This is a genomic window from Nitratireductor basaltis (genome assembly GCF_000733725.1).
Lineage (GTDB): Bacteria > Pseudomonadota > Alphaproteobacteria > Rhizobiales > Rhizobiaceae > Chelativorans > Chelativorans basaltis.
Genome location: NZ_JMQM01000002.1, coordinates 1 through 226,167, shown reverse-complemented (window position 1 = coordinate 226,167; position 226,167 = coordinate 1). Strand labels below are relative to the sequence as shown.

General features: G+C 59.9%; 223 protein-coding genes and 3 tRNA genes (1 of these 226 only partly in view). 136 read left to right on the top strand and 90 right to left on the bottom strand.

What is annotated here, in order from left to right; all coding sequences use genetic code 11:
- The 3 genes in view from mltA to EL18_RS13445 are tightly spaced (each overlapping or abutting the next) and all read left to right on the top strand, a layout consistent with a single transcriptional unit that may run on beyond the window.
- A protein-coding gene (gene mltA / locus EL18_RS13455; protein ID WP_244444601.1) for a murein transglycosylase A crosses the window boundary here: on the top strand, window positions 1-1,127 show its 3' portion. The gene continues 7 nt to the left of window position 1, outside the view; only the last 1,127 of its 1,134 coding nucleotides appear in the window; the start codon falls outside the window, past its left edge; it ends in the stop codon at window positions 1,125-1,127.
- Window positions 1,124-1,669: a Smr/MutS family protein gene (locus EL18_RS13450; protein WP_036485349.1), complete on the top strand. Its 546-nt coding sequence runs from the start codon at window positions 1,124-1,126 to the stop codon at window positions 1,667-1,669. Before mltA ends, EL18_RS13450 begins: the two co-directional genes overlap by 4 nt.
- Complete coding sequence (locus tag EL18_RS13445; protein ID WP_036485342.1) at window positions 1,666-2,034, top strand: helix-turn-helix domain-containing protein; 369 nt, start codon at window positions 1,666-1,668, stop codon at window positions 2,032-2,034. The genes EL18_RS13450 and EL18_RS13445 overlap by 4 nt, the downstream gene beginning before the upstream one ends.
- 6 nt (window positions 2,035-2,040) lie before the next feature.
- Here the strand turns inward: EL18_RS13445 and EL18_RS13440 are convergent, their stop codons facing one another.
- From EL18_RS13440 to hslV, 4 genes are all read right to left on the bottom strand, one after another.
- Window positions 2,041-3,015 (bottom strand): DUF1402 family protein, encoded by a 975-nt coding sequence (locus EL18_RS13440; RefSeq protein WP_081871240.1) that lies wholly within the window; start codon window positions 3,013-3,015, stop codon window positions 2,041-2,043.
- Between the two features lie 84 nt (window positions 3,016-3,099).
- Window positions 3,100-4,410: an ATP-dependent protease ATPase subunit HslU gene (gene hslU / locus EL18_RS13435; protein ID WP_036485340.1), complete on the bottom strand. Its 1,311-nt coding sequence runs from the start codon at window positions 4,408-4,410 to the stop codon at window positions 3,100-3,102.
- Entirely contained in the window at window positions 4,407-4,943 is a 537-nt protein-coding gene (locus tag EL18_RS13430; RefSeq protein ID WP_036485336.1) for a GNAT family N-acetyltransferase, read from the bottom strand. The genes hslU and EL18_RS13430 overlap by 4 nt, the downstream gene beginning before the upstream one ends.
- Window positions 4,930-5,481 (bottom strand): ATP-dependent protease subunit HslV, encoded by a 552-nt coding sequence (hslV, locus tag EL18_RS13425; RefSeq protein ID WP_036485326.1) that lies wholly within the window; start codon window positions 5,479-5,481, stop codon window positions 4,930-4,932. Before hslV ends, EL18_RS13430 begins: the two co-directional genes overlap by 14 nt.
- A 166-nt stretch (window positions 5,482-5,647) precedes the next feature.
- Here hslV and hisB point away from each other — a divergent pair, with 166 nt between their 5' ends.
- Genes hisB through coaA form a run of 7 tightly spaced genes read left to right on the top strand, consistent with a single transcriptional unit; the run spans window position 5,648 to window position 10,290 of the window.
- Window positions 5,648-6,256 (top strand): imidazoleglycerol-phosphate dehydratase HisB, encoded by a 609-nt coding sequence (hisB, locus tag EL18_RS13420; protein ID WP_036485314.1) that lies wholly within the window; start codon window positions 5,648-5,650, stop codon window positions 6,254-6,256.
- An 8-nt stretch (window positions 6,257-6,264) separates the two neighbouring features.
- Window positions 6,265-6,747: a DUF2628 domain-containing protein gene (locus tag EL18_RS13415; protein WP_036485312.1), complete on the top strand. Its 483-nt coding sequence runs from the start codon at window positions 6,265-6,267 to the stop codon at window positions 6,745-6,747.
- 6 nt (window positions 6,748-6,753) lie between these two features.
- Window positions 6,754-7,404, top strand: coding sequence for an imidazole glycerol phosphate synthase subunit HisH (hisH, locus tag EL18_RS13410; protein WP_036485310.1), 651 nt, complete (start codon window positions 6,754-6,756; stop codon window positions 7,402-7,404).
- Window positions 7,401-8,135: a 1-(5-phosphoribosyl)-5-[(5-phosphoribosylamino)methylideneamino]imidazole-4-carboxamide isomerase gene (hisA, locus tag EL18_RS13405; protein WP_036485307.1), complete on the top strand. Its 735-nt coding sequence runs from the start codon at window positions 7,401-7,403 to the stop codon at window positions 8,133-8,135. The genes hisH and hisA overlap by 4 nt, the downstream gene beginning before the upstream one ends.
- 46 nt (window positions 8,136-8,181) lie before the next feature.
- Window positions 8,182-8,976 carry an imidazole glycerol phosphate synthase subunit HisF gene (gene hisF / locus EL18_RS13400; RefSeq protein WP_036486374.1) on the top strand — a complete coding sequence of 265 codons (795 nt, stop codon included), beginning with the start codon at window positions 8,182-8,184 and terminating at the stop codon, window positions 8,974-8,976.
- A gap of 2 nt (window positions 8,977-8,978) precedes the next feature.
- Entirely contained in the window at window positions 8,979-9,302 is a 324-nt protein-coding gene (locus EL18_RS13395) for a phosphoribosyl-ATP diphosphatase (protein WP_036485305.1), read from the top strand.
- Between the two features lie 28 nt (window positions 9,303-9,330).
- Window positions 9,331-10,290, top strand: a complete 960-nt coding sequence (coaA, locus tag EL18_RS13390; RefSeq protein ID WP_036485303.1) for a type I pantothenate kinase — start codon at window positions 9,331-9,333, stop codon at window positions 10,288-10,290.
- A gap of 9 nt (window positions 10,291-10,299) precedes the next feature.
- Here the strand turns inward: coaA and EL18_RS13385 are convergent, their stop codons facing one another.
- The 4 genes from EL18_RS13385 to EL18_RS13370 all read right to left on the bottom strand — a co-directional run bounded on the left by EL18_RS13385 (window position 10,300) and on the right by EL18_RS13370 (window position 13,743).
- Entirely contained in the window at window positions 10,300-10,929 is a 630-nt protein-coding gene (locus tag EL18_RS13385) for an alpha-ketoglutarate-dependent dioxygenase AlkB family protein (protein ID WP_036485301.1), read from the bottom strand.
- Window positions 10,930-11,016: 87 nt separating this feature from the next.
- A complete protein-coding gene (gene lysM / locus EL18_RS13380; RefSeq protein WP_036485294.1) occupies window positions 11,017-11,475 on the bottom strand; it encodes a peptidoglycan-binding protein LysM in 459 nt (152 codons plus the stop codon).
- Window positions 11,476-11,622: 147 nt separating this feature from the next.
- Window positions 11,623-12,054, bottom strand: coding sequence for an alternative ribosome rescue aminoacyl-tRNA hydrolase ArfB (gene arfB, locus EL18_RS13375; RefSeq protein ID WP_036485291.1), 432 nt, complete (start codon window positions 12,052-12,054; stop codon window positions 11,623-11,625).
- Between the two features lie 81 nt (window positions 12,055-12,135).
- The gene (locus tag EL18_RS13370) at window positions 12,136-13,743 is read right to left on the bottom strand and encodes a phosphoenolpyruvate carboxykinase (RefSeq protein WP_036485289.1); all 1,608 of its coding nucleotides are present in this window, start codon (window positions 13,741-13,743) and stop codon (window positions 12,136-12,138) included.
- 335 nt (window positions 13,744-14,078) lie between these two features.
- Here EL18_RS13370 and EL18_RS13365 point away from each other — a divergent pair, with 335 nt between their 5' ends.
- From EL18_RS13365 to trxA, 12 genes are all read left to right on the top strand, one after another.
- Window positions 14,079-14,780, top strand: a complete 702-nt coding sequence (locus EL18_RS13365) for a response regulator transcription factor (RefSeq protein WP_036485287.1) — start codon at window positions 14,079-14,081, stop codon at window positions 14,778-14,780.
- Window positions 14,781-14,790: 10 nt separating this feature from the next.
- Window positions 14,791-16,596, top strand: a complete 1,806-nt coding sequence (locus EL18_RS13360; protein WP_280113668.1) for a sensor histidine kinase — start codon at window positions 14,791-14,793, stop codon at window positions 16,594-16,596.
- A complete protein-coding gene (locus EL18_RS13355) occupies window positions 16,547-17,065 on the top strand; it encodes an HPr kinase/phosphorylase (RefSeq protein WP_081871238.1) in 519 nt (172 codons plus the stop codon). Before EL18_RS13360 ends, EL18_RS13355 begins: the two co-directional genes overlap by 50 nt.
- A gap of 219 nt (window positions 17,066-17,284) precedes the next feature.
- Complete coding sequence (locus EL18_RS13350) at window positions 17,285-17,686, top strand: PTS sugar transporter subunit IIA (protein WP_036485283.1); 402 nt, start codon at window positions 17,285-17,287, stop codon at window positions 17,684-17,686.
- Window positions 17,683-17,985, top strand: a complete 303-nt coding sequence (locus EL18_RS13345; RefSeq protein WP_036485280.1) for an HPr family phosphocarrier protein — start codon at window positions 17,683-17,685, stop codon at window positions 17,983-17,985. Before EL18_RS13350 ends, EL18_RS13345 begins: the two co-directional genes overlap by 4 nt.
- A gap of 139 nt (window positions 17,986-18,124) precedes the next feature.
- Complete coding sequence (gene ahcY, locus EL18_RS13340) at window positions 18,125-19,522, top strand: adenosylhomocysteinase (protein ID WP_036485278.1); 1,398 nt, start codon at window positions 18,125-18,127, stop codon at window positions 19,520-19,522.
- A 194-nt stretch (window positions 19,523-19,716) separates the two neighbouring features.
- Window positions 19,717-22,242 (top strand): sensor histidine kinase, encoded by a 2,526-nt coding sequence (locus EL18_RS13335; RefSeq protein WP_036485275.1) that lies wholly within the window; start codon window positions 19,717-19,719, stop codon window positions 22,240-22,242.
- Between the two features lie 6 nt (window positions 22,243-22,248).
- On the top strand, window positions 22,249-23,754 hold the full coding sequence (tsaE, locus tag EL18_RS13330; protein WP_036485273.1) for a tRNA (adenosine(37)-N6)-threonylcarbamoyltransferase complex ATPase subunit type 1 TsaE: 1,506 nt from the start codon (window positions 22,249-22,251) through the stop codon (window positions 23,752-23,754).
- Window positions 23,747-24,484 carry a nucleotidyltransferase family protein gene (locus EL18_RS13325; RefSeq protein ID WP_036485270.1) on the top strand — a complete coding sequence of 246 codons (738 nt, stop codon included), beginning with the start codon at window positions 23,747-23,749 and terminating at the stop codon, window positions 24,482-24,484. Before tsaE ends, EL18_RS13325 begins: the two co-directional genes overlap by 8 nt.
- Window positions 24,484-27,603: a double-strand break repair protein AddB gene (addB, locus tag EL18_RS13320; RefSeq protein WP_036485268.1), complete on the top strand. Its 3,120-nt coding sequence runs from the start codon at window positions 24,484-24,486 to the stop codon at window positions 27,601-27,603. Before EL18_RS13325 ends, addB begins: the two co-directional genes overlap by 1 nt.
- Window positions 27,600-31,124: a double-strand break repair helicase AddA gene (addA, locus tag EL18_RS13315; RefSeq protein ID WP_036485262.1), complete on the top strand. Its 3,525-nt coding sequence runs from the start codon at window positions 27,600-27,602 to the stop codon at window positions 31,122-31,124. The genes addB and addA overlap by 4 nt, the downstream gene beginning before the upstream one ends.
- 83 nt (window positions 31,125-31,207) lie before the next feature.
- Complete coding sequence (trxA, locus tag EL18_RS13310) at window positions 31,208-31,528, top strand: thioredoxin (protein WP_036485250.1); 321 nt, start codon at window positions 31,208-31,210, stop codon at window positions 31,526-31,528.
- A gap of 50 nt (window positions 31,529-31,578) precedes the next feature.
- Here trxA and EL18_RS13305 read toward each other — a convergent pair whose 3' ends face one another.
- From EL18_RS13305 to EL18_RS13265, 9 genes are all read right to left on the bottom strand, one after another.
- Window positions 31,579-32,901, bottom strand: coding sequence for a bifunctional folylpolyglutamate synthase/dihydrofolate synthase (locus EL18_RS13305; protein ID WP_036485247.1), 1,323 nt, complete (start codon window positions 32,899-32,901; stop codon window positions 31,579-31,581).
- A gap of 37 nt (window positions 32,902-32,938) precedes the next feature.
- Entirely contained in the window at window positions 32,939-33,895 is a 957-nt protein-coding gene (accD, locus tag EL18_RS13300; RefSeq protein ID WP_036485244.1) for an acetyl-CoA carboxylase, carboxyltransferase subunit beta, read from the bottom strand.
- A 64-nt stretch (window positions 33,896-33,959) separates the two neighbouring features.
- Entirely contained in the window at window positions 33,960-34,802 is an 843-nt protein-coding gene (trpA, locus tag EL18_RS13295; protein WP_036485241.1) for a tryptophan synthase subunit alpha, read from the bottom strand.
- Complete coding sequence (gene cutA / locus EL18_RS13290) at window positions 34,799-35,125, bottom strand: divalent-cation tolerance protein CutA (RefSeq protein ID WP_036485237.1); 327 nt, start codon at window positions 35,123-35,125, stop codon at window positions 34,799-34,801. The genes trpA and cutA overlap by 4 nt, the downstream gene beginning before the upstream one ends.
- Entirely contained in the window at window positions 35,125-36,348 is a 1,224-nt protein-coding gene (gene trpB, locus EL18_RS13285; protein ID WP_036485234.1) for a tryptophan synthase subunit beta, read from the bottom strand. Before trpB ends, cutA begins: the two co-directional genes overlap by 1 nt.
- An 18-nt stretch (window positions 36,349-36,366) precedes the next feature.
- Entirely contained in the window at window positions 36,367-37,011 is a 645-nt protein-coding gene (locus tag EL18_RS13280) for a phosphoribosylanthranilate isomerase (protein ID WP_036485232.1), read from the bottom strand.
- Window positions 37,012-37,178: 167 nt separating this feature from the next.
- Window positions 37,179-37,925, bottom strand: coding sequence for a M48 family metallopeptidase (locus EL18_RS13275; RefSeq protein ID WP_244444600.1), 747 nt, complete (start codon window positions 37,923-37,925; stop codon window positions 37,179-37,181).
- Window positions 37,926-38,046: 121 nt separating this feature from the next.
- On the bottom strand, window positions 38,047-38,466 hold the full coding sequence (locus tag EL18_RS13270) for a DUF2852 domain-containing protein (RefSeq protein ID WP_036486370.1): 420 nt from the start codon (window positions 38,464-38,466) through the stop codon (window positions 38,047-38,049).
- Between the two features lie 105 nt (window positions 38,467-38,571).
- Window positions 38,572-39,369, bottom strand: a complete 798-nt coding sequence (locus tag EL18_RS13265) for an alpha/beta hydrolase (protein WP_036485226.1) — start codon at window positions 39,367-39,369, stop codon at window positions 38,572-38,574.
- Window positions 39,370-39,546: 177 nt separating this feature from the next.
- Between EL18_RS13265 and infC the strand changes: the two genes are divergently transcribed.
- The 7 genes from infC (at window position 39,547) to EL18_RS13230 (ending at window position 46,240) form a co-directional block, all read left to right on the top strand.
- Window positions 39,547-40,083 carry a translation initiation factor IF-3 gene (gene infC, locus EL18_RS13260; protein ID WP_081871237.1) on the top strand — a complete coding sequence of 179 codons (537 nt, stop codon included), beginning with the start codon at window positions 39,547-39,549 and terminating at the stop codon, window positions 40,081-40,083.
- A gap of 252 nt (window positions 40,084-40,335) precedes the next feature.
- A complete protein-coding gene (gene rpmI, locus EL18_RS13255; RefSeq protein WP_036485219.1) occupies window positions 40,336-40,536 on the top strand; it encodes a 50S ribosomal protein L35 in 201 nt (66 codons plus the stop codon).
- Window positions 40,537-40,568: 32 nt separating this feature from the next.
- A complete protein-coding gene (rplT, locus tag EL18_RS13250; RefSeq protein WP_036485217.1) occupies window positions 40,569-40,970 on the top strand; it encodes a 50S ribosomal protein L20 in 402 nt (133 codons plus the stop codon).
- A 219-nt stretch (window positions 40,971-41,189) separates the two neighbouring features.
- The gene (gene pheS, locus EL18_RS13245; protein WP_036485215.1) at window positions 41,190-42,275 is read left to right on the top strand and encodes a phenylalanine--tRNA ligase subunit alpha; all 1,086 of its coding nucleotides are present in this window, start codon (window positions 41,190-41,192) and stop codon (window positions 42,273-42,275) included.
- An 11-nt stretch (window positions 42,276-42,286) separates the two neighbouring features.
- The gene (locus EL18_RS13240; RefSeq protein WP_051914273.1) at window positions 42,287-42,826 is read left to right on the top strand and encodes a hypothetical protein; all 540 of its coding nucleotides are present in this window, start codon (window positions 42,287-42,289) and stop codon (window positions 42,824-42,826) included.
- A complete protein-coding gene (pheT, locus tag EL18_RS13235; RefSeq protein ID WP_036485213.1) occupies window positions 42,823-45,228 on the top strand; it encodes a phenylalanine--tRNA ligase subunit beta in 2,406 nt (801 codons plus the stop codon). Before EL18_RS13240 ends, pheT begins: the two co-directional genes overlap by 4 nt.
- A 25-nt stretch (window positions 45,229-45,253) precedes the next feature.
- Entirely contained in the window at window positions 45,254-46,240 is a 987-nt protein-coding gene (locus tag EL18_RS13230; protein ID WP_036486367.1) for a Gfo/Idh/MocA family protein, read from the top strand.
- Window positions 46,241-46,251: 11 nt separating this feature from the next.
- Here the strand turns inward: EL18_RS13230 and EL18_RS13225 are convergent, their stop codons facing one another.
- Window positions 46,252-46,872 (bottom strand): cell wall hydrolase, encoded by a 621-nt coding sequence (locus EL18_RS13225; RefSeq protein ID WP_051914271.1) that lies wholly within the window; start codon window positions 46,870-46,872, stop codon window positions 46,252-46,254.
- Window positions 46,873-47,201: 329 nt separating this feature from the next.
- Between EL18_RS13225 and dnaK the strand changes: the two genes are divergently transcribed.
- The 9 genes from dnaK (at window position 47,202) to EL18_RS13180 (ending at window position 56,117) form a co-directional block, all read left to right on the top strand.
- Complete coding sequence (dnaK, locus tag EL18_RS13220; protein ID WP_036485211.1) at window positions 47,202-49,124, top strand: molecular chaperone DnaK; 1,923 nt, start codon at window positions 47,202-47,204, stop codon at window positions 49,122-49,124.
- A 116-nt stretch (window positions 49,125-49,240) separates the two neighbouring features.
- On the top strand, window positions 49,241-50,338 hold the full coding sequence (locus tag EL18_RS13215; protein ID WP_036485209.1) for an acyltransferase family protein: 1,098 nt from the start codon (window positions 49,241-49,243) through the stop codon (window positions 50,336-50,338).
- Between the two features lie 128 nt (window positions 50,339-50,466).
- Window positions 50,467-51,591 (top strand): molecular chaperone DnaJ, encoded by a 1,125-nt coding sequence (gene dnaJ / locus EL18_RS13210; RefSeq protein ID WP_036485207.1) that lies wholly within the window; start codon window positions 50,467-50,469, stop codon window positions 51,589-51,591.
- A 31-nt stretch (window positions 51,592-51,622) separates the two neighbouring features.
- Complete coding sequence (gene pmtA, locus EL18_RS13205; RefSeq protein ID WP_036485205.1) at window positions 51,623-52,231, top strand: phospholipid N-methyltransferase PmtA; 609 nt, start codon at window positions 51,623-51,625, stop codon at window positions 52,229-52,231.
- Window positions 52,232-52,302: 71 nt separating this feature from the next.
- Window positions 52,303-52,893: an NADPH-dependent FMN reductase gene (locus EL18_RS13200; protein WP_036485203.1), complete on the top strand. Its 591-nt coding sequence runs from the start codon at window positions 52,303-52,305 to the stop codon at window positions 52,891-52,893.
- A 3-nt stretch (window positions 52,894-52,896) separates the two neighbouring features.
- Entirely contained in the window at window positions 52,897-53,613 is a 717-nt protein-coding gene (pyrF, locus tag EL18_RS13195) for an orotidine-5'-phosphate decarboxylase (RefSeq protein WP_036485201.1), read from the top strand.
- Window positions 53,606-53,899, top strand: a complete 294-nt coding sequence (locus tag EL18_RS13190) for a DUF1330 domain-containing protein (RefSeq protein ID WP_036485200.1) — start codon at window positions 53,606-53,608, stop codon at window positions 53,897-53,899. Before pyrF ends, EL18_RS13190 begins: the two co-directional genes overlap by 8 nt.
- A gap of 142 nt (window positions 53,900-54,041) precedes the next feature.
- Window positions 54,042-55,265 carry a polyhydroxyalkanoate depolymerase gene (locus tag EL18_RS13185; RefSeq protein WP_036485194.1) on the top strand — a complete coding sequence of 408 codons (1,224 nt, stop codon included), beginning with the start codon at window positions 54,042-54,044 and terminating at the stop codon, window positions 55,263-55,265.
- 243 nt (window positions 55,266-55,508) lie between these two features.
- On the top strand, window positions 55,509-56,117 hold the full coding sequence (locus EL18_RS13180) for a transglutaminase-like cysteine peptidase (protein WP_081871236.1): 609 nt from the start codon (window positions 55,509-55,511) through the stop codon (window positions 56,115-56,117).
- An 883-nt stretch (window positions 56,118-57,000) separates the two neighbouring features.
- Here EL18_RS13180 and EL18_RS13175 read toward each other — a convergent pair.
- Both EL18_RS13175 and gshB read right to left on the bottom strand, forming a co-directional pair.
- Window positions 57,001-58,533, bottom strand: a complete 1,533-nt coding sequence (locus EL18_RS13175) for a YifB family Mg chelatase-like AAA ATPase (protein ID WP_036485188.1) — start codon at window positions 58,531-58,533, stop codon at window positions 57,001-57,003.
- Window positions 58,534-58,678: 145 nt separating this feature from the next.
- Entirely contained in the window at window positions 58,679-59,623 is a 945-nt protein-coding gene (gshB, locus tag EL18_RS13170; protein ID WP_036485185.1) for a glutathione synthase, read from the bottom strand.
- 204 nt (window positions 59,624-59,827) lie between these two features.
- Here gshB and EL18_RS13165 point away from each other — a divergent pair, with 204 nt between their 5' ends.
- The 3 genes from EL18_RS13165 (at window position 59,828) to EL18_RS13155 (ending at window position 62,933) form a co-directional block, all read left to right on the top strand.
- A complete protein-coding gene (locus EL18_RS13165; protein ID WP_051914269.1) occupies window positions 59,828-61,195 on the top strand; it encodes a putative bifunctional diguanylate cyclase/phosphodiesterase in 1,368 nt (455 codons plus the stop codon).
- 95 nt (window positions 61,196-61,290) lie between these two features.
- On the top strand, window positions 61,291-62,058 hold the full coding sequence (locus tag EL18_RS13160) for an SDR family NAD(P)-dependent oxidoreductase (protein WP_036485182.1): 768 nt from the start codon (window positions 61,291-61,293) through the stop codon (window positions 62,056-62,058).
- Entirely contained in the window at window positions 62,055-62,933 is an 879-nt protein-coding gene (locus EL18_RS13155; protein ID WP_036485180.1) for an SMP-30/gluconolactonase/LRE family protein, read from the top strand. The genes EL18_RS13160 and EL18_RS13155 overlap by 4 nt, the downstream gene beginning before the upstream one ends.
- Window positions 62,934-62,976: 43 nt before the next feature.
- Here EL18_RS13155 and EL18_RS13150 read toward each other — a convergent pair whose 3' ends face one another.
- Window positions 62,977-63,336, bottom strand: coding sequence for a septal ring lytic transglycosylase RlpA family protein (locus EL18_RS13150; RefSeq protein ID WP_036485178.1), 360 nt, complete (start codon window positions 63,334-63,336; stop codon window positions 62,977-62,979).
- 86 nt (window positions 63,337-63,422) lie between these two features.
- Entirely contained in the window at window positions 63,423-65,735 is a 2,313-nt protein-coding gene (locus EL18_RS13145; RefSeq protein ID WP_051914267.1) for a putative bifunctional diguanylate cyclase/phosphodiesterase, read from the bottom strand.
- 322 nt (window positions 65,736-66,057) lie between these two features.
- Between EL18_RS13145 and EL18_RS13140 the strand changes: the two genes are divergently transcribed.
- Entirely contained in the window at window positions 66,058-67,437 is a 1,380-nt protein-coding gene (locus tag EL18_RS13140; protein ID WP_051914265.1) for an aminotransferase class I/II-fold pyridoxal phosphate-dependent enzyme, read from the top strand.
- 11 nt (window positions 67,438-67,448) lie between these two features.
- The gene (locus EL18_RS13135) at window positions 67,449-67,847 is read left to right on the top strand and encodes a response regulator (protein ID WP_036485175.1); all 399 of its coding nucleotides are present in this window, start codon (window positions 67,449-67,451) and stop codon (window positions 67,845-67,847) included.
- 93 nt (window positions 67,848-67,940) lie between these two features.
- On the opposite strand, the gene EL18_RS13130 is transcribed toward EL18_RS13135, so the two are convergent.
- Together EL18_RS13130 and EL18_RS13125 are read right to left on the bottom strand one after the other, a co-directional pair.
- Entirely contained in the window at window positions 67,941-68,303 is a 363-nt protein-coding gene (locus EL18_RS13130; protein WP_036485172.1) for a response regulator, read from the bottom strand.
- 16 nt (window positions 68,304-68,319) lie between these two features.
- Window positions 68,320-70,209, bottom strand: coding sequence for an ATP-binding response regulator (locus EL18_RS13125; protein WP_051914263.1), 1,890 nt, complete (start codon window positions 70,207-70,209; stop codon window positions 68,320-68,322).
- Window positions 70,210-70,372: 163 nt separating this feature from the next.
- Between EL18_RS13125 and EL18_RS13120 the strand changes: the two genes are divergently transcribed.
- The 3 genes from EL18_RS13120 to EL18_RS13105 all read left to right on the top strand — a co-directional run bounded on the left by EL18_RS13120 (window position 70,373) and on the right by EL18_RS13105 (window position 72,246).
- Window positions 70,373-70,969: an outer membrane protein gene (locus tag EL18_RS13120; RefSeq protein ID WP_036485169.1), complete on the top strand. Its 597-nt coding sequence runs from the start codon at window positions 70,373-70,375 to the stop codon at window positions 70,967-70,969.
- 108 nt (window positions 70,970-71,077) lie between these two features.
- Entirely contained in the window at window positions 71,078-71,503 is a 426-nt protein-coding gene (locus EL18_RS13115; RefSeq protein ID WP_051914262.1) for an ion channel, read from the top strand.
- Between the two features lie 200 nt (window positions 71,504-71,703).
- Window positions 71,704-72,246 (top strand): cell wall hydrolase, encoded by a 543-nt coding sequence (locus tag EL18_RS13105; protein ID WP_081871234.1) that lies wholly within the window; start codon window positions 71,704-71,706, stop codon window positions 72,244-72,246.
- 235 nt (window positions 72,247-72,481) lie between these two features.
- On the opposite strand, the gene EL18_RS13100 is transcribed toward EL18_RS13105, so the two are convergent.
- On the bottom strand, window positions 72,482-72,943 hold the full coding sequence (locus EL18_RS13100) for a PACE efflux transporter (RefSeq protein ID WP_036485162.1): 462 nt from the start codon (window positions 72,941-72,943) through the stop codon (window positions 72,482-72,484).
- Window positions 72,944-73,205: 262 nt separating this feature from the next.
- On the opposite strand from EL18_RS13100, the gene EL18_RS13095 reads away from it, so the two are divergent.
- Entirely contained in the window at window positions 73,206-74,042 is an 837-nt protein-coding gene (locus EL18_RS13095) for a fumarylacetoacetate hydrolase family protein (RefSeq protein ID WP_036485160.1), read from the top strand.
- A gap of 271 nt (window positions 74,043-74,313) precedes the next feature.
- Here the strand turns inward: EL18_RS13095 and EL18_RS13090 are convergent, their stop codons facing one another.
- The 3 genes from EL18_RS13090 to EL18_RS13075 form a co-directional block, all read right to left on the bottom strand.
- Window positions 74,314-74,577 (bottom strand): DUF1488 family protein, encoded by a 264-nt coding sequence (locus EL18_RS13090; protein ID WP_036485159.1) that lies wholly within the window; start codon window positions 74,575-74,577, stop codon window positions 74,314-74,316.
- A gap of 66 nt (window positions 74,578-74,643) precedes the next feature.
- Window positions 74,644-74,928, bottom strand: a complete 285-nt coding sequence (locus EL18_RS13085) for a hypothetical protein (protein WP_036485156.1) — start codon at window positions 74,926-74,928, stop codon at window positions 74,644-74,646.
- Window positions 74,929-75,551: 623 nt separating this feature from the next.
- Window positions 75,552-75,998 carry a hypothetical protein gene (locus EL18_RS13075; RefSeq protein ID WP_036485151.1) on the bottom strand — a complete coding sequence of 149 codons (447 nt, stop codon included), beginning with the start codon at window positions 75,996-75,998 and terminating at the stop codon, window positions 75,552-75,554.
- A 370-nt stretch (window positions 75,999-76,368) separates the two neighbouring features.
- Here EL18_RS13075 and EL18_RS13070 point away from each other — a divergent pair, with 370 nt between their 5' ends.
- The gene (locus EL18_RS13070; protein WP_161782004.1) at window positions 76,369-77,784 is read left to right on the top strand and encodes a sensor histidine kinase; all 1,416 of its coding nucleotides are present in this window, start codon (window positions 76,369-76,371) and stop codon (window positions 77,782-77,784) included.
- 62 nt (window positions 77,785-77,846) lie between these two features.
- Here the strand turns inward: EL18_RS13070 and EL18_RS13065 are convergent, their stop codons facing one another.
- The 4 genes from EL18_RS13065 to EL18_RS13050 all read right to left on the bottom strand — a co-directional run bounded on the left by EL18_RS13065 (window position 77,847) and on the right by EL18_RS13050 (window position 92,046).
- Window positions 77,847-79,172, bottom strand: coding sequence for an HlyD family type I secretion periplasmic adaptor subunit (locus EL18_RS13065; protein ID WP_051914258.1), 1,326 nt, complete (start codon window positions 79,170-79,172; stop codon window positions 77,847-77,849).
- 67 nt (window positions 79,173-79,239) lie between these two features.
- Window positions 79,240-81,639, bottom strand: a complete 2,400-nt coding sequence (locus EL18_RS13060; protein WP_051914255.1) for a cadherin-like domain-containing protein — start codon at window positions 81,637-81,639, stop codon at window positions 79,240-79,242.
- Window positions 81,636-83,393, bottom strand: coding sequence for a type I secretion system permease/ATPase (locus EL18_RS13055; protein ID WP_036485145.1), 1,758 nt, complete (start codon window positions 83,391-83,393; stop codon window positions 81,636-81,638). Before EL18_RS13055 ends, EL18_RS13060 begins: the two co-directional genes overlap by 4 nt.
- A 67-nt stretch (window positions 83,394-83,460) precedes the next feature.
- Window positions 83,461-92,046, bottom strand: a complete 8,586-nt coding sequence (locus EL18_RS13050) for a peroxidase family protein (protein ID WP_036485143.1) — start codon at window positions 92,044-92,046, stop codon at window positions 83,461-83,463.
- Window positions 92,047-92,375: 329 nt separating this feature from the next.
- Here EL18_RS13050 and EL18_RS13045 point away from each other — a divergent pair, with 329 nt between their 5' ends.
- Window positions 92,376-93,098 (top strand): LuxR C-terminal-related transcriptional regulator, encoded by a 723-nt coding sequence (locus tag EL18_RS13045; protein ID WP_341872067.1) that lies wholly within the window; start codon window positions 92,376-92,378, stop codon window positions 93,096-93,098.
- 215 nt (window positions 93,099-93,313) lie between these two features.
- On the opposite strand, the gene EL18_RS13040 is transcribed toward EL18_RS13045, so the two are convergent.
- Window positions 93,314-94,006: a GntR family transcriptional regulator gene (locus EL18_RS13040; protein ID WP_051914253.1), complete on the bottom strand. Its 693-nt coding sequence runs from the start codon at window positions 94,004-94,006 to the stop codon at window positions 93,314-93,316.
- A gap of 129 nt (window positions 94,007-94,135) precedes the next feature.
- On the opposite strand from EL18_RS13040, the gene EL18_RS13035 reads away from it, so the two are divergent.
- The 4 genes from EL18_RS13035 to EL18_RS13020 are packed head-to-tail and all read left to right on the top strand — an operon-like array spanning window position 94,136 to window position 98,579.
- The gene (locus tag EL18_RS13035; RefSeq protein ID WP_051914251.1) at window positions 94,136-95,632 is read left to right on the top strand and encodes an FAD-binding oxidoreductase; all 1,497 of its coding nucleotides are present in this window, start codon (window positions 94,136-94,138) and stop codon (window positions 95,630-95,632) included.
- A gap of 33 nt (window positions 95,633-95,665) precedes the next feature.
- Window positions 95,666-96,715, top strand: coding sequence for a TRAP transporter substrate-binding protein (locus EL18_RS13030; RefSeq protein ID WP_036485140.1), 1,050 nt, complete (start codon window positions 95,666-95,668; stop codon window positions 96,713-96,715).
- A 1-nt stretch (window position 96,716) separates the two neighbouring features.
- Window positions 96,717-97,256, top strand: coding sequence for a TRAP transporter small permease (locus tag EL18_RS13025; RefSeq protein ID WP_051914249.1), 540 nt, complete (start codon window positions 96,717-96,719; stop codon window positions 97,254-97,256).
- Between the two features lie 3 nt (window positions 97,257-97,259).
- Window positions 97,260-98,579 carry a TRAP transporter large permease gene (locus EL18_RS13020; protein WP_036485138.1) on the top strand — a complete coding sequence of 440 codons (1,320 nt, stop codon included), beginning with the start codon at window positions 97,260-97,262 and terminating at the stop codon, window positions 98,577-98,579.
- A gap of 52 nt (window positions 98,580-98,631) precedes the next feature.
- Here the strand turns inward: EL18_RS13020 and EL18_RS13015 are convergent, their stop codons facing one another.
- Entirely contained in the window at window positions 98,632-99,468 is an 837-nt protein-coding gene (locus tag EL18_RS13015) for a protein NO VEIN domain-containing protein (protein ID WP_036485134.1), read from the bottom strand.
- Window positions 99,469-99,806: 338 nt separating this feature from the next.
- Window positions 99,807-99,896: transfer RNA gene (locus EL18_RS13010), tRNA-Ser, on the bottom strand.
- 211 nt (window positions 99,897-100,107) lie between these two features.
- On the opposite strand from EL18_RS13010, the gene EL18_RS13005 reads away from it, so the two are divergent.
- The 8 genes from EL18_RS13005 (at window position 100,108) to EL18_RS12970 (ending at window position 107,974) form a co-directional block, all read left to right on the top strand.
- Window positions 100,108-100,431: a hypothetical protein gene (locus EL18_RS13005; RefSeq protein WP_036485132.1), complete on the top strand. Its 324-nt coding sequence runs from the start codon at window positions 100,108-100,110 to the stop codon at window positions 100,429-100,431.
- A gap of 47 nt (window positions 100,432-100,478) precedes the next feature.
- Entirely contained in the window at window positions 100,479-101,150 is a 672-nt protein-coding gene (msrA, locus tag EL18_RS13000; protein WP_036485130.1) for a peptide-methionine (S)-S-oxide reductase MsrA, read from the top strand.
- 133 nt (window positions 101,151-101,283) lie between these two features.
- Window positions 101,284-102,282 carry a BMP family lipoprotein gene (locus EL18_RS12995; RefSeq protein WP_036485129.1) on the top strand — a complete coding sequence of 333 codons (999 nt, stop codon included), beginning with the start codon at window positions 101,284-101,286 and terminating at the stop codon, window positions 102,280-102,282.
- 93 nt (window positions 102,283-102,375) lie between these two features.
- Window positions 102,376-103,764, top strand: coding sequence for a dipeptidase (locus EL18_RS12990; protein ID WP_036485128.1), 1,389 nt, complete (start codon window positions 102,376-102,378; stop codon window positions 103,762-103,764).
- Window positions 103,754-104,272 (top strand): GNAT family N-acetyltransferase, encoded by a 519-nt coding sequence (locus tag EL18_RS17385; RefSeq protein ID WP_051914247.1) that lies wholly within the window; start codon window positions 103,754-103,756, stop codon window positions 104,270-104,272. Before EL18_RS12990 ends, EL18_RS17385 begins: the two co-directional genes overlap by 11 nt.
- Complete coding sequence (locus EL18_RS12980) at window positions 104,269-104,886, top strand: ribonuclease D (RefSeq protein ID WP_036485127.1); 618 nt, start codon at window positions 104,269-104,271, stop codon at window positions 104,884-104,886. The genes EL18_RS17385 and EL18_RS12980 overlap by 4 nt, the downstream gene beginning before the upstream one ends.
- A 112-nt stretch (window positions 104,887-104,998) precedes the next feature.
- A complete protein-coding gene (locus EL18_RS12975; RefSeq protein ID WP_244444598.1) occupies window positions 104,999-107,164 on the top strand; it encodes a transglycosylase domain-containing protein in 2,166 nt (721 codons plus the stop codon).
- 60 nt (window positions 107,165-107,224) lie between these two features.
- Complete coding sequence (locus tag EL18_RS12970; protein ID WP_036486343.1) at window positions 107,225-107,974, top strand: SDR family NAD(P)-dependent oxidoreductase; 750 nt, start codon at window positions 107,225-107,227, stop codon at window positions 107,972-107,974.
- A 36-nt stretch (window positions 107,975-108,010) separates the two neighbouring features.
- Here EL18_RS12970 and EL18_RS12965 read toward each other — a convergent pair whose 3' ends face one another.
- A complete protein-coding gene (locus EL18_RS12965; protein WP_036486341.1) occupies window positions 108,011-108,460 on the bottom strand; it encodes a baeRF12 domain-containing protein in 450 nt (149 codons plus the stop codon).
- 221 nt (window positions 108,461-108,681) lie between these two features.
- Between EL18_RS12965 and cysG the strand changes: the two genes are divergently transcribed.
- From cysG to rpsU, 6 genes are all read left to right on the top strand, one after another.
- A complete protein-coding gene (gene cysG, locus EL18_RS12960; protein WP_036486339.1) occupies window positions 108,682-110,118 on the top strand; it encodes a siroheme synthase CysG in 1,437 nt (478 codons plus the stop codon).
- A 12-nt stretch (window positions 110,119-110,130) separates the two neighbouring features.
- Window positions 110,131-110,439, top strand: a complete 309-nt coding sequence (locus tag EL18_RS12955; RefSeq protein WP_036485122.1) for a DUF2849 domain-containing protein — start codon at window positions 110,131-110,133, stop codon at window positions 110,437-110,439.
- 22 nt (window positions 110,440-110,461) lie between these two features.
- Complete coding sequence (locus EL18_RS12950; RefSeq protein ID WP_036485120.1) at window positions 110,462-112,132, top strand: nitrite/sulfite reductase; 1,671 nt, start codon at window positions 110,462-110,464, stop codon at window positions 112,130-112,132.
- Window positions 112,107-112,859: a phosphoadenylyl-sulfate reductase gene (locus EL18_RS12945; protein ID WP_036485118.1), complete on the top strand. Its 753-nt coding sequence runs from the start codon at window positions 112,107-112,109 to the stop codon at window positions 112,857-112,859. The genes EL18_RS12950 and EL18_RS12945 overlap by 26 nt, the downstream gene beginning before the upstream one ends.
- 10 nt (window positions 112,860-112,869) lie before the next feature.
- The gene (locus EL18_RS12940; protein WP_036485116.1) at window positions 112,870-113,397 is read left to right on the top strand and encodes a DUF934 domain-containing protein; all 528 of its coding nucleotides are present in this window, start codon (window positions 112,870-112,872) and stop codon (window positions 113,395-113,397) included.
- Between the two features lie 276 nt (window positions 113,398-113,673).
- Window positions 113,674-113,901 (top strand): 30S ribosomal protein S21, encoded by a 228-nt coding sequence (rpsU, locus tag EL18_RS12935; RefSeq protein ID WP_036485114.1) that lies wholly within the window; start codon window positions 113,674-113,676, stop codon window positions 113,899-113,901.
- 146 nt (window positions 113,902-114,047) lie between these two features.
- Here rpsU and EL18_RS17985 read toward each other — a convergent pair whose 3' ends face one another.
- Together EL18_RS17985 and EL18_RS12925 are read right to left on the bottom strand one after the other, a co-directional pair.
- Entirely contained in the window at window positions 114,048-114,212 is a 165-nt protein-coding gene (locus tag EL18_RS17985; RefSeq protein ID WP_161782003.1) for a hypothetical protein, read from the bottom strand.
- Window positions 114,213-114,466: 254 nt separating this feature from the next.
- A complete protein-coding gene (locus tag EL18_RS12925; protein ID WP_152553060.1) occupies window positions 114,467-114,727 on the bottom strand; it encodes a hypothetical protein in 261 nt (86 codons plus the stop codon).
- Between the two features lie 90 nt (window positions 114,728-114,817).
- Here EL18_RS12925 and cpaB point away from each other — a divergent pair, with 90 nt between their 5' ends.
- The 7 genes from cpaB to EL18_RS12890 are packed head-to-tail and all read left to right on the top strand — an operon-like array spanning window position 114,818 to window position 122,730.
- A complete protein-coding gene (gene cpaB / locus EL18_RS12920) occupies window positions 114,818-115,636 on the top strand; it encodes a Flp pilus assembly protein CpaB (RefSeq protein ID WP_036485108.1) in 819 nt (272 codons plus the stop codon).
- 20 nt (window positions 115,637-115,656) lie between these two features.
- Window positions 115,657-117,186, top strand: a complete 1,530-nt coding sequence (locus tag EL18_RS12915) for a type II and III secretion system protein family protein (protein ID WP_051914379.1) — start codon at window positions 115,657-115,659, stop codon at window positions 117,184-117,186.
- A gap of 16 nt (window positions 117,187-117,202) precedes the next feature.
- On the top strand, window positions 117,203-117,895 hold the full coding sequence (locus EL18_RS12910) for a CpaD family pilus assembly protein (protein WP_051914244.1): 693 nt from the start codon (window positions 117,203-117,205) through the stop codon (window positions 117,893-117,895).
- 24 nt (window positions 117,896-117,919) lie between these two features.
- Window positions 117,920-119,197, top strand: a complete 1,278-nt coding sequence (locus EL18_RS12905; RefSeq protein WP_036485104.1) for a CpaE/TadZ family protein — start codon at window positions 117,920-117,922, stop codon at window positions 119,195-119,197.
- 21 nt (window positions 119,198-119,218) lie between these two features.
- The gene (locus EL18_RS12900; RefSeq protein WP_036485102.1) at window positions 119,219-120,709 is read left to right on the top strand and encodes a TadA family conjugal transfer-associated ATPase; all 1,491 of its coding nucleotides are present in this window, start codon (window positions 119,219-119,221) and stop codon (window positions 120,707-120,709) included.
- A complete protein-coding gene (locus EL18_RS12895; protein WP_036485101.1) occupies window positions 120,709-121,722 on the top strand; it encodes a type II secretion system F family protein in 1,014 nt (337 codons plus the stop codon). Before EL18_RS12900 ends, EL18_RS12895 begins: the two co-directional genes overlap by 1 nt.
- 15 nt (window positions 121,723-121,737) lie before the next feature.
- A complete protein-coding gene (locus EL18_RS12890) occupies window positions 121,738-122,730 on the top strand; it encodes a type II secretion system F family protein (RefSeq protein ID WP_036485100.1) in 993 nt (330 codons plus the stop codon).
- Here the strand turns inward: EL18_RS12890 and EL18_RS12885 are convergent, their stop codons facing one another.
- Genes EL18_RS12885 through EL18_RS18130 form a run of 3 tightly spaced genes read right to left on the bottom strand, consistent with a single transcriptional unit; the run spans window position 122,731 to window position 124,757 of the window.
- Complete coding sequence (locus EL18_RS12885) at window positions 122,731-123,132, bottom strand: Fur family transcriptional regulator (RefSeq protein ID WP_036485099.1); 402 nt, start codon at window positions 123,130-123,132, stop codon at window positions 122,731-122,733.
- Entirely contained in the window at window positions 123,122-123,937 is an 816-nt protein-coding gene (znuB, locus tag EL18_RS12880; RefSeq protein ID WP_036485097.1) for a zinc ABC transporter permease subunit ZnuB, read from the bottom strand. Before znuB ends, EL18_RS12885 begins: the two co-directional genes overlap by 11 nt.
- Window positions 123,930-124,757 (bottom strand): ATP-binding cassette domain-containing protein, encoded by an 828-nt coding sequence (locus tag EL18_RS18130; protein ID WP_036485095.1) that lies wholly within the window; start codon window positions 124,755-124,757, stop codon window positions 123,930-123,932. Before EL18_RS18130 ends, znuB begins: the two co-directional genes overlap by 8 nt.
- Before the next feature lie 96 nt (window positions 124,758-124,853).
- Here EL18_RS18130 and EL18_RS12870 point away from each other — a divergent pair, with 96 nt between their 5' ends.
- Complete coding sequence (locus tag EL18_RS12870; protein ID WP_081871231.1) at window positions 124,854-125,918, top strand: zinc ABC transporter substrate-binding protein; 1,065 nt, start codon at window positions 124,854-124,856, stop codon at window positions 125,916-125,918.
- Window positions 125,919-125,989: 71 nt separating this feature from the next.
- Here the strand turns inward: EL18_RS12870 and EL18_RS12865 are convergent, their stop codons facing one another.
- The gene (locus EL18_RS12865; protein WP_036485092.1) at window positions 125,990-126,187 is read right to left on the bottom strand and encodes a CsbD family protein; all 198 of its coding nucleotides are present in this window, start codon (window positions 126,185-126,187) and stop codon (window positions 125,990-125,992) included.
- Window positions 126,188-126,344: 157 nt separating this feature from the next.
- On the opposite strand from EL18_RS12865, the gene EL18_RS12860 reads away from it, so the two are divergent.
- On the top strand, window positions 126,345-127,718 hold the full coding sequence (locus EL18_RS12860) for a cytochrome P450 (protein WP_036485089.1): 1,374 nt from the start codon (window positions 126,345-126,347) through the stop codon (window positions 127,716-127,718).
- On the opposite strand, the gene EL18_RS12855 is transcribed toward EL18_RS12860, so the two are convergent.
- From EL18_RS12855 to rph, 6 genes are all read right to left on the bottom strand, one after another.
- Window positions 127,715-128,089 (bottom strand): YraN family protein, encoded by a 375-nt coding sequence (locus tag EL18_RS12855; RefSeq protein WP_036485086.1) that lies wholly within the window; start codon window positions 128,087-128,089, stop codon window positions 127,715-127,717. The two genes, EL18_RS12860 and EL18_RS12855, sit on opposite strands and share 4 nt — an antisense overlap.
- Window positions 128,076-128,930: a 16S rRNA (cytidine(1402)-2'-O)-methyltransferase gene (gene rsmI / locus EL18_RS12850; RefSeq protein WP_051914375.1), complete on the bottom strand. Its 855-nt coding sequence runs from the start codon at window positions 128,928-128,930 to the stop codon at window positions 128,076-128,078. The genes EL18_RS12855 and rsmI overlap by 14 nt, the downstream gene beginning before the upstream one ends.
- Before the next feature lie 117 nt (window positions 128,931-129,047).
- Window positions 129,048-130,211, bottom strand: coding sequence for a radical SAM family heme chaperone HemW (gene hemW, locus EL18_RS12845; protein ID WP_036485083.1), 1,164 nt, complete (start codon window positions 130,209-130,211; stop codon window positions 129,048-129,050).
- Entirely contained in the window at window positions 130,211-130,855 is a 645-nt protein-coding gene (gene rdgB, locus EL18_RS12840; RefSeq protein ID WP_036485080.1) for an RdgB/HAM1 family non-canonical purine NTP pyrophosphatase, read from the bottom strand. The genes hemW and rdgB overlap by 1 nt, the downstream gene beginning before the upstream one ends.
- Complete coding sequence (locus EL18_RS12835; protein ID WP_036486331.1) at window positions 130,852-131,265, bottom strand: VOC family protein; 414 nt, start codon at window positions 131,263-131,265, stop codon at window positions 130,852-130,854. The genes rdgB and EL18_RS12835 overlap by 4 nt, the downstream gene beginning before the upstream one ends.
- Window positions 131,266-131,281: 16 nt before the next feature.
- Window positions 131,282-131,998, bottom strand: coding sequence for a ribonuclease PH (gene rph, locus EL18_RS12830; RefSeq protein WP_036485077.1), 717 nt, complete (start codon window positions 131,996-131,998; stop codon window positions 131,282-131,284).
- A 155-nt stretch (window positions 131,999-132,153) separates the two neighbouring features.
- Between rph and hrcA the strand changes: the two genes are divergently transcribed.
- The 3 genes from hrcA (at window position 132,154) to EL18_RS12815 (ending at window position 134,598) form a co-directional block, all read left to right on the top strand.
- Complete coding sequence (gene hrcA / locus EL18_RS12825) at window positions 132,154-133,224, top strand: heat-inducible transcriptional repressor HrcA (RefSeq protein WP_036485075.1); 1,071 nt, start codon at window positions 132,154-132,156, stop codon at window positions 133,222-133,224.
- 73 nt (window positions 133,225-133,297) lie between these two features.
- Window positions 133,298-133,951 (top strand): nucleotide exchange factor GrpE, encoded by a 654-nt coding sequence (gene grpE / locus EL18_RS12820; RefSeq protein WP_051914241.1) that lies wholly within the window; start codon window positions 133,298-133,300, stop codon window positions 133,949-133,951.
- 14 nt (window positions 133,952-133,965) lie between these two features.
- Window positions 133,966-134,598 (top strand): trimeric intracellular cation channel family protein, encoded by a 633-nt coding sequence (locus tag EL18_RS12815; protein WP_036485072.1) that lies wholly within the window; start codon window positions 133,966-133,968, stop codon window positions 134,596-134,598.
- A gap of 3 nt (window positions 134,599-134,601) precedes the next feature.
- Here the strand turns inward: EL18_RS12815 and EL18_RS12810 are convergent, their stop codons facing one another.
- Window positions 134,602-135,594 (bottom strand): adenosine kinase, encoded by a 993-nt coding sequence (locus EL18_RS12810; RefSeq protein WP_036485070.1) that lies wholly within the window; start codon window positions 135,592-135,594, stop codon window positions 134,602-134,604.
- A 170-nt stretch (window positions 135,595-135,764) separates the two neighbouring features.
- On the opposite strand from EL18_RS12810, the gene EL18_RS12805 reads away from it, so the two are divergent.
- Window positions 135,765-136,499 carry a sulfate transporter family protein gene (locus EL18_RS12805; protein WP_036485067.1) on the top strand — a complete coding sequence of 245 codons (735 nt, stop codon included), beginning with the start codon at window positions 135,765-135,767 and terminating at the stop codon, window positions 136,497-136,499.
- The gene (locus EL18_RS12800) at window positions 136,496-136,939 is read left to right on the top strand and encodes a DUF2214 family protein (RefSeq protein WP_036485064.1); all 444 of its coding nucleotides are present in this window, start codon (window positions 136,496-136,498) and stop codon (window positions 136,937-136,939) included. Before EL18_RS12805 ends, EL18_RS12800 begins: the two co-directional genes overlap by 4 nt.
- A 6-nt stretch (window positions 136,940-136,945) precedes the next feature.
- Here the strand turns inward: EL18_RS12800 and nth are convergent, their stop codons facing one another.
- Window positions 136,946-137,704 (bottom strand): endonuclease III, encoded by a 759-nt coding sequence (gene nth, locus EL18_RS12795; RefSeq protein WP_036485054.1) that lies wholly within the window; start codon window positions 137,702-137,704, stop codon window positions 136,946-136,948.
- A 21-nt stretch (window positions 137,705-137,725) separates the two neighbouring features.
- Here nth and EL18_RS12790 point away from each other — a divergent pair, with 21 nt between their 5' ends.
- Window positions 137,726-138,208 carry a DUF2244 domain-containing protein gene (locus EL18_RS12790; protein WP_036485052.1) on the top strand — a complete coding sequence of 161 codons (483 nt, stop codon included), beginning with the start codon at window positions 137,726-137,728 and terminating at the stop codon, window positions 138,206-138,208.
- Window positions 138,209-138,270: 62 nt separating this feature from the next.
- Window positions 138,271-139,152, top strand: a complete 882-nt coding sequence (locus tag EL18_RS12785) for a methylated-DNA--[protein]-cysteine S-methyltransferase (protein WP_036485051.1) — start codon at window positions 138,271-138,273, stop codon at window positions 139,150-139,152.
- On the opposite strand, the gene EL18_RS12780 is transcribed toward EL18_RS12785, so the two are convergent.
- Window positions 139,149-140,087: a nucleoside hydrolase gene (locus EL18_RS12780; protein WP_036485049.1), complete on the bottom strand. Its 939-nt coding sequence runs from the start codon at window positions 140,085-140,087 to the stop codon at window positions 139,149-139,151. The two genes, EL18_RS12785 and EL18_RS12780, sit on opposite strands and share 4 nt — an antisense overlap.
- Before the next feature lie 114 nt (window positions 140,088-140,201).
- Here EL18_RS12780 and EL18_RS12775 point away from each other — a divergent pair, with 114 nt between their 5' ends.
- Window positions 140,202-140,636, top strand: coding sequence for an Hsp20 family protein (locus EL18_RS12775; RefSeq protein ID WP_036485046.1), 435 nt, complete (start codon window positions 140,202-140,204; stop codon window positions 140,634-140,636).
- A gap of 88 nt (window positions 140,637-140,724) precedes the next feature.
- Complete coding sequence (locus EL18_RS12770) at window positions 140,725-140,991, top strand: BQ00720 family protein (protein WP_036485043.1); 267 nt, start codon at window positions 140,725-140,727, stop codon at window positions 140,989-140,991.
- 39 nt (window positions 140,992-141,030) lie between these two features.
- Here EL18_RS12770 and ptsN read toward each other — a convergent pair whose 3' ends face one another.
- From ptsN to EL18_RS12745, 5 genes are all read right to left on the bottom strand, one after another.
- Complete coding sequence (gene ptsN / locus EL18_RS12765; protein ID WP_036486327.1) at window positions 141,031-141,495, bottom strand: PTS IIA-like nitrogen regulatory protein PtsN; 465 nt, start codon at window positions 141,493-141,495, stop codon at window positions 141,031-141,033.
- Window positions 141,496-141,547: 52 nt separating this feature from the next.
- Window positions 141,548-142,126: a ribosome hibernation-promoting factor, HPF/YfiA family gene (gene hpf, locus EL18_RS12760; RefSeq protein ID WP_036485041.1), complete on the bottom strand. Its 579-nt coding sequence runs from the start codon at window positions 142,124-142,126 to the stop codon at window positions 141,548-141,550.
- A gap of 269 nt (window positions 142,127-142,395) precedes the next feature.
- Window positions 142,396-143,496, bottom strand: coding sequence for a sensor histidine kinase (locus EL18_RS12755; RefSeq protein ID WP_036485034.1), 1,101 nt, complete (start codon window positions 143,494-143,496; stop codon window positions 142,396-142,398).
- A gap of 73 nt (window positions 143,497-143,569) precedes the next feature.
- Window positions 143,570-145,042: an RNA polymerase factor sigma-54 gene (gene rpoN, locus EL18_RS12750; RefSeq protein ID WP_036485032.1), complete on the bottom strand. Its 1,473-nt coding sequence runs from the start codon at window positions 145,040-145,042 to the stop codon at window positions 143,570-143,572.
- Window positions 145,043-145,125: 83 nt separating this feature from the next.
- The gene (locus EL18_RS12745; protein ID WP_036485031.1) at window positions 145,126-145,959 is read right to left on the bottom strand and encodes a tetratricopeptide repeat protein; all 834 of its coding nucleotides are present in this window, start codon (window positions 145,957-145,959) and stop codon (window positions 145,126-145,128) included.
- A 111-nt stretch (window positions 145,960-146,070) separates the two neighbouring features.
- On the opposite strand from EL18_RS12745, the gene EL18_RS12740 reads away from it, so the two are divergent.
- Entirely contained in the window at window positions 146,071-147,447 is a 1,377-nt protein-coding gene (locus tag EL18_RS12740) for a leucyl aminopeptidase family protein (RefSeq protein WP_036485028.1), read from the top strand.
- An 18-nt stretch (window positions 147,448-147,465) separates the two neighbouring features.
- Window positions 147,466-148,314 (top strand): C40 family peptidase, encoded by an 849-nt coding sequence (locus EL18_RS12735; protein ID WP_036485026.1) that lies wholly within the window; start codon window positions 147,466-147,468, stop codon window positions 148,312-148,314.
- 11 nt (window positions 148,315-148,325) lie between these two features.
- Here EL18_RS12735 and EL18_RS12730 read toward each other — a convergent pair whose 3' ends face one another.
- The 6 genes from EL18_RS12730 to EL18_RS12705 all read right to left on the bottom strand — a co-directional run bounded on the left by EL18_RS12730 (window position 148,326) and on the right by EL18_RS12705 (window position 152,048).
- Window positions 148,326-149,540, bottom strand: coding sequence for a beta-ketoacyl-[acyl-carrier-protein] synthase family protein (locus tag EL18_RS12730; RefSeq protein ID WP_036485025.1), 1,215 nt, complete (start codon window positions 149,538-149,540; stop codon window positions 148,326-148,328).
- Window positions 149,540-149,812, bottom strand: a complete 273-nt coding sequence (locus tag EL18_RS12725; protein ID WP_051914374.1) for an acyl carrier protein — start codon at window positions 149,810-149,812, stop codon at window positions 149,540-149,542. Before EL18_RS12725 ends, EL18_RS12730 begins: the two co-directional genes overlap by 1 nt.
- A gap of 111 nt (window positions 149,813-149,923) precedes the next feature.
- Entirely contained in the window at window positions 149,924-150,409 is a 486-nt protein-coding gene (locus EL18_RS12720; protein ID WP_036485023.1) for a hypothetical protein, read from the bottom strand.
- 54 nt (window positions 150,410-150,463) lie between these two features.
- A complete protein-coding gene (locus tag EL18_RS12715) occupies window positions 150,464-151,123 on the bottom strand; it encodes a nucleoside/nucleotide kinase family protein (protein WP_341872066.1) in 660 nt (219 codons plus the stop codon).
- Entirely contained in the window at window positions 151,108-151,797 is a 690-nt protein-coding gene (locus EL18_RS12710) for a D-lyxose/D-mannose family sugar isomerase (RefSeq protein WP_036486320.1), read from the bottom strand. Before EL18_RS12710 ends, EL18_RS12715 begins: the two co-directional genes overlap by 16 nt.
- Window positions 151,798-151,811: 14 nt before the next feature.
- A complete protein-coding gene (locus EL18_RS12705; RefSeq protein WP_036485021.1) occupies window positions 151,812-152,048 on the bottom strand; it encodes an Lrp/AsnC ligand binding domain-containing protein in 237 nt (78 codons plus the stop codon).
- Between the two features lie 72 nt (window positions 152,049-152,120).
- Here EL18_RS12705 and EL18_RS17850 point away from each other — a divergent pair, with 72 nt between their 5' ends.
- Together EL18_RS17850 and gndA are read left to right on the top strand one after the other, a co-directional pair.
- On the top strand, window positions 152,121-152,327 hold the full coding sequence (locus EL18_RS17850) for a hypothetical protein (RefSeq protein WP_152553059.1): 207 nt from the start codon (window positions 152,121-152,123) through the stop codon (window positions 152,325-152,327).
- Between the two features lie 54 nt (window positions 152,328-152,381).
- On the top strand, window positions 152,382-153,791 hold the full coding sequence (gene gndA / locus EL18_RS12695) for an NADP-dependent phosphogluconate dehydrogenase (RefSeq protein WP_036485018.1): 1,410 nt from the start codon (window positions 152,382-152,384) through the stop codon (window positions 153,789-153,791).
- 234 nt (window positions 153,792-154,025) lie between these two features.
- On the opposite strand, the gene EL18_RS12690 is transcribed toward gndA, so the two are convergent.
- Window positions 154,026-154,928 (bottom strand): LysR substrate-binding domain-containing protein, encoded by a 903-nt coding sequence (locus tag EL18_RS12690; protein ID WP_036485015.1) that lies wholly within the window; start codon window positions 154,926-154,928, stop codon window positions 154,026-154,028.
- 228 nt (window positions 154,929-155,156) lie between these two features.
- On the opposite strand from EL18_RS12690, the gene EL18_RS12685 reads away from it, so the two are divergent.
- From EL18_RS12685 to EL18_RS12675, 3 genes are all read left to right on the top strand, one after another.
- Complete coding sequence (locus tag EL18_RS12685) at window positions 155,157-156,146, top strand: TRAP transporter substrate-binding protein (RefSeq protein WP_036485013.1); 990 nt, start codon at window positions 155,157-155,159, stop codon at window positions 156,144-156,146.
- Window positions 156,147-156,273: 127 nt separating this feature from the next.
- Complete coding sequence (locus tag EL18_RS12680; protein ID WP_244444597.1) at window positions 156,274-156,744, top strand: TRAP transporter small permease; 471 nt, start codon at window positions 156,274-156,276, stop codon at window positions 156,742-156,744.
- A 39-nt stretch (window positions 156,745-156,783) separates the two neighbouring features.
- Window positions 156,784-158,088, top strand: a complete 1,305-nt coding sequence (locus EL18_RS12675) for a TRAP transporter large permease (RefSeq protein WP_036485011.1) — start codon at window positions 156,784-156,786, stop codon at window positions 158,086-158,088.
- 170 nt (window positions 158,089-158,258) lie between these two features.
- Here EL18_RS12675 and EL18_RS12670 read toward each other — a convergent pair whose 3' ends face one another.
- Both EL18_RS12670 and EL18_RS12665 read right to left on the bottom strand, forming a co-directional pair.
- The gene (locus tag EL18_RS12670; protein ID WP_036485009.1) at window positions 158,259-159,302 is read right to left on the bottom strand and encodes an L-idonate 5-dehydrogenase; all 1,044 of its coding nucleotides are present in this window, start codon (window positions 159,300-159,302) and stop codon (window positions 158,259-158,261) included.
- Window positions 159,299-160,258, bottom strand: a complete 960-nt coding sequence (locus tag EL18_RS12665; RefSeq protein WP_036485006.1) for a 2-hydroxyacid dehydrogenase — start codon at window positions 160,256-160,258, stop codon at window positions 159,299-159,301. The genes EL18_RS12670 and EL18_RS12665 overlap by 4 nt, the downstream gene beginning before the upstream one ends.
- A 122-nt stretch (window positions 160,259-160,380) precedes the next feature.
- Here EL18_RS12665 and EL18_RS12660 point away from each other — a divergent pair, with 122 nt between their 5' ends.
- The 3 genes from EL18_RS12660 to EL18_RS12650 are packed head-to-tail and all read left to right on the top strand — an operon-like array spanning window position 160,381 to window position 162,757.
- On the top strand, window positions 160,381-161,172 hold the full coding sequence (locus tag EL18_RS12660; protein WP_036485002.1) for an SDR family oxidoreductase: 792 nt from the start codon (window positions 160,381-160,383) through the stop codon (window positions 161,170-161,172).
- A complete protein-coding gene (locus tag EL18_RS12655) occupies window positions 161,072-161,695 on the top strand; it encodes a gluconokinase (protein ID WP_341872065.1) in 624 nt (207 codons plus the stop codon). The genes EL18_RS12660 and EL18_RS12655 overlap by 101 nt, the downstream gene beginning before the upstream one ends.
- Window positions 161,696-161,731: 36 nt before the next feature.
- Entirely contained in the window at window positions 161,732-162,757 is a 1,026-nt protein-coding gene (locus EL18_RS12650; protein ID WP_244444596.1) for a LacI family DNA-binding transcriptional regulator, read from the top strand.
- 25 nt (window positions 162,758-162,782) lie between these two features.
- Here the strand turns inward: EL18_RS12650 and EL18_RS12645 are convergent, their stop codons facing one another.
- A complete protein-coding gene (locus EL18_RS12645) occupies window positions 162,783-163,457 on the bottom strand; it encodes a 4-carboxy-4-hydroxy-2-oxoadipate aldolase/oxaloacetate decarboxylase (protein ID WP_081871266.1) in 675 nt (224 codons plus the stop codon).
- A gap of 249 nt (window positions 163,458-163,706) precedes the next feature.
- On the opposite strand from EL18_RS12645, the gene EL18_RS17380 reads away from it, so the two are divergent.
- The 8 genes from EL18_RS17380 to EL18_RS12605 all read left to right on the top strand — a co-directional run bounded on the left by EL18_RS17380 (window position 163,707) and on the right by EL18_RS12605 (window position 170,392).
- A complete protein-coding gene (locus EL18_RS17380) occupies window positions 163,707-164,120 on the top strand; it encodes an acetyl-CoA carboxylase biotin carboxyl carrier protein (protein ID WP_051914238.1) in 414 nt (137 codons plus the stop codon).
- A complete protein-coding gene (gene accC, locus EL18_RS12635; protein WP_200875539.1) occupies window positions 164,096-165,490 on the top strand; it encodes an acetyl-CoA carboxylase biotin carboxylase subunit in 1,395 nt (464 codons plus the stop codon). The genes EL18_RS17380 and accC overlap by 25 nt, the downstream gene beginning before the upstream one ends.
- Window positions 165,483-166,136, top strand: coding sequence for a 5-oxoprolinase subunit PxpB (gene pxpB, locus EL18_RS12630; protein WP_036484991.1), 654 nt, complete (start codon window positions 165,483-165,485; stop codon window positions 166,134-166,136). The genes accC and pxpB overlap by 8 nt, the downstream gene beginning before the upstream one ends.
- Window positions 166,133-167,101 (top strand): 5-oxoprolinase subunit C family protein, encoded by a 969-nt coding sequence (locus EL18_RS12625; protein ID WP_036484988.1) that lies wholly within the window; start codon window positions 166,133-166,135, stop codon window positions 167,099-167,101. The genes pxpB and EL18_RS12625 overlap by 4 nt, the downstream gene beginning before the upstream one ends.
- A 1-nt stretch (window position 167,102) precedes the next feature.
- On the top strand, window positions 167,103-167,498 hold the full coding sequence (locus EL18_RS12620; protein WP_036484986.1) for an acetyl-CoA carboxylase biotin carboxyl carrier protein: 396 nt from the start codon (window positions 167,103-167,105) through the stop codon (window positions 167,496-167,498).
- Window positions 167,495-168,268, top strand: coding sequence for a LamB/YcsF family protein (locus EL18_RS12615; RefSeq protein WP_036484982.1), 774 nt, complete (start codon window positions 167,495-167,497; stop codon window positions 168,266-168,268). The genes EL18_RS12620 and EL18_RS12615 overlap by 4 nt, the downstream gene beginning before the upstream one ends.
- A gap of 60 nt (window positions 168,269-168,328) precedes the next feature.
- Window positions 168,329-169,105, top strand: coding sequence for an SDR family oxidoreductase (locus EL18_RS12610; protein WP_036484979.1), 777 nt, complete (start codon window positions 168,329-168,331; stop codon window positions 169,103-169,105).
- Between the two features lie 78 nt (window positions 169,106-169,183).
- Window positions 169,184-170,392: an aspartate transaminase gene (locus EL18_RS12605; protein ID WP_036484976.1), complete on the top strand. Its 1,209-nt coding sequence runs from the start codon at window positions 169,184-169,186 to the stop codon at window positions 170,390-170,392.
- A 146-nt stretch (window positions 170,393-170,538) separates the two neighbouring features.
- Here EL18_RS12605 and EL18_RS12600 read toward each other — a convergent pair whose 3' ends face one another.
- The 6 genes from EL18_RS12600 to EL18_RS12575 all read right to left on the bottom strand — a co-directional run bounded on the left by EL18_RS12600 (window position 170,539) and on the right by EL18_RS12575 (window position 177,176).
- On the bottom strand, window positions 170,539-171,510 hold the full coding sequence (locus EL18_RS12600) for an ABC transporter ATP-binding protein (protein ID WP_036484974.1): 972 nt from the start codon (window positions 171,508-171,510) through the stop codon (window positions 170,539-170,541).
- Window positions 171,507-172,499 (bottom strand): ABC transporter ATP-binding protein, encoded by a 993-nt coding sequence (locus tag EL18_RS12595; protein ID WP_036484971.1) that lies wholly within the window; start codon window positions 172,497-172,499, stop codon window positions 171,507-171,509. The genes EL18_RS12600 and EL18_RS12595 overlap by 4 nt, the downstream gene beginning before the upstream one ends.
- 1 nt (window position 172,500) lies before the next feature.
- Complete coding sequence (locus EL18_RS12590; RefSeq protein ID WP_200875538.1) at window positions 172,501-173,376, bottom strand: ABC transporter permease; 876 nt, start codon at window positions 173,374-173,376, stop codon at window positions 172,501-172,503.
- Window positions 173,369-174,289 carry an ABC transporter permease gene (locus EL18_RS12585; protein WP_036484965.1) on the bottom strand — a complete coding sequence of 307 codons (921 nt, stop codon included), beginning with the start codon at window positions 174,287-174,289 and terminating at the stop codon, window positions 173,369-173,371. Before EL18_RS12585 ends, EL18_RS12590 begins: the two co-directional genes overlap by 8 nt.
- Window positions 174,290-174,360: 71 nt before the next feature.
- Window positions 174,361-175,986: an ABC transporter substrate-binding protein gene (locus EL18_RS12580; protein WP_051914235.1), complete on the bottom strand. Its 1,626-nt coding sequence runs from the start codon at window positions 175,984-175,986 to the stop codon at window positions 174,361-174,363.
- Between the two features lie 383 nt (window positions 175,987-176,369).
- The gene (locus EL18_RS12575) at window positions 176,370-177,176 is read right to left on the bottom strand and encodes a sugar phosphate isomerase/epimerase family protein (RefSeq protein ID WP_036484946.1); all 807 of its coding nucleotides are present in this window, start codon (window positions 177,174-177,176) and stop codon (window positions 176,370-176,372) included.
- A gap of 657 nt (window positions 177,177-177,833) precedes the next feature.
- Here EL18_RS12575 and polA point away from each other — a divergent pair.
- Complete coding sequence (gene polA, locus EL18_RS12570) at window positions 177,834-180,779, top strand: DNA polymerase I (RefSeq protein ID WP_036486310.1); 2,946 nt, start codon at window positions 177,834-177,836, stop codon at window positions 180,777-180,779.
- Window position 180,780: 1 nt separating this feature from the next.
- Complete coding sequence (locus EL18_RS12565) at window positions 180,781-181,410, top strand: LysE family translocator (protein ID WP_036484944.1); 630 nt, start codon at window positions 180,781-180,783, stop codon at window positions 181,408-181,410.
- Here the strand turns inward: EL18_RS12565 and rpe are convergent, their stop codons facing one another.
- Window positions 181,411-182,073, bottom strand: a complete 663-nt coding sequence (gene rpe, locus EL18_RS12560) for a ribulose-phosphate 3-epimerase (protein WP_036484942.1) — start codon at window positions 182,071-182,073, stop codon at window positions 181,411-181,413.
- A gap of 247 nt (window positions 182,074-182,320) precedes the next feature.
- On the opposite strand from rpe, the gene phnC reads away from it, so the two are divergent.
- The 10 genes from phnC (at window position 182,321) to EL18_RS12510 (ending at window position 191,826) form a co-directional block, all read left to right on the top strand.
- Window positions 182,321-183,154 carry a phosphonate ABC transporter ATP-binding protein gene (gene phnC, locus EL18_RS12555; protein WP_036484938.1) on the top strand — a complete coding sequence of 278 codons (834 nt, stop codon included), beginning with the start codon at window positions 182,321-182,323 and terminating at the stop codon, window positions 183,152-183,154.
- A gap of 80 nt (window positions 183,155-183,234) precedes the next feature.
- Window positions 183,235-184,143 (top strand): phosphonate ABC transporter substrate-binding protein, encoded by a 909-nt coding sequence (gene phnD / locus EL18_RS12550; protein ID WP_036484936.1) that lies wholly within the window; start codon window positions 183,235-183,237, stop codon window positions 184,141-184,143.
- Between the two features lie 78 nt (window positions 184,144-184,221).
- Window positions 184,222-185,190, top strand: coding sequence for a phosphonate ABC transporter, permease protein PhnE (gene phnE, locus EL18_RS12545; protein ID WP_036484933.1), 969 nt, complete (start codon window positions 184,222-184,224; stop codon window positions 185,188-185,190).
- Between the two features lie 2 nt (window positions 185,191-185,192).
- The gene (gene phnE, locus EL18_RS12540; RefSeq protein WP_152553057.1) at window positions 185,193-186,731 is read left to right on the top strand and encodes a phosphonate ABC transporter, permease protein PhnE; all 1,539 of its coding nucleotides are present in this window, start codon (window positions 185,193-185,195) and stop codon (window positions 186,729-186,731) included.
- Between the two features lie 139 nt (window positions 186,732-186,870).
- On the top strand, window positions 186,871-187,578 hold the full coding sequence (locus EL18_RS12535) for a DUF1045 domain-containing protein (protein ID WP_036484930.1): 708 nt from the start codon (window positions 186,871-186,873) through the stop codon (window positions 187,576-187,578).
- Between the two features lie 9 nt (window positions 187,579-187,587).
- Window positions 187,588-188,730 (top strand): alpha-D-ribose 1-methylphosphonate 5-triphosphate diphosphatase, encoded by a 1,143-nt coding sequence (locus EL18_RS12530; protein ID WP_036484925.1) that lies wholly within the window; start codon window positions 187,588-187,590, stop codon window positions 188,728-188,730.
- 11 nt (window positions 188,731-188,741) lie between these two features.
- Window positions 188,742-189,371: a phosphonate metabolism protein/1,5-bisphosphokinase (PRPP-forming) PhnN gene (gene phnN, locus EL18_RS12525; RefSeq protein WP_036484922.1), complete on the top strand. Its 630-nt coding sequence runs from the start codon at window positions 188,742-188,744 to the stop codon at window positions 189,369-189,371.
- Window positions 189,372-189,452: 81 nt separating this feature from the next.
- Entirely contained in the window at window positions 189,453-190,430 is a 978-nt protein-coding gene (locus EL18_RS12520; protein WP_036484920.1) for an adenosine deaminase, read from the top strand.
- A gap of 97 nt (window positions 190,431-190,527) precedes the next feature.
- Window positions 190,528-191,157, top strand: a complete 630-nt coding sequence (gene upp / locus EL18_RS12515) for a uracil phosphoribosyltransferase (RefSeq protein WP_036486306.1) — start codon at window positions 190,528-190,530, stop codon at window positions 191,155-191,157.
- A 99-nt stretch (window positions 191,158-191,256) separates the two neighbouring features.
- Window positions 191,257-191,826, top strand: coding sequence for a TIGR02281 family clan AA aspartic protease (locus tag EL18_RS12510; protein WP_036484919.1), 570 nt, complete (start codon window positions 191,257-191,259; stop codon window positions 191,824-191,826).
- Here EL18_RS12510 and deoA read toward each other — a convergent pair whose 3' ends face one another.
- The 6 genes from deoA to EL18_RS12480 are packed head-to-tail and all read right to left on the bottom strand — an operon-like array spanning window position 191,827 to window position 197,982.
- Complete coding sequence (deoA, locus tag EL18_RS12505) at window positions 191,827-193,146, bottom strand: thymidine phosphorylase (protein WP_036484916.1); 1,320 nt, start codon at window positions 193,144-193,146, stop codon at window positions 191,827-191,829.
- Window positions 193,139-193,948, bottom strand: a complete 810-nt coding sequence (locus EL18_RS12500; RefSeq protein WP_036484913.1) for a purine-nucleoside phosphorylase — start codon at window positions 193,946-193,948, stop codon at window positions 193,139-193,141. Before EL18_RS12500 ends, deoA begins: the two co-directional genes overlap by 8 nt.
- Window positions 193,945-194,337 carry a cytidine deaminase gene (locus EL18_RS12495; protein ID WP_036484910.1) on the bottom strand — a complete coding sequence of 131 codons (393 nt, stop codon included), beginning with the start codon at window positions 194,335-194,337 and terminating at the stop codon, window positions 193,945-193,947. The genes EL18_RS12500 and EL18_RS12495 overlap by 4 nt, the downstream gene beginning before the upstream one ends.
- Before the next feature lie 3 nt (window positions 194,338-194,340).
- Complete coding sequence (locus EL18_RS12490; protein ID WP_036484909.1) at window positions 194,341-195,312, bottom strand: ABC transporter permease; 972 nt, start codon at window positions 195,310-195,312, stop codon at window positions 194,341-194,343.
- Between the two features lies 1 nt (window position 195,313).
- Window positions 195,314-196,453 carry an ABC transporter permease gene (locus EL18_RS12485; RefSeq protein WP_036484907.1) on the bottom strand — a complete coding sequence of 380 codons (1,140 nt, stop codon included), beginning with the start codon at window positions 196,451-196,453 and terminating at the stop codon, window positions 195,314-195,316.
- Window positions 196,450-197,982, bottom strand: a complete 1,533-nt coding sequence (locus EL18_RS12480; protein WP_036484902.1) for an ABC transporter ATP-binding protein — start codon at window positions 197,980-197,982, stop codon at window positions 196,450-196,452. The genes EL18_RS12485 and EL18_RS12480 overlap by 4 nt, the downstream gene beginning before the upstream one ends.
- A gap of 115 nt (window positions 197,983-198,097) precedes the next feature.
- Between EL18_RS12480 and EL18_RS12475 the strand changes: the two genes are divergently transcribed.
- Genes EL18_RS12475 through EL18_RS12455 form a run of 5 tightly spaced genes read left to right on the top strand, consistent with a single transcriptional unit; the run spans window position 198,098 to window position 200,644 of the window.
- Window positions 198,098-199,270 carry an iron-containing alcohol dehydrogenase gene (locus tag EL18_RS12475; RefSeq protein ID WP_036484900.1) on the top strand — a complete coding sequence of 391 codons (1,173 nt, stop codon included), beginning with the start codon at window positions 198,098-198,100 and terminating at the stop codon, window positions 199,268-199,270.
- 1 nt (window position 199,271) lies between these two features.
- Window positions 199,272-199,712, top strand: a complete 441-nt coding sequence (locus EL18_RS12470) for an acyl-CoA thioesterase (protein WP_036486304.1) — start codon at window positions 199,272-199,274, stop codon at window positions 199,710-199,712.
- On the top strand, window positions 199,709-199,912 hold the full coding sequence (locus EL18_RS12465; protein ID WP_036484898.1) for a SlyX family protein: 204 nt from the start codon (window positions 199,709-199,711) through the stop codon (window positions 199,910-199,912). The genes EL18_RS12470 and EL18_RS12465 overlap by 4 nt, the downstream gene beginning before the upstream one ends.
- Before the next feature lie 58 nt (window positions 199,913-199,970).
- Complete coding sequence (locus EL18_RS12460) at window positions 199,971-200,213, top strand: type II toxin-antitoxin system VapB family antitoxin (protein WP_036484895.1); 243 nt, start codon at window positions 199,971-199,973, stop codon at window positions 200,211-200,213.
- Window positions 200,213-200,644: a type II toxin-antitoxin system VapC family toxin gene (locus tag EL18_RS12455; RefSeq protein WP_036484890.1), complete on the top strand. Its 432-nt coding sequence runs from the start codon at window positions 200,213-200,215 to the stop codon at window positions 200,642-200,644. The genes EL18_RS12460 and EL18_RS12455 overlap by 1 nt, the downstream gene beginning before the upstream one ends.
- 38 nt (window positions 200,645-200,682) lie before the next feature.
- On the opposite strand, the gene EL18_RS12450 is transcribed toward EL18_RS12455, so the two are convergent.
- From EL18_RS12450 to aroA, 6 genes are all read right to left on the bottom strand, one after another.
- The gene (locus EL18_RS12450; RefSeq protein ID WP_152553056.1) at window positions 200,683-201,732 is read right to left on the bottom strand and encodes a hypothetical protein; all 1,050 of its coding nucleotides are present in this window, start codon (window positions 201,730-201,732) and stop codon (window positions 200,683-200,685) included.
- A 105-nt stretch (window positions 201,733-201,837) separates the two neighbouring features.
- On the bottom strand, window positions 201,838-202,200 hold the full coding sequence (locus tag EL18_RS12445) for a VOC family protein (protein ID WP_036486302.1): 363 nt from the start codon (window positions 202,198-202,200) through the stop codon (window positions 201,838-201,840).
- Window positions 202,201-202,325: 125 nt separating this feature from the next.
- Window positions 202,326-204,032 (bottom strand): 30S ribosomal protein S1, encoded by a 1,707-nt coding sequence (gene rpsA / locus EL18_RS12440; protein ID WP_036484884.1) that lies wholly within the window; start codon window positions 204,030-204,032, stop codon window positions 202,326-202,328.
- A 140-nt stretch (window positions 204,033-204,172) separates the two neighbouring features.
- Window positions 204,173-204,829, bottom strand: a complete 657-nt coding sequence (cmk, locus tag EL18_RS12435; RefSeq protein ID WP_036484877.1) for a (d)CMP kinase — start codon at window positions 204,827-204,829, stop codon at window positions 204,173-204,175.
- 2 nt (window positions 204,830-204,831) lie between these two features.
- Complete coding sequence (locus EL18_RS12430; RefSeq protein ID WP_036484872.1) at window positions 204,832-205,536, bottom strand: SDR family oxidoreductase; 705 nt, start codon at window positions 205,534-205,536, stop codon at window positions 204,832-204,834.
- The gene (gene aroA, locus EL18_RS12425; RefSeq protein WP_036484870.1) at window positions 205,533-206,885 is read right to left on the bottom strand and encodes a 3-phosphoshikimate 1-carboxyvinyltransferase; all 1,353 of its coding nucleotides are present in this window, start codon (window positions 206,883-206,885) and stop codon (window positions 205,533-205,535) included. Before aroA ends, EL18_RS12430 begins: the two co-directional genes overlap by 4 nt.
- Window positions 206,886-207,147: 262 nt before the next feature.
- Here aroA and EL18_RS12420 point away from each other — a divergent pair, with 262 nt between their 5' ends.
- Together EL18_RS12420 and EL18_RS12415 are read left to right on the top strand one after the other, a co-directional pair.
- The gene (locus tag EL18_RS12420) at window positions 207,148-207,534 is read left to right on the top strand and encodes a TIGR02300 family protein (protein WP_036484867.1); all 387 of its coding nucleotides are present in this window, start codon (window positions 207,148-207,150) and stop codon (window positions 207,532-207,534) included.
- Between the two features lie 145 nt (window positions 207,535-207,679).
- A tRNA-Ala gene (locus EL18_RS12415) sits at window positions 207,680-207,755 on the top strand.
- A gap of 354 nt (window positions 207,756-208,109) precedes the next feature.
- On the opposite strand, the gene EL18_RS17845 is transcribed toward EL18_RS12415, so the two are convergent.
- Window positions 208,110-208,988, bottom strand: a complete 879-nt coding sequence (locus EL18_RS17845; protein WP_152553055.1) for a hypothetical protein — start codon at window positions 208,986-208,988, stop codon at window positions 208,110-208,112.
- 287 nt (window positions 208,989-209,275) lie between these two features.
- Between EL18_RS17845 and EL18_RS12410 the strand changes: the two genes are divergently transcribed.
- Window positions 209,276-209,854 (top strand): transglycosylase SLT domain-containing protein, encoded by a 579-nt coding sequence (locus EL18_RS12410; protein WP_036484864.1) that lies wholly within the window; start codon window positions 209,276-209,278, stop codon window positions 209,852-209,854.
- Here EL18_RS12410 and EL18_RS12405 read toward each other — a convergent pair.
- The 3 genes from EL18_RS12405 to gyrB form a co-directional block, all read right to left on the bottom strand.
- Window positions 209,845-210,354: a hypothetical protein gene (locus EL18_RS12405; protein ID WP_036484861.1), complete on the bottom strand. Its 510-nt coding sequence runs from the start codon at window positions 210,352-210,354 to the stop codon at window positions 209,845-209,847. The genes EL18_RS12410 and EL18_RS12405 overlap by 10 nt on opposite strands.
- Before the next feature lie 105 nt (window positions 210,355-210,459).
- Window positions 210,460-210,948, bottom strand: coding sequence for a pyridoxamine 5'-phosphate oxidase family protein (locus tag EL18_RS12400; RefSeq protein ID WP_036484859.1), 489 nt, complete (start codon window positions 210,946-210,948; stop codon window positions 210,460-210,462).
- Between the two features lie 132 nt (window positions 210,949-211,080).
- Window positions 211,081-213,528: a DNA topoisomerase (ATP-hydrolyzing) subunit B gene (gene gyrB, locus EL18_RS12395; RefSeq protein WP_036484857.1), complete on the bottom strand. Its 2,448-nt coding sequence runs from the start codon at window positions 213,526-213,528 to the stop codon at window positions 211,081-211,083.
- Between the two features lie 232 nt (window positions 213,529-213,760).
- On the opposite strand from gyrB, the gene EL18_RS12390 reads away from it, so the two are divergent.
- Window positions 213,761-214,732 carry a complex I NDUFA9 subunit family protein gene (locus EL18_RS12390; protein ID WP_036484855.1) on the top strand — a complete coding sequence of 324 codons (972 nt, stop codon included), beginning with the start codon at window positions 213,761-213,763 and terminating at the stop codon, window positions 214,730-214,732.
- A gap of 9 nt (window positions 214,733-214,741) precedes the next feature.
- The gene (locus EL18_RS12385) at window positions 214,742-215,506 is read left to right on the top strand and encodes a sulfite exporter TauE/SafE family protein (protein WP_036484853.1); all 765 of its coding nucleotides are present in this window, start codon (window positions 214,742-214,744) and stop codon (window positions 215,504-215,506) included.
- Here EL18_RS12385 and EL18_RS12380 read toward each other — a convergent pair.
- Window positions 215,503-216,309, bottom strand: coding sequence for an undecaprenyl-diphosphate phosphatase (locus tag EL18_RS12380; protein ID WP_036484851.1), 807 nt, complete (start codon window positions 216,307-216,309; stop codon window positions 215,503-215,505). The two genes, EL18_RS12385 and EL18_RS12380, sit on opposite strands and share 4 nt — an antisense overlap.
- 139 nt (window positions 216,310-216,448) lie before the next feature.
- On the opposite strand from EL18_RS12380, the gene EL18_RS12375 reads away from it, so the two are divergent.
- The 11 genes from EL18_RS12375 to EL18_RS18125 form a co-directional block, all read left to right on the top strand.
- Complete coding sequence (locus EL18_RS12375) at window positions 216,449-217,141, top strand: glutathione S-transferase family protein (RefSeq protein WP_036486300.1); 693 nt, start codon at window positions 216,449-216,451, stop codon at window positions 217,139-217,141.
- A 2-nt stretch (window positions 217,142-217,143) separates the two neighbouring features.
- Window positions 217,144-218,280: a tRNA epoxyqueuosine(34) reductase QueG gene (queG, locus tag EL18_RS12370; RefSeq protein WP_036484848.1), complete on the top strand. Its 1,137-nt coding sequence runs from the start codon at window positions 217,144-217,146 to the stop codon at window positions 218,278-218,280.
- Window positions 218,277-219,143 (top strand): SDR family oxidoreductase, encoded by an 867-nt coding sequence (locus tag EL18_RS12365; RefSeq protein WP_036484846.1) that lies wholly within the window; start codon window positions 218,277-218,279, stop codon window positions 219,141-219,143. The genes queG and EL18_RS12365 overlap by 4 nt, the downstream gene beginning before the upstream one ends.
- A 67-nt stretch (window positions 219,144-219,210) precedes the next feature.
- A complete protein-coding gene (mepA, locus tag EL18_RS12360; protein ID WP_036484844.1) occupies window positions 219,211-220,242 on the top strand; it encodes a penicillin-insensitive murein endopeptidase in 1,032 nt (343 codons plus the stop codon).
- 133 nt (window positions 220,243-220,375) lie between these two features.
- On the top strand, window positions 220,376-220,792 hold the full coding sequence (locus EL18_RS12355; RefSeq protein WP_036484842.1) for a methylglyoxal synthase: 417 nt from the start codon (window positions 220,376-220,378) through the stop codon (window positions 220,790-220,792).
- Between the two features lie 10 nt (window positions 220,793-220,802).
- On the top strand, window positions 220,803-221,831 hold the full coding sequence (locus EL18_RS12350) for a glucokinase (RefSeq protein WP_036484840.1): 1,029 nt from the start codon (window positions 220,803-220,805) through the stop codon (window positions 221,829-221,831).
- Between the two features lie 194 nt (window positions 221,832-222,025).
- Window positions 222,026-223,768, top strand: coding sequence for an ABC transporter ATP-binding protein (locus EL18_RS12345; protein WP_081871265.1), 1,743 nt, complete (start codon window positions 222,026-222,028; stop codon window positions 223,766-223,768).
- Between the two features lie 41 nt (window positions 223,769-223,809).
- Window positions 223,810-224,625, top strand: a complete 816-nt coding sequence (gene dapB, locus EL18_RS12340) for a 4-hydroxy-tetrahydrodipicolinate reductase (protein WP_036484836.1) — start codon at window positions 223,810-223,812, stop codon at window positions 224,623-224,625.
- Between the two features lie 36 nt (window positions 224,626-224,661).
- Window positions 224,662-225,282: a 2,3-bisphosphoglycerate-dependent phosphoglycerate mutase gene (locus EL18_RS12335; protein WP_036484834.1), complete on the top strand. Its 621-nt coding sequence runs from the start codon at window positions 224,662-224,664 to the stop codon at window positions 225,280-225,282.
- 139 nt (window positions 225,283-225,421) lie between these two features.
- Window positions 225,422-225,506: transfer RNA gene (locus tag EL18_RS12330), tRNA-Leu, on the top strand.
- A gap of 410 nt (window positions 225,507-225,916) precedes the next feature.
- On the top strand, window positions 225,917-226,167 hold a 251-nt coding region (locus EL18_RS18125; RefSeq protein WP_210165000.1), incomplete at its 3' end, for a hypothetical protein.

Genomic DNA, 226,167 nt, shown 5'->3' with positions numbered 1-226,167 from the left:
CCGGCACGCCAGTCCCGCAGGTGACACAGCCGCTTTCCCCGATTTTCAAACGCCTGAGCTTTGAGGACATCCCCGGCTGGGCGCACGATCAACACGCTCAGGCGTTTTCCGCCTTCCGGCTCAGCGCCATCAAGGCAGCGCAGAAGCCCTACAAGACGGGCAGTCTGGGTGTTTCCCAATCAGCCTTTCTCACAGCATTTGCCGCAGCACGAGCGATGGGTGAAGTTGTTTCGTCCGGCGCGGCGCGGGAATTTTTCGAGGACTGGTTCCGGCCATACCGGATCGTAGGGCACGACGGTTTCGTCACCGGTTATTTCGAGCCGGAGGTGGATGCCTCGCTCGAAAGGACAGACGAGTTCAGTGTCCCGCTCTACCGCAAACCTGACGATCTGGTGAAGATCGATCCCGACGCGCCACCGCCAGGTGTCGAGCAGGGCTATGCATTCGCGCGCAGCCAGGGGGGCGTGCTCGGGCCCTATTTCGATCGGCAGGCGATCGAGCAAGGTGCGCTTTCAGGGCGAGGCCTCGAGATATGCTGGCTGAGGGACCCGATCGACGCTTTTTTCATCCATGTTCAGGGGTCGGCGCGCCTGAAGCTGCCCGACGGCCAGGTGATGCGCGTGGGTTACGCAGCCAAATCCGGACACCCCTTTACCGGCATAGGGCGCGCATTGGCAGAGCTTGGAGAGCTGCCCGCGGATGGCGTGACGATGCAGAGCATTCGCGACTGGCTCGCAGCCAATCCGGATCGTCAGCAGGAAATCATGTGGCGCAATCGCAGCTTCATCTTCTTTCAGGAGATGCCAGGCCCCGATGCGCAACTTGGGCCGATAGGCGCAGCCAAGGTGCAATTGACACCCGGTCGCTCCATCGCGGTGGATCGCTTCCTGCACACATATCCCACTCCTTTCTTCATCAATGCGCCACAGCTGACGCATGTGACTGGAAGCCCGTTTCAGAAACTGATGATCGCACAGGACACGGGGTCAGCCATTATCGGCCCCGCGCGCGCGGACCTCTTCATCGGCAGCGGCAACGCGGCAGGTGCGATTGCGGGTTCGATCAAGCATGAAGCGGAATTCATCGCATTGCTGCCCGCTTCACTGATCGGGGAGCAGTACCGGTGACACGAAAGAAGGGGCGGTTGAGCGAAGAGGACCGGGTACTGTGGGGACGGGTCGCGCGCACGGCAACGCCGATCAAGGGGAAGGACTATCCGCAGTGGCCCGAGGCCATGGAGGAAGTTCAACCAACCAACAAGCCCGCCGAGCCCCATAGAACAGAACCGCCACAAAAGACCCGGCGCGCGCCTGCTCCCGCCCTGCAGGACCCGCGCCACATCGACCGTCCCACCCATGCAAAGCTCGCGCGTGGCCGGCTGGAAATCGCTGGCCGCGTGGACCTGCACGGCATGACCCAGGAAGAAGCGCATATGCTGCTCATCTCCTTTCTGCGTCGGGCTTACGAGGCAGATCGCCGATATGTTCTCGTCATCACGGGCAAGGGAACATCCTCTCGCGGCGAAGGCATCTTACGTCGTTCGGTACCGCGCTGGTTCGCCACCAGCCCGTTTCGTGAGATTGTCGGCGGTTATGAGGAGGCTGCGCGAACTCACGGAGGCGCCGGCGCGCTTTATGTGAGGCTTCGCAGGCGGGGGCCGCGGAAATGACACCCTTCGGAGAGCGCTTGCGCGAATTGCGCCGCGAGCGTGGCATCAGCCAGAAGAAAATGGCCGAGGATATTGGCGTGAGCGCCGCATATCTGTCCGCGCTCGAGCATGGCAGACGCAGTCCACCGACCTGGCCGATGGTTCAGAAGATAATCGGCTACTTCAACATCATCTGGGATGAGGCCGACGAACTGCAGCAACTGGCTGCGCTTTCACATCCGCGCGTGACAGTGGATACGGCGGGAATGCCGCAGAAGGCAACGGCACTGGCGAATTTGCTGGCGCATAATATAGGCCGGTTGTCGCGCGAGGAACTTGATGATCTCTATTCCGCCCTCAACAGGATGCTGAAGACCCGGATCTGAAAAGGGTCAGAACCTGGCTACCAGCTGTTGAAGCTCGTCCATGCGATCGTTTACGAGCCAGCCGTAATAATTCTCTTCGGGCAGCTTCTGCGGCTCGCCACGGCGCTTGCGCTCAGCGTTTTCACTCGCCAGTTTTCGGGCTCGCATCTCGGGATCGCCAAGATTGTAGAGCGTCGCGGTGACACCGGGATTGCTGCTGATGTCGAATCCCGCGATACGCCTGTAGGCCTGGATAGCATGCTTCAGGGTTGCGGCCACATAGGCAAGCGACACGTCCGGATCCATGATAGCCTTGTAAACGCCTTGCGGATCCGTGTGGCTGAGCTTCGGATAGCCTGAAACCTTGTTCACCGTATCCGTCAGCTGCAGCGCCGTCAGCGGATTGAGCTGGCCGATGCCGAAAGTCTGCCCGGCATAGAACGGCTGAAAGAAGACGGCACTGAAGCGTTCATCGGGATAGCCCGTGCCGCCGACACTCTTGCCACGGAATTTCTGGTTCCACACCTGCTCGCGGCAGGACCAGACAGCATAGCTGCCATTCAGATCCTCACACGCGGAAAATTCCGGTCGGCTGATGAAGTCATGGACCAGTTCCCCATTGTGGGAGAAGGTGAAACTGCTCTTCAGATAAGAGACGGCTTTCACGTAATAGGTCTGCAGGTGGTCATAGGCGTCAACATTGTAGGTATGCTCGCCCACGATGGCGCCGACGATGTGTATCGGGTCAACTCCATAGGCTTTCGCCGTCGACTTGATCTTTTGCTGCAGTCTGCGGTCAGTCTCGAGCAGCGTACGAACCTTCTCGAACTTGCGATCATAGGTCGTCTTGTTCGCGTTGGTGCGAACGGCCGAGCCGCGCGGTATGGGAGGCTGTGCCTCATTCCGGTTTCCGGGCGGCACATGTGTGGCAGCGCTCGCCTGAAAGACGAGACCTATGGCAATTAGGGCGCTCAGGACAATGCTGTGTCGCAACCTGTTTATCCGCTCTGTGACCTTGGGGAGCCCCGCTTTTAAGGGAAGGGGGAATCGGAGTCGAGAAGATTCCCCCGCTGCGACGCTATGCGCTTACAGAATGAAACGGGACAGATCGGTGTTCTTGGCCATGTCCCCTACATTCTCGTCCACATAGGGCCCGTCGATTTCCACCTCGCTGCCGGAACGGTCGGGCGCATTGTAGGAAATGTCGTCCAGCACACGCTCCATGACCGTCTGCAGCCGTCTGGCGCCGATATTCTCCACGCTCGCATTGAGGTCGACTGCAATCTCGGCCAGCCGGTCGATCGCGTCTTCGGTGAAGTTGAGGCTGACGCCCTCGGTCTCCATGAGCGCCACATATTGCTTGATCAGGCTGGCTTCGGTTTCCGTGAGGATGCGACGGAAATCCTCCTTCTCCAGTGCTCGGAGTTCCACCCTGATCGGAAGTCGACCCTGAAGCTCCGGCAGAAGGTCGGATGGCTTTGAAACGTGAAACGCGCCCGAGGCAATGAAGAGAATGTGATCGGTCTTGACCGGCCCATACTTGGTGGCAACGGTCGTGCCCTCGACCAGGGGCAACAGGTCACGCTGAACGCCTTCGCGCGAAACGCCTGCACCCATTCCGCCTTCGCGCGCCGCGATCTTGTCGATTTCGTCGAGGAAAACAATGCCGTCGTTCTGAGCGCTTTCCAGCGCCCTGGCCACGACTTCCTCCTCGTCAAGCAGCTTGTCGGATTCGTCGTCGATCAGGAACTTGTAGGATTCCTTCACCGTGGTCTTGCGCGTGCGTGTGCGCCCGCCGCCCATGGCCTTCTGCAGCATGTCATTGATGTTGAGCACGCCGATATTGGCCCCTGGCATGCCCGGTATGTCGAAGCCGCCCATGCCGCCACCGGTATCGGAAACTTCGATTTCTATTTCCTTGTCATCCAGCAGCCCGTCGCGCAGCTTCTTGCGGAAGCTGTCCTTCGTTGCCGGGCTTGCGGTCTTGCCCACGAGAGCTTCAAGCACGCGTTCCTCGGCATTCACATGCGCCCTCGCCTTCACGCTTTCTCGCATCTTCTCGCGCGTCAGGCCGATTGCCACTTCCACGAGATCGCGGATGATCTGCTCGACATCGCGACCGACATAGCCCACTTCCGTGAACTTCGTCGCTTCGACCTTGATGAAGGGCGCACCTGCAAGCTTGGCCAGACGCCGTGAGATCTCCGTCTTGCCCACGCCTGTCGGCCCGATCATCAGTATGTTCTTCGGCATCACCTCGTCGCGCAGCTGGTCGGGCAGCTGCTGACGCCGCCAGCGATTGCGAAGTGCGATGGCAACGGCGCGCTTGGCGTCATTCTGGCCGATGATGAAGCGGTCGAGTTCAGAAACGATCTCGCGAGGAGAGAAATTGGTCATGAATGGATCTCGTTTTCTTCGTGATGCTGCATGAGAAGGACATCTCCGCTGCGTCCTTCCAGATGTGGGATGGGTCTGAACCCGGCTTTCTCATAGGCTCTGATGGCGCGTGCATTGCCGCGGTCCGGATCGATGATGATCGCTCGATGGCCATGCGCACGCAGACGGGCGACCATCTTCTTTACTGCGGCAGTGCCTATGCCCTTCGAGACAAGCTGCTCTTCACCAATGGTAATATCAACGCCGACCGCATCATGAGGCACCTTGAGCAGCCATGGATGTTCAGCCACCAGTGCCGGGGTACGGTTGTCGGCCACGAACCAGTATTGCATGTAGCCGATTTCCCTGCCCTCAAATTCAAGGATGAAGGGCCGCGTCGTGTCACGTCCTTCGACCATGTCCTTGATGAAGCCGAGTTCCTCGTCCGCTTCACCCCACCATTCCCGCACATGGGTACGCGCAAGCCATTCCCGCAGAAGTGCGTAGTGCTCCGGCCCAACAGGCTTCAGGCCTATGGCGTCAGCCTTCGACATCCAGCGTTTCCACCACCAGATTGTCATTGGTATAGATGCAGATGGAAGCGGCGATCTCCATGGACTTGCGGGCGATCTCTTCCGCGTCCTTGTCCGTATCGATCAGCGCCTTTGCCGCCGCCAGCGCGAAATTCCCGCCAGAACCGATGGCCATCACGCCCTGTTCCGGTTCCAGAACATCGCCATTGCCGGTCAGTGCGAGCGTGATGTCCTTGTTGGCAACCAGCATCATGGCTTCAAGCCGACGCAGATAACGGTCTGTGCGCCAGTCCTTTGCAAGTTCCACGCAGGCGCGCATGAGCTGATCGGGATATTGTTCAAGCTTTGCCTCGAGCCGCTCGAGCAGTGTGAAGGCATCTGCGGTCGCTCCGGCAAATCCCGCGATCACATTGCCCTTGCCGATACGGCGCACCTTGCGCGCATTGCCTTTCATCACCGTCTGGCCAAGGCTTACCTGGCCATCGCCCGCAATGACGACCTTCCCGCCCTTGCGCACGGTGACGATTGTCGTTGCGTGCATGGAATTGTTTTCGCTCATCGGGTTCTGCTCCTTTGCACCGCGGTCGGCTACCGCTGAGGGGCTTATGTATGTTTGACGGTCCGGATTGCAAAGTACATCCGCATCAAGGTCCTGTAATCGTTCATCTGGTCAATGGGATAACATGCTGCTAGAAGGCTGGCCTTCTCAGGCAAGGGGAATAGCCATGGCCAGCAATCCGGCACGCGAGGCATCAGTCAGCCGCAAGACCAACGAGACTTCCATCGAAGTCAAGGTAGCGCTTGATGGCACCGGCAAGGCGGAAATCGCCACCGGCGTCGGTTTCTTCGATCACATGCTCGACCAGCTCTCCCGCCACAGCCTGATTGACATGACCGTCAAGGCAGACGGTGATCTGCATATCGATGATCACCACACAGTCGAAGATTGCGGCATCGCGCTTGGTCGCGCTCTGGCGCAAGCCCTGGGCGATCGTCGGGGCATCATGCGCTATGCCTCGCTGGATCTGGCGATGGACGAGTGCCTCACGCGCGCCGCCGTCGACGTCTCAGGTCGCCCCTTTCTGGTCTTTGACGCAGATTTTCCGACGGAAAAGATCGGTACATTCGACACCCAACTGGTGCGTGAATTCTTCCAGGCGCTGGCACAGCATGCCGGCATTACGCTTCACATCACCAATCTCTATGGCGCCAACAGTCACCATATTGCGGAAACCTGCTTCAAGGCAGTGGCGCGGGTGCTTCGCGCTGCGATGGAACCTGATCCACGTCAGCCCGATGCCGTGCCGTCCACCAAGGGCACGCTCAACAGCTAGGAGCAGGAATGGCCAGCTATCTCGTTCTGGAGCCCGATGCTCCGGCCTCCCAGCGGGGAGAAGAGGCAATCGTGCTGCGCGATGGCTTCTCCCTCGCGGCCTTCCTGCTGACCATATTCTGGTTTCTTTGGCATCGCATGTGGCTCGAAGCGCTGGCGGCATTGGTTGTGGCGCTGGCGGCCACGGCGCTTGGAACCTTCACTGGCTTGCCCATATTGGGCACGCTGTTCTCGCTCCTCGTCTCTCTCCTCATAGGGCTTGAGGCACGAAATCTGCGGGTGCTGAATCTGCGCCGCCGCGGATGGAGGCTCGTAAGTGTGGTCGATGCAGCCAATGCTTCCGAGGCAGAGCTGCGATATGTCGCGCAGAAGAGTGAAAGTGAGCATGCTCCGCCGGCGGTGTTCCGGCCGGCCGGTACCGTGGCAGGCTACCGCGCTCCCGAGGCGGGATCTGCGGCATTCGGACTGTTAGACTATCCAAGAAAGGGCTGATGCGAGATGCGCGTTGCCATAATCGACTATGGTTCGGGAAATCTGCGTTCGGCGACCAAGGCTTTTGAACGTGCTGCCCGTGAATCCGGCCTTGATGCCACGATCGACCTGACCGCCGATCCGTCCGCCGTCGCTTCAGCAGACCGCGTGGTTCTACCAGGTGTCGGCGCCTATGCCGATTGCCGCCGCGGCCTGGCCTCGGTCTCCGGCATGGAAGAAGCGCTCAATGAAGCGGTCATTGCCAAGGCCCGGCCTTTTCTCGGTATCTGCGTCGGCATGCAGTTGATGTCCGAACGCGGCCTTGAAAAGGAAGTCACCGAAGGCTTCGGCTGGATCGCAGGCGATGTTCAGGAGATGCAGCCCGCGGATCCAAATCTTAAGATTCCGCAAATCGGATGGAACACGATTCACGTGAAACATTCCCATCCACTGTTTAATGACATTCCCACAGGCCCGGACGGACTGCACGCCTATTTCGTGCACTCCTATCACCTCGCCGCAAAGCAGCCTGAGCAGATTCTGGCGACCACCAACTATGGCGGGCCCGTTACCGCAGCGGTAGCCCGGGACAACCTCGTCGGCACCCAGTTCCACCCCGAAAAGAGCCAGACACTTGGTCTTGCGCTTATCGCAAATTTCCTGAAGTGGAAGCCATGATCCTATTTCCCGCCATCGATCTGAAAGACGGCCAGTGCGTGCGCCTAAAGCTCGGCGAGATGAGCCAGGCCACAGTCTATAACGCTGATCCCGCCGACCAGGCCCTTGCTTTCGAGCGGCAGGGTTTCGAATGGCTGCATGTTGTTGATCTCAACGGCGCCTTTGCCGGCGAGAGCGTGAATTCATCCGCTGTCGAGGCGATCCTCTCCGCGACCAGAAACCCTGTCCAGCTTGGCGGCGGCATCAGGACGCTTGCCCATATCGAGAACTGGCTTGAGAAGGGCCTTGCCCGCGTCATTCTCGGCACGGTCGCAGTGCGGGACCCGGAACTTGTCCGCGAAGCCTGCCGAAAATTCCCCGGCAAGATCGCGGTCGGCATAGACGCGCGCGGCGGCAAGGTCGCTGTCGAGGGCTGGGCGGAAACTTCCGACCTGTCCGCAATCGAGCTTGCACGGCGCTTCGAAGGTGCGGGCGTATCCGCTATCATCTACACCGACATTGATCGCGACGGGATCCTCACCGGCATCAACTGGGACTCCACGATCGAACTTGCCGCTGCCGTCTCCATTCCTGTCATCGCGTCAGGTGGGCTTGCCTCTCTCGACGACATCCGCCGAATGACACAAGCCGATGCAGCAGGTCTGGAAGGTGCAATCTCGGGCCGCGCGCTTTATGACGGGCGCATCGATCCCGCCGAAGCACTGGCGATACTGAAGAATGCGAAAGGCTGACGGGTTCATGCCGCAGAACCTGCAGGAGAAAGGCTTGGAAACCGACATGTCTCTCAAGGCGCGTGTCATCCCCTGTCTGGACGTCAAGGACGGTCGTGTCGTCAAGGGCGTGAACTTCGTTGATCTGGTCGATGCCGGCGATCCTGTCGAGGCAGCGCGTGCCTATGACGCTGCAGGCGCCGACGAACTCTGCTTTCTCGACATCACCGCAAGCAGCGACAATCGTGAAACGATATTCGATGTCGTGGCACGCACTGCCGATCAATGCTTCATGCCCGTGACCGTCGGCGGTGGCGTGCGCGAGGTCGGCGATATTCGCAAGTTGCTCCTGGCTGGTGCCGATAAGGTTTCCATCAACACGGCTGCCGTCAAGGACCCGGATTTCGTCGCGCGCGGCGCTGACAAATTCGGCAATCAGTGCATTGTCGTGGCCATCGACGCCAAGCGCGTTTCAGCCGAGGGTGAGGAGCCGCGCTGGGAGATTTTCACCCATGGCGGACGCAATGCGACCGGCATCGACGCCATCGAGTTCGCGCAGCGCGTTGTTGATCTTGGAGCAGGCGAACTGCTTCTCACTTCCATGGACCGCGACGGCAGCAAGGCGGGCTATGATCTTGAACTGACCCGGGCCATTTCCAGCGCTGTCCGCGCCCCGGTCATTGCCTCGGGCGGCGTCGGTACGCTGGACCACCTTGTTGAAGGTGTGCGCGATGGCGGGGCGTCGGCGGTACTTGCAGCCTCGATCTTCCATTTCGGCACCTATACGATTGGTGAGGCCAAGCGTTACATGGCCGATGCCGGCATCCCGATGCGCCTCGACCCCACGAAAGAGACCAGGTGACCATGGCAGATTTCGACCTGAAGGAACTTGAGCGCATAATTGCCGAGAGAGGCAATTCGCAAGATGTCGGTTCCTGGACCGCGAAGCTTTTCAGGGCTGGCACGCCCAAGGCGGCGCAGAAGCTGGGCGAGGAAGCAGTTGAAACAGTCATCGCGGCTGTGGGTGGTGACAGGGACGGCGTGATTTCGGAAAGCGCCGATCTCCTGTATCATTGGATGGTAGTGCTCGCGCTTTCAGGGGTCAGCCTCGAGGAAGTTCTGGATGAACTCGCACGGCGCACCGGTCGTTCCGGTATTGAAGAAAAGGCCGCGCGGCAAGGGGACTGAAGCCGCCAGCGCGGCAAAAGAGACGCTTATGGACCAGCTTGCACCCGGCGAACGCTATTCGCCCTACCGTTTCTTTTCCGCCGAACGCTGGGCGAAGTTTCGGGCGGATACTCCTCTCACCCTGACTGAAGATGAAGTTCGCCGCCTTCGCTCGCTGAACGATCCGGTTGACCTGGAAGAGGTGCGGCGCATCTATCTCTCGCTCTCCAGGTTGCTTTCCGCGCATGTCGAGGCAAGCCAGCTACTGTTTCAGCAGCGCAAGCAGTTCTTCTCCACGGACGATGCGCAGAAATCGCCTTTCATCATCGGCATTGCGGGTTCGGTGGCCGTCGGCAAGTCAACCACCGCACGCGTGCTGAAGGAGCTTCTGGCACGCTGGCCCTCCAGCCCCAAGGTGGACCTCGTCACGACCGACGGGTTCCTCTACCCGAACGCTGTCCTTCGCGAAAACAATCTGATGGACCGCAAGGGCTTTCCCGAAAGCTATGACCAGGGCGCGGTCCTGAAATTCCTGTCGGAGATCAAGGCGGGCATGTCCAATGTGCGCGCACCGCTCTACTCGCATCTCACATACGACGTGCTGGAAGGCGAATTCGTCACCATCGACAGGCCCGACATTCTCATTTTCGAGGGCATCAACGTTCTGCAGACCCGCGAGTTGCCTGCCGACGGCAAGGCTATCCCGGTGGTCTCGGACTTCTTTGATTTCTCCATCTACATCGATGCGCCCGAAGAACTCGTGCATAACTGGTACGTTGACCGCTTCATGCGTCTTCGCGAAACCGCGTTCCGCGATCCCCGCTCCTTCTTCCACCGCTATGCCGAGCTGTCGTCGGAAAGCGCGCTGGCGATTGCCGAACAGCTTTGGAAGAACATCAACCTGAAGAATCTGCGCGAGAACATACTGCCCACCAGGCCGCGCGCGGACCTGATCCTGCGCAAGGGTGCCGATCACCTGATCGAGGAAGTCGCCCTGCGCAAACTCTGAACTCTTTCCTCAGGCGCTGCTATCGGCAGGAAGCGTGACACGCCGCAATGTCAGATTGATGCGCCCGGGTTTCTTCAGCAGTGGCGAAGTGTCGGGGTAGATCCGGTCTACCCCATGATAGCAGAGTCGCCCCTCCCCACCGAGAATGACGACGTCACCGCTATCGAGCCGAAGCGACACGGTGCGCCCTCCCCGGGTGCGTTCCCCGATCCTGAACAGACAGGAATCGCCCAGCGAGATCGAGACGACAGGCGCATCGAAATCTGCCTCATCGCGATCTTGATGCAGACCCATCTTCGCTTCCGGTTCATAGAAATTAACAAGGCAGGCTTCCGGCGGATGGGGATAGCCCGCCACTTCCTCCCACAGACGTGAGAGCCGTCCTGGCATCGCTGGCCACGGCTCACCCGTCACCGGATGAACGTCCTGATAACGGTAGCCCTGCTCCTTGTCCGTAACCCAGCCGAGCGTGCCGCAGTTTGTCATGCGAACACTCATCGGCTTCCCCGAGCGCGGCATCACGGGCACATAAAGTGGTGCAGCCCGCACGACATCGCGGATTTCAGCCACGAGTGCACGCTGTTCATCAATGTCGAGAAAACGGGGGATATGCCTCACGCCCTTGGGCAGGACGAGCATGGGTCACCTCATGTCTGAAGCCACGGTGCCCGGTGGCATCGGGTGCAGGCGATTTCGCCCGCACCCGTAGAACCTAGTGCTTCACCTTCAGGCGTCGAGCTCGGGAATGCGCAGGACCTGACCGGGATAGATCTTGTCGGGATGATCCAGCATCGGCTGGTTGGCCTCGAAGATCTTCGTGTATTTCGCACCATGGCCCTTGCCGTACTGCGCTTCGGCGATCTTCCAGAGATTGTCGCCCTTCTGAACCGTGTAGAACACCGGCTCCTTGGTCGCCGAGGCAGCTTCGGAAACCTTCAGCTCACCCGCTTCCACCTTGGACACGCCGAGCGTGTTGCCGACTGCAACAACGGCTTTCTCGAAGGCAGACTGGTCAGCGACCTCGCCCTTCAGAACAACCTTGTCGCCCTGTACTTCCACTTCAACCTTGTCCGTGCCGAGTTTGTGGGAGTCGAGTTCCTTCTTCAGCGCTTCCGGCTCTGGAGCCTCGTCATCGACCACACCGATCTTCTTGCCGACGGATTTGACGAAATCGAAAATGCCCATTGAATATCTCCTGATATGAATCGCGGGGGATGCATCTGACGTGTAGCCAAGAATTGTTTCAACCGCAAAACGAACTCTATTGCGCGCGCTGAAACTTCTCAACCGCGTTTAGCGCGCAGCCTCTCGCCGCGTTGCACTGCCGTCCGGCTAATCCAGCCGTACCTTGCCGCGCAGCTTCTTCACGTTCCCGCGACCCGTTTTCGCTTTCAACCGGCGCTCGACCGATCCCTTGGTGGGTCTTGTCTTCTTGCGTAGTTTCGGGGGTGGCTCGGACGCGCGCTTCATCAGATCAACGAGGCGGCCCCGCGCATCTGCACGATTCTGCTCGCGGGTGCGATAGCGACCGGCCTCGATGATGATCTCGCCTTCCTTCGTGGCCTTGCTGCCGGCAAGTTTCAGCGCACGTTCGCGGACGCGCTCAGGAAGGTGGTATGCGTCGCAAAGGCGGTAGCGCAACTGGACCGCCGTCGCCACCTTGTTGACGTTCTGTCCTCCCGGACCCGATGCACGAATAAAGCTCTCTTCGAGTTCTTCGGGTTTGATCGTGATGTTGGGACGAATTTCAAGCCGTTCTGCCATGGTCGCAACATGGGTGGGCTGTCAGGAAAAGAAAAGCCCGGCACGGAGTTTGCCGGGCTTCTCATCAATTATGGTCAAAGTTCAGGCTGCCTCGCGCAGCCCTGGTGACGCCTGAAGAACCTCTGCGTCCACATGCGCTTCAAAGCGCTCGAAATTCTCGACAAACATGCTGACGAGGCGCTGGGCCTGCGCATCATATGCAGCCGGATCTGCCCAGGTGGAACGCGGATCCAGAATATTTGATTCCACGCCCGGGACGGAGACCGGTACCTCGAAGCCGAAATTTTGATCGAGACGGAATTTGGCGTCATTGAGAGAGCCGTCGAGCGCGGCGCCCAGCAGCGTCCTCGTCACTCGGATCGGCATGCGGTTGCCCGTACCATATGCACCGCCGGTCCACCCGGTATTGACCAGCCAGCAATCCACATTGTGCCGTGCGATCAGGTCGCGCAGCAGATTTCCGTATTCGGACGGGTGCCGCGGCATGAATGGTGCGCCGAAGCAGGTGGAGAAGGTCGCCTCGGGTTCAGTCACCCCCTTTTCGGTGCCGGCAACCTTCGCCGTGTAACCGGAAAGGAAGTGGTACATTGCCTGTGCGGGCGTAAGCCTTGCGATGGGCGGCATCACGCCGAACGCATCGGCCGTCAGCATGACAATGTTTTTGGGCTGCCCTGCCCTGCCCGTCTCGCTGGCGTTCGGAATGAAGTTCAACGGGTAAGCACAGCGCGTGTTCTCGGTCCGGCGGTCGTCGTTGAAGTCCGGCATCCCGTTCTCGTCCAGTATGACGTTTTCGAGAACCGTGCCGAAGCGGCGCGTCGTGGCGAAGATTTCCGGTTCTGCCTCCTCGGACAGTCGGATCGTCTTGGCGTAGCAGCCGCCCTCGAAATTGAAGATGCCGTCTTCGCCCCAGCCATGCTCGTCGTCGCCGATCAGCGTACGGCTGGCATCCGCCGACAACGTGGTCTTGCCTGTGCCCGAGAGGCCGAAGAAGACCGCCACATCACCTTCATCGCCCATATTCGCCGAGCAGTGCATCGGCATCACGCCACGCTTGGGCAACAGGTAGTTGAGCGCTGTGAAGACCGACTTCTTCATCTCGCCTGCATAGGACGTACCGCCAATGAGAACGATCATGCGGGTCAGATCCATCGCGATGACTGTTTCCGTGCGGCAGCCATGACGCGCAGGAACAGCCTTGAAGGAGGGCAGATCAATGACGGTCATGCTCGGCACGAAATCTGCCAGTGCTGCGCGTTCGGGTCGGATCAGCAGGTTACGGATAAACAGCGAATGCCACGCATATTCCGTTACCACACGGGTGGGAAGAGCATTTTCACTGTCTGCACCACCGATCAGATCCTGCACGAACAAGTCGCGGCCTGCGGCATGCGCTTGGAAGTCGGCGAGAAGTGTATCGAATTGCTCGCGGGTGATCGGCTTGTTGTTATCCCACCAGACCGCATCTTCCGTATCCGCATCCCGGATGATGAACTTGTCCTTCGGCGAGCGGCCGGTGTGCTGCCCGGTTTCGGCAACAAGGGCCCCATGCGCCGAAATGCGTGCTTCGCCACGCTCGATGGCTTCCTGATAGAGCTGACCCTCGGTCAGGTTGTAGAAAACGCCGCCCGTCGTCTTCAGGAGCTGTTTTTCTATCCCGTTGTCGGGATTGCGCTGGCCGAACTCGTTCATAGTCTTTCCAATCAAGGGGTTACCGGGTCGCTGCACGGGAGATTGCAGAAATTGCGTCGCTCTGCCCTTTGGTCAGAAACAGAAAAGCATAGTGATATCAAATGTTTAATCGATTTAAAAAAATTCAAAAACATCTAAATCGTTTAGATCGGAAAGTCAGGCCTGTTATAGTTAAGAGGCTACACCATCTGTGGGTTTGAGCTGCCGCATGCCCGACCTCGAGCATATGAGTGACTTGGTCGGGAGAATGTGCCACATTTTGTACCCAATTTGTCCTGCATCTGCGGTGCACCGAAGCACGCAAGGGACATATGCTCATGAGGGAGCCAAATGATATGGCAACGATTGCGCTTGTTGACGACGATCGCAACATCCTGACCTCAGTCTCCATCGCGCTGGAGTCGGAAGGTTATCGCGTCGAGACATACACCGATGGCGCATCGGCACTTGAGGGGCTGACCACGCGTCCGCCGAACCTGGCCATCCTTGACATCAAGATGCCGCGCATGGACGGCATGGAGCTTCTGCGTCGCCTCCGTCAGAAAAGCGATATTCCAGTTATCTTCCTGACATCCAAGGATGACGAGATCGACGAACTGTTCGGCCTGAAGATGGGTGCCGATGATTTCGTGCGCAAACCCTTCTCGCAACGCCTTCTTGCGGAGCGCGTCCGTGCTGTTCTGCGCCGCGGCGCCACCCGCGAGGTCGCATCCAAGCAGGCTGAGAAGCAGAGCCGTTCACTGGAGCGCGGACATCTCGTCATGGATCAGGAACGGCACACCTGCACATGGAAAGGCGAGCCCGTTACGCTGACCGTGACCGAGTTCCTCATCCTGCATTCGCTCGCTCAGCGCCCCGGCGTCGTCAAGAGCCGCGATGCGCTGATGGATTCGGCCTATGACGAGCAGGTCTATGTGGATGACCGCACCATCGACAGTCACATCAAGCGCCTGCGCAAGAAATTCAAGGCCGTTGATGGCGATTTCGACATGATCGAAACCCTCTACGGTGTTGGCTACCGCTTCCGCGAGGCTTGATTAGCGGCTAATGACAGTTATGGAGCGACAGGGTGAGACGCGCTCCCGCGACAAGCGGGCAGGCGAAGCCGGTACGCGACGCCAGTCTTCCTGGCTGTCGAGCTGGGTCGCGGTTCCGCTGCGGCGTATGCTGGGGCACTACCTCTTTTCCAGCCTGACGCGCCGTATCCTCACGCTCAATTTCGCGGCGATCGGCGTGCTGGTTGTCGGTGTTCTATATATCAACCAGTACCGAACCGGTCTGATCGAGGCGCAGATTGAAAGCTTGCGCACCCAGGGTGCGATTGTCGCAAGTGCTATCGCCAGCGCGGCAACTGTCGAGCCGGATACGGTCATGATCAATCCGGAGAAGCTGCTCGAGCTTCAGGCCGGCGAAAGCATGAGGCCGGGCAGCAATGACCTTTCCAGCCTTGATTTCACGATCAATCCGGAACAGGCTGCGCCGCTGCTTCAACGCCTGATCCCATCGCCGCGCACCCGCGCACGCATCTATGATCCTGATGGAAACCTGCTGAGCGATTCGAAGGTGAATTCCTCCAGTGGCCAGGTCTTCCGCTACGACCTGCCTTCCGTCGAAGACGAGCCGCTGGACTTTCTTCGCCAGGCACGCCAGTGGCTTTCGCGTCTTTTTCGGTTCAACAATTTCCCGATCTACAAGGAAGTGCCAGGTGGCAGCGGCACCGCCTATCCGGAGGTCATCACGGCTCTGACAACCGGCACGCCGGCCTATCAGGAATGGCAGGCGGAAAACGGGGAAACCATTATTTCGGTGGCAGTTCCCATTCAGCGGTTCAGGGCCGTGTTCGGAGCCGTCCAGCTTTCACGTCAGGGCGACTATGATGAAATTGTCGCCGAGGAACGGCGTGCGATCCTTGGTGTGTTTGGTGTGGCAGCAGTCGTTACCGCCATACTTTCGCTTCTGCTGGCCTCCACGATTGCAAATCCGCTGCGTCGTCTTTCGGCAGCGGCAATCCGCGTGCGCCGTGGCGTGCGTACCCGTGAGGAGATACCGGACTTCTCCCACCGCCAGGATGAGATCGGAAATTTGTCCATCGCCCTGGGAGACATGACCAAGGCCCTCTATGCCCGCATTGATGCCATCGAAAGCTTCGCGGCCGATGTGGCACACGAGTTGAAGAACCCGCTCACCTCGTTGGGCAGCGCCGTAGAAACACTTCCCCTCGCCCGCAACGAAGCCTCCCGCCAGCGCCTTCTCGAGATCATCATGCATGACGTGCGAAGGCTGGATCGGTTGATCAGCGATATATCAGATGCCTCCCGTCTCGATGCCGAGCTGGTTCGCGAAGATGCGGAACGCTTCGATTTCAAGCAATTCGTGGACGATCTTGTACGTACCTCACGCGATCTGAGCGGCAGCAAGAAGAAGAAGGTCGATATCACCTTCTCGGCAGATCCGAAGCTGCGAAACAAGAAGTGCTATGTCTCCGGCCATGACCTGCGGCTTGGGCAGGTGATCACCAATCTGATCGAGAATGCACGCTCCTTCGTTCCAGATGAAGGCGGACGGATCGAGCTCCATCTTTCCCGCTCATCGAGCCGGATCATCCTGAAAGTGGAAGATAACGGACCGGGTATCCGCGTCGAGAATATCGAGCGAATTTTCGAGCGTTTCTACACTGACAGGCCTGCAGGCGAGGCTTTCGGGCAAAATTCCGGGCTCGGCCTCTCAATCAGCCGTCAGATCGTCGAAGCCCATGGCGGGACCCTGACTGCCGAGAACATTCCGGGAAGCGAAGCCGGCGAATATGCCGGCGCGCGCTTCATCGTGTCGTTGCCTGCTGAAAATGAGCACTGAAGCTTTTCCGAACCTTCACGCCACAGCGCTGGTTATCGGCGAAAAGGGTGTTTTGATCACCGGTGAACCAGGATCAGGAAAATCTCGCCTGGCCCATGCGCTGAGGATCCAGTGTCAGCGACTGCATATTCCCTGCCTTCTGGTGTCCGACGATCAGGTTTTCCTTCAGAACGCCGGAAACCGGCTCCTGGTCCATGCACCCGGCGAGATCGCCGGCCTCATGGAGATCCGCGGCTTTGGCATTGCCAGGGCTCCACACCTCGAAGCAGCCGTGATGGACCTGGTGATCGAACTCGTTGCGGACGAGCAGGCTCCACGCATGCCGGATCATGATGTCCTCTGCCGGATCGGTGGCGTCACAATGTCCAAATTCCTGCTCCCGCGAAAAGACGCCGCCGGTAGCGCTTTAGCCATTTTGGCGCATCTGGGCCGAACGGTCTGGTCCGATCGGTCTTCAGGCCAGCGCTGAACTCGGACAAATTGCAGCAGTTAGGGGCTTGTCAACGACTTGTGCGTTGACATGATAGCGCTCTTGTCGTGAGGCAGGATGATGCAGTCTTGCATTTGTTGCGGGACGCGAACTCGTGGAGCAGATAAACGTGGCAGCCTTGTGCATCATTTCCCGTGCTGGGAATGCGCTATCATCACCTTTGATTGGCGCTTGTTACGCGATGAAGGTGACCGGCATATGATAGGCCTCGTTCTCGTGACCCACGGAAAGCTGGCAGAGGAATTCCGCCACGCCGTAGAACATGTTGTCGGACGACAGGAGAATCTGGAAACCGTTTCCATCGGTGCCGAAGACGACATGGAGCAGCGCAGGCGTGACATTGTCGACGCTGTTGCACGTGCCGATACCGGTTCCGGCGTGATCATCCTGACCGACATGTTCGGTGGTACGCCTTCCAACCTTGCGATCTCCGTCATGGCGCCCGGGCGGGTCGAGGTGGTTGCCGGCATGAACCTGCCCATGCTCATCAAGCTCGCAAGCGTACGTGCGGGCAATGACATGAAGCAGTCGCTCGAGGAGGCACAGTCTGCGGGCCGGAAATACATCAATGTTGCAAGCCAGGTCCTGAACGGAAAATGAGCGCCAACCCGAACACCGCGGCAACGGCAGTCCAGGAGCGCAATTTTTCCATCGTGAATCAGCGCGGCCTTCACGCGCGCGCTTCGGCTAAATTCGTGCAGCTGGTGGAGGCACATGACGCGAAGGTCTCGGTCGAAAAGGACGGCATCACCGTCGGCGGAACTTCGATCATGGGGCTGATGATGCTTGCGGCGAGCCCCGGATGCAGCATCAATGTGAAGGCTGAGGGGCCGGAAGCGGAAGCTGTCCTGGATGCACTGGGCGTCCTTATAGCCGAGCGTTTCGGCGAAGAGGTCTAGGCACTGCCTCTGCGCCCCTTCCGTGGACATGCACGAATAAAGATTTCTTTATGTCCGTTGTCGACTGAATGGCTTTCTGCTAATCAGCGCTCACCTTTATGGCGGCTTTGCTGCTGCAATTGCTGAACTGGAGCGCTGAATGGCCCACGGATCTTCTATCATCGCAGATATCTCGCTCGCCCCATGGGGCCGCAAGGAAATCGAAATCGCTGAAACCGAAATGCCGGGCCTCATGGCTTGCCGCGCGGAGTTCGGCGAAGAGAAGCCGCTGAAAGGCGCGCGCATTTCCGGTTCACTCCACATGACCATTCAGACCGCGGTTCTTATCGAGACACTGCGCGAGCTGGGCGCGGAACTGCGCTGGGCGTCCTGCAACATCTTCTCCACGCAGGACCATGCCGCAGCCGCGATCGCTGAAACCGGCATCCCGGTCTTCGCGGTCAAGGGTGAGACGCTCGAGGAATACTGGACCTACACTGACCAGATCTTCCAGTGGGAGGACGGCGAACCCACCAACATGATCCTCGACGATGGCGGCGACGCCACCATGTATATCCTTCTTGGCGCGCGCGCCGAGGAAGGCGAGGACGTATTGTCAAATCCTGGCAATGAGGAAGAGGAGATCCTCTTCGCGCAGATCAAGAAGCGCATGGCCGAAACGCCGGGCTTCTTCAAGCGTCAGCGAGACGCCATCCGTGGCGTCACGGAGGAGACGACCACCGGTGTGAACCGCCTCTATCAGCTGCAGAACAAGGGGCTGCTTCCCTTCCCTGCAATCAATGTGAATGACTCGGTCACCAAGTCGAAATTCGACAACAAATATGGCTGCAAGGAATCGCTGGTCGATGGCATTCGTCGCGCCACGGATGTCATGATGGCCGGCAAGGTGGCCATCGTGTGTGGCTATGGCGATGTCGGCAAGGGCTGCGCGCAGTCGCTGGTCGGTGCCGGTGCGCGCGTGAAGGTGACCGAAGTTGACCCGATCTGTGCCCTTCAGGCCGCCATGGATGGCTTCGAGGTCGTGACGCTTGATGACGCCGGTCCGGATGCGGATATCGTTGTGACGACGACAGGCAACAAGGACGTCATCACGCTCGACCATATGCGCAAGTTCAAGGACATGGCGATCGTCGGCAATATCGGTCACTTCGACAACGAGATTCAGGTCTCTGCCTTGCGGAACCTGCAATGGACGAATGTGAAGCCCCAGGTCGACATGATCACCTTCCCCGATGGCAAGCGTATCCTGCTTCTTTCGGAAGGCCGTTTGCTCAATCTGGGCAATGCGACCGGTCATCCAAGCTTCGTTATGTCAGCTTCCTTCACGAACCAGGTTCTCGCGCAGATCGAACTCTGGACCCGTCCGCAGAACTACGAAAACAAGGTCTATGTCCTGCCCAAACATCTCGACGAGAAGGTGGCCCGTCTCCATCTCGACAAGCTCGGCGCGAAACTGAGCACGCTTTCCGCTGAGCAGGCCGCCTATATCGGCGTGAGCACCGAAGGACCATTCAAGCCGGATCACTACAGATACTGAGCCTGCGCAGGCTGACCCCTATATCTTGAGTGTCGGATGACGCTGCTGCAAGGGCGTGCGATTTTTGTCGCGCGCCCTTCTTCACGAGGAATCTTCATAACGGTACAGTGCGGTGATTCGAGGGGTGCCACGGTAAGTAGCGGTTGGGCGTGAAAGGGGTGGCCGGAAAATCGTGCGGCGGAGAGGTAGACCACATGCCGGGGCTGGACCCGCAACAATGCGGGGGCGCAGGGCTTCAAGGCCATAAACGCAAACGGGGCAGCGGTTTTGCTCGGGCGCTTTCGCTGGCGCTCGGCGGCAGCATGTTCACACCTGTGGTTGCAGGTGCCCAGAATGCGGTGGTCGTCCCGGGTCTGGGAAAAATCTCTGTCGGTGCTGTCGAAGTCATACACTTCTCCATCGTCACAGGCGTGCTGGGGGCAGCATTGCTGTCCGCGATCGCGCTCATCCGCCTGCGCCAGCGCACTGCCGCCGAAAATGTCGCGCTTCAATCCCGTGTGGCCGAACTGACCAATGCATTGGCTCGCTCCGAAACGCTGCTCAATCTGAAGGATCAGCGCATCGTCCTTTGGCCGGGAGAGGGCGCACGACCTTCAGTGGTCGGAGAACTGTCGGCGGAAAGCGGTGCGCCTCTTGAACGCAGCACCTTCCTGGCGTTCGGCAGATGGCTGACAGCCAAGTCAGCGGCAAGTCTCGACAGGGCCGTCAGGGAACTGCGCGAACGCGGAGAGCCCTTCGAACTCGTTCTCGAAACCCGCGAAGGTCTTCTGCTGGAGGCGCAAGGGCGCAAATCGGCGCTCCATGCTGTTGTTCGCTTCCTTTCTCTCAGTGAAACACAGCGCCAGAATGCGCGGCTCAAGCTGGAGCACCAACGTATCCTGGAGGATCACCGGAATCTTCTGGACCTGGCCGATCATCTCGACACGCCCATGTGGCTGCGTGATGAGACGGGTGCCCTGAAATGGGTCAACAATGCCTATGCCCGTGCTGTCGACATGACCACGGAAGGTGAGGTCGTGGCACAGCAGCGCGAATTCCTGCCCGCCACCGCGCGTGATGAAATTGCCAAGGTCCATGCGGTACAGCCCTCCTTCTCCGCCCGCCTGGCCACCGTGGTTGGCGGTGACCGCCGTGCCTTCACCGTCACCGATGTCGCGAGCGAGAAGGGCAGTGCCGGTATCGCCTTTGATACAAGCGCCATCGAGACGCTTGAGCGCGAATATGAGAGCACGGTCCGCAATCACGCCGACACCCTTGATCAGCTGACCACCGCCGTCGCGATCTTCGACCAGGGTCAGAAGCTGCGCTTCTACAATCAGGCATTTCAGAAACTCTGGGACATGGACGCGGGCTTCCTCGACAATTCGCCCGAGAACGCGTTGGTCCTCGACCGTCTCCGTTCCGAGGGCAAGCTGGCGGAACAGCCTGAGTGGCGCCGCTGGAAGGAACAACTGCTCGGCGCCTACCGCGCGGTCGAGCCGGAAGAGCATTGGTGGCATCTGCCCGACGGGCGCACGATCCGCGTCATCGCCAATCCGCAGCCCAAGGGTGGCGTGACCTGGATCTTCGAGAACCTCACCGAGAAGATAGATCTGGAGACGCGCTACAACACCGTGGTCCGTGTGCAGAGCGAGACCCTCGACAATCTTGCCGAAGGTGTCGCTGTCTTCGGACCTGACGGGCGACTGCGCCTCTCGAACCCCGCGTTCCGCACACTGTGGAACATACCCGAGCGGCTGGTGGAGGGCGATGTCCACATCTCCATCCTGAAAGCCGCCTGTGACGGGGTGGCCGATGACAGTCCCTGGGACAATTTCGTCGCCGCCGCCACCGGCTTCGACGATGAGCGTCGTGACAGCCACGGACGCACCGAATTGCATGACGGCACGATCCTGTCCTACGCGATCATACATCTACCCAATGGGCAGGTGATGATGACCTTTGTCGATGTCACGGACAGTGTGAATGTCGAGCGTGCCCTGAAGGAAAAGAACGAGGCGCTGGAGCGCGCAGACAAGCTGAAGAACGATTTCGTCCAGCACGTCTCCTACGAGCTGCGCTCGCCGCTGACCAACATCATTGGCTTCACCGAGTTGCTGGCCTTGGGGACGACCGGGTCATTGAACCAGAAGCAGAAGGAATATGTCGATCATATCGGTTCGTCTTCATCGATGCTTCTGACGGTCGTCAATGACATCCTTGATCTTGCGACGGTCGATGCCGGCATAATGGAACTCGAGATCGGCGAGGTCCCGGTTCGTGAAACCATGCAGTCGGCGGCCGAACTGATATCGGAACGCTTGCGCGAGCACGGCATCATGCTTGACCTGCACGCCGAAAATGCACCTGCAGTTTTCCACGCCGACGAAAATCGCCTGCGCCAGATCCTCTATAATCTACTCTCCAATGCCGCCAATCACGCTCCTGAAGGCAGCCGAATAACCATGACGGCCAGCAACACCGGCAACGGGGTGGCCTTTGCCGTTCACGATGAGGGCCCCGGCATGTCCGCCGAGGTTCTGCAAACGATCTTCCGCCGGTTCGAGCCTCGCAGCAATGGCGGGCGCAAACGCGGCGCAGGGCTGGGCCTCTCAATCGTGAAAAGCTTCGTCGAACTGCACGGCGGGACAGTGAAGATCGACACGGGTGAAGGGCGCGGAACCACGGTCACCTGCCGCTTTCCCCTGATGCCCAAGGGCGTTCGCGAAGCTGCGGAATAGCGCCGGATGCGGGGCCGCGAATTTATCCGTCATCTTGAAAACGACGAAGCCACCGCTCGTCTGGGAGACGACATAGCTGCAGCACTGCGTCCGGGCGATGTCGTTTTTCTTCATGGTGATCTTGGCATGGGCAAAAGCGCGCTGGCACGCGCCATCATCCGCGCCATAGCCGGTGACGACACGCTCGAGGTGCCAAGCCCGACTTATACGCTGATGCAGGAATATCCGCTGCGCCTGCCCGTTCATCATCTCGACCTGTACCGGCTTTCCGAGCCCGGCGAACTGGCCGAACTCGGCGTGGAAGAAGTCGCCGCGGAAGGTGCGCTTCTGGTGGAATGGCCCGAGCGCGCTGAAGGAGCGCTGGAGGCCACGATCACGATCAGGCTTTCCGAGGCAGGCGAGGGACGCGATGCGGCTGTTTCAGCAGGCGAGGAGGCTGCCCGGCGCCTGGAACACAGTTTCGCCGTGCGGCGCTTTCTTGTCGATGCAGGCTGCAAGGATGCAAGTCGCCGTTTTCTTCTGGGGGACGCGTCCATCCGTGCCTATGAAACGGTGCATATGGAGGGGCGGAAGGCAGCCATCCTCATGGATGCTCCTGCACGTGGCGACGAGCCTGTGGTGCGCGACGGTCGGCCTTACAGCCACATAGCGCGGCTGGCTCAGTCGGTGAGTGCCTTCATCGGGATCGCCAACGGGTTGCGCGCACAAGGTTTCGCTGCACCGAAGATTTATGCGCAGGCGCTGGAAGATGGTCTCCTGCTTATCGAGCATCTCGGGAGCGGGGCCTTCCTCGAAAACGGATTGCCCGTTCCAGAACGCTACGAGGCTGCCGGTGCACTGCTTGCCCGCCTGCACCAGCGTGACTGGCCGGCGCGCTTCCCCGTGGCGGAAGGGCAGGAGCACCAGCTACAGCCGTATGACCGTCAGGCGATGGGAATCGAGATCGAACTGTGCCTGGATTGGTACCTGCCTTACCGGTTCGGGCGAAATCCATCAGATCAGGAGCGGCAGCAGTTTCTTGACTTGTGGGAAAAGCTGTTCTCGCGTCTGGAACAGGCCGAACAAAGCCTCGTTCTGCGCGACTATCATTCACCCAACATTATTTGGCGGCAGGAATGCGAGGGCGACGATCGTCTCGGACTCATCGATGTGCAGGATGCACTGCGCGGCCCTGCCGCCTATGATCTCTCCTCTCTGGCCTTCGACGCGCGCATCGACATTTCCAACCCGCTGCGCCAGCGAATATTGCAGGCCTATTGTGATGCAAGAACGGATGCGGCTTTCGATCGGGACGCTCTGGAAGAAGCCTTCGCGCTGACCGCAGCCCAGCGCAACACGAAGCTTCTGGGCACATTCGTCAGGTTGTGCAAGCGTGACGGCAAGTCAGGCTATCTTGCGCATCTGCCGCGCATCCGGGCATATCTGCGCGAAGCGATCCGGCATCCCGCACTTGCCGAACTCGCTGAATTTTATGCAAGGCACCGCCTGCTGGATGAGGATGTTCATGACTGATGTGCCGCAAAAGGCGATGGTGCTGTCTGCAGGCCTCGGAATGCGCATGCGCCCGCTGACCGAGACGACACCGAAGCCGCTCATCAAGGTCGGTGGCAAGCCGCTCATTGACTGGGGGCTGGACACGCTGCAGGCCGCGGGCGTCTCCCACACGGTGGTAAATGTTCATCACCTGGCCGAGCAGATGGAAGCGCATCTTGCGCAGCGCCGAAAGCCGTCCGTCACGATCTCCGATGAGCGCGAAATTTTGCTGGATTCCGCTGGCGGTCTGGTCAAGGCGCTTCCTGAACTGGGCAGCGATCCGTGTTTCATACTGAACGCAGATACATTCTGGCTTGATGACAACGGTCTCAACCTCCGGCGCTTGGCTGAAGCCTGGGATCCAGCGCATATGGACATGCTTCTTCTCCTGGTCGCACCTGAAAATGCGACCGGCCACAGCGGCAAAATCGACTTTCTCATGAACGAAACCGCTGGCGAGGCTGCGGGAGCCATCCGCCGTGCTCAAGGAAGTGCCGAGGGCTATATTTATGCGGGCTCCGGCATCGTTAACCCGGCTGTCTTTTCTGATGCTTCAGCCAAACCGCATTCCCTGAACATCTATTTCGATCGTGCCATCGAAGCCGGCAGGCTTTATGGTCTGCCGCTTCAAGGCCACTGGATCACCGTTGGCACACCAGACGCCATCGCGCCGGCAGAGCAGGCCATCAGGCAGTTACGGGGCAGCTGATGCTGCGCGAAAACCCCAATGTTCGCACCATTCCGCCTGGCGTGTCCTTCCTGCCCACGCTCGTGGATGCGCTTTTGTCGGGCAGGCTTGTCGACGGCTTTCGCCACGATGGCTCGCCGCTCGCGCTTTCCGATGTAACGATCTATCTGCCAACGCGGCGCGCCGTGCGTGCTTTGCGCAGTGCATTTCTTGATCGGCTGGGCGGCCAGTCCGCGATCCTGCCCGTGATCAGGGCACTGGGTGAGTTCGAGAGTGATCTGGCGGATTTCGACCCGACCGGTGCACAGGCCGCGCTCGACCTTGCGCCGCCCATTTCCAATCTCGACCGCATTCTTCTGCTCGGACCGCTCGTGCAGGCATGGAAGGCCCGGGTTCCGGCCCATGTTGCCGAGCGATTTGCAGAAGGTGTGGTGGTTCCAGCCACCCTCGCCGATGGCCTGTGGCTCGCCCGCGATCTCGCCAATCTCATGGACGAGATCGAAACCGAGCAGGCGGACTGGTCGCGCCTGTCCGATCTTGTCCCTCGTGAACTTGCCGGCTGGTGGCAGGTCACGCTCGATTTTCTCTCCATCGTCACCAGCCATTGGCCAAATGTGCTGGCAGCCTATGATCGCTCGAACCCGGCCGCCCATCGCAACGCCATGCTGGATGCGGAAGCCCGCCGGCTGGCCAACGGCCTGCATCGGGGACCGGTGATTGCAGCAGGGTCAACAGGTTCCATACCAGCAACCGCCCGCCTCCTCGCCACCATTGCCCGGCTGCCGCAAGGTGCTGTGGTCCTGCCGGGATTCGACACCGCACTTGATGACACTTCCTGGGCGTCTCTGGACGCGGCGACATCACCGGCATCATGTGGTCACCCCCAATTCGGCCTGAAAAAGCTCGTGAATTCGATCAGGATGCAGCGGCAGGATATCGCCGTTCTGGCCGAACCGACACCCGCGCTTGAAGCACGACGAAGGCTCATGGCAGAGGCGATGCGTCCGGCGGAGACCACAGATCGCTGGTCGGAAATGCGCCCCTTCATCGCGAAGACGCTCGCGGATGGAGCACTTGATGGCGTCAGCCTGATCGAAGCGGCCAGCCAGCGTGAAGAAGCATTCGCCATTGCCGTTGCCCTGCGAGATGCCATCGCCACGGAAGGGCGCACAGCTGCACTTGTGACGCCTGACCGCACACTTGCGCGTCGCGTGGCAGCAGAATTGCGTCGCTTTGGTATTGAAGCCGACGATTCAGCCGGCACGCCATTGTCCGAAACGCCACCGGCGACGCTTTTGCGTCTCCTTCTGGAAGCGTCTATGCGCCCGGGCGATCCGGTCCCCATCATCAGTCTCTTGAAACACCCGCTGCTCAACTTGTCTCTTCCGCGCAGTCAGACACGTCACGCAGTGGAATGGGTGGAACTGGTATCGCTGAGAGGCGGCACCGGCCGACCCGACCTGGCAAGCCTTGATCAGTTGTTCGAAGAACGACTGGAGATGTGGGCGGCTGCTTCCAGGAAGCCGTTCTGGATGGAGCGTTTCAGTGAAGCGGATGCGGAAGCGGCGCGCAATGTACTCAAACGGCTTGTCAAAGCCGTTGCTCCTCTCGCCGCGCTGCGCGGAAGCACACTGCCTCTGGCGCAGATCGCACGCATCAGTGTTCAGGCTCTGGAGGCGATGGGCTGTTCGCCGGATGGCAAGCTCGATGCCGTTTATGGCGGCGATGCCGGCGACGCATTGGCTGCTTTCCTGTCACAGCTGGTCTCCACGGAAGCTCCACTTGAGCTGGAAGCAAGCGAATGGCCGGACATCTACGCGGCTTTGAGTGCCGGGCAGGCGGTGAAGCCTTCACCGGGGGCAGATCAGCGCGTGGCCATATGGGGGACGCTCGAGGCACGTCTGCAGCATGTCGACGTCATGGTTCTTGGTGGCTTGAACGAAGGTTCATGGCCGCAGGTACCGGCGTCAGACCGTTTTCTGTCCCGGGTCATGAAATCGGATCTTGAGCTTGAACCGCCCGAGCGCCGCATCGGTCTCTCCGCCCATGATTTCATGATGGCGATGGGTGCGCCCGAAGTCATTCTCTCGCGGGCATCGCGCGCAGGCGAAGCCCCGGCAGTTGCATCGCGTTGGCTCCAGCGGCTGACGGCCTGTATCGGTGAAGAAGCATCGCAGCAATTGCGCCACAGGGGCGCGCGCTTTATCGCGTGGACCCGACAGCTGGAGGCGGCGGGACGCGAACCATTTGTCAGACGTCCCGAACCCAAGCCGCCGATCGAAGCGCGACCGACGCATTTCTCTGTCACGGAAGTCGAGACGCTCAGGCGCGATCCCTATGCAATCTATGCCCGCCGTATCCTCGGGCTACATCCTCTGGACCCGCTAATACGCGATCCCGGTGCTGCGGAGCGCGGCAATCTCTTCCACGATATTCTGGAGCATTTCATCGCCACAAGCAGAGATCCGGCAGGGCCTGAAGCGCTCGGGGAGCTTCTGCAGGCCGGTCGTGACCTGTTTGCGGAGGTGGCACTTCCCGCCGATGTGGAAGCGGTATGGTGGCCCCGCTTCGAGCGCACGGCAGCAGAATTCATCCGCTGGGAGAGCGAGCGCGCAGGACTTGTCGCGGCACGCCATGTGGAGGTCGTGGCGGGCAAGGTCGTGGTTCAGGGAGAAAAAACGCTCTCAGGCAGGGCTGACCGCATCGACATCCGCACCGATGGAGGCGCGGAGATCATCGACTACAAGACCGGCTCATATCCCAGCGTCACTCAGGCTTACCGGCTATTGGCCCCGCAGCTTCCACTCGAAGCGGCTCTTCTGGAACGCGGCGCGTTTGCAGAACTTGGCTCGCCCGAAACACAGGATTTGCTTTATGTGCGCCTGAAGGCCAAGGGTGAGGTGCAGGGTGACTCGGTCCTTTCGGTGAAGGGCGCAGACAAATCGGCCGCCGATCTCGCCGAGGAGTCCTGGCAGCGGCTCCAGCGAATGCTCGCTCACTACGACAATCCGGATGTCGGCTATCTCTCCAGAGCACTACCTTTCAAGGAAAGCGACACCGAAGGCTACTACGACCATCTTGCGCGAGTTCTCGAATGGTCGGCCGGAGACGATGGTGCCAATGGCGAGGGTGGCGAATGAGCGGCAAGCTTGAGATTCCAGCCGAAACACTGCGCCTGCAGTCCATGGCGTCGGACCCGGCGCGTTCCGCCTGGGTTGCCGCTCACGCCGGTTCGGGCAAGACCCATGTCCTCTCCCAGCGCGTGATCCGGCTTCTGCTTCAGGGCACCGACCCCTCGCGCATCCTCTGCCTGACCTATACCCGCGCGGCGGCTGCCAACATGGCAAACCGCGTCTTCGGCACACTGGCGCGCTGGAGCCTGATGGACGAAGCGGAGCTGGCAAGGAACATCGAAGCGACAGAGCGCCGCAAGCCGGGGCCTGCCACGATTGCTCAGGCACGCAGGCTTTTTGCCCGAGCACTGGAAACCCCGGGCGGGTTGAAGATCCAGACCATTCACGCATTCTGCGAAGCCATACTCCACCAGTTCCCGCTGGAAGCGAATATCGCAGGCCATTTCGAGCTTCTCGACGGGCAGATGGAGGAAGCGCTTGTTGCAGAGGCGCGGCGTGACCTGCTTGGCAACATCGCCTCGGGAGCAGATGGCCGCCTTGCGGAAGCATTCGCCGAAGTCATCGACAGGGCAGGTGAGACCGGCTTGGACAAGCTTCTGGCGGAAGTGGTCAGCAAGCGCGAAAAGCTGCGTCGTTTCATAGACAGGGTTGGCCAGCCGCCTGAACCCTATGCCGAACTCTTCGAGGCGCACGGTTTTTCCGCGGAAGAGACCGCAGAGACCATCGCGGCAGGCAACTGGCCCTATCCCGGTTTCGCCGATTCTGATTTCCGGGAAATCATGGCACATGCCGAAGAGACGGATGCGAAGCAATTCCTGAAGCAGATCGGTGAAACGGCTATTGCGGCCTATGCTGAAAAAGATCCTGCGCGGCGCCTAAAGCTTTTTGCCAGGGCGATGTTGACCGGAAAGGGTGAGATTTATGCTGATAAGACTTTCAAGAAGGCAATGCGCACAGCTCTGCCGGGCATCTACGAGCGCTACTGTGCAGCGGCGGAACAGATCCAGCAGGACATTGACCGGCTAAACCAGTTCGAGATGCTTCAGGCGACGCGTTCTGCACTGACCATCGCCGACGCCCTGATCGCGCGTTACGAGCGGCTCAAGCAGGCAAGGGGTTTTCTCGACTTCAACGACCTCATCATGCGCACCGTCAACCTGCTTGCGCGGCAGGATGTGGGGCCCTGGGTTCAGTTCAAGCTCGACCGCGGCATTGATCACGTCCTGATTGATGAAGCGCAGGATACGAGCCCCGAGCAATGGCAGATCGTGCGCATGCTCACATCGGAATTTTTCGCAGGCGAAGGCGCACGCGAGGACATCGAGCGCACGATCTTCGCGGTCGGTGATGAGAAGCAGTCGATCTACTCGTTTCAGGGCGCAGAGCCGGCCGCTTTTGCCGAGAGCGGAATGGAGTTCGAGCGGCAGGTGGGCGAGGCCGGTGCGCAATTCGAGCGCGTGCGGCTGACACATTCGTTTCGCTCCACCTATGACGTATTGAGCGCGGTGGACACGGTCTTCGCGCGGGAAGAGGCCCGCCGTGGCCTGACCCGTGACCCCGAGCCGCTTGAGCACAAGGCCGTGCGGGACAACGCACCCGGCTATGTCGAACTTTGGCAGTCTCTGACGCCTGAAACAGTCGAGGAGCCGGACGACTGGACCCAAGCCGTCGACCACACGTCAGCGCCCGCCGCGCGACTGGCCGAACTCATGGCCGACCGCATCTGCCAGTGGCTGAAGGATGGTGAAACCCTCGAAGGACAGAAGCGTCGCCTCAAGCCTGGCGATATTCTGGTGCTTGTGCGAAAGCGCGACCGTTTCGTTCACGCTCTTTCGCGCAGCCTAAAGGAGCGCAACGTTTCGGTGGCCGGTGCCGACCGCCTCCGTCTGACTGCCCATATCGCTGTGCAGGATCTGTTGGCATTGGGTAAGTTCTTGCTGCAGCCGCATGACGACCTGTCGCTTGCAGCGGTTCTCAAAAGCCCGATCTTCAGCCTGGATGACGATGATCTTTTCCGCATCGGATGGAAGCGGGGGAAATCCACCTCGCTCTATCAGGCCCTTCACCGCCGCGCCCAGCAGGAACCATGGCTGGCCAATGTGGTGGAGACACTTGACCGTTGGCAGAACAGGGCAGGCTTCAGCCAGGTCTTCGAGCTTTTCAGTGAAATTCTGACCGGGACAGACCGACAGCCGGGAATGCGCCAGCGCTTTGTCGCGCGGCTCGGTCACGAGGCAAACGACATTCTCGATGAGTTTCTCTCCTATTGCCTTGCGAGCGAGCGCAGCGGTGTCGTGGGACTGGAAGCGCTTCTCGCCGTGTTGGGCGGAGCTGCACCCGAGATCAAGCGTGAGATGGATCAGGCGCGCGATGAAGTGCGCATCATGACGGTCCATGCCGCCAAGGGTCTGGAGGCGCCGGTCGTGTTTCTTGTCGACCCGGGGAGCAAGGCCTTCACCCACAGCCACCGTCCGGAACTGATACCTTTTCTGCTCAAGCAGAAGCGATACGAGGAACCGTTGCCAGCCTATCTGTGGCGTGGGGATACAAGCCTTTCAAACAGCCTTTCGCGGGAAATCGACACCGAATTCGCGAGCAAGGCCCAGGAGGAATACCGCCGGCTTCTATATGTCGGCATGACCCGCGCGGAGGACCGCCTCATTGTCTGCGGTTATCGTGGGAAGCAAGCATCTTCCGATCCAACCTGGCACGACATGGTACGCGATGCCTTCGCAGCATCCGGACATGTTGAAGAACTGGCGGATCCTGCCGATTGCGCCCCGGTGATGCGTTACCGCGTGACACCCACCGGACCATTCGAGCTGAAGCAGGATATCGTGGAGCATGAAGGCTCGTATGAGCTTCCTGCACACTTCAATGAAACTTTGGAGCGCCCAGCCGAACTGCCAAGACCCCTCAGCCCCTCCGGCGCATACGCTTTGATCGAACCGGATGCCGATTCCGCCCCGCCACCGGCATCTCCTGTTCTGGGCCCGGAAAAGGGGCCGAACAGGGCCATGGAACGTGGCACCGCCATGCATCGGTTGTTGCAGCTTCTGCCGGACCTGCCGGATGAGGCGCGCACGGCTGCAGCTGAGCGCCACATCGCTCGCGCCGGGGCATCCTGGGGCGAAGCCGAGCGCAAGGCAGCGGTGCAATCGGTTCTTGCAATTCTGGAAGACGAGACGTTCAGACCTCTTTTCTCGCCTGCCTCTCGCGCGGAAGTCTCGCTCATGGGAGAGATCAGACTTGCCGGGAGACAGCGTGCGGTCGCCGGCAAGATAGACAGACTGGTGGTTCAGGATAAGAAGGTCCTTATCGTGGACTACAAGACCAACCGCCCTCCCCCGCGAACGATCGCAGAGGTGCCAAAGGCCTATGTTGCACAGATGGCCCTCTATGCACGCCTTCTGAAGCCGCTCTATCCGGAACACGGCATCTGTGCAGCGCTTCTCTTCACTGAAGCACCCAGACTGATCGAAGTCGGCCCCGAAGCGATGGAAGAAGCCCTTGCGGGACTCACGTGAGCGTGAAAAAACTGGACTTGAACAGTCGGGGCTGATGCCCCACATCCGCTTCCAGCTTAATTGATGACGACAAGGAGAGGCTCATGGCCACCGTCACCGTTGACAAGAACAACTTCCAGTCCGACGTGCTGCAGGCAAATGAGCCAGTAGTGGTGGATTTCTGGGCCGAGTGGTGCGGTCCTTGCAAGATGATCTCCCCCGCGCTGGAAGAGATCTCCAACGAACTCGACGGCAAGGTGAAGATCGCCAAGCTGAACATCGACGAGAACCCCGAGCTTGCCGCCCAGTACGGCGTGCGCTCCATTCCCACGCTTTTGATGTTCAAGAATGGCGAAGTGGCCGACATGAAGGTGGGGGCTGCTCCCAAGACCGCCCTTTCCGCATGGGTCAGCGGCGCGGTGTAGAAAGCCCCTCGACATTTTCGGAAAAGCCCGGCCTTGGCGCCGGGCTTTTTTCATTCGGGCGGTGTTCCGTTCGCCGCCAGAACCTCGCCCATCAGATAGAGCGATCCGCAGATGAGGACGCGAGGAGGCCCCTCCGTTTCTCCGGCATCACGCAGCAATTTGAGCGCATTTTCCACTGATGCGACGGGTTCGGCAGAAAGTCCGGCTTCCGATGCACGCACCGCCAACTCGCTTGCAGGAACGCCTGCATCGCTGTTGTTCACAGGTACCGTGTATACATGGCGTGCGATACTGGCGAATGACTGGAAATAGCCGCTCTGATCCTTGGTGTTCAGCATTCCGGCGATAAGGAAGAGCGGCATGGAGCGTCGTTCCTCTTCGCCAGCCAGCGCTTCGGCAATAACCGATCCGGCACCCGGATTGTGCCCGCCATCAATCCAGATCTCTGCATCTGCCGGTGCAATATCGACAAGCTTGCCGCTGTTCAGACGCTGCAGACGCCCAGGCCAGCTGACACTGTCCATGGCCTTTTCCGCCTGCTCCGCAGTAACGTTGAAACCAGCGGCCTTCACTGCCGCAATGGCAGCGGCGGCATTGGCGAGCTGATGCCGTCCCGGCAGGCGCGGCAAGGGCAGGTCGAACAGCCCTTCCTCGTCCTGATAGACCATCCGCCCGTTTTCCTCGATCGCAAGGAAATCCTGCGCATAGACGCGCATCGGTGAGCGAAGTCGTTCGGCGGTCGCAACGAGCACGTCGCGAGCCGCATCCCACTCCTGTTGGCCGATGATCACGGGATGACCCGTCTTGATAATACCGGCCTTCTCTGCCGCGATCAACTCCACGCGGTCGCCCAAATAGGCTTCATGATCGAGTGATACCGGCATTATGAGGCTGACCGCCGGTTCTGCGATGACATTGGTGGCATCGAAGCGACCGCCAAGCCCGACCTCGACGATGGCAGCATCGGCTGGATGCTCGGAAAAGAGCACGAACATGGCTGCCGTCAGGATCTCGAAAACGGTGATGCTTTCACCGGCATTGGCCTGCGCCACACGCTCCACGGCATCTGCAAGTATGTCGTCGTGAACGAGCTTGCCGCCACCTTCATCGCCCAGCCTGTAGCGTTCGTGCCAGTTCACGAGGTGGGGAGATGTGTGGACATGTACGGTTTTGCCGCCAGCTTCAAGAAGCGCCCGCGCGAAGGCGGAGGCAGAGCCCTTACCATTGGTGCCGGCAATATGGATTACCGGCGGCATACGGTCCTGCGGATTGCCCAATCGCTCCAGAAGGCGGCTGATGCGCTCCAGTGAAAGGTCGAAACCCTTCGGATGAAGCTTCATCAACTCTTCAATTGCCGCTGCCGCACGGCTCATGGGCAAGCCTCCGATGCCCCAGGTTCAATATCGCGGGTCAAGCGCTGGGATTTTCGTTCTTGGTCTTCTCGGCTGGCACCGCGTCGGCTTCCACCTTCACTGCTTCAGAGCTTTCCGAGGCGGGCGGCAGAAGCTCCACCTTTTCCTCGACCTTCAGAAGGATCTTGATGAGGCGCGCCACGGTAGCCTTCATCTCGAGGCGGGAGACGACCATGTCGACCATGCCGTGTTCCTTGAGATATTCGGCGCGCTGGAAGCCTTCCGGAAGCTTTTCGCGGATCGTCTGCTCGATGACGCGGGGGCCGGCAAAGCCGATAAGCGCACCCGGTTCCGCGATATGGATGTCGCCCAGCATTGCGTAGGATGCCGTCACGCCACCGGTCGTCGGATTGGTCAGCACCACAATATAGGGCAGCCCCGCTTCCTTCAGGCGGTCCAGCGCAACGGTGGTGCGTGGAAGCTGCATCAGCGAAAGGATGCCTTCCTGCATGCGCGCGCCACCCGATGCGGCGAACAGGACGAGGGGGAGTTTGCGATCGGCAGCGGTTTCAAACGCCTTCACGATGGCTTCGCCAGCAGCCATGCCGAGCGAGCCGCCCATGAAGGAGAAGTCCTGCACGGTGGCGACGATCTTCTGGCCATGAATGGCGCCGACCGCATTGAGGATCGCATCCTCCATGTTGGTCTTTGCCTTTGCATCGCGCAGGCGGTCCGTGTAGCGGCGCTCGTCACGGAATTTCAGCGGATCGACGGTGACCTTCGGGTTGTCCAGCGTCTCATACTTGCCTTCGTCAAAGAAGAAGCGAAGCCGCTCCTTGGCCGAGATGCGCATATGGTGGCCGGATGCGGGGATGACCCACTGATTTTCCTCAAGGTCCTTGTGAAAGACCATCTCGCCGGTCTCCGGACACTTGATCCAGAGATTTTCCGGCATGTCGCGCCGGCCCAGCATGGAGTTGATTTTCGGCCGCACATAGCTCGTGATCCAGTTCATGGCCGTCGCCTTCCTTCACAATCCCGCGGGAAGCTCAAAGCTCCCCAGAAAACCGTTCTAATTTTTACTCGGCTGCGGTCAGCCGCGCTTCTCGAACACCATCTGCCAGACCTCGCACCAGGGTTGCAACCGCTTCTGCCGGGTCGGCGGTGGTCTTTCCATCCGGTCCGATGACATTTGCAACTGCATTGACGATGGCAGTGCCCACCACGACGCCATCCGCTTCCGCACCAATGGCGCGCGCCTGAGCGGCTGTCTTTACGCCGAAACCGACGCAGACGGGAAGAGGCGTATGGGCCTTGATGCGGCTCACTGCTCCGCCAACCTTCTGCACATTCGTGAGTGCCGAGCCGGTGATGCCGGTCATCGAGACATAGTAAACGAAGCCCGAGGTGTTCTCGAGCACCTTCGGCAAACGCTTGTCGTCAGTGGTCGGTGTCGCCAGACGAATGAAGTTGAGGCCAGCCTTGAGTGCCGGGATGCACAACTCCTCGTCCATTTCCGGCGGTAGGTCCACGATGATCAGACCGTCGATGCCTGCCGCCTTCGCATCGGTGAGGAACTTGTCCACGCCATAGATATAGATGGGGTTGTAGTAGCCCATCATGACGATCGGCGTTTCATCATCTTCCTCACGGAAGCTGCGGGCCATTTCCAGCGTGCGCTTCAGCGTCTGACCGTTCTTCAGCGCGCGCAGGCCTGCCGCCTGGATCGCCGGGCCATCGGCCATCGGGTCGGAAAAGGGCATGCCAAGCTCGATGATGTCGCTGCCCGCCTTCGGCAGCGCCTTCATGACCGACAGGGATGTCTCGTAGTCTGGATCGCCGCCCATGAAATAGGTGACAAGGGCAGGGCGGTTTTCCGCCTTAAGCTTCGCCATGCGGCGGTCGATACGGGTCTCGCTCATGCCGGGTCTTTCGTCTCGTCGCGGAGCCAGTCCGCATAGTCGGTGTCGATTTCGGTGATGGGCGTGGCAACGATGGCTGGCACATCATAGGTATGGTGCTCGCGCACAAGCTTGCGCACCGCCTCGAAGTGCTCTGCCCGCGTCTTCAGAAGAAGCGGCACTTCTTCCTCGCTCTCGATCGCACCCTTCCAGTGATAGATGCTGGAGACCGTGCCGAAGATGTTGGCACAGGCCACAATGCGTTCCGACAGCGTGGCCTTGGCAATCTTGCCGGCCACGTCCCGGTCCGGACAGGTCACCCATATGTCGATGAAGCCGGTCATCAGCTCACATCCATGCCAAGATGTTTGGAGACGGAGAAGATGTCCTTGTCGCCGCGGCCGCACAGATTCATGACGATGATCTGGTCCTTGCCCATCTTCGGCGCCCGCTTGATGACCTCGGCCAGGGCGTGGCTGGGTTCGAGCGCGGGAATGATGCCCTCAAGGCGGGTGAGAAGCTGGAAGGCTTCCAAAGCCTCGTCATCGCGGATCGGCACATATTCGACGCGGCCCGTCTCGCGCAGCCAGGAGTGCTCAGGCCCGATACCCGGATAGTCGAGACCGGCAGAGATGGAATGGCCATCCTTGATCTGACCGTCCTCATTCTGAAGCAGATAGGTGCGGTTGCCGTGAAGAACGCCGGGCCTGCCAGCCGTCAGCGAGGCGCAATGCTCCTCGCCCTCAAGCCCTTTGCCGCCAGCCTCCACGCCGACGATCTGCACATCCTTGTCGTCAAGGAAGGGGTGGAAGAGCCCGATGGCGTTGGAGCCACCACCGACTGCCGCCACCAGCATATCCGGCAGGCGGCCTTCGATCTCCTGAATTTGCTCCTTCGTCTCCTTGCCGATCACGGCCTGGAATTCGCGTACCAGTTCCGGATAGGGATGGGGGCCTGCAGCCGTTCCGATCAGGTAATAGGTGTCTTCGACATTGGTGACCCAGTCGCGCAGCGCCTCGTTCATGGCGTCTTTCAGCGTGCCGTGACCGGAGGAGACGGGCTTCACCTCCGCGCCCAGCAGGCGCATGCGGAAGACGTTCGGTGCCTGGCGCTCGACATCAGTGGCGCCCATATAGACAACGCATGGCAGGCCGAAACGTGCGGCAACCGTTGCCGATGCCACACCATGTTGGCCGGCACCCGTTTCCGCGATAATGCGGGTCTTGCCCATGCGCTTGGCGAGAAGGATCTGGCCAAGGCAATTGTTGATCTTGTGGCTGCCCGTATGGTTCAGCTCGTCGCGCTTGAAATAGATCTTAGCGCCGCCAAGATGCTCCGTCAGGCGCTCGGCGAAATATACGGGCGAGGGGCGGCCGGTATAATGCTTGTTCAGATGCTCGAGCTCGGTCTTGAACTCCGGATCCTTCTTGGCCGCATCCCAGTGTTCCTGCAGGTCGAGAATGAGCGGCATCAGTGTTTCGGCGACAAAGCGTCCGCCGAAAATGCCGAACATGCCCTGCTCGTCGGGACCGGTACGAAATGAATTTGGCTGAGCCGGCTGGTTCATGCCCGCCTCCCTGGATGTTTAGACCGCGGCGCGAACGGCGCGGAAGAATTCGCGTATCTTCTGCTGGCTCTTTACGCCGGGCGCGTCTTCCACGCCAGACGATATATCGAGACCAGCCGGGTTTGCCACGGCAAGTGCATCGGCGATGTTGCCCGCATTGAGGCCACCGGAAAGCATGTAGTCCACGCTTTCGTCAAGGCGAGCCAGAAGCGTCCAATCGAAGGAAACGCCATTACCGCCAGGAAGTTCAGACCCCTTGGGTGCCTTGGCGTCGAAGAGGAAGCGATCGGCAACGCCCTTGTAGGGCTCGATCTTGTCGAGGTCGCCGGCCTCTCGAACGGCGAAGGCTTTCATCACCGGCAGATTGTAGCGCTGTCGCACCTCTTCAACGCGCTCGGGCGTTTCCCTGCCATGAAGCTGCAGCATGTCGGGCCTGACAACCGAGACGATCTCGTCCAATGCCGCATTATCGGCATCAACCGTCACAGCTACCACCTTGGCCTTTCCCGAAGCCGCATCGCGCAGCAGCCCGGCCTCTGCAGGCTCCAGATGGCGCGGGCTTTTTTCGAAGAAGATGAAGCCGATATGGCTGGCACCTTCCTCCAGTGCCGTGGCGATGGCCTCGCGGCTCTTCAATCCGCATATCTTGATGTCGAGTGTCATGGGCACCGGAGTTCGCACGAAACGCTTATGGTGTGAATAGTAATCAGAAAAATAGTGCGAAGTTGGGCACCCCGCTTGCGCTGCCACCCGCGCCGCAGTGCAGCTTACTCACTACTCACTACTCACTACTCACTACTCACTACTCACTACTCACTACTCACTACTCACTACTCACTTCGAAACCTTATCGCCTGCAGCGCCGTACCGTTTCGCTTGAGCCAGTCCTTGCAGCGGTCTGTGTCGGGGCAAAGCTCCCTGCACAGCTTCCAGAATCTGGGGCCATGGTTCATCTCGCGCAGATGCGCCACTTCATGCGCAACCAGATAGTCTATGACGGGACGTGGGGCCATCATGATGCGCCAGGAAAAGGAAAGCACGCCATCGGAAGTACACGAGCCCCAGCGGCTTGATGTATCCTTGTAGCGCGTGGCCTTGGCAGGTCTGCCAACGCTTGCCGTATGCTTCAGCACCAGCGGCTCGATCTCCCTGCGCGCTTCCTTCTTGAGAAAGTCGGCAATGCGCCGAGGCAGGTGCTGAATATCGCCGTGCACGATCAGAAGCTTTTGGCCATCCTTCTCCCCCAGGGCGACGGTTCCCCGTTTCCCCGGCTCGTGGCAGATCAGATGCGGCACGCCGCGGATTGGGATCTTCACGCCGGGCCGCACCACCGGATGTTCCGGCAGCTTCCTCAGCCGTTCCTCCAGCCAGCCGCGATGACGCTGCAGAAAATCATCGATTTGGCGTTCCGAAATCCCTGGCGGAATGGTTACGCGCAACTGCCCGCCGGCGGCGATTCTCAGGGTCAGCCGCTTGGCGCGGGCATTTTCCACCACACGCAACGGCACCTGTCGCCCAAGCACGTCCATGTGCCGGTCTTCAGGTGGTCTGGCTGGCTTGGATGTGCGCTTGAGCATCCGGGGAATCATCTCGTGATGATAATGCAGGAAGGCGCCGCAGGAACAGCTTCGCGCGGCAAAAAAGAAACGGCGCCCTAAGACGCCGTTTCATCAGTTGACTGGGCTGGTTGATACGAAATTAGTTCGCGTCGCCGGCCTCGGTAACTGGGTTTCCGCGCCCGGCCTTGCGCTCGTTCATGAAACGGTCGAACTCGTCACGATCGCGGGCACGGCGCAGCTCGCGCACATATTCGTCAAATTCGTCGCGCATCGCATCCAGCTTGCGGCGTTCTTCCTCAAGGCGCTCCAGCTCGGCTGAACGCCAGTCGTCGAACGCGACATTGCCGGTCGACGCATAGGTCTGGGATGCGCCCTTGAAGTTAGAGAACAGGCCGTCGGTAGCGCGGTTTACATCGCTCTTGAATGCGTTCAGGCGGTCGCCCCACAGAATATAGGCGAGCATCGCAAGGCCAAGCGGCCAGAACAGCATGAAGCCGATCACCATCAGGGCAATCGTCGCCGGCGTCCACGCCGGACGGAGAAGTGCAGAATTGGTCATGTCACGGTTCCTCAAATCACGTTCAGTCGGGCGCGGCCGCATGAATGAGATGGGGGGCGAAATGCGCGATTTCAAGATAAACAGGCGCATATCGCCTGCCGCTGATTACGCAACCCGCTTCTGAACCTGCTCGATCAGTCCTTCCGTCACCCGCAGGATCATCTCGATATCCTGAGGGCGGGAAAGTCTGTGGTCGCCGTCGCGAATGAGCGACAGCGTGACATCATCTGCCGGCAGATGCTCGACCAGCTTCATCGCATGCGCATAGGGCACATCCGGGTCCTGCATGCCCTGGAGAATATGCACGGGGCAGTGCGTGTCGATGATACCGTCGAGAACACGGTTCTTCGCGCCATCCTCGAAAAGCGCGCGCGTATAGATATTGGGCTCGTCGGAATATTCGGACGGCTCGCGCAGAACGCCTTCCTCCTGCAGCATCTCGCGCTGGGCGTCACTCAGCTGGGGCTCCATCAGTTCAAAGGTGAAATCGGGAGCGGGTGCAAGAAGCAGAAGCGCGCCCACGCGGTCACCCTCTCCGGCCTTGTGCAACTCCTGGATCATGCGCAGCGCCACCCACGCGCCCATGCTCGACCCCACAAGGATCTGGGGGCCGGAAGTGAATTCACGGAAGACCACAAGGCTCTCGTCCAGCCAGCGTGAGATCGTGCCGTCCTCGAAAGCACCGCCGGATTCTCCATGGCCGGAATAGTCGTGGCGCGTCATTGCGAGTTGCTTCGATGCCGCCCATTCATCAAGCGCCAAGGCCTTCGTGCCACACATGTCTGATCGATAGCCGCCAAGCCAGACAAGACCGGGGCTGCCGCCGGTGCGATGGCGCACCGCGATGCGCGTTCCATCCACCTCGATCTGTCGCAACTCGCTTCCCGACACGGCACTCTCCATGACTGTTGAATCGAAATTTGAACCCTTTTGCGCGCAAAATCAGGCACTACATAGCGCTTGCAGCGTGATTCTTGCCTATGCTTATGCTATTGACACCCATCCCGCAAAACGCACATAGGCGACAACCTGCTGCGCCGGGTAGACATGATCCGTCAATGATTTGAGGAGACAACGACCATTCGCAGACCATTCAAAGCGCCTCCCACGGTCAAGGAAGGGCCGCGCGCCAACCGCGATATCCGCGTTCCGCGCGTCCAGCTGATCGACGACGAAGGCAACAATCGCGGCGTCGTCTCAACCGACGAAGCCCTGCGTATTGCACAGGATGCCGGGCTCGACCTCGTGGAGGTATCGCCGAATGCCGAACCGCCGGTGTGCAAGATCACCGATCTGGGCAAGCTGAAATACCAGAGCCAGAAAAAGGCAGCCGAAGCGCGCAAGAAGCAGAAGACCGTCGAGATCAAGGAGATCAAGATGCGTCCGAACATCGACACCCATGACTATGAGGTGAAGCTGAAGGCAGCGCGGCGTTTCTTCGAGGCTGGCGACAAGGTCAAGGTGACCCTGCGCTTCCGTGGCCGCGAGATGGCCCATATGGAACTGGGCATGAAGCTGCTCAATCGCGTACGCGAAGAGGTGGAAGAGATTGCCAAGGTCGAGGCCGAGCCAAAGCTCGAAGGCCGTCAGATGATGATGGTCCTGGCGCCGCGCTAATCGCGCCACCCGATCTTCAAGAACATGAAGGAGCGGATTGCCCTTTCCGGCAGTCCGCTCTTTCTTGAATTGAGTGTTGCGGAATCCGGTTGCGTGCCGGCTTCCCTATCGCTATAACGCCGCGTCCCGAACCGGCCGGCAGGGCATGCCGTGTCGGTTCCAAATGCTGAAAAAGCTTGAACTCCAGTTCTGTTGCCCCGCTTGCGGTGGCCGAATGACAATGGGCTCGAGCGCATAAAACGGAGAAGCAAAATGCCCAAGATGAAGACGAAGTCTTCGGTCAAGAAGCGGTTCAAGGTTACCGCCACCGGCAAGGTCAAGGTCGGTGCTGCTGGCAAGCGCCACGGCATGATCAAGCGTTCCAAAAAGTTCATCCGCGATGCGCGGGGCACGATGGTCCTGTCCGAACCGGACACCAAGATCATCAAGAAATACATGCCCTACAGCTTCTGATTAGTGCGGACGAGATATAAGGAGATCATGCAATGGCACGCGTAAAGAGGGGCGTTACCGCCCACGCCAAGCACAAGAAGGTTCTGAAGTCCGCCAAGGGCTTTTACGGCCGTCGCAAGAATACCATTCGTGTCGCCAAGCAGGCGGTCGAAAAGTCGATGCAGTACGCTTACCGCGACCGCAAGGCGCGCAAGCGTAATTTCCGCGCTCTGTGGATCCAGCGTATCAACGCTGCTGCACGCGAGCATGGCCTGACCTATGGCCGCCTCATCGACGGCCTGAACAAGGCTGGTATCGAGATCGACCGCAAGGTCCTGTCCGACATGGCCATCCACGAGCCGCAGGCATTCGGCGCGCTGGTGAAGCAGGCCAAGACGGCGCTCGAATACCTCAAGGACACGACGCCGAACCAGTTTGAAGGCGCTGTAGCTTAAGCCAGCGCTTCCCGAAGCTGATGATTTAAGGGAAACCCGCGCTGGTTCTGCCGGCGCGGGTTTTTCTTTGACCGGTGCGAAATTGCGTACGCCGCGCGTCTCTCGAGGACTTGCCTTGAGATCGCGCGGGGTTGAAATACAGGCCGCTGCGGGGCAGTCAGTGGCAGACAATTCACCGGCGCGCCGAAGCGCCGAAGACGGGCGGTTCAAGGAAAGACGATGACTGATCTCGAGCAACTGGAAAAATCGATCCTCGACGAGATTGCGAATGCCGCGGATGAGCAGGCCCTGGAAGCCGTACGTGTCGCGGCTGTCGGCAAGAAGGGCTCCGTCTCCGAAAAGCTGAAGACGCTTGGTTCCATGACGCCCGAAGAGCGCAAGGAAATGGGCCCGGCGATCAACGGTCTGAAAAACCGCGTGATGGAGGAAATCACCGCCCGCCGCACGGTCCTGCGTGAGGCCGCCATTGCCGAACGTCTGGAGCGCGAGCGCGTGGATGTCACCCTGCCAGTGCCGCAGGCCCCGGCCGAGCGCGGACGTATCCATCCGATCAGTCAGGTCATCGACGAGATTGCCGCAATATTCGGCGACCTCGGCTTCTCCATTGCCGAAGGCCCGGACATCGAGACCGACTACTATAATTTTACCGCGCTCAATTTCCCCGAAGGCCACCCCGCCCGCGAGATGCACGACACCTTCTTCTTCCCCCCGGATGAAAAAGGCGAGCGCAAGCTTTTGCGCACGCACACCTCGCCGGTGCAGATCCACACGATGGAAGCGCAGGAGCCGCCGATCCGGATCGTGATCCCGGGCAAGACCTATCGCCAGGATTCCGATGCCACCCACACGCCGATGTTCCATCAGCTCGAAGGGCTTGTCGTCGACAAGACCTCGACTGTCGGCCATCTGAAATGGGTGCTGGAGGAGTTCTGCAAGGCGTTCTTCGAAGTGCCTTCGATCAATATGCGCTTCCGCCCGTCCTTCTTTCCCTTCACCGAGCCGAGCTTCGAACTCGATATCCAGTGCGACCGCTCCACGCCCGGAGAGGTACGCATCGGCGAAGGCTCGGACTGGCTGGAAATTCTGGGCTGCGGCATGGTCCACCCCAATGTGCTGCGCCATGCGGGGCTTGATCCCGACGTCTATCAGGGCTTCGCCTGGGGCATGGGCATCGACCGCATCGCCATGTTGAAATACGGAATGCCGGATCTCCGCGCCTTCTTCGATGCCGATCTGCGCTGGATAGAACACTACGGCTTCCGCCCGCTCGACATGCCGACTTTGTTTGGTGGACTGAGCAGCTGAGGAGGAGTGGTATGCGGCACGGTTACACGCCTGAACGTATAACTGCCATGTCAACAGAAGACATTAGAACGCTGCAGAACAATGCTCGGCGTCTGGGGGCCGATGACGTAGTAGCAATGTGCCAGGAGGAGCTCCAAAAGCGAGCACCAGCTAAGGCTAAGCGTGTTGTTGGGGTTAATAAAGGCTACGTGGCGGGCTATCACTTCGTATGCGCTAAAGACCACGGAGTGACCTTTGAATCGGACGGCAGATTTCGCTCTAGGTCGTGGGTGGTTGCCGAAGAGAACGTTGCGAACAGCTTGCGCAACGGTGCTTACATTGCGCTTCACGAATCCCGCAGCCTGCCGTCCTACAGGCAAGGAAAGATAGTGGGGTATGAAGTGGTCGATCGGGGCCTTATGGGAAAAGATAACACCGGGATCGAGTTCATCGTTGAAGCTGACGACCTCAATCGAGAATGGGTAGGCGATGGTACCGGCGAAAAGGGTTACCTCTGGTCTGGTGCTTTGGGCAGCAACGAAGAAACCGAAGATAAGGCAACTTCCGAATGAAATTCACGCTCTCCTGGCTCAAGGATCACCTTGAAACCGACGCCACGCTTGAAGAGGTGGTGGCCAAGCTGACCGAGATCGGCCTTGAGGTCGAGGAGGTGGACGACAAGTCCGCGCTCAAGCCGTTTCGCATCGCAAAGGTGTTGAGTGCGGAAAAGCATCCCGATGCCGACAAGCTGCAGGTGCTTTCGGTGGATACGGGCGAGGGCAAGCCGGTTCAGGTCGTCTGCGGCGCTCCCAATGCCCGCGCAGGCCTCGTCGGTGCTTTCGCCGCACCAGGCACTTATGTTCCTGGCATCGATGTCACGCTGTCGGTCGGCAAGATCCGTGGCGTGGAAAGTCACGGCATGATGTGCTCGGAGCGCGAGCTTCTTCTCTCCGATGCCCATGAAGGCATTATCGATCTGCCCGAGGATGCGCCTGTCGGAACGGCCTTTGCCGAATGGGCCAAGCTGGATGACCCGGTCATCGAGATCGGCCTCACGCCAAATCGTCCGGATGCGACCGGTGTGTATGGTATTGCGCGCGACCTTGCTGCCGCAGGGCTGGGCAAATTGAAGGATGGCAGCGTTGCGGCCGTTTCCGGCAGCGGTGACACGCCGGTCAAGGTTGCCATCGAGGCGCCGGAACTCTGCCCCGGCTTTGCATTGCGTGCCGTGCGCGGCGTGAAGAACGGCGCGTCACCGAAATGGATGCAGCAGCGCCTGATGGCGATCGGCCTGCGCCCGATCAACGCGCTGGTGGACATCACCAACTATATCACCTTCGACCGCGGCCGCCCGCTCCACGTCTTCGACATGGCCAAGGTGAAGGGCAATCTCACCGTGCGCCGCGCGAAGGACGGCGAAAAGCTTCTCGCGCTTGATGAGCGCGAATATGAGCTGACCTCCGACATGTGCGTCATCGCGGACGACAATGGCGTTGAATCCATCGCCGGCATCATGGGCGGCGAGCATTCCGGCTGTGACGAGAACACCACCGATGTGCTGATCGAATCGGCTCTCTGGGACCCAATGAACATAGCTTCCACCGGTCGCGCGCTCGGTATCATCACCGATGCGCGCTATCGTTTCGAGCGCGGGGTTGATCCGGAATTCATGGTCGATGGCCTGGAGCTTGCAACGCGCCTTGTGCAGGAAATCTGCGGCGGTGAGGCGAGCGAGCGGCAGGTCGAGGGCTACAAGCCACAAGAGCCCAAGACCATCTCCTTCCCCTATTCGGAAGTTGCCCGGCTGGGCGGCATCGAGATCAAGCCGAAGACTTCCGCTGACATTCTCGCCCGCCTTGGCTTCAAGGTGGAAGACAAGGGCGAGGCGGCAACGGTTTCGGTTCCGTCCTGGCGTCCGGATGTCGAAGGCAAGGCCGATCTTGTCGAGGAAGTACTGCGCATCAACGGCGTGAACGAGATCAAGCCCGAGCCGCTGCGATCCTTTGGAGCGGTGAACAGCCGTATCCTGACCACGCTCCAGATCCGCACTCGCCTCGCGCGCCGTGCGCTGGCCGTGCGCGGCATGGCAGAAGCGCTGACCTGGTCTTTCGTCTCGGCACAGGAAGCCGAACTGTTCGGCGGTGGTGCGGAAAATCTGCGCCTGTCGAACCCGATCGCATCCGACATGTCCGACATGCGGCCATCGCTGCTGCCGGGTCTCCTGAAGGCCGTGCAGCGCAATGTGGATCGTGGTCGCGCCGATATCGCGATGTTCGAGGTGTCCGGCACCTATGAGAGTGACGCGCCCAAGGGTCAGCGCCGCGTCGCATCGGGTGTGCGCCGCGGCACTGCCCATATGGAGCGTCAGGGCCGCGACTGGTCGGGCAATGCAGGGCCGGTTGGCGTATTCGATGCCAAGGCAGACGCACTGGCAGTGCTGGAAGCCTGCGGCGCACCGGCTGACAAGCTGCAGGTCGTGGCGGAAGCCCCGTCCTGGTACCATCCGGGCCGTGCCGGCACGATCCGCCTTGGACCGAAGATCATCCTGGCAACCTTCGGCGAGTTCCATCCCTCGACGCTGGAGGCGTTGGATGTGGACGGCCCGCTCTGCGGCTTCGAGGTCTTCATCGATGCGATCCCCGAGCCGAAGCAGAAGGCGACGCGCTCGCGCGGAAAGCTGGAGATCTCGCAGCTTCAGGCTGTCACACGCGATTTCGCATTCGTGGTCGACAAGACCGTCGAGGCATCCAGCATCACGCGCGCCGCTGCGAGTGCGGACAAGAAGCTGATTACCGGCGTCAATGTCTTTGACATTTTCGAAGGCGCTTCGCTCGGCGAGGACAAGAAGTCGGTAGCCATCGAAGTCACTATCCAGCCCAGCGACAAGACGCTGACGGATGAAGACTTCGAGGCGCTGGCAGGCAAGATCGTCCAGAATGTGGGAAAGCAGACCGGCGGTACGCTGCGCGGCTGACATTCAGGTACCAGAGGAGGCAGACATGCTGCGTTGGGGAATTCTTTCGACGGCCAAGATCGGGCGGGAGCAGGTGATACCGCAGATCATCGATGCTGAAGACAATGTGGTGACAGCCATTGCCAGCCGCGATCCTGCGCGTGGGCAGGTGGTAGCCGACCGCTTCGGCATTCCCCATGTCTTCGGCTCCTATGACGAGCTTCTGGCAAGTGACGATGTGGATGCGGTCTACATCCCGCTGCCCACCTCCCAGCATGTCGAGTGGGCGGTGAAGGCTGCAGATGCCGGCAAGCATGTGCTGGTGGAAAAGCCGCTCGCACTCAATGCCGATGACATCAAGCCAGTGATCGAGGCGCGCGACCGCAACAAGGTGGTCGTGTCCGAGGCCTTCATGGTGACCTACCACCCGCAATGGCAGAAGGTGCATGACCTTATCGCCGGTGGCGCGATCGGGCGCCTGCGCCATGTGCAGGGTGCCTTCACCTATCACAATGTCGATCCCGACAATATGCGCAACCGGCCCGAACTTGGCGGCGGTGGCCTGCCGGATATCGGCGTCTACCCGACCGTGACCACCCGGTTCGTGACGAAGACGGAACCGCAGCGTGTTCAGGCGGTGGTCGAGCGCGATCCGAAATTCGGCACCGATATATATGCAAGCGTGAAGGCGGATTGCGGAGACTTCGAACTCAGCTTCTACGTCTCCACACAGATGGCTGCCCGCCAGACCATGGCCTTCCACGGCGACAAGGGCTTCATCGAGGTGGATACGCCCTTCAATTCACGCATCTATGGCGATGATCGCGTGATCCTGCATGACCTCGCTCACGGCTCATCCACGACCTTCCGCTTCGGCGACACCCGCCAGTACCGCCTGCAGGCGGAAGCCTTCGCCAAGGCGGTGAAGGGTGAAGAGGCCCATCTGTTCGCACTGGAAGAATCGGTGAAGAACCAGCGCTTCATCGATGCCATCTTCCGGGCGGGCGAGCATGAGGGCTGGGAGACGGTTTAGGCCGTCTTCCCTCACATCCGCCTCAACACCCGGTCACTTTCAAAGAAGATATGGGTGCCGATGCGTCCCACAAGGCGCAATTTGCGCGCCCAGACCGGGCGCACATAAGTGGCATGATAGTGGGTCGCACGGTGGAACGGCGCGATGCTTTTCAGGACGCTTCGCTCGGCGTGGCTGCAGTTTGCGCAAAGCAGCGCTTCGGAAAGTTTTATGGCCCTGCGCCATGATTTCTCATCGCGCGGAAAGTCGGAGACCCGGTCACAGGTAAATGAAAACTGGCAGCGGTTCAGCTTGTAGGCATTCTGATAGATCACACCGCAGATGCTGGAAGGATAGGACTTCGAGCGCGCGCGGTTGAGAATGACCTGCGCCACCGCCGCCTGGCCTTCAATGCTTTCACCGCGCGCTTCGTGATAGATGCCCAGTGACAGGCATTGCGCTTCAACGCGCATTTGTGCCGTGGTCAACGAAGGCATCTGCAATTTCGGTCTTCTGACGGGAACGGACAATACCTGCTGAACGGCCTGTTGAACTGCACCTGCAGCCAGATTTCCGATGAATGGTGACGCATTGGCCGCGCTCGCTGCAAAAACAGCAAGCGCAGCAACGAAAAGCCCCCTCAAGCTTCGCATGACAACCCCTGCACGCAATTATTCCTAGCGCGGAAGTTGCAGAAAAGGTCTGAAGTCGGGGTCACTTTCGGTGACCTGATTTAAGTGTTCGCTTTAAGGCTTCGTAAACCGGCGTCGTAGCAAGCGTGCCCCGCAAGCCTTGCGGCCAGGCATATCGAAATCATGCTGCTCATCGCCTTGCGCAATAAAATGGCGGTTCTTATATACGCCGCAACGTCGCGGACAGACGCGGGATAAAACCCTGCGCGCCGCGGGTTTTCTTGTGACAGGGGCTGTCGCCTGGAACGCCTGAATGGGTCCTGACGGTCTGCTTAGTGGAGAGACGAAAAATGGCAAAAGTAATCGGCATCGATCTTGGAACCACCAATTCCTGCGTCGCCGTCATGGACGGTAAAGACGCAAAGGTGATCGAGAATGCAGAGGGCGCGCGTACGACGCCTTCCATCGTCGCTTTTTCCGACCAGGATGAGCGTCTTGTAGGCCAGCCGGCAAAGCGCCAGGCGGTTACCAACCCGGAAAACACGCTTTTCGCGATCAAGCGTCTTATCGGCCGCCGTTTCGAGGATCCGACGGTGGAGAAGGACAAGAAGCTTGTCCCCTACCAGATCGTGAAAGCCGACAATGGCGATGCATGGGTCGAGGCCCATGGCGAGAAATATTCGCCTTCGCAGATTTCCGCGATGATCCTTCAGAAGATGAAGGAAACGGCCGAGTCTTATCTTGGCGAGAAGGTCGAGAAGGCCGTCATCACCGTTCCCGCCTACTTCAACGATGCCCAGCGTCAGGCCACGAAGGATGCGGGCAAGATCGCTGGTCTTGAGGTCCTGCGCATCATCAACGAGCCGACTGCTGCGGCACTCGCCTATGGCCTCGACAAGAAGGAAGGCAAGACCATCGCCGTCTACGACCTTGGCGGCGGCACCTTCGACGTATCGATCCTCGAGATCGGCGACGGCGTTTTCGAGGTGAAGTCCACCAATGGTGACACCTTCCTTGGCGGTGAAGACTTTGACATGCGTCTGGTCAACTACCTTGCCGACGAGTTCAAGAAGGAAAACGGCATCGACCTGAAGGCTGACAAGCTGGCTCTGCAGCGCCTGAAGGAAGCTGCCGAGAAGGCCAAGATCGAGCTGTCCTCCTCCTCGCAGACGGAAGTGAACCTGCCCTTCATCACGGCAGACCAGTCCGGTCCGAAGCACCTGGCCATCAAGCTGACCCGCGCGAAGTTCGAGAGCCTCGTGGATGACCTCATCAAGCGCACCGTCGAGCCCTGCAAGGCAGCGCTCAAGGATGCCGGTCTGAATGCCGGTGAAGTGGACGAGGTTGTTCTGGTCGGCGGCATGACCCGCATGCCGAAGGTTCAGGAGACGGTGAAGAACTTCTTTGGCAAGGAGCCGCACAAGGGTGTGAACCCGGATGAGGTTGTCGCCATGGGTGCCGCCATCCAGGCCGGCGTTCTCCAGGGCGACGTGAAGGACGTTCTGCTTCTCGACGTGACCCCGCTTTCGCTGGGTATCGAGACGCTGGGCGGCGTGTTCACGCGCCTCATCGACCGCAACACCACGATTCCGACCAAGAAGAGCCAGGTCTTCTCGACGGCCGAGGACAACCAGAACGCCGTGACGATCCGCGTCTTCCAGGGTGAGCGCGAGATGGCTGCCGACAACAAGATGCTTGGCCAGTTCGACCTTGTTGGCCTGCCGCCCGCACCGCGCGGTGTGCCGCAGATCGAAGTGACCTTCGACATCGACGCCAATGGCATCGTGAATGTGTCGGCCAAGGACAAGGGCACCGGCAAGGAGCAGCAGATCCGCATCCAGGCTTCCGGTGGTCTCTCCGATGCCGACATCGATCAGATGGTCAAGGACGCCGAAGCCAATGCAGAGGCCGACAAGAAGCGTCGTGCGCTGGTTGAAGCCAAGAACCAGGGTGAAGCCCTCATTCACTCCTCCGAGCAGTCGCTCAAGGACTACGGCGACAAGGTTTCCGAGGACGACCGCAAGGCGATCGAAGATGCCATCGCCGAGCTGAAGACCGCTCTTGAAGGTGAGGATGCCGAGGCAATTACTGCCAAGACGCAGTCTCTCGCCGAGGCTTCCATGAAGCTTGGCCAGGCCATGTATGAGGCACAGCAGACCGAAACGGCGGAAGCTGATGCGGCTGCAGACGCTGCTGGCGAAGAGAAGAAGGACGACGACGTTGTCGACGCCGATTTCGAAGAGATCGACGAAGACGACAAGAAGTCCGCCTGATCGTCAAAAGATCGCGAACATTTTCAAGGCCCGGTTGCGAAAGCGACCGGGCTTTTATCGTGAGTTAACATTTCTTGCCGACTATCCGCTCGCGTAACGTAAAGTCGGGGCAAGAGATGATCCGCTATCGCCTGTTCGAGATATGGCGGCTCATGGCCGCCCTCTTGATCATGCTCTACCATTTCGGGCATTTCGCACCGTCTGATGCCCTCTGGGTAAAGGACAGGCTTGAGCTCCTGCGCCCTCTCCTCGACCTGTTCTTCATCATCTCCGGCTTCCTGATATTCGAACGCTACGGCGAGCGCGTGCTGGATGCGCAGTCCTATCGCGTTTACCTCGTCAAGCGCCTGGTCCGTCTCTATCCGCTACACCTGGCGACACTCGGCTATTTCGTGTGTGTTGGTCTGGCGGTTGAACTCGGCCTGTCGAACACGGGCGGCGGCCTCGATCTCTTCGAATGGGAAACGTTGCTTCCCAATCTGCTTCTGATGCAGGGTTGGGGGCTGAACGACAATCTGACATTCAACTATGTCTCATGGTCGCTTTCAGGCGAGTGGCTGGCCTATTTGCTTCTGCCCCTTCTCGCGCTCGCCTGGCGCTACGCGGGCCTGCTTGGCCTCGCATTCGTGACCGTCGCCAGCTATGGCGGCCTCGAATTCCTTGTGGCAAACGGGATCATGCCCGAGACCCACTGGGTTTACGCCGACACCTGGGGAGCCTACCGGGTCTTCGCCGACTTTTCGCTCGGCGCGTTGATCGCCATGCTCGCGCGCCGTCACGGCCTCAATGTTTCCGGCAGCAGATTCCTGCCCTGGATGGCACTGGCGAGTTCATGTCTGCTCATGATCAGCCAGGCCAATATCTATGCAGCCGTCATCATGCTGGCGATCGCTGTCTACCTTGCTGCGCGATGCGAAGTGGTGGAACCGGACCGTTACACCTATCCAAAATTCCTGCGGCCAGCTGCAGCTGTCTCCTTCGGTGTATATCTGTGGCATCCGGTGACCGAGAGCATCTTCTTCTCCCTTGTCTGGAATCGCTATTTCGCGGGTGCCTCCACCTTCTGGTTCTTCACCTATACTGTGATGGTCATGGCGATCACGATTGCGATCGCTATCGCGTCCTACGCGGTTTTCGAGAACCGTATCGCAGAGCGGCTGCTGGTCTGGCTCGGCATACACAAGCCGAAAAACGCGATATCACAGCCAGCTTGAGCGGATGGCTGGCCTGATCGGCTGGCAATCTCGCGCAAACTATGGCATTCGCCTGCAGCGATACCTAAATTGCGTGCACGAAACGCGGAGCGCGTTACGCTCCCGCTCAACCAGCGAGTCGCAAATTCATGAAGGCAGACTTTTACGAGACGCTCAGCGTGTCGCGAAACGCCGACGAGAAAGAACTTAAGAGCGCATTCCGCAAGCTCGCCATGAAATATCACCCGGATCGCAATCCGGGAGATGATGAGGCTGAGCGTAAGTTCAAGGAAATCAACGAGGCATACGAGACGCTGCGCGACCCGCAAAAACGCGCGGCCTATGATCGCTTCGGCCACGCCGCATTCGAGAATGGCGGTATGGGTGGAGGCGGCCAGGGCTTCGGCGGCGGTGGCTTTGCCGATATTTTCGAAGACATTTTCGGCGACATGATGGGCGCGCGCCAGCGCCGCTCGGCAAGCCGCGACCGTGGTGCAGACCTGCGCTACAATATGGAAATCACGCTTGAAGAGGCTTTCACGGGCAAGACGGCGCAAATTCACGTGCCGACCTCCATCGCCTGCGATGAGTGCTCAGGCTCCGGCGCCAAGCCCGGCACGTCACCCACCCAGTGCGGCCTGTGCCACGGTTCGGGCCGCGTGCGCGCAGCACAAGGTTTCTTCTCCATCGAGCGTACCTGTCCGCAATGCCATGGCCGCGGCCAGACCATCTCCGATCCCTGTGCAAAATGTGCCGGCCAGGGCCGCGTCACCGAAGAGCGCCAGCTCTCAGTGAACATTCCAGCCGGCATCGAGGACGGAACGCGCATTCGCCTTGCCGGCGAGGGCGAGGCCGGCCTTCGCGGCGGCCCATCGGGCGATCTCTATATCTTCCTGTCAGTCAAGCCGCACGAATTCTTCCAACGCGATGGTGCGGACCTCTATTGCAAGGTGCCGATTTCCATGACCACCGCGGCCCTCGGCGGCGCCTTCGAGGTGGCAACGCTGGACGGCACGCAGACACGCGTGAAGGTGCCGGAAGGCACGCAGAACGGCCGCCAGTTCCGCCTGCGCGGCAAGGGCATGCCCATACTGCGCCAGCCGCAAGTCGGTGATCTATACATCCAGGTCGCCGTGGAAACGCCGCAGAACCTGAACAAGAAGCAGCGGGACTTGCTTGAAGAGTTCGAAAGAATATCTTCTAAGGAGAACAGCCCGCAGTCGACCGGCTTTTTCTCGCGCATGAAGGACTTCTTCGAATCCTTCAGCGAGTAGCGGCGCAAGGCGCATTTGGGAGAGGACGTGAATGGGTAAGGATACCGGGATGCGCAAGTCGCTCGCCAAGCGGTTTGACGAAGAGCTGCGCTTCTTTCGCGGCTGGATGGACAAGCCCAAGGCGGTCGGCGCAATCGCTCCGACCAGCGGTATCACGGCCCGTCGCATGGCTTCCGTCGTAACCGAAGGCACCAAGGACCTTGTCCTGGAGCTTGGGCCGGGCACCGGCGTCATCACAAAGGCAATTCTGGAGCGCGGGATTCAGGCCGAAAACCTGATCTCGGTGGAATACTCCTCCGATTTCGTGGAGCGGCTGAAAGCCGATATGCCTGGCGTGAATTTCATCCATGGCAGCGCTTTCGAGCTGGATGAGGTGCTGGCGCCCTGGCGTGGCCGTCAGTTCGACAGTGTCATCTCCGCCATCCCGATGCTCAATTTCCCGCCGGAACAGCGCGTGGCACTGCTGGAGCAACTACTTGATCTGATGCCGGCAGGGCGCCCGGTGGTTCAGATCACCTATGGTGCGCTGTCGCCCATTCCGGCCAATCGTGGCTCCTACAGCGTCGAGCGTTTCGACTTCGTGGTGCGCAATATTCCGCCAGCCCATTTGTGGGTCTATCGCCGGGACTTGCGCAGCTGACCGGTTCCCCGCGATTTGCCAGGCTTCCGGCTTCACCTAAACCGGATGCACCATAGCTGAAAGGAACAGTCGTGACGGTAAGCATACTGGTTTTTGCCGGTTCCGTTCGCGGACAGGCGCTAAGCGGCAAGACCGCGGATGCGGCCACGCGGGAACTGGCTCTGCAAGGCGCTGAAGTCACCCGTATCTCTCTGGCCGACTACCCGCTACCGATATTCGATCAGGACCTCGAGCGCGACAAGGGAGTGCCGCAAAACGCGGTCAAGCTCGCCTCGCTCGTGGCATCCCATGATGGCTTTCTCATCGCCACACCCGAATACAACGCCTCGCTGCCACCGCTTCTCAAGAATGCGATCGACTGGATCAGCCGTGTGAAGCAGGATGGTTCCGGGCGTACAATCCGCGCATTCGCCGGAAAGTCCGGCGCTATCTGTTCATCCTCCAACGGCGTGTTTGCCGGTATTCGCGCAGCCAATCATCTGCGCGCGGTGCTAGTTCACTGCCAGGCGGAAGTGGTCTCGGCGCAATGCTCCGTGGGGCGTGCGCAGGAGGCATTCGATGAAGCCGGCAACCTTCGTGACGAAGCAACCCAGAAGAAGCTCGCAACCACCTGTCGCGCGCTTCTGGAGGCAGCGAGCATATCGCGCCAGAGAAGGAATTGAACAATGACGAGTGAGATGCGCGACCGGCTGATCGTGGGGCTGGACATTCCGACGGTGGCAGAAGCCGAAGCGATGGTCGATCGACTGGGCGATACGGTCGGTTTCTACAAGGTCGGTTATCAGCTCGCATTCGCCGGTGGGCTGGAGTTTGCGCGCGATCTGGCTGCCAGCGGCAAGAAGGTCTTCCTCGACATGAAATTGCTCGACATAGACAACACCGTCGCCAAGGCGGTCGAGAATATAGCCAGGATGGGCATGACGATGCTGACCATCCACGCCTATCCCAAGGCGATGCGAGCCGCCGTCGAAGCTGCAAAGGGTTCGGATCTTTGCCTGCTTGGCGTCAGCGTTCTCACCTCCATGGATGCCGGCGATCTGGAAGATGCCGGCTACAGCATTCCACCGGACGAACTTGTGTTGCGCCGCGCACGGCAGGCCCGCGAAGCCGGGATGGGCGGGCTGGTCTGTTCGGCAGCGGAAGCAAAGGTCGTCCGTGATACGGTCGGACCCGGGCTTGCGGTCGTGACGCCCGGCATCCGCCCGGCAGGTGCGCCGCATGGCGACCAGAAGCGGGTCGTGACGCCTGCTGATGCGATCGCAGCCGGCTCAAGTCATCTTGTCGTGGCCCGTCCTGTCGTCGCTGCCCGCGATCCGAAGCAGGCCGCACTGGCCATACTTGACGAGATGCAGGCTGCAGCCCGGGGAGAAGCCCGTGCCTAAAGCTTACTGGATCGCCCGGGTCGATGTTCGCAATGCCGAGCGCTACAAGGATTATGTTGCTACGGCAAAGCCCGCCTTCGAGCGTCACGGAGCACGTTTCGTGATCCGAGGCGGCGCATATGAGGTGATGGAAGGTTCAGGCCGAAACCGCAATGTGGTCATCGAGTTTCCAAGCCTGGAAGCCGCACACGCCTGTTATGCATCACCTGAATATCAGGCTGCGAAGGCCATACGCAGCGAAGTCGCGGAAGCCGATCTGATCATCATGGAAGGCTACGAGGGCTGAACTGCAACCTGCGAATATGTTGCAATGCAGCATGAAACTGATAGTCTCTGCCACATTCCGGGGCACGCGCAGCACTATTGGCATGCGCCATAGGCCCCAATGGCCATGCAGCCTTCGATAAAGGCCTTGCTCAAGGGGCAGAATGTTTTACCACCTTTTCGAGATGAACCATGCGGCGCTGCAGCCGGCACGAGCCTGTGCGGAAGCCATGCGCCAGTTCTATGGCAACCCGGACAATCCGGCTTCATCCACTCCGCTTGGCCGCTCCATGGCCGCTGCAGCAGAGCTGTTCGAGCGCACGACGCGCCGCTATTCCAAGCCTGAATTCGAAATTGCCGAGACCAGCGTCAATGGCAGGGCGGTTGCGGTTTCAGAAGAGGTGGTGTGGCACAAGGCGTTTTGCCGCCTTCTGCATTTCCGCAAGGAAGGAAGCGTTTCGCCGCAGCCGCGACTGCTCATCGTCGCGCCGATGTCGGGCCATTATGCGACGCTGTTGCGCGGCACGGTGGAGGCGATGCTGCCGCACGCCGATATTTATGTGACTGACTGGGTCGATGCGCGGATGGTCCCGCTTTCGCAGGGCCAATTCGATCTCGATGATTACATCGACTACGTTACGCAGATGCTGGCTCATCTGGGCCCCGGCTGTCATGTCATGGCGGTCTGTCAGCCTTCGGTGCCGGTTCTGGCGGCGGTAAGCCTCATGGAAGCGCGCAGGGATGAGAACCTGCCTGCCAGCATGACCCTCATGGGCGGACCCATCGACACGCGGATCAATCCGACAGCGGTCAACCGGCTTGCACAGGAGCGCGGGATCGACTGGTTTCGGAACAATGTCATCATGCAGGTTCCATGGCCAAATCCGGGTGTCATGCGCGACGTATATCCCGGCTTTCTTCAGTTGTCGGGCTTCATGAGCATGAATCTCGACCGCCATGTCACGGCGCATCGGGAATTCTTTCTCCACCTCGTGAAGAATGATGGTGAGCCAGCAGAAAAACACCGCGAGTTCTACGATGAGTATCTTGCGGTGATGGATCTGACGGCTGAATTTTATCTTCAGACGGTAGACACCGTTTTCATTCGCCACGCTCTGCCGAGGGGCGAAATGACCCATCGCGGCGAGCTGATCGACCCTTCCAGCATTACCAACGTTGCTCTGCTCACCATCGAGGGCGAGAACGACGACATTTCAGGGTTGGGTCAAACCGAGGCTGCACATGCCCTTTGCAGCAGCCTTTCGCAAGACAAGCGCTCTCATTATGTGCAGCCTGAAGTGGGCCACTATGGTGTGTTCAATGGAAGCCGTTTCCGGGAAAACATTGCGCCGCGAATAGTAAGTTTCATGAACAATCATAAGTCATAAAAGGTTAACGCGCAGAACAGCCAGTCAAACTCAATGATTCGCTACCTTGCGATGCGCAGATACAATATCTCGTGCATAGGCCGTAATAAACTATAGCATTTATGCAACATCGGGACGTGGCAAGTGCCCATATCGGGCGTGCACCCCGTCACTAGGCATATTAATCCGCCACTCTAATTGACAAGACCTCCGTTTGGTTCCTTAACTTAGTGTTAAGAAACTAAATAAATTGGGAGCGGCGGAATGGCTTCTCAGAGGGTTGGGTTTGCGGTTGCGTTTTCACTGGTCGTGAGTGCCTTGTCAGCAGGCAGTGCTGGCGCAACGGCCGCATTGGCAACCGGAGGCAAGACCTCCCAGCCAATCGGACATTATGATTTCTGCAAATCCAATCCACGCGAATGCGCCCTGCGCGTCGGGAAGATCCAGCCCGCACGGATGACGGGCGGCTTGATGCGCAAGATGCAGCAGGTGAACAGCCGTGTGAACCGCGCCGTGAAACCGCTCAACGACATCGACATCTATGGTCGCGAGGAAGTCTGGACCTATCCGGTCAAGGGCGTCGGTGACTGTGAGGATTTCGTTCTCGAGAAGCGCCGCATGCTGAACCGCTCCGGTATTTCTCTGGGGAACCTGCTGATCACGGTCGTGCGCAAGCGTGACGGGGAGGGACATGCGGTCCTGACCGTACGAACAGACAAGGGCGACTTCATCCTCGACAATCTGCGCAACGATGTCCGGCTTTGGAACCAGACCGGTTATCGCTTCCTGAAGCGCCAGTCGAGCGAACATACCGGTCAGTGGGTAAGCCTGCGCGAAAGCACAAATCCGCTGGTGGGTGCGGTTCGCCAATAGAGCATTTTCGGACAAGAGGCGGGGCATAGGGGCGCAGCGTGGGGGCTGCGCCCTTTTCTTTTGGCCTTTGCGTGGATGGGCATCCTCGCGCTTTCGCACCAGGGGTGGAGATCAGGCTACGGATCAGCACTGGAGATATATCAACTCCGACTGCACGAAGAAGTCCGCTCCGTCACTCCAGGGCCGAATCCACCTGCTGGTTTGCGTGCGTCGGGCTACAATAACTGTGCTGCGGCTTCGGCTCTGTAAACCGCGCGGACGTGCATCCGGGAATATGCGCGAGGCAACGGGTACGGGGCGATGGCCTGCCGTGGGCGGTTTGCAAGGGCTGATGCAAGACGTGCTGCATGCGTGCGAGAGCTGTTTCGAAGTCTTGCGGGTGGTGGCACATATGCTCTGGCGCACGCCGGTAGGCGCGCCGTCATCGGATTCTTCGCTCGCGGCCATGACAATTCCACCGGCAATTGTTTCAGGTGATTTGTCGCGCCCGCATTCGATACCTGCACCTATCCGAACTCCGGTTTCATCGTGTGACTGGCGCGCTGATCGAGAAGGAGCCGATATAGATCATGCGTTTGAGCAAATGTGCTTTCGGAACAGTGCGCCTAATGCTCCCGACTGATAGGCGATTGATATCTTTTGCAAGACCCCAACACGATTGTCCCGCTTCCAGATATATCAAACAGAATTACACAGTCGTGACGGGAAGAAAGCGCCATCTGTCGCAGTTCTTCTGGAACTTCAGAGCGCTCAGCTGTACTGCTCCAAATCGGCAAATCTGCTGCGCTGCGAAACCGGCGCGAGGCTCCACAAGACCCCGAAAGCCCCACATGCAGAGAAAAGGCAGCCCTGCGCATGGATTGCAGGCGCGATACGCCAGATCTCAAGCGGCTCGCGCAACGCGGCCGGAAGCCATCCGATAGCTGATCGCTTCTGCAAGGTGGATTCGGCCCAATCGCTCGGAGCCATCTAGATCGGCAAGTGTGCGCGCCACCTTCAATACCCGGTGGTAGGCGCGCGCGGAGAGCGCGAGCTTGTCGCTTGCTTCCTGGAGCAGCGATACGCCCTCGGGATCAGGTGTGGCGACTTCTTCAATCATTGCCGCCGAGCAACGGGCATTGGTCGTCCAGCCGGGCAGGCCAAGCGCGCTATAGCGTTCCCGTTGCATCTGGCGGGCCATGGCCACCCGCTCGGCCACCTGTGCGCTGGACTCGGCTTTGCCGGGAGCAATCAGGTCTGCCGCAGTTACAGCCGGCACTTCGATGCGGAGATCGATCCGGTCGAGGAACGGTCCCGACAACCGCGCCTGGTAATCGCTCTGGCACCTTGGTCCGCGGGCGCAGCGGTGCCCGGGCTCACCGGCCATCCCGCAGCGGCACGGATTCATGGCCGCAATCAACTGGATCTGGGCGGGATAGCTGACACGATGGCTTGCCCGTGCAATCACACACTCTCCCGTTTCCAGCGGCTGGCGCAGGGAGTCCAGCACTTGCGGGGTGAATTCCGGCAGTTCGTCCAGAAAAAGCACACCATGATGCGCCAGCGATACTTCGCCCGGCCGCGCCCGCGTGCCTCCACCCACCATTGCTGCCATGGATGCAGAATGATGTGGAGCTCTGAATGGCCTACGGTCCGTGAGGCGACCATCAGCCAGTTCGCCCGCTATGGATGCCACCATCGAGCACTCAAGAAGCTCCTTCGGCTCCAGCGGAGGCAGAATGGACGGCAGGCGCTGCGCCAGCATGGATTTACCGGCACCGGGCGGGCCGACCATCAGCAGATTGTGTCCTCCGGCCGCGGCTACCTCCAAGGCGCGCTTTGCGCTTTCCTGACCCTTGATATCCGCAAGATCAGGCAGGTCGCGTGCTGCGGGTCCCAGTGCGGCTTCGGGACGCGAGAGGACCTGCGTACCTCTGAAATGGTTGGCAAGAGCGATCAGACTGCGCGGCGCCAGGATATCGATATCCGCACCTGCCCACGCGGCTTCCGAACCGCAGGAATGCGGGCAAATGAGGCCCCTTTCCATAGCGTTCGCGCCGATGGCAGCAGGCAGAACCCCAGCCACGCGCGCAACGCCGCCATCCAGCGCCAGCTCCCCCAGCACGACATAGTTCTCCAGTGCGTCGGAGGGGATTGCCCCAAGCGCGGCCATCAGGCCTAGCGCTATCGGCAGATCATAGTGGCTGCCTTCCTTGGGCAGGTCGGCAGGTGCCAGATTGACCGTAACCTTCTTCGGCGGCATCGATAGCCCAGAGGCATGAAGGGCAGCTTGCACGCGCTCGCGGCTTTCCGCCACCGCCTTGTCGCCAAGCCCGACGATCTGCATCCCCATCTTGCCGGGCGCAACCATCACCTGCACGTCGACGGGAACCGCTTCCACGCCCTGAAAGGCAATCGTCCTTACACGTGAAACCATCCCGAACCCCCGCCCGAACGCTGCTGCTTCTCATCAAAGGTTGCAACTTGCGGAACGAAAGCACGGCATGCGCGCTAAATCAAGAACGTTATGAGAACAAATATGACCTCAAGTCAACAAAGCGGTATACACGGGGGGGCCGGGATCAGTTCCCGCGCCGCTTTTCCACCGCATCCCAGAAGAGTGCGGCGACATCTGCCCCGCCGAACTTCTTCACTTCACGCACGCCGGTGGGGGAGGTGACGTTGATTTCGGTCAGGTAGTCGCCAATCACGTCGATACCGACCAGAACGAATCCGCGTTCACGAAGGGCAGGACCGATACGCTTGCAAATCTCGTGCTCGCGCTCGGTCAGTTCCGTTGCTTCGGCCCGGCCGCCCACATGCATGTTGGAGCGCGAGTCGTGCTCGGCAGGAACGCGGTTGATGGCACCGACAGGCTCGCCTTCGATCAGGATGATCCGCTTGTCGCCACCGCGCACTTCCTTCAGGTAACGCTGCACGATGAACGGCTCTCGAAAGGCCTGCATGAACATTTCGAGAAGAGCCGATAGATTTCGGTCTGCTTCCTGCAGGTGAAATATTCCCGCCCCGCCATTGCCGTAGAGCGGCTTGACGATGATGTCGCCATGCTCTCGCCGGAACGCCTTCACGGCCTCCACATCACGCGTGATGAGTGTTTCCGGCATCAGATCGGCGAATTCGGTGACGAATATCTTCTCCGGGCTGTTGCGCACCCATGCCGGATCATTGACCACCAGCGTCCGGGGGTGGATCAGATCAAGAATATGGGTGGTGGTGATATAGTTCATGTCGAAAGGAGGATCCTGGCGCAGAAGCACGACATCCATTTCCGACAGGTCCCGCTGGCTTGCCTCGCCGAGCGTGTAGTGATCGCCTTCCATATCGCGCACCTGTAGCGGTTGAACCATAGCCAGCGCGCGGTTCCCCAGCTGGGAAAGCTGGTCGGGTGTATAATGGTATAGCTCATGTCCCCGAGCCTGGGCCTCCAGCGCAAGGGCGAAGGTCGTGTCTCCCGCTATGGATACGGTTGAGACATGGTCCATCTGGATCGCGATTTTGAGGGGCATCGGGCGGGCTCCTTGAAACTGGAGCGGCAGATGACGCCCCTGTGCGCCTCATGTCAAGGTGGACGACGGACCCTGCCAATGTGCCGCGATTGCAGGCGGAAATGCGCCAGCGAAGAAATTCTGACAAATTTGTTATGACTGATACTATTCATCAACATTTCCCCTGCATTGTTACCGGTAACAAATGAGAAGCAGGAACCAATCATGCCTTCCAGCCAGGCTGCGCCAGCCGCTGCACTTTCAGGAGAAGAGCTGCAGTTGACCGATCATCTGACCGGTCTTGGAAACGCGCGCCGGTTCTATGACAAGGTTGGACGGCTGATCGCCGATCGTGCCGACGATCCCGCGCCCTTCGCCATCGCCATTCTTGATCTCGACGGTTTCAAGCCGATCAACGATCTCTTCGGACGCAGCGCCGGCGATGAAATTCTGCAGCAGGTGGCCATGCGCCTCCGCGCGGCGATGGACGATTACTCCACGGTCACGCGTATCGGCGCCGACGAGTTTGCCGTTCTCTACCCAATGGTCTTCAGCGAAGAATCAGCCGAAGATCGTGTGCGCATGCTGATCGAGATCCTCTCTGCGCCCTATGATATCGGCTACCGCACGGCGCGCCTGTCAGCCTCTGCCGGTTGCTCGCTTTACTATTCCGAAGAGGAAACCGCCGACCTTCTGTTGAACAAGGCTGAAACCGCACTCTATCAGGCAAAACGTACGGGCCGGGGCCGCGTGGTGGTCTATACGCGGGAGATGGAAGAGGCTGCCAAGCGCGTCACCCGCATCGAGCAGGCATTGCGCCGAGCGGTCGCCGCTGGCGAGGTGGAGCCGCATTTCCAGCCAATCGTTGATCTTGCGACACGGGAGACCATCGGTTTCGAAACACTGGCACGCTGGACCGATCGCGATCTCGGCTTCGTATCGCCGGGCGTCTTCATCCCGATTGCGGAAGAACGCGGCATCATCGGTCAGCTCTCGCAGCTGGTATTGCGCAAGGCAACGGAGGCTGCGCGCGACTGGCCGGAGCATCTCTTCCTCTCCTTCAATCTGTCGCCATCGCAGCTTGTCGATCACAATACCGGCCTGCAGGTCCTTTCGATACTGAAGCGGACGGGTTTCAGCGCGCGCCGCCTCGAGATCGAGATCACGGAAACAGGGCTGATGACCGACCCTGCATCCGCAGAGAAGATCGTGAATGACCTGAAAGCGATGGGCATACGCGTTTCGCTTGATGATTTCGGCACCGGTCAATCAAGTCTGGGTCGTCTCCGCGACTTCCCCTTCGACAAGCTGAAAATCGACCGTGCCTTCGTCTCTTCAATTCTCGATGACCGACCGTCCGAACATATCATCCGGGCCATACTGGCAATGTGCGAAGGTCTGGGCATGGATGTTGTCGCTGAAGGCATCGAGGAAGAAGCCCAGGCCGCGCGGCTCGTCGAATTTGGCTGCGCCGGCGGGCAGGGCTACTATTTCGGCAGACCGTGCAACGCGGACGAGACTTTGACCTATCTGCGTCAGAACGTGCTCAATGTCCGCTCAAAACCGCCGCTTCCCCACGCCATGATCCGCTAGTTCCTCAAGGGGAACCTGACAAGAGCCTCGCGGTTGGATAAAACCGTGGAACAGGCGGCCATTCGTGTCGTGTGAAATCCATCAAGGAGGGGCGTATGGAGCCGGAAACGAGATATTCCGATCTCATGGACGTGTCGGTGCTGATCACTGGCGGTGGCTCGGGCATTGGCGCGGCATTGACTGAGGGCTTCCTCGCACAGGGGGCCAAGGTTGCCTTCATCGACATTGCGGAAGAGGAAAGTCGCGCTCTGTGCGACGGCTTGAATGCACGCTACGGGCGCTCACCTCTCTTTGTGAATGCCGATCTGCGCGACATCGAAGCCATCAAGGCGGCTGCCGGCGAGGCTGAGAAGGCGCATGGGCCGGTCATGGTTCTGGTAAACAACGCTGCCTGGGACGACCGCCATGAGATAGAGGCCGTCACACAGGAATACTGGGACAACAACCAGGCGATCAATCTGCGCCCGCAGTTTTTTGCCGTCCAGTCGGTCGTCACCGGAATGAAGGCGGCAGGGCGGGGGGCAATCGTCAATTTCACCTCGACCTCCTACATGCTTAATCATCACGCCATGCCGGCCTATACCGCTGCAAAAGCAGGTATTGTCGGTTTGACCAAGGGGCTGGCCGGTGCGCTCGGGCCGCATGGCATTCGGGTCAATGCGATTGCACCGGGCTGGGTCATGACCCGGCGTCAAAAAGATCTCTGGGTGACAAAGGAAGGTGTCGAGGACACAATCGACCGGCAGTGCCTGAAGCGTACCCTGGAGCCTGAAGACATGGTCGGTCCCTGCCTGTTTCTCGCCTCCGAGGCCGCGCGCGGCATGACAGCCCAAACCATGATCGTGGATGGAGGCATCCTGTGAGTGAACCGACCGTTTCAGTCCTGTGCGAGACAGTTTGCGAGCTGGGCGAGGGACCAAGTTTCGAGGCGCAAACCAACACGCTTTTCTGGTTCGACATCATTGCAAGCCGCCTTCATTCTCTCAACCTGGCAAGCCACGAGACGAATGTCCTGGAGCTTCCTTTCATGGCAAGTGCCATTGCCCGGGTCGACGATGAGCGCCAGCTTTTCGTGACCGAGCACGGGCTGCATCTTCGCGACCGTCAGTCAGGTGCATGGGATGTCCTGTGCGCAGCGGAAGAGGACAATCCGCAGACGCGGTCGAACGATGCTCGGGTGCATCCAAGCGGCGCCATCTGGTTCAGCACCATGGGCAGGAACGCTGAAGAGGAAGCCGGATCGATCTACTGGTATCGCGCAGGTGAATTGCGTCAGCTCTATCCGCGGATCACGATTCCGAACTCGATTTGCTTCTCCCCGGATGGGGCAATCGCCTATTTCGCGGATACCCACACCAATCGCTTGTATCGCGTTGCCTGCAACCCGGACACCGGATTGCCTGTCGACGAACCGATCCTCACCGTTGAAGGCAACGAGATGGTCGGCGGCATCGACGGCTCGGTATGTGACGCGGGAGGCACCGTATGGAATGCCCGCTGGGGCGGCGCGCGACTGGACGCATGGTCCTCGGACGGCCACTTCATTCGCTCGATCTCTCTCCCCGCGCGGCAGGCCACCTGCCCCGTTTTCATAGGTGAGAATGCCGAACGCCTTGCTGTTACCTCGGCAGCGGCCGGACTTGATGAGGCAGCACGTGCGAGTGATCCCGAAGCCGGAAAGCTCTTCCTGATCGACATGCCTGTTGAAGGCCGACTGGATCCGGCAGTCGAGATCTAGATAGCGCATTTGCGGGATCGGCTGGAACCGATCCCGCCCGTATTCACTTTACCGCTTCGAGGCAGATCTTGGTATGGCCGGAGCGGATGAAGTCCAGCTTGGCGGCAGCCGCCTTCGAAAGATCGAGGATGCGTCCCTTGATGAAAGGGCCGCGATCATTGATGCGTACGACAACGGCTTTTCCATTGGCCGCATTGGTGACCTTGATCTTGGTGCCGAAAGGCAGTTTGCGATGAGCCGCAGTCATTGCTGCAGGGTTCATGCGCTCACCGGAGGCCGTCTTGGATGTAAGCGCATACCAGGAAGCGCTTCCGCATTGTGCCTGGGCGACGGCGGGCAATGTTGCCGCCGCAATGACGGTGCTCAAGGCAATGGCAGTGCGCCGGATGGTCCGTTGGCTCATTATATCGTCCCGAATTGTTTCTGCTGTTGACCCGGCGCATAACCACAAAATGGGGCGGTGGCTGGGCAACTGCAGAATTCGGTAGATCAGGCCGCGCCGCTGGCTTCTTTCAAAGGCAGCTGAACATCTGCAGGCATATCCGCGTCGCGAAGGCGCGTCTTGCGGAAATGATCGATGAAGTAATGTGCAAGGTCAGCTGGGTTGAGCGGGCGCGCAAAGTAGAAGCCCTGCAGCTGCTGGCAGGCGATGCCGCGCAGGAATTCGACCTGCTCCTGAGTTTCCACGCCTTCGGCGGTAATGCGCACCTTCAGTGTCTCGCCAAGCATGATGATCGAGCGCAGGATGTCGCGCGCAACCGTGTCTTCACTTGACGCGGAGACGAAGGAGCGATCGATCTTGATCTTGTCGAACGGAAATTTCATCAGATAGGAGAGGCTGGAATAGCCGGTGCCGAAATCGTCCATCGCGATGGCGACACCTTCAGCCTTTATCTCGCGCAGACGCTCGAGGACATCGTCTGTCTTTTCGATCAGAAGGCTCTCGGTGATCTCGAGCTCAAGCCGCTCGCCCGGCAGGCCGCTTTCCCTCAGCGCGAGTCGAACCACTTCCGCAATGTCCGACAGCTGGAAGTGACGGGCGGAGATGTTCACCGCAACCATCAGTTCGCCAGGCCATTGCGCTGCTTTGCGGCATGCTTCACGAATGGTCCAGTCGCCGATCTCACGGATCAAGGCACTTTGTTCGGCGATCGGAATGAACTCTGCCGGCTGCACCATGCCTCTAATCGGGTGGTTCCAACGCACAAGTGCCTCGAACCCCAGCGGATCCTGCGTCTCCGCCGATACAAGGGGCTGGAAGTGCAGCTCCAGCTCACCCTCACGAATGGCCTGGCTGAGTTCAAGTTCAAGCATGCGACGTTCGCGGTTGTCCGCATCCATGCGGGATTCAAAGAAGCGCCAAAGGCCTCGCCCATCCTCCTTCGCACGGTAGAGCGCAAGATCCGCATTACGCAGGATCTGGTCCGGGCGCGTACCATTCACCGGTGCAAGCGCGATACCGATGCTGATGCCGATCTGCACGCACTCGCCATGGATGTCATAGGGTTTGCAGATGCTGTCCACGATGCGCTGTGCCAGTTCGGCGGTGTAGTTGGCGTCGCAACGGTCCGTCAGGATTATCGCGAACTCGTCGCCGCCCAGGCGGGCCGCATATTCACATTCGCGCAGTTCGCAGCGCAGTCGGCGGCCGACCTCAGCCAGGAGCATGTCACCTGCCAGATGTCCTCGGCTGTCATTGACCGCCTTGAACTGGTCGAGATCGAGATAGAGAACAGCAAACGGGGAGCCATATCGCTCCAGACGTGCCACGCACTGGTTGAGATGCTCGGTGAACTTGCCGCGGTTGATGAGGCCGGTTAGGGCATCATTGTGAGCGAGGAAGTTCACACGGGCTTCAGCCTTGCGCTGCGCCGTGATGTCGGCCGTCACGCCGATATAGCCGCAGAACTCTCCGGTCATGTCGAAAGACGGCTTGCCGCTCAGGCGCCACCAGAAACGTTCCTCGCCCTTCTGCACCTGCACGACAATGTTCTGAAACGCTTCCTTCCGGTCGATGAAGCGTTCGATCTCTGCGATGAGCGGATTGCAGTCCACGCAGATGGAACGCAGCAGATCGCCGAAATGGGTATTGTTCACTTGCTCCTCAGCGCATGACATTGCTGCACGGAAACGCGGTGAAACATAGGCGATGCGGCCATCAGCGCTGATCTGCCAGAGGCAGTCCTGCTGCGTCGCATCGGATGCGCAAAGAAGCAGGTTGATGATCTCCTGCTGTTCGCGCATGCCTGTTTCAGCCGTTGCACGCTCCGAGAACACGCGCGCGATGCACGCGCCCGCTATGGGTGTCACCACAATGAAAAGAACGAGAAGATACGCCATGGCCGACGCCTGCAAGGGAACAGGCAGGGCGATCACGGACATGATCAGGACACAGGCCGACGAGCCCACGAGACCAAAGGCGGCGCGAGGCATGAGAGAAAGGGCAATTCCCGTCGCGCATAATCCGCATGCAAGGCTTATGAGCAGACCCATGGAAAGCCCGCTGCCCAAAAGCCCCGCCATCAAGGCTGGTGCGGACCAGACAAGTCCGACAGATACCGTCGCAGCAAGGGTATAGCTGAGAGCACGCTCGGGCTTGACTGTCAGCCGAAACGCGTCACGCTTTTTCCACCAAAAGAAAAGAGCGGCTGCATGGGTGCCGGCGGCAAGCGTGACCCAAATGGCAATGGCAGTCGCGGGAACATCGGATGAAACCAGCGCCAGAACCGTGGCGGTGAGGGCCATCAAGGCCGCAGGTGCGAAGGCCGGTGCAAATCCGCAAACAACACGGAGCTGCTGCATGGTTTTTTGGCCGCTTGTAGCCGTGCGTAAGTGAAGACTGTCGGCTTTCAAGTCTTCAAAATAGTTGGCACACTCAGCGTCAAATTCGCTCATCAACCCACTGTCCCCCGGTATACTAGCCCACCCATATCAATCACAAGTGGTTAAGATTGCGTTCGATTCTTCGCGCCGTTTACGATATCCGGGTGGACCGGGCGTCCGATGATGAAGGCTGGCAAGCACTCCATTTTTTAACCATCTCTGTAAACGGGCTGGCAATTCGGCTCGCTTAAGTTGTGCCCAGGTGGACAGGCCGGAAAGGCCGCAACAACCGGGGGTTATAATGTCAGACGGCACCACATCAGACAGCCGGGAATTTCCAGCTGCAGCTCTTACAGGCAGCTTGCGCGATTACCGGGCTCCGCAGGGAAAGAACCTGCTGGACCGGGTCGAGGGTTTCTATCAGTGGCAGAACCTGCGTCGCGAACATGAGCTTTGGCCATATGCGAAATCCACGGAATCCGCGCCGCGCACCCATTGCGCCGCCAAAAATGACGATGGTTCGCTCATCGAGGGCGTGAATTTCGCCTCCCAGGATTATCTCAGTCTCTCCTCACATCCCAAGGTGAAGGAAGCCGCTGTGGAGGCCATCCGCGAATATGGCGTCCACAGTGCTGGTTCTGCTGCTCTTCTGGGCAACACGCATTACTCACTGAAGCTTCAGGACGCGCTCTCCGAATTCGTGAATGGGCGCGAAATCGTGCTTTACCCGACCGGCTGGTCGGCAGGCTTTGCTGCCATTCAGGGCGTGGTCCGTCCAGGTGACCATGTGGTCCTTGATGTTCTGGCACATTCCTGTCTCCAGGAAGGCGCACGCGCAGCAACCCACAACATCCATTTTCATGGCCATCTCAATTGCGAGGGCCTGCGCCGCCGGCTTCAGCGCATCCGTGCGCAGGATAACGAGAATGGCATTCTGGTCGTGACCGAAAGCCTGTTCTCCATGCATTCCGATACGCCGGACATCGCGGCACTACGTGCGCTGTGCGACGAGTTTGATGCCATGCTTCTGGTGGATTGCGCCCATGATTTCGGCTGCATCGGCGAAGATGGTCTGGGCCATCTGGGTCTGCAGAACATGGTCGATCAGGCCGACATCATTATTGGTTCGTTCTCGAAGAGCTTTGCATCCAATGGCGGCTTCATCGCCGTGAAATCGCGCGGTGTCGCAGAGTATCTGAAGTATTTCTCGGCGACACAGACCTTCTCCAACGCCCTGTCGCCCGCGCAGGCGGCAACGGTACTGGCGGCCGTCGAGATCATCCGCTCCGACGAAGGCCGCGTGCGACGCGCGCGCCTGATGGACAACATCCTCTATATGCGCAGCGAGATGGCCAAGGTAGGTCTTGAAGCCCTGGGCGATCCCTCACCGATCGTGCCGGTGCGCGTTGGCGCCGAGGGACTTGCGCGTATCGCGTCACGCAATCTTGTTTCGCTTGGTGCCATCGCCAATCTGGTGGAGTATCCGGCAGTGCCGCAGGGCGCTGCGCGCTACCGTGTACAGGTCATGGCCGATCACAGCCGCGAGGATGTCGACAAGCTTGTCATGCTGATGCAGAAGTCCCTGCGTATGGCAGAGGAAACCTACCGTCCTTACCGCGAAAACGAGATCCACACCGCAGCACCCGCCATGCGGGGCAAGCCGGCCGCCAGCGCGGCGTAAGGAGCCGGATCATGTATTCGACCCCAAAGCGCCTTCTCTCGGTCGACGACGATGCGTCGTCGGCTGAGCTTGTCGTTCGCGTCGCCGAGCGCTGCGGCTATGAGGCATTCGCGACATCGGATTCCCGCGGCGTGATCAATCTCGTGCGTGCGCTCAAGCCGGAAGTGATGGCGATCGACATCAACATGCCGAATATCGACGCCGCCGGCCTGTTCGTCCTGCTTGCTCAAGACAAATATGCCGGCAAGATCATTATCGTCAGCGGCGAGGACGAGATCGTTCTTCGGAAAACGCAGGCCAAGGCGGTCGAGCACGGCCTTCGGGTCCCCGAGATCCAGCAGAAGCCGTTGGACTTCGCCCGGCTGCGCAAGATCCTCATGCAGCCAAACGATGTCGGCGCAGCCGCTTGAGGCGGCTCTTTCCAGACCCGATCCCGATTTAGAAAGGGCGGCAGCTTCATTTTGAAGCTGCCGCCCTTCCTGTATTGTCGAAGGTGAATTTGCTCAGGCCAGAGCCAGTTCGATTTTTCCAAGCAGGCGTGGAAGATCCACCGGCTTCGTGTCGAAGTCGCAGCAGCCCGCGGCGAAGCTTTTCTGCCGGTCGGATTCGAAAGCGCTGGCTGTCAGTGCAATGATCGGGATCGATGCCGTTTCTTCCATGGCCTTGATGCGACGTGTGGCTTCCCAGCCATCCATTTCCCCCAGACCGATATCCATGAGGATCAGGTCGGGCATGAGATCACGTGCTGCCTCGATACCCGAAGGGCCATCTTCGGCAAAGCGTATCGAGAAACCGCGACGCTCGAGCCGGCGGCCGAGCACATCGCGGTTGATGGGGTTGTCTTCGATGATCAGGATCTGTGTCATGATATTCTGCTCAAGATTAAACGGCAGCTCCGCTCGGTGTGGCATCACTGGCGGTCACGAAACGACGGAAAGCCTTGGCGGACTCCAACGCCTTTCTCAGCTTGTCCTGATCCAGCGGCTTGGTAAGAAACCCGGCTGCACCGCTGTCGCGGCCCAGGCTGCGCTCATCGAGCACGGACAGCATGATGACCGGAATCTCGAGCGTTGCAGGATCCGACTGGAGGGTCTGCAGCACATCCCACCCGTCAAGACCGGGCATCATGACGTCACAGAAGATGAGTGACGGCTGAACGCTGCGCGCGATCTGCAGTGCCGATTCTGGGGAATCGGTGGCGATGGGGCTGTAGCCTTCCTTGATCAGGAGACGCTCTGCGAGTTCAAGGAAATCCCGGTCATCGTCCACCAGAAGAACCTTCTGGCGGCGCGCATGGTCCGGTGCGTGGCCGGAGAGACCGGCATTGAGGACTTTGCGCTGCTCATGCTCGCTCTCCGCCTGCTCCACCAGGTCTACATCCTCCTCCAGAACAAGTGCAGAGATGTCGGCTGGCAGGCAGATCGTGAAGCAAGCACCCTTGCCCGGTTCGCTCTCAAGCGCGATCTTGCCGCCCATCAGTGCGATAAGGTTCTGACTGAGCGATAGGCCGAGCCCGGTTCCACCGTATTTAGCCGCGATTTTCGCATTGGCCTGGGTGAAATTCGAGAAGAGTGTCTTCTGCTGCTCCTCGCTGATTCCGACGCCCGTATCGGCGACTGATATCGCAAGCCAGTCACCCGTCATGCGTGGTTCACGCACGACCTTGAGCTTGATCTGGCCGTTCTGCGTGAACTTCGCTGCGTTGCTGATCAGGTTGAACATTGCCTGACGAAGCTTGGTGACATCCACGCGGATCGTTCCCAGATCACCACTGCGCTCCACGACGAAATTGTTGGTATTCTTCGCGGCAAGCGGACGGCTCGTAGCCTCGACTTCGTCCACCAGCCTGTCGAGATCGACTGTCTCGACATGCAGCTCCATCTTGCCAGCCTCGATCTTGGAAATGTCGAGAATGTCGTTGACCATGGCCAGCAGATGTTTGCCCGCAGCGCTGATCTTTTGGAGATCGGCGATCTGTTCGCCACGGCCCTCGATTTCCGCATCCTCGAGCAGAATTTCGCTGTAACCCAAAACGGCATTGAGCGGCGTGCGCAGCTCGTGGCTCATCTTTGCAAGGAATTCGGACTTGGCGCCATTGGCGCGTTCGGCATCATCACGGGCCTGTTCCGCAAGCTTCATCGTGGCCTGATGGCGCTCTATCTCTTTCAGAAGCTCCGACTGCGAGTCCACGACACTGGAATAATAACTCGCCATCAGGAAGACATAGGTCGCCGCCGAAAAGGCCGAGACGATGCCCGCACCCACCATGTCCTCAAGCGGAATATGGACCGGGAAAGCACCATCAAGCACGTAGGCCGCGTAAAACGCACTCAGTCCCAATACGATCTGGGCGAAGATGATCACACGGGTTCGGGCGGTTGAACCGAGATAGAAGAACGCCAGCAGCGGCATTACCAGGAACCACATGAGGAATGGCGAGCTTACGCCACCGTAATTGTAGGATCCCCAGAGGATGGCACTGGACAGATTGATCGTCGAAAGCAGCGCAAGCGCGGTGTAGTGAGCCGGGAAAAGCTTCAGCGCGATCGGGAACAGCCAGAAAGCAGCGATCTGAGCGGCCAGGATTGGCACATGCGGAAAGGGGTGCGGATCATAGAGAAAAAGAAATATCGGGATCGGTGCGCCAAGTATCGGCCCGAATATATGGCTGATCAGGAACATGCGCACCCGCTTGCGCGAATGCGCGTCCTCGCTGAATTCACCTGGCATGAACCAGTCGATCAGCGCCTCAAGTCCCTTCAGGCTAGTCATCAAATCGCCCCTACAGATCCCGCAAATTGCAGTGAGAATGCCGCCTCTAGTTTTAGAAGTGGTAAATCCTCGCAGCGAATTAACGGGACCTTGTGCCGTTTAAGGCTTTGGTAACCTTAATGGGTCATTTCTTATCCATCCTTAACCTGGGGCTTCGGGGTATATGACCATGCGTTCCACCTTTTTCGCAGTTGCTGCAGCATCATTCATCGCTGCCGGTGGCGCTAGCGCGGCTGATATCGGTGCACTTCCCTTAAAGGCAGGCAGCGAGCGCTTTGGCTGGACCGGTGCATATGCAGGTCTTTCCGCTGGCTATGGCTGGTTGGAAGATGTCGATTACGCCCAGACGCCTCCGTTCCCGGACGAAGGCGAGGACTGGATCTTCGGTGCCCATGCCGGCTACCTGCACAGCTTCGGGAACTTCGTTGTCGGCGCAGAAGCTGAAGCCATGCGCCTGGACATCAACTATGAAGCTTACAGCTTCATCACCGTGGAGAATTCCTACGCGTTCAAGCTTCGCGCCGGCTACGCATTCGACCGCTTCCTGCTGACCGGTCACGCTGGTGCGGTTTATGCCACCACCGATTTCATGGGACTTGAAGACTGGGGTTGGACCGCGGGTGCGGGTATCGACTACGCAGTTACCGACAATATCGTGGTCGGCGCGCAGTACACCCATTTCGAGTTCGAGCAGTTCGACACATCCATGATCGACGCCACGCTCGACCTTGCCACGATCCGCATCGGCTACAAGTTCTGATCATTTGAAGCGGGGCGGTGAAACATGCTTGCCCTGCCATTGATGCAGGACATCTGAAACCGAAACCTCCTGTGCCTGTTACACATGGGTACTCAGGAGGTTTTTCATATGGCGCTGCTGGTCGGTTTCGCACTTGTTCTCGCCTTGGGCGTCTTCCATCACTATGCCCTGCGCAGCCTCGACGAGCTAAGGCTGCGGGTGCGCAATGCAGACATGACCCTGATCGCCATCTTCTCCGGGCTGCTTCTGATCCACACGCTGGAGATCGTCCTCTATGCGGGCGTCTACGCACTCCTTCTACCGCTGGAGTGGACAGGAAGATTTGACGGATCCTTTTCCGGCAGCTTCAATGACCTGATCTACTTCTCAGGCATCAATTTTTCCACGCTTGGCTATACGCAGATCAAGACCGAAGGATCGATCCGTATCATCAGCATGATGCAGTCACTGGGTGGCTTCATGGTGCTGACCTGGTCCGCGACCTTTGTATATTCGGCGTGGAGTGAGAAATTCAGCGGGAAGGGCGAGAAGTGAGACGCAGCCACTCATCGTATTGGTACCAACATATATTCGCGTGAATCTGGCGAAGCGGTACAAGCATGCCGCGGAATACTTCTCTTAAAATGCCGATCCGAATGGAATTGCCTTTTTTCTGCCCCGTGATCATCAAGGTCGTGTCGAATTGTTCATGCAGGAACCCCTCATCCAAAAAAACTTGATCAGGGGGTTCGCGAATGACGCGACCAGCCGCAAGCATGATGCTTGCCTTGGGGCTACTATGCACCAGTTTCAATCCGACTGCCGCTCTTGCGAAAACAGCATCTGTCTCGCAGGAGAGTGAGAAATCACAGTCTTTCCGCAGTTACAGAAAAGAGATCGAATGCCTTGCAACGGCGATCTATTTCGAAGCACGCGGCGAGCCGGAAGCAGGCCAGAGAGCAGTGGCCCGTGTCATCCTGAACCGGGTCGAGAGCAAATATTATCCCGACACCGTATGTGATGTGGTTTATCAGAACGACCACATGAAGAATGCGTGCCAGTTCTCTTTTGCCTGCGATGGCATTCCCGACCGCCTCAACGAACCTCGGGCGCTAAAGGTTGCAGAAAAAATCGCGCGCCTGATTTTCGAATGCGACAGCGACGGCTGTGACCTGGATGAAGGCTTGGCGCGATCCACCCACTACCATGCGGATTTCGTGCAGCCGTGGTGGGCGAAGAAGCTTGAGCGCACCGGTCAGGTGGGGCGGCACATCTTCTACTTCACTGCCTCACTCTGAGTTATTTGCTGCGACACCGGCTGCGGGTCTGGATCGCGGAAGACGGGCATGCCAGATCCGTTTCCGCGCCGTATCTTTCAGCCGGCATCGCAGCAATCAGTGGTTTTTAACGGGAATCGCCTCCGGTATCTCCAAGGTGCCGGAGATTGCGCAACCGTGTGATCCGCGTGGAAGCGCCTGAGCTACAGCGCGGTCGGACGCACAGTCATGTCATGCTGCGGTGTTCGGACCGCACCTAGCGCGCGCCTTCTCGCTCGGCATTCTCCGAGGCATCTTGTGTCCGTGCGTCATCTATCGGGAAAACGATGTCGTAGAGCCAATTGAAGACGAATGTGTAGACGAGATAGAAAAGCGCGAAGGAGATATCCATCACCAGCGCTTCCCAAAGCCCAATCTCCAACTGCCAGGCGATGAAGGGCAGCAGTATCAAGAGCAATCCTGTCTCGAAGATGATCGCGTGTACAACGCGAATACCAACGGTCTTGTGCACGCTGCCGCGCAGCCAGACCATGAGATGGTCGAAGCCCAGATTGTAGAGATAGTTCCAAACGGTCGCGATCGTTGCGCCCACTATGGCGATGACGCCGATATCACTCATGGGTTTGTCGAAGACCCAGGCGGCAAGTGGAGTGATTATGGATAGGCCGATGACCTCGAAGCTTACTGCATGGCGTACACGGTCTGCCGGACGGCGCATTGTGATCTCCTGCTGCTGATCCGGGCCGTCCCGACTGCTGAACCCTGACGGGGGAGGTCGTCCTCACGCGTTCCATCTAGCCTCTCGGGGCGTGGCTGCCAAGGGCGACAACGCGCACAGCTGACCGGCTGTTCCAATTCGCCTTGCGCCAGTCACCGCTTTGCGTACCGCAGCGTACGGTTTTGGGTGTTGCTGACCTTGCAGTGGTCCTGGATATCGGGTCCCTTGCCGGAACAGCCGAAATTTTGCAGGGAGTCGAGTGATGAAATTCGTACGTTTCGGAGAGCGCGGCGCGGAGAAGCCGGGGGTTCTCGATGACGAGGGAAAGATCCGCGATCTGTCCGGCGTTGTCGATGATATTGCAGGTGATGTCCTGACCCGTCTCGACAGCCTCGACATCAAGTTGGATGACCTGCCGGTGGTTGAGGGCAGTCCGCGCCTCGGCGCCTGCGTCGGCCGCACGGGCAAGTTCATCTGCATCGGCCTGAACTATTCCGACCATGCCGCAGAGACCGGAGCGGAAGTGCCGCCGGAGCCGGTCATCTTCATGAAGGCCACCAGCGCCATTTGCGGGCCCAATGATCCGATCATCATTCCGCGCAACTCGAAAAAGACCGACTGGGAGGTCGAGCTCGGCGTGGTCATCGGCAAGTCTGCGAAATATGTTTCGGAGGCCGATGCGCTGGATCATGTTGCCGGCTACTGCGTCATCAATGATGTCTCGGAGCGCGAATTCCAGGCGGAACGTGCAGGTCAGTGGACCAAGGGCAAGTCCTGCGACAATTTCGGCCAGACCGGTCCTTGGCTCGTGACCCGTGACGAGGTTGCCGACCCGCAGAATCTCGGCATGTGGCTCGACGTCAATGGCAAGCGCATGCAGGACGGCTCCACCAACACCATGGTCTACGGTGTTGCCCATGTGGTGTCCTATCTCAGCCAGTTCTTCACGCTGCAGCCCGGCGACATCATCTCCACCGGCACGCCTCCCGGCGTCGGCATGGGCATGAAGCCGCAGCAGTTCCTGAAGGCAGGTGATGTCGTGGAGCTCGGCATCGAGGGCCTCGGCTCCCAGCGCCAGGACGTTATTGCCGACAGCTGATCGAAACAAGGGAACCGGAGGCCACCATCAAGATCGAACTTGCCTATGGCCGTGCGGTCTTGAGCTTCCGGTTCCTGAGACGGTAAGCGCTGGTGAAAGGTCGCGCAGGGCGCAGACCGTAATCTGCTCTTCCGTCTGCCAAGGCCAGCCAGTGAGCGGGCGGATCAGCTGCGTGACTACGGGCGGGAAGCTGCAGTGAACATCGACTTTGGATACTGCGCACGCTGAGGTTCCCTGTCACCCTCCCGGTCAGATGAAGCCCTATGCGCCTTCAGTGGAAATTCGCTGCGGTCAGCGTATAGGAGGTTAGCTTTCGATGCGCGTAAACTTCGCGTGCGACGTCGAGGATTGATGTGCGCTCGGCGTCGAACGCAGTCAGGCAGTCCTGTACGGACAGAGGTTGCGACAGGACGCGTGCCAGCGCGTCCACCTCGATATAGAAAGGCACCTCGAACATCCCATCATAGCCGGTGAAGCGAACAGCGTTGCGGTCCTTGTCGAAGCTTCTGCTCTGATTTGGGAAACTAAGCGTCATGGGTTGTCTTTCGAGATGCGAACCGTGCAGTTTCAATGGCTTGTCATATTGTGTCTGCTGCTCGGTTCAGGACTGCGTGGTCGGTTTCGGTGCGAAATCAACTGGTGCGGGGCTAACCGGTGAAAGCTCGTCCTGCGTTGCCACATATTCAGTGTGTTCACCGTCCTTGCGGATCCGATAACGTGGCATTCCCCCATTCGTGGGAAGCTTTCCGGAGATGCGGCATAGCTGCGGCAAGGAGGCGTCAAAGCGGTTGCGGAACGTCGCAAACTGGCCGACGGAATATGTATGGATGGCAGCCGTCCGGTTGCGCAGCCGCGGAGCGGTCCGATGTCGTGTTATGATGCTCATGGTCTCTGTCCACCTTTCATGGTGCAGGAGCCTGTGTGGTGCGGACGATTCAGGGCAGGCTGAAGCCGCTTTTCCGTCCCGTATGATCCCCGTCATGCTCGGGCACGCAGGTTTCGCGAACCGCGCTTGCGGCTGAGGAGCGCATACAGCCTAAAGGGGCGATCCTGTGTCGGCTGTCGTAGTGACGGGGAAGATATGAGGCTCCACCCTCGTTCTCCCACTCGGACAACGCGATCTCGGTGCTCCGGAGACTTTCAAGATGGTGTCTCAACTTCTGGCGAAGTTGATCCTCCTCCTGAACTCCGTTCGACATGAGGTCTATGAGCAACCTGCCTGTACGCAATTCCGTTTCGGTAGTCCGATTGCCTGAACCGGTCCGATGTTCCGCCAGCAGTGTATCGATCAACTGCAGGTCCTGCGACGTGAGATATCCGGAAGACATCATGTCTTCCTCTTTGGGGGCCGACGACTGCCAGGCCCGTTCGGCAGCACCGTTTTCTCTGGCTGCCCAGCCGCAGTGTATCACCTGACGCTGTCAGATCCTAATGATGTCTGGTTCACATTGTCGTACCGACTGTCGTGAGAACTTGTAGAACCTTTCGGCGAATATGGCTTTCCCGGACTCAAGAGCCAGGCTCTTCCGGCTCCTGTTCTACGGGTTCTGCAGCGCGCCTCCACGTGATCTCGCGATCCAGTCTCTCTTGTGTGGCATCATTCGCTGATACAAGGGCAGCGATCTCTTTTCGCTGGCGCCTGAACAGACGTCGGTAATTGAGCAGGCCCAGCCAGAGCAGGAGGAGAGCGGCAAGCAAAGCACCGGATACAAGCCGCATCTCCGGGCCATTCATCCAATTTTCCGACTGGTGCCAAAGAACGATTGCTGCAAGCAGAACGGAGAGTGTTATCGCCAGGCTGCGGCCAAGCAGAAGTGTCAGCAAGATGCAGACGCCGACAGCAGAAAAGGTAACCGGATCGCGCGTTATTGCCGCGCTCGCAACCTCCGAAAGACAAATCGCCACCGGAATGATGTCTTGTACTTCAGCACCCGAACAGCCTGCCAGCTCAATCATGATGTAGCTCTTTCCAGTCGTCACAAAATCAGGCTGGCAAGAATTCGTCGCACGCACGCTTTGCAATACAGGACATGCTGCAGGCAGCCGACGGATGATACCGCACAGTGCAAAAACTGCATCAACTCTTCTTCCACCCCCGCTTTTACCAAGGCTGAAATAGCTTACACAACTTGTATTTTATTTAGTATAATAGATCACGATTGAAGGATTTGATTTTAGAATCAAGGCGGGCGCCGATCTCACTGCGCATTTTTATTTCCATCGCATGGGCATGGCGGCGCTCGGGGAGGCTGGTTCTGAGGATAGCGACGATCGCCATCGACAAGGTCAACCCACAATGAGTGGCCGTGGGAATATCGAATCTGGAATGCGGTTTCCCGCTGATCACTTGCCTGCCGCAGCGCAACGCTCAACCTCAAGCTTCGGATTGAGCCTGCAGGCCTTCCTGGTGGCCTGCCTTGCGGTATGCGCAACCATGGTGCTCCTCGGTGTCTATCTGGGCAGCTATGTTACCCGAGGGGAAATCGACAACGCTGCCGATCGCAGCGCGGTTTTCATGGAAGCATTTCTTGCGCCGGTCGTTCAGGGCCTGACGGGTTCCGCCCTGTCGCCAGAAATCGAGGCCGAGCTTGATACGATTGCGCAAAGACTGAAGGCGCGCTCGGTCCCGGTGGTGCAGGTCTGGTGGCCTGATGGCACGATAGCCTACAGCACCCAAAAGAGTCTGATCGGTCGCAAGGTCCCCTCTTCACAGATGACTGCTGCAGCAAGCGGCACGGTCGTTGCTCATCTGGAGGGCGACCTGACCAACCATGGTCATTCCCAGCAGGTGCAAGGCGGCATGCCTCTGCTCGAGGTGTATATTCCGCTGCATGATCTGGGCACCAGGCAGGTTTTCGCAGTGGGGGAATTCTATCTCGATGCTTCCGCGCTGCTTGCCGAGATCAGGAGCAAGAAGCTGATAATCTGGACCGCGCTGCTTTTGGCCACGTCCTTGATCTTGGTCATGCTTGGTGTCGTGGTATTGCGCGCGAGACACGTGGTCAAAGCACATCATCATGCACTGCAGGAACGGCTGGAAGAAGCTCAGAAGCTCGCCGCAGAAAATGCTCGGCTTCTCAAGGCAGCAGAGCAGGCGCGCCTGGAGGCATTCAGGGTCAATGAGGATTTTCTGAACCGGATAGGGGCAGACCTCCATGACGGGCCGCTTCAGTTGCTCAGCCTGATCATGCTCAGGCTGGAAAGCAAAGCCGTAGACCTGCAAGGCCCGAATGCCACCTCGGACCGAGCGCGGACGGTGGATCTGGTTAGCCGGCTGGCCAGGGAACTGCGAGGGCTCAGCAGCGGCCTGACGCTTCCCGAACTTGAGCATCTGGAGATTTCCGGGGTGATCAGGCTGGCCGTGGACCGGCATGAATTCCACACCGATACGAATGTGACGCTTGAACTTGAGGAACTGCCGCGAAGTTCGAGCACATCGCTGAAAATCTGCATCTATCGCGTGATTCAGGAGGCCTTGAACAATGCGTTCTGGCACGCAGGCGGTGTGGGGCAGCGCGTCACGGCTTCGCACGAAGGCAATGAGTTGCGCGTGGTGGTGAGCGACAAGGGCCCCGGAATGAGCGGACAGAAGCGCAAGGAGAGCAGCCTCGGGCTCGCCGGTCTGACGCGGCGGGTCGATGCCTTTGGCGGGCGGGTGACCATCGAAACCGCTCAAGAGGGGGGTACGATGGTCACCGTGATCCTCCCGCTTCCATACGAAGCAGGACGCTCAACCGACTGAAAGCATGAGCGCCCGACCGCCGCAGTCGATTGGCGGGGCAGCAGGCGTGCCAGAGCCCGAGATCACTCTTCCCTGAATGCCCTGTTGAGCTGATCCACAAAGGGTTTGGTGATGTAGCTCAAGGCAGTGCGTTCTTCGGTGGAGATGAAGATTTCGACCGGCATTCCCGGCATGAGCGTCTGGTCACCGAGCTTCTCCAGCTCTGCTGCAGCCACTTCCACATTTCCCAGATAGTAGGTCTCGCCGGTCGACTGATCATGGGAGGTTGCGGCGGCAACATAGGTCACGTTGCCATCGAGTTCCGGCGTGGTTCGCTGATTGAACGCCGAGAAGCGCAGCCGTGCATCCTGACCTATATTCACCTGATCGATGGCCGTTGGCGGGAGTTTGACCTCGACCTTGAGCTTGGCGTCAAGCGGTACGAGATTCGCAAGCACTTCGGCAGGCGTGATGACACCGCCGAGCGTGTGGATGTTGAGCTCGTTCACGATCCCGTCGATGGGAGAGCGGATATCCGTGCGCGTCAGCCTGTCGGCAATTGCTGTGGAGCGATCCTGGAGTTCCGAAATGCGCGTTTCCACAAGGCTCAGTTCGCGCTGCGCTTCGGTGCGGCCATTCTCGTCGATTGCGATGATCTGCAGCCGGATCTCGCTCATGCGGGTCTTCGCGCGCGCTATGGCTGCGTCGATCTCGCCGCGTTCCCCAAGCAGGCGGGCGCGTTCGCGTGTGGCCGTGTAGACGCGTGAGCCTTCGATGAGACGCTTGTCTGCAAGGCCCTTGATCTTCTGGTATTCCGCTTCAACAATCTCGGCTTCGCTGCTTTTCGATTCCTTTTGCGCCTCCAGGCCGGTAATTTCCTCGCCGATCTGGACAATGCCCAGCTCCAGCTGCTGCTTCTGGCTTTCGCGATGCATCTTGTTGCCCTCGAACAGACGCTGCTCACCGCTGACGCTGATGATGTTTGCTGGATCGTTCAGATCGAAATCTGCTGGAAACACCATGGCAGGCAGCATGTCGCGCTCGGCCACCAGACGGGCGCGCCGCGCAACAAGCTCGGAGAGTTGCGTATTCACGATGGATAGTTCTGCCTTGGTCTGCGCATCCTCGAGGCGGAAGAGTATCTGACCGGTGCTGACCTGGTCACCTTCACGAACATTGATCGCGCTGATTATTCCACCGTCGCGATGCTGGATGGTTTTCAGCTTCTGGTCTACGGCGACAACACCTTGTGCAATCACGGCCCCGGTGAGCTGGGCCGTGGCAGCCCAGCCGCCCACGCCACCAACCAGCAACAATCCGAGCAGGCTACCTGCAACAACACGTGAACCGAGGCGGTAGGTTGTCGGCGCTGTTCGCGAACCCTTCCTTGTCATCTCTCTGGTACTCATCGCTTACGTCCCCTGTACGGGCCTCAACGCCCGTTCCTTTCGTGTTGCTGCGTCCGATCGATCCGGTTCATGCGTGTTCGACAATCACAAGCAAATGGGTGCCTTCGACAGTGATCACCGTCTCGTAGACACGGTCCCGGTCGAAATCGGCTTCGATGATCGTGCGCTCGACGGTGTCGTCCTTTTCGTGGCGATAGCGGATGCGCACGTCATCCTCGTCGACCTCGTCGCCATAAATGCGCTCGAAATCGTTCTCCAGCTCGCCGAACACTTTCTCGAACAGATCGTATTTCGACAGGCGCACGCGGTCGCCCGTATCAAAATCCAGGATTTCGAAGCGGGATGGGTGCGCCATCTCCGCCACAGGGGTGCAGGCTTCGGTAAACTCGAAGATGTCGCTGCCATCCCCTCCGGTAAAGCTCGCGGCTTGGCTCCCTGCGATGAGGTGGTCGTTCCCGCTGCCTGCGACAACCTTCTCGAAACCGGTGATCGAGTCCTCGCCGATCTCCACACCGGAAGCGATCCGGTTCACAAGGTCTACCCTCAGGTCCTGCTGAGCTGCCGAGTAGTCAATCGTGTCACAGCCCGCACCGCCCAGGTAGACGTCGCTGATGGCATCCATCGCCGCGAAAACGTGGTCATTGCCGTCTCCAGCCAGGACCACATCGCTGCCCGAACCGTCTTCGATGCAGTCGTCGCCGTCGCCGCCGTGGATGACATCGTCACCATCACCGCCCTTGAGACGGTCGTCGCCTGCATTGCCGTGAACGACGTCGTCGCCATCACCCGCGTCGACGATATCATCGCCGCCGCCTCCATGGATCACATCCTCTCCTGCTCCGCCGGAAATCTCGTCATCATCCTCGTCGCCGAAGAGCACATCGTTGCCTTCTCCGCCGTCAAGTTGGTCCTTTCCAGCGCCGCCATAGATGATGTCACGTCCTGCTCCACCGGAAAGGTCATCGTCACCCTCTTCGCCAAAGAGCACGTCATCACCTTGCCCGCCGCTGATATTGTCCTCTCCCGTGCCGCCATAGACAACGTCGGCACCTGCGCCACCGGACAGGTCGTCATCGCCTTGGCCTCCGAAAATGACATCTTCACCTTCCCCGCCGAATGCACGGTCGTTGCCCGACCCACCGGAGATTACGTCGTTGCCGCTTCCGCCATAGATGACATCTGTCCCTGCGCCGCCATCGATTTCGTCGTTGCCTTCCTCTCCGTAGAGGACGTCGTCGCCGTCTTCACCGAAAAGCGTGTCATGTCCCGCGCCCCCATAGACGACATCATTTCCCGCACCTGCATGAACAATGTCATTCCCTGCGCCCGCATAAACAAGGTCGTTGCCGGACCCGGCCAGAATGTGGTCATTGCCGTCTCCGCCGAAGATGACGTCATCACCGCCGCGCGCATCGATATGGTCGTCTCCCGCGCCACCATGAATGTCGTCTGCACATTCGCTGCCAACGAGATCGTCGTCACCATCGCCGCCAATGATCAGGCCGCGTTCCAGAACCGAGAAATGAGCCGTCTGTGCGACAGAAAGTTCACCGTCGGTGATCTGGTAGGAGAGAGTGACTTCCCCGACATATCCCTGATCTGGCGTGTAGATCCACTCGGCGCCTGTTTGGGTTATCGTACCCGAAGAAGTGGAGAGATTCACAATGGAGAGCGGGTCCCCGTCAGGGTCTTCGGCATGTTCCAGGAGTTGCATCAGACCGATGACCAGTAGGGCGCAGGAACTCAGGTCGTAGAGCTTGACCGGGGCCGAGACGCGCGGAGCCCTGTTCTTGGCTGTCGGGGTGCCGCCGTCACCACCAGGGCTGCCATTGTCTCCAGGATCCGAGCCGTTGCCACCCGGATCTGTCGGGTCTGAGCCGCCTGAACCGGGCGTGCCGGGAGGCGTTTGTCCGCCTGGGGGGTCGGGAATTATCGGTTGCTTCTGATCCGGAGGAGACCCAACAGGGACATTCGGTCGCGACGGGCTATTGAGCGGTGTATTGTCGTTCTGAGCGACAAGCGATATCGGCTCGGTGTTTGCCCACACCAGGGGCGCGTCCGGAGCGAGAAAGTATTCTTCCAGTTCGGGCGTTTGGACCGGCTCGAAACGCGCAGACACATAAGGGTCTATCAGCCTGCTGCCGGAGCCCACGACCAGTTTGGGAGGTTCCTCGACCGAGGCTGTATTAAGCTCTTCACCAGGATCCGCGGGAGCTTGGTTGTCCTCACCCTGTACGACCTCAAGGCCAGGCGACAACTGCTTGTCGCCGGTCATCGGACCGTCGGGCTCGGGCGCAGGTGCAGCCGGACTGGAGAAGAAAGATTTGAGATAGGCTGCGATGCTGACCACAGCGAATGCAATGACGTGCGGTATGCGCGACTTACGCTCGTCAGACTGCAGCTTGTAGTGTTCTGCCGCCGTTGAAACGGACGTTTCGTTCCTCGTGCCTTTGACGCTGATTGTCATGCTGACACTCGAGCAGCCACCGACTGCTTCCCTGCCTGTTTCTTCGCTGCCGCCGGCTTTTGCTGCTGGGGCTGAACGATCTCGTCCTTCGGACCGAAGGCTGTCATCTTGCCGTTCTGGATGACGGCAACGAGATCACATGCCGCAAGCGCGCTTGCCCTGTGGGCAATGACGATTGCGACACCGCCGCGCGCCTTCACGCCCTCGATCGCTCGCGTCAGTGCTGCTTCCCCATCGCCATCGAGATTTGAGTTCGGCTCGTCGAGAACGACGAGGAACGGCTCGCCATAAAGCGCCCGCGCCAGTCCGAGGCGCTGTCTCTGTCCACCCGAAAGAGCGAGGCCCATCGGTCCAAGGCTCGTGTGATAGCCGTCCGGCAGGCGAACGATCATTTCGTGAACGCCTGCGGCGCGTGCTGCCTCAACGATCCGGCGCGGCTCGGGCTCATTCTCAAGGCGGGAGATGTTTTCCTGGATATCGCCTTCCAGCAGCGCCACGTCCTGCGGCAGGTAACCGACATAGTGCCCGAGTTCCTCGTCGCTCCACTGGGAAAGTTCGGCGTCATCGAGGCGCACAGCCCCGCGAAGGATCGGCCAGATGCCGGTCAGCGCACGCGCGAGCGTCGTCTTGCCGCCGCCGCTTGGGCCGATAATCCCGACGGCTTGGCCGGCTTTTATCTCGAAAGCAACGTCGCTCAGCAGCACGCGCCCCGTGTCCGGTGCCGCAACGGTGATGTTTTCGACCTTGAGGGCCGTATTCGGCGGAGGAAGCTGCATCGGCTTCTTTGCTTCCGCCATGGCTGCCACCGTTTCCTTGAGGCGGCGGAAGGCATTGCGGGCAGCTACCACGCCTTTCCAGTTTGCAATGGCCATGTCGATGGGAGCGAGTGCACGCGCAGACGCTACGGAGGCCGCTATGATCGCACCCGCCGACAGGTCACCCTTTATGGTCAGGAACGCTCCGAGCCCGAGAACGGATGACTGCAGGATCATGCGCAGTACTCGTGAAATTCCACCGAGAGTGCCAGAGATGTCCGTGGTGCGCGTCTGCAGGTCCAGATGGTCGTCATTGGCTTGTGAGAATCGATCCGCAGCCCGGCGTGCAAAGCCCATGGCCTTGAGGATTTCGGCATTGCGCGCATTCGAATCCGCGATCGCATTGCGCGTTACGGCCGCTTGATGCGTGTTGTCCGAAAGGCGCCGGGTCAAGAGCTCGGTCACGACCGTCAGAAGGGCAAGAAGGACCGCGCCGCCGAGAGTGAGGGCACCCAGAAACGGATGCAGCATGTAGACGAATGCCACGAAGAGAGGCATCCATGGCAGGTCGAACAATGCGACAGGCCCCTGTCCGCCCAGAAAGCCGCGGACCGTATCCACGTCCCGTCCACGCTCCAGGGCCTCCGATGTGGAGAAGCCGAAGCGTGGCATGTCGATGGCCACTTCATGGGCCAATGGTGCTATTCGGCTGTCGAGGCGCGCGCCCAGACGGATGAGGATCTGGGAACGGATGATGTCGAAAAGCCCCTGGAAGAGGTAGAGCCCGACCGCGAGCACCGAGAGAGCAAGAAGGGTCGGAACGCTTCCGCTCGTCAGCGCACGGTCATAGATCTGCAGCATGTAGAATGCGCCGGTAAGCGCGAGCACATTGATGATCCCCGATAGCATGAAGAGGAATATCCCCATGCTCTTGAACCCCTGGGTCAGCAATCGCGCGCTTTTGCGACGGGCTGCATTATTGTTTTCTTTCTTACGCATAACTGGCCACCCAACACTTTGAAGAACATGCCCCCGCCGGCCTCATGGTCGGCGGGGGAAGCAACGGTCACAGGTTGAAGTCACTCGCCGTCAGGGCATGCGAGCCTTTTATGCTGATCTTGAAGTCGGGTTCGTCGCTGCCGGTCGTGTTGCCCTGGATGACAGTGTAGTCGCCGTCCTCTCGCGTTTCGTGGGTTACAAGAAGCTGCCCACGCTCGGTAAGGCTGTCGCCGGTCACGAGAGTGAACGACTGCACCCCGGCAGTATCGCGGTCCGCATCCATGCAACTCAGATCGACCCGGTCGCCTGGTTGGAAGCCCATGATCGTATCGCCATCGGCATCCATGCTGGAAAGGAAGCGGAACGTATCGTTACCCGCACCACCATCCATGACATTGACGGCGGCAGAGGCAGTTATGTGGTCGTCTCCGGAGCCGGTTATTATGTTCTCGATACTCCAGATGGTGTCGTTTTCGCCTCCCTCTACCATGACGCTTCCACGCCCCATGAAGCCGGTGCCCATATCTGCGGTCACATTGGCATGCACCGATGACATGTCGAGCGTGTCATTGCCGCCCTCGCCATAGTAGACATCGTTGCCATCGCCGGATTCGGCGACGAAAACGTCGTTGCCGTTCCCTCCGAAGGCCATGTCATTGCCGGCTCCACCGATCAGCATGTCGTGGCCGTTGTCACCAAACAGGCGATCATTGCCTTCTTCGCCAGCGATCATGTCGTTTCCGGCGCCACCGAACAGGTCATCATCACCAGCATCGCCGAAGATGGTGTCGTTGCCGGCAAGGCCGTTGAGGTAGTCATTGCCTTCGGTGCCGCGCAGGATGTCGTTGCCTGCCGTTCCTGCATTTGCTGCGATGGCTGGAACAGCTACGTCGCTGTCCTCATCTTCGTCATCCTCGCAGGAGCCGCTGACGTCGTCTTCGTCTTCGTCTTCGTCCTCATCCTCATCTTCACCTTGTTCATCATCTTCATCGTCGCCGTCATCCTCGCCGGTGACGTCATCGTCCTCCTCATCATCATCATCGTCCTGGCCTTGGTCCTGTTCGTCCTCATCCTCATCGATACCGTTGAAGATGTGGTCGTCGTCATTGGCCGCGGCATTGGAGCCATCGAGATCGAACACGTTCTCGGGCAGACCTTCCAGGCCGGTGTTGCGAGCGATGATGTCTGAGAATGTGACGTGGTTTTCGCCTGCAAACAGGGAGTCATCGAAGATCTCGAGATAGTAGAGTCGATCACCGTGCTGCAGCCGGTCGAGCTGCTCCAGGAAGATGTAGCCGAAGGTCGAACCCAGCTGGCCGGCGACCGGCTTCTCGAGTAGACCGCCGACCCACAGATCCATCGTATCGAACCCGTCGGGATAGGCTTGCTGCAGCTTTGCCAACATCTCGGCCGAGATGCCATTGCGCAGGGCAAAGTCTGCCCAGTCTTCATATGGGCGAAGAGCGGTGAGCTTTGTTTTCTCGTAGAGCTGCGCGCGAACCGTGTTGAAGGGCGCGATGCCCATATCGCGACCACGGAAGATGTTGAGCGCGGCCAGATCGAGAGGACGACCAACGAGTTGGTTTCGCAGGGCATTGACCATGTCCACATCGATCGCCTGATGCTGCACCTGCACGGCACCCGCCAGGAGATTGTTGATGCCCAGATTAAGGAATTGCGCTGGGCTCAGGAATGCCTGGACCAGGGAGACTTCCTGCAGATCCCCGTTCTCGTCCTGATAGCTCACCGTCTCGTTCAGCATGGAGTGTCCGAAGCGATAGGCTGCCTGGGCGAATTCCACCGAGATGGAAGCATCGACAGTGGGGTCGTACCCTTCGAACCCGTGTTCGTCGTCGTTGTCGAGCCCGCCTGCCATGGCGGTTGCAAACTCGGTGAACACGACACGCTGATACTCGGCGATGTTCCGCAGGCGTGCGGCTTCGAAATATTCTTCCTCCGTCCATTCGTTGTTGGTGCGCGCCTTTAGTTCATCGACCCAGAAATTGTGGTTGCGGTGCCAGATCGTATGGATCGAGGTCAGCATCACGTTCTCATTGACGCGCCCGTCACCGGCCACGAAGAAATGGCCTATCTGGTCAAGATCGAGATCCTGGCTCTCTGTGCCATCCGGCAGCACCACGAATTTGGGAATGAAGTCGATGAGCAATGGCTGACCGCTGCCCTGGTAGTTCCCGATGTCGCTGGAAGTCAGTTCACCACCTTCCGTCATCACCCGGAAATTGTCCCGGATGTGAGCTAGGGTTGGCAGCAATGCACGACCAGTATCATCGATATCACCTGAGAGCAGATAGGCGGTGCGGACGGGTTGCCCATCCTCGCTCACCTCCCAGCGGCGGAGCACATTGGTGATCTCGTCGCTGGAACCATAAGCCTGGTTCTGGTCGACGAAGGGCGATGCATGGTTGATGTATTCTGCGGGAATTTCATCGCCATTGCCCGGAATGCCATCCGGATCGATGCCCGTGCCTTCCACGATGTTCGAGCGCGGTGCGTTGATCGGGAATGTCGCCGAACCTATCGCCACGGACCCCGGTTGCCCCTTGGCAACAAAGTCCAGGCCGTGGTCGAAATACTGACCGAAGAAGGTCAGCAGGCTGGTGCCGCCGAAAGTGTTGACGATGCTTTCCTCGATGCCGTCGCCGTCATTGTCCTGGTTGGACAGGATGTCGGAGATCTGGCGCGGAGTAAGCGAAGTCTGGCGGATTCCGGTTGCACCATCCGTATAGTGGGGATCGGTCAGCCGGATGAATTGCTGATCGGCTGCACCCCAGGTTGGATTGTCCACGTTGTTTCCGTAACCCGAAGAATCCCGCACGAAATTCGGATCGCGGGCCATTTCGAGCAGATCCTCGATATCCTCATCGTCCAGAAGATTGCCGCTGGAGCCGGGGCCATTTTCGAATTGCGGCGGAACCGCCCCCGTGAAGGTCACCGAATAGGTGCCGTTTGTGTAGGTGTGAGTGCCGTTGCCGTTGTCTACCAGAGTGTAGTCGGCGATGTCGTGTCCAGCGGCGAGCTGGATCACGTCCTGCGGCCTCACATTGCCGATGATCGTGTCATTGCCGCCATTGGAGCGGAACAGGATGCGATGTTCGGATGTGAGGGCCGAGAAATCGACCACATCGTCTGCTTCCGTACCATTGATCGTGATGGTGCTTGTCGAAAGCGAGGTCGGCGAGAAGTCGCCATGGGTGACGAAGGTGTCACCACCGCCATTGCCATTGATGACGATCTCTTCGATTTCCGACATCTGGACCGCTATGGAAGCGAAATTCGTTCCGTTGCGGGTGATGATGATCTCGGCAGCCGGATCGAGATTGATCGACTGGATGGCATTCGCGATGCTGAACGTACTCCATTCGGCACGGGTCCAGATATGGTACGTCTCTGCAGTGGCATTGCCTTCGACAACAACGGTATCACCGGCTGTCGCCTCTGTGCCGCCGCGCACGGTGTCGCGCCCGTTGCCGACATTCCATATGATGGTGTCGTCACCTGCACCGCCATCGACAAGGTCCTGTCCGTTTCCGCCGATGAGGGTATCGTTCCCATCGCCGCCGTTCAGCGTGTCGTTGCCGCCATTGCCGATAAGAAGGTCGTCACCACCATTGCCATTCAGTACGTCAGCCTGATTGTTCCCGGTGGCAATGTCGTCACCTGCAGTACCATTGAACGGGCTGCCGACAAGGAAACCGCGTGCCCAGTTGGCACCTATGGGACCCGTCGGATCGGACGTGACAGATTCCGGGTTGCCTGCTCCGTCGGTGAAGCTGACCGTCACGCGAACTTGCATGCCTGCAAATGCATCGGCAGCATTTCCGAAGATGCCAAGATTGATGTCGGTGGGCGTGAAGCTGGCGCTGTTTCCCCCGAGAACGGCCGGGACATCCACCCATGTCACGCCGTCAGCCGTGACCTGCCATTGGTAGTTCAGAGCACCGACCCCGTTGGCATCAACGATCGATGAGACATCGACGGTGAGTGCCTGCCCTTCGGTGGGGGTGAGGTCACTGATAACTGGCTGCCCGGTTGCCGGAACGTTGAAAAGCTGGGCCGCGTCAAACTCGCCATTCGCAAAGCGCAGTCGCTCGATATTGCGAAGAGTGTCCACGCCATCGGAGATGAGCGGGCGCCCTGTGACAGGGTCGTCCACATCGCTGATGGTGACGTGTTCAACCCGATAGGAGCCGTCATCATTGATGGAAAACTCGTAGTTCTCCATCACGTCGTTGAAGACCGCCGTGTCCACATCACCGATTGCGCCGTCATCTGCAAGGATCTCGCGGACGATATGCATCTGGCTCGGCACGATGTCGCGCGATACCAGCAGCTGGAACAGGGACTTTCCGATCCATTCCACCGGAATGTTCAGACCCTCCGTGCCATCGAAAACATGTTTCATGCTGTAGATGGTGGCCAACTCGTTGTCGGCGCTGTTTTCAGCATCGGGTGCGGTCAGCCGGATCCTGACATTGAGGCGGGCATTGCCATCGAGGAAGTCGTTCCCGCCATTGCCCTGAAGCGTGTCGCTACCTGCACCGCCCAGGAGAATGTTGCCGCCCGTGAACGCGACGATCTCCTCGCTGTCGCCTTCGGGGATGTCATCGACAAGGTCCCCCAGAAGCTCCCGCAGGCCCTCAATGCGCGAGAGGCCCGCCTGGCTCAGCTCGTCCTTGAAGAATAGCGTCTCCGTATTGTTCACGGTCGGGATTGCAGGAGGCGCACCGGCCTCACGGTCATCGCCGCGCAGCGTGTCGTTGCCATCGCCACCGGACAAGGCTTCAACCTTGTCGAAGCGGTTGCGCAGGATATCGGCCTCTTCTGTCGTGAAGATGCGGATTCGCATATCGGCATTGGCGTCGAAGGTAGCCCCCTGATAGCTGACCCAGTCAAAGCCGAACATGCCTTCATTGCGCATGACGCTTTCACCCTGCACCATGATGTCGTCGCCGGATTCGGCATCGAAATCATGCTCCTCGGAGCCTGCGAACATCACGTCGTGGCCAAGGATCGTGGAGTTGAAGAAAAGCTCCGAATTGTCGCCGGCAGAGGTGTCGAAACCGCCACCGCCCTCGATCCAGTCGTCACCTTCATTGCCAAGCAGGAAGTCGACGCCATCGCCGCCGAGGATGAAGTCATCGCCTTCACCACCAAAGACCTCGGTATCGTCCTTGCCTGCAAAGATGGCGTCCTTGCCATCGCCGCCCATCAGCACATCGAGGCCGTTGGAACTGGCAATGACGTCGTTCCCGTCATCGCCCTTGATGAAGTCGCCTTCGTCACCCTCGTCGAGTATGATGTCATCTCCAGCGCCGCCCATGATCAGGTCGACACCCTGGCCGCCCTCGATGAAGTCATCGCCGGCGTCGCCCCATATGGCGTCATCACCGAGGTCGCCGATCAGCACGTCACGGGAAGAGGTGCCGCCGAGAACCGTGTGCTCGCCACCGATATAGCGCAGGTAGTTGTCGTAATACCCTTGGAAGGCAGGCGGCAGGTCGCGGATGACCTGAGTGTAACCCAGCCCTGCCAGAACGGCGTCGATGTCATTCGGGTCCTTGCCCGGATCAGCACCGTTGTAATCCTGCTGATAGGCCTCGTTGACCTCGAGAATAAGGTCGTATTTGGCGAATGAATCGATGCCGATATGGTGGCGGATCACGTCGTCTGCCGTACCACGAATGCCGTCAGGCCCGGGTTCGGTCAGATCGGTATTGGCCATGATCAGCTTGGAGAAGGCGTTGTTCTCCAGGGCGTCAAGGAAGTTCAGTCCTTGCGTGCGGGTCAGATAGTAGAACCGGTCCGCATCCTGCAGCAATTCCATCTGCGCTTCGAAGACTGCGGTAAAGGTCGATCCCAGCATGCCACCGAAAAGCAGGATCTTTTCTGCCAGCCCGCCGATCCACAGATCGACATTGTTGAGACCGCCAAGATCGCCGGTATAGCTTCCGGTGCCGTTGATGAAGGAGTCGCGATCGGCAATGGTCGTCGCATTGCCATCGACATCGACACCAAAGACGAGCTCCATCGCGATCTCGCGCTTCTCCTCAAGTGTAGCCGCAGCCACGATCTGGCTGTGGGTGCCGTATGCCGCCACGAAATTGACGACGGAGAGCGGGTTCTTCAGTCCGACAGCGAAATCCGCCCAGCTTGTGTAGGGACGCAGGAAGCTCTGGCCCGTGGAGGCGTAAAGCTCCTCACGCGCCTGGTTCAGCGTGGGCATCCCAGTGTCCCTGCCGCGGGTAATGTTGATCGCCGCCAGATCGAGTGGCAGACCCAGAAGATTGTTGCGCAGTGCATCAACGACGAATTCGTCGATGGCATTGCCGCGCACATTTGTAAGGCCGCGTACAAGCGCTCCGGCAGCCTGCTCGTGACTGATGCCGCCGTCGAGATCGAAATCTACCGGATCAAGGAAGGCGGCGATGAGCCCGTCATCGACCGTATCCAGGAAAGCCGTATCGGCGGTACCCGCCGGATTGAAGAAGGAGCGCGGGAGGCTGTCCGTCAGCATGGAGTGGCCGAAGCGATAGACCACATTCGCGAACTCGGCGAAGATTGCAGGGTTCAGGTCGGTGACGGAGTTGAATACGAAGGGATCGATAGCCGGCTGAATTTTGCGGCCGAACTCCTCGAATACCAGGTGCTGGTACTGCATCTCGGTGGCAAAGCGTGCGGCCTGGAAGATGCGTTCACCATCCCAGTCGAGCGCCAGCCCTTCGATGAATGCGTGTTTGTCGACTGCCGCATCCAGCGAGGAATGGATCGCGGCAAGGTCGCCTGCAGAAATATCGGTGGTCAGCCACTCATTGACGAAGGCCAGATCGCCTTCTTCCAGGATCGTCAGTTTCTGGATGAGCGTCTGGCGATTGTGCTCGGAGTGGAAGACGTGGTGAACGGCAGTCAGGCCGAAATTCTCGTTACCGCGCCCGTCGCCGGTGATGTAATGGCGGTCGAGCAGGTCGCCGTCGAAATGGGTTGCCAGCGACTCTCCCAGTGCCATGGCGATTTCATCGGGATCAATGACACCATTCGCGTTGGTGTCATTGATGACGCCGTCCGAGTCGCGAAGCTTGATGCCCCCGGTCTGATTGTTGATCGGATTGGCGGCATGCGCGATGTCGTCGAGAAATGCATGGCCGATGCGCAATGCGCCCACGCCAAACGTGTTGACGGGAGCACCCAGCACGCCCTCCACCATGGAGGACGGGGTGCCATCGGGATTGATGCCTGTCACGATTTGGGGCAGCCCGTTGGGGCCGCGGATGAACTCGCCATAGGCATCCGTGTGGATCAGCGGAATGTTGAGAACGTCAGGATCGGTGAGCTGGATGCCGAGCATGGAGGCAGCCTGGGCTTTGATGTCGCCCCAATTGGCAAGACCCCCATTGGGGCCCTCGAGCAGGCGCCCGGTGGCTACCGGCCCGTTCGGGCCCATCGTGTATTCACGCAGAAAGACCTGATGCGACGCATGTGACGTATAAGTCTGGTTTTGGTCGACAAAGGGAGTGGTCGTGTTTGTCTGCGTCGGCTCGCCGTTTTCGTCATAGACGGTCGTGGAGCGCGTGAGGACCATGAAACGCATGGACGCAGGCAGATCGTCGACCGTGTTGGCTATTCCGTCGGGACCCAGAACCAGCGGGTCATCGGCTTGCAGCGGTACGAAGATCGAACCGTTGCCGCCCTTTGAGATAAGATCGAGACCGTGGTCGAAGAATTGGCCGAAGAATGTCATCCAGGCATTGAATGGTGCGGAGATACCTTCGTCAGGCGCGACATTGGGGATGATGAGAGAGCCATTGACGATCTCAAGCCCCTTGTCCGAGGCAAGCGCGAGAAAGGCAGCCTGAGGATCCGCTGCAACGTCCTGCGCATGAGCCAGGGCAGCTTCGGCCGCGGTCAATTCATCGGACGCGGCCTGTATCGCGTCGAGATCCGTGGTTGCAGGATAGTCGGCGATGACTGCGTCCAGCTGGGTCTCGGCGGCTGCAACCGCAGCCTGCGCATCGAGCAGCGCCGCATCAGCGTCTGCCTGGGAGATGCGCGCGGCGAGCAACTCGGCAAGGTCGGCATAGGGATCTTCCGAACCGACATAAACCAGTGCGGCATAGAGTGCAGCCGGATTGTTCGCGCTCATATCCGCGACCAGGTTGGAGATAATGCGCGGATCCGCATCCACCACATTGCCGGTATGTCCGCCGTTCAGGCCCGAACCCGGGAAGGTGGGTACGCCATCGACTATCCCGTAGTCGGTGTTGGTGACCGGCTGAAGCGGACCGGGACCGAAGGAGAAAGGTGCTTCCGGCCCCCCGTCAATATAGTTGGGATCGAGATATCGCGGCATGGGTTCGTCTGCAGCGCCCCATTGCTCGCGCCCCTGCATCAGGTTGTTGTAGCTGCCGTCAACGGTGCGTACACCGAATGGCGTCTTCGGATCGGGTATGGCAAGCGGCCAGCCGGGATCACCAAGAAAGACGCCGTTTGCGTCATACATGGCGGGGTCGGTAATGACGTCGCCCGTACCCGGGTCGATCCTGATTTCCGTCAGCGCTGCACCATTTGCATGGGCTTCGCCAATCTTGATCTGCTTCAGGACGAATTGCAGATCGTGAAGATTCATCTTGGCTGACATGACACGCTCCCCGGAGGCAGGCCTTCTCGGCCTTGTTGCCTGGTTGATTGGTTTCTCTACCCGCAGACAGGGTCCGCGAGGCTCACCGGGAAGATTGGCGCAATAACGGGGCGGTCGGAACGCAACAAGGTCGAACGATAAGCGCGCGCAAAGTCGGGGGCGAACTGCCACCATGGTCCAATGAAGAGGCAGCGACCAAGGTCGGATCAGGTATTGGACCAAGGTCTGATGGTGTTCATTGAAATATAGTGCCGCGTAAACTTGATCCCGACGGAACAGTTTTGCCCGTATTTACTATTTGTTAGTTATTACGTTTACGGGAAGGTTTTATGCGCCTAAAATGTTCCGTGGTGGTGGGGAGGTGTTTGTATGGGGGTAAGCGTGATCAAATGCAGGTCATCAATCTGGCGTTTTTTGATGACCATCCTGTTCTTCTGGAGGGAATGGTTGGTCTTTTCTCTGACATGGACGATTACAATGTCGTCGCCAAGGGATGCTGCGCAGCCGAAGTAGTCGAGATATCGCTCGATTCCGGAGCGCAAGCCGTTATTCTGGATCTGGACATGCCCGGAGATGTCTTCGAGGCAATCCGGTGCTTCCGCAAACAGAAGCCGGAAGTAAAGATCCTGATATTCACCGCGTCGGACGATATCGAGCAGGCTGTGAAGGCCCTGGAGGTCGGCGCCAGCGGCTATGTCCTGAAAGGCAGCCGTTTGGAGGATCTTGTTCTCGCGCTGCGTTCAGTCATGAAGGGTGAAACCTACATCACACAACAAATGGCAGCACGCGTGATCATGGCACTGCGCAATGCCTCGATGCAGGAGCGATCGGACAAGCACAGTCCTCTGAGCGTGCGTGAACAGCAGGTCGTGAAGCTTTTGCTGCAGGGGAAGACGAACCGTGAAATCGCCCAGACGCTGACGATCAGCGAGAAAACGGTCAAGCACTACATGACGGTTCTGATGCAGAAGCTGCATGTTCGAAACCGTGTGGAGGTCGTGTTGGCCGCGCAGCGGAACATGGCATTGGAGCACCAGCACTTTCTGTCATAGATCAGGGCCTCCAAGGCTGCTCCACGGCGGATGTCATCAGCAACAACCGCTCTGCCTGCATGCATTTTGCAGTGAGCGGGAAATGCGCTGGTCGAAGTTGCGGAGCCCGGATCAAGCCTCCCAGTACAAGGGATGTTGCAGGAACCCCGATCAGCAGACGATCAGGGGCAGATTGCTTATCAGGATTTGCGTACGGAAGATGACGCGGTCGTGCTTCACAGTTGCGACAACTCACGAGGCGCGGGGCTTGAGTCATTCTCGAGCATGGTCACGAAAGAAGCTGGCAGGCGCATGATGTGCCGGGTGGCGATATCAACGGCCCTGTCGATATCCTTCTCCGCGCAGGCCGCCGCCAGTTCGAGGTGGTCGTGCATGGAAACGTCCATATGCGCCTTGTTGGACTTGATGATGTCTGTCCGCACCGCCATCAGCGGTCCGATCGTCCGGGTATAGGCCGACGCGATCGAACGGTTGCCGCTGCTCTCCACGATCGACTTGTGAAAGGTCATGTCACCGAAGGAATAGGCGATATTGTCCCCTGCATCGATGGCGCGCTGCATGTCGTCTAGACCATGCCGGATCTTCTTCATCAATACGTCGTGGTGGTCGCGGATCGCAAACCTCAGGCAGGCAGCCTCCAGGACGGCGCGATGATCGCACAGGTCGGAGACCATCTTTAAATCAGGGGTGAACACAAATGACCCGCGCTTTGGCAGCACGTTGATCAGCCCCTCCATCTGAAGCACGGCCAGCGCCTCGCGCACCGGGGACCGACTCACACGCAGCACATCGGCCAACCGCTGCTCCGACACCTTCGAACCGAGCTTCAGCTCACCTCGGATAATCGCTTCGCGTATCCGATCGGCAGTTTGCATCATCAATGACGGTGCGGCCGGAATTGGCTTCATGAACAACCCCTTTCAGAGTGATCGAAGAAATCACCGTCTGCTCCATAGCACAAGTTGATTGACTTCTGCACTTAACATGTAACATGGTAGTTTCAGGAGCAGGGCCGGAGGAGGCCCTTGGGAGAGGTTATGTCTGTCGCCAAGCCGAAAGCCGACACGCTGGACGCATTTTTCGAAGCCTGCATCGGTGTCGTGGGTCCGCGTCACTTCCTTCAAGACGCAGATGCGGTGAAGCCCTACGGCCGTGACTGGTCCGGGGCCTACTTCCGGACACCCCTTGCCGTGGCGCTCCCTTCCAGCACAGCTGAGGTATCCGACCTCGTGCGCTTGTGTGCGGGACACGGGATCCCCGTTGTGCCAGCGGGCGGCCGCACCGGCCTGTGCGGAGGCAGCGTGCCGATGAGGGAACGCGCTGCGCTGGTCATGTCGCTCGAACGGATGACCGCGATACGCGAGATGGACAGGGTCGGGCGCACCGTCACTGTGGAAGCGGGCTGCATTCTGGAGACATTGCAGGACGCGGTCGCCGAGGCTGGCCTGGCCTTTCCCTTGATGTTCGGCGCGAAGGGCAGCTGCATGATTGGCGGAGCCCTGTCCACCAATGCCGGCGGGTCCAACGTCCTGCGTTATGGCAACGCCCGTGACCTCTGCCTCGGGATCGAGGCCGTGATGCCGGATGGCACGGTGGTCAACGGACTGTCCGCCCTGCGCAAGGACAATACCGGATACGACCTGCGCAACCTGCTGATCGGTGCCGAGGGGACCCTTGGCATCATCACCGCCGCAACCCTGAAAACCCTGCCGCAGCCGCTTGTCCGCACGACGGCCTTTCTTTCCGTGAGCGACCTCGATGCCGCTCTCACCGTGCTGCACCGGGTACAGGACCACACCGGCGGGGCAGTCGAGGCCTTTGAATTCATGCCGCAGCCGGTGATCGACGCGATCTGCACCTACAATCCGGCGATCCGTTCGCCGCTGGAGGGTCCCGCCGAGATCGGTATCCTGCTGGAGGTCGCGTCCAGCCGACCAATGGATGCGCAGCTCAACGAGGAAGGCGCCCGCGCGCTGGAGGTTGACGTGCTGACCCTCTTGGCCGATCTGGTCGAGAAGGAGCTGATCCTGGACGCCACCATCGCCCGCAACGATCAGCAGCGGCAGGATCTGTGGACAATGCGGGAAATGGTTCTCGAGGGGATCACCCACGCCGGCGTGGCCGAAATCTTCGACATCTCGCTGTCACTCAAGCATCTCTCTTCCTTCGTTGCGACGGCAAAGGAACAAGCCGCGCGGTTTGGCTTCCGCTCGCTGGTGATCGGGCACCTTGGCGACGGGAATCTGCACTACGCGGTAATGGGCGCTGAAGGCCAGGATCCCGCCGATCTGCCGATGGACGCGATGCGCGCTGCGATCATGGACGAGGTCGCCCGCCTCAACGGATCATTCAGCGCCGAACATGGCATCGGGCAGAGCAAGCTGGACCAGATGCTCAGATACAAGGACGCCGGCCAGCTGGCCGTGATGCGGCGTATCAAATCCGCGCTGGACCCGCAGAACCTGATGAACCCGGGCAAGCTGATCCCGCTTGCCTCCACGGAGGTCGGTACGGGGAGATCTTGGCAACCATGACTATCTGACAATGTAACGGGGAGGAGACCCATTATGACATTCACGAAACCCAACCGCCGCCACGTGCTGGCCGGCATGGGCGCGGCCCTTGCCACGCCTGCCCTCTTGACCCGCGCTAGGGCGGCCGAGGTCACGCTGCGGCTGCACCACTTCCTGCCGGCCGTGGCGCCGATGCATACGCAGTTCTTCGAGCCCTGGGCTCGGGAATTGGCCGAGGCCAGCAATGGCGCCATCGAGGTGCAGATCTTCCCGGCAATGCAGTTGGGCGGTCAGCCGCCGCAGCTGGCCGAGCAGGTCCGCAACGGCGTCGTCGACGTCGCCTGGGCGCTGCCGACCTATACCACCGGACGCTACGTGGTCGCCGAAACCATGGGCCTGCCGTTCCTCGTCACCAACGGTGAAAAGACCTCGGTTGCCGTGCATAAGCTGGTCGAGGAGTTCGGCCAGGACGAATTCCCCGGAATGAAGCCGCTGGCATTCTGGTCTCACGACGCGGGCAAGCTGCACATGCGCGAGACACCGATCACCTCGGCGGCCGACCTGGCCGGGCGCAAGATCCGCAGCCCCAATGCGGGCATGGGCGAACTGCTGTCCAAGCTGGGCGCAGAACCGGTGTTCTTCCCGGTGACCGAAATGGTCGTGGGCCTTTCCAATGGCGTCATCGACGGCTGCTGCCTGCCCTACGAGGTTGTGCCCGCCTTCAAGCTGCAGGAACTGACCCGCGTGTCCAGCGAAGCCGCGCCCGGTGCCCGCGGCCTTTACGCCAACACCAATATCCTGCTGATGAACCAGGGTGCCTACGAGGGACTTTCGGACGACCTGCGCGGCGTCATCGACGCCAACAGCGGGCTGGAGTTGTCCCGCCGCATCGGCCGCACCTACGATGAATTCGAAGCTGTCGGGCGCGACGTCGTCGAATCGAATGGCAACGAGATCGTGGAGATCCCGGCAGAGGAAATAGCCCGGTGGCGCGACGCTTCCCAGGAGGTTTATGCCAACTGGCAGGCCACGCTGGATGCTGAAGGTCACGACGGCGCAGCAATCCTTGCCCGGGCAAACGAACTGCTCGATCAGGGTGAGTGAGATGAGTGTCTGGCCAGCGATCTGGCCACGGCAGGGGGGCGGAAACGCCCCCCTGTTGGTGTGGCTGGAACGGCTTGCCCGGTTGTCGGCCGCCATGGGCGGCGCGGTCATCTTCGGCGTGGCACTGACCGTGACCATCTCGGTGATGATGCGCAACATCGGCATCGGCGGCATCCGTGGCGATTTCGAGATGGTAAGCATGTCCTGCGTTTTTGCTGCCGGCCTGTTCCTGCCCCTGTGCCAGGTCACCAAGAACCATGTCATGGTGGACCTGTTCACCACATGGCTTCCCACCCGCGCCACCGCTGCCCTTGATGGACTCTGGCTGGGTCTGTTCGCGGTAGGCTGGGCGCTGCTGTGCTACTTCACCGTTCACGGGATGCTGGACATGATGGACTACGGGGACCGCTCGATGCTTCTGCGGCTGCCGCTGTGGTGGGCCTATGTGCCATCGATTATCGGTTCGGGCATTTCCTGCGTTATCGCGCTTTGCCAACTCCTCATTCTCCACGACGTTGCCTTGCCCGGCGCAGAGGTCTGATCAATGGAACCCATCTCCATCGCCATCGTCATGACGATCTGTCTGCTGTTGGCCATTATACTGCGCGCGCCCATCGGACTGGCCATGGCGATGATCGGCGGAACGGGCTACATGGCGATCTCGTCCCCCGCCGCACTTCAGGCCTACCTCGCGAGCGCCTGGCCGGACAAGTTCCTGTCCTATGATTTTGCCATCATCCCGCTGTTCATCCTGATGGGCCACCTGGCCACCCGGACAGGAATTTCGGCCGCGCTGTTCGGTGCGTCAAACGCCTGGATCGGGCATTGGCGCGGCGGGTTGGCGATGGCCGGCGTCGCGGGCTGTGCAATGTTCGGGTCGATCTCCGGATCGTCCATAGCGACCGCCTCCACGATGGCGCGCGTTGCGCTTCCGGAAATGAAGAAACACAATTACGGCAACGCCCTGGCGGCCGGCTCGCTGGCGGCGGGCGGCACACTTGGCATCCTCATCCCGCCGTCGATCGTGCTGATCATCTACGCGCTGCTGACCGAGCAGAACATCGTGAAGCTGTTTCTTGCCGCCACGATCCCGGGTATCCTGGCCGTCATCGGCTTCATCATTGCCATTGCGGTTTACGTCCGCATCTATCCCGAACAGGCACCGCGGCAGGACAAGGCGCCGCTGCGCACCCGTATCCGCAGCCTGGGCGAGATCTGGCACATCGTCAGCATTTTCATCATCGTGCTGGGCGGGATCTACGGCGGGTTCTTCACCCCGGCCGAAGGCGCCTCGATCGGCGTGGTCCTGACCGCCGCCGCCGGTCTTCTGTCACGCACGTTGACTCTTGAGGGGCTGGTCGAAAGCCTGATCGGCACAGCAGGTGCCAGCGCGATGATCTTCGTCATCATCTTCGGCGCCGACATCTTCAACGTTGCGGTGGCCCTGTCGCGGCTGCCGACAGCACTGGCCGACTATTTCGCCCTGTCCGACTTTGCCCCGATGACCGTGCTGCTGATGGTCGTGCTGTTCTACCTGGTCATGGGCTGCGTGATGGACAGCCTGTCCATGATCGTGCTGACGGTCCCGGTATTCTTTCCCACGATGATGGGCCTCGATTTCGGGCTGACGCCGGAATTCCAGGCGCTGTGGTTCGGCATCCTGACGCTGGTCGTGGTCGAGGTGGGCATGATCACGCCGCCGGTGGGCATGAACCTGTTCATCATCGCGGCCATCGCCCGGGACATCCCCGGGAGCCAGATCTTTCGCGGGACCGTACCGTTCATCATTTCCGAATTCACCCGCATCGCCCTGCTGATCAGCTTTCCGGCTCTCAGCTACTGGCTGGTAAAGGTCTGGGTCTGACGGCCCAGGTCAGGCATGGCAGGAGCAGGGTCAGCGGGCGTTTCGCTGACCCTCAATAAAAGCTCGCCTGAAAGGACGTAGCGGTCAGCGTGACATGCGCGTCCAGTGGCGGGTGCAGCTCGAACGCCTTCGGCTCGCGCGCGAAGTTCCACAGGCGGAACAGGGACCATTCCGAGCGCCGTTCCTCGGCCACGGCCAGCTCGTTGCGGCTGATGTGGAAGGGTGTGCGCTCCCAACCATTCGTCGTCTTCACCTCGATCAGGCGCGGACGACCATCCGGCGCGAAACTGGCAATATCGTAGCCGGCACCATCGCCATCCTCCTCCGACACCCACCGGACCTTGCGCGCAAGATCCTCGCGGCCTGCTGATTTCAGGGCAGCACGTTCGTGCGCCAGAACGCGCTCTTCACCGGCACGGCCGAGGGCGCGATTTCGCTCGTCTCGCGCCGCGACATCGAATTTGCGGGCGATATGAAGCATCTGCTCCAGTTCCTGCGGCGGCGGCTGGTTCGAAAGTGTCGGCGGCGGCCCGATCCAGATCGGCTGCGCCTCTGCCAGACCAGTCGGCGCTCCTGCACCCGAATGGCGGTCGAGCCAGGCCGGGTTCAGCGCCAGCCATCGTGCCACGGCATCCACCAGCGTCATCTGGAAATTGAAGGCAGGTTTGTAACCCGGGATCCAGTCCTCACCCAGCCCCTTCAACACGGCGCTGATGTTCTGGTGCTTGAACTCGACCGATCCCTCGGAGCGACCGTTCAACAGCGGCAGAAGCCCGCGCCGGTGCTCGGCCTTGTTGTAGGGACGCCCAGAGACGTCGTCGCCCAGCATCGCGAAGTAATCCGCGACGATCAGGTCGTTCTCTTGATCTGTCCAAGGCCCGTTCGACATTGCGCCAGGCTAGGGACGGAAACTGCGTTTGTCATCAGAGACTTCACACAAGACCCCCAAAGCCACGCGAACCCCAATCCGTCCGTGTTGCGTATCCACCTGCGCCGGAACAAGCTGAAAACAGCAAGATGCCGGTTCAGCGCGATCTCGTGAGTTCGTTAAATGATATTAAAGTTTCTAATGCGTCTTGCAGAACGGAAAGAGACGGTGGCCAAGGTCCAGACCGATCTCGCGCGCAAGGCCAGTCTCCGAAGGGCGGATGGCTCCTGCAAACTTCTTTGGCACATAAGGAAAAAGGCCCCGCGAGGGACCTGTATTCGGGTTCGCAACAGGGGTGATGGCGGAGAGAGAGGGATTCGAACCCTCGATACGGTTGCCCGTATACACGCGTTCCAGGCGTGCGCCTTCAACCACTCGGCCACCTCTCCGCAAATCCGGAAGCGCCGATGAGGCGCGTTGCCGGTGACGCATATGACGCGTCCGGGTGGTCATCTAGTCGAAAAGACCGCTCATGCCAAGACGTCTTTGCGACATTTCCTTGTCAGTCACACGAAATCACGCGCTCAAGCGCATGCGCAATTGTCTTGGGGCCTTGGCAGGCCTATTTGTTGGACAGGATAACAGTCGGTAAAGCGTCTCATGCGGTTCATTCTCTATCTCTTTTCGCTGATCGCCCTGTCTGTCGCGGTGATCATGGCGGTAGTTGATGCAACCCGCTCCATCGCCACGGCAGAATGGAGCGTCACGTCGCTGATGCAAAGCTGGAACGCCCGGTTCCCGCAGATGCTGAGCGGGATGGAGAATTACTTCACGCAGAACGGGATGGGCTTCATTTGGGACCCCGTGCTCGTTTCGCTCATGGCCTTGCCGGGCTGGCTGCTTTTCGCCGCACTGGCGCTTGTATTCTATATGGCATCACGCCCGCCCCGGCGTGTGCGCGGAATGGCAGCAGAGACCTTTTAGGACGAAACAGTCCTCGAACCGCTGAATGGCGGATGAAGGAGAAAACCATGTTCTTTCTCAACGATCTTCTGTCGCGCAAGAGCAAGATGCCTGCGCGCGAAGAAGCACTGGCTGGGCGCGAGGCGCCGATCCCGACCGCCACACATCACCATGTGAACGCCAATCCGCTCAAGGAGCCCTATCCGGAGCATCTGGAGACCGCCTATTTCGGGATGGGCTGTTTCTGGGGTGCCGAACGTCTGTTCTGGCAGCTGCCGGGTGTATGGGTGACGGCAGTGGGCTACGCCGGTGGCTACACACCCAACCCCACCTATCGTGAAACGACGACCGGCATGACGGGCCACGCCGAAATCGTGAAAGTGGTCTTCGATCCCGCTGAGATATCCTATGCCGACCTGCTGAAGCTCTTCTGGGAAGAACATGATCCAACCCAGGGCATGCGGCAGGGCAACGATGTTGGCACCACCTACCGCTCGGCCATCTACACGACCAGTCCTCGACAGGCCGAAGCGGCAAAGGCTTCCCGCGCCGCCTATCAGAAGGCGCTGGATGCGTCCGGCGGCGGCCGTATCACTACCGAGATTCGTGAAGCGCCGGAATTCTTCTATGCGGAGGAGGAACATCAGCAATATCTGGCCAAGAACCCGGGCGGCTATTGCGGCCTGAAAGGCACCGGCGTCGTCTGTCCCGCACCCTCGTCTGCCGCGGCTGGGGAATGAGCAGCGCGCAATAAAATTCCGCGTGAATTTTACAACCACACGTGCAACAGTATTGCCCGAGCGGGAGCTGAACTCCCGCCTGCAGCGGGCACGTGCCCGTTCTCGAAGATGTAACCGACAGGGTGTGGATCACATGAAGCGTATTGTTCTCGGCCTTCTGGCTGCTACCGCATTGACCGGCACGGCCATGGCGCAGGAGGAGTTCTCCCCGGCGTTGCTGTTCGATCTGGGCGGCAAGTTCGACAAGTCCTTCAACGAAATGGCCTATATGGGCGCCGAGCGTTTCAAGGAAGAAACCGGCGTGGAATATGCCGAGTTCGAAATCTCCAACGACGCACAGCGCGAGCAGGCGCTTCGCCGCTTCGCCGAGCGCGGCCACAATCCCATCGTGATGGCCGGTTTCACCTGGGTTGAGTATCTCAACAAGGTTGCTCCTGAATATCCCGACGTGGATTTCACCATCATCGACGACAAGGTTGATCAGCCAAATGTGCGCTCGGTCACCTTCAAGGAGCAGGAAGGTTCCTACCTTGTTGGTCTTCTGGCAGCCATGGCCTCCGAAACCGGTACGGTCGGCTTCGTCGGCGGCATGGAAGTGCCTCTCATCGGCAAGTTCGAATGCGGTTATGTCGGTGGTGCAAAGGCCGCAAATCCGGACGTGACGGTCATTCGCAACTATACCGGCGACACGCCTTCGGCCTGGAATGATCCGACCAAGGGCGGCGAGATCACCCGCACACAGATCGACCAGGGCGCTGACGTGGTCTATCACGCAGCCGGTGGTACGGGTGTCGGCGTGCTTCAGGCCGCGGCCGATGCAGGCAAGCTTGGCATCGGCGTCGACTCCAACCAGAACGCACTTCACCCCGGCAGCGTCCTGACTTCCATGGTCAAGAAGGTCGATGTCGCCGTCTATGGCTCCTTCATGGATGCGAAGAATGGTGAGTTCGACTACGGCGTGCAGAATGTCGGCCTGGCGGAAGATGCCGTCGGCTATGCGATGGACGAGCACAATGAAAGCCTCATCACCGACGAGATGAAGAAGGCAGCCGAAGACGCGAAGGCCAAGATCATCGCTGGCGAGATCGAGGTTCACAACTTCCTCGACGACAACAGCTGCCCCTATTGGTAAGCTTCATCTGAACCTTTCGGAAAAGGGCCGCTTGCGGCCCTTTTTCAGTTTTGGCAGGCAAGGCCTGCATCGATCCTTTCTCGTGAGGCTCCCATGTCTGATATCTCCGCCGTACTCTCGACCCTGGACCAGAATCTGGACGCCAGCCTTGAACGGCTCTTTGCGCTCCTCTCCATTCGCTCCATCTCTACCGATCCGGCCTTTGCCGACGAATGTCGCAAGGCAGGCAACTGGCTGGTCGAGGATCTGAAATCGATAGGTTTCGACGCGAGTCTGCGCGAGACGCCCGGGCACCCCATGGTCGTGGCGCATCATGACGGTGAAGGGCCACATGTTCTCTTCTATGGTCACTATGACGTCCAGCCGGTGGATCCGCTCGATCTTTGGGAGGATGACCCTTTCGAGCCGGCTTTGAAGGAGGTGGAGCCGGGGCGCAAGATCATCACCGGTCGCGGTTCCTCCGATGACAAGGGCCAGCTCATGACCTTCGTCGAGGCCTGCCGTGCCTACAAGGCGGTGCATGGGAAGCTCCCCTGCAAGATCTCGATCCTTTTTGAGGGAGAGGAAGAATCCGGCTCACCGTCCCTCAAGCCGTTTCTGCAGGCTCATGCCGAAGAGCTGAAAGCCGATTTCGCGCTGGTCTGTGACACGGCCATGTGGGACCGTGAGACACCGGCCATATGTGTCGGTTTGCGCGGACTGGTGGGCGAGGAAATCACGGTCAAGGCCGCTGATCGCGATCTTCATTCAGGCTTCTTCGGCGGTGCTGCCGCAAACCCGATCCGCATACTGTCCAAGATATTGGCGGACATCCATGACGAGGATGGCCGTGTCACCATACCAGGCTTCTACGACGGCGTCGAAGAAACGCCCGACGACGTGCTTGAGAGCTGGAAGGCTCTCGGCCAGGGCGCAAGCGAAATGCTCGGGCCCATCGGTCTTTCGGAGCTTTCCGGTGAAAAGGGTCGTACCGCACTTGAGCTGGTCTGGGCCCGTCCGACGGCCGAGTTCAACGGCATCGAAGGCGGCTATACGGGCGAAGGCTTCAAGACCGTTATCCCGGCGGAAGCCTATGCAAAGGTCTCCTTCCGCCTCGTGCACAGCCAGGACCCCGACCAAATCCGTGCAAGCTTCCGCAAATTCGTCGAAGAGCGTATCCCTTCCGATTGCTCGGTCGAATTTCATCCCCATGGCGGATCACCTGCGATCCAGCTCTCATACACGTCACCGCTGGTGACTACCGCCCAGACGGCCTTGAGCGAGGAGTGGAACACGCAAGCCGTGACCATCGCCATGGGCGGATCCATTCCGATCGTCGGCGATTTCCAGAGGCTGCTCGGCATGGATTCGCTGCTGGTCGGCTTTGGCCTCTCGGATGACCGCATTCATTCTCCAAACGAGAAATACGAGCTTTCCTCTTTCCATAAGGGGCAGCGTTCATGGGCACGCATTCTGGATGCGTTGGCAAAGAATGGCGTCTGACGGTCGAACGACAATTTTCAGCGAGGGAGGCATCGAGGTCTCCCTTGCTGGCATCAACGACGCAAATGCGGTTCTTGCGATGCAGGATCTGCTGTTCCCCGGTGACCCGAATTCGCTGACCGAAGGCAATTTCTCAGAAGCCATCGCGAGCGAGGCCGCCACGGTCCTGGTTGCACGTCAAGACGGCGAAACGGTTGGGTTCTGCCTGTTGCGCGACCGGGGCCTGCGTCCCTGGACGGGTGTGGACTTAATCGGCGTTGGACCGGCAGCGCAGGGGCAGGGGATCGGCCGCATCCTGTTGCAGGCAGCATGCAGTCAGGCCCGCCGCCCGGTGATCCGTTTGTTCGTACGTCCCGACAATGAGCGGGCTCAGGCCCTTTACACGGGCATGGGCTTCCGCCAAACCGGGTCCCGCAAGGGAAATTACGACGACGGTGCCGACGCGATCATCATGATGAAATGGCTCGGCCCCCGCAGCTTCAGACGAAACAGAGACAATCGAGCATGACAATCCGCTTCCACCGCAACGATCTGCCAGACCTTTCCAGCTACGATGTCGAGGCGGTGGCCATCGACACCGAAACGCTGGGACTCAACCCTCTTCGCGACCGGCTCTGCGTTGTGCAATTGTCACCTGGCGACGGAACCGCGGATATTGTGCAGATCGACAAGGGTCAGCGCGAGGCGCCGAACCTGCAGAAGCTTTTGGGTGACCAGAATATCACCAAGCTCTTCCACTTCGCCCGCTTCGATCTCGCGGTGCTTTACCATACCTTCGGCGTCATGCCCGAGCCGGTATTCTGCACCAAGATCGCTTCCAAGCTCACCCGCACCTATACCGACCGGCACGGGCTGAAGGACATCTGCAACGAGCTTCTGGGCGTCAGTATCTCCAAGCAGCAGCAGTCCTCCGATTGGGCAGCCGAGAAGCTCACTCCCGAGCAGCTCGAATATGCTGCATCCGATGTGCTCTATCTTCACGGCCTTCGTGACGCGCTGAAGTTCCGGCTTGCGCGCGAAGAGCGGACGGAAGAAGCCGCAGCCTGCTTCCGCTTTCTCCCCACTCGCTCCAGGATCGATCTCATGGGCTGGGACGAACAGGACATCTTCGCCCATAGCTGATGCCTGCATTATCCGCAGCCTGTTGCCGCTCATAATTATGTCTTAAGAGCCCCTTAAGCCCGCAGGCCTATTTTCAGGCAAATTGTTCCCGTTCGACTTCCAGGAACCTGGAATGCGGGACGGGATTGCGGGACGGGAGCTTATGGCAAAGGCAACGCGCAGGAGACGCATCGAACCGGTATTTGATGCCACCCCGGGCGAGAGCCGGGGCGACACGCTGCGCGCGAGCGAAAGCGACCGCGTGGTGCCCAGCCGCAAACGGAAGGCAAAGGCAGCAAAACCGGCTCAGAAGCGCAAAAAGGCCGGCCGTCCTGCGCGCAGGAAGTCGCGCGGCTTTTCCTTTCTCGGCTTGATACGCGGTGCCGTCTATTGGGGCCTCGTGCTGGCACTCTGGGGCGGCATTGCAGGTGCCGGCGTGGTTGCCTGGTACGGTGCCCGCATGCCTGCTGCCACCACCTGGTCCATCCCCGACCGACCGCCCAATGTGAAGATACTGTCAAACAGCGGCGACCTCATCGCCAATCGCGGCATGACAGGCGGCGAGGCAGTCGGTCTGCACGAGATGTCGCCGCATATTCCGCAGGCCGTCATCGCCATCGAGGACAGGCGGTTCTACTCCCATTTCGGCGTGGATCCGATCGGTCTTGCTCGTGCCATGGCCGAAAACGTCATGGCGGGCCGCATTTCCCAGGGCGGCTCCACGCTGACACAGCAACTTGCCAAGAACCTATTCCTCAAGCCAGACCGCACGATCGAGCGAAAGGTGCAGGAAGTGCTTCTGGCAATCTGGCTGGAGCAAAAGCACACCAAGGCACAGATACTCGAAATGTATCTGAACCGCGTCTATTTCGGCTCCGGTGCATATGGCGTCGAAGCTGCCTCCCGCCGCTACTTCAACAAGTCGGCCAGCCAGGTAACGCTGTCCGAAGCAGCCCTGCTGGCCGGTCTCCTCAAGGCACCCTCACGTCTGTCGCCGGCGCGCGATCCGCAAGCCGCCGAGGCGCGCGCCCAGGTGGTCCTTGGCGCGATGCGTGACCAGGGCATGATCGGCGACAGCGAGCTCGCCGCGGCCATGAGTGCACCTGCAACACGCGCGGCGGCTTATTGGACCGGTTCGGAGCACTATGTCGCCGACAAGGTGATGGAGGAGCTTCCTGCCATCATCGGGGAGGTGAAAGACGATGTGGTGGTGGAAACGACGGTGGATCTCACGCTTCAGAAATTCGCTGAAGACTCCATCCGCAACCTGATCCGCGAGCAGGGCGAGGCCCATGCGGTCAGCCAGGGCGCGCTGGTCTCGATAGATGCCTCCGGAGCGGTGCGGGCTTTGGTGGGCGGCTACGATTATGCCAACAGCCAGTTCGACCGCGCCTCGGAGGCAAAGCGCCAGCCCGGTTCCGCCTTCAAGCCTTTCGTCTACATGGCTGCGGTCGAGAATGGTCTGACGCCCTTCAGCGTCCGCAACGACGCCCCCGTCCGCTTCGGCAAGTGGCAGCCGAAGAACTACAAGGACAAATACTACGGCCCCATCACCATTTCGGAAGCGTTGGCGCGCTCGCTTAACTCGGTTGCCGCACAGCTTGCCATGGAGGTCGGGCCCAAGGCCGTTGTGGAGGTGGCGCATCGACTGGGGATCGAGTCCGATCTGAACGCGAACGCATCGATCGCGCTGGGCACCTCCGAAGTGACGCCGCTGGAGCTGACCGCAGCCTATGTGCTCTTCGCCAATGGCGGTTACCGGCCCGAGGTTCATTTCATCCAGCGTGTGACGACGGAAGCCGGGGACGTCCTATTCGACCGTCAGCTCAAATCGCTTCCGCGCGTTGCCAGTGATGAAGTGGTGGGGATGATGAATCACATGATGGCCGACACCGTGAAATATGGCTCTGCACGCAAAGCCGATTTCGGCTGGCCGGCCGCCGGCAAGACCGGTACCACTCAGGAATCGCGCGATGCCTGGTTTGTTGGTTACACCGCAAATCTCGTGACCGGTGTCTGGTTCGGCAATGACAGCAATGCGCCGACCAAGGCTTCCGGCAGTTCGCTTCCGGTCGAGGCCTGGCGCGCATTCATGGAGAAGGCGCATCAGGGCATTCCGGTCTTTCCACTGCCGGGAGAATGGGATCCGAATTCCCGCACGCCTCAGCCACAGATCGCCGTCGGCGACGGTGCGGCTCCGCCGATTGTGCCATCATCCGGGTCCGCTCCGGTCCCTCCAGCTGGCGTGGGCGAGAGCAGCGGGAAGAAATCACTCCTGGACATCCTCCTGGGCAATTGATCCTCTCGCAATTATGAGCGCGAGCCTCTACATAGGCGGAAATGTTTTGGAGGAATGGCCGTGAGCGAAGTCGACGAGCGCAAGACCTTGGTGCTGACCGGAGCCAGCCGGGGAATCGGCCATGCAGCGGTCAAGAAGTTCTCGCGCGAGGGTTGGCGCGTCATTACCTGCTCGCGCCAGGCATTCGCCGATGATTGCCCCTGGCCGGCAGGGCCTGAAGACCATATCCAGCTGGATCTTTCCGACCAGGAAGGCGTGGGGACAGCCATAGCGGAAATTCGCCACCGCCTTGCTGCCAATGGCGGTCGTCTGGACGCCCTCGTCAACAATGCCGCCATCTCGCCCAAGCACGAGGGCGGCAAGCGGATGAACTCCATTGAAACACCGACGCATGTCTGGCGCGATGTGTTTCAGGTGAATTTCTTCGCCCCGATCATGCTGGCCCGAGGGCTCTTCAAGGAGCTTTCCACCGCTAAGGGCTCGGTGGTCAATGTGACGTCGATTGCCGGAAGTCGCGTGCACCCCTTCGCGGGAACCGCCTATGCGACCTCCAAGGCCGCGCTTGTGGCGCTGACCCGTGAGATGGCTGCGGATTTCGGGCCTCATGGCATCCGTGTGAACGCGATTGCGCCCGGCGAGATCGAAACATCCATCCTCTCGCCCGGCACCGAAAAGATCGTAGAACAGATCCCGCTGCGCCGCCTCGGGCAGCCATTGGAGGTCGCCGAAACGATCTTCTATCTTTGTTCCGAACAGGCGTCCTATGTGAACGGCGCCGAGATTCACATAAATGGCGGTCAGCACGTTTGACGAATAAGGCCGGCATGACTGCCGGCCTTTTCGTTCCTAGTGCTCTGTAAGCAACTTCTCGATGTCGGGAAGGGTGTGGTTGGTAAGCGTCTTGGCTACTTCACCGGCAACCTTGGCTTCCACTTCCTTGTGAAGCTCCTTGCGCAGCTCTCCCAGGATCATCGGCGGTGCCACCAGTACGATTTGTTCGAATTTCCCTGCATGGGCCATCTTGTATAGGCGCTCGGCCACTTCGTCGGCAAACCGCTCCTTCTCGATGCGGTGCCAGTCCGTCTCCTGAAAGCCGCTCTTGTGGGTGTTGCCGCCATCATAGTAACGACCGGGCTGGTCCGTGCCCTGCTCGCGGGTAGGCGGATTGTCGTCGTGCATTTCACGAACGACTTCCAGATTCGGATACTCCGCGTCACCTTGGTTGCGCAGGAAGAGTGCTTTCTCACCATCGGCCACGAGGACCCATGTGTCGTGTTTCAGCCGGAAATCGGACATGTCGAACTCCACTTCTAGATAGCTTCGAAAAACCAACGTCCGGCAGAATGCGCTGTTCCACTTAAAGCGGGACTTTGCGGGGGAACGGGGACGAATTTTGCGTCCGCTTGGCAGAAGGCGCAAAAGCGATTGCCCAGCATGAGTGTGCGCGCGAGTGGGTTTCTTCTGAAATGGCAACCGAACGGCCAGAATTCGGGCTCAATTTTCAGGAGGCCCGGCAGATGTCTGGCAACACGGCAAAACTGAACGCATTTCCCGTCTTCATGCGCGTCGACGGTCGCCGCGTGGTCATCATCGGCGGTGGCGACGAAGCGCTGGCAAAGGCGCGGCTGATGGCGCAGTCCTCGGCCGAAGTCGTGGTTGTTGATCCTGCGCCGGAAGCGGAACTCGTGCGTTGGGCTGCCGATAACGGCGTTCTGGTTTTGCATCAGGCCTATGGCCCGGACCTGCTGGACGGCGCGACGCTCGTCTTCGCGGCAACGGGCGAGGAAAAGGCCGACAAGGCGGTGGTTGCTGATGCACGCGCCCGGCACATTCCTGCCAATGCCGTTGACCGTCCGGAGCTGTGCGATTTCTTCACCCCCGCCCTCGTGAACCGCGCACCCGTCGCGGTCGCAATCGGCACGGAAGGAGCCGGGCCGGTTCTGGCGCAGATGATCCGCGCCGCCGTTGATCGCATGCTTTCACCATCCCTTGGCGCACTTGCCAGCCTTGCTGCAAGCTATCGCGACCGGGTCGAGGAAACGGTGCCGCGCGGTGCGCCACGCCGCCGCTTCTGGAAATCCTTCTTCAACGGTGCGACAGCACGCAGCATGGCCAGGGGCGATGAAGCCGGTGCCGTTGCCGCAACGGAGAAGCTTCTCGCCACCAAGGGCAGCGAAGCCGGCCATATCGCGCTGGTGGGTGCTGGACCTGGTGCAGAGGATCTGCTGACGCTTCGTGCCCAGCGCCTCTTGATGGAAGCTGATGTCATCGTTCATGACGCGCTGGTACCGGAGGCCGTTGTTGCCATGGGTCGGCGTGATGCAGAGCGCATGCATGCGGGCAAGCGCAAGGGTTGCCACTCCAAGACCCAAGGCGAAATCAATGCCCTGCTCGTGGAGCTTGGCCGGGAAGGCAAGCGCGTCGTTCGCCTCAAATGCGGCGATCCGCTGGTCTTCGGGCGCGCTGGCGAGGAAATGGCTGCGCTGCGCGAAGCGGGCATCTCCTATGAAGTCGTGCCCGGTATCACCGCAGCCTTCGCCGCCGCTGCTGATTTCGAACTTCCGCTGACCTTGCGCGGTGTGGCGTCCTCGATGGTTTTCACCACCGGTCATGACCTCAAGGGCCATGCGCTTCCCGACTGGGCTAAGCTTGCCGTGGCGGGTGCAACGGTCGCGGTCTATATGGGCCGCACGACTGCAGCCGAGGTCGCCGGTCGCCTGCAGGATGCAGGCCTTTCACCGGATACTGCGGTCGCTGTCGTGGAGAATGCCAGCCTTGGCAACCGTCGCCTTGCGCACGGCACCCTCGCTGACCTGCCGGCACTCGCTGATCGCAGCGACATGACCGGTCCTGTTCTCACAATCATCGGCGACGCTGTCGCCGGCGCGAATTTCAACCATTCCGAGCCGCTTTCCGCACATGCCCGTGTGCCGCAGCTGCCCGCGCTGGTTTGACGAGGATTTGAAATGAAGCTTTTGACCGCAAACCGATTGATAGATGGCGAGGCTGTCTGGCTGGGCGAGGGCGACGTCTGGGTCGAGACCATCGACAAGGCCGTTGTCGCTTATGACAAGGATGACGAGGTTCGCCTGTCGGCAGTCGGATTGATGTCGCTCAACAACAATGTGGTGGTCGATGTGAACCTCATCGACGTCGAATTGGTCGACGGGGCAATTCGCCCAATCCGTCTGCGTGAACGGATCCGCGCGGAAGGTCCGACCACACATTTGCATTTCGGCAAGCAGGCACGCCCGCAAGCAGCGGCAAACGGCTAGAGAAAGCGTCAGGGAAAATATCATGTACCGTTACGACGAGTTCGACCACGCCTTCGTCAAGGAGCGCGTCGCCCAGTTCAAGGATCAGGTGGAACGCCGCCTTGCAGGTGATTTGACCGAAGACCAGTTCAAGCCGCTGCGCCTGATGAATGGTGTCTATCTGCAGCTTCACGCCTATATGCTGCGTATCGCCATCCCCTATGGCACGCTCGCACCGCGCCAGCTGCGCATGCTTGCCCATATCGCCCGCAATTACGACAAGGGCTACGGCCATTTCACGACGCGCCAGAACATCCAGTTCAACTGGCCGGCTCTCGGCGATATTCCGGAAATCCTGGAGCTTCTTGCATCGGTCGAGATGCACGCCATCCAGACCTCGGGCAACTGCATACGCAATGTCACGGCCGACCACTTTTCCGGTGCTGCCGCCGACGAAGTCGCCGACCCGCGTCCCTATGCGGAAATTCTGCGTCAGTGGTCGACGGTCCATCCGGAATTTTCCTATCTGCCGCGCAAGTTCAAGATTGCTGTGACAGGTGCAGAGCGTGACCGCGCTGCCGTACAGGTTCACGATATCGGCCTGCATCTGAAGAAGAACGAGAAAGGTGAGCTCGGATTTGCCGTCTATATCGGTGGTGGTCTTGGCCGCACCCCTATGGTTGGCAAGAAGGTGCGCGATTTCCTGCCCGAAGAAGATCTCCTGTCATACACGACCGCTATTCTGCGCGTGTACAACCTCAATGGCCGCCGCGACAACAAGTACAAGGCGCGCATCAAGATCCTGGTTCACGAGACCGGCGTGGAAGAGCTCAAAGCCCAGATCGAGCAGGAATTCGAGCATCTGAAAGGCGGCGAGCTAAGCCTGCCCGAAGCCGATGTGGCAGCGATCGAACGCTACTTCACGCCACCGGCTCTGCCGGATCGTCCCGAGGGCGAGGCAATCCTTTCACGCGAAGCGGCCTCAAATCCCGGCTTCGCCGATTGGCTTCGCCGCAATTTGCACACCCACAAAAATCCGGACTATGCCGCCGTCACGATTTCGCTGAAAGGCATCGGCGAAGTGCCCGGTGATGCCTCTGCGGACCAGATGGACGCGATCGCAGGGCTGGCCGAAGAGTTCGGTCACGATGAAATCCGCGTCAGTCATGAGCAGAATCTGGTCCTGCCGCATGTGGCGCGCGCCGATCTCAAGGCATTGTTCGATCGCCTGGTCGAGATCGGTCTGGCGACCGCCAATGCAGGATTGGTGACCGACATCATCGCCTGCCCCGGCCTCGACTATTGCGCCCTTGCAAATGCACGCTCGATACCCGTGGCGCAGCAGATTTCGCAGCGCTTCGGTGACCAGAAGCGTCAGGAAGAAATCGGCGATCTGAAACTCAAGATCTCCGGCTGTATCAATGCCTGCGGCCATCACCATGTCGGCCATATCGGCATTCTGGGTGTTGAGAAGAAGGGCGCCGAACTCTATCAGATCACGCTGGGCGGTTCGGGTGACGAAAACACCTCCATCGGCGAAATCATTGGTCGCGGATTCGGCCCCGACGAGATCGTCGATGCCGTCGAAACCCTGGTCGACACCTATCTCGGCCTGCGCACCGGCAAGGAAGAAACCTTCCTGGCTGCGTATCGCCGCGTTGGTGCTGCACCCTTCAAGGAGGCGCTTTATGGACGAGAAGCAAAAGCTGCGTAACGCCGAGGCACTCGCTGCTGAGGAAGCTGCGCGCCTTGAAGCGGCCTATGGTGAGCTGGATGCGGGCGAGATCATCCGCCTGAGCGCAGAGCGCTTTGCCGCTGACGGAGGCATCGCGACAGTCTCCTCGTTCGGTGCTGATTCTGCCGTTCTTCTGCATCTCATTGCTCAGGTGGACCCGGCATTGCCCGTCGCTTTTCTCGACACCGGTCACCACTTCGGTGAGACGCTGGAATATCGCGATCAGCTGGCGGCCGATCTGGGCCTTGAAAATCTCGTGATCGTGCATCCGCAGGATGAGCCGCTCGCAAGGCATGACCCCGACAGCCAGCTGCACAAGGTCGATACGGATCTGTGCTGCGAAATCCGCAAGGTCGAACCCATGGCCCGTGCTGTGGAACCCTATGCGGCGTGGTTCACGGGCCGCAAGCGTCACCAGGCGCAGACGCGCGCGCAGATGCCGGTCTTCGAGGCGGTAGGCCCGCGTATCCGCATCAATCCGCTGGCCCGTTGGACCACGCAGGATCAGGCCGATTACATGCGCGCGCAGAAGCTTCGCGAGAACCCGCTGGTTGCCTTCGGCTACCTGTCGATCGGTTGCTTTCCCTGCACACAGCCGGTGCAGCCGGGTGAGGATCCGCGCAGTGGTCGCTGGGCGGGCCAGACCAAGACCGAATGCGGCATCCACCTGCCACAGCTTGAACGCTCGCTGACATCCGCGGCGTAAGGAGAATATAATGAGTGACAAGGCTCACACGCCAAGTCTCTGGACGCTGGATGGTTTCAAGGAAAATGCGTATACGCGCGTTGAAACTCTGGAAGACGGTGCGGCTTCCGCAAGGATGCTCGTCACGCTCGAGACATTCCTCTCGTTTGAGGATGCTCAGCGCGAAATGATCATTAGCCGGATCGGCGTCGAGCTGCAGCCCGGTGAGGCCGTCGACGCGCTTCTCCCATATCTGGCCCGGCTGCCGATGATCGCCCTGGCTTTCCCAGCCTATACGGATGGCCGCTCCTACTCCAAGGCGCAGTTGCTGCGTGAACGACACGGCTACAAGGGTGAACTTCGCGCCACCGGTGACGTGCTGCTCGATCAGGTTGCACACATGCTGCGCGTGGGCTTCACGGTACTTGAAGTCAGTCATCAGCCTACGATCGAGCGGCTGGCCAGGGGTGACCTCGGCGGTATCGCCCATGCCTATCAGCCGGCCGCGCGTACAGCTCCGGCATCGGGCGGGTATTCCTGGCGGCGTCTGGCAGGGTGAGCGAAGGCCTGCATTTCCTGCTCGCCTGACTGAAACATCTGGGCTATAGACGCGTTACTCGCCGTGGAATGTCACGGCAATCATCCATTCCCGGCTGTCGCGATCTCGTGAAGCATGTCGAGGGTGGGCTTTTGGCGTGGAGTGTGTTAACCTTCGCGCTTCTCTGAGTCGCCCTGGATTTTGGCGGCCCACCGCCGCCGTCAGCACCGTTCCGGTGTTGGGCCTTGTTTGGCCTGTAAAACGCCAGTGAAACGCCAACAGAATGAAGGAAGTCCATTGCAGGTAGTTGTACGCGAAAACAATGTCGATCAGGCTCTCAAAGTGCTGAAGAAGAAGATGCAGCGCGAGGGTGTATTCCGCGAGATGAAGGCGCGCCGTTCTTACGAAAAGCCTTCCGAAAAGCGTGCGCGTCAGCGCGCAGAAGCTGTTCGCCGTTCGCGCAAGCTCGCGCGCAAGCAGGCGCAGCGTGAAGGCCTGCTTCCGAAGAAGAAGCGCGCAGCCTGATAGCGTCAAATCAATAGCTGCCCACCTGCCGCGCCTTTGTGGCTCGCAGGCAGGAGAGGTCAGCTCAAAAAAAGCTGCCGCCTACGGGCCGCAGCTTTTTTTCTGTTCGGGATTTGGGGCCAGGTCGTATTGCCTTGGTCGTGATGTCAGGTGAGGTTTTGCTTGCCGCGTCGCTCGGAAGTTCCTTCTTCAACTTCCTGCAGTTTGCCCAGAAGCGTCTCGATCTCCTGTGGCACAGACTGGTCCAGCGTGAAGCCGGGCATGCGACGGAGGAACCGCGCGTTTTCCGCATGGCGGATCTGGCGGCTCAAGACCTCTGCCGTTGACCGATCCTTTTGCATAGTTCCTCGCATTCTTTACCTGCGCCAACAGCAGAGTTCTGCGCCAACGCGTTCAAACCAGATCCGGTGTATCCATGTTTTTCCCGTACCGGATATTGACGTTCGTCTCGGGAAACTAACCCGCCATCTGGGAATACGTTCCCAGCTCGATGGGTAAGGCATTGAGCTTGCAGTGATCATGGTAAAGTTTGCGTAAAACTTTACGGATCATTCCAGGGACCAGTTCAATCGGCTTCGTCCTGTTTAGGCCGCGGCCTTGCCACTGCCTTGTGCAGGCAGAGAGCAAAGCCATCAAACTCGAGATTGAACTGCCGCCATATGCAGGCATCTGCTTCAAAAGCAACATTGCCGCCCGCGCCAAAAGCGCTGGACAGGGTGGCAAAACCAGACAGATGCGAATTGGTTCCGAAGAAACTCACCTGCGTTGCAAAGGCCGCCGCCGGGTGGGGAACATCTTTTCCGCGATAAGGTCCTGTTAATGACAACCGTAATGGGTTCGTTAACCTTAATTTGACGTTTGGCAGCGCAATCTGTCCCCCGACAAGCAAATTATGGGGCTATAAGGGGCGGACATAATGAGTAAATCCCGCATCTTGATTCTGGGCGTTGCCGTATTCGCGGCCGTCGCGGCGGGTTACATGGCCAAGAACCTGGCCTCGAAGCCGGCGCCTGTCGTTGTCGAGACGGTGGAGGCCGAGCCTCAGATCGAATTGAGCGAGGTTCTCGTCATGGCGCAGGATGTGCCGATGGGCGAGATGATTGGCAGCGCGGTGCGCTGGCAGTCCTGGCCAAAAGAATCGATCAATGACACCTTTATCACCCGGGATAGCCAGCCAGAGGCAGTCGAGGACCTGCGCAATGCCGTGGCACGCCTCGCGCTCTATGCTGGCGAGCCCCTGCGCCGCGCCAAACTGATTGGCGAAGGCCAGAGCTTCATGTCCGCCATCCTGCCGCCCGGCAAGCGCGCGGTCGCGACGCAGATCGCCGCTGAGACGTCGGCAGGCGGTTTCATCCTGCCCAATGACTATGTCGACGTCATCATGACCCGCCGCGCTGACGCTGCCTCCGGCGCATCGCCCGACGGTTTCGTCACCGAAACGATCCTGAAGAACATCCGCGTGCTCGCCATCGACCAGACCATCCAGGAAGATGAAGAGGGACGTCGCGTGCGCGTCGGTGAAACAGCAACGCTCGAGCTCTCGCCCGAGCAGGCGGAAGTGATCACGGTTGCCCAGCAGATGGCCGACCGCCTGACTCTTTCATTGCGCTCCATCGCAGACACCAACGAAGACCCGCAGGAAGATGGCCTCTACCTCGTCAATGGAACGGGGCGTGGCAACACCGTGCGGCTGATCAAGTCGGGCGAGATGTCCGAAGTGGGGACCCGGAAATGATGATGACGCCGGATAAGACCATGTCCAACCAACGCACCAGCATCTATCGCCGCGGTCCAGCCCGCAAGGCAGCCCTGGCCCTCGCTCTGGTCGCTTCCTTCAGCACCGTCGCACCCATTGCCGTTCCCGCGCAGGCTGCCGAAGGTGTGGTGCGCGTGAGTGGCGCCCATGAGCGTGTGAAACTCGGCCTGAACAAGTCGCTCGTCGTCGACCTGCCTGCAGATGCCTATGACATTTTGGTCGCCAATCCGTCAGTTGCTGATGCGATCACCCGCACGGCTCGGCGCATCTATCTCTTTGGAAAGCAGGTTGGTGAGACGAACATCTTCGTCTTTGGTGCCAATGGACAGCAGATCGCAAGCCTCGACATCGCGGTGGAGCGGGACGTTGCGGGTCTGGAAGACTATCTCCAGCGCTATATCCCGAATTCCGACATCGATGTCGAACTCATCAACGACAATGTCGTGCTCACCGGCACGGTCCAGACGCCGCTCGATGCCTCGCGCGCAGCCCAGCTCGCGCAGATTTTCGTGACCGGCGGTGAGGCCACGACCGGCCAGTATTCACAAAGCGCAGCCGCTCCGACCGATGGCGGCGGCGTCTCCATCGACAATCCCGATTCCGAACGCCAGCAGTCGCGCATCGTCAACATGCTGCAGATCATCGGCGAGGATCAGGTGACGCTGAAGGTCACGGTCGCCGAAGTCAGCCGTACCGTCATGAAGCAGCTCGGCGTAAACATGATCGGCAATGGCAGCGTGGACGGCATCACCTGGGGTGCGGTGTCCGAAGCAGCTTTCGGTCTCGGCAAGCCGCTTTCTTCAAGCGGCGGCAGCGTCGGTGGATCTCTGGTGTCGGCCTATCTCAACGCTATGGAGCAGGCCGGCGTCATGAAGACGCTCGCCGAACCGGCCCTGACGGCTGTTTCCGGCGAGAAGGCGACCTTCAAGGTTGGCGGCACGTTCCAGATGGTCAATGGCCGCGATGTGGATGAAGAAGGACGTCTGACCTACGAGTTCAAGGAAGTCGAATATGGTGTTGGTCTGGAGTTCCAGCCTACGGTGCTTTCTGCTGGCCGCATCAGTCTGAAGGTCCGCACCCAGGTCTCGGAGCCCACCATGCAGGGGGCTGGTACGCTGGAAGGCGCTCGTTCGCTGCAGGGCATGAACATCCTGTCCATCCGCAAGCGCCTGGCCGATACGACGGTCGAGCTTCCTTCCGGCGGTTCGATGATGATTGCCGGCCTCGTTCAGGATGATGTGCGCCAATCCATCAACGGCATGCCGGGACTGTCGAAGCTCCCGGTGCTCGGCACCCTTTTCCGCAGCCGCGACTTTGTGCGCAACGAGACGGAACTCGTGATCATCGTCACGCCATACCTGTCTCGCCCGACGCAGCGCACGGCACTTGCCAAGCCGGACGACAATTTTAACCCCGCCAGCGATGCTGCCGGATATTTCCTGGGGCGCGTCAACCGCGTCTACGGAACCATGAAAACAGACCTGCCTGACGGCCGCTATCACGGCGTCGTTGGCTACATCTACAAGTGATCGGAGACCGGTTGCCATGATCGTTCTGGGGGAAATGAAGCGGGGCATGCCCATTCTGGCGGTGGTGCTCGCAAGTCTGCTGGCCGGATGTGCGGCCAAGCGCGACTCGGTCATCGTCGGCTCAGTGCCGGAAGACTACCGCACGCGCCATCCGATCGTTATCGCCGAAGGTGTCGAGGTGCTGGACCTTCCCGTTGCATCCACGTCCAACCGCATGACCTATCAGCAGAAAGCCGCCATTTCCGGCTTCCTGTCGAACTATGCCGAAAGCGGCGGCTCCGTCGTGTCCATCCTGGTCCCGGCCGGAGCAGCGAATTCTGCAGCCGCACTTGATGTGGCACGTGACTTCCGTGACTACATCGCTCGGCGCGGTGTTCATGCCGGTCAGATCCAGCTTCTCAATTACCAGGCTCAGCCCGACCGCGCCGCGCCAATCCGGCTCAGCTACTCGCGTGTAAAGGCGCAGGTTGGACAGTGTGGGCGCTGGCCTTCGGACCTCCTGAAGACGGAAGAAAACCGCAACTGGGAGAATTTCGGCTGCTCCTATCAGAACAATCTCGCAGCGCAGGTGGCGAACCCGATGGACTTCCTTGGTCCGCGTGAGATGACGCCGATTGATGCCGAGAACCGTGATGCTGCCATCACCGACTACAAGGATCGTCTTGTATCCGATGATTTCCGCTCACGTTCTGAAGTCGACTACGACTAGAGGCGATGGATTGAGGAAGACGATATGAGCGATCTCGCCTACGAAACCGACCCGCAGGATACGATCACGGCTGCGACCGATGCAACGCTGAAGTCGCTACGACCGGTGCCGCGCATCTCCATCCAGGCCTTCTGTGAAACCGAAGCTGTCGGAAACCCCATCGAGCGGGCTTCCGAAGACCGGCGGATGGCCAAGGCACATGTGAAGGTGCATCAGGGCGGAGTTCCCACGGCGGTGGAATTCTACCAGACCGCTGCCACACCCAATCTGGTGATCGTTGAATCGCGTGCCGAGCCAAGGGAACTTCTCGCGCAACTCGCACAGTTGGCGGAAGTCTGCGATCCGTCATCCAAGGTGGTGGTCATCGGCCACTACAACGATGTGTGGCTTTACCGCGAACTGATCCGCGCCGGCGTTTCGGAATATGTCGTCGCCCCAATCTCCATGATGGACATCGTGGCGATCATTTCCGGCATATTCGTGGATCCGGAAGCAGAGCCACTCGGCAAGTCCATCGCCTTCGTGGGCGCGAAGGGCGGCGTTGGCTCGTCGACCATCGCGCACAACATCGCTTTCGGCATGTCGACGCTGTTCGAAAGTGAAGTGGTTGTCGCCGATCTGGATCTCGCCTTCGGGACGGCGAACATCAATTTCGATCAGGACCCCGCACAGGGTATCGCCGAGGCGGTCTTCTCCCCCGAGCGAATCGACGAGGTCTATCTCGATCGCCTGCTGGCCCAGTGCGCGGAGCATCTGTCGCTGCTTGCTGCACCCTCGACGCTCGACCGTACCTATGACTTTGACGGCGAAGCCTTCACACCCATCATAGACACGGTTCAGCGCACTGCGCCGCATGTGGTGCTCGATGTGCCTCATATCTGGTCGAGCTGGTCGAAGACGACCCTGTCGCGCGCCGACGAGGTCGTCATCACGGCCACGCCCGAACTGGCCAATCTGCGCAACACCAAGAACCTGGTGGACATGCTCAAGAAGCTGCGCCCGAATGACGGGCCGCCAAAGCTGATCCTGAACCAGGTTGGCGTTCCCAAGCGTCCGGAAATCACCGCTGCGGATTTCGCCGAGCCACTGGGCATCGAGCCGCTCGCGGTGATCCCGTTCGAGCCTCAGCTTTTTGGCAATGCCGCCAACAATGGGCGCATGCTGGCCGAGATGGAACGCGACCACGCCATTGTCACCACTTTCAACGAATTGGCGCATGTCCTGACGGGCAGGCGTGAAGTGAAGCCGAAAAAGAAGGCGGGCCTTGCTAGCCTTCTCGAACGGATCGCGAAGAAGAAGTAATTCCAACGATCGGGTACTAGCATGTTTGGCAGAAGAGGCTCGACCACCAGTTTTGGCGATGTGCCGCGGCCAGCAGCACCGGCTGCTCCCGCGCCGCATGGCGATGACGCCGTGCTTGCCCCCGAACCGGCAGCGCCCAAACCCGACAAGCCGGCTGCTGCAGCACCCGCTCCCAGACCCGCGCCTCCACCGCCGCCGCCGGCACCGCCGCGTGCCGCCCGCGAACGTGGCGAGAACTACTATGACACGAAGAGCCAGGTCTTTTCCGCGCTGATCGACACGATAGATCTGTCGCAGCTTGCCAATCTCGACCCTGACAGCGCGCGCGAGGAAATCCGCGACATCGTCAATGACATCATCGCGATCAAGAACCTCGCGATGTCGATTTCCGAACAGGAAGACCTGCTCGAAGATATCTGCAACGACGTCCTGGGCTACGGTCCGCTAGAGCCGCTTCTGGCCCGCGACGACATCGCCGATATCATGGTGAATGGTGCCCAGAAGGTCTATATCGAAGTCAACGGCAAGGTCGAGCAGACGCCGGTCCGCTTCCGCGACAACCAGCAGCTTCTCAACATCTGCCAGCGCATCGTGAGCCAGGTTGGCCGCCGCGTTGATGAATCGAGCCCCATCTGTGACGCACGCCTGCCGGACGGTTCCCGTGTGAACGTCATCGCACCGCCGCTTTCCATTGATGGCGCTTCGCTGACCATTCGTAAGTTCAAGAAAGACAAGCTGACGCTTGATCAGCTCGTCAAGTTCGGTGCCATTTCTCCCGAAGGTGCCGAGGTGCTGAAGATCATCGGTCGCGTGCGCTGTAACACCATCATTTCGGGCGGTACCGGTTCGGGCAAGACGACTCTGCTCAACTGTCTGACCAACTATATCGACCGTGATGAGCGCGTCATCACCTGCGAGGATTCGGCCGAACTTCAGCTCCAGCAGCCGCATGTGGTGCGCCTTGAAACCCGCCCGCCGAACCTTGAAGGCGAAGGCGAGGTCACCATGCGCGACCTGGTGAAGAACTGTCTGCGCATGCGCCCCGAACGCATCATCGTGGGTGAGGTTCGTGGCCCGGAGGTTTTCGATCTTCTGCAGGCCATGAATACCGGCCACGACGGCTCCATGGGCACGATCCACTCCAACAGCCCGCGCGAATGCCTGAACCGTATGGAATCCATGATCGCCATGGGTGGCTTCAGCCTGCCGCAGAAGACCGTGCGCGAAATCATCGTCGGTTCAGTGGATGTCATCATCCAGGCGGCACGCCTGCGCGATGGTTCGCGCCGTATCACCCACATCACCGAGGTGGTGGGCATGGAAGGCGACGTCATCATCACCCAGGATCTGGTTCTCTACGACATGCAGGGTGAAGACGCGCAGGGGCGCATCCTTGGAAAGCATGTCTCGACCGGTGTTGGCCGTCCCTCCTTCTGGGATCGGGCGCGCTACTACAACGAGGAGCAGCGCCTGGCGAATTCGCTGGAAGCAATGGAGAAGGCGGCTAACTGATGTTCGGCATCGACCCCACTGTTCTCCTGATTATCGTGCTGGCAGCTTGCAGCGCCGGCGCGCTTGCCTATGCGCTTCTTTTCAACACGATATCGAGCGAGAAGAAGGTCGAGAGGCGGCTTGAGACCGTCAAGCGCGCCGAGACGGATCGCGGTGCGATCAAGGCCAGCCGGGACCGTGTTGCCGAGCAGGCCAAGCGCCGCAAGAACATTCAGGACTCCCTGAAAGACCTGGACAAGCGGCAGCAGGATCGCGACAAATACGCAAAGAGTCCGCCGCTCAAGGTGCAGATCCGCCAGGCAGGTCTCGAGCTCTCCATCGAGAAGTTCTACATCTATTCCGGCCTGGCTTCGCTGGTGTGCGGCTTCATGGCCCTGGTTCTGGGCGCACCACTCCTTGCTGTGCCCGGTGCAATGCTGGTAGGCGGCCTTGGCCTTCCGCGCTGGATCATCGGTTTCATGCGCAAGCGTCGGGCAAAGGCATTTCTGAACGAGTTCCCCAATGCGCTCGACGTGATCGTGCGCTCGGTCAAGTCCGGTCTGCCGATCAACGATGCAATCCGCATGATTGCAAGTGAATCGCCAGAGCCCGTCCGTGGTGAATTTCGCCGCATTGTCGAATCGCAGCAGATGGGCATGTCCACGGCGGAAGCCGCCCTTCGCATGCCCGAAACGATGCCGTCTCAGGAAGCTGCCTTTTTCGGCATCGTGATCCAGATCCAGAGCCAGGCTGGCGGCAATCTTTCCGAAGCGCTGGGCAATCTGTCCAAGGTTCTGCGCGACCGCAAGAAGATGAAGGCCAAGGTGCAGGCACTTTCGATGGAAGCGAAGGCTTCCGCCTACATCATCGGGTCACTTCCGATCATCGTTGCGTTTCTCGTCTATCTGACCAGCCCGAGCTATATCCTGCCGCTGTTCACGACAGGCACGGGAAACCTCATCCTCGCGGCCTCTGCGGTCTGGATGAGTGTCGGCATCTTCGTGATGCGGCAGATGATGAATTTCGAGGTCTAGGCGGAGCACAAGCGCATGTCTGATTCAGTTGCCCGTACACTTCTGGACCCGGATTTCCTTATCGCGTTGCTCGTGGGCATCGCGGTTTTTGCCACCATCTTCACGCTCCTTCCCGTTTCGAGCGGCGATACCCTGAAGTCGCGGATGCGCTCGGTCGCGCTGGAACGCGACGAGCTTCGTGCCAAGCAGCGGGCCCGCCTTGCAGCCGAAGCGGAACGCCGCCGCAAGGGACTGCGCGAGCAGGACGGGGGCTCGATCCGCACGATTGTCGACCGGCTGGACCTGAAGCGCGCTCTTGCCGACGAGGCAACCGTCAACAAGCTTCGCATGGCAGGCTTTCGTGGGCAGAATCCGCTGACCAAGCTTCTGTTCTTCCGTCTCATGCTGCCATTTGTCGGTGCGGCGATCGCGATCTTCTATGTCTTCGTGCTGAATTCCCTCGACGGTCAGCCGCTCTTCATGAAGGTCTTTGTCTGCATTCTCGGAGCCTATGCAGGCTTCTATGCACCCGTGCTTTATGTCAACAACCGTGCCTCCAAACGCAAGGTGTCCATCCAGAAAGCCTGGCCGGATGCGCTTGATCTGATGCTTATCTGCGTGGAATCCGGCATGTCTGTCGAAGCGGCACTTCGGCGCGTTGCCGAAGAAATCGGCTCCCAGTCGGTGGAACTCGCAGAAGAGTTCGTGCTGACGAATGCCGAACTGTCCTTCCTGCAGGAGCGCCGCCAGGCATATGAGAACCTTGCCAACAGGACCGGTCTTGAGTCGGTGAAAAGCGTCTCACAGGCGCTCATTCAGGCCGAGCGCTACGGTACACCGGTCAGTCACGCCCTGCGCGTTCTCGCCAATGAAAGCCGCGACGCGCGCATGACCGCAGCAGAAAAGAAAGCTGCAGCTTTGCCGCCGAAGCTCACGGTGCCGATGATCCTGTTCTTCCTGCCCGTTCTCTTTGCGGTGATCCTCGGACCGGCAATCATTCAGCTTCAAAGCAACGGCATCGCGAACTGATCAGCCTGCCTTTGCGCAGGCATGGCAGGCACCGCGGATCTCGACCGTCGTCTTTGCAGGCTTGAAACCACGCTGCCTCATGGCCGATGTCAGCCGTTCCTCGACCGTTTCGTCGGCGAATTCCTCGACCTGACCGCAGGTCTCGCAAATCGCAAAAGCGATGGTTTCGTGCGTGTGGCAGTCCGGGTGCGCGCAGGCAACGAAAGCATTGAGGCTTTCAAGCCGGTGCACCAGCCCCATTTCCTGAAGCTTTTCGAGCGCGCGATAGACCTGCAGCGGTGCCCTGAAGCCGTGGTCGCGCAGCCGATCTAGAATCGTATAGGCGCTCAAGGGTGCCGAGGCCGTGTCGAGCGCACCCAAGACCAGACCCTGGTTTTTCGTGAGATTCGGTCTAGCCGTCATGGTTCAAACCTCCAGCCCGCTGCATTTTCAGCCGCAGCAGGCTTAGCAGAAAGAGCATTAGTGCGGCCACGACGATCGACGGTCCTGACGGCGTGTCGAACTGGAGAGAGGCCATCAGCCCTCCGGACACGCTCAATGCGCCTGCTGCCGAGGCCATCAAGGCCATGGCTTCGGGCGTTGGGGCGAAACGTCTGGCCGTGGCGGCCGGGATGATCAGCAGCGAGGTGATGAGCAGAATGCCCACGATCTTCATCGCTATCGCAATGACCGCGGCCATCAAGATCATGAAGACAAGCTTTGCCTTCTCGGGATGAAGCCCTTCGGCCTCTGCGATCTCGGGATTCACCGTGCCGGCCAGAAGAGAGCGCCAGATCAGTGCCAAAATGCCCAACACCGCAATCCCTCCTGCAACGATCACGGCAATGTCGGCTTTCGAGACTGCCAGGATGTCGCCGAACAGGAAACCCATGAGATCGATCCTTATCCAGCTCATGAACGCTACCATGACCAGTCCCAGCGCCAGCGTCGAATGCGAAAGGATCCCCAGGAGCGCATCCGCCGACAAGGCTCCCCGTCGCTGCAGGAACAGAAGCGCCAGTGAGGCGAGCGTTGCAACGGCAAAGACCCCGAGCGTCAGATTGATGTCGAATAGAAATGACAGCGCGACTCCAAGCAGCGCCGAATGTGCCATTGTGTCGCCGAAATAGGCCATGCGCCGCCATACGACGAAGCATCCCAGGGGACCGGCGATCAAGGCAATGCCGATACCGGCGACCAATGCACGAACGAAGAAATCATCAAGCATCGGAAGAGCTTTCCTGGCTGTGGTCATGGGCATGGCCGCAGCTATCGGCAATGGTGCCGTCTGCAAGGCGCACGCGGCCGTCGGCCAGATGCGTATGGTCATGGTGGTGGCGATAGATCGCCAGTGTCTCACCGGCCCGCGCGCCGAACAGGGTGCGATATTCCTCGCTCGCCACGACCGTTTCAGGCGTGCCCCGGCAGCAGACATGCCCGTTGAGGCAGACAACCGTGTCGGTTTCGGCCATCACCACATGCAGATCATGCGAGATGAGAAGGACGCCGCAGCCGGTTCTGTCGCGGATCTCGCGGATAAGGCGGTAGAGCGCGATCTCGCCCGAAAAATCGACGCCCTGCACCGGTTCGTCCAGGACAAGCAGGTCCGGTTCACGCGCCAGGGCGCGGGCAAGCAGGGATCGCTGGAATTCTCCGCCTGAAAGCGACTGCACGGCCGATTCTGCCAGATGGCTGATACCGGCAGCGTCCAGCGCAGCCTCCAGTTTCCTTCGTGGCAATGGCCCTGTCAGCTCCATCATGCGCCTGACGGTCAGGGGCATGGTCCAGTCGACCTTGACCTTTTGCGGTACGTAGCCGACGCGCAACGGACGGGCGCGCTTCACTTCCCCCTCGTCGGGAGCAAGAACCCCGATCGCGGTCTTGGCCGTCGTGCTCTTGCCGGACCCGTTCGGCCCGATCAGCGTCACGATCTCGCCGCGGCGGACACTGAGATCGATCCCGCGCACGAGCCATCGCCCGCCACGCCGGATACCTGCATTCTTCATGACGACCAGCACGTCGTCCCTTTGATTGTTGGCCTGCAGCATCTTCACCAGAACCCTGTTGCCAGTGCCTATGACACACGTTATAGCATAACGCAATTGAGACGTAATATCATTACATTGAGCAAGAGGGACACCATCATGAGGTTGAAAACGCTGCTGGCATTTACCGTCGGCATGGTCGCTTGGGCTGGCGCGCAAGCCGTTGCCGAGCCGAAGGTGGTGGCATCGATCAAGCCGGTCCACTCCCTTGTCGCAGCTCTCATGGAAGGGGTGGGCGAGCCGGATCTGCTCGTTTCCGGAGCCGCGTCACCACATTCCTATTCCATGCGGCCATCGCAGGCCCGGGCGCTGCAGAATGCGGATCTTGTCTTCTGGATCGGTCCCGGCATGGAAACCTTCATGCCCAGCGCACTCGAGGCGCATTCCAAGGAGGCTCAGGCTGTTGCCCTGGTAGAGACCCCCGGCATCACAGAATATGAACTGCGCGAAGGTGGAGCGTTCGAGTCTCATGACCATTCCCACGAGGCTCATCATGATGATCATGACAGCCATGATCACGCTCATGAAGCAGAGGGCCACGGCGATGATCATACGCATGATGAAGCGCATTCTCATGAAGACGATCATGGGCACGAGGACAATCATGCCGCCGAAGGCCACGAAGATCATGACCATGGCAGCATAGACCTACATCTATGGCTGGACCCGGAAAACGCGAGGGCCATGGCACGCTACATGGCAGAAAAACTTGCCGCGGCAGACGAGGAAAATGCTGCGGTCTACAAGGGAAACCTCGCTGAACTGGAGCGTGGTCTTGATAACCTGACAGCCGAACTTCAGCGCAAGCTAGCACCGGTTCGCAACAAGCCATATGTCGTTTTTCACGACGCCTACAGATATTTCGAGGAGCGTTTCGGTCTGCAGCCCGCCGGCTCCATCACCATCAACCCGGAAACCATGCCAGGTGCAAAGCGACTGCAGGAAATCAAGGAGAAACTGGCCGAGATTGACGCTGCCTGCGTCTTCTCCGAACCGCAGTTCGACGGCAGCATAGTCGAAGTCGTAATAGAGGGAACGCAGGCGCGCGCCGGCGAACTTGATCCGGTTGGCGCTGGTATCGACGACGGTCCGGGCCTCTATCCGGCCCTTCTGCGAGGGCTGGGCGACGGCTTCGCAGGCTGCCTGGATGCCTCCAGGGGCTAGACAGGCGCAGCAAAAAAGCCCTGCGGCCGAGGGATGCCGCAGGGCCGCATCGCCATAAGTTGGCGACGCTGCTAGTGGTTGGCGGCCCAATCGTCGATTTCGCGCTCGGCTTCTTCCTGCGTCTTGCCGTAGCGCTCCTGAATGCGGCCTGCCAATTCCGTGCGATTGCCTTTCACGACATCGAGGTCGTCATTGGTTAGCTTGCCCCACTGCTGCTGGGCCTTGCCCTTGAACTGTTCCCAATTTCCTTCGATCTGATTCCAGTTCATCGCTAGTCTCCTTCTCTGGTCGCTCCGTCCTGGAGCGAAGAAACCTGGTGCTCATCAAACGTCTGGAAGGCGTGGCTGTTCCCGGCCACACCCGATAAATCGTCGCTCCATTGATGTGCTGCTCTGCCGTGCTTAACTCTTGGGACAAGGAGTAAAGATGGACAGCACCGCCAGATCCTTTCGCCCGCCCGCACCGACACCTCGCACAACGCCGCCCTCGACGTTGCAGATGATGCGGATTGTCTACCGCAATCCGCTCGAGCTTTGGGGCGAACCGAGCTATAACGAGCCCTGGATCTCGATCACGGGCGGAATCGGTGGCCCGCTTCTGATCGCCAATGATCCGGCTCTCATCCGCCATGTACTGGTGGACAACGCGCGCAACTACAAGATGGCGCGGGTGCGCCAGAAAATTCTGCGTCCAATTCTGCGCGATGGCCTGTTGACGGCGGAAGGGGATGTCTGGAAACGCTCCCGCAAGGCCATGGCGCCCGTCTTCACGCCCCGCCACATCGCCGGGTTCGCAAGGCCGATGCTGGAGCAGGCCGAACAGTTCGCCTCGCGCTACGATGCCGCCGTCGGCGGCACGGTGGACATCTCTCGCGACATGACGATGCTCACCTTCGATATTCTCGCAGAGACGTTGTTTTCTGGCGAGATTGCCGGCGACCCTGACAGCTTTGCCGGTCAGGTGGACCGGCTTTTCGAGACGATGGGACGCGTCGACCCGCTCGACCTGCTGGGTGCACCTGACTGGCTGCCGCGCATCACGCGGCTCATGGGTCGCAATTCCCTGAAGTTTTTCCGCGGCATCGTGGCGCGCACGATCGAGATGCGTGAGGAAAAGATGAGGCGTGGCGAAAGCGTGCCCGAAGACTTCCTTACCCTCCTGCTGCAGGCAGAAGGTCCGGATGGGCTTGCCCGTGCTGAGATCGAAGACAACATCATCACATTCATTGGAGCAGGTCACGAGACAACGGCGCGTGCGTTGGGCTGGACCTTCTACTGTCTCGCAATGCTTCCGGCGGAACGTGAGGCCATCGAGCGGGAGATCGACGCTGTTCTTGCCCGCGAGCCGGACCCGGTGAGATGGCTGGACGAGATGCCAAGGGCGCGTGCAGCCTTCGAAGAGGCCATGCGGCTTTACCCGCCGGCTCCCTCCATCAATCGTGAAGCTGTCGAAGATGATCGATATGAAGACCTGTTGATCCCGAAAGGCACGCAGGTCCTGGTCATGCCCTGGACCGTGCACCGGCACCGCAAATTGTGGGACGACCCCGAAGCCTATCGACCTTCGCGCTTCCATAGGGAAAACCGCGAGCAGATCGACCGTTACCAGTATCTGCCCTTCGGAGCGGGCCCACGTGTGTGCATAGGTGCGAAATTCGCAATGCAGGAAGCGGTCATTGCCATGGCGGTGCTGATGCGGCGCTATCACTTCGACGTGACGCCGGAAACAAGGCCATGGCCTGTCCAGAAGCTTACGACGCAGCCGCAGGGCGGACTGCCAATGAAGGTCAGCCTGCGTTAGCCCTGAAAGATGTTGACCACATGCACCGGCCACCGCCGTGGCAGGATGGCGACGAGGTCATAGCGGATGGACAGTTTCTGTCGGTCGGGCTGCCGCGCAAGCCACAGATCGGCTGCGGCATCGATGCGCCGTTGGGCGGTGTGGTTTACCGCGTCCATAGCCTCCGCGAGGCTTCCGCGCGCCTTCACCTCGACAATGGCAACAAGGTCGCCTCGCCGTGCGATCAGATCGATCTCGCCAAGCTTCGTCTTGTAGCGGCGCGCCAGGATGCGATAGCCCTTGAGCATCAGCGCGACGGACGCCAGCAATTCGCCCCGATGTCCGCGCTTGTAGGCTGCAAGCTTGTGTTTCCGCCAATTAGCCTGCGGCATCTTTGAGTTCCAGCAGGCGCTGATACAGGGTCGACTTTTTCGCACCAGTCATGCGCGCAGCCTCACCGGCCGCCTTGGCGGCAGACATTTCGCCTGCCAGCGAAAGCAGAAGTCTGTCTGTATCGGCCGCATCGAATGTTTTCTCGGCAAGCGGAGGCGCAACGCAGACCACCACTTCGCCCTTCGGCGCGCCGGCGGCTTCGTAATGTTCCGCGAGTTCGGCCAAACTCCCCGCGCGCACTTCCTCGAAGGTCTTGGTAAGCTCACGCGCAACAACGGCTTGCCGCTCTTCGCCAAGCAAGCTGGCCATCGCGGCCAGACTGGCGGCCAGCCGGCGCGGGCTTTCGAAGAAAACCAGTGTCGCAGGCGAAGTCGCGAGTTCGCTCAGCCGGCTCTCACGCTGGCCCGATCTGTTGGGCAAAAAGCCGGCAAATAAAAATGCATCGGTAGGCAGGCCACTTGCGGTAAGCGCCGCAAGAACGGCAGAGGCGCCCGGAATGGGCACGACCCTCAATCCACGTTCCTGCGCCTGGGAGACTAGGCGAAAACCGGGATCGGAGATCAGCGGCGTGCCCGCATCGCTGGCAAGCGCCACGCTCTGGCCGCCTTCTATCGCATTGAGCAGTTTCGGTCCTGCTTCCGTCGCATTGTGCTCGTGATAGGCGGTCATGCGCCGCCGCATGCCATAGCGCTCCAGCAGGACCCGCGTGACCCGCGTATCCTCGCAGGCAACAATGTCGGCACCGGCAAGTGTCTCGAGCGCGCGGATGGTGATGTCACCGAGATTCCCGATAGGCGTCGCGACGAGATACAGAGCAGGCTCCAGACGCGGAGCCGTCATGACCGCATCACGAATGGAAAATTGCCGCTTGTTGTCTTGCTCGCTCACATGCACTCCCGTCTGCCGAGGCTCGATTGACCCAGCATAACTCCTGACGCCCGATCCGCCAGAAGCTCTTCACCTGGCCAGATCAGCCACAACCGCATCAAGCACGACCATGCCGGCAGGTGTGGCGCGCAAACGAGAATTGCCTACGGGAGCCACAAGACCTTCCTCACGCAATACGGCGATGCGCTCGGGCGACAGCGGGCGACCGGTAAATTGCTCATAGCGCACCAGATCAATGCCTTCTGCCAGACGCAGTCCCATCAGCAGAAACTCATCTGCCTCTTCCGCCCGCGTCAGGGTTTCACCGCCGGTCACGCCATGCCCCTTGCGTTCGACAAGGTCGAGCCAGCCCTCAGGTGAGCGTTCGGTGAAGGTCACGGTCCGCCGCGTTCCCTCGCGAAAGCGCCCATGCGCGCCTGGGCCGACGCCCACATATTCACCATAGCGCCAGTAGATCAGATTGTGCTGGCTTTCAGAACCGGGTCGCGCATGGTTGGAGATCTCGTAGGCTGGCAGTCCATGGGCTGCAGTCACTTCCTGCGTCGCCGCATAAAGATCGGCAGCGCTGTCGGCATCAGGTATCACAAGCTTGCCGGCAGCCCGCAAGGCATGGAAAGGTGTGCCTTCCTCGATCGTCAGCTGATAGAGCGAAAGATGATCGGCCGCATACCCGATCGCCTCCTCCAACTCCCGGCGCCAGTCCTCGATCTTCTGGCCGGGACGTGCATAGATCAGGTCGAAGGAAAGACGCGGAAAATTCTCCCGCGCCAGCCTGATAGCCGTAAGGGCTTCTTCTACCGAATGCATGCGGCCCAGAAAGCGCAGATCACGGTCGTTGAGTGCCTGGACGCCTAGCGAGACGCGGTTGACGCCCACCTGCCGATAACCGCGGAACCGGTCTGCTTCCACGGAAGTCGGATTGGCCTCAAGCGTGATTTCGACGCCGTCAGGCACGTGCCAGTATTTGGCGATGGAATCGAGAATGCTGCCGACTGTCGCAGGCTCCATCAGGGACGGTGTGCCGCCACCCAGGAAAATGCTGCGCACGGTCCGGCTACCGGTGCGCGCCCGCATCGTTTCGATCTCGCGTGCAAAACCGTTTGCAAAGCGCGCCTGGTCCACCGGCTTGTGACGCACATGGCTGTTGAAGTCGCAATAGGGGCACTTCGCCGCGCAGAACGGCCAGTGCACATAGACCCCGAAGCCGGGATCCCTATTCAGCGTATCATTCATCAAAGGCTCAGCCTTGCCTCGGCAAATTTCTTGAAGGAGCGCGCTCGATGGGAAAGGGCGGTTGCCTGTCCGGGTTTCCAACCATGCTTCTGCTGCGAATCCATCTCACCGAATGTTATCTGATAGCCCGCGGGTTGGAAGACGGGATCATAGCCGAAGCCCATTTCGCCGCGTGGCGGCCAGACGAGATGGCCTTCAGCCTCGCCGCGATAGAACTCGGCTTCGCCATCGGGGAAACACAGGCACAGAACCGAGACGAAACGCCCGCGGCGCTGTTCGGGGGCATCGGCGCCCTTTTCCCTCAGCGCTTTTTCCACCTTGTCCATGGCTATCGCAAAGTCGCGGCTGCCATCGGGCTTGGTCGCCCAGTCAGCGGTGTAGACGCCGGGCGCACCATCCAGTGCATCAACGCAAAGACCGGAGTCGTCGGAGAGTGCAGGCAGGCCCGTCGCTTCTGCCGCAGCCTTGGCCTTGATCAGCGCATTCTGCTCGAATTCGCTGCCGGTTTCCTCCGGTTCACCAAGCCCGAGCTCGGCTGCCGAAACCACCTCGTAGCCGAAAGGCGAAAGCAACTCGGAAAACTCCCGCAGCTTGCCCTTGTTGTGGCTGGCCAGCACGAATTTGCGATTTGGTATCTCTCTCACGAAAGCCCCCAGATGCGTGGCTCGGCAAATTCCAGCGAATTGCCTGCCGGATCACGGAAATAGATGGAGCGCCCGCCATTGGGCCACTCGAAATCCGCTTCGATGAAAATGTTCAGTTCTTCCAGATGCGTCTTCCATCGCGCGATTTCTTCCGCGCTGGCCGAAAAGCAAAGATGGCCCGGACCCTTCGCCCCGTGAGGCGGGACCGGCAAAGGGGCATCATCGGCAGGTGGTGTCTGCGTGGCCTCGGCGTTGAAGAGAAGCAGCACCATCTCTCCACAACGGAAGAAGACATGCCGCCCCTCGACGCGGACGATGCGCTCGAGCCCAAGCACATCCGCGTAGAAGCGCTCCGCCTCATCGAGGTCGTTCACATAAAGAGCGGCTTCTAGAATGCCCCTGGCCTGCACGTCTTGTTCACCCGCTTCAGGCAACAGCCATTTTCTGCAGCTCGACCAGACGCTTGATGCCCTGCTTCGCAAGACCCATCAGCTGGCCGAATTGATCCTCGGAAAAGGCCTCGCCTTCCGCCGTGCCCTGAATTTCCACGATACCGCCCTTGCCGGTCATGACAAAATTCGCATCCGTTTCGGCAGCGGAGTCCTCCGCATAGTCGAGATCCAGAACCGGGTTGCCGTCGTAGATGCCACAGGAAATGGCAGCGACGTGATCCTTGAGCACCCGCTCGATATTGATCATCTGGCGTGCGTGCATCCAGGTCAGGCAGTCGTGAAGGGCGACGAAACCGCCCGTAATGGCTGCGGTGCGTGTACCGCCATCAGCCTGGATGACATCGCAATCGACCGTGATCTGCATCTCGCCGAGCGCCTGCAGGTCCACGACCGAGCGCAGCGAGCGCCCGATCAGACGCTGGATTTCGAGCGTGCGCCCGCCCTGCTTGCCACTGGAGGCTTCACGGCGCATGCGGTCGCCGGTCGAACGCGGCAGCATGCCATATTCGGCCGTCACCCAGCCCTTGCCCGAATTGCGCAGCCATCCGGGAACGCGTTCTTCGAGGCTGGCGGTGCACAGCACATGGGTGTCCCCGAACTTCACCATGCAGGAGCCTTCAGCGTGCTTGGAGACGCCTCGCTCAAAGCTGATGGCGCGCATCTCGTCGGGCTGCCTTTTGGAAGGTCTCATCTAAGCGTCTCTCCGCTAGCGGTTCGGGGCATGGTTAATCGACCGGCTTGTAACTTTCTTGGTCTGACGACGCAAAGGAAAACCGCTGCAACCGCTCCCCGCCAGTTGTGTTTATGCGCTCGCCGCATATATTTTACGGCAGGAGTATCAGCGCAATGACGAAGCCTATCACCGACCGAGATCTGAGTTCGCTCGACGCGCGCTCTCGCGATATTTTCCGCCTGATCGTCGAGACCTATCTCAACGAGGGGGAGCCCCTCGGTTCACGCAATCTTTCCCGCCTTTTGCCCAATCAGCTCTCGCCGGCGACAGTACGCAATGTGATGAGCGATCTGGAGCATCTGGGGCTCATTTATGCGCCGCATGTCTCCGCTGGTCGCCTGCCAACGCAGCAGGGCCTGCGTTTTTTCGTCGATGCCTTCATGGAAATCGGCGATCTGTCGGAAGACGAGCGTCGCGTGATCGAGGCGCAGGTCAATGCCGCCGGCCGCAGCCAGTCGCTCGAGCATATGCTGACCGAAGCCAGCCAGATGCTATCGGGCCTGTCGCGCGGCGCGGGACTCGTGCTGGCAACGAAGACTGAAGCTGCGCTCAAGCACATGGAGTTCATCCAGCTTGAGCCGCGCAAGGCGCTGGCCGTCCTTGTTTCGCAAAATGGCGATGTGGAGAACCGTGTCATCGATTTGCCGGCCGGCGTCACGGCCTCGCAATTGGCAGAAGCGTCCAACTTCCTGAATGCCCATATCCGGGGCCGCACGCTGGGTGAGGCGCGCAGCGAAATCTCCCGACTGCATGAAGAGACGCGCATGGCGCTCGACAAGCTGTCCCAAGCGCTGGTGGAGCAGGGGCTTGCCGTGTGGTCCGATGCGGGCGAGGGGCAGCCCGCCCGCCTCATTGTCCGGGGCCGCGCAAATCTTCTGGAAAACATCAATGCCGATGGCGACCTCGATCTCCTGCGTCACCTTTTCGAGGACCTGGAAACGAAAGAGGGGCTGGTTCAACTGCTCGACCTAGCCGAGGAAGGACACGGCGTGCGCATCTTCATCGGTTCGGAAAACAAGCTTTTCTCGCTTTCGGGATCATCGCTTGTTGTTGCGCCCTATCGCGACCAGGAGTCCCGCGTCATCGGCGCCTTGGGCGTGATCGGCCCGACCCGGCTCAATTATGCCCGCATCGTGCCGATGGTGGACTATACTGCCCAGTTGGTAGGGCGCCTGCTGCGCTAGACGCCCTTGATTTTCAGGCGTCAAACCTCGATATGCGGCGCGAAATGAAGTTTTCACGAGAGACAGACAGCCAATGACAACGCACCCAAAGCACGACAACGACCTGAACCTGGAAGAGGCGAATGCCAATGCCCAGGCTGAGGACGAGAATGTAGCCGCTGAGGGCGAGGCTGAAGGCGAAGTTTCGGAAGAGGACGTGCTTCTCAAGCTTGCCCGCGAAAATGAAGAGCTGAAAGAGCAGAATCTGCGTCTGGTTGCCGAGATGGAAAATCTGCGCAAGCGCACGCAGCGTGAAGTTGCCGATGCTCGCACTTTCGGTATAGCCGGCTTTGCCCGCGACATGCTGACCGTTTCCGACAATCTGCAGCGCGCCCTCGGTGCGATCACGCCCGAACAGCGCGAGACTGCCGAGCCGGTTCTCAAGTCGCTCGCCGAAGGCGTTGAGATGACCGAACGCTCAATGCTGTCCACGCTCGAGCGCCATGGCGTGAAGCGCCTCAATCCTGAAGGCGAGCGTTTCGATCCCAATTTTCATCAGGCAATGTTCGAGGTCCCCAACCCCGATGTTGCTGCCAATACGGTCGTTCAGGTCGTACAGCCCGGCTACGTCATCGGCGAGCGTGTGCTGCGCCCGGCCATGGTTGGCGTCTCGAAGGGCGGACCGAAGGCTTCCGCTGAAAAGCAGCAGGCCGACGCGGAGCAGGCAAGCTCCGGCGACGCTTCCTGATGGCCTGACCGGCCATGATGCCGCTCATGCTGCTGGATTACGCCGGGGTGGCGGTTTTCGCCGCCACCGGCGCCCTTGCCGCCTCGCGCAAGCAGCTCGACATGATCGGCTTCCTCTTCTTTGCCGGCATCACGGGGACGGGGGGTGGCACATTGCGCGATCTCGTGCTCGGCCTGCCTGTCTTCTGGGTGGTCAACCCCGCTTATGTGATCGTCAGTGCGGTGATAGGCGTATTGGTCTTCTTCACCGCCCATCTGGTTGAATCACGCTATCGCCTTCTGCTCTGGCTCGATGCCGTTGGCCTGTCGGCCTATGGCGTGCTCGGTGCTGCCAAGGGGCTGGCAGCCTCGGGTTCCGTGCCGGTGGCACTGATCACGGGCATGATGACTGCGACCTTCGGCGGCATATTACGCGACCTTCTGGCCGGTGAACCGTCGGTCCTGCTGCGTTCCGAGATTTACGTCACCGCTGCCCTTGCCGGTGCCGCGGTCTATGTTGCGGCTGTTCTTCTGGGGCTGGCGGTCATACCGGCCGCAGCGCTTGCCTTCACTGCCGCCTTCATCGTTCGCGGTGGCGGCATGCGCTATGGCTGGTCCATACCCCGCTACAAACCACGCCCCGGACGCAAGCCGGAAGACATTCTCTGACCCTTACAGAAGCCCTGCCTGCTCGGCATCGCTTTTAAGGCTGGTCTGCAGCCGCGGGCCGATCTGGCCGATCACGCGGCTTGCAGCCATGGAGCCGAGCTTCCCGCTCTGCCCGAGGCTTTTGCCATTCGTGTAGCCGAACAGAAAGCCGGCAGCATAGAGATCGCCTGCGCCGGTCGTGTCCACCACCTCGGGCACCCTGACGGGCTCGATCTCAACGGTTTCATCCCCGCGCACGACGATGGAGCCGCGCTCCGACAGCGTGACGCAGGCGAGGTCGCAGTCCTTGCGGATCGCTGCCAGTGCCTCTTCAAAGCTGGAGGTTTCGTAGAGCGAGGCAAGCTCGTGCTCGTTGGCGAAGACGATGTTCACGGTCTTCGAACGCATGAGTTCGAGAAATTCTGCTCGGTAGCGGTCCACGCAGAACGGGTCGGAAAGCGACATGGCGACTTCGCGTCCGGCCTCATGCGCCAGTTCGGCGGTCATCCGGATCGCTTCCTTGGCGCGTGGCGGATCCCACAGATAGCCTTCAAAATAGGTGACTTTGGCGGATTTCGCCTTGTCCGCTTCGACATCTTCCGGCCCAAGCTCCACGCAAGATCCCAGATAGGTGTTCATCGAGCGCTCGCCATCGGGCGTGACGAAGATCATGGAGCGCGCCGTTGGTGGTTCGCCTTCAAGCGGTCTGGTGTCGAATGCCACACCCTGTGCGCGGATATCATGCGTGTAGATTTCGCCCAGATGATCGCGCGAGACCTTGCCGAAATACGCGGCCTTGCCACCGAAACTCGCCACACCCGCAGCCGTGTTGCCGGCACTACCGCCGGAGGTTTCGATCGCCGGCCCCATCCGCTCGTAAAGAAGCGCTGCGCGCTCGGCATCGACAAGGTTCATCGTGCCCCGCCGGATATCGTTCTCCACGAGAAACGCCTCGTCGCAACGGGCAATGATGTCCACAATGGCATTGCCGATGCACAGGACGTCGAATTCGCTCATGAAGCTCTCCAGCAGGTCAGAGGATCTGGGTCAGTCGTTCCGCGAGCGTGTTTAGCGCCTGCAGCCGCGGATTGGAACCGCCAACAGCGCAGAGGCTGCCTTGCGTGCGAATGTCAGACTGCTTATCTGCAGTGGCGAGCGAAACGTTCGACCGGGGATCTACGACACCTATGATCATTGATGCCGCCAGGGCGGCGGCAGGGCAGCTCTTTACCACGCCCTTCCGCTCTGCCTTCTACAAGACGCTCGGGCTGACGCTCCTGGTCATCGCGGGTCTGTGGTTCGGTCTTCGCGAACTCTTCGATTTCTACATCCTGCCGCTTTTGCAGGTCTTCATGCCGGACCTGCCGTCCTGGGCAGGCTGGCTTGGCCTTGTTGCAGGTCTTGCCGCGGGCATCGGTCTGGCGCTCGCGCTTGCGCTGCTGATCGCGCCGATAACGGCAATCATCGCCGGGCTTTTTCTGGACGATGTGGCAGAGGCGGTAGAGAAGACCGATTACGCGCAGGACCCGCCCGGCAAGCCGGTACCTCTCGTTCCGGCCATCATCATGTCCCTGAAGTTCTTCGGTGTCGTCATCCTCGGCAACCTGTTCGCCTTGCTTCTGCTCCTGGTGCCGGGCGTTAACGTGATCGCCTTCTTCATCGTCAACGGCTACCTGCTTGGCCGGGAATTCTTCGAATTTGCCGCCATGCGCTTCCGCACGGAGGCCGAGGCCAAGGCCCTGCGGCGCAGGCATGCGAGTACGGTCTTCATGGGCGGGCTGGTCATCGCAGGCTTTCTGGCCATCCCCTTCGTCAACCTCCTGACGCCGCTCTTTGCAGCAGCCATGATGGTGCATCTTCACAAGATGATCACGCATTCCGCGCATGATACGGACGCTAAATCCGGGGGAACGCACGCATGACGGATCTCGTTCTGGCGATACTGCACCACCTTTTGGTGTTCCTGCTCGCCTTCATCATCGCTGCCGAATTCGTCCTGATGAAATCGGACATGTCACTGCGGGACCTGAAGATCCTCACACATATAGACCGGATGTATGGACTTGTTGCCATGCTGGTTCTGGCGGTTGGTGCTGCCCGCGTCGCTTTCGGCCTGCGGGGCTGGGAGTTCTACGCGGCCAACCACGCCTTCTGGGGCAAGATCGCAGCCTTTGCCATTGTCGGGCTGCTCTCGGTCAAGCCGACACTCGCCATCCTGCGCTGGAGCAGGCAGGCGAAGGAGGCGGGGTTCCAAATGCCGGTGGCCGAAATCAAGGCAATGCGGCGCTTCCTGGTGGCCGAAATCGCGGTTTTTGCCCTCATCCCGGTCTTCGCCGCCATGATGGCCCGAGATTTCGGCTGACGTGACCTAAGCCGCCTGCTCATCCGCAATCGGCACGAGCGGCGCCGGGATATCCGTCGTCTTTTCCGGTGCCTTGCAGAGATCGGCAATCACACAGGCTTCACAGTCGGGCTTGCGCGACTTGCACACATAGCGCCCGTGCAGGATCAGCCAGTGATGGGCATGGAAGAGATATTCTTCCGGAATGACCTTCATCAGCGCGGCCTCGACGGCATCAGGGGTCTTGCCCGGCGCCAGCATGATGCGGTTGCCGATGCGCAGGATATGGGTGTCCACCGCCATGGTCGGCTGCCCGAAAGCCATGTTGAGCACAACATTCGCGGTCTTGCGGCCCACGCCCGGCAATTTCGTCAGGAGGTCGCGCTCGCCGGGCACTTCCCCGCCATGCTCGTCGATCAGCGCCTTGCTCAGCGCGATGACGTTTTTCGCCTTGTTGCGCCAAAGGCCGATGGTGCGGATATATTCGCCGACCTTTTCCTCGCCCAGCGCAAACATTTTCTCAGGCGTGTCGGCCACGGCGAACAGACCGCGTGTGGCCTTGTTCACGCCCGCATCGGTTGCCTGCGCAGACAGGACAACGGCTACCAGAAGCGTGAAGGCGTTCACATGCTCCAGCTCACCCTTCGGCTCCGGACGCTGCACCTTGAAGCGGCGGAAGATCTCCGTCAGCTCCTCGTGGGGATAGGCGGTCAGCGCCTTGCGTCGCGACACTTTGCGCTTCGCGGCCGACGCTTTGGCTGGTTTTTTCACCTTGGGCTTTTCCATGCGCCCTCTATAATCGCAATCATGAGCGAAACGAAAGCCGATGCCCCATTTTTCAGCGCGCTGCTGATGCCTCACCGCTCGCTTGGGCGGACAGGCTTTGTCGTGCTGATGACGGTGCTCGTCGTCTTCTGGCTGTCTCTTGGGGCGCTCTTTCTCAAGATGGGCGCCTGGCCGGTTTTTGGCTTTTTCGGGCTGGACGTACTGGCGATCTGGTTTGCTTTCCGGATGAATTACCGTGCCGCGCGCGTCCGGGAGGAAGTGACCCTGTCGCGCACAAATCTTCTCATCCGCAAGACCGCTCCTTCAGGCCGCGTGGAAGAGCATGGCTTCAATCCGTTCTGGACCCGCTTCCGCGTCGACCGTCATGAAGAGATAGGCGTGACCGACATGGCGGTGGAATCGCGTGAGCGCCGGGTGGCGCTTGGGAGTTTCCTCAACCCGGAGGAGCGTGAGAGCTTCGCAAGCGCCTTCGGGCAGGCTCTTGCAACGGCAAGGGGCCGCTGATCCGGTTTCGGGTGGCAGCGGCACGTCATTGGCGCGATAGTGCGGGCAGGGAGTGACAGATCATGAACCTGCAGACAGCCATTCTTCAAAGCGAGATCACGCCGCGCGGCAGCGATTACGAGATCATTCGCCGTGTGATCGAGAAGATCAGCCTCGATTATCGCGACCAGCCTTCATTGGAAGATCTGGCGCGGGATGTCGGGGAGCACCCGGCCACCCTGCAGAAGCTTTTCACCCGCTGGGCCGGGCTTACGCCGAAGGCTTTTCTCCAGGCTGTGACGCTCGACCATGCCCGGCGGCTGCTTGACGACGGAATGCCATTGCTCGAAGCGGCGATGGAGCTTGGCATGTCGGGACCGGGCCGTTTGCACGACCTATTTGTCACCCATGAGGCGATCTCGCCCGGCGAATACAAGAGCCGTGGCGCAGGCTTGGAAATCCGCTATGGCTTCCATGTCTCGCCCTTCGGCAGTGCGTTGATCATGGCAACCGAGCGCGGTCTTGCCGGCCTTGCCTTTGCAGATGAGGGCGGGGAAGCGGAAGCTTTCGCGGATATGAGCCGGCGGTGGCCTGCAGCGACCTATGTCGAGGATATGAGCGCCACCGCACCCTATACCCAACGCATTTTCGATCCATCACGCTGGAAGGCGGAAAAACCGCTGCGTGTGGTGCTCATTGGTACGGATTTTCAGGTGCAGGTCTGGCAGGCCTTGATGAAGATTCCGCTCGGGCGGGCAAAGGCCTATTCCGATATTGCCCGCGAGGTTGGCAAGCCGAAGGCCTCGCGCGCTGTGGGCGCAGCCATTGGCGCCAATCCGCTCTCATTCGTCGTGCCATGCCACCGCGCCGTCGGAAAATCAGGCGCGTTGACCGGCTATCACTGGGGTCTGACGCGAAAGCGCGCCATGCTCGGCTGGGAAGCTGCCCAACTCGAGCGCGGCTAGAGCCGCCCCAGCCGCTCCGTCAGATGCTGGAAGAAGCCTTCGTGGTCGATGTCGCGCATGAAGGTGGCATTGGCCGGACGGTCGGTGACCCCCCACCAGTCGGCCACCGTCATGCCCAGGGTTAGCTCGGAGGCGGTTTCGACCGTCACATTGCACTTGCGACCGGAAAACAGGTCCGGCTTCAACAGCCAGGCGATAACGCAGGGGTCATGCAGCGGCCCGCCATCCGATCCGTATTTCTCCTCGTCGAAGCGCTCGTAGAAAACGAGCATCTCCGCCGTCGCCTCGCCGACCCGCGTGCCAAGATTGCGAATGGCATCCACGCGCTTGCGCGTGGTCAGCGCCTTGTGGGTCACGTCGAGCGGCATCATGACGATGGGAACGCCCGAGCGCAGGACCACATCTGCCGCATGCGGATCAACATAGATGTTGAACTCGGCAGTCGGCGTGATGTTTCCGCCTTCAAAGAAGCCGCCGCCCATCAGCACGATCTGCTTGATGCGCGAAGCGATCTTCGGCTCACGGTTGAGTGCGAGTGCGATATTTGTGAGCGGACCGAGCGGGCAAAGCGTAACCGTACCCGGTTCGCGCTCCATCAATGTCTCCACGATGAAATCCACTGCATGCTGTTCCTGCAGCTTCATCTGCGGTTCGGGCAGCTCCGGACCGTCGAGGCCGGTTTTCCCGTGAACATGTTCCGCGGTCACGAGATCGCGTATCAGCGGCCGGCTTGCACCGGAATAGACTTTCACATCCGTGCGTCCTGCAAGCTCGCAAACCTTGCGTGCATTAACTTCCGTGAGCGCAAGCGGCACATTTCCCGCAACGGCGGTGATGCCCAGAACCTCAAGCTCCGAGCTTGCCAGGGCAAGCATGATGGCGACAGCGTCGTCCTGACCGGGATCGGTATCGATGATGATCGGCTGTGCCGCCATGAGCAGGGTTTCCTGTTCTTGAATCAGTTGAAGCGAGAGACCATATCAGTCTTGCAGACCGGAATGCCATTCGGGTTCCCGTCTGTCCACGTCGCTCTTTGAGGACAGGATGAAATGACGCGTATGACGCCCTTCTCGAACCCGCTCCTTCTGGGGTTCGACAGTATGGAAAAAACGCTGGAGCGTGTAGCGAAATCCGGCGACAGCTATCCACCCTACAATATCGAGCGCATTCGCGCGGATGAAGGCGAGGATGGCCCGGCCGAAAAGCTGCGCATCACGCTCGCGGTGGCAGGTTTCGGCGAACAGGATCTCGAGGTTGCGACCGAGGAGAACCAACTCGTGGTCCGAGGCCGGCAGGCCGATGACGAGGACCGAGAATATCTGCACCGCGGGATAGCAGCCCGTCAGTTCCAGCGTGTGTTCGTGCTGGCTGATGGAATGCGTGTTCGCAGCGCGGAACTGAAGAACGGGCTGTTGTCCATCGACCTCGATCGACCCCGTCCTGAACGCATGGTTCGCAAAATTAATATTTCGGTGCGGGACTAAATGGCGGTTCAGCCGTTAACCCGATACCGAATTGGGAGGCTCTCGTTGCAGTTGGTCATGAGGACGGCTGCCTGAAAGGAGGCTAGTAATGGTCGCGAATGAAAAGAAATTTGCCGTTACGGAACAGCAATTGGCTCATCTTGGCGAAGGCGCCGTAGCCTATATGCGCCAGATGGATGCGACCGAATTGCAGGGCGCATTTCCCGCCGTGTCGGAGATGATGGATATCGAGCCCGGTACCAAGCTTTGGGCAGTCTTTGGCGCGAATGGAGACCCCATCCTTCTTGCTGATGCGCGTGCAGCAGCGCTCGCGGGTGTGTTGCAGAACGATCTGCAGCCGGTCAGTCTTCATTAGACAATTGAATATCCGAGGCCGCGTTGAATGCGGCCTCGTTCATGCTGCGTTGGAGGCGGGTGCCTGAGCAAGAAGATTGTGTATGGCAGCAGCGTCATCCGTGCCGCGAATCTTGGCTGTGGTATCCGGATCGCGCAGCACGCGGGCAATCCGTGAAAGGGCCTTCAGGTGGTCCGCGCCTGCACCTTCCGGTGCAAGCAGCATGAACACGAGGTCGACGGGGCGATCATCCAGCGAATCAAACTCGACTGGGTGGTCGAGGCGCGCAAAGATACCCGTGATTTCGGAAATTCCCGCAAGTTTACCGTGTGGAATGGCAATGCCATTGCCCACCCCTGTGGATCCCAGGCGCTCGCGCTGAAGGATCGTATCGAAAATCTCGCGCTCTGTAAGGCCGGTAACGCTTGCCGCCTTTTCCGAAAGAAGCTGCAGAACCTGCTTCTTCGAATTCGCCTTCAGCGACGGCACGATCGCTGAAACCTCGATCAGATCACTGAGATCCATCATGTTATTCCTCTATTCCGGCAGTTGGGGCGGGTAGCCCCGCCCCTGCCAATCATTCGCCCGCTATATTGGACGGATCAATCCAGCCGATATTGCCATCTGCGCGGCGATAAACAATGTTCACCCCGTCGGTTCCCGCGTTGCGGAACACGAAAACAGGGCTGTCCTTTGTGTCGAGTTCGATCACGGCCGAGGCGACGGACATGGTCTTCAGCGGCATGCGTGATTCGGCCACCACCGTTGGCGCGAAATCTTCTGCCACTTCTTCTTCTTCATCCGCCACCGGCGACATGATGCGGTAGGCGATGTCCATCGGATCGATGCCATTGCCACCGGTCGCATGGGACTTGAGCTTGCGCTTGTAGCGGCGCAGCCGCTTCTCGATTCGCTCTGCTGCGGCATCAAAAGCCGGCTGCGGCTCCTGCGCCTGGCCGGTCGCCTGGAACACCATTCCGGTATCAAGATGAACGGTGCAGTCTGCCGAAAAGCGCTGCCCGGCTTTCTCAACCGTCACCCGGCCCGAAAAGCCCCCATCGAAATATTTGTCGACGGCTTCGTTGATCCTGGTCTCGATGCGTTCGCGGAACGCATCACCGATGTCCATATGCTTGCCGGAAATTCGGAGGCTCATGAGATGACAGACCTTCCTTCAATGTGATTTTACGGAATGCAAGTTTATACGTGTGGCCTACGCGCACAAGGTTTCGGCACCACTCACCACGCTTCGTTGCCCGTAAATCGCGTTTCTGGTCTCGAGCCGATTGGAACAGGTTGGCCACTTCAAGTTCAGCCACCCTCGCTGCGCGCGGCTTCTAGTGGCTTGGGGGCGCAATGTCAATCGAGCCGGGCCACCTGCTTCCGTGGCGGGATTGTCTTGCGCAAGTAATTCACACTGCCAATTCAGGCGTAGACATGCTCAAAGGTCATTGAAAGGCGGCTGCCATTCTCGTCAAGCGCTTGGGAAAACTCGCCGTTTAGCCGAGAGGCGGCGGCGTTCATGATGTTGGTGCCCAGGCTCCCGATTTTTCCGAGCTTGGGTTTGCGCGCATTGCTGCCCAGGCCGTCGTCACTGCAGGTGAGCACGAATTGCGCATCCGCCTTTTTCAGCTCGACCGTCACATTGCCGGCCTGCGTCTCGGGAAATCCGTGTTTCAGGGAATTGGCGACGAACTCGCTGACAATCATGCCCAGCGCAGAGGCAGTGTCCGAATCGACCACCGCATGCACGGCGCTTGATCGAAGTTTGACATTGTCCGGCGCGGTCTCCTGCAGAAGGCCGACGAGGCGTTCGAGAAACTTCCGGATGTCGATCAGCTGGCCGGACGAAGAGCCTTGAAGCTGTTCGTGAAGCGCGCCGATCGCGTCGATGCGTCGCTGAACGGCCACCAGAGCATCCCGAGCAGTTTCGTCCGCCACATCACGCTGATAAAGCCGCACGATGGAGGAAACGGTCTGCAGGGAGTTCTTCACCCGGTGATCGATCTCGCCGCGCAGCACCTCCTGGTCACGCAGCGCGAGGCGTAGCTCGAACTGCTTCATGACTTGCCGAGCAAGCACCCTGATCGCATTGCGCTGCAGGTCGTTCAGTTGGCGGGGTTGGTGGTCCAGGACGCAAAGTGTGCCAAGTGGCATGCCGTTCGGCGCAACGAGCCGAGCGCCTGCATAAAAGCGCAGACCGCCCCTTTCCGCCAGGCACAGCGGATTGTCTCTCAGGCGCGGATCTTGCAACGTGTCTTCGATCTCGACGAAATTTTCGTCCAGTATGATATGGGCGCAAATCGACGTGTCGATGGGGGTCTCGCGGGTGCCAAGCCCGACCTCGGCCTTGAACCACTGGCGTTCTGCATCGATTATGTTGATGACCGATATCGGCGCTTCGCAGATTTGCGCCGTGAGCGCGACGATCTCGTCGAACTCTTCCTCGCGGGGCGTATCCAGTATCTCGTATCGGTAAAGAGTCTTCAGACGTTCTGTCTGTTCAGGATGCGCTCTGGCTCTCAAGCTAAATCCCCTGCGATGCAATCTGCATTCGTTGATTGATCACTTTGCTGCCAATCGTTTTGGCCATGCAGTTCTAGGCACTCGCCCGGGCCAGCGCCTTCTTTTCCCGACGCCGTTGAACCGAAGAGGGGATGTTCATGCCCTCTCGATACTTGGCAACGGTGCGCCGTGCAATCTCAATCCCTTCTTTCGCAAGATGTTCCACGATGGCGTCGTCGGAAAGCACAGATTTAGCGGTTTCGCTGTCGATAAGGCTCCTGATGCGATCGCGTACCGCTTCGGAGGAGTGTGCTTCGGCGCCTTCGGAGCCACCCAGGGCGGTGGTGAAGAAATAGCGTAGTTCGAACACCCCGCGCGGCGTCATCATGTATTTGTTGGCTGCGACACGGCTTACGGTGGATTCATGCATGCCGATCGCATCGGCGACCGTCGATAGCTTCAGCGGCTTGAGATGGCGCACGCCATGCACCAGAAAGGCATCCTGCTGGCGCACGATTTCGCTTGCCACTTTCAGGATCGTGCGCGCTCGCTGATCGAGGCTGCGCGCGATCCAGTTGGCGCTCTGCAGGCACTCGTTCAGAAATGCCCGATCTTCCTTCTCTGCATTCCTGGAAACCGTGGTGAAATAGGTCTCGTTGACGAGCACCTTCGGCATCGCCTCGGCATTGAGTTCGATCGCCCATGTTCCGTCTGGCGCCTGTTTCACGCTGACATCGGGAATGATCGTCTCCGCACTGCCGCCGCTGAATGCGAGGCCCGGTTTCGGGTCCAGCGCGCGTATTTCGGCCAGCATTTCCACGAGGTCTTCCTCGTCGACACCACAAAGGCGGCGCAGAGTGGCAAAATCCCTTTTGCCCAGGAGTTCAAGATTCTCCATCAAGGCCGCCATGGCCGGGTCCAGCCGGTCGCGTGCCTTGAGCTGAAGTCCAAGGCATTCGGCCAGATTGCGCGCAAAAAGCCCTGGCGGATCAAACTGCTGGCAGCGTTGGAGCACCACTTTCAGCTCCGCCAGGTCCGCGCCGAGGCTCTCGCACAAGGAAACGAGGTCCGTGGCGAGGTAGCCAGCTTCATCGAGACAATCCGCCAGTTCGGCCGCAATCAGCCGCTCCTGGGGATCGGTGAAGGCGAAGCTGATCTGCTCCGCCAGATGGTCGCGCAGCGTTACCGGTGCGCTCGCACTCTGCCCGATGTCCCAATCTTCTCCCGCACTGCCCGCACCTGCGGAGGAACGCCACTGCGCTGCCATATCCGGCGCTAGTGCGTCGCCGCGACCCGGATCATCGGGGAAGAGATTTTCAAGCGATGAATCTAGCTTGTCCGCAATGCTGCTGGCGCTTTCGCGCTGAACATCGCCTGCCGTGCTGGCCTCGACGCCGTCTTCGGGAGCTTCCGCGCGTTCAAGCAGCGGGTTGCGCTCCATCTCCGCCTCGATAACGCGTTCGAGCTCGACACCCGTCATCTGCAGAAGCCTGATGGACTGCAGTAGCTGGGGCGTCATCACCATGGATTGGCTTTGACGCAGCTGGAGACCTGGCGACAAGGCCATGATGTTTACGCCACACGCTCGAGAACACTGAATTGCTGCGGTGCCATTCAACTGGCCCGCTACTTGCTTGTCAATCGAGCCGGCTACTGGTTCTTGCGCTTGTCTTCTTTCGCGATTTGAGCCCAGCTGTTGTTTTGCGCCAGCATTGTGCGCAGATAGGCTACGTTTGCCTCGGCCTGTTCTGGCGAAAGTTCCTGCCGCGCGATCTTCTCCGCATCAGAGAAACGCCCCTGCAGCCCGATGACCAGGGCAAGGTTCTGGCGCACGCGGCTGTCGGCGCCCGGTGAGCTTGCAGCCTGGCCCATATATTTTTCGGCCGTCTGAAGATCGCCTTCCAGGAGATAGGACATGCCCATATTCGACAGCACCGAAGCCTCGTTGGGCTGCATGCTCAGGGCCTTGCGATAAAGCACGCGCGCCTGTTCCGCTTCGCCCAGCTGATCGAGGATTGCTCCTTCAGCCGACAGAAGCCGCCAATCGGGATATTCCGGCGTCTGGGCGCGGCGAACCGCATCAAGGGCCGGCTTCAGCTCGCCCGCTGCCGCCAGCGCCTTGCCATAGGCGGCGAGCACCTCGCGGTCCTTCGGGAAGTCGATGGCAAGCTTGCGCATGACGGCCAGCGCCTGATCGCTCTGCCCGTTCATCTGCAGCAAGGTCGAATAGCGCATGGCGACGTCGCGATCCTTCGGATTGCGCGCATAGGCCTGGCCTGTTGACTGTGCTGCCTGATGCAGTTCCGGTGCGGAAAGCGTGTCGAGAGAGCGTGACGCGTCGCGAGAGACGGCGTTGGTGGTGATTTGACTGACCTTGCGCGCAGAATTCGCACATCCTGCCAGAACGCTGGTGGAAACAAGGGCAACGCCAATCAGCGTCAGTACCCGAAGCCGCTTCGCTTCACCCTGATTCTGCGCAACCATTACCCTCAATCCTTCACCTGGACCTCACCCGATTCCACCTTCAGAAGTATTCCGTTAACCCTAATGGAGTGTTAATCCGACGCTTCGACCATTCATCGCGAAAGGTGCTTCATGCCTGTAAGCTTCAGCTCATCCTCTCCTGACAACGCCGTTCCGGTTTATCTCGTGAAAGCAGGCGATCTTGATGCCGTTGGGGTTGATGCAGCCGCACGCGATTGGGCTGGGGCGGCCGGATATGAAGGCGAAGAAGGGGAAATGCTTCTTCTACCCGGCGATAGCGGCAGGCTCGCAGGTGTGCTCTTCGGCATATCGGATGACCGGCATCCGCTGAAGACGCTTTCCCTCGGAGCGCTCGCCCGAAAATTGCCCGAAGGCCGCTACCGTCTCAGCGGCAGTCTTCCCGAGCCGGAGCTCGCAGCGCTTTCACTTGCCCTGGGTGGCTACAGCTTCACCCGCTACGGGAAGAAGCCGACCGGAAATCTGGAATTCGTGCTTCCCGACGGCGTGGATGCCAAACGCGTGGAAGAACTGAGCGTGGCGACCTACCTGACCCGCGACCTCATCAATACGCCTGCCTCTGACATGGGGCCGGAAGCACTCGAGGCGGCAGCGGCCAGGCTTGCTGAGGAACATGACGCCAGTTTCCATTCCATCCGCGGTGATGCACTTCTGGAACAGAACCTTCCGATGATCCATGCGGTTGGTCGCGCATCAGATGAAGCGCCGCGGCTGATCGATTTCAGCTGGGGACGCAGCGATGCGCCGAAGGTGACACTGGTCGGCAAGGGTGTCTGCTTCGATACCGGTGGTCTCGATATCAAGCCGGCCAGCGGCATGCTCCTGATGAAGAAGGATATGGGCGGTGCTGCCAATGTCCTGGGGCTGGCATCGATGCTGATGGCATCAAGGCTCGATATTCGCCTGCGTGTCCTCATTCCGGCCGTAGAAAATTCGATCGCAGGCAACGCCTTCCGCCCCGGCGACATACTCCGGAGCCGGAAAGGGATTACGGTGGAAATCGGAAACACCGACGCCGAGGGTCGTCTTGTGCTGGCGGATGCACTGGCGCTTGCTGACGAGGAAGAGCCGGATGTGATCATCGACATGGCAACGCTGACCGGCGCTGCGCGCGTCGCGCTTGGCCCAGATCTGCCGCCCTACTATTCGCTGGATGACACATTCGCAGCCGAAATCGCGGCTGCATCGGAGAAGGTCGCTGATCCGCTCTGGCGGATGCCGCTGTGGCAGCCCTACATGCCGAAGCTCTCATCGCGCGTGGCGGACACCAACAACATCACTGCTGACGGTTTTGCCGGCTCCATCACGGCTGCACTCTTCCTGCAGAAATTCGTGGAGAAAGCGAAGAGCTGGGCGCATTTCGACGTATTCGGATGGAACCCGGTGGCGAAACCGACCTGTCCCATCGGTGGCGAAGCGCAGGGCATACGAGCGCTGGAGCACGTCCTGCGCCAGCGTTACGGCCGCTAGCACGGCTGGAGACGCCATATGGAAAAGCTCGACCGTCGCCTTCATGCGTTTCGCCGCGATCTTGCCGATACGAGGCTGAAGGGTCGCGTGGAGGCAGACCGATTTGTGGAGGGATGGCCAGCCCGTGTGGCGGTGCCGATTGTCAATGTTCATTCGGCGCCATCAACTACTGCCGGCATGGACACCCAGCTTCTGCATGGAGAAGATGTGCAGGTCTTCGAAGAGGCCGACGGCTGGTCCTGGGTTCAGGCCGACGCTGACAACTATGTCGGCTATGTCGAAAGCGCAGGTCTGGAAATGAAGACGGAGCACCTCACCCATGTCGTCTGCGTCCCGCGCAGCTTCGCATACCCGCAGGCCGAACTGAAAACGCCCCCTCTCAGATGCCATTCCATGGGCGCCAGGCTGCATGTGTCCGCTCATGAAGAAAAGCGGGGAACGCGCTACGCGATCTTGGCAGACGGTTCGGCGATGATCGCCAATCACCTTCAGCCGCTGGAGCAGGACGATGGCGATTATGTCGCTGTCGCAGAGTGCTTCCTGCACACGCCCTATCTCTGGGGTGGATGCAGCGGATGCGGGATCGATTGCTCGGGTCTCGTGCAGCTTTCGATGCAGATGGCCGGGCGGGCCTGCCCGCGCGACACCGACATGCAGGAAAACCATTTCCTGCATGAGGTCGAGCAGGCGGAATTGCGTCGTGGCGATCTGGTATTCTGGAAAGGCCATGTTGCGATCATGCTGGACGATGAAAGGATCATCCATGCCAACGGCCACACCATGACGGTGGCAATCGAGTCTCTGGAACTGGCTATTGAGCGTGTCGCGAGACTGTATGATCGCCCCACGGGCTACCGCAGGCCCTAAAATCTATCGCTTCATCCGTAGGATTTGACGGCCAGAACCGCATTGGTGCCACCGAAAGCGAAGCTGTTGCTGAGCGCTGCCCGCACGTCGCGCCGGGCAGCCTCGTTCGGGGTCACGTCCAGATCGCATTCGGGATCTGCCTCCTGGTAATTGGCGGTGGGCGGTACCACGCCTGCACGCACGGCATTGACGCAGGCAATCAGTTCCAGCGCGCCCGACGCGCCCAGGCAGTGACCATGCATGGACTTTGTTGAGGAGACCGACAATTTGTCGGCCTGTTTGCCGAATACGCTGCGAATGGCTTCGGTTTCGATCCTGTCATTGGCCTTGGTGCCGGTGCCGTGTGCATTGATGTAATCCACATCTTCAGGCGCCAATCCTGCTTCCGCCAGACAGGCGGCCATCGCCTGTGCCGGCCCTTCGACAGAAGGCGCAACAATGTCCGAAGCATCGGCGGAAAGCCCAACGCCGCCGATCTCTGCAAGAATGGTCGCGCCACGCGACCGGGCATGTTCCAGCGTCTCCAGAACGACCATGCCCGCACCTTCTCCCAATACGAGCCCCTGCCGGTCGGCAGAGAAGGGGCGGCAGGTGTCGCCGGCCAATACGCGCAGCGCTTCCCATGCCTTGACCACGCCGAATACCAGCGGCGCATCGCTGCCGCCGGCCACCATCATGTCCGCCCGTCCCAGCCTCAGCTGGTCGACAGCGCTCGCAATCGCGTGATTGGCAGATGAACAGGCCGAGGTTGCTCCGAAGACCGGTCCCCGCAACCCGAATTGCATGGATACCTGCCCCGCGGCCGCACCCGGCATGACGCGGGGCACGGTGAATATGTTCACGCGGCTCTTTTGCTCAAGCAGGATGGCACGGTAGCTTTCCTCGATCGATTCCCAGCCGCATACGCCAACGCCGACCACGGAGCCGCAACGGCTCTTGTTCTGCTCGGTCACCTCGAATCCGGCATTGGCGAGAGCTTCGCCGGCAGCAATGACCGCAAGCAGACTGAACCGGTCCATGGTGGTGGTTCGTTTGCGCTCCAGGCCGTGATCGGGCAGTTCCCTGATTTGCGCTCCGATACGCGTCTTCACGTCATGTAGCGCATCGCTGTCGATCGGGCCGATCGCGCTGCGGCCTGCAGTCATCGAGTCCCAGATATCCAGAGCGTTGTTGCCCAGCGCGCAGATGCCGCCAAGACCGGTGATGACTATTCTCGCTCGACTCATCAGGCCTTGGCCTGAACGAGCTTGCGCACGGCTTCCACGATGTCGCGGACGGTTTCGAGATTCTCCCACGCTTCGGAGGTATTCATCTCGACCTCGATGCCAAAAGCGTCCTCGAGGTCGAAGATGATTTCGGTCAGCTCAAGGGAGTGTATGCCCAGATCCGCCAACGGGGTGTCCATGCCGATTTGCGCGGCATCCCCTTCGGCATGCGCGCTGATCTTTTCAAGGATCGTTTGCCCCAGCGCATCCGTTCCGCTTTGTGCTGCGCTCATCTGGCCCCTCCAATTTTCCCATGCCATGCGCCAGGAAAGGCGCTGCTCCTCGAACGCCATATGACCGCAATATGCGCTTGCCTACAAGACGGGCAGGCCGAGTAAAACCGGCTATTCTTCCTCAGGCGCCTCACCTATGACGAAAACCGTAACCCGGCTTTCTTCGCCATATTCCACAGCAACGATGTCGCGCAGCAGAATACTGCGCGAATCAACGGCATGATAGAACAGGGCGCTTCCCTCGATCGCCTCGCGAAGTGTTTGCAAAGCCTGCTCGTTTTCCGCGAGAACTTCCGCAACTTCAGGCGTCTCAGCGGTGTCGGGAGAGATGAAGATGATGTCGAGCTCGTCAAGATTGAAGGTCTTGCGCACTTCTTCTGCAGCCGGCCGCGCAGCGCCGACAGCCTGAATCAGACGGTCTGTCTCTTCAACGGTGGTGGCCTGCTCGGTTTTCACTTCTGACCCCACGATGGCATCGATCGCTTCTTCGCTGTCCAGACCCTGTGCAATGACCGGCGTTGCAGCAAGCCCGGCATAGAGCAGTGCGGCAACGAGACCACGCCTCATCATCAGTAAGGCAGTAGGGGCGAGGGGCATGAAAATCTCCGTTCCTTTCGCAGGGCAACTCATCCGGTAAAGCAGGGTTCCCCGTTAGTTGGTGAAGTTCCCGCCAAGAACAAGGTCGGCAGGGAGGCGGTGGTTGATGACGCGCCGCGCATTGGGAAGGTCATTGTCCTGAACCCATCTCAGCGCAGCCTCCGCCTCGCGGCCGTGGTCGGCCCAGCGTGCGTTCAGTCGCCGCTCCAGTTCCTCAAGGCTTACATCCAGAAAAATGCGCAGATCGAACAAGGTGCTCAGCCGGCGCCACGGCTCTTCATCGAGATGCAGGTAGTTTCCCTCCACAAGCAGCATTTCAGTCTCTGGATGAACGAGTGCGGCTGCCGCACGCGACAGCTCCATGCTGCGGTCGAACAGGGGAATGGCGACAGCCGCTTGAGCTGACGCCAACCGCTTCAACAGGCATTCGAAACCTTCGAAATCGAATGTTTCCGGCGCCCCTTTCCTGTCGCTGAGCTTCAACTCGGCCAATACCGCGTCGTCATAGTGAAAGCCGTCCATCGGGATTACGGCTGCGCTCACGCCCCGCGCCGCCAAGGCTTCGGCCGCATCATGTGCAAGGGTTGACTTGCCCGAGCCGGGTGCGCCGGCTATGGCGATCATCTGTCTTTTGCCAGAGCGTCTTTCGATCAATGCCTGCGCAAGCCTTTCAGCGTTGCCAGCGCGACTGTTTTCGCTCAGGACGCGAGCCACTGATCGTAATCCGAAACGAGAAGGCGGCAGGGCGCTTCATCTTCCTCGATAGGCGAGAAACGCGGGATTGCCTCTTCAAAGACATTGTCGGTGAGGTCGTCATTGACTGTCGAGACTTCTCCGATGAGCACATCGCCGCCTTCGCCCCAGAACTTGTGCCAGACACCGGGCATGAGCGTCACGCTTTCGCCTGGAGCGAGATTCAGCACTCCGCCTGCAGCCAATTGACGATCGATGCCGTCCGTCGCAACGGTCACCGGACTGTCGCGGTCGATCGAGCCGTCGGGTTCGGAGGCGAAAATCTGGATGGCGAGCGTTCCGCCACCACGATTGATGATGTCCTCCGCTTTCACCACGTGGCGATGCATCGGCGAGATCTGGTCCCTGCGGGAGATCATGATCTTTTCGGCATAAAGCATGCCTTGTCCGCTTTTCAGATCATCCTGATTGCCATTGCGTACCGTAAAGAGAAACAGCCCCTTCGCGTCGAAGTCACCTCCGGCATAGTCGGTCACATCCCAGCCAAGCCTGGCATCGATCAGCCCCTTGAGCTCGGGCGCCCGCGCCCTCATCTCGTCCGGCGTGAGATCGGCAAAGGGCGGAAGCACATAGCCGAAGGAACGGATGAATGCCGCACCTTCACGGATGATCTCGTTGACCTGCGATCGCTTCATGGTCATGCACCCGCTCAAAAAGCCTTGAAGGTCAGTGTGGTGAGGGAGCGCTCGATCCCCGGCACATTGGCAATGTGGTCATTGATGAACTTGCCGACATCAACACCATCATCGATATAGACCTTCAGGAGCAGGTCGTAATCGCCGCTGGTCGAATAGAGCTCGGAAGCAATCTCGCGCTCATAAAGCGCATCGGCCACCTCGTAGGTCTTGCCGGGCTTGCAGCGCAGTTGAACGAATACCGGTCTCATGATGGCCCTTTCAGATACTCACACAGCGCAGGCATTCTTGCCGCTTTCATGGTCGCGCGGAGGGTTCATTGAATGACCTGCCGTGTCAACTCCATTGAACGGCTGTCTTCGCATCATGTCCGACATCCGTGCGGCTTGAAAAATTTGCCCGCAGCGCCAGAAAACGCCGCGACAAACGGCAAAATTGACGTCCCGGAGGATGAAATCGCTGACGAATTGGGCTACGAGATCGTCCACCACCGGCTCGAGCATTACGGTAGAAAGAGCCGCAAGAGCTGAACTGAGATTTACAGCGGGCCAAGCCGCCCGCACCAACGGGGGCAAAAGCCTGACATGCAGAAAGCACAGATCGGTCTGATCGGCCTTGGGGTCATGGGCGCAAATCTCGCGCTCAACATCGCTGAAAAGGGTTTTCGCATCGCGGTCTACAACCGTACCAGCGAAAAGACGGATGCATTTGTCGCGGAAGCCGGCGAACTCGCCGAGAACATCATCGGCTGTTCCAGCCTTGAAGAACTTGCAAATGCCATCGAGAAGCCACGTCCGATCATCCTGATGGTGCAGGCCGGCGAGGCCGTCGATCAGCAGATCGAGGCGCTGAAAGACATCATCGACGCCGACGACATCATCATCGATGCCGGCAATGCCAATTTCCGCGACACGCGTCGACGCATGGAAGCGCTGCGCGACAGCGGTCCCCGCTTCATCGGCATGGGTGTCTCCGGCGGTGAGGAAGGCGCGCGTCACGGTCCTTCCATCATGGTTGGCGGTCCGCGAGAAGCCTATGACCACATCAAGCCGGTTCTTCAGGCGATTGCCGCACGCTACAAGGGCGAAGCCTGCGAGGCATGGCTCGGCTCCGATGGTGCGGGACATTTCGTTAAGACGATCCACAACGGCATTGAATATGCCGACATGCAGATGATCGCCGAAATCTACGGCATCATGCGCGATGGCGCAGGCATGGCACCGGCCGAAATCGGCAAGATCTTCGAGCGCTGGAACAAGGGGCGCCTGAACTCCTATCTGATCGAGATCACGGCAAAGGTTCTGGGTGTCACGGACGACAAGACCGGCAAGCCCATCGTCGACATCATCGTGGACCGCGCGGGACAGAAAGGCACGGGCCGCTGGTCTGCCATCGAATCGCAGTCGCTTGGCATCCCCGCGACCGCAATCGAAGCCGCTGTTGCAGCCCGCAGCCTCTCGGCCATGAAAGATCTGCGCATCAAGGCCGAAGAGCGCTTCAAGATTGAAACCGGTTCCATCGAGACTTTGGATGACGCCCGCATCGCGATGCTGGAAGACGCGCTTCTGGCAGGCAAGGTCATCGCCTATGCGCAGGGATTTGCGGTCATGACGGCTGCATCGGAAGAGTTCGGCTGGGATCTGCCGCTGGCGGAAGTCGCGCGCATCTGGCGCGCCGGCTGCATCATCCGTTCGCAGTTCCTTGACGAGATCGCCAGCGCCTATGAGGCGGAGACGGAAAAGACCGATCTTCTGATGACGGATGCCTTCTCCGACCTCATCAGCCGCACCCAGGGCGCGCTGCGCAAGACGGTGGCCGAAAGTGCTGTTGCCGGTCTGCCGGTCCCCGCCCTTGCCTCCGCGCTCGGTCACTTCGACCAGTTCCGGCTCGGTCGCGGTACCGCCAATCTTATCCAGGCCCAGCGCGACTTCTTCGGAGCCCACAGCTTCGAGCGTTTCGACGCACCGGGCGCGCATCACGGCAACTGGTCTTGAAATAAAAAAGTGCCGCCGTGGCGGAGGGAAGCCACGGCGGCCTGCAGTCGGTCTGGATGAACGTCCAGGAGGGTCAGGGTCGACAACCGATGGAAGAGGGAAGCTGCGAGGGTGAAGAACGATAGGAAGGCGCACTGCCGTGGCAGGTCGCCACGTACCTCCGATTCTTGAGCCTGTTCAATACGGTTTCGCCCCGGCCTGCTGCCGGCCTCAAAATACGGACACCATACTGGTTTACCGCGTTAGCTGCAGAGACAGGTCGATCAGGCATTTCTGCACCGCGAGTGTAGCCTCGCTTAGCGGTAATTGCGCGGACCAGCAGACAGCCATGTTGCTGTGCATGTTCGGTCGCCGGATAGGACATATCCGTGCCTCTGGTACACGCCGCTGCACGGCCTTCGCAGCCGACAGCGGCAGGATCGTATCCGCCAGACCTTCGCTCAGCGCGTTGGAAAGGACTGAAATCGATTCAGTTTGGGCGACAATATGGGCCGTTATTCCCTTCCGCACCAAGGAAGTGTCGATGACTTGCCGCAGTGTGTGAATCTTGCTCGGCAGGATCAACTTGCGGGCTACGGCGTCGGCAAAGGCGATCTCGTCTACGTCATCGAATCTCTCCGATGTCGTGACAAGGTGAAGTTCCTCTGTCGATATTTTTTCAAAGGCCAGGCTGGGGATCGCTCCCGGGTAGAAGATCAACGCAACGTCCATCTTGCCGGTCATGATGAGCTCACTCATCGCGCCGCCGCCGACATTCTCGTTTATGTAAAGCATGATTCCTGGATAGTCGCGACGCAGCTTCTCGATCAGTTGCGCGGCCAGAAGTGACCCAAGTCCAAGCGGAGCAAGACCGACACGTACGGTCCCGCGGATGTCTTCCGACGCCGTCTGAATATCCAGTTCGACTTCATCCATTTGCCGCAAGATGATCTGTGCATGACGGTAGAGCACCTTGCCTGCTTCGGTCGGCACCACGCCACGCTTCGATCGCACCAGCAATGGCTTGCCATAATGCGATTCGAGCCCGGCAACCTGCTGGCTCAACGCCGGCTGCGCGATGTGGAGGATAGCAGAGGCGCGAGTGATGCTTCCGATATCGATGATCTTGACGAAGGAGTGAAGCTTTCGAATGTCCATAGTGCTTTACTAAACGGTCCTCAGTCGATACGCCAAGCTCAAGATTTGAAGCGAACCCGGCGTAAGCTGCGCCTGCTGATACATAAGATTCTGCGATCACATCAGAATGAAGCTGTGTTTCCGCGACGCTGTCAATTTCCCTAACCTGTCGTCGGAACAAACAAGAATGTCTGGTCTCTCTGCTCATTATGTTTTGGTGGCCAGCGATCAACCACGATGGGGAACTGCATGACTGTCTTCAAGTCTTTCTTTCTGGGCATTGCAACAGCCGTTGCCACAGCCAGCGCTGCCACCGCGGAAACCAATCTGCGGCTCTCGGACGTCCTGCCCGAAGGTAACTTCATGGTCGAAAACGCGCGCGCGTTCGCCGAGGCTGTCGAAGATGCCACGGATGGCGAAGTCACTATCACCGTGAGCGCAGCAGGCGCGCTGGGTTTCAAGGGCCCCGATCAGCTGGGTGCCGTGCGTGACGGACTGGTGGACATGGCTGACATCAACATCAGCCAGCAGGTCGGGAGCAACCCGCTTTTCGGTGCCGAAGGTGTTCCGTTCCTGGTCAACTCCATGGACGACCTGAAAGCCTACCATGTCTTCCTGCGCCCGGAGCTTGAAAACCTCTTCGAGCAGAATAACCAAAAGCTGCTCTACATGGTGCCGTCGCCTGCGCAGTACGTTTACCTCAATACAATGGTAGAAACCATCGAGGACTTCGAAGGTATCCCCGTACGTGGCGCTGACAAAAACACGGTCGATATCATCAGCAGTATCGGCATGGAGGGTGTCGTGATGCCTTGGGGTGAGCTGCTGCCCGCATTGGCGTCCGGTCGCGTCAAAGGCGTTGCGACATCTGCTACTTCCGGTGTGGACGGACGTTTCTGGGAATTTCTGGATTACATCTACGCCACCAATCACACCTGGGGGTCGAATGCGGTCACGATAAATCTGGATGTTTGGAACCGGATTTCCGAAGAGGACCGTGCTGCCATCGAAGAAGTCGCCGCCAAGCTGGAGCCTGAGTTCTGGGAAGTGTCGCGCGCTGCAGATGTGAGCAGCATCTCCAAGATGGAGTCCGAAGGCATGACTCTTGTACCGCTATCTGATGACCTGATGGCCGAGATCGGCGCGCGGGCACAGACCGTGCAGGACGAATTCTTCTCACGCGTTCCTGCGGCCAAGCCCATCGCGGATGCCTATCTTCAGTCCCGCGCCAATGACTAAAGCGAGGGCCACCTCCAACAACGGTGCTACGGCCATCCGACCGTTGCCCCGCGGACCAGTTGCAGCCCTTCAAAGGGCTGCAGATCTGGTTTCGCTGCTTGGGGCCTGGATCGCAGGTTTTTGCATCGTGGCACTGACCCTTCTTGTGCTGGCGGACATCTTCTTGGCTTTCTTCAGCAGATACCTGCATTTTATACCCTCCGGCACTGGCATCGGTTGGGAATACAGCGCCTATCTGATGGGTGCCGCCTTTCTGCTGGGGGCGGGCATGACCCTGCGGGCGGGCTTGCAGTTGCGGGTTGAACTCGTGATGTCGTCAAGTCACCGCATCGTGGTCCGCGTGCTTGAAGTGGTTTCAGCCATATTGGGGTCTGCGGTCAGTGTCACTATGGCGGTCTGGCTGTTCAATTTCACCCTGCGCACCTATGGCTACGGAGAGGTGTCACAGGAAAGCTATACACCGCTGTGGGTGCCACAGGCGGTGCTGACGCTCGGAGCTTCCGTTCTGGCCTTCCAGATGGTGGCACGCCTGGTCAGCGCATTGGCCGGACATCCACTTGAAAACCCAACGCTCGGGGCCGCTAGCGCCATCGAATAACGCGCCTGACCTGGCCAAAAAGAATTGAGGGCACCTCACATGGGAGCGATCGTTTCCAGCCTGTTCGGGCTGCTTTTCGGAACTCTGGCGGCGGGCGCGTGGATTGGAATTGCCTTGCTGTCCACCGCGATCGGGCTGATGCTTATGTTTACGCATATCCCGATCGACAAGCTGTTCCCGCAATACGTCTTCAATATCCTGACAACGCCTGATCTGGTCGCGCTGCCGTTGTTCATCCTGATGGGTGAATTCCTTTTCCGCACGAAGATTTCAGAGACGCTGTTCACCGGACTTGCCCCGTGGACGGGGTTGCTGCCCGGTCGGCTATTGCACGTTAACATCGTCGGCTGTTCAATCTTTGCTGCGATTTCAGGCTCTTCGGCTGCAACAACTCAGGTCGTTGGCCGCATGACGTTGAAAGAACTGTTGTCGCGCGGCTATTCACCGGAACTGGCTATCGGGGGGCTCGCAGGGGCAGGAACTCTTGGCTTTCTGATCCCGCCTTCAACCGTGATGATCATGTATGGCGTTTTGGCTAATGAATCGATTCTGCGCCTGTTCACGGCAGGGTTTTTGCCCGGTTTGCTTCTGGCGTCTACCTTTGGCGCATATATCATGATCCGCAGTGCGCTGAAGCCTGACCTGATCCCCGAGGGCGAAAGGGCCCTGCGGCATATGCCCCTGCGTGAGCGGTTTGCAGCATTGCGCGGTCTTGCCCCTGCGCTGTTCCTGATCCTGTGTGTCCTGGGATCGATGTATGGCGGCCTTGCAACTCCATCAGAGGCGGCAGCACTTGGCGTGGTCGGTGCATTTCTGGTGTCGCTCTACCAGCGGTGTCTGTCGCTGAAGGTGCTACGCGACATCGTGCTCGGCGCAGTCCAGACCTGTTCCGTGATGGGAATCATCATCCTGGGCGCGTCGGTGCTGGGCAATGTAACATCAACACTTGGCATTCCCGCCGCTGTCGCCAATTTCGTCACGGCACTGGACCTTTCCCCGATCGTGCTGATCCTCGCCCTGATCGGTCTTTATCTCGTTCTTGGCACGGCACTGGAAGGCTTTTCCATGATCGCCACGACCTTGCCGGTGGTTTTGCCTCTGGTGGAGGCTGCGGGCTTTGACAAGGTCTGGTTCGGTATCTTCATGGTGCTGGTCGTCGAAATGGCGCAAATAACGCCGCCTGTCGCCTTCAACTTTGCGGTGATCCAAAACATCACCGGACGTAGCACCGGCTATATCGCCAAGGTTACATTCCCGTTCCTGTTGATCATGATCCTGTTTGTGATCCTGTTGGCGCTCTTCCCGCAGATCGTGACCATCATGCCTGATCTGCTGTTGGGTTAGGTGGACGAGCCCGCTCAACGCGCTTCACCCAAGATAAAAAACCCGGGCCAGTTGCTCTGGCCCGGGTTTGATCTTTTTGTATCGCCTCGTCTAGGTGCGCGACTTGCTTACCTCGCCCCGCACGCCAGTGCCGCTTCGTGGACAAGCGCTACGGTTATCGATAACATATTCTAGGCCGAAAATTGGATCTGGGTTTTGATCGCGCAGCTCCGGTCTGATGCCGCTTGAAACGCTTTCTCGGCATCTTCCAACGCGAATTCGTGCGTGATCAGCGGCCGCACGTCGATGCGTTTTTGCTGCATCGCCAAAACACCTGTCGCAAATTCGGCATGGAACCGGAAAGACCCCCGCAGGTCGAGTTCCTTGGCCGCAATCAGGGTGATCGGCAGTTGCATGTCGGCTCCCAACCCCAGTTGCACAACCACACCCCGAGGTCTCATGGTGGACAAGGCAGGGATCAATGCAGATGCAACGCCTGTGCATTCAAAGAGTACATCGAAGTGCCCCTTTCCGACGTTGAACTCCGCAAGGCCGTCCGCATGAGTGCCGGTGTTGATAACGCGATCGGCGCCCATGCGGCGCGCCATCTCCAGCGTAAAGTCCGAAAGGTCAGTCGCGGTGATGCTTGCCGCACCTGCCAATCTCGCCGAGGCGATCGCCAGCAAACCGATCGGCCCGCAACCGGTGATCAAGACGTTTTTGCCGAGTAGCGGTCCCGCGCGATGCATCGCGTGAAGCGTTACGGCCAACGGTTCGGCCATCGCTGCTTCACCTGCCGTTAGTCCATTGGCCGGCACGCATTGGATGGCACTCGCGATCAATTCCTCGCGGAACGCGCCCTGAATATGCGGGAACGGCATTGCAGAGCCGTAAAAGCGCATGTTCTCGCAGTGGTTGGGCTGGCCAAGGTGGCAATATGTGCAGGCGCCGCAGGGTCGCGAAGGCGATACAGCGACCAGATCGCCCTCCCTCAGGCCGCTGACACCCGCCCCGGTTTCTACCACATGGCCGGAAACTTCATGGCCCAGGATCATCGGTTCACGCAAGCGGACATTGCCGAAACCACCGTGATGGTAGTAGTGCAGGTCGGACCCGCAGACCCCGCCGGCAGCTACCTTGATGCGTATTTCGCCAGCGGCAAGGGGACGACCTGCATCTGCCGTGGCGTCATCGAGGCGAAGGTCCTTGGGGGCATGAATGACAAGAGCTTTCATGGTGCTACCTCAGATACCGGGCTAATCAGCGGCTTGCCGCTGAAATGGGCTTCTAGATTGGCCCGTAGCAAAGCGCCCATGGCTTTGCGGGTCTCTACCGTGCCGGAGGCCTGGTGTGGTTGCAGCATGATGTTGGGTACCGACAGGAACCTCTCATCAAGGGCCGGTTCGCCTTCGAAGACATCAAGGGCGGCAGCACCTAGCGTGCCATCGCTCAACGCTGCGATCAGGGCGTCCTCATCCACGTTGGATGCTCTCGATACATTGATCAACATGCCATCGGGGCCCAGCGCGGCCAGCACGTCGCCGTTCACGATATGTCGGGTTTCCCGGGAGGCCGCGGCAGCGACAAAAAGGAAATCACATTGCGTGGCGAGTTCTTCGGGTGTCGCAACGAAGGTCCAGTCCTGTGCGTAATGCTTAGGCGCAACATCGGTATAAGAGATTTTCATGTCAAAGCCCGAAAGCCGCTTGGCGATCTCAAAGCCGATGCGCCCCAGCCCGAGGATTCCGGCGCGACGTCCGAATGCCCGGCGCTGCAGTGGCATAGCTCCCCGTTTGGTCCAGTCGCCATTGCGGACCCAGCCGTCCCCAGCCACGATGCCGCGGCTTTGAGCCAGCATCATCGCTACCGCGAAATCAGCAACGTCGCCTGACAATACGTCTGGCGTGTTTGTGACTTGAATGCCTCGGGCTCGACATGCGTCCAGATCGACCGCATCATATCCGACACCGTAAACCGATACGATCTCCAGCTTTGGACAGGCATCGATCACGGCACGGGACGCACCAAGTTCGCCGCGTGTCGCAATGCCTCGCGCATAGGGAGCATGTTCCGCAAGGAACGCATCTGCATCGGTCGCGTCAAAGATGCGACGCATGTCGAAGCGGGCGTTCAGTGGGGTTTCGTCCCACGCGGGATATTCCCCCATCTGCAGGATAACAGGCTTGTCCATGAAGATGACTCCTTTTCAGCCAGTGGTGTGGCAACTGGCGATTCTGACACTTGAACAAAATAGTTATCGATAACATAATGGTTGAAGTTGATGATGTCGACAGCCATTGAAGGAAAGATGCGATGCCTCCCCAAAACGACTTCCTCAGCGCCCGTTTCGGCCTTGATGGTCAACGTGCGCTGCTGACCGGTTCCTCCCAGGGGATCGGCTATGCGCTGGCATTGGGCCTGGCCCGCGCCGGGGCCGCTGTTGTGCTGAACGGTCGTAACGCGGCCAAGCTGCATACGGCCCGCGCAGCGTTGCTGGACGCATGCCCGAGCGCTCAGGTCGATACCCTGTGTTTCGACGTCACCGACCACGACGCCGTGCGCAAGGCGGTAGATGCATACGAGCTTGAAACCGGTTCGATCGATATCCTCGTTAACAATGCGGGGATGCAGCACCGCACACCGCTGGAGGATTTTCCTGCGGACCGCTTCGAGATGCTGATGCAGACCAACGTGTCATCGGTGTTCAATGTCGGTCAGGCCGTCGCCCGCTACATGATTGGGCGCGGCAAGGGCAGGATAATCAATATCTGTTCCGTTCAAACCGCATTGGCCCGCCCCGGAATAGCACCCTATACGGCCACGAAAGGCGCTGTCGCCAATTTGACAAAGGGAATGGCTACCGACTGGGCAAAGCATGGTCTGCAATGTAACGCCATTGCGCCGGGTTATTTCGAGACCCCGCTGAATGCCGCCCTGGTGGCGGATCCGGAGTTCACCGCCTGGCTCGAAAAGCGCACCCCCGCAGGGCGGTGGGGCAAGGTGGATGAACTGGTCGGCGCTTGTGTGTTCCTGTCGTCGGGCGCGGCAAGTTTTGTCAACGGGCATGTGCTCTTCGTGGATGGTGGTATCAGTGTCTCCCTTTGAGTGCAGATACATCGTCCTGATGGGGGTCAGTGGGTGTGGCAAGTCAACGATCGGGAAAGCGCTGTCACGCCGGACCGGCCTGCCCTATGTCGATGGCGATGATTTGCATCCCCCTGCCAACATCGAGAAGATGCGGCAGGGCATCCCCCTGCAGGATGATGATCGAGCGCCGTGGCTGGCCGAATGCGGTCGCAGTCTGGCTGGTGCGCCTGCTGGCATGATCCTTGGCTGTTCGGCGCTGAGGGCCTGCTACCGAGAGATAATCCTTGACGCCGCCGCGCCCGTCCGGCCGATATTCGTCTATCTTCATGGGTCAAAAGCGACCTTGAAATCCAGGCTGGAAGGGCGGCAGGGACATTTCATGCCGGCTTCTCTGCTTGCCAGCCAGGTTGCATGTCTGGAAGTGCCTTCTGCCAAAGAGCAGGCGATCATCATAAGCACGGACGAACCGGTAGAGGTGACGGTGCACCGGATCATGGCTCGCATCGCAAGCCGACCGTTGCCGGTTGCCGCAGCCTCATGAGGTGGCTACCTATCGTTGACCATCCGGAGGACTTTCGTGAAAAAGCACGCGCATCACGGCAAGGTTAAGATGTCGGATATCGCGGCCGCCCTGGGGGTGTCGGCGATGACGGTGTCGCGCGCTTTCAAGGGCGATGGGGGCATCAGTTCACGCACCCGCGCGGCAATTCTCGCGAAAGCGGATGAGTTGGGCTACGTCTTTGATGCGACTGCTGCGAACCTGCGCCAGAACCGCAGCGGATTTGTTGCGGTCACGGTCCCGTCAATCGAGAATGCCAATTTCTCGGCGACAGTTCGGGCCTTGTCACAGGGGCTGTTGAAGAAGGGTATCCAGATCCTGCTGGCCAACACCGAATACGATGTTGATGAAGAAGAACGCCTGATCGCCCAGTTGTTGCGCCGCAATCCCGAGGCCGTGGTTCTGACCGGTGGCCAGCACACCGTTCGCACGCGCGCGATGTTGCGGAATGTTGCTATTCCCGTCGTCGAAATCTGGGACATGCCCGTGAAACCGATTGGTCACGTCGTCGGTTTTTCCAACCGAACCTCAATGAAGACCCTGGTCGATCACATGATCAAATCCGGTCGCAATCGGCTGGCATTTCTGGGTGGGGAAACCGACGCCGATCAGCGCGGTGTCCAGCGACGCGCAGGATTCGTCGAGGCTATGGAATCTCACGGTCTTGAGGCCAGCAGACTGGTACCTGCAGGTGCCGCACCCGTCGGAATGACAGAGGGTGCGTCGGGGCTTGATCTATTGCTGGATCATTTCCCCGATACGGACGGGGTATTGTGTGTGTCAGATCTGGTTGCCTTCGGCGTGCTGGCGCAATGTGCGCGACGCGGTGTTCGTGTCCCAGAGGACCTCGCGGTGGCAGGGTATGGCAACTACGAAATCGGCCGAGTGTGCGAACCGCCTCTGACAACGATTGACGTTTACGCCGGTCGGATCGGTGCCCGTACAGCCGATCTGGTGGTGGAGTTGCTGGAAGCATCCGTACAGGGCGTCGCGCAGAAACACATTATCCAGCCCGACCTGATATTGCGCCGCTCGACACCCTGAAGGGCCACAAGCGGCGCAGATCAACTCAAAGGTCGGTGGTCAGTCCCTTGGCTTTGAGAACCGGTTCGAGTTTGCAAAGGTCGATTACAGTGCGGCCTGCCTTGTATTTCTCGATCAGATCTGCTTCGACATCTTCACGCTCCTGCGACAGGCGCGCCACCTCTGCCGCGTTTTCGCGGCGCACAACGACCAAGCCGTCGGCATCACCGCAGATCACATCGCCGGGGTGGATCAACTGCCCACCGATCACTATGTCACATCCGGTCTGGCCCAGCGTCTCCTTGACCGTACCCTTGATGCAGACGCTCAGTGAGAAAACCGGCAGACCCAGTTCGATCAGCATTTGGGTGTCACGCACGCCGGTATCGACAATAACACCCGCGATCCCCTTGGCGACACAAGCATTTCCAAGCACATCGCCGAAGCAACCGGCGTCTTCGTATTCACCCGCGGACATAATGATGACATCACCTGCTTGGGCGTATTCGATCGCAAGCTGCAGCATCAGGTTGTCGCGCGGGGCGCCCAGAACTGTGAATGCGGGACCGCAAACGGTCATGTTGCGATCAATCGGCTTTAGGCGGGGGCTTAGCGCGCCGAGACGGCCCTGCGCCTCATGGATGGTGGCGCTACCGAATTTGGACAGTGCCTTAACGTCTTCGGGTTTGGCCCGTTCGAATTTGGTGATGATGTGCGGCAATGTGTGCTCCTCCGGCATCTTCGGCGGGTATGAACCCGGATACGCGCAGGATACCAAGGCGGTTAGACGGCGGATAACATCCGTTGGGTCTGACATGATCGCGGATTGATATGAATGTCTGGGGGGCATTTCAAACCGCTCTGACATCATTGCGCCGGACCGATGGTAACTTCGACCAAACACAGTCGATCCCAGCGAAGAGGTCCCGGTTCGCAGATGTCGTTAACAGTCGAATCCCTGATTTCCTGCATGGAATGGGCTGCTCAGAACGCATTGGACGAATACGCCTGTGTTCAGAATGGTCATCGGATCACGCTGCGGCGTGGAGTGGCGGCGGGGCGAGGTCAGGCGGCGCCTGCAGGCGTGGCCGGACCAACCATGGACGAGACGCCGGCAGACGGTGGGGCAGTGACTGACAGCGAGCGTGTTGTCGTGGTTGCGGCACCGCTCGCAGGGCTCTGCTATCTGGCAGAAGATCCCACATCAAAGCCGTTCGTCGAAGTCGGGACGCCGGTCACCAGGGGCCAGACGCTTTGTGTGATCGAGGCGATGAAAGTCATGACCGCCATCGTCGCGGACTCCGAGGGGACTGTGAGCGAAATCTGTATCGAAGACGGCTCCTCGGTTGAGGCGGGGCAATGCCTTGTGAAGGTGCGCGCGTGAACGACCAGCAGTCCATCCAGACCGTTTTTGTTGCCAACCGGGGCGAAATTGCCCTGCGGATCATTCGCGCCTGCCGTAGGCTGGGTCTGCGTGTCGTATGCGGGTTTTCAGAGGCCGACCGCGGCGCGCCCTATCTGGACCTGGCAGATGATGCGATATGCATCGGTCCCGCCGCGGCGAGCAAGAGCTACCTTAATATCCCGGCAGTCATTCAGGCCGCGCAGATACTGAACGCCGACCTTGTGCATCCAGGCTACGGATTCCTCTCTGAAAACGCCGCCTTCGCCGAAGCGGTGGCAAATGCGGGCATGGTCCTGATCGGACCGAAGGCCGATGTCATGCGTCGTATGGGGGGCAAGGTCCGGGCCAAGGCAGCGATGATCGCCGCCGGTGTCCCCTGTGTTCCCGGACCTGACAGCACCCTTCCCGATGACCTCGAGGCGGTCAAGGCGATCGCTGATGACATCGGCTATCCAGTGATCTTGAAGGCTGCGGGCGGTGGTGGCGGTCGCGGAATGCGGATCGTGCGCACACCGGACGACTTGGCCGAGGCAGCCATGTTGACCGCACAGGAGGCGACGCGCTTCTTCGGCAATCCGGACATCTACATGGAGAAATTCCTGGAACGGCCCCGCCATGTCGAAATCCAGATCATTGCAGACAGCCACGGCCACGCCATCTGGCTGGGTGACCGCGACTGCTCGATGCAGCGGCGTCACCAGAAACTGATCGAAGAGGCGCCCGCCCCGGAAATTGACCGCTCGTTGATCGCCGAAGTCGGCGAACGCTGTGCCGCCTCGTGCCGCGAGATAGGGTATGTGGGCGCAGGCACCTTCGAATTTCTCTACGAGGACGGGCAGTTCTATTTCATCGAGATGAACACCCGTATCCAGGTCGAACATCCTGTAACCGAACTGGTGACGGGGCTTGATATCGTTGCCATGCAGATTGACGTGGCACGCGGTGGTCGATTGCCCGTGACACAAGACCAGATTACCACCACGGGTCACGCGATCGAATGCCGGATCAACGCCGAAGATCCGGAAACCTTTGCGCCAAGCCCCGGACGAATCACGTCGATGCATCTGCCAGGCGGCCCAGGTATTCGGGTTGATACGCATATGGTCGCAGGGGCAGAGGTGCCGGCCCACTACGACTCGATGATCGCCAAGGTGATCGCATTTGGCGCCACCCGGACCGAGGCCCTGTCGAGGGCGCAGACCGCTCTGGCAGAATTGCGCATCGCAGGCGTGAAATCCAACGCCGCCCTGCATGATCAATTGCTGTCCGAGCCGGGATTTGTCGCCGGAGGTGTATCAATCCACCATTTTGAACAGTGGCTTGCTGCCAGGGAGACCGCAAATGCCTGAACAAGGTCTCTTTCCAATCGGTAGCCGCACCTTCATTTATCAGGTTGATTGTCCGTTCGATCTCGATCACCAGCGGCGGTTCTGGGCTTTGGCCGACGCCGCAAGCGCACGGGATGATGTTGTAGAAGCGGTGCCGGGCATGACCAACCTGACATTGCGGTTTGATAGTGTCCCGACGGATCTGGACGATCTGGCCCGCCAATTGGACGCCCTGTGGGCCGAAGGCCGCCGGAAAGACCTCACCGGCAAGATCGTTGAGATTGATATTGTTTACGGAGGGGCGGGAGGTCCACATCTGCAAGAGGTCTGCGAGCTGACAGGCCTGAGTGTGGATGAGGTGGTGCGCCGTCACACGGCGCCTGATTACACCGTATTCGCGGTCGGCAGCCATGCCGGGTATTGCTACCTCGGCGGACTTGATCCACGGCTTGAAACACCGCGTCGCAAGGTCCCCTTGCAGAGCCTGCCGGGCGGTTCGCTTTCGCTTGCAGGCTTGCAGACGGGCGTCTCGGCGTCGGCCGGGCCAAGTGGGTGGAACACCATCGGATCGGCCGAGATCAGCTTTTTCGATCCAGCCAAGCAGCCGGCCGCCCTGTTGCAGCCGGGTGACGCCATTCGCTTCGTTCCTGCGGAGGTGATCGCATGATCGAGATATTGTCGATACCACCGCTTGCAACGGTACAGGATTTGGGTCGCGTGGGCCACTGGCGGCAGGGGCTTGGGCGCGCTGGGGCCATGGACCCGCTAGCACTGCGGATGGCAAACCTGTTGCTTGGCAATGATGAAGGCGCAGCTGGGCTGGAAATCCCGCTGAGCCCCGCCCGCTTTGTGTTCACGCAGGATACAGCATTCTCTCTGGTCGGTGCTGCTTGCGGCGCGACGTTGGACGGTATCGCGTTGCCGCGATGTTGGGCCGGATCCGCCAAGACGGGACAAGAATTGTCTCTCGGCGCAATGCGCGACGGTGCGCGGGTGTATCTTGGCCTTCCCGGCGGCATCGATGTGCCCGAGATTCTGGGCTCGCGCAGCACCCAGTTGCGAGAAGGATTCGGCGGTCACGAAGGTCGCGTTCTTGCTCCTGGCGACCGGCTGAAGGGCACGGCATCTTGCCCCCGTGTCATGCCGATCAGCTATGCCCTGCCGACGCCCCGAGAGGGTGACGCAACGGATATTGTCCTGCGGGTTTTGCCATCCAGCGAAACTAAGGAATTTTCACCCGCTTCGCGTGCCGCCTTCTATGGCCAGCCCTACAAGGTGACCCCGGCCAGCAACCGTCAGGGGTACCGCCTGGAGGGACCAGAGCTTGACCGTGACGCCAAAGGTGAATTGCGCTCGCACGGGATCGCACCCGGTATTGTTCAAGTGCCCGGTGGGGGGCAGCCCATCATCCAGCTGGCCGATTCCGCGACAATGGGAGGATATCCGAAGATTGCTTGCGTCATTGAACCGGACTTGTGGCGCATCGGACAAGCGCGGCCCGGAGACACCCTTCGATTTCAGCCCGTCGATCTGGCGCAGGCTCGGGAGGCGGAATTTGCTGAAACCGCCATGTTGGATGCCATGCGCCAAAGCATTGCCCAGGTCCGCCGACTTCAGAATACGTGGAATTGACATGTTCAGCGACCCAGAGAAATCGCGCCTGATCCAAGCGATGCGCCGAACCGGAACGACGCGCCTTGAAATCGAATGTGGCGCGGATGTCCTGACACTTGGTCTGGCGTTGTCCGCGCACCCTGAGGCTACCGCACCTGTCGAAACCGCTCCGCCTGCGATCGTCAACAGCCCCGCATTGGGCCGTTTTGTCGCCTGCGGCGGCGATGATGGGCTGACGGTGGTGTCTCCAGGGGACCGGGTCATTGCCGGGCAGGTGCTGGGCTATGTGGGGCTGGATGGCGCACGGGTGCAGGTTTCTGCCCCGAAGTGCGGCGTGGTGGTGGGTGAATGTCCGCAAAACGACCAGGTAGTCGGTTTCGGCGACCCGCTGTTTCTTCTGGAGCCCGACACATGAAGATCGACATAAATTCCGATATGGGCGAAGGCTTCGGTCCCTATACGCTGGCTGATGACGAGGCGCTGATGGCGCAGATCAGCTCGGCCAACGTCGCATGCGGCTATCACGCGGGTGACCCGGTGATCATGGACCGCACAGTTGGGCTGGCCCTCGACCACGGTGTCGATCTAGGCGCGCATGTCAGCTTCCCCGACCGCATGGGATTTGGCCGTCGCAAGATGGATATCCCTCTGGTCGAGCTGGAAGCGCACGTGCTGTATCAGATCGGAGCGCTTGAGGCGTTTACCAGACGGGCGGGGCACCGCATCACCCATATGAACCCGCATGGCGCGCTCGGAAATCTGGCAAGCACCGACCCGGCGATTGCGGAGGCCGTGGTGAATGCCACCATGAGTTTCGATCCCGACATTGCCTTCCTTGTTTTGCCAAGCAGTGCGTTGGAAGTCGCGGCGATCGCGCGGGGCGGCAAGGTCGTGCGGCTGTTCCTTGCAGACCGCGGATACATGCCGAACGGCCAACTGGCACCGCGCGGCGAACCCGGCGCGGTGATCAAGGACGAAGGTGAAGTCGTGGCGCGAGTTTTGGGCGTGCTGCGCGATCAGAAGCTGACCTGCGTCACCGGTGAAGAAATTGCGATGCCCGTACAATCGGTTCTCGTGCATTCGGACACGCCCGGCGCTGTGGCCCTCGCACAACGCCTACGCCAGGAGATCATCGAATCCGGCGGAGAAATCATACCGCTGACCGCGCAACTCGACACGAAATAGAGAACGACAGGCCCGCCAATTCGGTCGGGTTGATCCCACGCAAAAGGACAGGAACCAATCATGCCTTTCTCTGACTACAAAACGGCACTCGTGACTGGTGCATCTGGCGGTATGGGGCGGGGTATCGCCCAACGCCTTGCCCAAAAGGGACTGACTGTCCATGCCTTCGCGCGCAGTGCGGAAAAGCTGGAAGCTCTGGCCGCCGAACACGATAACATAGTCCCGCATGCGATCGATGTGACCGATCTTGATGCGGTCACGGCCGCACTTGCGCCGCTCGAGATAGACGTTCTGGTCAACTGTGCCGGTGTGTCGCGCCCCGGCAGCTTGCTGCAGTCCGAGGCTTTCGACATCGACGAACAGATAGACGTTAATCTACGGGCCTGTCTGCATCTGGCGCGGCTGTTGCTGCCCGGCATGATGGAGCGGGACAACGGACATATTCTGAACATCACATCAATGGCCGCGCATTACGAGTTCGGGGGGCATATTGCCTACCACGCCACCAAGGCTGCAATGCACACCGTATCCCGCCAGCTGCGGGTCGATGCCTTCGGCCGTCGCGTGCGTGTGACTGAAATCAGCCCCGGACGGGTCGAAACCGACATCTTCGCCCATGTCGAAAAGATCAGCCCCGAAGAGGCCAAGGCGAAGTACTTTGAAGGCTTTGAGATGCCGCAGGTGTCCGACATTGCCGATGCCGTCGAATATGCCATCGGTACGCCGAAATACGTGAACATCGGCATGATCGAGCTGCTTCCGATCCTTCAGGTTCCCGGTGGTCTGCGCACGGGAAAGCGTGTCGGGGACGAAGTGATTCTGACCGGAAACAAATAGGCCCTGTCCTGCCTTTCGGCCCTGACTGCTCCGCCGGCAGGGCCGCGATAGAATAGCGACGTCTCAGGAGACAAGACCGTGACAAGTCAGAAATTAGCCAATCGCGTAACGTCGATCCGCGTTTCGCCCAGCGTGGCCGCCGCCCAGAAGGTACGCGACCTTAAGGCCCAGGGCCGCGAGATCCTGAACCTGACCGTGGGAGAACCGGATTTCGATACCCCCGAAGACATCAAACGGGCAGGCATTCAGGCCATCGAGGGCGGAGATACAAAATACACTGCCGTCAACGGGACTGAAGCCCTGCGCGAAGGTATCCAGCATGACTTCGCAACGCGTCTTGGGATCAAGTGCGAACTGGACCAGATCTGCGTTGGTGGCGGTGCCAAGCAGATCCTCTTCGTTTCTATGATGGCGACGGTGGAAGAGGGCACCGAAGTCATCGTGCCGGCACCCTACTGGGTATCCTATCCCGATATGGTTGTCGCAAATGGCGGCACGCCCGTCATCGTGGAATGCGGCGAAGACGTCGGATTCAAATTGACGCCGGAGGCGCTTGAGGCAGCGATCACGCCCAAGACGCGCTGGGTGATTCTGAATTCTCCATCCAACCCCACAGGCGCGGCCTATAGCGGCGAAGAACTGCGTGCGCTGGCTGCGGTTGTGAAACGTCACCCACATGTGCTGGTGATGTGTGACGAAATCTATGACCGCATATGGTTTGCGGATTTTAAGGCAGAAAGTATCCTTGGTGTGGCTCCCGAACTGGCCGAGCAAGCGCTGGTCGTCAACGGTGTGTCGAAATCCTACGCGATGACCGGTTGGCGGATCGGTTATGCGGTCGGGCCGAAGTTTCTGATCGACGCGATAAACAAGCTGCAATCTCAGATGTCATCATGCCCGTCGTCGGTCAGTCAGGCCGCCGCCGCTGCCGCGCTCACGGGACCGCAGGGTGCCGTGGACAAGACTGTCAAGGTCTACAAAGAGCGCCGCGACCGCGCCCATGCTCTGATCAATGACATTCCGGGCCTCAGCTGCACCCTGCCGGATGGCGCGTTCTACCTCTATCCCAGCTGTGCGGGCGTTATCGGCAAGACCACGCCGCAGGGGAAACGGATCGAAAACGATCTCGACTTCGTGCTGTATCTTCTGGAGCAGGCTGGCGTTGCTTCGGTGCATGGCGGGGCATACGGGCTTGAGCCGTATTTCCGGATCTCCACTGCCACATCGATGGACATAATCGAAGCGGCCTGCGCCAAGATTGCAGAAGCCGTGGCCGAACTGACCTGATCTGGTTGCGAACCAGGTCCAACTAGGCTGAAGGCGTCGGGAGCGAATTCCAGTTCCGACGCCTTTTTTGTCGGGTGCATTCACTGGATGAGGCACGGAAAAGGCGGGCCCGTTGGGTCCGCCCGTGGTTCACCGTGATCGTTGTTTCAGTACAGATGACAGCCGACGCAGCCGCCTTCAGGGCGATCACGTAGTGCAGGGGCGACCGTCTGGCAGATCTCGCCGATCTTGCGGTGACAACGCGGATGGAAGGTGCAGCCCGCGGGAGGTGAAAGCGGTGACGGCACTTCGCCGCCCAGAATGATCTCATCTCGTTTGACACCAGGCGTGCTTGGCAGCGCAGCTGACAAGAGCGCCTCTGTATAAGGATTCTTCGGCCTGTCGAACACGTCGTCTGTCGCGCCCATCTCAACAATGGAACCCAAGTACATTACCGCGACCCGGTCCGCCAGGTAACGCGTCGTCGCCAGATCATGCGCCACGAGCAGAAAGCTGACACCGTACTCGGCTTGCATGTCTTTCAACAGGTTGATGATCTGCGATCGGATCGACACATCCAGCCCCGAAACAGGTTCGTCCAGCACCACAAGCTCGGGGCGCGAGACCATCGCGCTGGCAATGGCGATCCGCTGTCGTTGCCCACCGGAGAATTCATGCGGGAACTTGTGCGCATGGGCAGGCCCCATTCCCACTGCTTCAAGCGCCTCGTGCACACGACGGTCGATTTCACCGGTCGTCAGATTCTCGTTGACCACCAGCGGCTCTGCGACGAAATCGCGGATGCGCACGCGCGGATTGATCGAGGACCAAGGGTCCTGGAATACCGCTTGCACACGGGACCGGTAGTTGCGCAGTCCGGCACCCGAAAGGCTGTGAATGTCTTCGCCGTGGAACCGGATGGTTCCTGTGGTCGGGTCTTGAAGCCGCAGCAGAAGCCGCGTCGTCGTGGTCTTTCCACAGCCCGATTCACCAACCAGCGCAAGCGTCTCGCCTTTGGAGATGTGGAAGTTCAGGCGTTCGACTGCCCGCACGGTCAGGCTCTTGTTGGTGAACATGCCGGCGCGCACAGAATAGTGTTTCGACACAGCGCGGGCTTCTAGAATGGGTGTATCTATCATTCGTCCACGGCTCTCCAGCAGCTGGTTGTGTGGTCACCGGAGGAATCGGCGGCAACGGTTGGTGGCGCTTCGGCGCGACAACGGTCATCCGCATAGGCGCATCGTGGCGCGAAGGGGCAGCCGGTGATCTTGTCGGTCGGGGCCGGGGGTTGCCCGGGAATTGTGGTCAATCGCCCTTCGTGGCCGTGCAGGCTTGGCACCGCTGCGATTAGCGCCTCGGTATAGGGATGGGCCGGATTTGCAAAGATCTTGGCCACCGGTCCGGACTCGACGATCCGGCCGGAATACATCACGATCACCCGATGGCACAAATTGGCGACGATGCCGAAATCATGGGTGATGAACAGGATCGCCATGCCCGTTTCTTCCTGCAGCTGCTTGAGAAGCCGCAGATATTGCGCCTGGACCGTCACATCCAGAGAGGTTGTGGGTTCATCCGCGATGATGACCTTGGGGCGGCAGGAAATAGCTATTGCCCCGACCACGCGCTGACGCATCCCGCCGCTCATTTCGCCGGGATAGTTGTCGATCCGGTGTTCGGGCGCTGCGACCTTGACCCGGCGAAGTGCACCGATGATGCGGTCGCGCAGCGTCTTGCGGGGACCGGGGCTGTGTAGTTTCAGTGCCTCACCGATCTGGCTGCCAACGGTAAACGCGGGGTTCAGCGAGGTTTGCGGATCTTGCAGGATCATTGAGATATCCGCGCCGCGCACCTGCCGCATCTCCTGTTCGCTGAGCGTCAGGAGCTCGCGCCCATCCAGCTTGACGCTGCCGCCCCGGATCTTTGCGGCGTGCTTGGGAAGCAGTCGCATCAGCGACATCGCCGTCATTGACTTGCCAGATCCGGATTCACCCACGATTCCCAGGGTTTCACCGGCCCGTACGGAAAAGCTGTGGTCATTGACGGGAAAGAAGCTGCCCGCCCTGGTCGTTACTTCGACTTTAAGGTTCCTGACTTCCAGCAGGGCGCCCGTATCAGAGGTGTTCATTTCAAACCTGCCTTAGTCTCGGGTCGAGCATGTCGCGGAGCCAGTCGCCGATCATGTTCACCGAGAGCACGGTCAGCATGATTGCGAGGCCGGGAAAGAAGGCGATCCACCAGTCGGTTGCGATGAAATCCCGACCATCGGAGACCAGCAGCCCCCAGGTTGGCGTGGGCCGTGGAATGCCGATCCCGAGAAAGCTGAGCGAAGCGTCCAGCATGATTGCGATACCCACTTGCAACGTGGCGAGCACCACGATGGTGTTGGTAACGTTTGGCAGGATGTGCCGGAACAGTATGCGGGTGTGTGACGACCCCGCCACCATGGACCGTGCCACGAAATCTGCATTGCGCAGCAACAGCACCTCGGCCCGCACCTGTCGAGCGAAATAGGCCCAGAGCGCAAAGCCAACGACGATCACGACGGACAGGAAACTTGCGCCGATCGCAGCAGCAAGGGCAAGGGCCAGAAGCATGGCAGGCAGCGCCAGCGAAATGTCGACCAGACGCATCACCAGCCCGTCGAACCAGCCGCGCACATACCCGGCGATCAGGCCGAGTGTCGTGCCGACGACGACACCTACTGCAATCCCGATCATCGAAACCGCAAGGACGTACCACGCGCCGTGCACGATCCGGCTAAAGATATCGCGGCCAAGTCGGTCTGTTCCCATCGGGAATTCCCAGGTGCCGCCGAAACCGACCGGCGGTTGCAAGCGCGCCTTCAGGTTTGGCGTATAGGGATCATGCAGGGCGATCCAGTCCGCGAAGAAGGCCGGGATGATGAACACGGTCAGCAAGACGACCATGGCCAGCAAGGGCAGATCGCGCAGCCTCCGCCAAAGGTTTGGACCGGTAATCGTGGGGGATGATAGCTCAACCATGACGGATCCTCGGGTTGACGACGACGTAAAGCAGGTCAACGAAAAGGTTAGAGAGCATGTAAATCACGGCGTATGCGATGATGACGGCCTGCACGACGGGGAAGTCGCGCCCGCGGATCGCCTCAATCGCGACCCAACCCATACCGGGATAGGAATAGACCGATTCAATTACCACGGATCCAGTCAGGATCGAGGCTGCCAGAATGCCGAAATAGGTCAGCGGCACCACCGCCGCGTTTCGCAGCGCGTGTTTGAACACGACTGCCCATTCCGATGCTCCTTTCACGCGCGCTAGCTTGATATATTCCGCGTCGAGAACCTCGAGCATCGAGGACCGGGTCAGCCGTGCCAACGCCGAGATCTGGAACCAGGCGATGGCGACGGCAGGCAGGACCAGGTGGGCGATGCTGCCCATCCCCGAGGTCGGAAGCCAACCGAGCCAGACCGAAAAGACCCAGATCAGGACAATACCAAGCCAGAAGTTCGGCATGGATTGCCCCAGCAGTGCAAAGCCCTGCGTGGTCTTGTCGATCATGGAGCCCTTGTAAACCGCTGAGGCAATGCCGAGGGGCATGGCCACCAGAACCGTGATCAGGATCGACAGGCCCCCCAGCTTCAGCGTTGCGGACATCCGGTCCATCACGAAGCCCATGGCATTCTCGCCGGGCCATTTCAGTGAGACCCCGAAATCTCCCTGCACGGCATTGCCAAGAAAGGTGAGGTACTGCTTCCAGAGCGGCTGATCCAGGCCCCATTCGCGGACGAAGTTCTCGATCTGCTCATGTGTGGCGTCATCCGGTAGAAGCGCATCCACCGGGCTGCCCGAAAGCTGTGAGAGGGAAAAGACGATCATCGAGATGATGAGGAGCGCAAAGAGGCTGGAGGCAACTCTCAGCGAAAGATAGCGCAGCATTGTGAGGTTCCTTGCAATGCCGTCGGCGCGAGGCCCGGGTGAAAGGCCCTGCGCCGACGTGCCTGCGAGCGTTACTTCAGGTCAATCAGCTCAAAATGGCTGAGGCCTGATGAGGTTGACCCGGGAAACGTCCAGCCTTCGACCAGATCGCTGTTGACCACGACCGAGGCTGGCACGGTGGCCATCGGCAGATGTGCATAGCTGTCGAAGATGCGGGTAAACATATGTTCGAGCGTCGCGTCGCGCTTTTGCGGATCGGTTTCAGCTACCAGCGCGGCACCCAGCCTGTTCAGCTCGGGATCACCCACATCGAGGTGCGGACTTGCCTCGGACGTAAAGAAGATCTGCACGCCAAGGGCACTTGGCCGGACCGGAGCGTTGCGCATTGGCGTAACGAAGTCTGCCGAGAATCCACGGATCGCGGTGTTGCCCGTGGCCCAGTCCTGCTCGCGCATTTCGGTCTGGATACCGGCGACATCGAAATAGGCCTGCACCAGTTCGGCCATCTGGGCGAATTCCGGGTTGCCGGCAAGGCTCGTTACTACCAGCGGGATCTTGGGGTTCTCGAAATTGTCGGGATAGCCGGCTTCTTCAAGCAGTTCCGCTACACGCTCCGGATCGTAACCATAGGCCTCTTCGAAGCGGGCTTCGAGTTCTTCGGAATACCCCGGAAAGCGCGGGTCCATGGTGTAGACGGGCAGCTTGCGCACCCCCTCTCCGTAAAGCGCCTCGAGGATGGCGTCGCGGTCGAGCGCGCGGTTCATCGCTTCGCGAATGCGCTTGTCGGCCCAGGCGTAGGTGCGAGCATCACGATTTTCTTCGGCTTCGGGGTTCAGGAACTGGCCGGTAAAGAGCATCGTGGTTTGCATCGCGCCCTCACTCGACACCAGCACTGTCTGGCCGGCCTCGACCGCATCGTCCTGCAGATCGCGCGGCAGGGTCACTGCATGGGCTTCTCCTGCCGAGAGCATCGCGAGACGCGTGGATGGTTCGCTCACCCAGCGAAACTCGATAGCGTCAAACTCTGGCGCGACACCGCTCCAGTGATCGGCAATGGTGCTGAAGGTGATCGACTGGCCGGTTTCGCGGCCTACATACTTGAACGGCCCTGACCCAGCAGGGGCGGTTTCATAGCCTTCGATCCCCTCGGCATCGAATTGCGCCTTGCTGTAGATCGCAAGCGACCCGCGCCCGGCGTGCGAGAACAGGAAGTTCGGCTCTGGCGAAGGCATGTCGAAGCGCACGGTATGTTCGTCGACCGCTGTGACCTCGATCTCTCGGAAATTGCTGATGCCGCTCAGCTTGGCATCGTCGCCGATATGAAGATTGAAGCTGTGCACCACGTCTGCCGATGTGACCGGGCCCCAGTCGTCGTTGAACCGCGCTTCGGGATGCAGGCGGAAGGTCCAGGAAGTGAAATCTTCGTTGTGCTCCCAGCTTTCGGCCAGTTGGCTGTTGTCGTACTTACCCGTTTCTGGGTCCTGTCCGACGAGCGTTTGCAGTGACGGCAGTATGAACGCACCGGTGGTGGTCCAGTAAAGGTTGGAATCGGCACCAAGTGGGCTGACGGCCACCACAACGGTTTCTTGTGCTTGCGCCGCGCCGGTCATCGCGCTGCCAAGAATGGTACCGGCCAGCGATGCGACCGTGACCGCCCTGCTGGTACGCCGGATGAAGGTATTGAAAGTATAGGTCATAAGCGTCCCCTCTCGTGTCGCCGTTTTGCTTTGGCCCCGGTGGTGCCGGGGTTCGAATTATTGTGGGATCACTGTGCAGGGGGTGGGATGGATTTGTATAATAGCAAAGCCAACTGATGGCATAGCCAATGGCAATGTCCATCGTGCTATCGCTTTGATCGGAAACTTGATGAGCTGAAGTGGGGCGACGCGACAAGGGGCTGCCGCCTGAACCCTGTACGCCGCGACAGCCTTGCAGCCACTGACCTTGGCATTCGGGCTGCGGTGCGAGGTCGCAAACGCATCCATCACTGCTGCCTCTCCCTCTAGTTCCAAAAAAGTGGCAGAGTTTCCCCCGCCACTTTGCCCTGTCAGCCAGCCATTTATGCGGGTCGCAACGCGCGTTACAGAATGGTGCGCAGATACCCCAGCGACGCCTCGAAATCGCCCTCGATATGCGGTATCCGTGCGGCCTCCAGGGCAAGCGTGCCTGTGTATCCAATCGACTTTAGCGCATCGATCTGTCCCTTAACGTTCGTCATGCCGGTGCCGTAGTGCTGCCATGTCATCTTTCCGTCGATGAACTGACCGTCTTTCAGATGCACATTGCGGATGTAAGGCTTGAGCTTTTCGAAGCCGGCCTCGAAGGTTTCCTGTTCAGCCTCGTAGAGGTTGCCGGTGTCCCAGACATAGCCAAACGTGTCCCTGTTCACGGCAGCCAACAGGGCAAGGCAGGAATCGCTGGTATCGGCCCAGGTGCCGGGTAGGTTTTCCAGTTGTACCTTGATGCCGCGCGTGGCGGCGCTGTCCACGACATCGCCCAGCAGATTGACCACCTGCTCGAATTCCGCCTTGTCCGCTGTCCCGCTGCGTTGGGGGGCAAAGGTAATCAGAGTGTCAGTGGACATCTTTTCAGCCATGTCCATGCTCATCTGCCACAAGCCACCCTTATGCAGGGCCACCATGTCGCTGAATACATCCATGCCGATGAAATTGCCGGCAGAGGCCGCAGTATAGGTTATGCCGTATTTTCGTTGTGCGCCCTTCAATACTTCCCAAGCGTGCCCGGTCAGCAGTGGAAAACGCTTGGACTCAACGGTTCGGGCCTCAAACAGGGTTATGCCGTGATCAACAGCGGTTCTCAGTATTGTATCGAGCGTGCCCGCCCCGGTCAGCGGAGCAACTTCGTTGGTAACTGCAGCAAGTTTCATGAGGCGGATTGGCTTTCTGGTTTAGGTGCCGCGACAGCTGTGCGGCAAGGGTTCAAACCACGCACAAGGCGCAGCGGCACAGATTTGGAGATGGTGAGCATCCCGATTGTGAGAGGGCCGGAGCGGACGTCCGGCGGGGCGCAAACAGAATGCGTACCTTGCCTGCCGGATCATGGTGGGTCGTTGTAGGTTTTGAAAATACAATCCCGGCATGTCGCCATAGCTAACCTGTATGGCGCTGGCGCACGGACAGGGAGGCCGGCAATTGTCGTCGGAGCCCACAGCTTCGTCCGTTTTGACGCACCGGGCGCGCATCACGGCAACTGGGCTTGAGATAAAAAAGTGCCGCCGTGGCGGAGGGAAGCCACGGCGGCCTTTTATCATTCACGACAGCCCGGAGAGGGGGGTGAGGCTGCCGTGTGCATGTCCGGAATGGCGGGGGACAGGCCTGAACCGGACTGTCAGCGATAATATTGCTGACAACTGTTATTTCGTGCGCTCAACATGGCTATTCAAGGGCGGCGAAATTACATCTTCGTAACGTTCGCGTTATCGTTTTGTTCGCGCTCCCAGTCCCAGGGCGTTTGGCAAGAGTGACACCCCGGCAGGTGGCTTTTGCATGGACAGCGCGTGGCCTTCGCGCTACCCGTTCATCCCATGAAAAAAGGCGATCATCTCTTCCTTGTCGACGGTTCGGGCTACATTTTCCGGGCTTACCACGCACTGCCTCCGCTGACGCGCAAATCCGACGGTTTGCCTGTTGGCGCGGTTTCGGGCTTCTGCAACATGCTCTGGAAGCTCCTGCAGAATGCGCGCGACACGAATGTCGGTGTCACGCCCACGCATTTTGCGGTGATCTTCGATTACTCGTCCAAGACCTTCCGCAACGAGCTTTACTCGGAATACAAGGCCAACCGCACGGAGCCGCCGGAGGACCTCGTGCCCCAATTCGGCCTGATCCGCGAAGCCACCCGCGCTTTCGATCTGCCCTGTATCGAAAAGGAAGGCTTTGAGGCCGACGATCTCATCGCCACCTATGCAAGGCATGCCGTGGAAGCGGGCGGTGATGCCACGATTATATCCTCCGACAAGGACCTGATGCAGCTCGTCGGACCATGCGTCTCCATGTACGACCCGATGAAGGACCGCGAGATCCGCGTGCCGGAGGTGATCGAAAAATGGGGCGTGCCGCCTGAGAAGATGATCGACCTGCAGGCACTCACGGGCGATTCCATCGATAATGTTCCCGGGGTGCCGGGCATCGGCCCGAAGACCGCCGCGCAATTGCTGGAAGAATACGGCGATCTCGACACGCTGCTCGACCGCGCCTCCGAGATAAAGCAGAACAAGCGCCGCGAAAACCTGATCGCTCATGCCGACAATGCGCGCCTTTCGCGCGAGCTCGTGCGTCTGCGCACCGATGTGCCGGTGGATGAGGGCATCGACGCGTTTCAGCTCAACCCGCCGGACGGTCCCAAGCTCATCGGTTTCCTCAAGGCGATGGAATTCACCACGCTCACGCGCCGCGTGGCAGAGGCAACCGGTGCTGATGCTGCCGAGATCGAAGCCGCAACGGTAGAGGTCGCCGAAGGGGCTGCAGCCCATGGTCCCGATCTTACCGTGCCATCATCTGGTACGGGTGAAGCAGGGGCGGAAGGGGAGGTCGCGCCAGCCGGTCCTCGGGGTGAGACACCGCACCAGCTTGCAAAGAACCTTGCAGATCAAGCGGCGACCACCGCAATAGACCGCACGGCCTATGAGTGCATCCGCACGACCGAGCGGCTGGAGCATTGGATTGGCGAAGCGCGTGAAGCAGGCATTGTCGCTTTCGACACGGAGACCACATCGCTCGACCCCATGCAGGCTGGCCTGTGTGGCGTTTCGCTGGCTGTTGCGCCCGGTCGCGCAGCCTATGTTCCCCTGTCCCACAAGGACGGTTCCGGCGATCTCTTGGGGGGTGGCCTCATTGAGGATCAGATCGCGGAAGAGGAAGCACTCACGCTGTTGAAGCCGCTTCTTGAGGACGCTTCCGTCCTCAAGATCGGGCAGAACCTGAAATTCGATTGGCTGTTGCTCTATCGCAAGGGCATCGAAGTCGCGCCTTATGACGACACCATGCTCATCTCCTACGCGCTCGAGGCGGGAGCGGGGCATGCGGGCGGTGGCCACGGCATGGATTCGCTGTCGGAGCGCTGGCTCGGCCATGTGCCGATCCCTTACAAGGAACTGACGGGGACGGGCCGCAACCAGATCACTTTCGACATGGTTGAGATCGAGAAAGCCACGGCCTATGCGGCGGAAGATGCCGATATCACGCTGCGCCTGTGGCATGTACTCAAGCCCCGCCTCGTCGCCAACGGTCTGACCACCGTCTATGAACGCCTTGAACGTCCGATGATTTCGGTGGTGGGCCGCATGGAGCATCGCGGCATTCAGGTGGACCGTCAGATCCTCTCGCGCATGTCCGGTGACTTCGCGCAGACGGCTGCCGGCATGGAAGAGGAAATCTACGAGCTGGCCGGCGACCGCTTCACCATCGGTTCGCCAAAGCAGCTTGGCGAAATCCTCTTCGGCAGGATGGGGTTGCCGGGTGGAGCCAAGACCAAATCCGGACAGTGGTCGACTTCGGCCCAGGTGCTCGAGGAGCTCGCAGCCGCCGGTCACGCCCTGCCGCGCCGCATCGTGGACTGGCGACAGGTCACGAAGCTGAAATCGACCTATACGGACGCCCTGCCCGGCTACATTCACCCGGAGACGGGGCGCGTTCACACATCCTATTCGCTGGCATCGACCACGACAGGGCGACTGTCCTCGTCGGAGCCGAACCTGCAGAACATCCCGATCCGAACAACGGAAGGCCGCAAGATCAGGCGCGCTTTCGTGGCGCCGGAGGGCTGCAGACTGATCTCGGCCGACTACAGCCAAATCGAACTGCGCGTGCTGGCACATGTGGCGGAAATCCCGCAGCTGCGCCAGGCTTTCGCCGATGGGCTGGACATTCACGCCATGACCGCATCGGAAATGTTCGGCGTGCCGGTTGAAGGCATGCCGGGCGAGGTGCGCCGCCGCGCCAAGGCAATCAATTTCGGCATCATCTACGGCATTTCCGCCTTTGGCCTTGCCAACCAGCTTGCCATCCCGCGCGAGGAAGCCAGCGCCTATATCAAGCGCTATTTCGAGCGTTTCCCCGGCATAAAGGACTATATGGAAGAGACGAAGGCCTTCGCCCGACAAAACGGCTATGTGGAGACGATCTTCGGTCGCCGTGCCCATTATCCTGAAATCCGCTCGTCCAATCCGTCCGTGCGCGCCTTCAACGAGCGTGCCGCCATAAACGCTCCCATCCAGGGCTCGGCGGCTGATATCATCCGCCGCGCTATGATACGCATGGAAGGCGCATTGGCAGATGCGGGGCTGGGTGAGGTGAAGATGCTTCTCCAGGTGCACGACGAACTGATCTTCGAAGCGCCCGTCGATCTGGTGGAGAAGGCCATCCCCGTGATCCGCGAGACCATGGAAAGCGCAGCCTTTCCGGCGCGCAACCTTTCGGTTCCGCTACAGGTGGATGCGCGCGCGGCTGACAATTGGGACGAGGCGCATTGATATGGAATGGCTTTCAGCCACGCCGCTGCAAAGCCTTCTTCCATTCCTGCTGGCTTCATTTCTGATCGAGCTGACGCCAGGGCCGAACATGGCCTATCTGGCGCTGGTTTCGGCGTCAGAAGGTCGGCGGGCCGGGGCTGCGACAGTCGCAGGTGTTGCCTTGGGCTTGGCTGTCATTGGCATCATAGCAGCGCTCGGGGTGGCCCAGCTCATCCTGGCTTCACCCTTGTTGTATGGGGCCCTTCGATGGGCTGGAATTGCGTTCCTGCTCTATCTCGCATGGGATGGCTGGCGCATGGGAACAGATATCGTGAAATCCGCCGACAAGCCGGATAGCCAGCATTTCATGCGCGGCTTTATCACGAACCTTCTCAATCCCAAGGCCGGTGCATTCTATGTGACTGTGCTGCCAAGCTTCGTTGTGCCCGGCCTGCCCGCCAGCCAGCAGACGATCATCCTGACGGGTGCCTATGTAGGAGTGGCGACAGCCGTTCACGCTGCGATCGTAATTCTTGCCGGCTCACTTGAGCCAATCCTGAACAATCCGCGCCGGGAACTCGTTGCACGCCGTGTGCTTTCGGCGATGCTTGCTGCTGTCGCAATATGGTTTGGCTGGGTGACCGGCCGCTGATCAGACGGCCTTTCGGATCGCCTCGATGTTACGGCGATAGGCGTCTTCGCTGCCGCCTTTGAAGACGGCGGAGCCCGCCACGAGCACATTTGCACCCGCTTCCACGACAAGTGGCGCCGTTTCAGGTGTCACGCCACCATCAACCTCGATATCGATGTCACGATCGCCGACCATCGCCTTCACGCGGCGGATCTTCTCGACAACCGCGGGGATGAAAGCTTGACCGCCAAAGCCGGGATTGACCGTCATGAAGAGGATGAGGTCCACTTCGTCCAGCACATATTCAATGACGCTTTCCGGCGTGCCGGGATTGAGCGAGACACCCGCCTTCTTGCCAAGCTTGCGAATGGTCTGAAGCGAGCGGTGGAGATGCGGGCCGGCCTCGGCATGAACCGTGATGATGTCGCAACCTGCATCCGCGAAGGCTTCCAGATAAGGGTCTGCAGGCGCAATCATCAGATGGCAGTCGAACACCTTGTCCGTGCGGTCACGCAGCGCCTTGATGACCGGCGGCCCAAAAGTGATGTTCGGCACGAAATGCCCGTCCATGACGTCAAGATGCACCCAGTCGGCGCCCGCGCGCACCACGCTTTCCACCTCGTCTCCCAGACGTGAGAAATCCGCAGAAAGAATGGAGGGTGCGATATGGATGGGGCGCGTCATGAGATGTCTCGCAAGCCGGTGTTGAACCTGGCATTGGACCTACCCGCCCAGCGTTGACTTGTCGAGAAGGCTCCCATTCTCAAAACGATTAGCTATGTGGATGCCGCTTTCCACGACCCTTAATCGAGCCGGAACAGACAGTTAGCCGGGCGTCAAAAAACTGACATCTGAGTGACATTGGGGGTTCATGGACCGGCAGTAGGACTCCTCCCCGACAAGAGCAAAAGCTCGAGACCAGGGAGAGGTCATGCTTGAGATAAACGGCGTTACGCGACGCTTCGGCAAAACCGTGGCCGTCAATTCCGTGAACCTCCAGATCGCCGAAGGCGAGATGGTTGGCGTCATCGGTCGCTCAGGCGCGGGCAAATCCACGCTCCTGCGCATGATAAACCGTCTCGTCGATACCAGCGAAGGTGCCATCACCTTCAATGATGTCGTGGTGACGGGTCTGAAAGGAACAGCGCTGCGCCGCTGGAACCGCGATTGCGCGATGATCTTCCAGCAGTTCAATCTCGTACCGCGGCTTGATGTTCTGACTAATGTGCTGCTCGGTCGCCTCAATCATCGCTCAACCGTCAAGAACCTGCTGGGCATCTATTCCCGCGAGGAGCGCATCAGGTCCATCGCGGCACTTGAGCGGCTCGACATCGCGCATACAGCACTCCAGCCGGCGGGCACGCTATCCGGCGGTCAGCAGCAGCGCGTGGCCATTGCGCGCGCCCTGATGCAGGAGCCGAAGGTTATCCTCGCCGATGAGCCGATCGCCTCGCTCGACCCGCTCAATGCCAAGGTGGTCATGGACTCGCTGGCAGACATCAACCGTCGCGAAGGCATCACCGTCATCACCAATCTCCACACGCTGGATACCGCCCGCCACTACTGTTCGCGCATCATCGGCATGGCCAAGGGTGAAGTCGTCTTCGACGGTCCGCCCATCGCGCTGACAGCCAATGCCGTGCGCAAGATCTACGGCGCCGATGCGACAGGCGAGACGGTGCGCGAAGACATCACCTCCACCGCCATCAAGACGCCGCCTCCGCCCGTGGCAGCGCGCGGTCTGGAGCCCGTTCTCGCCGGATAGGCAGCGCTTTGCCCCCGTCACGGGCCATGGATCATCAATGAAAAACCGCCGGGCCTTCCGGCAACAACAGGAGAGACGACATGCTGAAGAAAGCACTTCTGAGCGCCGTTGCGCTCGCAGCACTTGCAATGGGTTCTGCCCAGGCCGAAGACCTGAAGACATTCCGCGTCGGCATTCTCGGCGGCGAGAACGAAGCCGACCGTCTGCGCAATTTCCAGTGCCTCGCAGACAAGCTTCCCGAAGCACTTGGCGTTGAAGAGGTCCAGTTCTTCCCGGCTTCCGATTACGATGGCGTTGTTCAGGGCCTGCTCGGTGGCACGCTTGACTATGCAGAGCTCGGCGCCTCCGGCTATGCCAAGGTCTATCTCGAAGATGATAACGCTGTTGAGCCGATCCTGACCACGGTTCAGACCGACGGCTCCACCGGCTACCACTCCGTCATGGTTGCCCGTGCCGATTCCGGCATCAAGACCCTGGAAGACCTCAAGGGCAAGAAGCTCGGTTTCGCCGATCCGGACTCCACCTCCGGCTACCTTGTCCCGGCTGTGACGCTGCCTGCCGCCATCGGCGCTCCGGTTGACGAATTCTTCGCCGAGACCGGCTTTGGTGGCGGTCACGAAAACCTGGTTCTCGAGGTCGTGAAGGGCACCTTCGATGCAGGCACCACCTGGGCATCCGGCGTGGGTGATTTCTCTGAAGGCTACACCTCCGGCAATCTGCACAAGATGGTCGAGAAGGGCATTCTCGACATGGATGATCTGGTGGAAATCTGGAAGTCGCCGCTCATCCCGAATGGCCCGGTTGTTGTTCGCACCTCGCTCGACGACAGCATGAAGCAGGCCTTCAAGGACTTCATGATGCAGCTCCCCGAAACCGACGCCGAGTGCTTCTCTGCGATCCAGGGTGGCGATTACACCGGCTACACGGAAGTAACGCCGGAATTCTACGCGCCGATCATCGAAGCGCGCCGCGCCCAGATCGGTTCCTGATAGGACCAATCCGAGACCGGCCCCTTCTCCTCGATCGAGGGGGAGGGGCTGCCTCATGTCTTGAGCAGACCGGACATCATGACAGCGACCACACAGACACCGCTTCTGACAGAAGCCGGCGCAACCGTTGAACGTCATTGGCGGGAACTGGCTGGCCGCCGCCGCCTCTACACCTTTGGCGGCATCGCATTTCTTGCGCTGGCAATGTTCGGCTCGCTCTGGTTTGCCAACGAATCCAATGCCGGCAAATTCTTTGACCGCCTGCCCTATCTCTTCGATTTCGTGGGTCAGCTCGTGCCACGTGACGGCATGGAGATATGGCGGGCAATGTTCGACCTGCCGTCGCCCTATGACGATGGCAGCCTGAAATACAATTATCCGGACGGGCGCATCTATCTCACCGAGAGCCTGTATCTGCCGGAATATTTCTACAAGATGCTCGAGACGATCAATATTGCGGTGGTTTCCACACTGATCGGTTTTGTCTTCGGCTTCATTCTTTGCTTTCTGGCTGCGGCCAATCTGACGACGCGGCGCTGGCTGCGCTTCTTCGTGCGCCGCTTCATGGAAGTGCTGCGCGCCTTCCCCGAGATCGTGATCGCCGGCTTCTTCCTGGCCATCCTCTCGCTGGGTGCGGTTCCCGCCATCATAGCTGTGGCGATCCACACCATCGGCGCGCTTGGCAAGCTCTTCTTCGAGGTGGTCGAAAATGCGGATCTGAAAGCCGAGGAGGGCTTGCGTGCTGCTGGTGGCAACTGGGTCGAGCGCGTCTGGTTCGGCGTCGTGCCGCAGGTCCTGCCCAATTTCCTGAGCTACACGCTGCTGAGACTCGAGATCAACGTGCGCGCCTCCACCATCATCGGTGCGGTCGGCGGCGGTGGCATTGGCGAGGCCTTGCGCCTGTCGATTGGCCGCGGCCATGAGGCCAAGACGCTCGCGATCATCCTTTTGCTGTTCACAACAATCGTTGCGGTTGACCAGTTCTCCGCATGGCTGCGCAAGCGCCTTGTGCGTGAACAAAGCTTCACTCTCGCGCAGGGAGCGTGATCATGGCTTCACAATCCGCAAATGACGCGATCCTGGCGCGCTATCCCGAAATATTCGCCAGCAGCGCCCGCCGTCAGCGCACCGGCTGGCTGATCGGCCTCGGTGCAATTGCCTATCTCGTCTTCGCCTGGTGGTTCTTCTCCATAGGCAGCGTGTTGGGCGGGGCCAATTGGGGCATCGCGGGCACCTATCTGAGTGATTGGTATTCCTACGAGATCAAGCCGGATATCGACCTTGAGGAAAACCATCTCACGGTCTCCTTCCCCCGCTTCTCGCCCCTCGGCAGTGATCCCAAACCGGAGTGGCTGGAGCTGCGCAAGGACACCGTGCACGTCGCCGCCAGTACAGGTTCAGCCGCCACCGGAACGGGGCAAACCGCGAATAGCGGCTTCCTTGGAAATCTGCAGGCAGAGCCTTCCCCTGCCCAAAACAGTTTCCTCGGCAACCTGCCGCAAGCATCCGGTGAAGCTGCTGCCGAGCCCACGCCGCAAGCACCTCGGCAAATCGAGGCAGTCGTTGAAGCGCGCGTCCACCTCTCTGCGGACCAGTTCATCGACGTGCAGCCGGGCGGCGTGGTTGTCACACGCGGCGACGAAGTCCTGAACATTCGCATTGAAGATGGGCGGGTTCTGCCGCTCGACCCGCTGCCCGACTGGGCAAGCCAGCGCTCGGAAGGCGCGAAGATACTCCTTTCCTTTGGCATGAAGGGCAGGGCGGAAATCCGCGACAACAAGGTCAAGGTCAGCCGCCGCTTCCTGGGCTGGGAGAACTTCTTCTTCGACACGCGCTCACCATTCTGGGGCAAGTCTTCCGGGGAGGTGATCTCCCTGATTGCCTTCGGCCCGCGTATCGAGCCCGACCGCAGCAACGCCGCGCTCGCCTTCGACAATTTCGCCAACAACGCCGAGTGGCAGCACGGCGATGTCTGGCTCAAGCTGCTTCAGACCATCGTCATGGCCTTTGTCGGCACGGTGCTTGCAGTTCTCGTAGCATTCCCGCTGTCATTTCTTGCTGCCCGCAACATCCATCCGCGGCGGGTTGCCAATTTTGCCCTCAAGCGTTTCTTCGACTTCCTGCGCTGCGTGGACATGCTGATCTGGGCGCTTTTCTTCACCCGTGCCTTCGGGCCCGGGCCGCTGGCCGGCATTTCCGCCATCTTTTTCACCGATACCGGCACATTCGGTAAGCTCTACTCCGAGGCGCTGGAGAATATCGACGAGAAGCAGCGTGAAGGTGTTCGCTCGGTCGGTGCCTCGCCAAGCGTGGTTCAGCGTTTCGGCGTATTGCCGCAGGTGCTTCCGGTTTTCCTTGGCCAGGCACTGTATTTCTGGGAATCGAACACGCGTTCAGCGACCATTATCGGAGCTGTGGGTGCAGGTGGCATCGGCCTGAAGCTGTGGGAAGCCATGCGCACGAACCAGGATTGGGAAAATGTGGCCTATATGGTCTTGTTGATCCTGATGGTGGTGTTCATCTTCGACAATATTTCAAGCATGCTGCGCCGCCGGCTGATCGGAACCGAGGGTGCAGCACTGAATTAGGAATTCGCAACTCTGGCCAAGCCATTGGCGTGCGTTGACGCTACCGAATTTTTCGTTGTGCTGTCATGCAAATCACCTAAGCCGGGCAGCAGGCGATCCACCGAGAGGCGGACGGGCTAGAGGACTGGAGGATCTGGAAATGCGATATGCGATCTACTTCACGCCGGAGCGTGACGACCCGCTGGCAAAATTCGCCGCGCGCTGGCTTGGGCGCGACCCGTTCACCAGTGAGACCTTGCCCCCGGTCGCTGTCGGCTCCTTCTCGGCGGCAGAAATCGCATTTCATACGGCCGCCGCGCGGCGCTATGGCTTCCACGCGACCTTGAAAGCGCCTTTCCGCCTGATGGACGGACTGAAGGAGACCGAACTCTGCGACGCGCTCGACCGCTACACGCTGCAGCAGGAACCGGTACACCTGGAACGCATCAAGCTCGCTCGCCTCGACAGTTTCTTTGCACTCGTGCCCGCCGATCCGTCACCGGATCTCAACGCGCTTGCAAGCGACGTTGTGACTGCCTTCGAGCCCTATCGCGCACCGCTTTCGCCGTCCGAGATCGAGCGCCGCAACCCGGACAATCTTTCGCCGGCTCAGCTGAAGAACCTGCACAAATGGGGTTACCCCTATGTGCACGAGGAATTCCGCTTCCACATGACGCTCACCGGACGGGTGCCTGCGGCGGAAGCAGAACGTATGGAACAGGCAATCAGCGACCATTTCGGCCCGCTTTTGCTGGAACCTCTCACCATTGGTACACTTGCCCTGTTCATAGAGCCGGAGCCCGGTGCCCCATTCAAGATCAAGTCTCTCCACCCGCTCCAGGGCGGCAGAGCGCGTAAAACTGCCTGAAAGATCGATATGACCAAGGAATTGCTGTTCAAGAATGCGAATATCGTGCTGCCGAACGAGGTGGTGCGTGGAAGCCTGCTCATCCGCGATGGCCAGATTGCGGATATTTCAACCGGCACTGCTAGTGGCGCAGGCGAAGACCTCGACGGCGACTACCTCGTGCCGGGGCTGGTGGAACTTCACACCGACCATCTCGAACGCCATTATTCGCCGCGTCCGAAGGTGCGCTGGAACCCGGTCGCAGCCGTCATGGCGCATGACGCGCAGATCGCGGCATCCGGTATCACGACCGTCTTCGATGCACTGCGCGTTGGTCTGGACGAAGACAGCGACATCAGCGCGCAGGACACCCGGGACCTGGGTGACGCTATCGAGGAAAGTCAGGAGGCCGGGCGCCTGCGTGCGGAGCATTTCCTGCATTTGCGCTGCGAGGTTTCGGCACCCGATTGCTATGATGGCTTCTCGTTGTTCGCTGATGATGACCGCGTGAAGCTTGCTTCGCTCATGGACCACTCGCCGGGGCAGCGTCAGTTCACCAATCTCGATGCCTATGCGCTCTACTACAAGACCAAGATGGGCCTGGATGATGAAGGCTTCCGCCGGTTCTGCGAAAAGCGCATGGCGGAATCGTCGAAAAATTCGGCCCCGAACCGACGCAAGGTTGCTGAGATCTGCGGCCAGCGCGGCATCATCCTCGCCAGCCATGACGACGCCACCACCGACCATGTCGCCGAAGCGGCGCGGGATGGTGTTCGCGTTGCGGAGTTTCCCACCACATTGGACGCAGCTTCTGCCTCGAAGGGCTCGGGCATGGCCGTGCTCATGGGCGCACCGAATGTCGTCCGCGGCGGCTCGCATTCCGGCAACGTCTCCGCCCGCGAGCTGGCGCGCGAAGGCAATCTTGATATTCTGTCTTCCGACTATATCCCCTTCAGCCTGATGCAGGCTGCATTCTCGCTGGGGCAGGTCGTCAACGGTATCAGCCTGCCCGAAGCCATCGCCAAGGTGTCGAAGAACCCCGCCGACGCTGTGGGCCTCAACGACCGCGGTGCCATCGAGGTTGGCCGCAGGGCCGATCTTGTCCGCGTGCGTCTCGATGATGGCATGCCGGTCATCCGCACCGTGTGGCGCGCGGGCGAGCGTGTGGCCTGAGGAGCAGAAAGATGATCTCCGCCAGCATGGAACGCGCCCGCGCCGAAACACCCTTCCCGATCCGACAGGGCGTTTTCGTCGCCGTGGCGGGGCCGTCGGGGGCAGGCAAGGACTCCGTGATGCAATATGCACGCGAGCGCCTTGGCGCCCTGGCTGGGGATGTCGTCTTCGCGCGGCGCGTCATCACGCGCCCGATGGAAGCCGACAGCGAGGAGCATGACAGCCTGGAAGTGGAAGCTTTCGAACGTGCGGAGCGTGACGGTTGCTTCGCGGCATCCTGGCGCGCAAACGGCCTGTGCTACGGCCTTCCCGCCGAACTCGATGACATCGCCCGCGCCGGCCAGGTGGTGGTGGCCAATGCCTCGCGTGCGGTCATCCCAGCGCTTGGCGAGCGCTATGTCAACTTCCAGCCAGTTATCATCACGGCACCACGTGAAGTGCTGGCGGATCGGTTGGCAGCCCGTGGACGCGAAAGCCGGGCCGAGCTGTTGCAGCGTCTGGAGCGCGCGCATTCCAGTGAATTGCAGGTGCCTCAGGCGCTCGTGATCGACAATTCGGGCCCGTTGGAACAGGCGGGCGAGAAGTTTCTTGCGGTTCTGCGCAGGGCTGCTGCCTGGAGTGATGTCTGCGACACCGTCTGAGGACTTGACCTTCCTTCTGCCTTCATCTGCGTTATTGTGCGCCGCTGCGCTCAAACGGCTACAGATGGATGGAAGCGAAAATTGGTACCCAAAGCGGAATTGCACTGTCACATTGAGGGCGCGGCGTCGCCGGCACTCGTTATGGCCCAGGCGAAGAAATACGGCGTCGATGTCTCGTCCTTCATCCGCGATAACGCCTATCACTGGAATGACTTCACCAGCTTCCTCAAGGCCTATGATCGCGCTGCCGAGCTGTTCCGCACGCCCGAAGATTATGCCCTTCTGACGGAAAACTATCTGCGCGAAATCGCGCGCGATGGCGCGATATATGCGGAGTTCTTTACCTCGCCCGACCACGCCGAACGGGTAGGGCTGTCACCCGAATCCTACACCGAAGCACTGGCCGAAGGCATGCGTCGCGCAAAGTCCGAAACCGGTATCGAGTCGCGCATGGTGGTCACCGGCGTTCGCCATGTGGGAGCGGAAGCAGTGGTGAAAGCCGCAAATTTTGCCGCCAATTGTGGCCATCCTCTGGTGACAGGCTTCGGCATGGCCGGAGACGAACGCATGGGCGCCGCAAGTGACTTTGCCCGTGCCTTCGACATTGCTCGTGAGGCAGGCCTTGGCCTGACGGTTCACGCTGGAGAATTCGGCGGCCCCGAAAGCGTCCGATCCGCACTGGATACCTTTGCGCCGACCCGCATCGGCCACGGCGTGCGCGCAATCGAGGATGACGCGCTTGTTCAGCGCATCGCAGAAGAAGGTATCGTGCTAGAGGTCTGCCCGATCTCGAACATCGTGCTCGGTGTCTATGACCGCATCGAAAACCACCCGCTTCCCGCACTGAAGGAGGCAGGTTGCCGCGTGACGGTCAGTTCCGACGATCCGCCGCATTTCCACACCTCGCTCTCGAACGAATATGACGTGGCGAAAGAGCATTTCGGCTTTGATGACGGGGAATTGCTCGCTCTCACGCGCACTTCGGTCGAAGCTGCCTTTGTGGATGAAGCAACCCGCACACGGCTTCTGGAGCGCCTGAACAGGGCGTCAGAGGCATAAAGGCTTGCGCAGCCGCGCTGCATCTGGTTTCCGACAGGGTAAGAGTTTTCAGGTGCACGAATGCGCGCCCTCAGCGCGCAAGATCATGGAGCCAATCATGCAGGGCGTGAACGTCGTCGATCATCCGCTTGTACAGCACAAGCTGACCATCATGCGGGACAAGGAAACCTCCACCGGCAGCTTCCGCCGCCTGCTGCGCGAAATTTCGCTTCTGCTCTGCTACGAGGTGACCCGTGATCTGGAAGTTACCACGCGGGTCATCGAGACGCCTGTCCAGGAGATGAAGGCGCCGACGCTTGAGGGCAAGAAGCTGGTCTTCGCCTCGGTCCTGCGTGCAGGCAATGGCCTGCTAGACGGCATGCTCGATCTGGTGCCGTCCGCCCGTGTTGCCCATGTCGGTCTCTATCGTGACCACGAGACGTTGGAAGCGGTCGAATATTTCTTCAAGGCGCCATCCGATCTCGAAGACCGGCTGGTAATCGTGGTCGACCCGATGCTTGCCACTGCCAATTCCGCCGTTGCCGCCGTGCAGAAGCTGAAGGACCGCGGCGCGACCAATCTGCGCTTCCTCTGCCTTCTGGCAGCACCTGAAGGTGTCGAGCGCTTCCGCAACGCGCATCCCGATGTGCCCGTCTTTACCGCCTCGATCGACGAGAAGCTTAATGAAAAGGGATATATCGTGCCTGGCCTCGGGGATGCGGGTGATCGTCTCTACGGCACCAAGTGATTAGCAATTCGGAAACCACGCCTGTCTTCGGGACGTGGCTTTTAAGGTCTCGGTGATAGTCTGCCTCCATGCTGGCGCACGCCAGAATGGGGGCAGACCATGCGTTTGAGCAAGATCATCTTTCTGAGTTCGCTAGTCGGGGTCGCCGTGGCGCTGCCCATGGTGCACAGAGACAATCCGGAGCTGTTCTCCAAGCTCGTGAGCCATTTCTACAAGAGCTCGGCCACGGGCGAGGAAAGCCGTATGACGGTGCACCTCAGCCGTGCCGAACTGGAGCGAGAGCAGGAAAATCTTCTCGGCCGCAAGATACGCATACCATCAGACGCCAAGGGTCATTTCTTTGCCGAGTTCAAGCTGAACGGAGCGCGCATTCCGGGTATGGTGGATACGGGCGCGACCATGGTGGCGATCAATACCAGCACAGCGCGCAAGGTGGGCATCAGGCTTCAGGAATCGGATTTCAATGCGCGCGTGAACACCGCCAACGGCATGACGCGAGCAGCCGTGGCAACGCTGGAAGGCATGGCGATCGGAAAGATCTACGTTCCAGATGTGGAAGTCCTCGTTCTCGACGATCACGCACTGGACCATACACTGGTGGGCATGAGCTTCCTCAGCGAACTCAAGCGGTTCCAGATCGAACGCGGTTCGCTCATCCTCGAGCAGTGATTAGCCGCCAACGCGCTCGAGCACGGGATTGATCCGCTCGACCTTCTCGCCAAGCGTGAAAGCCTTGAGCAAAGCTGCCTGCGCAGCCTGTGCATCCTCCCGGTGGGCAGCGTGGATGCGCGCAAGCGGATCGCCCTTGCTGATGGCCGTGCCAACCGGCGTGATGCGATCGATACCCACGCGGTGATCGATCTTGTCTTCCGCGCGCCTGCGCCCTCCGCCAAGGCCGATAACGGCAACGCCGACGGCGCGGGAGTCGATGGCCGCCATATATCCTGCTTCGGGCGCTGGAACATCAAGAACGAGCGGTGCTTTGGGCAGATGATGTTCGGCACGATCAAGGAAGTTGGCTGGCCCACCCAGTGCGGCCACCATCCTGTTAAATTGCTCAGCCGCCCTCCCATCATCCAGAGCAGCCCGCGCCATCGTTTCACCTTCCGCAGGCGAGGCGGCAAGCCCGCTGGAAAACAGCATCTCCGCGCAAAGCGCCAGCGTCACGCGCTCCAGCCGGTCGGTGCGCCGCGCGCCGGTCAAAAAGTCAGCCGCAACCTGAACCTCCACCGCATTGCCTGCGGCGTCAGCCAGTGGTTCGTTCATGTCGGTTAGAAGTGCGGTTGTCTTGAGGCCCGCACCATTGGCCACCTGCACGAGACTGAGCGCCAGTTCCTGCGCTTTTTCATGACTGCTCATGAAAGCGCCATTACCGCATTTTACGTCAAGCACCAGGCTCTGCAGCCCCGCTGAAAGCTTCTTGGACAGAATGGAGGCGGTGATCAGCGGCACGGATTCCACCGTGCCGGTCACGTCGCGCACCGCGTAGAAGCGCTTGTCGGCAGGCGCAAGATCGGAGGTCTGCCCAATGATCGCGCAGCCCGCCTCGTGGACGGTTTTGCGGAAGAGGTCAAGCCCGGGCTGGCTCTGATAGCCGGGGATGGAATCCATCTTGTCCAGCGTGCCGCCCGTATGGCCAAGGCCGCGACCCGAGATCATCGGCACGAGACCGCCACAGGCTGCAATAATGGGCGCAAGCATTAGCGAGACATTGTCGCCCACGCCACCGGTCGAATGCTTGTCGGTGACAGGGCGGTCGAAGCCCTGCCAGTCCAGCACGTCGCCGCTGTCACGCATGGCGAGCGTCAGCGCAACCGATTCCTCGCGCGTCATGCCGTTGAGAAAGATCGCCATGGCAAGAGCGGCAACCTGGCCCTCGCTCCATCCATCATTGCTCAGGCCCTGCACGAAATCGCCGATTTCATCCGGGCCGAGCGCCTTGCCATCACGCTTGCGGCGGATGATCTCCTGCGGCAGGAGACTAGTCATCGCGGTGCATGCCGGAGGCGAAATAGGCGCGCAGAACCTGTGCCAGGCGCTGGCCGCCAAGCGGCGCCATGTCCTTCGTCTCCTGATGCGACATCTCGCCTGCGGCCATGCCCGCACCAAGATTGGTGATGACGGAGCAGGCGGCCACTTTCAGCCCGATGAAGCGCGCGAGAATGACCTCGGGAACGGTGGACATGCCGACAGCATCGGCACCAAGTGTCCGCGCCATGCGGATCTCAGCTGGCGTCTCGAAGGACGGGCCTGAAAACCACATATAGACGCCGCGATGGAGCGTGACTTCGGCCGTTTCCGCTGCCTTTGCCAGCGCCTCCCGCATGTCGCGGTCATAGGCCTCGCTCATGCCGGTAAAGCGGCGGTCGCTCTGCTCGCCGATCAGCGGGTTCATGCCCGAATAGTTGATGTGGTCGTCGATCAACATGACCGATCCAGGCGGCATTTCCGTGTGCAGCGAACCGGCCGCATTGGAAAGCAGAAGGCTCGTCACGCCAATGCCCCACAGTACCTCGAGCGCAGGGCGCATCGCTGCCGCATCGCCGTGCTCGTAATAATGCGCGCGCCCTGCAAGCATGACCACCGGAACACCCTGAAAGGTGCCGGCGACGATCTTGCCTGCATGGCCGGAGACACCGCTTTGTGGAAAGCCGGGCAGTTCCTCATAGGGAATGTGGATGGCGTTCTCGACCTCGTCGACAAGGCCGCCAAGGCCCGAACCGAGCACGATTGCGACCCGCGGCATCAGGCCGGCCAGCCGTTCGGTCAGAATATCAACCGCTTCCTTCACCGGTTCTGCTCCAGATCAAAGCCACGAGGAAAGATGGACGAGAAAGGCACGCTCTCAACCACGCCTTCCATGGTGCAAAGATGCAGAACCGCGTCCTCCGTCACGAATTCGGAAAGCCGCTGGCGGCATCCGCCACAGGGCATGATGCGTTCCATCTTCTCTGCGACCACGGCCACTTCCGCGACCTTGCCGCCGCCGCCCATGATGAGGTGCCCCAGCGCGGTCGTCTCGGCACACCAGCCTTCCGGATAGGATGCATTCTCGATATTGCAGCCGGCATGAACGGCCCCATCGGTGGTGCGAAGTGCTGCACCGACCGGAAAACGCGAATAGGGCGCATAGGCCTTGGCCATGGCCGATTTCGCGGCCTCGAACAGATCTTCTGCCATCGCCTAGCGCTCCTTCACATAAGGCGTGCCACCCGCACGTGGAGGCACAGCCTTGCCGATGAAGCCGGCAAGCAGGATCACGGTCAGGATGTAAGGCAGTGCCTGCATGAACTGAACCGGGACGCGCCCGATCAGCGGCAGCGGCGTGCCCTGAATGCGGATTGCGAAAGCATCGAGGAAACCGAACAGCAGGCAGGCGAACATCACCGGCACCGGCTTCCACTTGGCGAAGATGAGGGCGGCCAGCGCGATGAAGCCGCGCCCTGCCGTCATGTCCTTCACGAAGCCCGCATTCTGCGCCAGCGCAAGATAGGTGCCCGCAAGACCGGTGAGGATGCCCGTGCACATGACGGCGCGATAACGCAGCCAGCCAACAGAGATGCCCGCCGTATCAACGGCAGCCGGATTTTCACCGACCGCGCGCAGGCGAAGGCCAAAGCGCGTGCGGAACATCACCCACCATGTGAAGGGCACCAGCAGGAAAGCGACATAGACGAGAAGCGAGTGACCGGAGATCAGCTCGGCATAGATCGGACCGATGATCGGCACGTCACGAACCGCATCCGCGAAGGGCAGGTGGATGGCGTTGAAGCGGCCTTCCGCGCCCAGAAGCGGTGTGCGCCCGCCTTGGCTGAACCAGGCCTGGCCCAGAATGATCGTCGAGCCGGCCGCGATGAAGTTGATGGCGACGCCGGAAACGATCTGGTTGCCGCGATGCGTGATGGAGGCAAAACCATGCACCAGCGCAAAGAATACCGAGACCACGACGGCAGCGGCAAGGCCGATCCAGGCGCTGGCGGTCACGGCAGCGGCAGCACCGGCGGCAAAGGCGCCGGCCAGCATCTTGCCTTCAAGGCCAATATCGAAAACGCCCGAACGCTCCGAATAAAGTCCCGCAAGTGCGGCCAGCAGCAGCGGCACGGAAAGGCGGACGGTGGAGTCGAGAACGGCAATCAGCGTGTCGAAGAATTCCATGTCAGGCACGCTCCCCTTGGGCGTCGCTTCGGTCGCGATCTGCCGCGTTGAACCCTGCAAACAGCGCCTGCACCGATGGGCGGAACATGTGCTCCAGCGCCCCGGCAAACAGGATGACGAGACCCTGGATGATCACGATCATGTCGCGCGAGATGCCGGGCATTTCGAAGGCGAGCTCCGCCCCGCCCTGATAGAGCATGCCAAACAGGATCGCCGCCGGCACGATGCCTGCGGGATGCGAGCGTCCCATCAGCGCCACGGCAATTCCCACGAAACCGGCACCGGTCACGAAGTCGATCTGCAGCCGGTGCTGGTCGCCCATCACCGGATTGAGCGCCATCATGCCAGCAAGAGCGCCGGAAATCAGCATGGTGATGATGATGATGCGCGTCTCGCTCACACCGGCATAGCGCGCAGCCTCGGGGCTGTGGCCACGCATGCGGATCTCGTAGCCAAGCTTTGTGCGCCAGATGAGAACCCAGACACCGAAGGCAGAAAGCAGTGCCAGCAGGAAGGACAGGTTGAACGGAGCCGAACGGATCGTGAAGCCGAACCATTCCAGCATGAAGTTGAGTTTCGGCAGATGTGCGCCTTCGGCAAAGGTGCGCGTCTGCGGCGCCTGCAGGCCCGCGGGCTTCAACACATTCACCAGCAGATAGACCATCAGGCTGGCTGCGATGAAGTTGAACATGATCGTCGTGATGACGATATGCGATCCGCGCTTGGCCTGGAAATAGGCGGGAATGAAGGCCCATGCCGCACCAAAGACGGCAGCTCCCGCAATCGCCAGCGGGAAGGTCAACCACCAGGGCAGGATATTGTCGAAGGCAAGCGCGACCAGCGCCACGCCGAGCCCGCCCACATAAGCCTGTCCCTCACCGCCGATATTGAACAGGCTGCAGTGGAACGCCACCGCTACCGCAAGCCCGGTGAAGATGAAGCTCGTGGCGTAATAGAGCGTATAGGCAATGTTCTGCCCCCGCCCCAATGCGCCGTCGATGAGGATCATGGCCGCACGAAACGGGTTCTCGCCCACCAGCAGAACCACAAGTCCCGCCACGAAAAAGGCAACCAGAAGATTGATGAGCGGGATCAGCCCGTAATCGGCCCATGCGGGCAATTTCGCATAAGGCGCACTCATTCCGCCGCTTCCTTTTCTTCAACGCCGGCCATCAGCAGGCCGAGTTCGCCTTCGGTGGCTTCCGGCCCGCGCTCGCCGACTATTCGGCCGGCGAACATGACGAGGATACGGTCGGAGAGCGAGCGGATTTCGTCGAGTTCGACGGAGACAAGAACCACGGCCTTGCCCGCATCGCGCATCTCGATCAGGCGTTTGTGGATGAATTCGATGGCACCGACATCCACGCCGCGGGTGGGCTGGCCGACGATCAGCACCTTCGGGTCCTGCTCGATCTCGCGGGCCAGCACGATCTTCTGCTGGTTGCCACCGGAGAAATTGGCCGTCTTCAGGCGCGGATCGGGTGGGCGGATGTCGTATTTCTCGATCTTCTCGACCGCGTCCTCGCGCATGGCCTTGATGTCGAGCAGCATGCCTTTGCGGTATTTCTCCTGCCCGTGATAGCCGAGCATGGCGTTCTCGTTTTCCTCGAAGGCGAGTACGAGGCCGACATGGTGGCGGTCTTCGGGGACATGGGCCATCCCGCGCTGGCGCAGATCGGCAGGGTCGGCTTCGCCCGTCAGATCCACCGGCGCGCCATCGAGCGTCACCGTGCCGTTTTCCGCCTTGCGGATACCCGTGATCGTGTCGAGAAGTTCCGTCTGTCCGTTGCCGGCCACGCCTGCAATGCCCACGATTTCGCCTGCGCGCACATCGAAGGAGACATTCTCCACCATGGTCACGCCGCGCGAATCCCTCACCGTCAGGTTCTTGACGGAAAGCAGAACCTCGCCGGGCTTTGCCTCGCCTTTCTCCACCTGCAGAAGCACGCGGCGGCCGACCATCAGTTCGGCCAGTTCCTCCACGCTGGTTTCCTGCGTCTTGCGTGTGGCGACCATCTGGCCCTGGCGCATGACGGAGACATTGTCGGTGACGGCCATGATCTCGCGCAGCTTGTGCGTGATGAGGATGACCGTTTTGCCCTCGTCCTTGAGCTGGCGCAGGATGCGGAAAAGGTGATCGGCCTCCGCAGGCGTCAGCACGCCGGTCGGTTCGTCGAGAATGAGAATATCCGCACCGCGATAAAGCGCTTTGAGAATTTCCACGCGCTGCTGAAGGCCGACCGGCAGTTCCTCGACAATGGCGTCGGGATCGACTTCCAGCCCGTAATCGCGCTCCAGCCGTTCAAGCTCCGAGCGCGCATTGGCGATGGAGCGGTTGAGAAGCGGCGCGTCTTCGGCACCCAGGATCACGTTTTCCAGAACCGTGAAATTGTGCACCAGCATGAAGTGCTGATGCACCATGCCGATGCCTTTCTGGATCGCGTCGGAGGAGGAGGTGATCTTCACCTCGCGCCCGCCGATGAAGATGCGCCCGCTATCGGCCTGGTAGAAGCCGTAGAGGATCGACATCAGCGTGGATTTGCCAGCGCCGTTCTCGCCGATGATCCCGTGGATCGTTCCCGCCTCGACCTTCAGGTCGATGTCGCGATTGGCGCGCACGGCGCCGAAACTCTTCGAAATGCCCTTGAGCTCGATTGCGGCTTCCGCCATGCGGGCTCTTCCCCGTTTATTGTCGTTTGTTTGCTTTAAGGATACCCGTTGTGGGCCGCCCTTGATTGCATACTACACTCGACAAAGGTTCAGGGAATTGTCAATTTCCCTGACCATGAAGATTTCGTCCTCACCCTTCGTCTTCAATACCACGCCCTCTATCGTCTTCGAGGCGGGCGCGGCAACCCGTCTTGGCGCGATAAGTGTTTCACGGCTGGGCACACGTGTCCTTCTGGTCACGGATCCCGGCCTGCGAAAGCTGGGTCTCGCCGATTCCGCGATCAAATCGCTCGAAGAAGCGGGCGCAAAAGTCACCATTTTCGACGAGGTGGAGGCCGATCCCTCCCGTGAAACATTAGAGCGCGCGGTGGACGCCGGGCGAAAGGCCCAAGTCACCGGCGTTGTCGGCTTCGGCGGCGGTTCATCGCTCGATGTGGCAAAGCTTGCAAGCCTGCTTCTGGGCTCGAATGAAGACCTCGACGACGCATGGGGTGTGGGACAGGCCAGGGGCCCCCGTCTGCCGCTGGTTCTGGTGCCCACCACCGCCGGAACGGGTTCGGAAGTCACACCTGTCTCCATCATCACCGTGGGTGCGGAGGAAAAGCGCGGCGTCTCAAGCCCCGTGATCCTGCCGGATATCGCAATTCTCGATGCGCGCCTCACCCTTGGCCTGCCGCCGGCAATCACCGCGGCCACGGGCGTGGATGCCATGGTGCACGCCATCGAGGCCTATGCCTCGAAATCCGCCAACAACAATCCGCTGTCGAAAATGCTCGCCCGCCAGGCGCTTCAGCTTCTGGGCGCGAATATCGAGACGGCCGTGTTTGACGGCGGCAATGAGGAAGCACGCGGCGCGATGCTGCTCGGCTCCATGCTGGCCGGACAGGCCTTTGCCAATTCGCCCGTCGCCGCCGTGCATGCGCTGGCCTATCCGATTGGCGGCACATTCCACGTGCCCCACGGATTGTCGAATGCGCTTGTGCTGCCTCATGTGCTGCGCTTCAACGCGCCCGATGCCGCGCATCTTTATGCCGAGATCGCCCGCGATGCCTTCCCTAATCTGGGCGAAGGCGAGGGCGCGCAGGCGCTCTGCTCCGCCTTCATCGAGGAGCTTGCGGCCCTCTCCAAACGGCTGGAAATGCCAACCCGCCTGCGCGAGGTCGGCATTGGCGAGGTGCATCTGCCAAAACTTGCCAGCGACGCGATGAAACAGCAGCGCCTGCTCGTCAACAATCCGCGCGAGGTGCGCGAGGACGATGCGGCCGCCATATACCGCGCGGCATGGTGAGATGAGCGAAAGCCGCCCTGAGCCTTCCACCCGCGCGGAATATCGCGCTTTTCGCACCATCCCCACGCGCTGGATGGACAATGACGCCTATGGCCACATGAACAATGTGGTCCACTATTCGCTCTTCGACACGGCGGTGAATGGCTGGCTGATCGAAAACAACCTGCTCGACATAAACAACAGCGCCGGGATCGGCCTGGTGGTCGAGACAGGCTGCCGCTATTTCTCGGAAATGGCCTTTCCCGACATCATCACCGCTGGCCTGCGCGTTGCACATCTGGGCAAAAGCTCCGTGCGCTACGAAATCGCGCTCTTCCGCAACGAGGAGAAAAAAGCCTCAGCCGAAGGCTTCTTCGTCCATGTCTATGTGAACCGAAAAACCCGCAAGGCTGCACCAATGGGCCCGGCCCTGCGCGCAGCACTCGAAAGCCTGCAAAAATGACCACCGACCGTATCGAACAACTCGAAATGCTCGCCGCCGAGCAGGAAAAGACCATAGAGGAACTTTCCACCCAGCTCACCGAGCAATGGAAAACCATCGACGCCCTGCAGAAGAAACTCGACCGCCTGACCGAGCGCTTTCTGACGCTGGAAGAACAGGTGGCGCCGGATGTGCCCGTGACGAAGCCACCGCATTGGTGATGGGCGTTGGCGCTGGAGACAGCATTGGGATATATTGTGAGCAAATGAGGATATCCCGATGCCCCTCTACATCAAGGACCCGGAAGTCGACAAGCTCGCCGAAGAACTGGTTGGACTGACCAAGACCACCAAATCCGAAGCGGTAAAGCGCGCGCTGAAACACGAAATCAGCCAGCAAAAACGCCGCCTGCCCATGCGCGAGCGACTGGCAAAATCACTGGCAATGGCGCAGGAGGCGGGACCTTTTGCGCCGGGTGATCATGCGCAGGAGACGGATGAGCTTTGGGATGACGTTGACTGATGCTCTTCATCGACGCATCGGTGGTTGTTGCCATTCTGGCTGGCGAAGATGATGCAGAGGCGCTTATGGCGCGGCTGGAGCGCGAAGAAGGTCCCTTCGGCATCTCACCCATCGTGCGCATGGAAGCCACCCTCTCGCTTGCCCGCCGGATCGCAACGGCAAGAAAGCGCGTGACCGCGACTCCGGAAGACATAGAGACTGCCACTACGCTGGTCGATCAATTCACCACCGACCTCGAACTAACCGAAATCGCAATCACTGCCGAGATAGGTCGAAAAGCCCTCGCCGCCGCAGGGCGCTATGGCAAGCTCGTCAATCATCCCGCGAAACTGAACCTCGGCGACTGCCTGGCCTATGCCTGTGCGCAGGAACTGGGTGCGAGGCTGGCTTTCAAGGGAAACGATTTTGTTGAGACGGATTTGGGGTGGTGAGCAGGTAAATCAGCAAGTCTCCTGCAAGATAATCGCACTCAAGTCGCGTCTTGTGTTCCATCTTCCAGTAGCAGCGCAATCTCATTGCGAAGTTTCCTAACCTCGCTTACCACCTCGCGCAATGAAGCTGTATCTTCTTCCAGAGCCTCGGTGTCTTCTTCGTCGTCAGGTTTTGGAGGTAGAAGTATATCGACTTCTCCCCCCTTTTCGTGAAACCTGAAAAGTTTCTGGAGAGCTTTCTCGAGAGCGTTGGACGCCTCTCCGTCTAACTCTCCGAGTTGTTCTTTCGCAGTATCCAGAGTATTTTTTAAGCCTTCGGTTGCTAGCGATTTCTTGCGTTCTTTTAATGCGGTCTCAATATTACGATCTATTAAACGTCGTGTTCTCCATTCAGACAGAGCGTTATCTATTTCAATGGTATTTCTCACTATGTCCGAAATGTTCTTGATTATTTTCGCAATTAGCAAAGTAATAGTTGCGGTGGTGGCTAATGTTATAATGATGGAACCAGTGGTAGCCGAGCTTATCCGAACATCTTCGGGACTTTCACCCGAGGCGAGCGCTAAGCCCCGCGAGATTTCATGCCACTCGGTAGCCCATTTCTTCAGTTCGACAACGTTGTCGATGGACGCGTCGGCGCGGAAATGCAGGCGAATAAGCGGTTGAGCTGGATGATCATGGCTTGCTGAGGAAAATATACCGAGCTCATGTAGAGATGACTCGGCTTGGGACATGAGTTGAATCGCAGACTCTAGAGTCTGCTTCGCAGCGCGCAAATCTTTAGCAGAACTAACCGGGTCGTAATTTCCTTCTTTGACAACGCGTTCAATAAAACTAAAACCCCGTTTGCCAATATACTGCCAAGCTTCGATGCCTTCTAGCAATTGCACCTGTTGAGAAGAAAGCCGCTCGGTAGGCATTGATTTGAGAGCGGCCTCAACAGCATTTAGATGCTCGCGAATAGCTACTTTGGTGCCATTTTGGGAGTTTTGCTCCATTGCTCGCACCAACTCTTCGTAAACTGGCATTGCAACCTTAACGTGATCGAACACCCAGTGTGCTAGATCGATTACCTCGTGCGTCTCCAAAGTCTCTGTCCCCCGAAGCTCCAACAGTATTAGGTTGCTATTTCTTGTGGTTGAAGCTGTGGAAGTCAAGGCACGTATAGGCTGTTTACTTCGCCTCGCCACTACTCACCCCACCGCAGGCTCCCAAAGCTCCACCGGGTTGCCCTCGGGGTCTACCACGCGTGCAAAGCGGCCGACTTCTGAATCCCATTCCGCCCGCGTTTCCACTTCAATGCCGGCTGCTTTCAGCTGGGCGATCATGGCATCGAGGTCGCCCACGCGGAAATTGAGCATGAATTGCTGGGTGTCGCGGCCGAAATAGTCGGTGTCGGCGGGGAAGGGGGCGAAGACGGTGTAGCCGCTTTCCTGCTGCCAAACGCCCTCGCACTCGCCGCCGACGCCCAGATGCTCGCGGTACCACTCCCCAAGCTTCTGCGGGTTGCGGGCGCGGAAGAAGATGCCGCCGATGCCATTGGCTTTCTGTTTCATCATCTATGTCCTTAGTCTGAAAATGCGTGCCCGAAACGGGCGCTTTAAAATAAAACGGCCATGAAAAAACCCCTGCGAGATTACTCCCGCAGGGGCTGATTGCAAAAGCAATGGAAGCTTGACGATTACTCGTCGTCGCCGCCCTTGTTCTTGAGCGCTGCGCCAAGGATGTCGCCAAGCGATGCGCCGGAATCGGTGGAGCCGAACTGTGCGACGGCTTCCTTCTCTTCCGCGATCTCAAGCGCCTTGATGGAGACGTTGAGCTTGCGCGTCTTCTTGTCGAACATGGTGACGCGGGCGTCCACGCGCTGGCCGACGGAGAAACGCTCCGGGCGCTGCTCGTCACGGTCACGCGACAGGTCGGAACGCTTGATGAAGCTTTCGACTTCGTGATCGACGAGACGGACTTCGAGGCCGCCGTCCTTCACTTCGGTCACTTCACAGGTCACGACAGCACCCTTGCGCAGGTCGCCCGATGCAACCGCATCGCCAACCGCGTCAGGACCAAGCTGCTTGATGCCCAGCGAAATGCGCTCCTTCTCGACATCGACGTCGAGAACCTGCGCCTTCACCATGTCGCCGCGATTGTACTCCTCGATGACCTGCTCGCCCGGACGCGTCCAGTCGAGGTCGGAGAGGTGCACCATGCCGTCGACATCGCCTTCCAGGCCGATGAACAGACCAAACTCGGTCTTGTTCTTGACTTCGCCTTCGACGACGGAGCCGGACGGATGGTTGCGGGCGAATGCCTCCCACGGATTCTCCAGCGTCTGCTTGAGACCGAGCGAGATGCGGCGCTTGACCGGATCGACTTCCAGAACGACCACTTCGACTTCCTGCGTGGTGGACAGGATCTTGCCGGGGTGAACGTTCTTCTTCGTCCAGGACATTTCCGAAACGTGGATCAGGCCTTCGATGCCCGGCTCCAGCTCGACGAATGCGCCGTAGTCGGTGATGTTGGTCACGCGGCCGGCAACCTTCTTGCCAAGCGGGTACTTGCCGCCAATGCCTTCCCACGGGTCGGCCTCGAGCTGCTTCATACCCAGCGAGATGCGGTGCGTTTCCTGGTTGATGCGGATGATCTGAACCTTGACCGTCTGGCCGATATTCAGGATCTCCGTCGGGTGGTTCACGCGGCGCCATGCCATGTCGGTGACATGCAGCAGGCCGTCAATGCCGCCGAGGTCAACGAACGCTCCGTAATCGGTGATGTTCTTGACGACACCCTCGACCACCTGACCCTCTTCGAGGTTCTGGACGATCTCGGAGCGCTGCTCTGCACGGCTCTCTTCAAGAACGGTACGGCGCGAAACGACGATATTGCCGCGGCGCTTGTCCATCTTGAGGATTTCGAACGGCTGCGGCGTGTGCATCAGCGGGGAAACGTCGCGGATCGGACGGATGTCCACCTGGCTGCGCGGCAGGAAGGCCACGGCACCATCCAGATCGACGGTGAAGCCACCCTTGACCTGGTTGAAGATGACGCCTTCGACGCGCTCGCCATTGTTGAACTTGACTTCCAGCTTGACCCAGCTCTCTTCGCGGCGAGCCTTCTCGCGCGACAGCATGGCTTCGCCAAGTGCGTTCTCGATGCGCTCGACATAGACCTCGACCTGGTCGCCGACCTTCATCTCGCCGTCTTTTGCCTTGGCGCCGAATTCCTTCAGCGGCACGCGGCCTTCGACCTTGAGACCCACATCGATGATGGCCATGTCCTTTTCGATGGCCGTAACGGTGCCCTTGACGACGGTACCCTCGACAGCCTCGTTCGCGGAGAACGACTCTTCGAGCAGGCTCGCGAAATCGTCGCGGGACGGATTGAATTCTGACATTGAAGCTCCTGATATGCCCCATTTGCGGGGCTGCGCCGGTGGTTTGCGTTGCGTTGGGGCCTGCCGGTCATCCGAGCTGTTGCTCTGGCCGTCCATCAAGGGCGGCAATTCCGGCGCGAAGGATAAGGGCAGGCCGGTTTTCAGTCGTTTCCGTCAGCCAGTGCCTTCTCAACGAATGCGCGTGCTTCAAGAAACGCCGTTTCTATATCCATTTCGCTCGTATCTAGCAAGTGCGCGTCGGGTGCGGGCCGCAAAGGGCTGTCCGCGCGCCCCATGTCACGCGCATCACGCCGCTTCACATCCTCCAGAACCTGCTCATAGGTCGCCTCACCGCCATTGGAGACGATCTCCCTGAAACGGCGTTCGGCGCGCACTTCGGCACTGGCCGTCACGTAAAGCTTCACCGGCGCATCGGGGCACACCACGGTGCCGATGTCGCGCCCATCCAGAACAGCGCCCGGCATGGCTGCGGCAAACTGCTTCTGCTTCTCCACCAGCGCCCGGCGCACCCGCGGCATGACTGCCACCCTGGATGCCGCCTCGCCAATCCCGTGCTCGGCAAGGACGGTGCGATCAAGCCCGCCCAGATCAAGTTCAAGAGCGGCCTTCTCGGCAATGTCCTCGTCATCAAGCGGCAGGCCCTGGTCGATGAGCGCCTTGGCAACGCCGCGATAGGTCAGCCCGGTATCGAGATGCCGCAGGCCGAATTCCGCCGCAAGCCTTCGCGAAAGCGTGCCCTTGCCGGAAGCCGCAGGCCCGTCAATGGCAATGGCGAGTGGCTTTTCTGCTCCCGCCATCTTCAGACAGACCTCGTGATGCCGCCATCGATGCGGATATTCTGCCCGGTGATGTAGGAGGATTTCTCCGAGGCCAGAAACAGGATCAGCTCGGCCACCTCTTCCGCCGTGCCATAGCGGCCCATGGGAATGCGCGAGCGGCGCTCTTCCTTTTCCGGAAGAGAGTCGATGAAGCCCGGCAGCACATTGTTCATGCGCAGATTGTCGCCCGCATATTTGTCGCAGAAAAGCTTGGTGAAGCCGGCAAGCCCCGCGCGGAAGACGCCCGATGTCGGGAACATCTCCTCCGGTTCGAACAGCGCATAGGTGGAGATGTTGACGATCGAGCCCGCCTTCTGCGCCTGCATGATCGGCGTGACGAGCCGTGTGGCGCGAATGACATTGAGGAGATAGACCTCCATCCCCTCGTGCCACTCGTCGTCGGAGATCTCCAGCACCGGCCCCTTCGGCCCATGGCCCGCACCATTCACCAGCGCGTCGATCCGGCCATAGCGCTCCATCGTGCCGTCAATGAAGGCTTTCAGCGCTTCCGGGTCACGGTTGGAGCCGGTGAAGCCGAAGCCGCCAAGTTCCTTGCCCAGCGCCTCGCCTTTGCCCGACGATGACATGACGGCGACCCGATAGCCGTTTTCGGCCAATTTGCGCGCCGCCGCCGCGCCCATGCCGCTGCCGCCGCCGATGATTGCTGCGACCTTGTCCGTGCTCATTCGGCAGCCTCCTTCTCGATCTGTGCGCCGAGCCCCGTCATCAGATCCATGAATTCAGGGAAGCTGGTTGCAATCATCGCACTGTCGTCGATTGTCACCGGCTTCTCGGTGGCAAGTCCCAGAACGAGGAAGCTCATGGCAATGCGGTGGTCGAGATGCGTGGCAACCGTGCCGCCACCAAGCCCCTTGCCGCCCGGCACGCCGCGCACTGAAAGCGTGCTTTCGCCCTCGGTGCAGTCCACGCCATTGGCCTTGAGGCCGTCAGCAACCGCTGAAAGACGGTCCGATTCCTTCACGCGCAATTCTTCCAGACCTTCCATGACCGTCTCGCCTTCCGCGAAAGCTGCTGCCATGGCCAGAACCGGATATTCGTCGATCATGCTGGGCGCCCGATCGGCGGGAACAGTGACACCTTTCAAGTCCGAATGGCGCACGCGCAGATCGGCAACATCCTCGCCGCCCGCCTTGCGCGCATTCATGATCTCGATGGAAGCGCCCATCTCCTGCAATGTCAGGATGAGGCCGGTACGCGTCGGGTTCATCAGCGCATTCTCTATAACCACATCCGAACCTGGCACGATGAGTGCGGCCACCAGCGGGAAACCGGCGGAGGACGGGTCGCCCGGCACGTCGATCACCTGGCCCGTCAGCTTCGGCTCGCCCTCGATGCGGATATGGCGCACGCCTTCCCCATCGGTCTCGACCTCCAGCGACGCGCCAAAGCCCGTCAGCATCTTTTCCGTATGATCGCGCGTCATCACCGGCTCGATCACCGTGGTGATGCCCGGCGTGTTGAGTGCGGCGATCAGGACGGCCGACTTCACCTGCGCGGAAGGCATCGGCACGCGGTAGGAAATGGGCGCCGCGCGTTGCGGTCCACGCAGCGTGATCGGCAGGCGGTCGCTTTCTTCCGCGGCCACCACCTGCACGCCCATTTCGCGCAGCGGGTTGAGCACGCGCCCCATCGGGCGACGCGAAAGTGAGGCATCGCCAATGAAGCGGGTTTCCATGTCATAGGTGCCGACCAGGCCCATGGTCAGGCGCACGCCGGTGCCCGCATTGCCGAAATCGAGCGGTGCCTCCGGCTGCAACAGGCAGCCATTGCCGGTGCCCTGCACCACCCACTCATTGCCATCGCGCGCAATTTTGGCACCCATGGCCTTCATGGCATCGCCGGTGCGCAGCACGTCCTCGCCCTCCAGAAGGCCGGTGATGCGCGTCTCGCCCGAAGCCAGACCGCCAAACATGAAGGCGCGATGCGAGATCGACTTGTCGCCGGGGACGCGCACGCTTCCCTTGAGAGCTTCGGATCTTCTGGAAAGGGCGGGGGAGGGTGTGCTGGAATGCATGAATCTGGGACCACTGTGAACGTGATTGAGCTGGCGCTCACTTAGCATGCGTCTTTCGCAAGGTCATCCCTTGGAGCAGACGCTGCAGAAAGGCTTGGCAAAAAGCCTGACAAATGCACCTCATTATGCTTTGACAGTCGCTGCTTCTGTGGTTATGGGACCGAAAAGCGAAGAGCGAGATTTCTCCCGCCTTGCCGCTGTTCTGCAAGAGACAGACTGGCAGAAGCGGCGGGCCTGTTGGCGGAAAAGATGAGGCAGCACGGTGGCTAAAGCTGAACTTGGCACAAAACGCATTTGCCCAGAGACGGGCCGTAAGTTTTACGATCTGAACAAGGATCCGATCGTCTCTCCCTATACGGGCAAGAGCTATCCGCTGAGCTTCTTCGAAGATGTCTCCGATATGTCCAAGGACGAGCCGGAAGTCGATGACGAGGAAGCAGAGACCGAAGGCGCGGAAGTCGTGTCTCTGGAAGATGCCGACGAGGAGGCGAGCAGCAAGGGCTCGACCGACCTGCCCGACCTTGACGATGACGACGACGATGTCGATCTCGGCGACGACGACAACGATGCCTTCCTCGAAGACGAGGAAGAGGACGACGACGACGTTTCCGGCATCATCAATGTCGGCGACGACGACGAGGAAAGCTGATTTCCCGCGCCGACCGCAGCCATGGCGGATGCGGTCGGTGAAAAAACTTCCCAACCCGCTTGATTTAACCGGAAAGCGGGTTTAGAAGCCGCCATCGAACCGGGCGCAAGTCCGGCGACCTCTAAGGCCCGCAAGGGCCACGCGTGGGGCCATAGCTCAGTTGGGAGAGCGCTACAATGGCATTGTAGAGGTCAGGGGTTCGACTCCCCTTGGCTCCACCATTTCGAATTAATTCTGAGATTGTGGGTGGGTTTACGGTTATTGGCCAACTTATTGTGGTGGCCCTCCTGATATTAGTTTCCAGTGCCCTGCTGCGTCTTTTTCATATAGTTGAGCCCTTCCCCAATCTATTACACGGGCATAGCGATGCGCGCACACTACGCACATGTTGCCCCAACGCGCATTTGGCCCGCTCTCCGCAGGGCCATCGATCATGAAGCGTTCGGTTCCCATAGGTTTTGAGCAGACGTCGCAGTTGGTGATCGAGCTATACCAATAGTGATTGGGCCAAGTCTGCCCTTCAGTGATTGCGACAGCCTCGAAATAAGCCAACGCGATTCTGTCACGCTTTCGCATTACAGCCTCAAGGCTTCAGGTGCGCCAAGAAATATAGGTGATGCCAGCACCGTTTTCTGTGCGGCATCAATCGATGCTACATGTACCAGCGCAGCGGATTGGAAGCTTCCAGAGCTTAGTGTAGCCCAAGCGGTTGTAGTTGTAATCCATCGCGGGTCGATCAAGCATACGAGGCGCCAGTCGTTCACCTTCCGATAGATGACACATTCTTGTCGGTTCCAAGCTGTTGGAACCGCCTCACTATACCGCCTTAAGATATTCTTGCTGCGGAATGCGGAATTCGGAGTATACCAGTACTGGCCGACGTCGATGTCTTCTATAGATGTTTCGTGCGAAAGTTCATTAGCGAATAGGACGTCATGGTTTAATACGCTGACATAGCGGTACATCAGGCGTCCAGCGTCAATACCTAAATCGCTTATGCTTTCTGCCCCGTTTAGTGAAGCTTGGGGTAGAGACAAAGACTGGGCAGCTGCGTACATATCAGCACGCGGAACATTGATATAGGATAAGTAGTGGAATTTCGGGCGTTTCGTTAGCGGTTGACCCAAACAGTGGTCAATCCACGAATAGTGCCGCTCTCGAATTTTCAGCAGCCGTTCAACGGTGAATAGTTGCGGCTGTTGATCAATCTCTGCGTGACAGTTCTTGCAAAGTAGCAGCATGTTTTCCGACGAAGACCTTGCTGACGCATCTAGATGACTTGCTCCACGTGGTCCCGCGTCAGATGCAGCCACTATATGAGCATCATCTCCAAGGCGTACCCTTTCTCCAAAAGAATTTTCGCGAAAGAGCCGCTTTCGGCAATTGTTGCAGCACCCCCCCGATTGAGCAATGATGTAGCGCTTGTCGGCCTCTGATAAGTTTTTACGTCTCATGATGACCTACCTCCGTTGTAGCAAACCATAAGCGCAAGACTTGTTATTGACCGCCTAGGTTCACACGTCCCTGCCGCTGTGGAACCAAGTTCTTTCGGTGTCTCCCGGCGCGCTAACCGTCACTCGCTTAACGCGACGGCTATGGGTTCATTAGGGTTAAGTGCTAGTTAAACCTACGCGCTTTCCGCCTGTGGATAATGCAACCGTTAGCAAAATCTAAATCAAATACGCATGGAATCTGCGCTAGGGCGGCGGGAGGCGTCGGGTCTCTGTTTGGCAGGTGAGTAATGCGTATCCTAATCCTGGCTTGTCTCCTCGCGCTGGCGGGTTGCGCCACTGCGCCCACGCGTGCGGACAATGTCTGTTCCGTATTCAGCCAGAAGGGCGGATGGATCAACAACTGGTATCGTGAGGCCAAAAGCGTCGAGCGCGAATATGGCGTTCCGGTGCCGATCCTGATGGCTACCATCTACAAGGAATCGACCTTCCGCGCCCGCGCGCGTCCGCCGCGCCGCAAGATCCTGGGCTTCATACCGGGCAAGAGGATTTCTACGGCCTATGGCTATGCACAGGCGCTGGATGGCACCTGGGACGAATATCGCCGAAAGACCGGACGCTATGGTGCAAGGCGCAGCGATTTCGGTGACGCAGTCCGCTTCATCGGCTGGTATCATTCCGAAAGCCACCGCAAGAACGGTATTCCGCTCAACGATGCCTACAGCCTCTACCTCGCTTATTATGCGGGTCATGGCGGATATGCGCGCGGTGTCTGGCAAAGCAATGCGGGCATGAAGAACTCAGCGGCAAAGATGGCTGCGGTCGCACAACGCTATGCATCCCAGATGGCCTCCTGCGGCTACCGTTGAGGACCGCTTTGTCGGGCGGCCGGGTTTCGATGATAGCCTGGCCCGATGGTGAGCGGTTGCTCGGGGAGTGCCGCGCTCGGAATTGAGCTTTGATAGCTGCGCATGGTCTCAAAAACCACGTCGCTGCGGGTGCGATCCAGTACCCGTATCGCCACCCGATAGGGCTGATGGGCCCTTATTCCGGTGAGCGGTGGTGACCGCAGGGCGTAGTGTCGCGTTCTGGCACTCAGCCGCTCCCAGACGACATGATCATCGCCGCCAGCCGGATCCTCGAAACGGGCTTCCAGTATGGAGCCAGCCGGCAAGGGCCGCATGACCTGCGCCTGAAAACCGAAATATGCTTCGGCCTCACGATAATTGAAGACGAATCCGCCGCCGGCTATGGCAATGGGCGGTTGGTCCGCGGGATCGTTGCGCGTCAGCCATCCAGCAGCGAAGAGCGCGGCAAGTATCGCAACAAGCGCTCCCAGCACATGCCATTCGGTCCACTTCCAGCGCATCGGTACCTCCCGAAGGAGGCAGCATTGTCTGCCCGGACCCGTAAAACGACAAGAGCCGCTGCTTGGAGCAGCAACGACTCCTGACGTGATACTGACTGCGTGAGGCTAGTGGCCCTTGAAATCGACCTTCCGGCTTTCGCCCAGATCGGGTTTGGCGCTTGTGAAGGCTGCGGCAGCCATCTTGAAATAGGCAACGGCTGTGCCCGGACCGTCCCAATATTGCGCGTCCTGCGGCGTGATCTTCAACACACGGATTGAAGGATCGTCAGGGCTGTCCCACCAGGCTTTGGCCGGTGTCGCCCAAAGCTCGCGGATCTTCTCGCGGTCATTGGAAATCTCGGCAAGCCCCGTAAGCGAGACATAATCCTGCTTGGATGTGTCCGCGAAGGCCAGCGTCACATGCGGATTGCGCGCGATTTCCTCGTCCTTGTGGCTTGCGACATCGGTGAGGAAGTAGAGCATCTCCTCCTCCCGATCAAAATAAGCGGCCATGGGGCGAGAGCGCATGACTTCGCCCTCACGGCTGACGAGCATGCAAATTCCGATATTCTCCACCATGTCCCAGACATGGGCGATGTCTTTGTGCGTAGTCATGAACCTACTCCGTCTTGGAAAGCTTGCTTGCGCAACGGGCAGCGCGGAAGCTTTGTTCCGGTCGCAGCAGGCGAAACGGAAACGGGAGAGCCGATGGCTCTCCCGCTGTGCATTCAGCAATGTCAGTGACGCCTAGACGTCGAGATTGGCTACCGACAGCGCATTGTCCTGGATGAATTCGCGACGCGGCTCCACCTCGTCGCCCATCAGGCGCGAGAAGAGCGAGTCTGCATCGGTCGCATCGTTCACCTTCACCTGAAGCAGCGAGCGCGCATTCGGGTCGAGCGTGGTTTCCCAAAGCTGCTCGGCATTCATCTCGCCCAGCCCTTTGTAACGCTGCATGGTCAGGCCCTTGCGACCTGTTGCGAAGACAGCGTCAAGCAACGACATGGGGCCGGAAATGATATCCGACTTGTCACTGCGCTTGAGCACGGGCTGCTTCTCGTAGACTTCCTGCAGCCGCGGTGCATAGCGGTCGATGGCGCGTGCATCCGCAGAACCGATAAGGGCGGAGTCCAGCACATGCGCCTCTCGCACGCCGCGTACTGTGCGCTCGAAGAGATAGCCGCCCGAGCCTTCATTGGACGGATTGATACGGCCTTCCCAGCCGCGCTCGGTCTCTTCCGAAATCATGTCGAGACGCTCGGCCACATGGGCAGCAGCATCGCCGGCGCGTGCCGGGTCTGCCAGAACGGCAGCATTCAGCGCACCGGCAATCGCTGCCTGCTCGACCACGGAGCGGTCATAGCGCGTATGCAGACCGTTGATGAGCGCGCGCACGCCACGCGCATCCTCGATCACCTGCTTCAGATCCTGGCCCGAGCGAACCTCGCCGGTCGAAAGCGCGAGAGATGCTTCCTGCAGGCCGGAATCGATCAGGAATTCCTCGAATGCCGCCTCGTCCTTGATGTACTGAACCGACTTTCCGCGCGTGACCTTGTAGAGTGGCGGCTGCGCGATGTAGAGGTGACCGCGCTCGATCAGCTCCGGCATCTGACGGAAGAAGAATGTCAGGAGAAGCGTGCGGATATGGGCGCCGTCGACGTCGGCGTCCGTCATGATGATGATCTTGTGATAGCGCAGCTTGTCGGCGTTGAACTCATCCTTGCCGATGCCTGTGCCAAGTGCGGTGATCAGCGTACCGATCATGTCCGAGGAGAGCATGCGGTCGAAGCGCGCGCGTTCCACATTCAGAATCTTGCCGCGCAGCGGCAGGATCGCCTGGTTCTTGCGCGAGCGGCCGGATTTTGCCGAGCCACCAGCCGAGTCACCCTCGACGATGAAGAGTTCGGACTTCGCCGGATCGCGCTCCTGGCAGTCCGCCAGCTTGCCGGGCAGCGAGGTGATGTCGAGCACGCCCTTGCGGCGCGTCAGTTCGCGCGCACGGCGCGCTGCTTCGCGGGCTGCAGCCGCTTCCACCACCTTGCCGATCAGCGTCTTCGCTTCGTTCGGATGTTCTTCAAGCCAAGTGCCGAGCGCCTCGTTGACGAGACTTTCCACGACCGGGCGAACCTCGGAGGAAACCAGCTTGTCCTTGGTCTGTGACGAGAATTTCGGGTCCGGTACCTTCACCGAGAGAACGGCGGTCAGGCCTTCGCGGCAATCGTCACCGGTCAGCGAAACCTTCTCCTTCTTGGTCAGGCCGGACTTGTCGGCATAGGAGGTGACCTGACGCGTCAGTGCGCCGCGGAAACCGGCCATATGCGTACCGCCATCGCGCTGCGGGATGTTGTTGGTGAAGCACAGCACATTCTCGTGGTAGGAATCGTTCCACCACATGGCCACTTCAACCGTGATCCCGTCCTTCTCGCCGCCAATGGCGATCGGGTTGTCGATCAGCGGCTTCTTTGAGCGGTCGAGATATTTGACAAACTCCTCGATGCCGCCTTCGTAGAGAAATTCCTGCGACTTCACATCCGCATGGCGGTTGTCGGTCAACAGGATGCGCACCCCCGAATTCAGGAAGGCGAGCTCGCGCAGGCGATGCTCAAGCGTACCGTAATCGAACTCGGTCATGGTGAAGGTTTCGGTCGATGGCAGGAAGGTGACTTCCGTACCGGTCTCGTCACCCGCATCACCGGTGACCGCAAGCGGTGCATCCGAAACGCCATGGGTAAAGCTCATCTCGTGAACCTTGCCCTTGCGCTTGATCTTCAGCTTCAGCCAGCTTGAAAGCGCATTCACCACCGAAACGCCCACGCCGTGCAGACCGCCCGACACCTTGTAGGAATTCTGGTCGAACTTCCCGCCCGCATGGAGCTGGGTCATGATGACCTCGGCTGCCGACATGCCTTCGCCGGAATGCATGTCGGTTGGAATGCCGCGACCATTGTCGGTCACCGAACAGGAACCGTCGGCATTGAGCGTCACCGTCACCAGCGTCGCATGTCCGGCAAGCGCCTCATCGATGGCATTGTCCACCACCTCATAGACCATGTGATGAAGGCCGGAGCCGTCATCCGTGTCGCCGATATACATGCCAGGCCGCTTGCGCACCGCATCCAGGCCCTTGAGGACCTTGATGGAATCTGCGCCGTATTCAGCCTGTTCGCCGGGGAGTGTTTCGGGCGTGTCGCTCATCAAAATCTTTCGTTGTGAAGGCGCCGCTTTGGGCAATTGGTGAAGCTCGCCGAATCAGCAGAGCGTAACTGTCAAATATATAGGGGCTGGACGCCCTTTTTCCAAGTTTTCCCGGCATCAGCGCTGGGGATGAAACAGGCTTGCAGCGCCTCGTTTGCGTCGATGAAGCCTTTGCCTTTGGCGCGAAAGCGATTATGTAGCCCCAAGACTGGTAGAAGAGGTGTTCAGCGACATGGCGACCATTAGCGAAAAACCCAAGCTTGTCACCGTTTTCGGCGGGTCTGGCTTTATCGGGCGCTATGTCGTGCAGGCATTGGCGAAACGCGGTTATCGCGTGCGCGTCGCCTGCCGCAATCCGCATACGGCCATTCATCTGATGCCGCTCGGCAATGTGGGGCAGGTCCACGCCATGCAGGCGAATCTGCGCAAGCGCTGGTCCATCGACCGCGCGGTGGAAGGCGCCGATCACGTCATCAATCTCGTGGGCATCCTGCATGAAAGCGGTCGCCAGACCTTCTCGTCCGTGCAGGCGGAAGGCGCACGCGCCGTTGCCGAAGCTGCGAAAGCTGCTGGAGCGCGCATCACCCACATGTCTGCCATCGGGGCGGACGCGGATTCGCCGGCCGAATATGGTCGCACGAAAGCGGCAGGAGAGCGGGCCGTTCTCGAAGTGGACAAGAAGGCGGTCATCCTGCGTCCGTCCATCGTGTTCGGACCGGAAGACGGTTTCTTCAACCGTTTCGCCAACATGGCGCGCTTCTCGCCATTCCTGCCGCTCATTGGCGGCGGACACACCCGGTTCCAGCCGGTCTATGTCGGCGATGTGGCAGAGGCATTTGTCCGTTCGGTTGATGGTCAGTTGAAGCCAGGCGCGATCTATGAGCTTGGCGGGCCGCAGGTCCTGACTTTCCGCGACTGCATGGAAGAGATGCTTGAGGTCATCAACCGCAAGCGCGTGCTGGTCAGCATTCCGTGGTCACTGGCTCGCGTCCAGGGACGAGTTCTGGGTATCCTGCCCAAGCCGCCTCTGACACTCGATCAGGTCAAGCTGCTCGAAAGCGACAATATTGTCTCCGACGAAGCACGCAAGAAGGGCCTGACACTGGAAGGGCTCGGCATTCCGCAGCACTCCGTCGGCGCGATCCTGCCGACTTATCTGTGGAGCTATCGCCCCCAGGGGCAGTTCACCCAGCCTCAATACTGAGGCTGACCTTTGGAGGCGCTGGCGCTGCTGCCCGACGGGCTGGGGCTTGTGCCCGCAGCTATCCTGGTTTTCGCCAGCTTCTTCACTTCCGCACTGACGGCAAGCTTCGGCATCGGCGGCGGCGTTTCCATGCTGGTGCTTCTGGGGCTTTTCATACCCGTTGCCGCGCTCATTCCCGTGCACGGCGTCATTCAGCTCGGCTCCAACACCGGACGCGCCTGGCATCAGCGGGAGAATATCCGCTATGACATTGCACGGCCCTTCGTGATCGGCAGCCTGCTGGGCGCTGCCATCGGGGCCTGGTTCGTGGTGCAGCTGCCCGACGCGGTGCTGAAGGTCGTGCTCGGCCTGTTCGTGCTGGTCGTCACCTGGTCGAAGATCCCCGGCGTGGCGCAACTCGGCCATGCGGGTCTGACCATCGGCAGCACGCTTGTTGCCCTTGCCGGCATGTTTGTGGGTGCAACAGGCCCGCTTCTGGCCGCCGTCTTCGCGCAGATCATTCCGGATGATCGCAAGGCCGTCGTGGCCACCCATGCCGCCGGCATGACCGTGCAGCACGGTTTCAAGGTACTGGCTTTTGCCGCCGCGGGCTTCGCCTTCTTTTCATGGATACCGTTTCTGGCGGCCATGATCCTGTCGGGCTATCTCGGCACGATCTATGGAACACGGCTTCTGCACCGCCTGCCGGAAGAGACCTTCCGCCGCTGGTTCAGGATCGGGCTGACGATCCTGGCAGTCGATCTTTTGCGCCGCGGCCTGACGGGCTTCTTCTAGCCGAGCACCAGAAGCCCGATCATGCCGAGCGTGCCGACAATGATGCGCCACCAGCCAAACAGCGAATAGCCGCGGCGCGAGACATAGCCAAGCAACCAGCGCACCACGAGCACGGCTGCAAAGAACGCCGCAACGAAACCCACGCCGATGATCTTGACGTCAGCAGCACTCAGGATCTCGTGGTTCTTGTAGAGATCATAGACGAAGGCGCCGGCCATTGTTGGCATGGCCAGGAAGAAGGAAAATTCCGCCGCCGCTCGCTTGTCCGCGCCCAGAAGAAGGCCGCCCACTATGGTCGAGCCGGAGCGCGATGTCCCCGGTATCATCGAGAGGCACTGGAAAAGCCCGATCTTGAAATACATGGACAGAGGGAATTTCGTGATGTCGTGATAGCGAGGGCTGCGTGCCCAGCGGTCAACCCAAAGCAGCACGAACCCGCCCAGGATCAGCATGATGCAGATCAGCATCGGCGTTTCGAACAACACCGTCTTGATGATCTTGTAGGCAAGCACGCCGATCACGGCTGCAGGCAGGAAGGCCAGAAGCACGCCGAAGACGAAGCGCCGCGTGTTCTCATCTTTTGGAAAGTCGATGAGAATGCGCCACAGGCGCGCCGCATAAACGCTCAGGATCGCCAGAATGGCACCAAGCTGGATGAGTACCTCGAAGGCTTTCCCCGTGGACTCGAAGCCCAGAAAATGTCCCGCCAGCAGGATGTGGCCGGTCGAGGATACGGGTATGAACTCGGTCAGTCCTTCAAGAATTCCAAGCACCAGCGCCTGAGCGATTGTCTGGTCGGCCACGATACATCCTTTATGTCGGATTGCTTGTCAGGGTTGGAAACTGCCCCTATAGCGGATGAGACACCCGCAGGACGGGAAAGATTCGAGAAATACCCATCAGGCCATGAAATGGCCAGAGGTTTCCCATAGTGCATCGCTCATGCTGACGCTGTTTCATCATCCACTTTATGCCTCGTGCCGTTTCGTACGCATTACCTGCGGCGAATATGGAGACGAACTCGCACTGATCGAGGAGCGCCCTTGGATGCGGCGCAGGGAGTTCCTCTCGCTCAATCCGGCAGGCACCATTCCCGTCCTCCTGGCCGAAGGCGATCATCCGATTGTCGGTGCCACGGTCATTGGCGAATATCTCGACGAGACCCGCGGGGCCTACAAGCGGGACAAGCGCCTCATGGCGGAGGATTCCATCCAGCGTGCGGAAATCCGGCGCCTCGTCGACTGGTACCTCGTCAAGACTGACGGAGATGTGACACGTCATCTGGTGCGCGAACGGGCACTCAAGCCCATGATGGCGGGCGCGCAAGGCGGCGGAGCACCGGATTCGGGTGCCATTCGTGCCGCACGCGCGAACATCGCCCAGCACATGAAATACACCAACTGGCTTGCCGCCTCGCGCGACTGGCTGGCCGGGCCACGCATGAGCTACGCCGACATCGCCGCTGCCGCATCGTTGTCGATCCTCGACTATCTCGGCGAGATCCGCTGGGGCGAATACGAGGCTGCGCGCGACTGGTACAGCCGCATGAAGTCGCGACCCTCCTTCCGGGCGATACTTGCCGACCGCGTGCGCGGCCTTGCGCCTGCCTCCCACTACGCAGACCTGGATTTCTGATCATGGGTGCCGGGGCGCCAGCCGACCGGCTTCGTGCTTTCGTAGAGGAGAAGGCGCGTGCAGCGGGCTTCGACGTGGTGGCCTTCACCACGCCCGACGCCGCACCCCACACGCCCGAGCGCCTGCGCCGTTTCATCGAGGCAGGCCGTCACGGCACGATGGAGTGGATGGCGGAGACGGAAGAGCGCCGGGCCCGCCCCCGCAATCTCTGGCAGGATGTACGCTCGATCATCATGCTCGGCATGAATTATGGGCCGGATGAGAATCCGCTCGACCTTCTGGAGCAAAAGGATCGCGCGGCGATTTCCGTCTATGCGCGCAATCGCGACTATCATGATGTCATCAAGGGCAAGCTTAAGCAGGTGGCAGGTCAGATCGCTGCCCATGCGGGCGAAGACGTGAAGGTTTTCGTCGACACCGCACCGGTCATGGAAAAGCCGCTTGCGGCAGCCGCAGGTCTTGGGTGGCAGGGCAAGCACACCAATCTCGTCAGCCGCGAATTCGGTTCCTGGCTGTTTCTCGGCTCGATTTTCACGACAGCGCAACTTGCACCCGACCAGCCGGAGCGCGATCATTGTGGCTCCTGCCGCGCCTGCCTCGACATCTGCCCGACCAATGCGTTTCCCGCGCCGTACCAGATCGATGCCCGGCGCTGCATTTCCTACCTCACCATCGAGCACAAGGGTCCGATCCCGCACGAGTTCCGCGCCGCCATGGGCAACCGGATCTATGGCTGTGATGACTGTCTGGCCGTCTGTCCGTGGAACAAGTTCGCGCAGGAAGCCTCGGAGGCGAAGCTGCAGGCAAGAGACGACCTGAAGGCGCCGGCACTGGCAGAGTTGCTGGAGCTGGATGACGCTGCATTCCGCATGCGCTTTTCAGGATCACCGGTAAAGCGCATCGGGCGCGGGCGCTTTGTACGCAACGTTCTGATCGCGGCAGGCAATTCCGAGGATCCTCGCCTTGTCCCGCAATGCGAGGCACTGTTGCAGGATGAAGACGCGCAGATACGCGGTGCGGCGGTATGGGCCTTGTCGCGCCTGATCTCGGCGGAGAATATTCGAGCCCTGGCCGCCATGCAGAACGAGGAAGACGCAATGGTCCTGGAGGAATGGAAAATGGCTGGAGCTGCCGCATGAAGCGCGTCCTGCTTTTAGGCGCCGGCTATTCCGCCCGCGCCATTGCGCGCGCATTGCCCGCGGTTACGACGATACAGGGCACGACCCGCAGCCGGGAAAAGGCTGCAGTGCTTCGTGACATGGGCATCGAACCCCTCCTCCACGAGGCAGGGCAGGGGCTGTCGGAAGACCTTCACTCAGCGCTCGAATCGGCGCACGCCATTTTTGTATCCGTCGCTCCGAACGCTTCAGGCGATCCGCTGCTGCAGGATCTCGAGGCTGCCAGTGTTCAATTGAAGGCAGCCTCCTGGCTTTGTTATCTTTCAACAGTGGGGGTTTATGGCGATCATGCTGGCGCGTGGATCGACGAGAATGCCGAGTGCCGTCCGGTTTCCGACCGCTCCCGTCAGCGCCTTGCAGCGGAGCAGGCCTGGCAGACCTATGCAATGCAGAAGAAGCTGCCGCTTGCCATATTGCGCCTCGCGGGCATCTACGGCCCCGGTCGCAGCGCGCTGGACAGCCTGCGCAGCGGCAAGGCGCGGCGGATCATCAAGCCTGGGCAGGTTTTCAACCGCATTCACGTGGAAGATATCGCAGGGGCCGCGCTGCATCTGATGCAGATGCGCGCCAGCGGCGTGTTCAATGTGGCAGATGACGAGCCTGCGCCACCGCAGGACGTGATTGCCTTTGCCGCTTCACTTCTGGGCATGGCTCCGCCCCCGGAAATACCTTTTGACGAGGCGCCGCTGAGTCCGTTGGGCCGCTCCTTTTATGGAGAGTGCAAGCGCGTCTCGAACCGCCATCTGAAGGGCGCGGGCTACCGCTTCGCCTATCCTGATTATCGCGCAGGCCTCAAAGCCCTGTTTACCGAAGAGGGCGCATGATCACGCATCTGCCACGAAACATGCTATACTGGCGGCGTTTTCAATCACCACAACCCGGAGTGGGAAGATGTGGAAATATTTGAGTAAATCCTTACTTGGCGCGAGTGTTGCCGCGTCTGTTGCATTCTCTTTCAACGCAAATGCAGAGCCATTGGCGAAGGACCTTTTCGGCTCCAAGAACCTGCCTGCCGCTATCGAACCCGCTTCGCATGGCTTTTATTCCAAGGGCTGCTTTTCCGGCGGTCTGGCCATGGCGAAGGACGGTCCGCATTGGCAGGCCATGCGTCTTTCGCGAAATCGACGCTGGGGCCATCCGGAATTGATCAAGGTGCTTACACGCCTGTCGGAGGATGCCAATCGCGACGGCTGGAACGGTCTTCTTGTCGGCGACCTCTCACAGCCGCGCGGTGGCCCCATGCTTACCGGTCATGCATCCCACCAGATCGGTCTTGATGCCGATATCTGGCTGACCCCGATGCCGAACCGCCGCTTCACCGATGCCGAGCGGGAGAATGTCAGCGCCATCTCCATGTTGAAGAACGGAACGCTTTATGTCGATGACAGGAAGTGGACCAAGGCTCATGAAGCGCTGCTGCGTAACGCTGCGAGCTACGGCAATGTCGAGCGTCTTCTGGTCCATCCGGGCATAAAGAAGAAGCTTTGCGATACGGTCACCGGCGACCGGTCCTGGCTGCGCAAGGTACGCCCCTATTGGGGTCATCACTACCATGTGCATATCCGCATCGGTTGCCCGGCAGATTCGCCCAATTGCAAACCGCAGTCTCCCCCGCCTCGCGGTACCGGCTGCGATCAGTCTCTGGCATGGTGGTTCACGGATGAACCATGGAAGCCGGCACCGAAGGACAAGCCGCAGAAGCCACGGGCTCGCGATGTCATGACCATGGCCGCTCTGCCAAATGCCTGCCGTATCGTTCTCGGTGCGCCTGCGCCAGCATCCGAAGCTGCCGTGACCGTTGATCGCCCAGGCATCATCCCGGCAAATGCCGCGCGGGCAACGGCAGTCGAGCGGTTCGACCCGTCGGAAGTTCTAAGGAGGTTGAGCTCGGGCGAGGTTCCGATACCCTCACCCAGGCCGTGATCTGCAACATCATGATCCGATGGAAAAGGGTGCGGCAACGGCCGTACCCTTTTTTCATTTTCCGACCGTCTTTTCATATTCACAAGCGTCCTCTATAGACTTCAACCGATTTAATACCGCAACGAGGAAAGCCATGCCGAGGAAACGCCGGATCGCATTGATCGCGCATGACCAGAAGAAGGACGACCTTGTTGCCTTCGCCGTGAAGCATCGGACATTCCTGAATGCCTGCGACCTTGTTGCGACCGGAACAACCGGCGGACGAATTGCCGAGGCATGTCCGGGGCTGGATATTCTGCGCCTGAAAAGCGGTCCGCTCGGGGGCGACCAGCAGATCGGTGCACTCATCGCCGAGCGCGAGGTCGACCTCGTCATCTTCTTTGTCGACCCGCTGACCGCGATGCCTCATGATGTCGACGTCAAGGCCCTGATGCGCCTTGCCATCGTCTATGACGTACCGATGGCGCTGAACGAAAAGACCGCGCAAATCCTCGTCCGCAATCTGGATGAGGCGGGTGCCGGATGGAAAGACTCGAACGAGGGAGCCTGATCGAGCGACTATGCCTTATCCCAATGACCAAGACATGGTGCTGGAATTCCCGATCCTGATCGGTGATATCGGTGGCACGAATGCCCGCTTTGCGATCGTCGTGGATTCCTACGCCGAGCCTCGCGAGTTCCCGGTCGTGCAGACTGCGGACTATGAAACGATCGACGAGGCCATCCAGACGGCCATCCTCGACCACACGAATATCCTGCCACGCTCCGCCGTTCTGGCCGTGGCCGGCCCGGTCGATGGCGACGAGATCGACCTGACCAATTGCGACTGGGTCGTTCGCCCGCGCCAGATGATGGAGAAGATGGGTATTCGAGACGTCGTCGTCTTGAACGACTTCGAGGCTCAGGCGCTGGCTGTTGTGGCGCTCGGCGAAGAGCATCTCGAACAGATCGGCGGTGGCGAGGCGGAAACCACCGGAAGCCGCGTCGTGCTCGGGCCGGGCACGGGGCTGGGCGTTGCCGGTCTTGTTCATGCGCGTCGCACCTGGATACCCGTCCCCGGCGAGGGTGGTCATGTTGATCTCGGACCGCGCACGGAACGTGACCACCAGATTTTCCCGCATCTGGAGAAGATCGAGGGCCGGATTTCGGCCGAGCAGATCCTGTGCGGACGCGGCTTGGTCAATCTCTATCGCGCACTTTGCGCTGCAGACGGACAGGAACCGAAATTCTCCGACCCGGCCGAGATAACCGGGGCAGGCCTTTCCGGCCAGGATGCGGGTGCCGCCGAGACCCTCGATCTCTTCTGCACCTATCTTGGACGACTTGCCGGCGATCTTGGTCTTGTATTCATGAGTCGCGGCGGCGTCTTCCTCACCGGCGGAATCGCGCAGAAGATCGTGCCTGCATTGAAGAACGGGCATTTCCGTGCGGCATTCGAAGACAAGGCGCCCCACAGCGCATATGTCGAACAGATGCCGGTCTTCGTCATCACCCACCCACTGGCAGCGCTCACCGGCATTGCCGCCTATGCAAGAACGCCGGCACGCTTTGGCGTGGAAACGGCAGGACGCCGCTGGAAGGCAGGTTGATCCTGCCGCGACGGCGCAGGGAGGCTGGCGAGCCGCAAGGGCTCCCATTGCAAGCTCGAACGCGATAGGGCATAGCGCTGGCATTGCAGCCTTGCGGCCTGACGGGCCGTCACGATGAGAGCGGATATTTGTTCGGCAGGAAGCGAAAGCACGATTTCGAACCCGGAGATGTCGTAGCGGTCATCCGGCGGGTCATGTCGGAAAATGGCCGTGACTATTTCGGCCTGTACGGCTGGGCCATTGCCTGCATGCTCATCCTCGCCGGCACGACCGCCTTCAGCGCATGGATCATGCGCTACATCATCGATGATCTCTTTTACGAGCAGCGCTGGGAACTCGTGCCCTGGATCTGCGGCGGCATCGTCTTCGCCTTTACCCTGCGCGGATTTGCAACCTACGGCCAGGCCGTGTTCCTTGCCCGTATCGGCAACAATATCGTCGCCCGCTACCAGCAGCGCCTGTTCGACCACCTGATGAAGCTGGGCATGCCCTATTTTACCAACGCCCGTTCGGGGCAGTTGGCAGCCCAGATCAGCCAGAACGTGACCGGCATTCGCGACCTGCTCAATCTGACGGTTGCCGCCATCGGGCGCGACCTCGTCACGCTGATCGGCCTTGTTGCCGTCATGGTCTGGGCCGACCCGCTGCTTTCACTCATGGCCTTTGTCATGGGGCCGCCCATCGGCATAGCGGTGAACTACCTGATGCGTCGCTTGCGCCGGGTCACGCGTGAATCGGTCGAGATCAACTCCCGGCTGCTTGGCGCCATGCAGGAATCGGTACAGGGCATCGCTGTCATCAAGGCCTTCACCATGGAGAACGTCCTGTCGGCCAAGATCGCCCAGCTCGTCCATGATGCGGAAGGCCGTTCAAACAAGATAGCCCGCGTCTCCGAGCGCATGGCACCGATCACCGAGATGCTGGCCGGCATCGCCATCGCGGCCGTTATCGGCTACGCCTCCTGGCGTGCGGCACAAAGCGCCGAGCCGCCCGGTGCAGTCATGTCCTTCATCACGGCCCTGCTTCTGGCCTACGACCCGGTGCGCCGCCTGTCCCGCACGCAGGTCAATATCGAACGCTCACTCGTTAATGCACGCATGATCTATGAAGTGCTCGATCTGGAGCCGCAGCAGCGTGACGCAGCGGATGCAGTGGCCCTTGAAGTGCGAGAAGGCGATGTCAGCTTCGAGGACGTCCATTTTTCATACTCAGCCGAGAGCCCCATCCTCAATGGTGTGAGCTTCAAGGCGAAGGCAGGGCGCACCACCGCAATCGTTGGCCCGTCGGGTGCGGGAAAGTCGACGCTCTTCGCGCTGCTGCAGCGCTTCTACGACGTCGACCGGGGTAGCATTCTGATTGATGGCCAGGATGTCGCGGGCGTCACCAAGCACTCGCTGCGCTCTCAGATCGCCTATGTCTCGCAGCATCCCTATCTCTTCGAAGGCACGATCCGTGACAATATCCGCTATGGACGGGTAGATGCGAGCGATGCCGAGATCGAGGATGCAGCACGCCTTGCCAATGCCGAGGAATTTATCCTCGCCCAAGAGGGTGGCTACGACACGCTTGTTGGCGAGAACGGTGCCAATCTTTCCGGCGGCCAGCGCCAGCGCATCTCGATTGCTCGCGCCATCGTGCGCAACGCGCCCATCCTGCTTCTGGACGAGGCGACATCTGCGCTCGACAACGAGTCGGAAGCCAAGGTGCAGGAGGCGCTTGAGCGCGTGATGCAGGGGCGCACCACGCTCGTCATCGCTCACCGCCTGTCCACCGTCGTCAATGCGGATCATATAGTCGTGCTCGAAGAGGGGCGACTGGTGGAAGAGGGTACGCATGGCAATCTGGTCGCGCAGGAAAATGGTGTGTACGCACGTTTCCACCGAATGCAGCGCCAGCGCGGCGAGAACCTGCTGGACAACAAGACGCCTGAGGATTGAACAAGGCTGAGCCGCAAGTCGCGGTTCGCAAGGGGAGACAGATGACCGTGAGCGATATGGGATTGGTAGTGGTCGGTGCCGCAGGACGCATGGGCCAAACCCTCATCCGCACCGTGGCCGAAACCAGAGGCGTTCGGCTTGTGGCCGCGGTAGAGCGCGAAGGCGCTCCGGCACTCGGCCGTGATGCTGGTGAACTGGCCGGCGTCGGCCCCCTCGATGTCGCCATCACCGATGATCCGCTCGCAGCCTTTGCCAAGGCTGACGGCGTCCTCGACTTCACCTCGCCTGCAGCCACCGTCACCTTTGCAGGTTATGCCGCACAGGCACGCATTGCTCATGTCATCGGCACGACCGGCTGCACGGCGGAGGATGACGCGCGCATCGAGACGGCAGCGCGCCACGCCACCATCGTGAAATCCGGCAATATGAGCCTCGGCGTGAACCTGCTCTCCATCCTGGTCGAGCAGGCGGCGAAGGCACTCTCGCCTGAAGATTTCGATATCGAGGTTCTGGAAATGCATCACCGTCACAAGGTTGATGCACCCTCGGGTACCGCCTTGCTTCTGGGTGAAGCAGCAGCCAGGGGGCGGGCCATTGATCTTCAAGACAATTCCGTGCGCGTGCGCGACGGCCAGACCGGGCCGCGGGAAACCGGCTCCATCGGCTTTGCCACCTTGCGTGGTGGTTCGGTCGTGGGCGAGCATTCCGTCATTCTCGCCGGTACGGGCGAACGCATCACGCTTTCTCATCAGGCCGAAGATCGCGCGATCTTCGCCCGTGGCGCGGTCGCGGCTGCCATATGGGCGCATGGCCGCAAGCCGGGTCTTTACACGATGCGCGATGTGCTTGGCCTTTAACTCAGAGTCATTTCATTCGAAGGAAGGGAAATATAGATGTCGGGAACGCTGATCCTGGTCCGTCACGGCCAGAGCGAATGGAACCTCAAGAACCTTTTCACCGGCTGGCGCGATCCGGGCCTGACCGAGAAGGGCCACGAGGAAGCACGCAATGCCGGCCGCCTCCTGCGCGAAAAGGGCTTCAAGCCCGACATCGCCTTCACATCGGTCCTCTCGCGTGCGCAGGTCACCTGCGACCACATCCTCAAGGAGCTCGGCCAAGAAGGTCTGGAAACGATCCGCGACGAGGCACTCAACGAGCGCGACTATGGCGATCTCGCCGGGCTCAACAAGGATGACGCGCGCGAGAAATGGGGTGAGGAACAGGTCCATATCTGGCGCCGCTCCTATGACACGCCCCCGCCCGGAGGCGAAAGCCTGAAAGATACCGGCGCGCGCGTCTGGCCCTACTACATCAACGAGATCCTGCCGCGCGTGCTGCGTGGTCAGACCGTTCTGGTCGCAGCTCACGGCAATTCCCTGCGTTCGCTGGTCATGGTGCTGGACAATCTGTCGGGTGAAGAGATCGTGAAGAAGGAGATCGCCACGGGCGTTCCGGCGATCTACCGCCTCAATGCCGATGCGACGGTCGCAAGCTCGGAAATCCTCAAGGGCTGATTGCCGGACGAACCCGTGCCGGGCTTCATGGTTTGAACCGGAAGCCCGGCATCTCTGGCGACAGGCGGCAAATCTTCCTTTTTTGCGATTTCCCGCGTTGACAGAAGCAGCCAGTCCGCATACATCGGCTGCGCACCTAGCCCAGGTGGCGGAATTGGTAGACGCGCACGGTTCAGGTCCGTGTGCCGCGAGGCGTGGAGGTTCGAGTCCTCTCCTGGGCACCACATCTTCTCTTGATCAGAACATGTGGCACCTGCCGGCTACCGCGGCAGCGTTTTCTCCCCTCGATTTGCAAAGCGAACTCTACACCGATCCGATCACGCGCGTGGCGCATCGCCGATGCTTTGCACCTCGGTATTCGGGGCCAGGGGAAGCTTGCAAGCTTGCGGTGGACGTTCTCCTTCCCGGCATGACAGCACTCCTCTCCGTGTCCAAACTGCACCGGAGCGGATATGGGCTTGCGGCACCGTCACCGGGTTATGCGCGCACCTTGTATGAGCCGCTGCATTCTCCCGACCACCCGTTCAACGGTTCAAGTCATCGACCTCAGAAGCAGCTTTAGAACCGCGACCCTGTCAGATCGTGTTCTGACCCGTTGCCAAACCCCGGTTGCGGCAGCAGAGCCATAGCGATCATGGGTCATAACCCATTGATCCGGATTCATTTTCCGAACTCCCTGGTACTGTCGCTACGTGAAGAAAAGCCGCAAATGCGTAGTAAACATGAAGGTCGCATTTCCGCGTCGCAAAAAGTTCAAAAAAGTTGGATTTGGTCGTTGACAGTTTCGGCTGGGTGGGGCTATACACCGCTCACCAACGAGGCGGGCGGCGCCAGCAGCGAGTGCTGGGGTTCGCCACTGAGTTGGTTTCAAATTCAGAGCGGCGC

Bases quoted from the DNA above. Each gene is read 5' to 3' on its own strand.
- EL18_RS13445 (WP_036485342.1), top strand. From the start codon at position 1,666: ATGACACCCTTCGGAGAGCGCTTGCGCGAATTGCGCCGCGAGCGTGGC.
- hslU (WP_036485340.1), bottom strand. From the start codon at position 4,410: ATGACCAATTTCTCTCCTCGCGAGATCGTTTCTGAACTCGACCGCTTC.
- EL18_RS13430 (WP_036485336.1), bottom strand. From the start codon at position 4,943: ATGTCGAAGGCTGACGCCATAGGCCTGAAGCCTGTTGGGCCGGAGCAC.
- hslV (WP_036485326.1), bottom strand. From the start codon at position 5,481: ATGAGCGAAAACAATTCCATGCACGCAACGACAATCGTCACCGTGCGC.
- hisB (WP_036485314.1), top strand. From the start codon at position 5,648: ATGGCCAGCAATCCGGCACGCGAGGCATCAGTCAGCCGCAAGACCAAC.
- EL18_RS13415 (WP_036485312.1), top strand. From the start codon at position 6,265: ATGGCCAGCTATCTCGTTCTGGAGCCCGATGCTCCGGCCTCCCAGCGG.
- hisH (WP_036485310.1), top strand. From the start codon at position 6,754: ATGCGCGTTGCCATAATCGACTATGGTTCGGGAAATCTGCGTTCGGCG.
- hisA (WP_036485307.1), top strand. From the start codon at position 7,401: ATGATCCTATTTCCCGCCATCGATCTGAAAGACGGCCAGTGCGTGCGC.
- hisF (WP_036486374.1), top strand. From the start codon at position 8,182: ATGTCTCTCAAGGCGCGTGTCATCCCCTGTCTGGACGTCAAGGACGGT.
- EL18_RS13395 (WP_036485305.1), top strand. From the start codon at position 8,979: ATGGCAGATTTCGACCTGAAGGAACTTGAGCGCATAATTGCCGAGAGA.
- coaA (WP_036485303.1), top strand. From the start codon at position 9,331: ATGGACCAGCTTGCACCCGGCGAACGCTATTCGCCCTACCGTTTCTTT.
- EL18_RS13385 (WP_036485301.1), bottom strand. From the start codon at position 10,929: ATGCTCGTCCTGCCCAAGGGCGTGAGGCATATCCCCCGTTTTCTCGAC.
- lysM (WP_036485294.1), bottom strand. From the start codon at position 11,475: ATGGGCATTTTCGATTTCGTCAAATCCGTCGGCAAGAAGATCGGTGTG.
- arfB (WP_036485291.1), bottom strand. From the start codon at position 12,054: ATGGCAGAACGGCTTGAAATTCGTCCCAACATCACGATCAAACCCGAA.
- EL18_RS13370 (WP_036485289.1), bottom strand. From the start codon at position 13,743: ATGAACGAGTTCGGCCAGCGCAATCCCGACAACGGGATAGAAAAACAG.
- EL18_RS13365 (WP_036485287.1), top strand. From the start codon at position 14,079: ATGGCAACGATTGCGCTTGTTGACGACGATCGCAACATCCTGACCTCA.
- EL18_RS13360 (WP_280113668.1), top strand. From the start codon at position 14,791: ATGACAGTTATGGAGCGACAGGGTGAGACGCGCTCCCGCGACAAGCGG.
- EL18_RS13355 (WP_081871238.1), top strand. From the start codon at position 16,547: ATGCCGGCGCGCGCTTCATCGTGTCGTTGCCTGCTGAAAATGAGCACT.
- EL18_RS13350 (WP_036485283.1), top strand. From the start codon at position 17,285: ATGATAGGCCTCGTTCTCGTGACCCACGGAAAGCTGGCAGAGGAATTC.
- EL18_RS13345 (WP_036485280.1), top strand. From the start codon at position 17,683: ATGAGCGCCAACCCGAACACCGCGGCAACGGCAGTCCAGGAGCGCAAT.
- ahcY (WP_036485278.1), top strand. From the start codon at position 18,125: ATGGCCCACGGATCTTCTATCATCGCAGATATCTCGCTCGCCCCATGG.
- EL18_RS13335 (WP_036485275.1), top strand. From the start codon at position 19,717: ATGCCGGGGCTGGACCCGCAACAATGCGGGGGCGCAGGGCTTCAAGGC.
- tsaE (WP_036485273.1), top strand. From the start codon at position 22,249: ATGCGGGGCCGCGAATTTATCCGTCATCTTGAAAACGACGAAGCCACC.
- EL18_RS13325 (WP_036485270.1), top strand. From the start codon at position 23,747: ATGACTGATGTGCCGCAAAAGGCGATGGTGCTGTCTGCAGGCCTCGGA.
- addB (WP_036485268.1), top strand. From the start codon at position 24,484: ATGCTGCGCGAAAACCCCAATGTTCGCACCATTCCGCCTGGCGTGTCC.
- addA (WP_036485262.1), top strand. From the start codon at position 27,600: ATGAGCGGCAAGCTTGAGATTCCAGCCGAAACACTGCGCCTGCAGTCC.
- trxA (WP_036485250.1), top strand. From the start codon at position 31,208: ATGGCCACCGTCACCGTTGACAAGAACAACTTCCAGTCCGACGTGCTG.
- EL18_RS13305 (WP_036485247.1), bottom strand. From the start codon at position 32,901: ATGAGCCGTGCGGCAGCGGCAATTGAAGAGTTGATGAAGCTTCATCCG.
- accD (WP_036485244.1), bottom strand. From the start codon at position 33,895: ATGAACTGGATCACGAGCTATGTGCGGCCGAAAATCAACTCCATGCTG.
- trpA (WP_036485241.1), bottom strand. From the start codon at position 34,802: ATGAGCGAGACCCGTATCGACCGCCGCATGGCGAAGCTTAAGGCGGAA.
- cutA (WP_036485237.1), bottom strand. From the start codon at position 35,125: ATGACCGGCTTCATCGACATATGGGTGACCTGTCCGGACCGGGACGTG.
- trpB (WP_036485234.1), bottom strand. From the start codon at position 36,348: ATGAACCAGCCGGCTCAGCCAAATTCATTTCGTACCGGTCCCGACGAG.
- EL18_RS13280 (WP_036485232.1), bottom strand. From the start codon at position 37,011: ATGACACTCGACATCAAGATATGCGGATTGAAGAGCCGCGAGGCCATC.
- EL18_RS13275 (WP_244444600.1), bottom strand. From the start codon at position 37,925: ATGCTCAAGCGCACATCCAAGCCAGCCAGACCACCTGAAGACCGGCAC.
- EL18_RS13270 (WP_036486370.1), bottom strand. From the start codon at position 38,466: ATGACCAATTCTGCACTTCTCCGTCCGGCGTGGACGCCGGCGACGATT.
- EL18_RS13265 (WP_036485226.1), bottom strand. From the start codon at position 39,369: ATGGAGAGTGCCGTGTCGGGAAGCGAGTTGCGACAGATCGAGGTGGAT.
- rpmI (WP_036485219.1), top strand. From the start codon at position 40,336: ATGCCCAAGATGAAGACGAAGTCTTCGGTCAAGAAGCGGTTCAAGGTT.
- rplT (WP_036485217.1), top strand. From the start codon at position 40,569: ATGGCACGCGTAAAGAGGGGCGTTACCGCCCACGCCAAGCACAAGAAG.
- pheS (WP_036485215.1), top strand. From the start codon at position 41,190: ATGACTGATCTCGAGCAACTGGAAAAATCGATCCTCGACGAGATTGCG.
- EL18_RS13240 (WP_051914273.1), top strand. From the start codon at position 42,287: ATGCGGCACGGTTACACGCCTGAACGTATAACTGCCATGTCAACAGAA.
- pheT (WP_036485213.1), top strand. From the start codon at position 42,823: ATGAAATTCACGCTCTCCTGGCTCAAGGATCACCTTGAAACCGACGCC.
- EL18_RS13230 (WP_036486367.1), top strand. From the start codon at position 45,254: ATGCTGCGTTGGGGAATTCTTTCGACGGCCAAGATCGGGCGGGAGCAG.
- EL18_RS13225 (WP_051914271.1), bottom strand. From the start codon at position 46,872: ATGCGAAGCTTGAGGGGGCTTTTCGTTGCTGCGCTTGCTGTTTTTGCA.
- dnaK (WP_036485211.1), top strand. From the start codon at position 47,202: ATGGCAAAAGTAATCGGCATCGATCTTGGAACCACCAATTCCTGCGTC.
- EL18_RS13215 (WP_036485209.1), top strand. From the start codon at position 49,241: ATGATCCGCTATCGCCTGTTCGAGATATGGCGGCTCATGGCCGCCCTC.
- dnaJ (WP_036485207.1), top strand. From the start codon at position 50,467: ATGAAGGCAGACTTTTACGAGACGCTCAGCGTGTCGCGAAACGCCGAC.
- pmtA (WP_036485205.1), top strand. From the start codon at position 51,623: ATGGGTAAGGATACCGGGATGCGCAAGTCGCTCGCCAAGCGGTTTGAC.
- pyrF (WP_036485201.1), top strand. From the start codon at position 52,897: ATGACGAGTGAGATGCGCGACCGGCTGATCGTGGGGCTGGACATTCCG.
- EL18_RS13185 (WP_036485194.1), top strand. From the start codon at position 54,042: ATGTTTTACCACCTTTTCGAGATGAACCATGCGGCGCTGCAGCCGGCA.
- EL18_RS13180 (WP_081871236.1), top strand. From the start codon at position 55,509: ATGGCTTCTCAGAGGGTTGGGTTTGCGGTTGCGTTTTCACTGGTCGTG.
- EL18_RS13175 (WP_036485188.1), bottom strand. From the start codon at position 58,533: ATGGTTTCACGTGTAAGGACGATTGCCTTTCAGGGCGTGGAAGCGGTT.
- gshB (WP_036485185.1), bottom strand. From the start codon at position 59,623: ATGCCCCTCAAAATCGCGATCCAGATGGACCATGTCTCAACCGTATCC.
- EL18_RS13165 (WP_051914269.1), top strand. From the start codon at position 59,828: ATGCCTTCCAGCCAGGCTGCGCCAGCCGCTGCACTTTCAGGAGAAGAG.
- EL18_RS13160 (WP_036485182.1), top strand. From the start codon at position 61,291: ATGGAGCCGGAAACGAGATATTCCGATCTCATGGACGTGTCGGTGCTG.
- EL18_RS13150 (WP_036485178.1), bottom strand. From the start codon at position 63,336: ATGAGCCAACGGACCATCCGGCGCACTGCCATTGCCTTGAGCACCGTC.
- EL18_RS13145 (WP_051914267.1), bottom strand. From the start codon at position 65,735: ATGCAGCAGCTCCGTGTTGTTTGCGGATTTGCACCGGCCTTCGCACCT.
- EL18_RS13140 (WP_051914265.1), top strand. From the start codon at position 66,058: ATGTCAGACGGCACCACATCAGACAGCCGGGAATTTCCAGCTGCAGCT.
- EL18_RS13135 (WP_036485175.1), top strand. From the start codon at position 67,449: ATGTATTCGACCCCAAAGCGCCTTCTCTCGGTCGACGACGATGCGTCG.
- EL18_RS13130 (WP_036485172.1), bottom strand. From the start codon at position 68,303: ATGACACAGATCCTGATCATCGAAGACAACCCCATCAACCGCGATGTG.
- EL18_RS13125 (WP_051914263.1), bottom strand. From the start codon at position 70,209: ATGACTAGCCTGAAGGGACTTGAGGCGCTGATCGACTGGTTCATGCCA.
- EL18_RS13120 (WP_036485169.1), top strand. From the start codon at position 70,373: ATGACCATGCGTTCCACCTTTTTCGCAGTTGCTGCAGCATCATTCATC.
- EL18_RS13115 (WP_051914262.1), top strand. From the start codon at position 71,078: ATGGCGCTGCTGGTCGGTTTCGCACTTGTTCTCGCCTTGGGCGTCTTC.
- EL18_RS13105 (WP_081871234.1), top strand. From the start codon at position 71,704: ATGACGCGACCAGCCGCAAGCATGATGCTTGCCTTGGGGCTACTATGC.
- EL18_RS13100 (WP_036485162.1), bottom strand. From the start codon at position 72,943: ATGCGCCGTCCGGCAGACCGTGTACGCCATGCAGTAAGCTTCGAGGTC.
- EL18_RS13095 (WP_036485160.1), top strand. From the start codon at position 73,206: ATGAAATTCGTACGTTTCGGAGAGCGCGGCGCGGAGAAGCCGGGGGTT.
- EL18_RS13090 (WP_036485159.1), bottom strand. From the start codon at position 74,577: ATGACGCTTAGTTTCCCAAATCAGAGCAGAAGCTTCGACAAGGACCGC.
- EL18_RS13085 (WP_036485156.1), bottom strand. From the start codon at position 74,928: ATGAGCATCATAACACGACATCGGACCGCTCCGCGGCTGCGCAACCGG.
- EL18_RS13075 (WP_036485151.1), bottom strand. From the start codon at position 75,998: ATGATTGAGCTGGCAGGCTGTTCGGGTGCTGAAGTACAAGACATCATT.
- EL18_RS13070 (WP_161782004.1), top strand. From the start codon at position 76,369: ATGCGGTTTCCCGCTGATCACTTGCCTGCCGCAGCGCAACGCTCAACC.
- EL18_RS13065 (WP_051914258.1), bottom strand. From the start codon at position 79,172: ATGAGTACCAGAGAGATGACAAGGAAGGGTTCGCGAACAGCGCCGACA.
- EL18_RS13060 (WP_051914255.1), bottom strand. From the start codon at position 81,639: ATGACAATCAGCGTCAAAGGCACGAGGAACGAAACGTCCGTTTCAACG.
- EL18_RS13055 (WP_036485145.1), bottom strand. From the start codon at position 83,393: ATGCGTAAGAAAGAAAACAATAATGCAGCCCGTCGCAAAAGCGCGCGA.
- EL18_RS13050 (WP_036485143.1), bottom strand. From the start codon at position 92,046: ATGTCAGCCAAGATGAATCTTCACGATCTGCAATTCGTCCTGAAGCAG.
- EL18_RS13045 (WP_341872067.1), top strand. From the start codon at position 92,376: ATGCGCCTAAAATGTTCCGTGGTGGTGGGGAGGTGTTTGTATGGGGGT.
- EL18_RS13040 (WP_051914253.1), bottom strand. From the start codon at position 94,006: ATGAAGCCAATTCCGGCCGCACCGTCATTGATGATGCAAACTGCCGAT.
- EL18_RS13035 (WP_051914251.1), top strand. From the start codon at position 94,136: ATGTCTGTCGCCAAGCCGAAAGCCGACACGCTGGACGCATTTTTCGAA.
- EL18_RS13030 (WP_036485140.1), top strand. From the start codon at position 95,666: ATGACATTCACGAAACCCAACCGCCGCCACGTGCTGGCCGGCATGGGC.
- EL18_RS13025 (WP_051914249.1), top strand. From the start codon at position 96,717: ATGAGTGTCTGGCCAGCGATCTGGCCACGGCAGGGGGGCGGAAACGCC.
- EL18_RS13020 (WP_036485138.1), top strand. From the start codon at position 97,260: ATGGAACCCATCTCCATCGCCATCGTCATGACGATCTGTCTGCTGTTG.
- EL18_RS13015 (WP_036485134.1), bottom strand. From the start codon at position 99,468: ATGTCGAACGGGCCTTGGACAGATCAAGAGAACGACCTGATCGTCGCG.
- EL18_RS13005 (WP_036485132.1), top strand. From the start codon at position 100,108: ATGCGGTTCATTCTCTATCTCTTTTCGCTGATCGCCCTGTCTGTCGCG.
- msrA (WP_036485130.1), top strand. From the start codon at position 100,479: ATGTTCTTTCTCAACGATCTTCTGTCGCGCAAGAGCAAGATGCCTGCG.
- EL18_RS12995 (WP_036485129.1), top strand. From the start codon at position 101,284: ATGAAGCGTATTGTTCTCGGCCTTCTGGCTGCTACCGCATTGACCGGC.
- EL18_RS12990 (WP_036485128.1), top strand. From the start codon at position 102,376: ATGTCTGATATCTCCGCCGTACTCTCGACCCTGGACCAGAATCTGGAC.
- EL18_RS17385 (WP_051914247.1), top strand. From the start codon at position 103,754: ATGGCGTCTGACGGTCGAACGACAATTTTCAGCGAGGGAGGCATCGAG.
- EL18_RS12980 (WP_036485127.1), top strand. From the start codon at position 104,269: ATGACAATCCGCTTCCACCGCAACGATCTGCCAGACCTTTCCAGCTAC.
- EL18_RS12975 (WP_244444598.1), top strand. From the start codon at position 104,999: ATGCGGGACGGGATTGCGGGACGGGAGCTTATGGCAAAGGCAACGCGC.
- EL18_RS12965 (WP_036486341.1), bottom strand. From the start codon at position 108,460: ATGTCCGATTTCCGGCTGAAACACGACACATGGGTCCTCGTGGCCGAT.
- cysG (WP_036486339.1), top strand. From the start codon at position 108,682: ATGTCTGGCAACACGGCAAAACTGAACGCATTTCCCGTCTTCATGCGC.
- EL18_RS12955 (WP_036485122.1), top strand. From the start codon at position 110,131: ATGAAGCTTTTGACCGCAAACCGATTGATAGATGGCGAGGCTGTCTGG.
- EL18_RS12950 (WP_036485120.1), top strand. From the start codon at position 110,462: ATGTACCGTTACGACGAGTTCGACCACGCCTTCGTCAAGGAGCGCGTC.
- EL18_RS12945 (WP_036485118.1), top strand. From the start codon at position 112,107: ATGGACGAGAAGCAAAAGCTGCGTAACGCCGAGGCACTCGCTGCTGAG.
- EL18_RS12940 (WP_036485116.1), top strand. From the start codon at position 112,870: ATGAGTGACAAGGCTCACACGCCAAGTCTCTGGACGCTGGATGGTTTC.
- cpaB (WP_036485108.1), top strand. From the start codon at position 114,818: ATGAGTAAATCCCGCATCTTGATTCTGGGCGTTGCCGTATTCGCGGCC.
- EL18_RS12915 (WP_051914379.1), top strand. From the start codon at position 115,657: ATGTCCAACCAACGCACCAGCATCTATCGCCGCGGTCCAGCCCGCAAG.
- EL18_RS12910 (WP_051914244.1), top strand. From the start codon at position 117,203: ATGATCGTTCTGGGGGAAATGAAGCGGGGCATGCCCATTCTGGCGGTG.
- EL18_RS12905 (WP_036485104.1), top strand. From the start codon at position 117,920: ATGAGCGATCTCGCCTACGAAACCGACCCGCAGGATACGATCACGGCT.
- EL18_RS12900 (WP_036485102.1), top strand. From the start codon at position 119,219: ATGTTTGGCAGAAGAGGCTCGACCACCAGTTTTGGCGATGTGCCGCGG.
- EL18_RS12895 (WP_036485101.1), top strand. From the start codon at position 120,709: ATGTTCGGCATCGACCCCACTGTTCTCCTGATTATCGTGCTGGCAGCT.
- EL18_RS12890 (WP_036485100.1), top strand. From the start codon at position 121,738: ATGTCTGATTCAGTTGCCCGTACACTTCTGGACCCGGATTTCCTTATC.
- EL18_RS12885 (WP_036485099.1), bottom strand. From the start codon at position 123,132: ATGACGGCTAGACCGAATCTCACGAAAAACCAGGGTCTGGTCTTGGGT.
- znuB (WP_036485097.1), bottom strand. From the start codon at position 123,937: ATGCTTGATGATTTCTTCGTTCGTGCATTGGTCGCCGGTATCGGCATT.
- EL18_RS18130 (WP_036485095.1), bottom strand. From the start codon at position 124,757: ATGCTGCAGGCCAACAATCAAAGGGACGACGTGCTGGTCGTCATGAAG.
- EL18_RS12870 (WP_081871231.1), top strand. From the start codon at position 124,854: ATGAGGTTGAAAACGCTGCTGGCATTTACCGTCGGCATGGTCGCTTGG.
- EL18_RS12865 (WP_036485092.1), bottom strand. From the start codon at position 126,187: ATGAACTGGAATCAGATCGAAGGAAATTGGGAACAGTTCAAGGGCAAG.
- EL18_RS12860 (WP_036485089.1), top strand. From the start codon at position 126,345: ATGGACAGCACCGCCAGATCCTTTCGCCCGCCCGCACCGACACCTCGC.
- EL18_RS12855 (WP_036485086.1), bottom strand. From the start codon at position 128,089: ATGCCGCAGGCTAATTGGCGGAAACACAAGCTTGCAGCCTACAAGCGC.
- rsmI (WP_051914375.1), bottom strand. From the start codon at position 128,930: ATGACGGCTCCGCGTCTGGAGCCTGCTCTGTATCTCGTCGCGACGCCT.
- hemW (WP_036485083.1), bottom strand. From the start codon at position 130,211: ATGAATGATACGCTGAATAGGGATCCCGGCTTCGGGGTCTATGTGCAC.
- rph (WP_036485077.1), bottom strand. From the start codon at position 131,998: ATGAGACCTTCCAAAAGGCAGCCCGACGAGATGCGCGCCATCAGCTTT.
- hrcA (WP_036485075.1), top strand. From the start codon at position 132,154: ATGACGAAGCCTATCACCGACCGAGATCTGAGTTCGCTCGACGCGCGC.
- grpE (WP_051914241.1), top strand. From the start codon at position 133,298: ATGACAACGCACCCAAAGCACGACAACGACCTGAACCTGGAAGAGGCG.
- EL18_RS12815 (WP_036485072.1), top strand. From the start codon at position 133,966: ATGATGCCGCTCATGCTGCTGGATTACGCCGGGGTGGCGGTTTTCGCC.
- EL18_RS12810 (WP_036485070.1), bottom strand. From the start codon at position 135,594: ATGAGCGAATTCGACGTCCTGTGCATCGGCAATGCCATTGTGGACATC.
- EL18_RS12805 (WP_036485067.1), top strand. From the start codon at position 135,765: ATGATCATTGATGCCGCCAGGGCGGCGGCAGGGCAGCTCTTTACCACG.
- EL18_RS12800 (WP_036485064.1), top strand. From the start codon at position 136,496: ATGACGGATCTCGTTCTGGCGATACTGCACCACCTTTTGGTGTTCCTG.
- nth (WP_036485054.1), bottom strand. From the start codon at position 137,704: ATGGAAAAGCCCAAGGTGAAAAAACCAGCCAAAGCGTCGGCCGCGAAG.
- EL18_RS12790 (WP_036485052.1), top strand. From the start codon at position 137,726: ATGAGCGAAACGAAAGCCGATGCCCCATTTTTCAGCGCGCTGCTGATG.
- EL18_RS12785 (WP_036485051.1), top strand. From the start codon at position 138,271: ATGAACCTGCAGACAGCCATTCTTCAAAGCGAGATCACGCCGCGCGGC.
- EL18_RS12780 (WP_036485049.1), bottom strand. From the start codon at position 140,087: ATGGCGGCACAGCCGATCATCATCGATACCGATCCCGGTCAGGACGAC.
- EL18_RS12775 (WP_036485046.1), top strand. From the start codon at position 140,202: ATGACGCGTATGACGCCCTTCTCGAACCCGCTCCTTCTGGGGTTCGAC.
- EL18_RS12770 (WP_036485043.1), top strand. From the start codon at position 140,725: ATGGTCGCGAATGAAAAGAAATTTGCCGTTACGGAACAGCAATTGGCT.
- ptsN (WP_036486327.1), bottom strand. From the start codon at position 141,495: ATGGATCTCAGTGATCTGATCGAGGTTTCAGCGATCGTGCCGTCGCTG.
- hpf (WP_036485041.1), bottom strand. From the start codon at position 142,126: ATGAGCCTCCGAATTTCCGGCAAGCATATGGACATCGGTGATGCGTTC.
- rpoN (WP_036485032.1), bottom strand. From the start codon at position 145,042: ATGGCCTTGTCGCCAGGTCTCCAGCTGCGTCAAAGCCAATCCATGGTG.
- EL18_RS12745 (WP_036485031.1), bottom strand. From the start codon at position 145,959: ATGGTTGCGCAGAATCAGGGTGAAGCGAAGCGGCTTCGGGTACTGACG.
- EL18_RS12740 (WP_036485028.1), top strand. From the start codon at position 146,071: ATGCCTGTAAGCTTCAGCTCATCCTCTCCTGACAACGCCGTTCCGGTT.
- EL18_RS12735 (WP_036485026.1), top strand. From the start codon at position 147,466: ATGGAAAAGCTCGACCGTCGCCTTCATGCGTTTCGCCGCGATCTTGCC.
- EL18_RS12730 (WP_036485025.1), bottom strand. From the start codon at position 149,540: ATGAGTCGAGCGAGAATAGTCATCACCGGTCTTGGCGGCATCTGCGCG.
- EL18_RS12725 (WP_051914374.1), bottom strand. From the start codon at position 149,812: ATGAGCGCAGCACAAAGCGGAACGGATGCGCTGGGGCAAACGATCCTT.
- EL18_RS12720 (WP_036485023.1), bottom strand. From the start codon at position 150,409: ATGCCCCTCGCCCCTACTGCCTTACTGATGATGAGGCGTGGTCTCGTT.
- EL18_RS12710 (WP_036486320.1), bottom strand. From the start codon at position 151,797: ATGAAGCGATCGCAGGTCAACGAGATCATCCGTGAAGGTGCGGCATTC.
- EL18_RS12705 (WP_036485021.1), bottom strand. From the start codon at position 152,048: ATGAGACCGGTATTCGTTCAACTGCGCTGCAAGCCCGGCAAGACCTAC.
- EL18_RS17850 (WP_152553059.1), top strand. From the start codon at position 152,121: ATGACCTGCCGTGTCAACTCCATTGAACGGCTGTCTTCGCATCATGTC.
- gndA (WP_036485018.1), top strand. From the start codon at position 152,382: ATGCAGAAAGCACAGATCGGTCTGATCGGCCTTGGGGTCATGGGCGCA.
- EL18_RS12690 (WP_036485015.1), bottom strand. From the start codon at position 154,928: ATGGACATTCGAAAGCTTCACTCCTTCGTCAAGATCATCGATATCGGA.
- EL18_RS12685 (WP_036485013.1), top strand. From the start codon at position 155,157: ATGACTGTCTTCAAGTCTTTCTTTCTGGGCATTGCAACAGCCGTTGCC.
- EL18_RS12675 (WP_036485011.1), top strand. From the start codon at position 156,784: ATGGGAGCGATCGTTTCCAGCCTGTTCGGGCTGCTTTTCGGAACTCTG.
- EL18_RS12670 (WP_036485009.1), bottom strand. From the start codon at position 159,302: ATGAAAGCTCTTGTCATTCATGCCCCCAAGGACCTTCGCCTCGATGAC.
- EL18_RS12665 (WP_036485006.1), bottom strand. From the start codon at position 160,258: ATGGACAAGCCTGTTATCCTGCAGATGGGGGAATATCCCGCGTGGGAC.
- EL18_RS12660 (WP_036485002.1), top strand. From the start codon at position 160,381: ATGCCTCCCCAAAACGACTTCCTCAGCGCCCGTTTCGGCCTTGATGGT.
- EL18_RS12655 (WP_341872065.1), top strand. From the start codon at position 161,072: ATGAACTGGTCGGCGCTTGTGTGTTCCTGTCGTCGGGCGCGGCAAGTT.
- EL18_RS17380 (WP_051914238.1), top strand. From the start codon at position 163,707: ATGGAATGGGCTGCTCAGAACGCATTGGACGAATACGCCTGTGTTCAG.
- accC (WP_200875539.1), top strand. From the start codon at position 164,096: ATGCCTTGTGAAGGTGCGCGCGTGAACGACCAGCAGTCCATCCAGACC.
- pxpB (WP_036484991.1), top strand. From the start codon at position 165,483: ATGCCTGAACAAGGTCTCTTTCCAATCGGTAGCCGCACCTTCATTTAT.
- EL18_RS12625 (WP_036484988.1), top strand. From the start codon at position 166,133: ATGATCGAGATATTGTCGATACCACCGCTTGCAACGGTACAGGATTTG.
- EL18_RS12620 (WP_036484986.1), top strand. From the start codon at position 167,103: ATGTTCAGCGACCCAGAGAAATCGCGCCTGATCCAAGCGATGCGCCGA.
- EL18_RS12615 (WP_036484982.1), top strand. From the start codon at position 167,495: ATGAAGATCGACATAAATTCCGATATGGGCGAAGGCTTCGGTCCCTAT.
- EL18_RS12610 (WP_036484979.1), top strand. From the start codon at position 168,329: ATGCCTTTCTCTGACTACAAAACGGCACTCGTGACTGGTGCATCTGGC.
- EL18_RS12600 (WP_036484974.1), bottom strand. From the start codon at position 171,510: ATGATAGATACACCCATTCTAGAAGCCCGCGCTGTGTCGAAACACTAT.
- EL18_RS12595 (WP_036484971.1), bottom strand. From the start codon at position 172,499: ATGAACACCTCTGATACGGGCGCCCTGCTGGAAGTCAGGAACCTTAAA.
- EL18_RS12590 (WP_200875538.1), bottom strand. From the start codon at position 173,376: ATGGTTGAGCTATCATCCCCCACGATTACCGGTCCAAACCTTTGGCGG.
- EL18_RS12585 (WP_036484965.1), bottom strand. From the start codon at position 174,289: ATGCTGCGCTATCTTTCGCTGAGAGTTGCCTCCAGCCTCTTTGCGCTC.
- EL18_RS12580 (WP_051914235.1), bottom strand. From the start codon at position 175,986: ATGACCTATACTTTCAATACCTTCATCCGGCGTACCAGCAGGGCGGTC.
- EL18_RS12575 (WP_036484946.1), bottom strand. From the start codon at position 177,176: ATGAAACTTGCTGCAGTTACCAACGAAGTTGCTCCGCTGACCGGGGCG.
- polA (WP_036486310.1), top strand. From the start codon at position 177,834: ATGAAAAAAGGCGATCATCTCTTCCTTGTCGACGGTTCGGGCTACATT.
- EL18_RS12565 (WP_036484944.1), top strand. From the start codon at position 180,781: ATGGAATGGCTTTCAGCCACGCCGCTGCAAAGCCTTCTTCCATTCCTG.
- rpe (WP_036484942.1), bottom strand. From the start codon at position 182,073: ATGACGCGCCCCATCCATATCGCACCCTCCATTCTTTCTGCGGATTTC.
- phnC (WP_036484938.1), top strand. From the start codon at position 182,321: ATGCTTGAGATAAACGGCGTTACGCGACGCTTCGGCAAAACCGTGGCC.
- phnD (WP_036484936.1), top strand. From the start codon at position 183,235: ATGCTGAAGAAAGCACTTCTGAGCGCCGTTGCGCTCGCAGCACTTGCA.
- phnE (WP_036484933.1), top strand. From the start codon at position 184,222: ATGACAGCGACCACACAGACACCGCTTCTGACAGAAGCCGGCGCAACC.
- phnE (WP_152553057.1), top strand. From the start codon at position 185,193: ATGGCTTCACAATCCGCAAATGACGCGATCCTGGCGCGCTATCCCGAA.
- EL18_RS12535 (WP_036484930.1), top strand. From the start codon at position 186,871: ATGCGATATGCGATCTACTTCACGCCGGAGCGTGACGACCCGCTGGCA.
- EL18_RS12530 (WP_036484925.1), top strand. From the start codon at position 187,588: ATGACCAAGGAATTGCTGTTCAAGAATGCGAATATCGTGCTGCCGAAC.
- phnN (WP_036484922.1), top strand. From the start codon at position 188,742: ATGATCTCCGCCAGCATGGAACGCGCCCGCGCCGAAACACCCTTCCCG.
- upp (WP_036486306.1), top strand. From the start codon at position 190,528: ATGCAGGGCGTGAACGTCGTCGATCATCCGCTTGTACAGCACAAGCTG.
- EL18_RS12510 (WP_036484919.1), top strand. From the start codon at position 191,257: ATGCGTTTGAGCAAGATCATCTTTCTGAGTTCGCTAGTCGGGGTCGCC.
- deoA (WP_036484916.1), bottom strand. From the start codon at position 193,146: ATGACTAGTCTCCTGCCGCAGGAGATCATCCGCCGCAAGCGTGATGGC.
- EL18_RS12495 (WP_036484910.1), bottom strand. From the start codon at position 194,337: ATGGCAGAAGATCTGTTCGAGGCCGCGAAATCGGCCATGGCCAAGGCC.
- EL18_RS12490 (WP_036484909.1), bottom strand. From the start codon at position 195,312: ATGGAATTCTTCGACACGCTGATTGCCGTTCTCGACTCCACCGTCCGC.
- EL18_RS12485 (WP_036484907.1), bottom strand. From the start codon at position 196,453: ATGAGTGCGCCTTATGCGAAATTGCCCGCATGGGCCGATTACGGGCTG.
- EL18_RS12480 (WP_036484902.1), bottom strand. From the start codon at position 197,982: ATGGCGGAAGCCGCAATCGAGCTCAAGGGCATTTCGAAGAGTTTCGGC.
- EL18_RS12475 (WP_036484900.1), top strand. From the start codon at position 198,098: ATGAAGATTTCGTCCTCACCCTTCGTCTTCAATACCACGCCCTCTATC.
- EL18_RS12470 (WP_036486304.1), top strand. From the start codon at position 199,272: ATGAGCGAAAGCCGCCCTGAGCCTTCCACCCGCGCGGAATATCGCGCT.
- EL18_RS12465 (WP_036484898.1), top strand. From the start codon at position 199,709: ATGACCACCGACCGTATCGAACAACTCGAAATGCTCGCCGCCGAGCAG.
- EL18_RS12460 (WP_036484895.1), top strand. From the start codon at position 199,971: ATGCCCCTCTACATCAAGGACCCGGAAGTCGACAAGCTCGCCGAAGAA.
- EL18_RS12455 (WP_036484890.1), top strand. From the start codon at position 200,213: ATGCTCTTCATCGACGCATCGGTGGTTGTTGCCATTCTGGCTGGCGAA.
- EL18_RS12445 (WP_036486302.1), bottom strand. From the start codon at position 202,200: ATGAAACAGAAAGCCAATGGCATCGGCGGCATCTTCTTCCGCGCCCGC.
- rpsA (WP_036484884.1), bottom strand. From the start codon at position 204,032: ATGTCAGAATTCAATCCGTCCCGCGACGATTTCGCGAGCCTGCTCGAA.
- cmk (WP_036484877.1), bottom strand. From the start codon at position 204,829: ATGGCGGGAGCAGAAAAGCCACTCGCCATTGCCATTGACGGGCCTGCG.
- EL18_RS12430 (WP_036484872.1), bottom strand. From the start codon at position 205,536: ATGAGCACGGACAAGGTCGCAGCAATCATCGGCGGCGGCAGCGGCATG.
- aroA (WP_036484870.1), bottom strand. From the start codon at position 206,885: ATGCATTCCAGCACACCCTCCCCCGCCCTTTCCAGAAGATCCGAAGCT.
- EL18_RS17845 (WP_152553055.1), bottom strand. From the start codon at position 208,988: ATGAGACGTAAAAACTTATCAGAGGCCGACAAGCGCTACATCATTGCT.
- EL18_RS12410 (WP_036484864.1), top strand. From the start codon at position 209,276: ATGCGTATCCTAATCCTGGCTTGTCTCCTCGCGCTGGCGGGTTGCGCC.
- EL18_RS12405 (WP_036484861.1), bottom strand. From the start codon at position 210,354: ATGCGCTGGAAGTGGACCGAATGGCATGTGCTGGGAGCGCTTGTTGCG.
- EL18_RS12400 (WP_036484859.1), bottom strand. From the start codon at position 210,948: ATGACTACGCACAAAGACATCGCCCATGTCTGGGACATGGTGGAGAAT.
- gyrB (WP_036484857.1), bottom strand. From the start codon at position 213,528: ATGAGCGACACGCCCGAAACACTCCCCGGCGAACAGGCTGAATACGGC.
- EL18_RS12390 (WP_036484855.1), top strand. From the start codon at position 213,761: ATGGCGACCATTAGCGAAAAACCCAAGCTTGTCACCGTTTTCGGCGGG.
- EL18_RS12375 (WP_036486300.1), top strand. From the start codon at position 216,449: ATGCTGACGCTGTTTCATCATCCACTTTATGCCTCGTGCCGTTTCGTA.
- queG (WP_036484848.1), top strand. From the start codon at position 217,144: ATGGGTGCCGGGGCGCCAGCCGACCGGCTTCGTGCTTTCGTAGAGGAG.
- EL18_RS12365 (WP_036484846.1), top strand. From the start codon at position 218,277: ATGAAGCGCGTCCTGCTTTTAGGCGCCGGCTATTCCGCCCGCGCCATT.
- mepA (WP_036484844.1), top strand. From the start codon at position 219,211: ATGTGGAAATATTTGAGTAAATCCTTACTTGGCGCGAGTGTTGCCGCG.
- EL18_RS12355 (WP_036484842.1), top strand. From the start codon at position 220,376: ATGCCGAGGAAACGCCGGATCGCATTGATCGCGCATGACCAGAAGAAG.
- EL18_RS12350 (WP_036484840.1), top strand. From the start codon at position 220,803: ATGCCTTATCCCAATGACCAAGACATGGTGCTGGAATTCCCGATCCTG.
- EL18_RS12345 (WP_081871265.1), top strand. From the start codon at position 222,026: ATGTCGGAAAATGGCCGTGACTATTTCGGCCTGTACGGCTGGGCCATT.
- dapB (WP_036484836.1), top strand. From the start codon at position 223,810: ATGACCGTGAGCGATATGGGATTGGTAGTGGTCGGTGCCGCAGGACGC.
- EL18_RS12335 (WP_036484834.1), top strand. From the start codon at position 224,662: ATGTCGGGAACGCTGATCCTGGTCCGTCACGGCCAGAGCGAATGGAAC.